This is a genomic window from Leptospira biflexa serovar Patoc strain 'Patoc 1 (Paris)', from assembly GCF_000017685.1.
Classification (GTDB): domain Bacteria; phylum Spirochaetota; class Leptospiria; order Leptospirales; family Leptospiraceae; genus Leptospira_A; species Leptospira_A biflexa.
On the sequence record NC_010602.1, the window covers coordinates 1,488,187 to 1,718,872 of the forward strand.

A 230,686-nucleotide genomic window follows, 5' to 3' on the forward strand; every position below is an offset into this window, starting at 1 on the left:
TCTTGTGATGTTTGGGAACACCCGGATTACTTTATCATGGACTTACAGGCGGGTGCCCCTCCAGATCAATTTTCTGCCACAGGACAAAACTGGGGGTTTCCTGTTCTCAATTGGGATGCGTTAGAAAAGAACCATTACCGTTGGTGGAAGGATAGGCTTACCTATTTAGAACATTTTTTCCATCTCTATCGCATTGACCATGTGATTGGGATGTATCGGATTTGGGCGATTCCAAAGGAAGATAAAACAGCGCAGAAAGGTTGGTTCCATCCTCAATTCGGAATTGAAACGAGTGAATTTTTAAATGTAGGAATCAATCCGAAGTCCATGGAAGAGAAGGGCCTCATCCATGAGTTCAAACCCAATCATTATATTTTCTATTGGGATTTTTGGAAAGAGGAAAGTTATCAGTCCCTTCCTGAAGAAACCAAGGCAAAATTATTCCCTCTCTCCCAATTGCATATCACAGCAGAAGAAAAACATTGGCGGGAAGCGGGCGAAAAAATCTTAGAAATTTTTGATTCGTTTTCATCGATGGTGCCTTGTGCGGAGGATTTGGGTTCTGTGCCCAGTTTCATTCGTGATTCTTTGTTTGAAAGGCAAATGATTGGCATTGATGTAGTGCGTTGGACCAAATCCTTTACCACTGGGGAATTCATCGAAGAGGACAATTATAGGGATAATGCGATCTCTGTTTTATCGACACATGACACAAGTTTGGTGATGGATTGGTGGAAACACGAAGGGGACTTGGAATCCAAACTTCAGTTTTTCTTTGACAGAGTTGGAAAACCAAGACCCGAAACAGAAGACCAAATTTTAGAAGGGTTACTCGAATTTGTATTCCAAACCAAAAGTATCTTTAGCATCCAACTCTTTCAGGATTTGGCGCTCGGAATATCGGATGTCGTCGAGAATCCAGAAAAACACCGCATCAATTTGCCTGGAACCCCTGACCATTCCAATTGGACCTACCGGTTTCCTATCCTCATCGAAGAGTTTGCAAACAACTTCCAAAGGAATTTTACTATACGGAAACTCGTCCATTCTTCAGGTAGAATTTAGAAATTAGAATTTTTTTAAATTTTGACAGATTCGTTCAAGTGGAATCTTCCAAAATTTGGTAGAGTGGTAACCTACTCTGGAGGTTCCCACTTGAGATTTGCAAAAGAGATGGCATTTTATTCTGCCTACCACCAAGAAAAACGAAATGTTTGGATTCATGTATTAGGTGTCCCCACAATAACCTTTACCTTATTTGTCGTACTCAGTCGTTTTTCCCTGTTTGAATGGAATGGATTCAATGCGTCTGCATCGTTGCTCTTTACTGTCGCCGTGCTCGGTTACTACTATACTTTAGATGTATTTTTTGCCTTTCTTGCCACAATCCTCTTTGGTGGACTTTTTCTGACAGCCGAATGGATCACGACACAACTCCCATCCCAAACAGCATGGACCATCTTCGGAATTGGGCAAGTGATCGGTTGGGGTTCTCAGTTTTATGGACATTTTGTCTTTGAGAAAAGTAGGCCAGCTCTCTTTGACAATTTGTTCCAAGCCCTTGTGTCAGCTCCTCTCTTTGTTGTAGCGGATGTAGTTTTTGAATTGGGTTACCGATTGGATTTAAAAAAAGCCGTGGATGATGAATTAAAACAAAAGGGAGTTTGGAAAGACTTTCGAGTCGAAAAAACGGCGTAAGGATTCAATCCATGAATTGGATCAATTCGGTTCTGGGTTTGAATCACAAAAACAAACCTTAGTTAAATGAGACCCTCCCAAAAAAAGTGAGGGTTTCACTCCAAACATCTTTTTAAACGTTCGGGATAAATGGGCCTGGTCGCTAAAACCAGCCGCATGAGATGCCGTCGTTAGATTTTCACCCCCCTGCAAAAGCCTTGCCGCAATGTGTAACCGTTGCCATAACAAATACTGGCGGAGTGGGATTCCCATATTCTCTTTGAATAGGTGCATGAAACGGTCTTTGGAAATCCCAGTTTCATTGGAGAGAACAGCCAAGCTGATGGGACTCGGGAGCGTGTTTTTGATCCTTCCAATTGCCAGATCAATCCTTGGATCCCATTCCCTGTTTTGTTTTTTGGATCCGAGCACTTCCAAAATTTGTTCATACACCAATCGCGCTTTCTCACAATTGAGATCTTCGGTAAACAACGGTTCAGACAAAATTTGGATGGTTTCAATGGTGTTTGGACTAAGCAGTGTATAGGAATCCTTCATTTCAATTTTTTTGAATTCATCCGATTTCGGATCCAATTGGATCACAACGATTTCTGTATCACTTGCTTCTAAACGATGGAAAAAATTAGGGGAGATGATGATCCCTTCTGTTTGGATGGTTTCATTTTCTTTGGTGGTCAAAAGGAATGGAGTTTGTTTGGAAACAAGGATGGATACAGCGTAGTGGGAATGTGGTTCTGTCACAAGCCCAAGGGTTCCAAGTAAGATCCGTTCTCCAAAGTAAAAAAGACTTCCTTTTCTTTTGCCATCCATATACTAAAAAAATCTTATCGAAGGTTTTGAAAAAGGCAAGGATTATCGAATGAAACAATGGATTTTGTTTTTTTCCATTTTTATTGGGAGTGGATTTTTATTTGCCAAGGAACAGGGTGAATTTCCTTCCGATTGGACTTCCGTCTCACCTACGTTTTCCTATCCTTCCGTTTTTTCCTTCCCAGAATCGGAATCGGTGGAACTCTTTGAATCCCTTTTGCAGTCTCGGAACCATTTATACTTCCAAACGAGAACCAAAGAAAAACAAATTACCATTTATGAATACAATTTAGAGACGAAGGAAATCCATCCAAAACCTTGGGACAAAGGAAAAATCCTTGGATGGACTGAGTGTAACAGTGAACTCTTAATTCAAACCAAACAGAAGTTATATGCTCTGCAACCAAAGTCTTGGGAAATCAAAAAGGAATACAACCTTCCTTCCCCATCTTCCAGTTGGAAAGACATCATTTGTTCGGGAGGAAATTTGGTTCGATTGGAGAAAGACCAATTACAACAAGTCCACTTGGAAAGTTTGGAAGAAAGGCCTTTCCTCCCTCTCCCAATGAAATCGGTGCAAAGGATTGTGAAAGTAAATGAAACAGAAATTTTACTCATCTCATCCTTTTCTGGCAATACCATCCAGTTGTTTTCACTTCCCGACCAAAAGACAAAAAAGGAGTGGAAATTCCCAACAAACCACAGAGCCCTTTTCAAACTCACAAGTCTGAAGGAAGATCGATTTTTGGTATTTGATCCTATCACAAAGATTTATGGAGAATGGATTATGTTTGATGATCATATTTTCCCGATCGTTGGTCTCTCCAAACGTTCCGATGGCAAAGCAGTCAGATTTTCTCCGATTGAATCCACGATACAATACCAATTGGAACTTTCGGCTACAAGTGAGATCAGAGAAACCAAGTTGGTTGTGGTCCTTCCCAAAAAAGATACCTATTCGCAGGAATTGAGAGCGGAAACCTTCTATTCTCCGAGTGTCTTTGGATTGGATGAAACGGGGAATCGCACCTTGATGTTCACCATACCCGCCATGAAAGAAGGGGAATCCAAACTTCTCTCTCTTTACCAAGGTAACCTCACACGTTACAAAATCCATTGGAAACTGGATCCAAATTCTTTAGTCAATCGAGTGGAAAACGAATCCAAATTTCCAAATGAACTCCGCGATGATTGGTTTGTGAAACTAGAAGATCCAATTGTGGTGGGAAAAAGAGACGAACTTTTCCAAGGGAAAACGACTCTTTTGGAGATCCTTTCGGAAACAGCAAAGTATGTTTCAAGTATCCCTTACCAATCAGGGAAATTTGAAGCGGCTCCATATGTGATTTTAAAAAACAATGGTGGGTGCACGGAACATTCTTACGTCACCATGTCTTTGTTACGTGGTATGGGAATCCCAACACGTCTTGTTTGGAACTACTTGCCTACAGAGTCTTCGAGTGAGATGAGTTTCAATCATAAATATGTGGAAGTTTGGGTGGATGGATTGGGATGGATTCCCTTGGAACCACTTGCTCCCCCTAAATCCAAACCTGGTGTGACCCATGCGAGGCATTTGGTATTTGCTGTTTTACCAAAGCCTACCCATCCCAAAATTGTGGGTGGGGACAGGTTAGTCCAAATTGCAAAAGACCAAATCCCACTCGGGAAACAATTAAAGATGAAACTGACGATCCTAAAAAAAGAAACAGGGGATCGATTGGAAGAGGAAATCGGCATCCAACCGAACCGAATCCGAACAAGGGCCATCCAAGCTGGTGAGGATCTCGTGGTTCCTTGATGAGACTCGGGAACCTACCGACTATGAGAAAATAATTTACTTTCGCAAAACATAGTTTTCACCATTTTTGGGGCCTGACTTACGAATGAAGAGGCGTTTGTCGACAGAAACACCAAGTAACACTTGGTAGATGTCAGTGAGAATTGGCCTGGAAGAATAATACCCGTGCCCAAGACCACCCACACCAAGAACGGGATCATCCACTTCGTTCACATTGATCACGTCCACACCGGAATACTTAAAACACATCCCAGCTCTTGGGGCACCATTTACTTTTTGAGAGGCAATGAGGGCATTGTCACCTGGAGAACAATACAAAGTGATTCGATCTGCTGATTTTGTGAGATCACCTAACAATAATTCAAATTCATTTTTGTCAAAGTCTGGTGCATTTAAAATGAGTTCCGAAATGAATTTGGATTTTCCCGATTTTGAAAGGGAAGCAATCGATGGCAAGACCACTTGGTGACCCATACTATGAACGACGAGTTGGATTTTTTTTCCAGTGGACGTGATGGAACTTAGAAAATTAGCAAAAGGTTCCCTGTTGATTTTGGCTTCCGTGAAATTCAAATCATAAGTAGACTTCACCATCACTTGGCTAAGAATTCCAGGATCCGCACCTGCAGGCCAGGAATACACAACTACTTCACCTGGGAATTTGAGATCATATTTGATTTGGCCTGCCCGTAAGACAGCTTCATCAAAGTTCACATTGAATCCATGGACAAATACCAAAACCTCTTCACTCCCTGAGGATTTGAGTTTAGAGATAAATTCTTTTTCATCCGTATTCACCCTTCCTTTGAATTGAAAGAATGTATGTTTGTCTTGGTTATTGTCTAAAGAAATGTCACCAATGATATGTTTGGCGGGCACATTGACAATGCATAAGCCGTAGTGTGGGTTGATATCCGTGATAAAACCAAAACTATTGCCTTCACAGCGGTCTTTTGTTCCCATTTCTCTTCTGGTTGTGACAAAGTGAACATTTAAGTTTTTGGTTTCATCAAAGGGATCTGAAATTCGTTTGTTGATTTGTTCTCCAATTTTTGGTGTACAGGAAGCGAAACATAACAAAACAAATAAAATCGGAACCATAAGGAGCCATTTTGAAACCGATATTAAACCAAAATCGGAAACGGTAGGATGGGAAACCTGAGTAGGATGGCAATCGGATTCTAATGTGGAAGGAGAATCAATGTGATGTGATAGCAATAGATTTTGCGATGGTTTCTGTTTCATTTGTATGAAAATCCTTTGATGAGTTTTGTGGGATTGATGTTCTTACCATCTTTGATGACTTCGAAGTGTAAATGGGGACCAAAACAATACCCTGTGCAACCAGAACGAGAGATGATTTTTCCGGCACTCACATAATCTCCTTCTTTCACGTAAAGTTTTGAGTTGTGAGCATAAAGCGTTTGGTAATTGTCATCGTGAGATAAAATGATGGCATTTCCATAGCCACCCATCCAACCAGAGTAGGTGACTTTTCCTTTCCTTGCGGCATAAACAGATTCGTAATTGGCACGTAGGTCAAGGGCCATATGGAATTTGTATTGTGGGTAGGAACGGGTGCCCCAACCAGAAGTGATGACTTTGGATGCCACAGGGATCCGCCAAACAGGACCTGTTTCTGGGATGATGGCTCCCGGTAGGAAAACCTTTTGACCAGACTTAAATAAATCATAATCCTCTAATTGGTTTTCCGCATAGATATCATCAATTTTGACTTTATAATAATCGGCTACTTTTGCTAGAGTTTCCCCTTTTTTCAACTTATACATTAATCCTTGTTTGTTGGGGATATTTAGGATTTGGCCAGAGATGAGAGATACTTCTGGATTGATACCAGAACTTCCAGCAATGGATTCAACGGAAACCTTAAACCGACGCGCAATGTCCGATAAGGTTTCATTTTTTTTCACTTTGTATTGAGTGACTTTTAGTTTTTTGTTTTTATTGTCTGCAAGTTTGTCGAGTTCCGCAGAGCGTAGGATTGCATTTTTTTTATCTTCGGTTTCTTGTAGGTATTTGGCATCAGCAAGTTTTGCTTCTTTGTCTTTGGTGTCGTTTTCTTCGACCTCAGTGGACATACTAAGAAATTCTTTTTCCATCAGACTTTCTTCGTAAGTTTGTTTGTCTACGATGACAGAAAGTAAAAAAGCAAAGATAAATGAAAAGCTGAGTAGTGGAAGGATACGATACCGTTTGCGATTGAGATCGATCGTTCCATGAAGGACACTGGATTGTGATTGGAGGTTATAAAAATACTTACCGGGGGAAACTTGGATGACATTGATGTTTCCCCAACGTAACACATGCTTGCCGATCGTAGACTTTTCAGGTGAACGAAGTAGCATGTGTTAAATGGAAATTACGTTAGTCCTTCGAATCTAAAGATTTGATTCCGCCAAAGGATTCTTCTACAATCTTACGAACGTCTTTTTTCTGTCCGCCTGTGATTGTGATATTTCCTTTCGCAACAACACCTTTTTGAAGTTCTAAATAGGGAGCAGTGATGTCACCTAACATACGGCCTGTTCCTTCCAGTTTCACTTCGTTTTCGGCTTTGATGTTGCCAATGAGGGTTCCGGAGACAATGACTTCTCTCGCGCTGATATTGGTTTTGACCTTTCCTGTCTCTCCAATGACGAGTGCATCTTCTGTTTTGATATCACCTTCGAATTTTCCATCGATTCTAAGTGAACCTGCGATATAAAATTTACCTTCAAATATCGACCCTGGTCCGATAACGCTGTTGATGGAATCCTTACCTATTGCCATTCCTGCTCCTTTTCCCCTTCTGTGAGAATCAAAATTTTCGGTCTATCTGACAAGCCTTTTTAGTAGTCAATTTCCTCATCTCCGCTAAAGACCGATTTTTTTCGTTTTGGCGGTTTGGACTCGGAGGGTTTTTTCTCTACTTTTGTGTCTTGTTTTTTAGGTTCTGCTGGTTTTTGTGTGACTGGGTTTTGTGTTTTTGTTTCCACTACATTCCAAGCCGAACCATGGTCGTTACAAACGTCTTTTGGGACCGTTTGTGGGATGAAGTATTCTTCTAAAAGATCATGGCATTGCCCACTGGGGAGTTTGCCCGACATACGGCAGACCGTTCGTTTGGAGATTTTTACCTCAGATAACCAAGGGAATTCTTTTGGTGGCTCTTTTTCGAGGGCTCGTGCCATAAACCGACCCCAAACAGGGGCAGAAAGTTTCCCTCCTGTCATGCCTCGGCCAAGAGAGATGGTTCCCACATCATAACCAAACCATACTGAGGTGACAAGTTCAGGGGTGTAACCTACAAACCATGCATCTCGAAAATTATTGGTGGTGCCCGTTTTTCCATAGGCCTTACGGTTCAGTCCATAGGAGAGAACACCTCGTCCTGTTCCTTCTTCCACCACATCCTTCATCATGGAAGTGATGAGAAAGGCCGCTTCCTTGGAGATGATTTGTTTACGTTCCACATCTTCGTAGTCCTTTCGAAAGTCTTTGATGACCTTACCCGCGTTGTCTTCCACATACAAAACCGAGATGGGATTTACGGTTTTTCCGCCCGAAGCAAGGGCCGCATAGGCGCGAGTGAGTTCGTAAGGTGTGAGTTCAAAGGAACCCAAGGAAACACTGAAGTTGTAAGGGATGTCGCGACCTTGTAATTGTAATAACCCACGTAGGCTCTCCATCAAATTGGAAAGCCCCACTTGTTCGAGGACTCGCACAGCCACAGAGTTTTTGGATTGTTCCAAGGCCTTACGTAACAAAATGAATCCTGAGTATTCGCTACTATAGTTTTCTGGTGCCCATTCGTCTCCATCTTCCATCAAATACTGGAGGGGTGAGTCGGCAAAAAGTGTTGCAGGTGTTACGTTTTTTTCAGGGTCTGGGTTTTTCCCAGAATGGTCCATGGCCGCCGCGTACAAAATGGGTTTGAATGCAGAACCTGGTTGGCGAAAGGCTTGGAAGGGTCGGATCTGTTGGTTATCAGAACGAAAGCCCGATCCACCCACGAGGGCTGTGATGTAACCTGTTTCAGGGCGAATGGCGATGAGCGATCCTTCTACGGGGAGAAGGTGGTCTTTTGTACTTTGGGAGGTGAAGTTTTTATCGAGTGTGTCACCAAGATAATCGTCTCCCGTCAGTAAGTTTAAGGCAGAAAACTCATCACGTATGTCTTCTTGGTAGGCGGAAGAAAAGGTTCGTTCGATTTTTGATATTTTAAATTTAAATTCTGGTAAATCGTTTAAATCGGCAATGAGGGAATACCCACTGCCATACAAATCATCAAAGGCATCAATGTTCCGAAATGCCCGTTGGTTTGACTCAATCGTTTGCCTTTGTAAGGCGGGGAGGAGTGCTTTTTCTGCTTCTTCTTGGTGGCGGATTTGGATGGTGGAATAAATTTTGAGTCCACCATTGTACAAACGACTGGAACCGATGGAACGGATTAGGTTTTTTCGGATGTATTCTGTGACATAGGGAAATTTGTTTAACCTGTCAGAAAAGGCAGAATCATTTGGGGAACGATTTAAGTTTGTATAGTATTCCTCTAAAATTCCAAATTCTTTTTCGGCATCTGCCACTGTCATCCTTCCATTTTCAACTAACTTACGAAAGACGACTCGTACTTTGTTCATACTGGAAACGGGATTCACAATGGGACTAAACTGAGTGGGCCTTGTGGTGAGGCTTGCTAAAATCGCCGCTTCCCCCCAGGTGACATCTTGTACTTCCTTTCGAAAGTAAAACCGAGACGCAGCACCCACACCAATGGTTCCATGCCCAAGAGGGATTTCGTTCAAATACACTTCTAAGATTTTGTCTTTTGGGTAAACGAGTTCGAGTAATATGGCAAGCCATGCTTCACGAGCTTTCCTTGCAATGGAACGTTCGATGGATAAAAACTTAAGCCTTGCGACTTGTTGTGTGATGGTGGAGGCACCTTCTTTGACACGACCTGCCATGAGGTTCACCACAAAGGCACGAGCGATTCCTTTGAGATCAATTCCATTATGGGAATAAAAAGAATTATCCTCTGTTGATAAAAAACATTGGATGAGTTTGTGACGGTTGTCAGTGGAATAATTGGTTTCTTCGGATTTGAGTTGTTCTAACTTAACTGGGATGCGAGAGAATTTATAATATTCAGCGATGGGTTCGTATTCCCCTTTGTCGTTTAATCCGTATAAGGTGGAAGGGATGTCGTAAACCGCCGCTTCCCCCAATCGAAAAAAATCTTTCACAGAGCCTGTGAGTAAAAAACCATTTAGGATACCAAATCCTAAAATGACAAGGAAAGTGTTCCGAACTTTTTTGTCTCCAGTCCAAATCCTTTCTGTAACGATCCGAAACCAAATGATAAAATACTTTTCAAAGAGCCCAACGGGTTCTTGTTTCATACAATTTCCTTTTTCAAATTCCTACTAAACGAGTGGAGAAAATTCCTTCATGTGGTCAATGCCATGATATCGAAGGCCCGTATCCAAATTATAACCACCAAGAGAGTCCAGAATTTTCGATCTACTCTCTGGTGAAAAACTATATTCATAGGCTCTCGTTAAAATTTCCTTACACGCCTGGCTTGCTTGGTTCAGAAGTTCGATAAAGGAATCATTGAATTTTCGATTGGGGTCAGCGGGATAAAACCATTCTCTTTTTTCATCATTCATGATCTTGGGATTGATGGCTTCGATGGTTGGTAACATGAGAACGCTGGCATTGTACCTGTGAAAGGTAAGCGTATCCACCACATTCACAAGCCCTCGGATGAGAGCACTGCGGGAATCCAAGGTAGACGTGAACCGGTAAAACCCAAGATACGATTCGTTTAAGATATCCCCTGGTATGATCTTTTTTTCGGAACCAATATAAGAGGATAGGAATTCAGTAGGAAAGGTTTCTTTTAAGGACTGCAACCAAAAGTTCCAAAGCACAGGGTCCATTTTGTTTTTGATGCCTACTGTTCTGTGACGGATGTCAATGTATTGTGGGAAATCGTATTCACGGGCACTCATGCCCCAGCGGTGGTTGATGAGAAGGGTATCCAGTCCAAACTCCACTTTCATATGGTTCACTTGGGCTTGGTAGGAGATCTTTTTATCGTCGTTATAGTAGTCCCCAGAGATATAAAAGATATAAGGATGAGTTTGGATATCGACCACACAGTGGCAGATATAACCTAAAGTAAAGGCAAGGAAGCGGTCACGGTAGAGTCCCATTTCTGTGTCATAGACTTGGTCAAGAAAACTTAAGATGAGTTCAGCTACCTTATGGTGGTGGGCAAGGTCTCCAAAGAAAGCGGCTTTTTTGGTCCGTTTGGGTTGTAAGACATGATAGAAATAAAAGATATCAGGGGCCACAGCACCTAAGTTGGCATAGGAAGCCACGTCTGGTCTTGAGAGTAAATTGGCAATTTTCCGTTGGGTGGCATTGCCATGTTCCAAATGTTTTTTCACTTGGGAGAGTGCTTCAATATGTGTGATCTTTCCTGCCATTTTCTACTTTTTTGACTTTATGGATTGGAACCTATTGAAAGGTTTATCTTAAATCCTATGACATCAATCGAAAAACTAAAGTTTTTGAAAGAAGACCAAGTGCGAACTTTGGCAAAAGAATTCGGAACCCCTCTCTTTGTCTATTCTGAGAAAGAAATTGAACAAAAATGTGACGATACATTGGCATTTCCCAATGCATTTGGTTTACAAGTCCGTTATGCCATGAAGGCAAATCCCAATTCCAATATCTTACAAATCATGAAAAAAAAGGGTATCCTCATCGATGCATCCTCGGAACACGAAGTGGTAAGGGCTTTACATTTTGGATTTTCTCCTGAATCCATCATGCTCACGTCACAAGAATTCCCAAAAGCCTTTGTGGAACTCATTGGAAAGGGTGTGAAGTTCAATGCTTGTTCCCTCCGCCAATTGGAACTCTTCGGACAACATTTCCCAGGAAAATCAGTGTCGATTCGGTTTAACCCAGGCCTTGGATCAGGCCATACCAAAAAAACTGATGTGGGTGGGGTGACATCCTCCTTTGGGATATGGCATGAGAAGTTAGAAGAAGTGAAAGCCATCGTAAACAAATACAACCTCGTTGTCGAAAAAGTCCACACCCATATTGGATCGGGCAGTGACCCTGAAGTGTGGAAGGCTGTCGCCAAATACACACTCGAATATGCAGAGAGTTTTCCATCGGTGACGGTGGTGAGCCTTGGTGGTGGTTACAAAGTGGGTCGGATGGAAGATGAAAAATCGACCAACTTACAAACAATCGGTGCTCCTGTTAAAATCCAATTTGAAGAATTTGCCAAAAAACATGGAAGAAAACTCATCTTAGAGATTGAACCAGGAACTTACCTCATCGCATTGTGCGGGGCTCTTCTCACTACTGTGGATGACAAAGTGGACACTGGAAAACATGGATTCCAGTTTTTAAAATTGGATACGGGAATGGATTCTAATACAAGGCCTTCCCTCTACGGTGCACGCCACCCCCTCATCACGGTCAAAAAAGATGGTGGGATTCCTTCGTCTCACAAAGAGTATGTGGTTGTCGGCCATTGTTGTGAGTCAGGAGATGTGTTCACCCAAAAAGAAGGGGGAGAACCCATCACAAGGCTAATGGGTGAGGCAGAAATTGGAGACTATGTGGTGATGGAAGCGATTGGGGCATATTGTTCCAGTATGTCCACAAAGAACTACAATAGTTTTCCCGAGACAGCTGAAGTTTTACTTCGAAAAAACGGAGAGACAAAACTCATTCGTAAAAAAGAACCAGTGATGGAAATCTTTCGCAATGAAATCTTAGTGGTGGAATGAACCAACTCTTTGCCATCCTTCTCGCTGGTGGAACGGGTAGCCGAATGGGAGAATCTCTCCCAAAACAATTCTTACGCTTAAGGGGGGAATCCCTCCTTAGGCATTCGGTGAAACGATTCCGCCGTTTTGGACTGCTTAAGTCACTGACAGTTGTTTCCCATCCTGATTGGATCCTCGAAACAGAAAAAGAATTACAAGACTTACTGGAACCAAACGACCGTATTGTGGAAGGAGGGGAAACAAGGCACCTTTCCACCTTGAAAGGACTTGCATCCATTTCCTATGATGAAAAGGATATTTTTTTCATCCATGATGTGGCAAGACCAAGTTTCAAACAAAACGAACTCTTCCAACTTGTCGAACAAACCAAAATCTTTGGAGCCGCATCCATTGTTTGTCCCGTGACTGAAAGTCTCATTCGCGTGGGGCGCCATCGAAACTATTCGGAAGAACCTTTGAATCGAGAAGAAGTGTATGCGGTAAAAACCCCGCAGTCTGTGGCAGGGTTTATGTTAAGCGAACTTTTGTTAGATCCACTTTCTTCAAAGACCTCAGAACATCCTACAGACCTTTGCACTTGGATGGGGAAACGAAAGGTTGGAATTGTCGAAACAGACTTTCGAAATACCAAAGTGACAAGTCCAGGCGATCTCACTCTAGCGGATTCCCTCTACATTGAGGACTAAATCGAATTTACCGACCGTGGAAGATTTTAAACCTTTGTTTCCAAATCCAAACTCGAAATAAGTTTTGATTCTCAATCGAATCAATTTGGATTCCAAAACCCCTCGGTTTTCCATACTTTCCTTGTGGGTTTGACCACCTTACGATACCTGCGACAGAGATTTCACCCGATCTTGTTTGGATTTTCACACGACAAGATTCCCCTGCTGATAGGACTGATTCCGATTCGATGTACAATCCTTCTAAGGAAACATTGAGAAGTGTGCCTTGGTTTGCTTTGTCATCGGATGGAAAAAACAAAACGGGATTCGAAACTGGGTAACGCGGTGCAAACACTCGGTATAAAAACGAATCGTAGATTTGTTTTTCTTCTTTTTGGGGGATGAGGAATTGTAATTGGACCCCTGCAATTTCGGTTCCATCGGGTTCTTTGTCGATGCGAACGACCTTGCCTTGTACTGAGATGGCGGCTGGATCCCTATTTTCTTTTTCCAAAGTGAGGAGTAAATTGATCGGGTCTCCTGGTTTTAAAAAATGATGTTTGGTGAGAGGGAGTAAGACTCCGTTTTTGGAAATGTTGATGGTGAGTCCATCTCCTTCTCTTTCTCCATCGGCATTGGTCCAATGGAACGGAATGGGGTGAGTCTCTCGGTATTTGGAGCGCCAACCGCGACGAGTGGCACTCAAATAAGGAGCGGCAATTTCCCTTCTTAAAAAATAGAAGGCGATGGCAAGGAGCACCGTTGTGATCGCCATGTTCCAAACAATGTCATTTGTTTTGATGCGGATGCCCGCAAGGAAGAATTTTTTCCCAAGTGAGACTGACAAGACCATCCAAACATTATATGTAAGGATGAGAAACGTGAAACAGAGGAAAAGGTAATAACCAAACTTCTTTTTGGTGATGAGGCCGTAGGCGATGATGGCACTTAAAAAGGAAAAGACATACTGCCAGGGTTGGATCCGAGAGAGGATCATCCCCACGTGGTCAAAATCCAAATCATAAAGGGAGGCAATGGCAAAAAAAATAACAAATGGTACAGCAAAAAAACCAAGAGTTACGAGTAGTACGGGAATTGGGTAGTTGAAGAACCGAAATGTCACCCGAAAATCAAACTTCTTTTTTTGCCTTGAGTCAACTTATTTTTGAACTTCGGATGTAGCATCCTTAGAACTCGGTTCTATTTTGTTTGTTTCATCTACTGGTTCTTGTGGCAAAGAATCTTGTGTGTTCTCCTCACTTACTGTGACAGATTCTGTGTTTGATCCTTCCGAACTTTTTTCGTGGATTCCGTTGATTAGAATATGCAGTTCTTTTTGTTTTTCTGAGATTGTATCTTCTACGGCTGTTAGGCGGTTTATGATGCTATGCAAAATCACAGATAAAAATCCAGGGCTTTCTTTTCCCATTCCTAAAAAGATATCCTTTGTGATGGTCCCAACCTTTGTGTCTTCCGAAGCGGCCACAATGGTTGCGGCCCTTGGAGAGGGGAATACCAGTGCCATTTCTCCAAAAAATTCACCGGGTTTGATGTCTCTTACGTATTGGTCTTCCCCAGTGGCTTTTCGTTTGTACACTTGCAAAAGCCCGGAAAAAACAAAATACATTTTCCCATTACAGTCTTCCCCTTCTGAAAATACTTTTGTCCCTTGGGCAAAATGATCGATGCGGACTTCGGTGATGTACTTTCTTAAATGTTCTACATTCATTTGGTTTCGTCCTTTTGGATTTCCTCGATCATTTTATCGAGTTCGCTAAGCCTTGCTTCTGCTCGATGGAGTTTTTCCACCGTGCTCTTTGTGAGTTGGAATAAAAAATGCGTATTGATCCTTGCTAATTTTTCAAATTGGTCATCACGTAAAATCCCGACTCGGGCATTGGCCGAGACCACACTGATGGTCATGGCACGTGGCCTTCTTGTGATGAGGGAGAGTTCACCAAAAAATTCACCAGGACCAAGTCCCTTGATCACTTCCTGAGAACCGTCTGGCATCCGTTTGGTGACAGCAAACATCCCACTCATGATACAATACATACTTCCATCATGTGGGTCACCTTCTTTAAAGATCACATCCCCTCTCAAATACACTTGGGTGGAGATGTTTTGCATAAATTCCAGTATGTTCATCGGACTTATCCTATTGGTATCTGACATTCATATAAAATTCCAAAACAAAGGCAAGTGAATCACAAAATCTCACTAGACAGAATTCCCTAGTACAAAAACCTGCTTATACAAGCACAATGCGGGCGTGGCGAAATTGGCAGACGCACCAGATTTAGGTTCTGGCGCCGTGAGGCGTGGGGGTTCAAGTCCCTCCGCCCGCAAAACAAAGATTCCTTACTCATCCCAAACATTTGAACCGATCACCGAACCCGGAGGGACTTGAACAGTTCCCTGAGCCGAAATGGTTGCGACCCATAGGGAGCAATCCATTCGGACAAGCATGCCTGGATGGCATGCGACGAAGGGAACCGTGCCTCGGAGCGTAGCAAACACACGAAGTGTTTGCAGCGGAGAGGTCAAGTCCCAAAGCAGAACCGAATTTAAACAATCGCTCAATCGATAGCCAACAAACTAATCCTCATTAAATATTGAATCCTTGGAAATAATCCCAACTAACAATTCCACCCATAGGGAGCAATCATTCCAGACAAGGAAACCCGGATGGCAAACGACGAAGGGAACCGTGCCGGCGAGCGTAGCAAACACAGGAAGTGTTTGCAGCGAAAGAGGCAAGTCCGACAGCAGAACCGAATTTATACAATAGGTAAATCGTAATCATACAATCTAACCCTAGTTACATTTTAAATCCTAGAAAACAAATCCAATCAATCAAAGCGACCCATAGGGAGCAATCATTCCAGACAAGCATGCCCGGATGGCATGCGACGATCAATAGAAAACATTAGAAACTGAATTGGAATCAATTAAGGATAGTAAGTTAAAAACAGACATCAATAGGGCTCAAAAGATAAAGGCAGAAATAGCCAAACTGGAAACGAATAAAAATGCCGCCATTGATTCTATTAACAATAAGTATCAATCTAGTACTGTATTCGTTTTGGATAGGCCACAAGATGCAATAGCAGATAAGTATGCGAAATTTCATGATCCAGAAGTATTGATTGATCTCTATATGAAAGCGAATCTAGAGTTCATTAATTCAAAGTTGTATCCTGAGAACAAACCTGATTTTTCAGTGAAAGACTTACTAGGAAACCCGCCAAAACAACAATTGGTCATTAAGGATAGCACAGGAAGTGATAGTGGAGTCATCATTTTGGGAACGGAAGGAGTAAATCAACATAAAGATTATGGAGAAAAAGTGGTTGTAGTTTCCGATCGGAAAGAAGATCTTCCAGCTGGTAGTTGGGATTCCGATTTAAGAAAGTATGTCTATATCCAAGCAGGAGGAAATACCTGCCAATCGTATACACTGTTAGGTCAAATGGTCCAAGAGGGTGTTAAATTTCGCGACAATTCGGAAGTGGGCCGGAAGCTGATCCATGAATTGACAAGGCTCCAATACCAAATGGGAGAAACTGGAAATATGACTACAGATACAATAAAAGCATACAATAGAATCTTGGATCAGTTTGGTCTGAAAGCGAAAGAATTTACATCAAAATTAGGTGACAACAATGCGAAACACAATGCGATCAAAGAACAATTGAGAAAAGGAAAGATCGTGAATTCGGGAATGTATTTGGATGCACCGCCAGCACCGAAAATATATGATAAGGACGATAAGTTAATTGAGCCCTCCAAAGGACACCGCGTTAATATTGTAGGCTTCGATGATGCTAGGGGTGAATGGATTGTAAATGATTCCAATCAACCAGGTGAACTTACCCGTTACCCTTATGGCGATTTTGAACTTGGAAATCGATGGTCTACAGTTTTGGAGAAAAAATAAATGAAAAAGTTAATACTAATATTTTTAATCTCATTTCCAATCCTCGGCGATGAAAAGAGAGATTTGGCAGATTTAGCTAAACGGATAGAGAAATATAATGAGAGCTTTATAAAAGGAGTTATGGTCACCTCCGAAAAAGATGAAGAAGTTAGATCTGTAAATTATTATACAAAAGAAGGAGATTTCAAACGTACGGTTCTCAAGCAAACGGAAAAAAAAGAATATATTGAAAAATGGGGTGATCGCAGACGATGGTTTGTGAGCAAATGGCAAGGCAAGCAACCTGCAATCTATGTGTCAGCTTCGTATAATGGGAATTATGAATTAGAAAATAATCTCCAATCAAAAGACTTAAAAGATGATTATCGATTCTACTTCAAGAACTACTGCGAATTTGATGGCATCATTGATACCCGCTATGCGCGTATTAAGAAGATGCGACTTACCTATTTCGATGCACCCTATACTGCTGTGAACAATATGATGAATATAAAAATCTCAAGCAATTTCAAAAAAATTGTCAGCTACGATATTGATCTCAAAGAGGATGATAAGGTCATAAATGCCATGCAGTCATTTAAACCCGTAAAATCTACCACTTGGTATGGGAATATTTTCGCCATCCAGTTGAAGGTATTAGAAGTATATCCTGGCGAGAAAGATATGCCCCTCTGCACATCCGATTATTACATGGGGTATAAAGGCTGGGGTAGTTATGAGGATGTTTTAAAACAAATAGATGAGTTGCCTGAACTGAAAGGGAAGAGGAATCCGTATTAAAGATAGCGCCAGCGATTGTAGCGGAAATCCTTTCCAAAGGAAAGATTGGAGCGGAAAGCGCGGTCGTGATACGATGGATTCACTTTGATCATACCAATCCGAGGCGCCCCTCGGTGGAAACCTAAAAAATCGAACCTTATTACTACAAAAATGTTTCGACATTCACTTGTAAGGCGATTCCAATTGGAAATCATGAAATACTTCCTTGCGATACTCATTCTCCTTTTCCTCATCTTTCCCTTAGTCACAAAAGAAAAATTGCAACAAAGAATGTATGTGTCGAAAAGGGACGTGGTAATAAAAGAAAAACCAAACTCAAATTCGGAAGAGGTAGGCACTTTGGCATTGGGTGATTTTCCGCTCATTGTTTCCTACACGGGAAAGAAGGATAAGGGAAATTCGTCGGAAGGAGAATGGTTACAAATTGAATATGAAACATCTGGTTATATTCTTTCTTCACAACTTTCAGACAAACCTCCGTTGTTACTTGGCACAGAAGAATTGTTAGATGTTGCTGAGTCTAATTTCAAACGATTTGAATCATTGTTTGAGAATTATAGTACAAGAATTCCAAGTGATGGATTGGATGCGTATGAAACGGAAACCTATCAGAATCTCATCAAAGAGTTAGAACAGTTGAGTCAAATTCCAATCTTACGAACAAAGGAATTAAACGGGCCATTTCGAACTTGGTTTTTAAAGAATAACAAACAGATTGAAAAGAAATTAGGTTTAGGAGATTGTACCTTCCAATTTGAGGAAGTGATCAATGCCAATCAGGGTTGCACCGATTATAAAATCAGTTTGCTTCGAGGGCTACAAGAGAAAACAAGTCTCAGCCAAAGGGAAGTGTTGGAAAGATTTGGAGATGCATATTGTATCACCGCTTACACGCATAGCAACGATACCTGTGGTCGGTCGAAAGTTGGTTATCAGATTTATAAAACACTGCGATAAGTCGATGGATTCGGAATGGTGGAGATGGGAATATTATTTAGAAATTTAACAATTTTGGCAATTTTGATTTTCGTTAGTTCTTTTGGTTTCAATTGTGAGATTGGAAAAGATAAGGAAACTGGTTCTTCGTCGAGGGCCTGTTCGGAAGCCTGGAAATTACACCAACTCTGTAAGGCATTGAATGGTAATGATTCCACTCGGGCATGCGACACGCAGTGGGCAGGAGTTGTGTATTCTTGTGGGATGATGTGAGAAACTTACCATTGTTAGTAAAATTGATTTTCCTTCGTTTGTTTCCTTTCTTCCTTGGACTATTGATTAGCACTTGCGCCTCCCGTTACTACCTCACTTTGGTTTCGCCTGGCATTACTTCCGAAACAAGACTTAAAAAACAAACCGATCTTCGGATGGAGGAAGCGTCTTTTTATGGACCATGGGCGTATTCCCATACAACATTCTATATTGAGAAATCACAATTATCGAAAGTTTTAGATGATCCTAATAATACTGTATTTCAATCCAAAGAAAAGTTTCTTTTGAGAAAAGGTGATGTTTCACAACTTCATTTATTATTTGAGTTTTGTTATGACAAATCAAAGCAGATTGATATCGAAAAGGATATGGAAAATTATCGTTTCCAATTGAATGGTGTGGATCCAACTGAGAAATTGGTGTATCTTTATCCGTATTCATATTTCAAAAAAGGGAAGAAATTTCGACAGAGATTTCCATTTTATGAAAGGTTGGCGTATCCACGGGAACATATATTGATTACAACAGGATATGACCAGCTTTATTGTGTTCGGACACTACTTGGTTTTGATCTGACGATTGAAAAACAAGGGAAGAATCTTTTTGAGGTAACGACACCGCGTAACCAGCTTTTATATTATGAATACGAAATGGATAAGGAATTTGTGAGATTTAAGGACGAGGAGATCAATTGATAGGATTCATTTGCCTTCAAAAACTTTTGTATGACTAGGAAAGGATTTCATTTTGTATTTTGGGCAAATGTTAGTTTGGTCCAGTTTGAATGAGTCGTGATTGATGGAATACCAAACATATCCACCACATCGAGATTTGAGTTCTATCATCAAATGTTATTGGACACTTGAGGTAGAAACTTCTGAAAACAATGGCAAACAGATCATTGTCCCTGATGGTTGTATCGAAATGGCATTTTTGTTAGGGGATGGGATCAAACGTTTTACGAGTGACGATCGTTATGTCATCCAGCCGAGTGCGATGGTCATTGGGCAAATTACAAAACCGTTTGCGATTGAACCGTTGGGATATGTGAATACATTTGCCGTACGGTTTTATCCGTATGGATTTTCTGCCATCCATTCGATAGGAATGGAGAAATTGAAGGACAAAGAAACTGATTTGTTTGAACTTTTCGGAACTCGTATCTCTACTGAATTGTCTAAACAAATTCGAGAAGCAAACGATACAAAGGAAAGGATTCATATCATAGAAAATTTTTTATTGGATCAATTCAAAGAGAAGTCAAACCAAGAACGAGTGGTGCAAATGGCATTTGATACATTGAACAAAAGCCAAGGTTCGGCTTCGATTCGTTCGATAGGGAAATTAGATTCCAGTAAAATTCGGGATTTAGAACGAAAGTTTTTAAAGCAGGTGGGAGTTTCACCAAAACAATTAGGGAAAATCATTCGTCTGCAAACAGCTTTAAGACTGATGTTAGACGAAAATGACAAAACACTGACTCAAATCGCTTACGATTCGGATTATTACGATCAGTCTCATTTTATCAAAGATTTCAAACAAGTAACGGGTTTGAATCCAAGTGATTTATTCGGTGATAAAAGTTTTTTATTATCTACGATTTTTTACAAAAAAGAATGATTTGTCGTTTTTTTACAATGGGATTCTTTCTAAATCCATTATACTGTTTCCATTCAAATTAATTTTTATCGGAGGTTGGGAATGAACCGTATGAATGGTTTTCAAGTGATGGTTTCATTTTGTTTGTTTTTTGTAATCTTTACACAATGTAAGGATAATACGGAATCGAATGGTAATTCCAGTTCTATGAATTTTGAGAAGGAGGGAAAAGTCATGGGTCCTCGGGTATCCATTGTTGAAATTCCGATGACAGATGTCAGTCGGGCCATCAGGTTTTACGAATCTGTATTCCAAATAAAATTAGAGAGGATGACAATGGGGGATACGGAACTTGGTGTGTTTCCTTCGAAAGAAAACACGGCGAGCATTGTTCTCACAAAAGGAAAGGACTACAAGCCGAAGTCGAATGGAGTTTTGGTGTATCTGAATGCTTCCGAGGATCTGCAACCGACTCTCGATCTTGTGGTAGCCAAGGGTGGAACCATCCTTCTTCCCAAAACAGAAATTAGTCCAGAAATGGGGTATTTTGCTCTTTTTCTCGACACCGAAGGCAATCGTATCGGCCTCCATTCGAATCGCTGAAACCTTGTTAATTGCCCGCATGGTTTTCTGTTAGGTTTCGGAATTTTTTTTAAACAAAGTAAAAAAAAATATCTTTCAAAGGATCTGCCCTTTTTTGCATGATAGGAAGAGGGTTGGATCCAATTGATGGTAATTAAAAAATTTTTGATACTTTGTTTGATTCTCGCGTTTGGGATTGCTTTCGAAATCCATTCAGCAAGGTTATTTACCTTTCCTAGCACGACAAGCGAGTGCCGGTTCAAACCTGGGTACTATATTGAATCCATTCCTTTGGAATCAGGTGAGCTCACCATCCATGTTGATATCACAAATGAATTTGCTACCTTCCATCGGATCATTGATAAATTTTATGTGAAAAATAAAATCAATTGGGTCAAAGACTGCGAATTTGAACTCATCACTTTGGAAATCACGGATCCAATCCTGATGGATTCTGATTTCATCGGCAACAAAACCCATTACCGAGTGAAACAAATTAAAGATACTCTCTACCAATATGCAGAAGTAAACAAACAAAACGTTATATCGTTACAATTCCAGGGATTGGTTTTCCCACACGCTGTGATGGAGTGAGTTGGGAACTTAAGCTGTCTTTGAACAGAAATTCATAATCAACATTTCGTGTGGTAACTTCATATGATGATCACTTTGTTATTGGTGTGAATTCCTAAGTTCGCAAAACAACGTATAAACCTTTGAATGTTTGGCTTTTATGATTTATCCGAATCTCAAGATTTTTTTAGTACGATTCAGAACTAAGGTAAAATAGTTTTCTACGGTTTGTTTCCATAATGCAATGGTATTCCCAATCGAAGTCCCTGCAGGAGGAAGGATGGTTTGGCTTGCGACTCCAGCATTGTTCAAATTTTGACTTGTGGGAACACTACCTCGAATACTATGAAAGGTGTACACTTGATTGGTCGTTGTTGGTTCCGAGATGACGATGTCTTGGAGTCCGTCTGCATTGGTGTCTTGGAACCTAAGGCCTTGTGAAAAATTACCCCCAGAATTCAAACCAGCAAAAAGACTGTTGGGAGATCCACTAGCACTTAAATCCATATTGGGAAAACCCGTGATTGGGTCATTTAACACTAAATAAGTGTCACCGATCCCTGAACTGGCACCTGTGGCACCAATCAGTAAATCCGGAATTCCATCACCATTGGCATCACCAGATGCTAGTGTACCTCCAAAGAAACAATTCATTCCGTTGCAACTACTCGTTATAGGTCCAATGAGCGTCGCCACTGGTGGGTTTGGATATGGATTTGTGGTATCACAAGTGGAATGGTATACAAATACAATTCCTTGGTAGGTATTGAAGGTGGGCCCACCGACGGCAAGATCGATACAACGATCTGAATTAAAATAATCCAAAACAAAATTTGCTCCAAATTGGCAGCCGACTCCTGCAGCACAACCCGGTGAAGGTTCCAGTGGAGCAACTAACATTTGATTGGGGGTCGCAGGTAAGGAACCTTGGTTCGAAACATAAATATAGATCCTCCCTAAACTAGAGGAATATGTGGCTGCACTCACTAATAGGTCTAAATAACCATCCCCGTTGGTATCACCTGCCTGCGCATACGATCCGAAATTATCATTGACTCCTGGTTTGTAGGTTACGTTTGCAGTATTGGTAGTTTGTGACTGAATCGATGCTGATCCTTGGCTATAAAAAATAAACACTTCATCATTCCAAGGAGAGGAAAAAATTCCATCATCATATCCGTCGCCGTTGATATCGGCTCCAATGATATTGGAACCAAATCTTCCCGTAATCGACAATCCATCTAGGATTGCATCCGCAACTCCACCAGTATTTAAATTTTGTGAAGCGATCCCAGCTTGTCCTCGGCTAAGGAAAAGATAAGATTTACCTAAATAATTCGTGCCAGTAGTGTAGGCTTGGGCACCAACCATCACATCAGCGTATCCATCTCCGTTGAAGTCTCCCGATGCAATGCGAGAACCAAAATAAGTTTGAGTGATTCCGTCAGTTAAATTCGTATTAGGTGTCGAGTTCAGAAGTTTTGTGCTGGGATTTGTAGTATATACATATCCATAACCTGTGTTTCCTGCAGATGAATTTGCAGAGACGATCAAATCAGGATACCCATCTCCATCCGTATCTTTATTGTTTCCTTTTCGAACAAGGATGGTATAGGATTTTTCAAAAGGAATGTGTACATAGATGGTATGTAAACTTCCATAGGTCCAAAAGGTATTGGTAACCGCTTTTGCTGGTAGTGGAGCACGCCAGCTTCCATTGATCACGGGGATCCTTGAAGGTTGGGCATCATCAAAACCAACATTCACAAAACTCACATCAGTTGGGGCTGTTCCCACAACAAATCCAGTTTCCACAATCGAATGATTTGTGAGGTTGGCAATCGTTGCTCGTGAGTCTGGTAAGAATAAAAGATAAATTCCAGGAGAATATTTTTTGAGAAAGTCGTTATCGGGACAAAGAAAATTGTTTAACTTCATCAAACATTCAAGTGGGGGGGGGGTGAGGGGATTGGTCCAACAATTGGACAGAAAAAGAGTGATTCCTATGGCAAATAGATATATTTTTTTTTGGAGGGGGAATGGATGTTTGGCCATGGATTTATACAACTAACAATGGATTGATGTTTTGGCTTCTAGTTTTGGAAAGCAATCAATTATTGGCTTTGGAGTTAGGATAAAGTTGGATTTTAAGAAAAAAATTTCTTTCCATATCTTTTTGGATCGGGCAGAATACCCGTCATGAGTTTTTTTGAAAGTTTAAAAGCCGTAGCAGCTCAGGCAGTCGAGCTAGTCCAAAACAATCCACAAGTAGTTTCTGGAATCCAGAAGATCATCGAAGAGAACGGTGGAGTTTCTGGCATTGTTGCAAAATTCAAAGAAAAAGGGTTTTCAGAAGCCGCTTCTTCTTGGGTTGGAACGGGAGACAATGTTAGCATTGGAGCTGATGATGTGTTAAAGGTTTTAGGAAATGATTCGGTAAAAGATTTAGCATCCAAAGTGGGTCTCGACACCGATGCCACAGCAGGATTAGTGGGAAATTTATTACCACTCGTGATTGACAAACTTTCTCCCGATGGAAAGGAACCAGGTGGGGACATCGCATCCCAACTTTCGAGTTTGGCTTCTTTGTTTACGAAATAAGATCAGGATGTTGATGAACTAATTTGGTTTTGACGTATCTTCTTTGATTTCCGTAAAACTTCGGTCCGGATTCATCGTATAAGCACCTTTAAAAGGATGAGGGGGATTTCCTCCCCATTCTCTCGGCGAGAGGAGGGAAAAATAATCTCCTCCTTCTTTTCCATATAAATAAATGAATTGTCCCGGCTTTTTTTCAAACTGGCATTTTGCCTTATGAAGTTCGATGTCTTTTTCTGCCTGTTGTAAGATGAGTTCTGCTTCTTCTTTTAAGGCACGAATTTGTTTGGCAATGACTTCGAGTTTTCCATGGACATGGAGTTTCACAGACTCTTCTGCCAATTCAATTTCTTTGGCACGATCAACCAAACTTATGGCAGGTGCCAAACGACTGGTTCCATAGGTGAGGCTGTGGTGGGGGATAGTTGGATCTTCCATTACTTTTTAGACAAACCTTGGGTATTTTCCAAACCAAATCCAAATGAAATTTTTACGATCCATTTCTTTTTTTAATCCAATGATCCCATCGGATCCGCTTCCTAACCTTCATAGATTCAAATAAGAAAAAGGCTCTCCTAATCATTTAGGAAAGCCAAATTGCCAAGGAAAGACGATTTTTGTTTTTAAGATAATGGTTGGTATTGGATGATCATTGCCTTTGTTTTGATTTCTTTTGGCATAACGGTTTTGGATAAAATCTTTTGGAGGGAATCTTTATCTTTGGATTTTCCGAGTTGCACCACAAAGTATCCGTTTTTCACCATGATGAATGCTTTTGATTTTAATGTACCTTGGTTATCTGAAAGTAATTGGGATAAAAATGTCTCAGCTGACTTACGATTGGTAAACGCAGCAAGTTGGATCGTAAGGTAATTCCCTTCTTTTTGGGAAACCGATTTTGATACAGATGCGATTCCTTGTTTTTGTTTCAGTTTCGATTTAGAACCAGAAGAAATGTTTTTTAATTTCTCTTCCTTTGCTACATAGTTTGTTCGATGTTCTTTTGATTTGGTTAGATCCACTATTTGTTGTTTTCTTTCTTCTTCATCTTTGGCAGTTGATGTTTCCAAATAATAAGGATGGTTTCCGATATCAGCCATTGGAATCTCTTGAGATGAAACGGATTCTTTCGGTTTTGTTCCTTGGACAAGAGACGAAGCAACTTGCGTACCTTGCGATTGGGAAACGGTAGACTCTTCTCCTTTTTTGACCATTGCTTCTGGGGAAGGTAGATTTGTTTCGTTTGTTTCTGGATTCAAACTAACCGTAGGAGTTTTTTGTAAACTTTGTGTCTCTTCCGTTTTCCCTTTTCCAACCGATACGCCTAAGAAAAAAATAGAAAAGAATAGGGCGAAAAGAAAGAGTGATAGAACTCCAATCCTTTGTTTGTCTAAATTGATTACGTAAAATACTCTCTCTTTCATTTTTGAATCCTTTTTTGAATTTCCTTATAGATAATAACGATTTGTTCTTTTAACCCTTCTCTATCAGTATCGTTCGTTACGACAAAATCAGAGAGGATCTTTTTTTTCTCGATGTCCATTTGGGAAGCGGTCCTTCTTTCGAAATCGGCTTTGTCCATCCCACCCCTTACTTTCACACGATCCCAGTTTTGTTCTTTGGGAAGGGAAATTGTGACTGTAAAATCACAAATGGTATGAGCATCGGTTTCAAATAAAAGTGGGACTTCCCAGGCGACGAGACTCCCTTCCTTCGTTCCTTGGAAAAATTCCAGGAATTGTTTTCTTACGAGTGGGTGGAGGAGTTCATTGAGTGCTTTTAGTTTTGTTTCGTCGCTAAAAGCAAGTTCTGCGATTTTTGTGCGATTGATTGTATCATTTTCTGAGACAATCGATGGTCCAAAGATCGAAACGAGTTCGGATTTGACAGGGCTATTTGGTTCTGTGAAACTTCTGGCAATTGTATCAGAACTAATCGTCACTGCACCTAATTCTCCAAAGATGGAAAGCGCAGTGGATTTCCCGGATCCAATGGAGCCGGTAATACCGATTAATGTTTTGTTTGGAGCAAGTGCCACGGGTTTATAACATAAAAAACCCGTGAAAGTACAAGTATTTTTTTACTTCATTTGAGAAAAAAAATACTAAAGGATTTTGTACTTAATCTTTGTTTACTGATCCGTTTAAAATCCAGTCTTGTACCAGTTTGGCGGACAATTTTGGATCTTCGATCATAGGGGCATGGCCCATATTTTCTAATAAGACTGTTTCCAATTTGGATTTCAATTTAGCTTTGAGAACGTCCATTACAGAATAATGGATGACCTTGTCTTCTTTCCCCCAAATTGTAAGGCAGGGTGCCTTGATTTGGTCCAGTTGTGATTCTAAAACATAACCTTCTTTGCGAATTTGTTTTAAGATATGGGCATTCCATTCCCGATTGGCGACCGACTTTTCGGCAAAATAGGATTTTAAAAACGAAGGCAAATACGGTGGTTTCACAAAGGTGAATCGTAGCAGGCGATCAAAGTCTTCGGTATCTTTGACAAGAAGGGGGCTTTCTTTTCCTGAGAGTTCGATCGTTTGCATTTCACTAGGCACTGGACTTTTGATCCCTGCGTTGTCAAAAAGGATTAGTGTCTTCACTTGTTTTGGAAATTTAGATGCAAAGAGACCTGCGATCCCACCACCCATGGAGTTGCCGGCAATATGGAATTCTGTTAGACCAAGTTTTTCTGTAAATTTTTGCAAACGGATGGCTTGGGATTCTTGTGTGTAAGAGATCCCTTCCGGTTTACTCGATTCGCCAAAACCAGGAAGGTCCGGTGCAATCACTCGGATGTTTTTAGGAAGGTGTCTGGAAAATCTGGTCCAGTGATCTTTGTCACCACCAAAGCCGTGTACGACGAGGAGAGTTTCACCATCACCAGGCTTTTCAGTGTACTTCCAATCTAAATCTTCGACTACAACTGACTTTGTTTCTAAGTCAGACCTGTATCTTTCTATACTAATACCTGTTTTGTGAAGCTGGGAGGCACATCCGAAAAGGGTTCCTGTGATGATGATTAAGCTTAGGTGGAGTTTTAATTTTGATTTCATTTTTGTCCTTACAAAAAATGCAAAGGTTCGTTGACAGAGGGCTATGAAAAAATACTTTGGTCGTAACCGAGGCCCTGTAGCTCAGTCGGTAGAGCAGAGGACTGAAAATCCTCGTGTCGGCAGTTCGATTCTGTCCGGGGCCAAGGTTACCTATTTTCCTGCCTTTCTTTCTTCTCCCATCGTCCAAAGTCCCAAAAATTCGTTCTCTTCTACTTTTTTGCAAAGTTCTGGTTTGTATAATTTTTTGACAGGTGGTTTCGGGTAGATATGGATTTCATCATTATCGGGAATGAAGGTAAGCATACGTAAAATCGTATCTTGGCCTTCAATTTCATACATGGTATAAGACATACCTTTGGAAGGAATGATTTGGGATGTTTCCAAATACTTGCGAGTGGTGTCAGACATATCCTAACGGTGTTCAAGGTTTGGTTTGACAGCAACTAAAAAGTTAGTTTTGAAATTCTATTTTTTTAAGAATCGTTTTGCAAACAAACTGAGTTTCTCCCTGATTTTAGGTGAGCTTCCTACGGAAACATTCAAACGAAAGAATTGGTTCCAATGTTTAGAAAGTCCAAATAAGGATCCTGGTGCAATCGCTATGCCCATTTTTTTTGCATCCAAAAGTAATTTATCACCATCTAACGCTGATTCAATCCATAGGACAAAACCACCGTCTGGTTTTGTGATTTTTATGTTTCCTTCACTTTCTTTGACAAGTAATTGGATATAGTCCTGGCAAAGTGATTTGTATTCTCGTCGTAAATATTTTAAATGCCTTTCGTATGTTTGGCGTTTTAAAAATTCCAAAATACATATTTGAGTCGGATGGTTTTCTGCGATTTTAAATGCTCTCGAAATTTTGGATAAGGCAGAAATCCCCGTTTTGGAAGAGACCCAACCAATCCGTAATCCAGGTGAAAGTGTTTTGGAAAAGGAAGAACATAAAAATGATCTCGGACCATTCTTTCCTTCTGGGAAAAAACTCACCAAGGGTTTTGGTCGACTCCCATCAAAGTACAAATCCCCATAAATATCATCTTCTACGAGATGGATTCCGTATTGGTAGGAGATATTCGCTAAGTTTTGTTTTGTTTGGTCACTAAATAAAATTCCATTGGGGTTATTGAAGTTTGCGGCAAATAAAAATACCTTTGGTTTGTGTCGTTTGATGAGTTTTTCAAATTCGGTACTATTTATTCCTTCACCACTTCTATAAGGAATTTCTACTACTTTTAATTTTAGTGTTTCTAGGATTTGGAAGAGCCCTACATAAATGGGAGAAGGAACAATCACGGTATCGCCAGGTTCAGTCACAGCAAACAAAGAGTAGGTGATTGCTTCTGTGCAACCTGAAGTGATTTGGATTTGTTTAGAAATCACTCGGTATCCAAAAAGGGATGTTCGTTTGGCGATCCATTCTCGTAAATTTGGATTCCCTTGTAAGTCCCCATAACTAAAGATATCTTTGTGTAAAAATGCTCTTTTGAATGCAGTATTCAATTCCTGAATAGGTAAATACGTTTCAGATGGGATAGCGGCTCCAAAGGATAAAAGTTTTGGATCCATGACAGTATTCATGATTTGTTGGATTCGATCATCGGCTTCTACCGATTCATAAAATTGATTTTGAGGACCAAAGATCACCGAACTGATTTGTTTCTGTACATAATAGCCTGATTTGTTTTGAGCATAAAGATAACCTTCTTCTTCCAAAATTCGGTAGGCTTCTTTGGCTGTTGATAAACTACATGATTTTAAAGATTGGATTTCGCGAAGAGATGGGATCTTTTCGTTTTCAGAATAATATCCGGATTCAATTTCTTTTTTGAGATCAGATGCAAGTTGTTGGTATTTTGTTTTTTCCATCTGTATACCTATAGTGAGATTCATCTGTATATGGACAGATGTCCATTTGATTGATAATTTATATACATGGAATCTAATCTGACAAATCTATTTTTGGCAAAAAGAACGAAACACATTCGTTCCTCACTGATCCGTGAAATTTTAAAAATAACGGTAAAAGATTCCGAATTCCTTTCTTTTGCAGGAGGTCTACCCAACCCAAACTTAATCGAAAGAGAACTTTTACAAAAGGCGACCGAAAAAACTCTTATCTCCTCGGCCGAGAGTGCCTTACAATATGGTGATTCTACAGGTGTTTCGGAACTAAAACAACTGATCTTAGATACCTTCGTCGGCATGGAGGGATGTGATACCAACTCCATTTGTATCACCCATGGTTCCCAGCAAGGATTGGATATCCTTGGGAAACTGTTTATGGAGGAAGATACAAATGTTCTTTTGGAAGACCCAGTGTATTTAGGAGCCCTTCAGGCATTTTCTCCTTACCAACCCAAGTTTTTTTCCCTTGCATTGGAGGCAGATGGGCCTAGTCTTTCGAAGCTAAGAGAAATCCTTTCCAGTCGCCGAATCCATTGTTTTTACACCAATCCCAGTTACCAAAATCCATCCACAATTACTTGGACTGTGGAGAAACGAATCGCAGTTGCAGAGTTACTCGATGAGTATGAAGTCATCCTCTTCGAAGATGAAGCTTATCAATTCTTAGATTTTTCGGGAACGGTATATCCATCCATTGCTTCGTTTCGAAAGAATAAAGATCTAACATTTGTTTTGGGAAGTTTTTCCAAAATTATTTCACCAGGGTTTCGTTTGGGGTGGGTGGTGGTTCCGAATGTTTATCTGGAGATGTTCACTCGGATCAAACAAGGAAATGATCTCAATTCTAACCAATTTTCACAGATTGTACTGTTGAACCTTCTTTCTCGATTCGATTTCAAAGAACATTGCAGTAAGATCCAATCCTACTACCACAAACAAAAACAACACTTGGTGGATTGTTTGGCAAGATACCTTCCCGAAGTGAGATTCCAAAACCCCCAAGGGGGGATGTTCCTTTGGGTGGAATACCCGAATGTCTCTGAGAAGGAAATGATGCAACATTTGATGGAAAAAAAAGTGGTGATGGTGCCAGGGAATGAATTCCGTTTATTGGATTCAGATTCAGCTTACTTTCGGATGAATTTTAGTTTTTTACAAACAGTGGATATGGAGGAAGGGGTGAAACGAATTGCTTCTGTGTATCGCGACATAATTACGTAACACTTGTGTAGTTAAATTTGTTTGACAAATACTATTCATGTGTTTACTTAATGAATATGAAGCCTGCCATTTCAAAAGCATTGCATCCTAAGTTTTCGGTTCTCAGTTTAGAAGAAAAATTGGAAATCCTAAAAGAAGATCCAAACTTTCGTTTGCTTGTCGAACAGATGTACCAAAACTACAAGGAAAACCGATCCACTGTGATTCTTTGATTTGCCTCGCATTCCCACACATGTTTCTATGGAAGGAAAGTAGGTAATTATGAATTTAGATCTTACACCACAAGAAACAAAACAACTTTTAGATGCATTGACTGTATTTGAATGGGTGAGTAATTCTCCCCATGAAGAATCCGATCCAAGTGTGGATGGATTCCTCCAATCCTTACTCGCAAAATTGTCAAAGAACATGGAAAATAGTCCCATCGTTTCCGAAAACGGAATGTTCACAGTTGCAGAAGAATATTTCCAAGAGGTATTTGAATCCTATATCGAACCATACAATGATGATGTTTTTTGGACAGAACTCACAACAGAACTTGCCCAAAGGGATTTAGAACTCACTTTGTCAGAAAAAGAATTGGAAGCATTAGCCCCAGAAGCATACGAAACCAAAGTGGCAAAAGAAGCAGAAAAATATGATGCAGAGTTCGAAAAAAATGGAGTGGATCGTTTATTCTTAAAAAAATAGAAACATAAAAAAGAATCCATCAAAGTATCTTACGGTGATAAAAACACTCTAAGTTACTGGATCTTTTTTTTCCCATTCTACAAGCACCATCGTTTGGTCATCTTCTTGTTCTTCTTTCCCTTGGAATAAAAACAATTGGATGACAAGTTCCGAAAGGACTCTTTCCGATTCTTTATTTTGGAATTCAGAAAGAATGGTTTGGATTCGTTCCATTCCAAACTCTTCTCGCGCTTCATTTTTTTGTTCTAACATCCCATCGGTAAACAGTAAAATGCGATCCCCTTCCAAAATAGGGAATTGTTTTTGCGTATAGGGTTGGTCCTTTTTTAGTCCAATGATATTGCCTGTTCGGTTCAAGATGATTTGTGTTCCATTCGAAACAAAAATTTGATTTGGGTGACCCGCTGAGGAATAATAAACGGTTTTTGTTTTGGTATCAATGTCCAATAAAAATCCAGAAAAAACAATCTTCAAACCAGAAAACTTATTTTGGATTTTTTGGTTGAGATGGTTCATCAAATCATCGGTTTTTGTGATGAATCGTTTGATGGCTTCATATTCTGATTTGATGGCCATTGTATATAACGCTGCCTGGATTCCGTGTCCTGTTGCGTCCGCGACAAAAAATCGAACGGTCCCATTATCCAATTCAAAGATATCATAAAAATCTCCTCCCACTTCATCCTGTGGTTGGAAGTAAAGATGGATTTTTAAAGGATCAAATTTGATTCCATCTTCCGGCAGAATTTTTTGTTGGATCTTTTTGGCGAGGAGTAGGTCCTTTTTAATTCGATTGAGAGAGGAATTCAATTGATAGGTTCTGTCTGAAACTATTTGTTCTAGGTTTTCTGTCACAGCTAACAATGATTCATTGCTAATTTTTAAACTTTCTGCCAGTTCTTCAGCGCGAACAAAAGCATTGGCAATCCTACTCGATAGAATAAGAGATTGGATGAAGATAAAACATAATAACGCATAGGGAGTGAGTCCAATACCACGACTATTCAAACTATGTTTGAGGATATCAAAGGAAACGGAAAATGCTAAGACAAGTAGTCCCATCAAAAAAAGTTTAGAATTTGGTCTGCTGTTGATGACAGCTTTTAAATTGATATGGATCACATATCCGATGATGATGAATGCTAAAATTTGAAATCCATAAAGTAAAATCGTAAAAATGGAGATGGGTAAAAATAAAGTCAAAGAAAAGAGTGAACTTGTGATGATGGCACGGCGAACATGTTTGGCTTTTGATTCTTCTGGAAATAAGGAATGGATAAAAAGTAAAAACGTGGGGACTGCAAAATAATAAGAAGCAAACTCAATGCGAAATGCAGTGGGCCAATGAAACCTAGGAAAGAGTTCCAATACATACCTCTCGCCTGTAAAGGCAAGGCGTATTCCCAGTAAAAAACAAAAGATAGCAAAGTAAAAAATGGATTTTTCCTTTCGTTTGTAAAAGAACAATCCAAAATGATAGAGTCCAATGAGGGATAGTGCACCTAGGAGAAACAATTCTCTGGCATTGGCAAACATCTTCTCCCGATCCATTGCATATTTGTTTCCTATGATAGGATTCCCCCAAAATCCACCAAAATTGTTTTCATAATTGGCAATGTGAAATACAAGTTCGATCACTTCATCGTCCGGGATGAGAGTGTAGTATTTTGATTTGATACGAGGAGTGTCATCAAATTGATTGATACCAGGTTTTCCTTGGCCACCAATGAGAACTCCATTGGCAAAAAAACGATACGAAGAGGCAATGTCTGGAATATAAATCCTAAGTTCTTGGCCGACAGTTTGTTTGTTAGTGTGAATGAACGCACGTAAGGTGACCTTACCAGTTCTTGGTAATTCGATGCCACCATACTCTTCATTTTGCCATGAGTTTGGAATGGCAAGGTATCCTGTTAATTCCTTTTGGCCGTGAAAGGGTGGGTAATGGAATTCTCCAAAATACAATTCCCATTCCCCTTGTAATTCGATGGATGTGTTTTCTTTGAAAGTGATCTCGCGTAAATCTAAGATCCCTTGGCGAAAACGGAGGTCTCCCTCTAAATCAGGATTCTGGCATTGGAATGAAGATAAGGCTATGGCGACACACACCAAACCTAAAATTACTTTTCGCATTGTACTTGAGTCTCTTTCCTTCTTTGGTTTGGAAAGAACTAATTTCGCCCAGAATATCCTATGACATCCATAAAGGCAGAGACAGAAAAAACTGCTTTCCCGGGTCCAGGTTCCCCATATCCAGGAGGTGTTGGCAATCCATAGGATTCAAAGGTTTCTTTCCATGCGCGTAACAATTCACAAAAATAAACAAGCGGAGGACCTGCTTGTTGGCCAAGGGTTGTGTATGGTTCGGGGCACCATGCTGTAAATCTAGGCACAATTCCTTTGGACATAAAAAAGTCTAATCCTTGTTTGGTGGATGTGATGGCCTCTTTCACTGTTTTGAATCCCCATGGTTCGGAAAGTTCCACTCCACCAACAAAGTTTGGAATGACATTTTCGGGACCAAACACTTCAGCCGAATCCACCACACGTCGGATCCAGTTTTCATACCCGATCCAACTGGCTTTCCCTGGACAAATTTTTTCAAAGAGTGTTTTGTCCCACACTTCATAATTGGGATGGTAGATTTGGATCCCCGCATCTTTGAATTTCTGGCAATCTTCCTTTTCAAAGGCCTGTGCCACCAGTTTTCCCATCCATCGTTTGGGAAACCTGGCTTCGATGGCTTGTGGGTATTGGAGGTAAAAATCTACTTCTGATTTTTTCTTTAAATTGGTGAGGACAGAGCCACCAGTGATGGTGTATACCTTTGCAATTTGGTCTTCTGCATCCACCCAAGAAAGGACTTCTAAAATATCTTCGACATCCTTAACACCTGTATAAGGCCGTCCGGCCCCTTTTTGTTGGCGGTAGTTATGGTTGATATCGCAGTAGGCACATTCCTCATCTTTTCCAAAGTACTGGCAATTGCGAAAGACCGTTAGGTACAAGAGGTATCCCCATTCAATGACGGGAGCAATTTCACCCGGAAATTTTCCCGATTTGGTTTTGTGTTTGTACCAAGACGGAATCGGAGGGTATTCGGCGGTTCCAATCTCTGTTTCATCTAAGTAGAGAGTTGGCTTTCCCTCCTTCAGTTTCATTTTGTACGGTGAATTTGGGTTGTTACGAGTGGAGATCACTGTTTTCAGAAGTCCGAAGTGACCTCCGCTGATTTTGATTTCTTCCGGTGCTTTGGTATCTGCGCCATCTTTTAGGTCGGCCAGTGGGATATGATCAAAGGAAAAGATGAAGTAGTCTTTGGATTTATACGGGTCTTTCACTTGGAAAGCCTCAGGAAAAAAATGAATCCCCTGCCGGAGGATGTCTTGTTTGACAATGGCTTCCATGGGTAGGTCTTTGTAAGTTCTTTCCATTTCTTCCAATAATGGAAGTGAGGAGGCAGGTCTTTGGTTCAATGTAGAGGTTTCAGCCATAATGGGAGTATTTTTCTTCCTTTCTCTTAGACAAAGCGATTTTCCCAGAAAAATAGCCAAAAACCCCCTAAATTCCGCGGTTCTTCGCAAAAATACCGAATATTCGTTTACAAATCCCCACACTAAATTATTTTTTTTCCGAACTAATGAAATTTTTTTCATTCTAGAAAAAAATACAAAAAAGCTGGGAATTTTCTATGTCTCAGTTTGTTGATTAGAGAGTAAGGAAATTAGAATTTCACTAAGGGACAGGAAGATATGAAAGCATCGAAACTAACCATCATAGGACTTGCGATTCTTTTCACTGGACTTACAGTTTGTAAGAAACCAGATGCAGAAGTAACGGAAGCACCTAAAAAACCAGCAGACTTGTCTGCGGTTGTCGTATTTGCGGTAGGAGATTCAAAAATCCAACACGCAGACCAAACGGAAGAAAAAGCACAACTTGGTTCTCTTCTGAAAACAGGGGATAATGTAGTCACAGGCGACAATGGAAAAGTAGACATCCAATTTGCAGATGGCTCGAGCATTCGTATCTCTCCAAAGTCCGCGATTGACTTTGCAAGACTATCACAAGACAATGCAGGAACAACAGACACTCAAATTGCTCTCGTTTCTGGAAAGGTTTTTGCGAAAGTCAACAAAGCTAAGAAAGAAGACAACTTTACTGTCGTGACACCAACTGCGATTGCGGGTGTGCGAGGAACGTCTTTTATCGTAGAATCAGCTGAAGGAAAACCTGCGAAAGTGAAAGTAGTGGAAGGATCCGTTGCATTTGCTCCGCGTGTTCCCGCTCTTGAAAAACTTTCTGAAGAAGAAATTTCTAAGAATGGTGATCTTAAAAAACTACAAGAGTCCATTGCAAAAGCAGAAGTCATCTTAGAAAAAGACCAAGCTTCGACTCAATCTGCAAAATCTGCAGAACTTGCGAAATCAGCAGACATCCAATCTTTGGATTTGTCAAAAGCGTTTAAAACTTCTGAGAAAGAAAAACTCGTAGTTGAAAGTGCGAAATTGACTAAAAACGAAGAACAAGAAATCAAAACGATCGTGACTGTTGACAAACAAACAGCACAAGAGATTGTAAAACTTAGTGAATCAGCACAAACTGAGAAACTCGATGAATTGAAAAAACAAGAAATCGATACTAAGAAACATGAGATCGAAAAAGAAGTAGCGAAACGACAAGAAGAAGAGAAGAAAAAATTCGAAGATTCTTTAGCGAGCCAACCAAAAGATTTCAAATCTAAAAAAGACATTGTAAACTACTACGAAAGAATCGAAAAAATCGTGTTAGTTGACGGAAAAACAGTGATTGGTGCGATCATCAACCAAGAAAATGGTCAACTGATTGTTCACACTGAAAATGGTGTTAAAAAAATTGATATGGACAATGTAGAAGAAGTCATTTACGACCTTCAACAAAAATCCAAATTCTAAAACAACCACACCCTTAAGTAGAAAAGAAGCCTGGAGGAATTCCCTCTGGGCTTTTTTTATGTACGGTTCGTTTTGTATTCGTTCCAGAGAATGCGTATGGCATTGATGAGTGGACTCACTTCGATGAGGAGCAAATTGTTTTGGTATTTTACAAGGAGAGTGTTTTGACCAAATCGATCCATCTCCCCCCATTCCACTTGTAATTCAGGGTGGTGGGTGAGTGCCTTTTGGATGAGGACTTTGACCTCGTAGTCAGAAAGAGTTTCATCAATTTCGCCTAAATCCTTTAGGATGGACAAAAAGAATGTTTTTGCGAGCCCTCTTTGAAATTCCTCAGATTCCTCTTCGTTCATATCTACTCTGTCGGTAGAATTTGGGATTCCTCATGGAAATATTCATCTGCATGGTAGGAAGACCGAACGAGTGGTCCAGAAGCTACCGTTTTAAATCCAATCTTGTATGCCGTTTCTTTCCACATGACAAAGGTTTCTGGGCGGACGAAACTTTGCACTGGGTAGTGGGTTGGGCCTGGCTGTAGGTACTGACCGATTGTCAACATCCGGACACCATGAGCAAATAAATCCATTAGGCATTGGTTTACATCTTCGTCTGTTTCCCCGAGTCCAAGAATGATCCCACTTTTCGTGAGAAATCCATGGTTTGCAATATGAGCTAATACTTCGAGAGAACGTTTGTAGTTTTTTTGTGGGGTGATGGTAGGGAAGAGTGATTCCACAGTTTCGATATTATGATTGATGATATTCGGTTTCGCCGCATACAGAATCTGTAAGGAATCTTCTTTTGCCTTAAAGTCAGGGATGAGAACTTCGATCGTACAATCTTTATGGTAGGTTTTGATTTTGGTGATGGTTTCTGCAAAGTGACTTGCCCCTCCATCTTTTAAATCATCCCGGTTCACAGCGGTGAGGACCACATGTCTCAGTCCAAGCGACTGCACAGATCTTGCGACTCGTTCTGGTTCGAGGGAATCTAAGGGTTTTGGTTTTCCAAAGGCAACATCACAGTATTGGCACCTTCTTGTACAAATGTCTCCTGCGAGCATATATGTGGCAGTTTTGCGGTTCCAACAATGGTTGAGGTTTGGGCAACTTGCGGATTCGCAAACTGTATGGAGCTCTTTGGATTCCACCTCCGCTCGGACAACAGAAAGTGCATCCGAATCCGTAGGAAAGCTCACTCGCACCTTCATCCAGTCCGGGAGGGGAACGGTGGGGTTTAGATTTTTGGAGCGAGGTTTCTTTTTTAATGGATTCATACCTTCTTTAGACTTTTTGAAATGAGGCCACTTTGTAAAATGGAAAATCATGAGGATCAATGCATTTCTTGCCAAATTAGGTTTAGGTTCCCGTAGAAAGGTCGAAGAATTGGTCCTCGCCGGTAGGGTCAAAATCAACGGAAGTACCATCACAGACTTGTCTTTCCAGGTAAACGAAGAGGATTCTATTCTCTTTGATGGAAAACCTGTGACAAAAGAAGAAGGTTCCGATTCTAGACCAAAAATCATCGCCTTTAATAAACCACCAGGGTTTCTCACATCCCATGAAGACAAACACCATGAGAATACCATCTTTACATTATTACCAGAGTCGTTTCAAAAATACAATTATGCGGGACGCCTTGATTTAGATTCGAGAGGGCTTATTCTATTATCCATCGATGGAAATTTCATTCAGAAGGTGACACATCCTAAAAATAAAATTGATAAAGAATATATTATTAGTTTGAAACAACCTGTCAGTTGGAAAAAAATTGCCGAAGAATTTATGTTAGGTGTAAGAGAAGGTGGAGAAACACTTAGAGCACTTGCTGTAAAACCAGCCAATGTATTCCCCGAAAAAACACCACCTGGTTTTACCAGTTACCTCAGCATCGTCTTAAAAGAAGGGAAAAAAAGGCAAATCCGAAGGATGTGTAAAACAAAAGATTTGGTTGTTCTTGATTTGTATCGGATCCGCATTGGGAAATTAGATTTGCGAAATTTTGATCTATTGGAAGGAAAATACAAAGTGGTCACAGAAGAGCAAGTTCTTGGAAATTTGAATCCTTAATTTAGTTGAAGAATCCACTCGACTCGTAAAATGGTGAGGTTAGGGGATTTGTTTTTTTGAAATCAAAACCATTTTTATTTTACCCAGTTGTTCTCTTTTTATTTATTTTTTTAGTAGATAAAATATTTTTATTACCAATCTTTCATGATGAATTTCTGCAGGCTGGTAATTCCGTTTTTTATTTTCAAAGAAAGGTATTAAAGGAACGCCTACTGAGAGACCCGGATTTAAAGGATAAAAAACTCGCTCTTGTTTTTGGGGACTCTCGGTCCTATCCTTTTTCTGAATTAGGCATCCCTGAACCTCATAAAAAAGATTGGTCTTTATACAATTTCAGTAGCCCTCAAGGAATTCCTATGAATTCCTTCATCCAATTCCAAGAAATTTTGGAATCAGGGGTCACACCAAATTTTGTCATTTTGTCTCTGAGTCCAGAAGCCTTTGATGATTCCAAAGGTTTTATCCTCTCTCCTTTTTTAAGGATGGGCTGTGACAAAAACTGCATTGAAACCGTTTGGGAAGATGTTCCTAGTAAAGAAAAATGGTATTATTTCTTAGACCACGTTTTTGCAATTCGAAGTGTTGAGTTCAATCTATCGTTATTTTCATCCCGACTCAAACAAGGAAAACTGAGAGAATACAAATCCGCATACAACCAAGAATACCAACTCATCAATTTCACAAAAGGTGAGTATCTCATGTATGGTGTACATGAAAATCCAATTGAAAAAATCAAAAACGATACTGTCCGGATCGGTAATTTATACATGCGATCTTTTGTTTTAGGTAAATCTCAACTACCATATGTGGAAGCTTTTTTAAAACTCACGAAAGAAAAGAATATCAAAACTTTAGTGATTTGGCCAAAAGTTTTCCCAGGTTATTACTCCTATTATGAAAAATTCCAAGTAAAAGAAGTTTGGTGGAATCCAATAGAAGTCATGGCGAAACAATACGGAGCTTCTTCTCTCAATTGGAACCAGCCAAATACTTGTGATTTATTCAATGATGCTTCCCACCAATCTGCATTATGTTTTGTCGATCAGATGAAAGAAATTTGGATCAATTACGCTGAAAGATAGATTCAAAAATATCCCCTATAAAATTAAAGCACCACTTCTCGCGAAACGAAACAAACTTTCCTATCGTTTTGCCATTTGGAGTTTTATCAGTAGTACGGTTTCGATATGGTCCATTTTAATCATTACTAATTTGTCAGGGCATACCTTACTCATTGGTTCATTTGGAGCCACCGCTGTTTTATTATTTGCTGTTCCAGATGCACCCCTTTCCCAACCACGAAATCTCATCGGAGGTCATATCCTTTCTGCATGTATCGCCGTTTTGCTTGTACAAACAATCGGCACTAATTTTTTGACGATCGGGTTATCGGTTGGTCTTTCAATCCTTGTCATGTATCTGACTCATACCTTACACCCTCCAGGAGGGGCCACTGCGCTGATTGGTGTGATTGGGGGAGTGGGAGTGGAATTTATATTTTTTCCCGTTATGGTAGGTGTTCTTGTATTACTTTGTAATGCGTTAGTCGTGAACAATCTGGTACACCACCGGAAGTATCCGGTGGTGTGGTTTTAGGTTTTACCAGTTTAGTTTTTTGGAGTCTTCGACAAACTTAGCAAGTCCACTGTCTGTGAGTGGGTGTTTGAATAACATTTCAAATACCGAATAAGGAAGTGTCACACAATCCGCTCCGCGTAATGCCACTTCTTTGAAGTGAATGGGGTGGCGAACAGATGCCGCAAGGATTTGAGTTTCAATTCCGTAGTTGTCGTAAATTTCTCGGATCTCAGAAATGAGTTCCAAACCATCGTATCCCACATCATCCAATCGTCCTACGAAGGGAGAGATAAAGGTTGCACCAGCTTTTGCTGCAAGTAAGGCTTGGTTTGCTGTGAAACAAAGTGTAACGTTTGTTTGGATCCCTTGTTCTGCAAATGCTTTCACTGCTTTCATGCCTTCAGGGATGAGAGGGACTTTGACTACAACGTTTTCTGCAATTTTAGAAAGTTCTAATCCTTCTTTGATCATGGTCGGCGCATCGGTCGCAAGTACCTCGGCACTTACAGGACCTTTTACAAAACTACAGATTTCTTTGATGACTTCTGTGAATTTTCGGCCTGATTTTGCAATGATGGAAGGGTTTGTCGTGATACCGTCAAGTAAGCCTAATTCATGGACTTTTTTGATTTCGTCAATGTTGGCTGTGTCTAAAAATAAATTCATTTTGCCTCGTATGCTTGGTGATTTAGAACCAAGCCTCACGAGACAAGGTAACTACGGGATTAAATCCCGCAAGGTTTTTGTTTCCTGAACACTGAAGAAATCCACGTAATCTTTGGCAATGATGTCACGAAGATTGGCTGAAAAATAATCGATACGACGAGTGTAAGGGAGTTTTTTGTATCCTTCCCTCCAAACGACAGCAAAACCACCTCGCGGAGGATTTTCCCTTCGTTCCACAAGTTCCCAAATGGCAGCACCGGAAACCTTATCATCTCCAATGGATTCTTTCCTTGGTTTCCCATATTTTTTTTCGAGTTTTTCTTTGATTTTGTCTGTTGGGACCAAATTGAAAGTCACTCCCACAGAAAATAGAATCCCATTTTCTCGAAACTCTGTTTGCCCTTCAATCGCTGGATCCGCTTCTGGTTGTCCCTCACGTTTTGGTCTCACTTCCTTTAGAAGCTCTGGGGTTTTATAAAAACGGTATAAATACAAAATGCCATTCCGACGGATGAGAAGACTCACATCCTTTTTTTCGTTTAGGATTTCAATCTTTTCCTTGGAATCTGGGTTTGTAGCCATCGAAAGGAATTTTTCGCGGATGGATTCAAACGTCATCCCCCAGGAGGCTTCCGCAAATCCATCTAAGGTATTTGGCATTTCTGTTTGTGAAAATAGATAACCAGGAAAACAAAAGAGGAGGAAAAGCAGATATTTCTTCATATAGTTTTTATCGGACAGTCTTTCCAAAAAGAGAACTCGTTTCTTACTTAAATTCGTCGGAGAAAGGGTCATCGCCAAGCCCATACTGATCGTTTTCCGCGGCGAATGGGTTTTCTTCTGGATCATCGAATTGGGAGTTTCCGTCGGAATCACTGCCTTCATCGGAAAAGGAATTCCCCCAATCGTTTTCTTCTTCATAGGAAGGAACTGGTTCGAAACTCACACCCAAAATCGGTTCCTTGTTCCAAAGGAAAACAAGGACTGGCAATTGGAGTAAGAGGAGGAGGAGGTAAAATAAAAAATACAAATCACGATCGAGCCCGTAGTGCACGGCCCCACTCGAAAGATTTCCCAAAACAAACCCAGATAAAACTGGTTTCGCCAATCCCAAAATGGATTTTTCCTGGTATGCTTCACGGAGGATGGGATAAGAAAAAAACAAAGCCAAAAAGAAAATTGGCATATGAAAGATATGTTCAAATACCCCTGGCCCTTTTTCTCCCAACATGGAACCAAGAAGGGACCATAACCAGACAAAGATGGCACTTCCCAATAATGCCAAACTTCCATAGAGAAGGTTCCCATTGGATTCCAAAAGATCAAGGAAGATTCGGATGACATCTCCCCTGATGTCTGTTAGTTCCTCTCTTCTATAATTTGATTTCGCAGAAAAAAACAATATCTTCGCGTAATATGATATCGCTGCTGCTACAAATCCAAAAACGAATAAAAAGAGTAGGAAAAGGAAAAATTCCATTAGTGACGGAAATGCCTCATACCAGTGAAGACCATAATGAGCCCATGTTCATCAGCGGCTTGGATCACTTCCTCGTCACGGATGGATCCGCCTGGTTGGATGATCGCTTTGGCACCAACCTTGGCAATGGCATCAATCCCATCCCGAAATGGGAAAAAGGCATCACTCCCTACATAAGAACCCACAACGGAGAGTCCTACTTTCTGAGCTTTCATGGCACCGAGTTCTACGGAATCCACACGAGACATTTGGCCTGCACCAATTCCAAGCGTTGAGTTTTGGTCTGTATACACAATTGCATTGGACTTGATGAATTTCACACAATTCCAAGCAAACATCAAACCTTCCAAATCATCTTCGGTAGGTTGTTTTTTCGAAACAATTTTTAGTTTGTCTTTTGTGATCAAATCATAATCTCTATTTTGAATGAGAAGCCCGTGGTGGAGGGATCGTAAGTCAAGTTCATCGAGTGCTTCATCAAATTTTGCGATCGGGATCAAACGGATGTTTGGTTTCTTTGCAAAAATTTCTAAGGCTTCATTGGAAAAACTTTCGGCAATCACACCTTCCACGAAGTTTTTTGTAATCTCTTCCGCAGATTCTTTTTCCACTCGCCCATGGATTCCGATGATTCCACCAAAGGCAGAAATAGGATCGGTTTTTCTCGCTAGTTCAAACGATTCTAAAACAGTTTCACCAAAGGCAATCCCACAAGGATTTAAATGTTTCACGATCGAGACTGCATTTTTCGGAAGTAAACTTGCTACGTGAAATGCAGCATCAAAATCCAACATATTATTAAATGAAAGTTCTTTCCCTTGTAATGCTTCGAATTGCGATTTGAGAAAGAGTGGTTCGTAAAATGCAGCATCTTGGTGTGGGTTCTCCCCATAGCGTAATTTTTGTTTTTTATTAAAGGCAAAAGTGATTTTATCAGGATATTTGATCCCTAAACGTTTGTTAAAGTAGGAAGAAATGGCGGAATCATAGGATGCGGTTTCTGAAAATACTTTTGCGGCATAACCGAAAGCAGTTTCTCTTGAAATCTTTCCATTGTTTGTCGTGAATTCGTTTTGAAAGGATTCATAATCCTTTGGATCGGTGAGAACCACAACGTTTTTGTGATTTTTTGCCGCCGAACGGAGCATCGACGGTCCACCAATATCAATGTTTTCAATCGCATCTTCTAAAGTGACATCTGGTTTCATCACAGTTTTGACAAAAGGATATAAATTCACAATGACAAGTGTGATGGGAACAATCCCATTGGATTCCATTTGTTTGACGTGATCGGGGTTCGTTGTGTCTCCTAGTAACCCTCCATGGATTTTAGGGTGAAGGGTTTTCACTCGACCATGTAAAATTTCTGGGAAACCAGTGAACTCATCTACCTTTTTCACAGCGATCCCTGCTTTGGAAAGGGCATCGTATGTTCCACCGGTGGATAAAATTTCCACGCCGTGTTTGGTTAGGAAGGAACAGATTTCTGTGATTCCCGTTTTATCAGAAACGGAAACAAGTGCTCTTTTGATTTGAATCATTTTAGGATTTCTACCTTTCGTTCTTTGATTTTTAATTTATCTTCACAAAACAGTTGTATGGCGAGTGGAAGGATTATATGTTCTTCCTTTAGTATTGCCAAGGATAATTCTTTTTCAGTCCATTCCGGTCGAATGGCAATCGCTTTTTGTAAAATGATGGGTCCTGTATCCACACCTTCCCAAACAAAATGGACAGTGCATCCTGCCACTTTGACTCCATAATCCAAGGCTTGTTTTTGAGAATCAAGTCCTGGAAACGCTGGGAGCAGGCTCGGGTGGACATTGATGATTTGGTTTTTGAACCTTTGGACAAATTCTGGTTTCAGAATTCGCATGTAACCGCATGCTACGATTAAGTCAGGGTCATACGCCTCAACTTGCCTGAGTAAATCCCTGTGGTAGTCGGATTTGGATTGGTAAGAGCCGTATGGGATCACTTTGGTGGAAATCCCGAAGTTTTTGGCAATGGTAAGAGCCTTTGCTTCCGGATTGTCGGAAACGAGGGCAAGGATGTCCAATTTTAGCTTCTTTTTTTGGATGGATTCCACCGCCGCCGAAAAATTGGACCCTCGGCCCGAAGCTAAAAAAACAACACGTTTTGTTTTTCCCATGTGATAATCTAAGAATATTCGGATCGGTCATTAAGCAAGTATCCTTTTTGGTCGATGGGAATACACAGGAGAAAAAAATGTCGCTTGCGAGAAAAACCGGTGCCTCTGCTTACAATGAATACAAAGCCAATGAGATCTCAACCGTTAGCCAGATCAAATTGATTGTCATGTTATTTGATGGGGCCATTCGTTTCCTAGGTGTCGCAAAAGACAATATGACTCCGAGAAAGTATGATGTTGTGAATGCAAACATCATCAAAACCCAAGACATCATTACGGAACTTTTATTGTCTCTCAATATGGAAGAGGGAAAAGAAGTCGCAAATAACCTTTTGTCTTTATATATTTACCTGAAAAAAAGGCTTCTGGAAGCAAATATGCGGAAGGACAAGGCCATCATAGAAGAATGTATTAAAATCTTAGGGGAGCTGAAACACTCTTGGGAAGACTTAGAGAAAAAGGAACCACAAGCTCCCTCTCAAAGCGCAGGTTCTAGACCAACTGGAATTTCCATCACAGGATAAGATTTAATTTCCATCATGAAAATGAAACAAACTTCCTTCCAACAACTACTTCTAAAAAAAATCCAATTACTCGATTCTTTGATTTCGAATCTAAAAAAAGAAGAGGAGTTACTTTCCTATCGAGATGCGGATTCAGCAGTCAAATTAGAATTTAAGAACGAAATGTTGGTTCGTAATCTGGAAGAACTAGACAATCAAATTTTGGAACACCCGGAAATGGATGTGCATACCGAAGGTGAAATTGCCTTATCCGAATCTGTCTTTTCGAAGTTAGACGAGGCACGAAACTTACAACAAAAAGTCCAAGAATTACTTGTTTTTGAAATGAACGAAAGTAAAAAAGAGTATTGGGAGTTTAGTATCAAACGTAGACTCAAGTCTCATTTGGTATTTTCCTCTGGCCTTTCATGGACAAAAAACTACTGCTAAATGACTCACTTCAATTTTTAGGATTAAGTACTGGATTTACTGAAGCTGAATTAAGAGACTCCTATCACAAATTAGCAAAAAAATACCATCCCGATACGGGAGAGTTTACAAGCGAAGTGATGTTTCTGGAATTAAACAAACATTACGAGGCATTAAAAGAATTCCTACTCATCTATCATGAAGATGATTTCGAAGACAATTTACAAGAAGTAGGTGGTGAGGGCATTGGGTTTTCCAATCCAAAAAGTGAACACCCTACCGAAAACAAACCTTCCAAGGATCCTATCTTCCAAGAATACAAATTGGCAAAAGAAAAAGAAACAGAAGCCATCCTTCGTTATTACGAAAAAAGAAACCTACATCCGATCGAACTTTCTTCTTCATTAAACCAAGAGTTGGTTCAATTACAAAAAGAATTGGAACCTGTCTTACTCGTATATGCAACCATAACAAGAGAACATCCGAAAAGCCTATGGGCAAGAGATGCAAGGGATTCTTTGGAACGTCTGCGGGTTTGGTGGCCCAAAGGATAAAAAAAAAGCTGGATGGCTCCAGCTTCTTTTTATAACACCTTTTTGGTTCCAAATCTTTCCAAAAGGAAAACAAAAGGAACCAAATGACTTAAACCTTTGTCTGTCGGATTAAGGACTAGGAGCGACGGCGTCTCCACCAAGTAATCCCAGGGAAATGTCTGGGATCCAGCTGATGAGGACAAGTCCAATTAGAAATAGTCCCACAATCGGCGCCACAGATTGGATCACTTTTCCTAACGGCTGTTTGAAGATCCCTGATGCCACAAAGAGGTTGACCCCAACTGGAGGAGTCAGGTAACCAATCTCCAAGTTTACAATCATGATGATTCCAAAATGAACTGGATTGATCCCGTAATTCACTGCCATCGGAGCGAGTAGTGGTGCAAGCACCAGAATGGCACTCATGATGTCCATGAACATCCCAACAACAAGTAACAAGATGTTCACTCCAATGAGAAAGGTGACGGGACTCGAAATGAGTTCCGACATTTTTGCCACTAGGTTTTGAGGGATTTCGTTTTCGATCATGAACTTATTCAAACTCACCGCAAGGATGAGGATGAGAAATAAGATCCCAAGCATCTCAGCGCTTTCCGCCATGATTTTGGGAATTTTTGGAAAACTTAATTCTTTGTGGATGAAAACTTCCACGAGGATGGCATAAAAAACAGCGATGGCTGCTGATTCTGTTGCTGTGAAAAATCCGGAGTAAATCCCACCGAGGATGACAACGGGCATCATCAAAGCAAGTACACCTTCTTTCCAGGCAATCCGAATCTCAGCCCAATCCCATTTCCCTCGGCCCACTTTTCCTGCACGGAAGACAGAATACATCATAAGCAAACTCATGAGTAAAATTCCAGGTCCGATCCCTGCAATGAAAAGGTCTGTCACCGAAACTCCCACCATAATCGCATACACGATCATTGGGATACTCGGTGGGATGATGATCCCTAGGGTTCCACCGGAAGCAAGTAGTCCCATCGAAAACTGAGTGGGGTATCCTGCTTTCGTAAGCGAAGGATACATGAGTCCTCCAATGGCAATCAGAGTGACGGGAGAGGAGCCCGAAATGGCAGCAAAGATACCACAAGAGAAAACTCCCGCGATGGCAAGTCCTGCTGGGATCGGTGCTGTCATGGCTTGTGCGATGCGGATGAGCCTTCGCGCAATACTCCCATGGGTCATGAGATTTCCTGCAATGATGAAAAGGGGAATCGCAAGAAGGATTTCCTTATCACCAGCGAAGAATAAATCGCCTATGATGCTATTGAGTTCATGGAAGGACTCAAGCGGTGGTTCTGGTAAGAAGTAATAACAAAAAACGGTGATGGCACCCATGAGTACGATGAGTGGTTGTCTGAGTAAAATCAGACCAAGTAAGAGTAGGAGTATTCCCCAAGAACCCATTAGTGTTTCCCTCCTGAGTTAGATTCGGAAAGTTCTTTTTCCGCTAGTTCCAAAGCCTCTGTGGCTTCATTGATGTCAGAAGGAATCAAAGAAGGAAAAATTCCATAACACAAATGGCGAAATCCCATTGAGAGAAAGATATAGGGAAAAATCATTTGGACTTTCCATAAATGGATTTCTGTGACTGGGTTTACTTCATCTAAACTAATACTTTCTAAAACATAAATTACGGATAAGTAAGCTAAGAATAAAAAGAAAATGGCAATCACCCACTGTTCGATGATTTTTACATAAAACAAAATGGCCTTTGGCAAAACTTTATCTGCAATTTCTGGCCTTAGGTGAGAACCTTTCGCGCTGGCAAGTGCCGATCCAAAGAGTCCACCCCATAACATAAAATAAAGGGATAATTTTTGTGCCCAAATGATTCCACCAAGGCCCAACCAATCCAAAAAGGAGGAGGTGCCACTATGGATGGATTCCGCAATGTAAACACTCCAATCACCTACAAATCCAGCAAATCCTGTATTGGGATATGCTTCCGTTGCTTCCAAGGTCCAACCTAACACTTTATCGACGACTTCCCTTTTGGAGACGTCTGCGATCATGAGAAGAGTGAGCAGAAGGAAACAAATTCCCCCTGCCCATTTCTCGCCGAAACTCAATGTATTTAGAATTCGTTCGACGAATTTCATTTATCTGTTTCCTTCCTTACTCTATGGGCCACAAGCCGCTTTGGCTTTTTGGATTTTATCGTAGATCTGTTTCGATTGACCACCAATTTTTCCAATCACTTGGCCTGCTACAACACCTGCAGCAGATTTAAATCCAGCAAGGTCTGCCGCTGAAGGCTCATACACTTGCACATCTGCTTTTTTTAGAGTGGCAATCATATTCTTTTCGATGGAACGAACTGCTTGTCTAGCACCTGGAGCAAGTTTGTTTCCTTCACCCATGAGGGTTTTCTTTTGTTCATCATTGAGAGTATCCCAATACTTTTTAGAGTATAGGATGGCTGCTGGTTGGTAAATATGGCGGGTCAAAGTGAAGTATTTGATCGCAGTTTGCCATTCCGCTGCAAGAGTGAAAAGGGGAGTGTTGTCAAACCCTTCCACCACACCTGTTTGTAAGGAGGGAAGGACTTCTGGGATCGCAATGGGAATTCCACTCACACCTAATTGTTTCCAATAGGCAATATGAACTGGAGATTCTTGCACCCTGATTTTGATTCCCTTTAAGTCTTCAGGTTTTTTCACGGGAGCTGATTTGGTTCCGATGGAACGGTACCCGTTTTCTGCCCAAGTGACAAAAATAAGACCCTTCGCTTCAAAAAGTTTTCTAAAATCTTCTAATAGATGTTCGTCGAGAACACAATCTGCTTGTGCATAAGAATTAAAAAGGTAAGGAATTTCCAAAACATTTAATTCTTTGACAGTGTTGGCAAGTGCTCCGGCAGTGAGTCCAGCACCTTGTAGTTTCCCACGAATGACTTGTTGGAGGATTTCGTTTTCTCCACCCATCTGTCCACCAGGATAAATTTTGAATTTAATTTGTCCTTGGGATTCAGCTTCAATTTTCTTTTTGATTTTTGCTAATTCGTTGGCCCAAGGTGATCCTTCGGGAGCAACGGTAGCGAGTTTAACGGTTGTTTGAGCAAAAAGACCCCCACTGATCGTGAGGGCGATACTTACACAAACTAAATATTTTAACTGCTTTAAAAACATCTAGTTCTCCTAGTGATGGTTTATAATTCGTCGAGTAATTTTTTCGCTTTTCGTTGTTCAACGATTTGGTCAGCTTCAATTTCAGGTAACGAAGATGGTTTTCCTTTGAGGACAAATTCTAATTGTTTTTTGAACTTGTCTTCATTTCCTTTAAGGCGGCTTTCCGCATAAAGGACTCGGACTGCAAAATAATTTGGATGTTTTGCAATTGCTTCTTCAAATAATTTGTCTGCTAATTTTTTATCGCCTGTTGGAGAGAGAGCGTTACTAGCTGCATCATACCTGAGAGTTGCTGCATAAAAATATTCTTTCCCCATAGCTTTTTCGATTTCTTTCACTCGATTGACCATCGCAGAAAATTTGGAACGATTAGAAAGGAGAGTTGTAAAACCTACCAAACGAGACCATTTTGCAAGAGATGCATATCTCCAATACAAAGCGTCAATGTCTTCAGGTCCAAGTACATCGAGTGCCTTCTCTACTTCAAGTCCGTCTTTAACCACTTTGTCTCTGAATTTTGGATTCATGGCAAGAGCTGCTTCACACCAGTTTACGGCTGCATCGTAAAATTGAATGGATTCTTCTTTTACTTTTGCATCATCATCAGCATCACCAGTGAGTTTGAGCCATAAATGTCCATCACTCATTAAATAATTACCACGGCACAACATCACTTTTACATCAGTGTATTGTGGGTTTTCGATTGCAAATTTTTCTAAACTAACAAGCACTTGGCGAAGGTCTTGTTCGTTTTGGCGATTCTTCCACAGTTTTTCAATGTCAGCTGGAAGTTTTGCAGGTGTAGTTGCTCGAGTTACATCCGATGCAGAAATTTTCACTTGTCTAGATTTTCCACAAGCAACAACAGATACGAGCACAAGTGTTGCGAGCGCGATTTTTGACCAATGTTTCGTTTGGTTCATTTTTTCATCATCCTCCAAAAATTTTTAGGATTTCTCCCTTTCTATTTGTAGCATCAAAGGGAGACTTTGGGGCAAAAATTTAGAGAAATTCTAAAAAAAGCACAAAGAAATCCCATGATTCCGGAAAAAAATACACGCATTTGACTTAAATGCAAGAAAGTTTTATTTTATGGGACAATAAGCGCGTTGGAGGGGAGGGAGACTCGGTACGAACTGGTGCTATTTGCCAAATTCACCGCAATCCCCAGTGTCCGCATCGAAATATAGGATCCTGGGGTAAGTGTGGCAAAAATGCGACAAGAAACTCCCGCCGTATTGGGGTTTGACGACGGATCCACTTCAAACGTATACTCTACCGGCTGGACAACGGCGGCCTGGGCCAAGAGACAATCGGCACCTATGTTCGTGTCGGTCGGATTTTGGGCAAGACTCTCTGTTGCGGCCTGGTAGAGCCTGTACCCTTGGAAGATGAATTCCGGATTTTGGGCTCTTACTTTGATCGTAAAATTGGAATTTCCATTATTGGTGATCGAAACGAGAGTGGGCGGTGCCTGGACGGAGGTAGTGGTGGAATAGTTGGTGCAGTTCCAGAACCAAACAAAGGTAAGGAAAAAAAAGGAAACAAAAAACGAGTGGATTGGATTCATTTTTTTCCCTTTCCTTCTCGGTGTTTCCTCCGCCACCAGAAGAAAACCAAAATGCCAATGAGTAAAAATACAAGGATGAGGATTAAGGTTTGTCCCCCTCGGACCCAACCCATCAGTTCGTCAAAATTATGAGCAAAATAATAACCTAAATACACCCAAATCGGGACTGAGATGAGGGCAGCAAATCCATCTGTAAGTAAAAATAAGAAAAAACTAATTTGTTTGGAAGTACCCGCCGTAAAAAAAATGGGCATCCGAAGGCCTGGCATAAATCGACCTACAAACACGACCCAACGACCATATTTTTTGAACTGTTCTCGCACTTTGTCAAATCGTTCTGGGTGTAAAACGGTACGTAAAACGGGTAAACTCAGCGCCCTTTCCCCGTAATGGCTTCCGAGCCAAAATACAAACGAGTCTCCGAGAAGGACTCCCGCCATGCCGACGAGAAACATGATATGGACATTCGCATAACCAAGTCCCGAAATCACTCCACCGGCAGTGAGTGAGATGTCTTCCGGTACTGGGAGACCAAATCCGCAGAGGATCAGAATTCCGAAAACGGCAAAATAACCGTATTGCATAAAAATGGAAACTAAGGTTTGTAGAAAGTCCATGAGGGATTTATACTGATTTTATGGTTTCGTCGAAAAAGGAAAGAGATTTATGAAGAAAGGGAGAAACGAACTCCTAAACGATGAAGAAAAAATCCTTGCAACCTATGCGGTAGGGAGCCGAAATTTTGGCGGTCGAGCATACGAGGAGCCGGAACATCCCTACCGTTTGCCATTCCAAAGGGATAAAGATCGAATCATCCATTCCCATGCCTTCAAACGTTTGGAATACAAAACGCAAGTGTTTGTGTATTCAGAAGGAGATCATTTTCGCAATCGTTTGACACATACCTTAGAAGTTGCGGGGATTTCCAAAACCATCTCCAAAGTCCTTGGTTTGAATGAAGACCTAAGCGAGTCAATTGCCTTAGCTCATGACTTGGGGCATTCTCCTTTTGGGCATGCTGGCCAAGAAGCCCTAGCGGAACTCATGAAAGATATCGGTGGGTTTGAGCATAACAAACAATCACTTCGGGTTGTGCAAAAATTGGAACGTAGGTATCCCAATTTTCCAGGACTCAATTTATGTGAAGAAACTCTTCTAGGTATCATGAAACATGGAGGTGGATACGAGTCATCTAACTTACTTGAGGTGAGAAGGACTCTGGGACCCTCACTTGAGGCGATGATTGTGGATGCTTCCGATGAGATCACCTACAGCGCACATGATTTGGAAGACGGATTAGAAAGTGGACTCCTTCAATTAGAAGAAGTGAAAGGACTCATGATTTGGAAACGCATCGATGAAAGTTTGCCAAGTTCAGAAAAAAATTCAAAAACGGAAATGTTATCAATCTCCCGATCGATAGGTCGCATTTCACTCAACTTGATGGTTTCCGATTTGATCGAATCCATTCATAAAATCTTAACCGAATATTCAGTGAATTCGAGAGAGAGTATATCCAAATTGTACCAAAAGAAAATCAAAATCGTTCAGTTCTCAGAAGAGTTTCAAAAGGAATTCAATGAATTGAAACAGTTTTTGTTTCAGAATTTGTACAGGCATTCGGAAGTGTCTCGCATGAGTGAAAGAGGTAAGGAAACGATTTATTTACTCTTTAAACATTTTGAATCTCATCCGGAATCCATCCCAGAATCGTATCGGAACCGAGAGGAAGAAGATGGAAGGATGAGAGTGATTTGTGATTACATTGCCGGCATGACGGATCGTTATGCGATCGAAAAATTAAAACGAGAAGGAATTCTTTGGTTTCCCTATTGATGGACTTCATAAAATAAAATAAGAAACAAAGGTAATTATGTACGGACTTTATTCGCATCCCAATTCCACTTATAGCAAACGTGTTCACATTTATTTACAATATCGAAATTTAGAATATGAAACCATTCATGTTGCACTCGATAAACTAGAGAATCGAAAAAAAACTTTTTTGGCGATCAATCCTTATGGAAAGGTTCCCGTCTTAAAAGAGGGAGAGTTTCTTTTATCTGAATCATCTGCCATCATCCGTTATTTAGAAGAAAAACATTCATTTCCGAATCCTTTGTTCCCCGCGGACTTAAAAGAGAGGGCTCTTTTCAATCAATGGATCAACCAATGTGAGTCTGAATTTTGTTTTCCAGGCAGTGTGATTTATTTTTCTAAAAAATTCATTCCAGAAGAAAAATGGGAAACCAAACGGATGAAGGATTCTGCCAAAAGGATTGGCAGGCATTTTGATATCTTAGAACAGGTACTCAATACAAACCAGTATCTAATTGGGAACCAGTTTGGACTTCTTGAAATCCTTTATGCCCCTTTTATCGAACACTATGAGATGATGGACACAAAGGTTCCCAAGTCTGTAGAAGATTGGATCCATCGTGTTATGGAAGAACCATCCGTAAAAAAAGTATTAAAAACTTAGGTGATAAAGGATATTTTCGGAAGTTTACAACAAAAATAAATTTTGTAATTGGTTCGAAGATTCCCGCCAATGAGTTTGCCATTCGAAGGAACCATTTGGACCCACACCATTCGTAACCACTAAATAAGCAGTAACGGGAATGTGAAACTGGTCCGCGACTTTCGCTAGTCCAAATAACTCCAAATTTTCAAAGGCAAATGTCTGCCAAATTTTGTCTGGTGGGGTTTCCATTGTTTGGAGAGTGATCGAACTCGGAGCGTTACAAATCCCATCGGCAAACATTGGGTCGTTTTGTAAGAGATAAAAAGGTGGGTCCATCGGCAATTGTTTTCCAAGACCAAGTGCCGTAATCAGTTCTTTAGAATATACGGCATTTGGGGAAACAATTGTATTTCGCTTGATCTCACTCCAAGAATAGACACCACAGGATCCTAAAAATACAATTTGTTGGATCTGTGGATTTTTTACTAGGTAAGCAAAGGTTTGGATGGCTTGTTCTAAATTTCCAATTCCCATGGGATTTACATGAGGGAATTTTGGGTGGTTCCGAAGGAGATCAATTTCCCCATCGAAAGCACCTGTGATTAATGTTAGCTGAGGATCAAATGCTAACAAGACCTAAATTTTCCGGATATCCAAACATCAAATTGAGATTTTGTAATGCCTGTCCTGCGGCCCCTTTCACCAAATTGTCAAGAGCGGAAACAAGAACCAATGTATTTCCTTTGGTTTTGAATCCAAGATCCAAGAAGTTTGTATTTTGTACTTTTTTGATCTCAATTTCTTCTGGAGTTTTGTACAATCGAAGGAATGGTTCCTTTTCCGCCACTGCTTGCAGTTTTTCTTGGATTTCTTTTGGATCCACAGGATTTGTAAATTGGATATAAATGGTGGATAAAATTCCTCGGTAAACAGGGAGTAGGTGCGGTGTAAATAGGATTTCTTTTGGTTCGGAACCAACAAACGCATATTCTTCTATTTCTGGTTCATGTTGGTGGCTTAGGATTTTATAAGCTCTAAAATTTTCGTAAACATGTGTATAAGCAAACTTTATTTCTTCTGTCCTACCACCCGCACCACTCACACCAGATTTCGCATCCACGACGACTGGGCCTTGGATGTTTTTTCTTAGATTTCCCAAGATCGCGATGGGTAAAATTGCGGAAGTGGCGTAACAACCTGGGTTTGAAACAAAGTTTGCATTTTTGATTTTTTCACGGAACAATTCAGGGAGACCAAAGACCACTTGGTCCATCATATCAAACTTTGTATGTGGGAACTGATACGCTTTTTCAAATTTGACTTGGTCATGCAATCGAAAGGTTCCAGACAAATCGATGACCTTTCTTCCTTCTTTGAGAAACTCTGGTGCCTTATCTAACGAGACTTCGTTTGGTGTGGCAAGGACAATGTGAACATCTTTCGGAACCTGTGTGTCGTGTTTTTGGAAGACCAAATCGGGAAGATGGCTGAGTTCCGGGAAAACGTCTCGGATGTGTTTGCCATCCACTTGGTTAGAAGTGATATGAACGAGTTGGAAATGTGGGTGGTGGGAGAGTAAACTTGTCAGTTCTTTCCCAGTGAGCCCACCTGCACCGATGATTGCCAGTTTTGTTTGTTTCATAAAAGGAACCAAGGTCAAGATTTTGGGATTCTCCTCCCATGTCAAACGGCTCTGCAAGAGAAATGCTTGATTTTCCCAAACTTTAGCAATGGAATGATCATACTAAAAAATTATGGTGACCTCTTCCTATTTACTCTCCCAGTTTGCCAATCAAATGAAGTCGAAAGGACTCCTCATTTTGATTTCCATTCGGATGGTGATTGTTTGGATCGGGGTAGTCGCCTCATTTTTGAATTTTGGAAAACCTCCGTTTTTCATTGCAGTTTCGTTTACCATTTATTTCCTAAGCACTTCCATTTTGGGAAAACAATTCATCCAAAAATCGCATACAAGTAAAATTTCGAATCCTATCATCATGTTTTTTTTATGCATTGATTACTTGGTTTTGCTCCTTGGTTTTTACTTAGCCATCATGGCTCATCCCATCGGTACGAAATCCTTACCCATTCAAAATTCAATTTTTTTCACATTGTTTTTTTTATTCCAACTCTACATTTCCTTTTTTTTACATAGAAGATTTTCTGCAGTGATGGGTGTTGTTGTGATCCTTGGTTATCTTGGTGGGATTTATATCGCCAAATTAAATGGTGCGGAAATTGACTTTGGATACCAACTGGTTCCGCAAGGTCCCAATCGTGTTGTATTTGTATTAGAGTTTTTGAAATTGATCTTACTTGCAGCGAAAACAATTTGTATTGTCAAATTAGTTTCCTTTTTACTGGATATCTTAGATAATAATAACCAGAAGTTATCAGAAGAATTAAACCAGAGAGAAACCACCTTAATCCAAAATGATCGGCTGGTGACACTTGGTTCACTAGCATCAAATGTTGCCCACGAGATCAAAAATCCACTCGCTGGCATCAAATCAATGGTTTCTTATTTACTATCGGAAGAAAAAAATTTCCTTTCGAACAAAGATCCACTTTGGTATGAAAAAGAAAAAAGTATTCTATGGAAACATCGTACAAGAAAAGAAAAAAGAGAGGAGATGGATATCATTTTGCAATTGTTCCATTTTTTAGAAAGGCGAGACCTGTTTTATTTTGCAGATCGTTGTATTGAGCTCGGTATCAATTATAAAAGTTTCGAAGACATCCCATCACAGGATACAAAATCTTGGGAATCAATTTTTTTATGGCTCAAATACAAGACAATGGAAAATGCTAGTATACTCATCACGAATGCCATCGATCGAACAGAAAAGGTCATTTCTACCTTCCAACAATTTTCAAAACCATTTAGCACAAAAGAAAAGGAAAAGGTGCGGATCTCCGATGGGATTCGAGACATCCTCATTCTCTACCATCAGTATTGGGATGAGAACAGAATCCTTATCACTGATATCGATGATCATTTAGAAACCTACGTCAATGAAGCGGCGATCAAGTTAGTTTGGTCCCACCTAATTTTTAATGCGATCCAAGCAACCGACCCTAAAACGGGAGAGATCAAAGTAGAAGTTAAGTTGAATCCATCCAATCAAATTGAAATCAGAGTGATCGATAATGGAGTCGGGATTCCAGTTGACCTTCAAAAAAATATCTTCCAACCCTTTTATACTACGAAACAAAAAGGAGAAGGGATTGGGCTTGGCCTTTATATTTCAAATTCCATTCTTTCTGAAGAGAATGGTTCGATCACATTTTTTTCTGTCCCAGGCAAAACTGAGTTTATTGTTACCTTACCTATGATGGAATCAAATACACAAAAGGAGATTCAAAATGAAAACAAATCGATTTAGACTGATATTCATAATTTTTTCTACGTTCTTTGTATGGAATTGCCAAAAACAGACGATCGATTATGAGAAAATTGCGATCGAAATCACAAAGGAAGCAAAATCAAACTTACAAGAAAAATTGATGAAAGCGATGAAGGAAGGAGGGACAGAAGCTGCGATTCCATTTTGTCAAGAGAATGCAATGGCGTTTACCAAACGATTGGGAATCGCCAAATCAGTGACCTTAAAAAGGATCACAGATCGTCCTCGTAACCAAATGAATCTGTTCTCAACAGAAGAGGCAAAGATTTTTTCTGAAATCCAAAAAAAGAAATCAAACGATGGCGTATTTCCCAATCGAGTTGTTTCGTCGGATGAGTCAGTGACTGTTTATGTACCAATTGTTGTGATGGGACAATGTGTCCAATGCCATGGAAAACCGGAAAACATCACAAAGGAAACAAAAACAACCCTACAAAGATTCTATCCAAATGACCAAGCAATTGGTTATGAAGTAGGAGATCTGAGGGGATTATTTTCCGTTAGGTTTCCAAAGTAAAGTAGTACAACAAACAAATGATACATCCCGTACAATTCATTTCCCATCGTCCAGAGTTATGTGAGTTTGTACTTCAAAATGGATTATTTGGATATTTAGTTTGGGATACAAATGTTGGCATTGTATACCCAAGTCCAATTGCGATAAGGTCTATGGGCTTGTCGCACCACCAACCATTTCCAGCAGAATGTATCTTAACACATTCTGGAATGCGTTTTCAATCGGAAGAAACTACTTCTGATTTCATTCTCGGTAGGATTTGTTTTGATCCGAGTAATAGTGCTGGTTTTCCCTTTCGTTTCCATTCTAAGGAAGTATTTGAATTGGGAAAAAGGTTCATTATACTCGCGTTAGATGCTTTTTTAGACGAGAAGGAAAAAAACTTACCACCCATTTTACAGTCAGCTGAAATTTCTCGGGATTTATTCACTTCTTCCTTTCAGTATTCCAATATTGGTATGGAAATATCCAACCCACATGGAGAGATGATTGAAGTGAATCCGATCCTTTGTGAGTGGCTTGGGTACGATAGTGATGAATTAAAATCAAAATCTTTGTCGGACCTGACACATCCCGATGACCTTCCGATTGAATTATCTTATTTAGAAAAACTCAATCAAGGACAGATACCAAGTTTTCAAATTAAAAAACGATATATAACAAAATCCAAAGAATCCATTTGGACCATATTAAATAAATCGATCATTCGGGATACATTGGGAAATCCACTGTATTATTTGTCTCAGATTTTGAATATGACTGATTCCATTCAATCAGAAATGGAACTTCGATCCATCTCACGACTATTAGACCAAATGGCAAACCTTGCCAAAATTGGTGGTTGGGATTTGGATTTAAAAACAAACCAAGCCAATTGGACCAATATAACAAAACGGATTCATGAAGTAGAAGAAGATTACATTCCCAATGTCGAAAATGGTCTTTCCTTTTATCATAGTGAAGAAAGTCGAAATAAAATCACAACTGCGGTAGAAGCCTTAATCTCAGAGGGAAAAGAATACGATTTAGAATTGGAAATGGTGACTGCCAAAGGTAACCAAACTTGGATTCGAACGAATGGGCGAGCCGAATGGGAAAATGGAAAAGTAGTTAAAATTTATGGGATCATCCAAGACATCAATGAACGAAAAGAATGGGAAATGGCCTTGGCCTCGCAAACGTCCATTCTTTGGTCCTTTGTAGAACATGCACCGGCAGCAGTGGCCATGCTCGACCAAGAGATGCGATATGTTGCCTTAAGCCAAAGATGGATTGATGATTATAAAATTCCATTGAGTAAGGAAGAAATCATTGGAAAGTGCCATTATGAAATTTTTCCTAATATTGGTGAGGCCTGGAAGGAAATTCACGCAAGAGGACTACTCGGTGAAGTATTAAAAAGGGATGAAGACATTTGGAGACCACCAGGTTGGGATAAAGACCAAGTCATTCAATGGGAAATTCGACCTTGGACTTTGTTATCTGGTGGAATCGGTGGAATTCTAATGTTCACAAGGGATATCACCGAATCGTATGAAACCAAGTTAGAGTTAAAAAAAGCGAAGGAATTGGCGGAGAATGCATACAATGCAAAGTCTGAATTTTTAGCAAACATGAGTCATGAAATCCGAACTCCTTTGAATGGAATCATTGGTTATTCCGATTTACTTGCAGAAACTTTGGTGGATACATCATTTAATGAGTATGCTCAAATTGTAAAACAATCTGCCCATACTTTACTTAGTATCGTGAATGATATTTTGGATTTTTCGAAAGCAGAGGCTGGAAAATTACAACTGGCAGAAGTACCAAATGACTTAAAAAACTTAATCCTCGAAGCCATCAAAATTATGGATATCCAAGCCATTGTTCATGGTTTGGATATCCGGTTGCACATAGACGAATCGATTCCAAACGTTTTGATGTTTGATTCCAATCGTTTGCGGCAGGTGATGTTAAACTTGATTGGGAATGCAATTAAGTTTACTGAAACTGGATTCATAGAATGTCGATTGACTCGTTTGGAATCCGCAATTAAGCAAGAAGTGAAAGTTAGGATATCGGTCAAAGATACAGGGATCGGGATTGCAAAAGAAAATCAGAAAAAGATCTTTGATTCCTTTACTCAAGAAGATTTTTCCACCACACGGAAGTTTGGTGGCACTGGGCTTGGACTTGCCATTTGTCGTCAATTACTCCAATTGATGAAGTCTGAATTGAAGCTTAAAAGTGAAGTTGGGCAAGGGAGTGAATTTTTCTTTGAAATCCCTTTTCGAATCCCTGAAATTGATCCCAATCTTTTGTTAGAATCAACAGAATCAAAATTCGAAACTTCAAAATCAAAGGAAACCCTCATACAAGATTTACCTACCAAGATCCTTGTAGTAGAAGACAATGCTGTGAATATGGGTCTCATGAAAAATTTCATCAATCGGATATTGCCAAATGTAATCATATTGGAAGCAGAGAATGGTGGAGTCGCCGTACAAGTATTTCAAAAAGAATTTCCGAATTTGATACTAATGGATATCCAAATGCCAGTACAAAATGGTTACGATGCAACCTTGGCGATTCGTAAGTTAAACAAAGGAAAAAATGTTCCAATCATTGCAGTGACTGCTGGTATCATTGATGGAGAAAAAGAAAAATGTTTTGAAGTGGGTATGAATGATTATTTGAGTAAACCAGTGCAAAAAGATAATTTAAAACAATTACTCTTTAAGTGGTTAGAATTTGAATATCTAAGCATCAAATCGAAATAATCCACCTAATCGTATCATCAATGACTCCGCGACAGCACTGGAGCGTTCAGATTTGTTGCCTGGATCTCTCCACTCGCCCGTTTGTTGCATTGGATCATAACTACCGATATGCGCCGAAACTCCTTGGTATCGTTCCACATCTTTGTAATAGGTGCGAAACACATCTGTTTGTAAAAAAAATCGAATTTTCTCTTCGGGATCATAATTCATACGGAATCCATAATTGAGATTTTCACGCATGGCTCCCATAATTCTAGGATTGGATGTCCATTGAAAACTATCTGGTCTGCTTGTGGAAAGTGCATTAAAATCGGCACCAACGAGTACTTCAGGGTTTGTAATTTTGGAAACTCCTGTATGGATTCCGAAACCAAATTGTTTGGAGACATCATAATTCAAACTTAAAAAACCTGTTAGTTCCCTCGGAGATTCAAACTTTTTTTTTGTATTGGACTTCGCATCATTAGAAAACTCTCCACTCAGAAATCCTAGCCTACTATTTGTAAATTCTTCACCATAGGTAGTTGTTTGGAAGGGGGCGATTCCAGAAGAAGTAATCGAAGTTAGGTTTGTTCCGTATGAAATTTCGCCACGTGATTCAAAGTTTCCTTGTTTCCAAACAAATCCAATCGAAACTCCGCCTGAATCCAGAGTGCTCCTTTGGTTTGTTTCTTTTTGTGTGAAAGCATTTAACACAGATTGATTAGGATCATTGAATTGATTGGCACGTAATGCCAATCCATCTCTTGCGGAATCAGTCGATGGGTCACTGACTTTGAGTTTTGTACCAATGGCTGATGTTGTGAAAAAAAATTGTGAGGAGGGTTTCCAATCCATTCTGACTGCAATCGTTGGCATGGAATTTCGTTCGATATTGGTTTTGACATTGGGATCATTATGAAACCCTGTCGTTCCAATTGCCGACCCAAGTTTTACATCGCCCAATTGATACCACAGACCAATTTGTTCCCTTTGCCATCCAATATTTCCTGATCCAGACATAAAGGCACTTGCATTATAGGATTGAGGATACACACCCGCAAAGAGATCCCATGTCCTACCTAAAAAAATTTCGATTTTAGTAGATGGGTTGTATTGGAAATACATTTGCCTGACTCTCGGTTTTGTTTCTGCTCCCACACTACTTTTTGTGACATCCACAAAGTCAGCTTCAAAGATTGCCTTTGCTTTCGTTCCATAAAGGATTTCTGCTCCGAGTAAGGAACTGGTGGGATAAATTCCAGACCTTGGTTCTGAATCTCTGGCTTGGACTTGTCTTTTGGCAACAGTTGGTCCGACTAAATTATCAAATCCAAAGGACAATACCGATTCGTTTGCATAAGCGAAGTCTGTTTTTAACATTCCTGTTAGGCGAAACTTTACTTCACCTGGGGTTGTTTGTTGGTTTGAGTCCTTTTCGATTGTTTTGGATGGATAAAGTGTAGTGCCATCTTTGGGAGTGGATTCTTGACTTTCGATTGATTCACCGATCAATGGGTTCAAGATTACTAAGTAGAGGGCCAAAGAAAAAAAACCAAAAAAGAGGTGCTTCATATTTCATTTGATCCTTATCATGGTTGAAACCAAAAATGTGAGAACACTTTATACATTCATCTTACATTTAGCAAGAAAACATTCTAAATATCGAAAAGAAAGGATTCAAAAATCATGAAATTCAAATGGGAACCAAATTCGCTACGTACGAAACTCATCAGTTTCACCATTCTTTCTGTCACACTGGCATGTGGGTTAACAGGTTTTTTGAGTTATTATGTTGGGAGAAGTACGATTATCTCCAAATTGGAAAGTTTTGATATGGTGAAAATCCTAGAATCCAAGTCAGCCACCATTGATTCCATTTTAGAACGAACAAAAGAGACGGCAGTGTTAGTTGCCTCCGACCACAATACCATCCGCTGGGCAAAATCGGGTGAACCCAAAGGAGACGCAACAGAGCAGGTCTTTCAGAATTTATCCACTTACAAATCAAAATTAAGTTATATCACTTACTTTGGCATCATCAATCCACTTACTAAAAACTACTGGAATGAATCAGGAAAAAAAATTGATACCCTAACTGAAAAGGATTCGGATGACAGTTGGTTTTTTGATCTCATTCACTCTAAAAAAGATTTGGTGATCAATATGGATTATACGGAGGAGTATAAATCATATGCCATTTTTGTAAATGGTGTTACGCTTGAAAATGGGAACCCCGTGCTCATTAGCTCCATCGGTATTGATGTTTCGGTGGCTTCTAAACAATTTACCCAAATCGATCAGTTTGGTGGTGAGAGTTGGTTAGTGGATAGTCGAGGGATCATCCAATTAGCATTGGATAGTAATCTTCTCGAAAAGGAATTAAATTTTAGTTTCCCGGATGAAGTTGTATCCCAATTGAAAAATACGACAGATTCGATACGTATCTTTTCAGGAAAGGATTCTTTAGGTAACAATTGCCTTTACGGAAGTTACCAATTGCATTCTGTACCTTGGCGTGTGATTTATCGTGTTCCTGTATCGGCAATGACAAAATCTCTCGATTCCATCGCAATTTTTACCTTCGTTAGCATTCTATTTTCAGTTGTTCTTGTATCCATAGGAATGGGTTATGTGTTAACCAAAGTGACACATGCCATACGGGAAGCTTCACTTCTCATGAATCGTATTTCTCATAATGAATTGTCTTTCGAAGTTCCGAAAAACCAATTAGAAAGAAATGATGAGATCGGAGGTATGGCAAAAAGTTTAGAAAAAATGCGTCAAAATTTAACTGTGATTGTTCAAAAAATTCAAAATCTTTCTGAATCGATCACTGGAAAAAGTTCCCAGTTATCGTCACTCGCATCAGATTCATCTGCAACCATTGAAGAGATTGCCTCTTCTGTCCAAGAACTTTCCGCGAGTGCTGAAAATGTTTCTGCTTCGGCAGAAGAAATTTCATCTCAATCCAATTCGATGATTGAAACTTTAAATCTGCTTGGAAGTGAAATGGAGTTGGTATCCAAGGGAGCAGAAAAGATTGAAGGAAAAGCAAGCGAGCTTGAATCATTTGTTGGAAAATCCTTGTTAGATGCCAAATCTTTATTTGAAACAATCAATCTTAAAATTCAAAATGCGGTGAAAGATGCCGAAGCGATCAAAGAGATACGTGAGTTAGCAAGTATGATCGCAGAAATTGGTGACCAAACCAACTTGCTTTCGTTAAATGCTGCAATTGAAGCGGCACGGGCTGGTGAACATGGAAGGGGATTTGCTGTCGTTGCGACAGAGGTTTCCAATTTAGCAGGAAAGTCGCAAGAAACTGTAAAAAAAATTGTAGAACTCAATCATAAATTAGAAAAAGCAATGGTGGATATGGTTGATTCGGTGAAAGAACTTTTGAATATGATCACAGGAAAAGTGATACCTGATTATGAAGGTGTCGTCGCTTCTGGAAAAGAATATAAAATCCAGTCAGAAGAAATCTATACCCTTGCCAAACGGACATTTAACTTAGCAAAAGAGATCAGTAATAGCATTAGTGAAGTGCACCATGCAATTATATCTGTATCCGAAGCAATGAACCAAAATGCCCTGGCATTAGGGGAAATAAGCTCGGGTACCAATCAGATGAGTGAGGTCTCAATGCAAACGGCCGATAGTTCTTCTGAATTAAACCAAACTGCAATTGACATGAAAGAAATTGCCTATCAGTTTAAATTGATTTTATTTGATTTTTTCCTCGATCAGTTTTTTAATTTTTTCCATGGATGGTTTGTTGGCATCATCTAAGGCAGAGTATCCTAAAAAATTTCGATGAAGGACATTTGCATTGGCTTGGATGAGAAATTCTGCAACGTCCATTTGTTGGTTCCGAACGGACAACATAAAAGCTGTATTCTCAAAACGATCTTGCAAATTTGGATTTGGTTGTTTTGTGATGAGAAGTTTCACCATATCCGCGTGTCCTATTTTGGTCACGTATACCAATGCTGTTTTTTTGTTTGAGTCGACTGCATCTACCTTTGTTTTTGCTTCTAACAATATTTCAGCGATGTTCAAAAAACGTTTTTTAACAGACCAATGGAAAGCAGTTTTTCCCGTTTGATCTACTAAATTCACATTGGCCTGGTTTTGGATCAAAATTTCTACAATTTCTGCATATCCAAATTTTGTAGCAAGGATAAGCGGAGTTTCTCCGTTTTGGTTTTGAACATTGGGATCAGTTTTTTCCAGTAACAATTGTTTGAGAGCAAGGATTTGTCCTTTTTCACTTGTTTTGAGTAAGGATTTGGATTCAGTGCAATAGAAAGATAAAACTCCCAAAACAACAATGATGATAGGTTGGAGAATACGAATCATGCGTTCACTTGGTTTCCTTCATGATACTCAAATAGGTTTTGTAATATTCGATGGCTTGAGTTAAGACTGGGTCGATATCCATGGGGTTTTCTTCAGCGAACAACCCTTTGCTTGTGGAATTTTGTTTCATCCTTTCGTCGAGTTTCGTTTGGATGTTTTTAGGAATGTATGGATTTTTTTCTTTTGATGGTTTGATCCAATTCCAGAATTTAGTTTCATGTGGTGGGTTTAGATCTTTGTTAGGATTTTCTACATTGATATCAGGGATGATGCCGAATCCTTGGATTTCTTCTCCGGAAGGTAAATACATTTTGGAATTGGTGATTGCATAAAAGTATCCAGTTTTTTTACCCACTTCAAAGAACATTTGAAATGTTCCTTGGCCAAATGTTCTTGTACCAAGAATCACTGCATTTTTATTTTCACGTAAACTACCAGCTACCAATTCACCACCAGCAGTCGTTTTGGGACCTACTAAAATTCCAATGGGTCCGTCCCAAAGGATTGTTTCTCCTTTCAGAGAAGGATATATATTTTCTTCAAAACGGTTTCTGATACTGAATAAATTTTTGGTAGAAGTAAAGAGTGATAAAAAATTTCGGAGTTCGATGAGGTTTGCTTGTTCACTCTCTCTTAAATCGATCAGTAATACTCCCACTGTATTTTGATTTTTCTTTTTTTCATTCAATTCGTGTTCTATGATTTTTTTTGTGGCACTTGCAATTGTAAAATTGTCATTAAATTGTATAAAATTTTTAATTTTGATGTATAGAATGTCCGGATAACCAAAAAAAACTCTATGTGAAATATGATTGAGAACATTAAAGGAAGTGTCTGATTTGATTTCTCTGGAATCGTATACGCGAGTATGTGGGTCAATTTCTTCTGTGTAACCTAACATTGCTAGGAAGATAATTTTTTCTAATAAACCATTCGGGTCTTTGCCAAGAATAGGATCGTTTTTTGCTTGGGTATAAATGTGATCTAGTTGTTTTTCTAATTCATGAAAATCTAAATTTAAGGAAGTAAAGTGTAAGTAGAGTTCCCTTCTTTTTTTTGGCTCCCATTCATTTGTTTCATCGATTTGATTGCTTTTTTGTTTGATCCGAATGAAAAAATGATCATCCGAGGGGAGTATCGTTTGATCACTATAAAGTTTGGGATGATTTCGATTGGCATCGTAAAAACTTTTTGGATATATGTCGATCGAAAGGATTTGGTATGCTTTTTTGATGGCCCCTCCAAAGGAAGCGGAGGTACTGATTTTATCGCTCGTTAGATGTAGGATATGGATGTCATTTTTTAGTTTTATAAAATGTTCTAAATTGATTTTTCCGACATAGAGGTAAGGGTATTTTGATTCTTTTTTGAGTGTCTCTATGGAATCAATTTTAAAGTTAGATTTGTTTGTCGTTTTATTTTGGGCCGGTTTACAAGCAGTGAATTGCAAGAAAAATAGTGACAAAATGCTGATGTAAAAAAGGGAAAATTTCATAGATTATGGATTAGCAGTTCCTAGGTGATCCCAAAAGCAAATGAAATTCTAGACAAATTTCTACTTTTTTTCCTGATTGAATCATTTCCCCCAGAAATAGATTGAAATCTGAGCGATCGGATTTCAAAATCAAAAAATAGCGCATAGCAAAAATGGACGATTTCATTCTAGCGAATGTTTGCATTTTAAATAGCAATGAGGTTGATTGTGAGATCATTTATTTCTTCGATTTTAATTTTTGTCGTATTATCCACTGTTTTTGTTGTGAGCGCCCAATCTCCCAAAGGCAAAGAGTCTGAATCGGCGTCGAAATCGGCCACCTTACATCACAAAGTTGAAAAGAATCTAATCAAAAAATTATTAGTTGAATTAGGTTACCAAATCATCAGTGATGAAGATAAACTACTCATCGTATCATATCAAGATTTTAGAGTAGGCCTTGTATCTGGGAATGATACTTCCATTCAATTCTATTCCTCCTTTAACACAGACAAAAAAAATAAAATGGAATTAGCGAACAAGTGGAATCAGAAGATGAGGTATTCCAGAAGTTATATGGATGCGGAAGGGAGACTTGTATTGGAAAGTGACTTTGATTATTCTGGTGGCGTGAGTGAAGAAGCCATCAAAGAATTTTTGCAAAAATTCCAAATTTTAAATTCGCAGTTTAGTACACTTTTGATTTTAGCGGAATAATCAAAAGGTTTTCAATTTTATTTTCCCATTCAAATCCCTTGTTTTTCTTTTTTTCCGCAAGATAGAAAATGGAGGGAATAAAAATGAATGATCATTCATCTATTTACTTGCATCCGAATATAGGTTTGTATTCATAGATCCATTCAGATGTTTTGATTCAGAACAGAGATTTGTTTGGGAACAACCAAAAAAATTGTTTATGTGCACCCATTCCCAGTAAGTTAATTCAGCTGATGAAAGAAAAAGGAATCAAAATACCGAAGGATTAGATTGATATTCTCCTTCATCAGATCCTTTGAATTTGGGTCAGTAGATTTTTAGGATGGATATAAAATACTTTACCACTGTGAAAAAAATAGTATTCGGAGAGGAACTGGGACAGGACATTGAAGGAAAAGTCATACTCGATTGAAGCAGAAAGAAGATAGGAGAGAGATGAATGTCGCGTCCATTTAAAGTGTTAGGAATCCAACAAGTAGCCATCGGTGGCGAATCCAAAGAAAAATTATCCAAGTTCTGGGTTGAGATCATGGGTCTTACTAAAGTATCTGATTACAAAAGTGAAAAAGAAAATGTCGATGAAGATATACTTTCTATGGGCAATGGTCCGTATAAAGTAGAAATTGATTTGATGCAACCCATCGACCCGAATAAAAGTCCCAAGGTGCATGATCCAAAATTGAATCACATTGGCCTTTGGATTGATAAATTAGAAGAATGTGTGGACTATCTCACCAAACAAGGGGTTCGTTTCACACCTGGTGGGATACGAAAGGGTGCTGCAGGTTATAATGTATGTTTCATCCATCCAAAAGGAAATGAAGAATTCCCACTTTGTAGTGAAGGGGTACTTGTAGAACTCGTACAGGCTCCAGAAGATGTCATCAAGGCTCTAGGATAAAATCTAATACGCAAGCAAACGATTGGTGTCATAACCAATCGTTTTTGCAAATTGAATGTATTCGTTTTCAGTGACTGAAGAAATGGTAGGTTCTCTTGAAAAAATCCATAAAAAATTTGGTTCTGGGCCACCGATGAGTGCGGTTTGGTAACCATTTCGATCGATTTTTAAAATCAAATAGTCTCCAAAAAACAACGGGTATAAAAAACTTACCTTCAACTTCCCTACACTTGGGTTTACAATGATCGCAACTCCTTCTAAGGAACTTCTCCCTGTTATCGTTTCTCCTTCGTTTTTCACGCGGATGTTTCCATCTTCTCTTAAAGCATAATCTGCGGTTACATTGGTTAGTCCCATTTGGAACGGATTATCGATGCGTTTGATTTCATGCCACTTACCTAGGAAACGACTCCATTCAAGATTACTTTCCACATAACGATCAAATCGTGAGGAAGAAACGTAGGTTCCCAGACTTACAGACAGTAGCGAAACAAATGGAAATTCGGATTCGTTTGTTTCCTTTGCATTTGGAAATTGAGAGAGAGAACAGTGATAGAAGAAAAACATTAAAAAGAAGCATTGATGCCAATTTTTGTTTTTAAGTAAGAATGAATTTTTCCTCTCTTCCATCAAAGTTTAGATTGGAAGAGGGGATCTTTGAGTAAAAAAAATTAGTTGATTCTCATGTTTTTTTGATGTGAGAGGCGCCAAACAAGATAGGCAAAACAGGCAAGGACTGTGGTGATGAGAAACTGGGTCAAATGGACTACTGTTGCATAGACAAGACCTTCCCCAGGATCTCTACCTAAAATGATAAATCCAGAAATGATGGCAGCGTGGAACACACCTATGCCCGAAGGAGCGGAAGGAATGGCAACTCCCATCCCACCTAAAAACATAAATAACAATGCCTCCGGAAAGGAAATAGGCATACCAATGAGCATCCCTGCAAGATAATAAGAAATCGCATAACCAAAAACCCATGTTGGTAATGAATAGGCAAGTGGTTTGATGAGTTTATCCCCTTGCAAAAATTCCGAAAATTCTACCAAATGGTGGTCGAGTTTCGTTTCATATAATGATTGTTTGCCGATAAGTGAAAAACATTTGAGAGCGACTGATCTTAAGAAAAATAAAAAATATTTTACCAAAATTAGACCAACCAACATCCCAATAATGACCAAACTGGAAATCAAAAGAAGGCTTAAATTTTTGGATTGTCCAAGCCCCATATAAAAAAGAGCTGTGGCACCGATGACAACTACGGAACCCAAATCCATTACTTTTTCTAAGAAGATTCGGCTGAGAAGGTGAGTGAGGGGGAGATCCGAATCTCGTTTGTTCATCAGTAATCTTACCAAATCCCCACCTCGAGCAGGTAACACCATGTTCAAACCCACACCAATGATGGCTGTGGAAAAGGATTGGTGAAATGTGATTTTTTTCTCGAGTAGATGATACCATCGAATCGAAAAAGGAATAAATGCCCATAAATTGGATAGGATTAGAAGAGGAAAAATCCACCAATTGACTTTTCCTTCTAGTCGTTCGAATTCACTGATATCAAAGTTCTTTTGTAAAAAATAAATGGCAATGCCTGAAACGATAATTCCAAAAATTAATTTTCTCATTGTAGGTTCAATTTTATCCTGGTGGCCATTGTAGATGTCTGCCACCTAACAAGTGGAAGTGTAGATGACCAACAGTTTGTCCACCGTAGGTTCCACAATTATTGACAACACGGTATCCTTTTTCAAAGATTCCGTTTTTTTTGGCAAGTTCGGGAATCACTTCGAAAATTTGATGGATCACCTTCGGGTCAAGAGAATCAATTTCATTCATACTTTTGATATGTGCTTTGGGTATGATGAGCAAATGGATGGGCGCTTGTGGAGTGATGTCATGGAATACAAAAATAGAATCAGTTTCGTATTCTTTTTTGGCAGGTATTTCACCGCGAATGATCTTACAAAAAATACAGTCTTCCATATCAGTTTTTCTCCTTAACAAAAACAAGTGAGGCGGCACCCAGAGTTCCTGATATATTGCCCCCAGGCCCAAGTAATAATCGATCGTTTAATACAGAAAAGATTGTAGATCGAATTTCTTTTTCTAAAAGTGCACCAAACAAATCATAGGACTTGGTGATCCCACCCACAAAAATGACCGCTTCTGGGTTGAGTAATTGGATCGCATTACGAACTGCGTGTGCTAAAGCTTTGGTTCCAAATTCCAAAATGGATTTTGATTCTGAATCATTCGATCGAACGAGTGAAAAAAAGGCTTCTGCATTGGGGAGTTTGGTATTGGTTTTTTCAAAATAACGGTTTAAAAATCCTTTTGTGGAAAAATAACTCTCCACACAACCGTGAACTCCGCATCCGCACAAGGCGCCCCCGATGACAGAAGTGGTATGGCCAATTTCGATTCCATTCCCAAGGTATCCCGTATAAAGTTTACCTTGTTTGACAAACCCTCCACCAATCCCTGTTCCTAATGTCAAAATTAATTGTGATTCGGTGTTTTTATACGTTCCAAAGATAGCTTCACCTAATGCAGCACAGTTGGCGTCGTTTTCATAGAATACTGGAAGTGAAAATTCTTTTTGTAAAACTGATTTGATGGGTAAGTTCTTAAGACCTGCCATATTGGCACTTGTCAGCATAACGCCCGTTTCGTTATTGAGAGGGCCAGGGGAACCAACACCAATTCCAATGATATTCTTTACAAGTGGGCGAATGCTTTCGACCAGTACTTCTAAAAAGGAATCATTGTCTAAGTGTTCAGGGGTTTTGGTGTGATGGGAGTCTAGTTCACTTCCATTTTCATCAAAAAGAGAAACGCGGATGCTTCCTCCACCAATATCAACACCAATCGCTTGTCTCAAAACTTCACTCTCCTTTGATCACTTGTTCGAACCTTCCGTTTTTCATTTCATAAACGGTTTGGGCATCAAAGGCGAGTTTCATGTCATGGGTGACAAGGATGATGGAATGGTTTCGTTTGTTGTACTCATTGAGAAGGAGTTGGACAAGGTAACTATTTTCTGGATCTAAGTCCCCGGAAGGTTCATCTGCAAAAAGAATGGCAGGGTCATTGATGAGGGATCTCGCAATGGCTGCCTTTTGGATTTGGCCACCGGACAAAGTTCGTGGTAATGAATTTTGAATGTCACCTAGTTTTAAATGGTCAATGAGGTAATCACATTTTCTGAGATAGTCATCACTGGAAAATTTTTTAGTAAAAAGGGCAGGTAGGAGGATATTTTCTTTAATGGTCAGGTTTCCCACAAGTTCGGAAAATTGGAACACGAGGCCTAAGTCCCGGGCTCTGATTTCGGCTAACTCTTGTTTGGAAATTTGCGAAAGTTTGATTTGGTCGTACAAAATGTCCCCTTCTGAAGGAGAAAGCATTCCTGTAAGCATCGATAGGAGAGTGGTTTTTCCAGATCCAGAGGGTCCAATGATGGCTACATAATCCCCTTGGTTCACGTCAAAACTCACGGAACTCACTGCTTCTTCCTTTCCAAATCGTTTGGTTAGGTTGTGGACACGGAGTAACATTATTTTTGTCTCCGTATGGATTTGTATGGGTCCATATAGGTGCTAATGCCCACTGTGGGAACACAAACTAGGATTCCCAAAAATAAAAATAACACCAAACAGGTGAATATGGATTTGATCTCTCCTAAAATCCCAAAGTCGGGAGGGGGAGGGAGGAATCCCAAATTGAGAAGTGTAGCCAGTAGGAAACTTGGTAAAAATAGGAAAAATAAGGACAAAGAATGGAGGAAGATACATCCCATACGGTTCCCACCCACCGCCATCATCACTCCAATTTCCCCGAGCCCATGGAGGCAATGGAAGAAAAATAAGGTCATGAGTGCAAAGCTTGTGGCGTAAAAAAGAATCTGGGGAGACTTGTCAAAGGAAACGATACTAGTAAGAGACACTCCCGCATACAAGTGGAAGTGGATCCGAACGGCAAGTATGAGGAAAGTAAAAACAAGGGTTCCCACAAGGCCATAGGCCAAGGAATAAAGACGATCCCTGGTGAGAAGTCGTAGTGCAAATGAAATGTAGGTGAGCTGTATCACTTCCAGGACAGAATTGACGTAAGACTCTTTTTTACCAACCAAAATAGGAAAATAGGAAGTATTAGAATTTGGCATTTTTTATCTTTGTTGGAGCCGCAGTGATTCTACTTGGGTTTCTTTTGACCTTTGTCATCGGACAAAGGCGAGATGGTTATGCCAAAGCCCTAAGCCTTGCGACTTTAGGGAATTTTCTAGATGCGCGGGCCCTTGTGCGGGAAAAATTAGAAGAAGACCACCAAAATCCCTATGGTCATTACGTGATGGCAAAAATTTATGCCATGGAAAATGACCCACTCAATGAAGCCAAACACCTCGAAATCATCAAAAAGAACAACCGGTACACCAAAGAAATTGATGCTGTGACCGTTTCCAACCGCATTGCCGAGATCTATTATAACAAAGATTTTTTTGAAGAAGCTTTTTTTCATTATTTGGACACCCTCCAAGTGGATCGTTCCAATCCAATCGCTTGTATTCGATTGGGTTTTATGGCTCTCGGACAAAAGGAATTCAAAATCGCAGACCATTTTTTTGCAAGGATCCCAGAAGAAAAAATCAATCTCACTTCCTATTACATTGGCAAAGGGGTGATTTCTGGGGTCACAGGTGGGGGGAAGGAAAGAGAGTATTTTGAAAAAGCATATAAAATCGAAAAAACGCCTGTCTCTGGATTTTTATATGCCTTGTCCTTATCACGTGAAAACAAACATAAGGATGCAGTAAAAACTGCCATTGCCATCAGCGAACAAATTGAAGACGAGTTTGTCCGTTTTACTTTATTCCAATTCCTTATGACAGAAGCCATTCTCATGCAAAATTTTCCAGAAGCATTGAAGTATGGTAGGTTGTGTCTTGAGATGGCAAAACTCAATGCATGGCAGAGTGAAATCACAGAGTGTAGTATCCATTTTGCGATGATCACCACCTATATGGGTCGTTATGAGGAAGGGGCAGAGTATTTAATTGAAGCGGAAGCAGAACGATTGGATGACCCTGATGTCATCGCCCTTGCCAATTTAAAATACAGATTGGAACGCGGAACGGGAACAGTTGAATCGTTAACACATGAATATGATTTGAGTCGTGAATTGAATTTACTTTCCGTCAACTTATTCCCTAACTCCCGTTACTTTGAGCTGAGTGGGATGCGATCTTCCAAACCCTTCAATATCAAAGGGATGGTTGATGATAGTGGCAAAAAACTCACATCCAAACTAGATATGCTCGGTCTTGATAAATTTGAAAAATTCATTAGTCTTCCTGGTACTAATTTTAAAAACCAAGCGACAAGAATGGTAATGAAACTTGGGTATCGTGTGACAAAAGAAATCTCAAATCCTGAAGCTGATGGTGTCAATTTACTTGCTTCCTCTAAAGAAGATGTGAACAAACGCGCTTTATTTCGAGTCCGAAAATGGAAAGATGCCAAGGTGTCCGACGTTTTTTTACGGGAGATGACAAACCAAATGGAAGAATTGGGAGCTACCAAAGGATTTGTGATTGGGAACTTTGACGTCACAGAAGCTGGAAAAAAAATCATCGCTGCGAGTAACGGAGCCTTGGAGATGTATTCGGGAGATATGTTCGAGGACCTTCTCAACAAAACTATGTAATGCGAAGATTTTCCCTATCAAATCAATTCAAATTCTCACAATTGAGAAAACTTAGTTTTTCATTTAAAATTGTTTCTCTCGCTCTTTTATGTTCGTTATGTATTTTTTGCCAAAATCCGAAACCAAATGATCCAAATGATTTCAGCCCCAAGTCTTATGAAACTAAAAACATGAGTTTCAAATGTCCCTTCCCGATTGTGATGGGAACCACTTATGGAAACGGGATTTCTCATTTTGACAAAACCCTGATTCTGTTTGAAATCAAACAATTGTTACTTGATCTTTGTGAAGGTCATTTTATCCACCTAGTTTCCTTTATCGACAAGGAAACAGGATTGTTTGTAGATGCCAAAGGGTATTGGACATTGGATGAGGTGAAGGTGGATTTAAAAGATCCCGAGGGATACTTTGCTTTGTATTATTTCGACAAGGCAAAACTAGACCAAAAAAAAGGAAGTATCGGAAACCTTACGATCCGCGAAGTATTTACACAGGCGGGACCAGTATTCATCGATTTTTATATTGGATCCAAGGAAGAAGTCGAACTTAAATTCCGATTCCCTGATCAACCTAAACTAGAACGTTACCTTATCAATCCGAGTTTCATCAAATTAAAAAACAGTTGGTATTTGCACCGAATGTTCTGAATCATCTGGTCCCAGTAATCACTTGTTTTACGATGTCTGAGGCACTTAAACCTGGATTTAATTTTTTGGCATCTGCAACTTGTTTGGTGGCAGATTTTTCATCAAAACCCAATTGGATTAAAGCAAGAGTTGCAAGGTCTGTTTCCCGATCCACAAAACTGGATTCGGTTGTCCCTTCGTTTAAAAACATTTCGAATTTTTTTAGGTTCTGTTTGATTTCAAAAAGGATTTTTTCAGATGTTTTTCCTTTTACTTTGGGGATTTTTTCTAAGGTTTTTTTATCATCTGCTTTGGCGATTTGATACAAATCATCCGCTTGGAAAAAGGAAAGGATTTTGAGTGCCGTGAGTTCTCCAATCCCGTGGAGGGATTTGATGAGTTCGAAGGATTCCCGATCTTTTTTAGAACCAAAACCAAATAGTCTTTGCCCGCGATCAGTGATGGAGTGGAACGTATGGATATAAATTTCCGTATTGAGTTTGTCCTTACATTCCAAGTGGAGGGGAAAGGGAATCATCACTTCATACCCGACACCGGACACTTCCACCACCAAACGATCAATTTCTAATTGGAGTAATTTACCGCGTAAACTTGCTATCATGGAACACTTCTTCCTTCCCATTGTAAGAATGGATCAAATATGACTACTCTTCTTTTTTCATTGGATCAAATCACAATCCGATCGAACAAAAAGGTTGCTTGAAATTTTTTGAAAGATCGCTACAACCTTTGTTGTGAAACGAATCCGAAAATCGAAAAACCCAAGCCTAGCCCAGTATTTGACATTGGCGGATTTGTTTCAAAATTTGCCTCACTCAGTCTTACGAGAGATGATGGATCATACTGTCCGTGAATTTCTAAAAGGGGGGGAGATCCTTTTTTTAGAAAACTCCATCGGTAGTGATTTGTACATTTTGGCTGCCGGGAAACTTCGGTATGAAAAACGAGGGCCAAATGGTGCTTTACGTGATATTGGTGAATTCAAACGTCTCGATGTCATAGGTGAGCTCAGTTTGTTCACAGGAGAAAAACGATCTGCCACAGTGAAAGCGGTGCGTGATTCCGAACTGATCCGAGTGCCAAGAGAAGTAGCTCTTTCGATTTTACTCAAATACCCTGATAGTTTATTACAAATCACAAAAATCATCGCCGAACGACTGGCTCATGCCAAAACAGAAACAAAAAGTTTTCTACCTCAAGCCAAAACATTTTCTTTGCTTTCTTCCTTACCCGAAAAAACAATTTTGGATGCCATTCATTACCTTGGGATTGTATTTTTGCGGTATGGATCTATTTACGTTGTCGACGAATCCATGTTTAACGAAAAGACTCGGGAATTGGAAAAATTAGACGAGGTCGACCGAAAACCTTGGATCATCCGGTTTTTCACTCAAATCGAAGCTGAGTATGATTATATTTTTTATCTACTCAAGGATGAGGACAAGGTGAGTCCTTTTGCAGAACGAGCCCTACGCCAATCGGATAGTTTTGTCTACATTAAAGATGCAAACGAATCTCCAAGTTGTATCCAATTGGAAACTCTTATCGACAAACGCAAGTACAACGATCGTAACCATATACTTGTTCTCATCCAACCAAATAAGGATGAGGTAAAACCAGGAACCATCAAACATTTACAAAAACGAAAATTCCATCGGCATTTCCATGTCCATATGGAGCGAATGGACACTTGGGAACGACTTGGTAGAGGGTTACTTGGGAAATCCATTGGACTGGCGTTAGGTGGTGGAGGAGCAAAAGGTTTTGCCCATTTAGGGGTGCTCCGAGCACTCGAAGAAAATAACATCCCAATCGATATGGTTTCCGGTACCAGTGCAGGTTCGATTTTTGCTGCTCTCATTGCCATGGGTGAATCGAGTCTTAGCAGTAAAACAAAGGCGAAAGAATTTTGGGTAAACAAAGATCTTCTAAACGAATACACACTCCCAATCTTATCTCTCACCACTGGGAAAAAGTATACTGAAGCAATCCGACAATTTTTTGGTGAGATCCAAATTGAAGACCTTTGGATTCCTTATTTTCCTGTCGCAACCAATTTATCTCATTCTGAAATCCATGTGCAGGAAGTTGGGAGCTTATGGAAGGCCATTCGGGCGAGTACCTCCATTCCTGGGATTGTGCCACCGTTTATCGATGATGGGATTGTGTATGTTGATGGAGGAGTCCTTGACAATGTGCCTGGGATTAGTTTGAAAGAACGAGGTGTGGGAAAAGTGATTTCTGTCGATGTGTTTGGTGATATATACCCAGACCAAGACCGCGAACTTTGTGAATACTTTGATAGTAAAAATCCTGGTGTGATGACAAATCCATTCTTTCAAATGACAAACCTAATCAATTTCCAAGATTTGACAAAACCCAAATTCCCACCGATTGGTGATATCATCATCCGTTCAATCCTCGCCTCCAGTCGGGAACGAATCCGCCAAACGGAAACAATATCAGATTTGTTTTTACAAATCCCGACCAATAATTTTGGATTATTAGATTGGTTTGCTTATGAACGTTTGATTGAACTTGGTTACATTTCTTCGGTTGGAAAAATCAAAATGAACCGCGAGAAATTTATAAATCCTTCTTTACAATAAGCTGGGCAAACAATACTTCTTGGGTCATGTCCTTAGTTCCTTTCATCCGTTCCTTTATTAGAACTTATTTGTTTTTGGGATTCCTATTGCCTTCCGTTTTGTTTGCACAAAACCTCGACAGCTTACTTGAGTCAGGTTATAACAAACAAGAAACTTTACTCATCAGGAGTGAGATCCGAAAAAAACTAGGAGACCGCACCAACCAAAAAGAAATCCAAAACATCATCCAATCCCTGCGAGTTTGGGCCGTCTTTGAGTCGATGCCAGCTACTGAGTTTGCATTGGAGGTAGAACGGTTTGTGATTTTGGCTGACCATGGCTATCAGTGGGAAGAAACGGAAGACCTGATTCCGTATTTTATTACCGCAAAACCAAACAAAACAGAAATTCCTTATCTTGGAAAATTCTATCGTGAGATGAAGTTAAGCCAAGTACCAGAAGATGAGATCTTACAGTTTTTCCAAATCGCAAAAAAAAGGCGATGGAGTGGGGATACAGTTTTTGTTGCAGGTAGATTCTATGTCCTACTTCGGAAATCAGAGCCTAATTCTAGTTTGATTTTCAACGTTTTGGAAAATAAATTACCTAAAAAAATAACTTCACTCAGTTCCGAAAAACAAAAGAAACTCTTTTCTGAATTCAAAGCAGAATCAAAAGCAGATCCGAATGAATCCAATTGGAAATTGGTGGTGGAGGATATATTGGCTGTGTTATCTGGAAAAAATTCCTTGAATGATTTTAAGGTATCAGATCGTAGAACAGAGATCATCTGGAATGAAGAAGGGGAATGGATCACGAAAGAACGCCCTAGACTTGACCCTAGTCTTATTTTTATCGAGGAACAATCGAACCAAACGACTGTCACAACCACAAACGAAGGCCAAAAGGAATCCAAACGAAAATTGGTTGATCCCGTAGGAAGGCAGTGGGTCGGTACACCTTACCTGTATGGAGGGTATTCCAAACGGGGGATTGATTGTTCTGGTCTCACCAAATCCATATTAACCGATCCAAAAATTGGTATGAAGGGAAAGGCCATACCTCGTTCTGCAAAAGACCAGTCCCTCATCGGCAAATTTGTTCCAAGAGAAAAACAAACAATAGGCAATTTAGTTTTTTTCTCCGCCTCACCGAATGCCAAAAAAATCACTCATGTAGGACTTGTTTTGGATAATGGAAATTTCATTCATGCATCCACAAGCAGAGGGGTTGTGGTCCAATCTCTAGAGGAAAAATGGTGGAAGGAACGGTATGTGACAGGAAGAGATATCTTTACAGGTAACAATTGATATGGCAAAAAAGAAAGCATTGGTTCTCTCGGGTGGTGGGGCAAGAGGAGCCTACCAAGCAGGTGTTTTACGGTATTTAGAAGAAATCCATTGGAAACCCGACATCATTTGTGGGACTTCTGTTGGCGCCATCAATGCCTGTGCCATCGGTTCAGGAATGGATTCGAAGCAATTGTCGGAGTTATGGTTAAAACTCAACCAAAAACACATCATGCGGTATTCGATATGGAATATGATCAAAGGTTTTTTTCGTAAAAAATACTATCCACTCGTTGAAACCTATCCTTTGAAAAAATTCATCCATGAACATCTGGATTTTACCTCTTTAAACCAGTCGCAAATAAAAGTCATCATCACTGCTGTGAATATCCTCACTTCAGAACTTCGGTTTTTTGAAAACCCAAGTTTACGGATCGAACATTTACTGGCCTCGTCTGCGATTCCCATGATTTTCCCTTGGCAGGAGATCGACGGGGAACCGTATTGGGATGGTGGTGTGATGGCAAATACGCCCATCTTACCTGCATTAACTCATGAGGCATCAGACATCGTTGTTGTTTTACTTTCGCCAGTGGGAAGTTCAACCATTATGGAAACTCCAGTGACAAAGGATGAAGCGTTGGAGCGACTCTTTGAATTGTATTTACTTGGATCCTACAAAAGTGTGGAACAAGGATTGGAATATCGAAAGTCGGTAATGGACGGTCTCACATCGATTGAGAATTTTTTTCTAAGTTTAAGAACTCAATTCACAAAAGCAAAAATTTCTGTCATTGCTCCCAAACAAATGTTAGGCCTAGGAAGTATCTTAAATTTTAAAAAGGAACAAGCAGAAAAACTTTTGGCCCAGGGTTATGAAGATGCCAGGGATTTTTTCCAAAAAAAATCCCAAAAGAAGTAACCTTTAGTTCCTTGAGCTCACCATGATGTAAATGGAATGGGCACTGTATTCAAATGATTGGGCAAGGGAATTGGGGTCGATCCTTGAATTCCCATACCCAAGTTCACGGATGTAGGTCACGGATACAGATGATTTGGATGTCACCCAAGAAAATCCTAAACTCAAACCCCGGTTCCTTGAATATTCATTCCTTGGGTTCGTTCCAGACCTAGCTACTTTGTAGATGACACTGGCATCCCCAGAGTTTGCAGTGACTTGGTTCCCAAAAGTATTTTGCAAATACAAATCCACTGCTGATTCGGTCCAAGAAACTGGTTTTGTATTGGGTTCGTTTGTGTAAATACCACCTAATATTGAAAAGGTGTCGGCTAAGTAATATTCCATCCCTGCTGCAAAATTGGTAGTCGCAAAACGAGTGAGCTCACGTACCTCTGTATCATTGATTGTGTAGGTGACTCTCCTGCCAAAATTGCTGATTTCATCTTGGTTACGTCTGACTTTATAACCTGAGGTATAAATCATATCAAAGGATGCAAGGAATCTGGATGTTGGAAAAAATGCCACACCAAATCGCATTTCCGATGTTTGCGGAATGGATGTTACGAGTTTCGGTTTTTGGGTGAGAACTCCTTGTTCAATGGAAGAGGCACCGTCTCCTGTCCCTTCAATGAAGTCAATTGCGGATGATCCTGGTCTTCTTGTTGAATCCGCATACACTTCGTTGTACAGTCTGTCCCCACCGGTCACAAAAATACGCCGATAACTCATCCCTAGGGAAACTTTGGGATTTGGCTGGTACTGAACACCAAGGACCGGCATAATGCCTGTTGTGCGACGATTGTCAACATAGGATCGCATCACATAACTCAAATCAGAAAATTGTTGGAACTGGGTTCTCGAAACTTCTTTGGTATCACTCATATAATAGAGTGTTGCGCCAACTGAGAGTTTATCGTTGAGTAAGTAAGCCAAACTTGGGCCAACAAGGAGTTGGTTGTACCGTTCTTTGGTATAATTTCTTGTGGAATTGATCGAAGGGGAGACAAGCGGGTAATTCACTTGGTCGACTCGGTTGTAGGAATAATTGTAAGTGTTGACGATGGAAAACGCAAACTTCCAACGATCAAAGTTTTTCAGAAGTCCAATAAAATTGGGATCAAATCCTTGGTGGGTTTGGTTGTATCGTTGGCCTGGTGTGTCAATATTGATGTAACTGCGTTTCACATCTTTGAAATTACTCGCAGAAATGGAAATCCCATCATTATGCGTAAACCCAAGTCCAGCCGGGTTGTAATAAGCACCTGAAGGGTCATCGGCAATGGCCGTAAAGGCACCCGCAAGACCTGCGGCCCGTTCCCCATAAAACCCTTGTAAGTTGTGAAAGGGTTCGGAAGGGAATACAGGATTCGGAATCAAATATTGGAGGGAAACAAATGTAAGCGAAAAAAAAGAATGAAACCATATGTGTGGTTTCAGCGATATTTTGGACACGAGTGAATTGTTTTTAAACATAAGATTTCGCAAAGGTTTTTTGTTTTGATCGTCAATAGAATCTGTTAGTTTCATTTATAATTGGTATAATACATTTGGTGCGATCAAAAGTTGTGTATACACTTCATTGCCGTTCGTATCAATTTCATAGCGCCATACATCGGCATTGCTGACTTGATCGGCTGAACCGTAAAAATCAACATAGTAAGTTTCACTCGAATCAGACTCATTGATGTAAAACTCACCCCAACCGATGAATTCATCTGGAAACGAGTTTGGGTTCACTCCATTTGGCATGATCACAAAGGCATCATAGGCAGCATAACCACCTCCACCGATACCTCCACTGGGTAAAGGAGTTGTAAAATCAACATACACGTCCCATTCAAAGGTATAGGTTGTTTCAATGAAGTCTCCATAGAGCTCCGTATCAAGGACTCCCAATTCTTCATATTCATCATTTGCACTATTATCGATATCATAATAATCGACAGCAAAATAGGTGATTTCTCCATTCGGATCATAGGTCTCAGTGATATAGTATTCAAAATTATCTGCATTATCGATGTATTCGGTGAGGACATAACCTCCTAAATCATTTGTCCTTCCTTTGACGGAAGTGGTGATTTTGTTCCCTGCCGCATCATCATAAACATTACTATAATTTAAGGTGACACAATTGTTTGAGTTGGCACTGGTATCGTTGGCACATTCTTCGAATGTAAAACGAGTTGTGGATTTGTCCGTATTGCCGGAACCCGATGTCACTTGTTTGATATTGAGAATGGCTTTGTCTTTTTTTCCGACTTGGGTGATGTAAGTGATGGAGGCATCCACACTCAAAGAGATTCCAAATACCCGTAAGGAACGAGTGATGGAACTAAACACTTTGGATTTGTCACTTTTGAATTTGATACTTTTTTGGAATTGATTGTTGGAAGGACAAGGTTGTGGCGTTCCAATCGCATCGGCAAATGAATAGGAAATTTCTACATCATATTCATTATTACTTAAGGTTCGGTAAACCATGGCGGGAGTCGGGACAGATTGTCCAATGAAAGGTAAAATCCCTTCATTTTGTAGGCTAACAAGCTCTCCGCGAGCCTCCTCGGAACTAAGACCGAGCCTTTCAATCCCTTCCAAAAATTCCTCTTCCATACTTTGTGTGATCCGCACACTGGAAGTTCCCCCAGGGATACAAACACCAGGACTGGCTTTGGCGATCGAATAGGATCCACTGATGAGTACTAAATCTTTTTTGGAATCACGTAAGATTTCGGCCACAATCCCCGTTCCTTCTGTTAGAAAGTATTGGCCTGTGAAACCATAATCCAAAGTATCTTCAGCAATGCCTTTGTTTGTGAAAGTCATTTTAGAAGTTTGGGACCTTCTTTGGAAACTTGCTCCTAGTCCAGAGCTTGGTTTACGTATGGATCTGGGAACCGCCACACTCAAATTGGAAGGTAACTCAGAGTTAATATTAGAAGAGAGTAAAGTGCGAATGAAAAATCGGACAGCGAGTGCACTGAGTGAATTACTTTCATCTTTTTCTTTTTTACAACCGACTAGGATTAAAACGGAAAGTAAGAGGAATAGAAAAAAACGTTTCATCAGTCCATCATCAGAATGGTACGACTTGGATTGTCAATTCGAAAGTCAAAATTAAAAAAAGAGTTTCCAAAGTTTGAATCACACACAGATTCAATGGAAATGCGATTGAAGACATTCACTTATCTATTATTATTCCTTGGGATTTCACTCCTTGCGAAAGGAAATGTGTATGTACAAAGCAACAAAGCAAAGTTACTCACCCAACCAAAATTAAATGCGGAAGGGAGTGGGTTAAAAATAGGAGAAGTACTAACACCCATCACCGAACAAGGTCTTTTTGTCCAAGTCAGAGTGGAAGAGAAAACAGGTTGGGTGTCCAAGTTATTTGTATCACCTCTCCCTCCAGGGAACCAGATGAAACTTGGGATCACATCCAATTCTTCGGAAGCAGTGGTGGCAAGGCAAAGGGCATCCGATTTTACAAAAACAGCGGCAGCTCGGGGACTTTCTGAAACGCAAAAAATGCGAGTGAGAGGGGAAGGGGATTTATATGATTTTGAATCCTTACGTTGGTTAGAGTCTGTTCCTTTGAATCAAGAAAGTCCATTCTCCAAAGAAGAAAAAAATTCGCCCAGTGTTTCTGTAACAGAAAAGCAATCACCAATGTTTTGGATGAGCCCAGGATTACCAGTGTTAGCTGAGACGAAAGCAGAAGTGAAAATGGGTCGTTCTCTTGCGGCAAGGTTATTAAAAAAATACAATTTGGTCCGGGATTTAGAATTCACCCGTTATTTAAACTCCATCGCGTTTCGGTTGGGTTCCGCTTCTTCTAGGAAAGATTTGGAATTTCGCGTGGGCGTCATTGAATCCAATGAAATCAATGCCTTCTCTTGCCCGGGTGGGTATTTGTTTTTGACCACAGGCACATTAAAAAAGATCCAAACGGAAGCAGAACTTGCGGGTATCATTGCCCATGAAATGGGTCACGTAATTTTATTCCATAATGGAGAATTTAAAGAATCGAATGTATTTGTGGACATCCTTTCTGGACTTCTCTCTCCTCCTGGAAGCGAAGTAGTCAACACTGCGATGGCAACTGCCATCACCGAGATGGAAAAACAATTTTTTGAAACAGGGCGAGATGCAAAATTAGAATTAGAAGCAGATGAAGCGGCAGTGGGACTTGTCTCACAAGTTGGGTATTCTCCTTTAGGATTATCCAGTTATTTGAATACAATGTCCAAATTAGATGGAACAGAAACTTTAAAAAAAACGCATCCTGAAACTAATCTTCGCATCGCAAAACTAGTGTTTATTGAATCTTCTGTACCAACGGAGGGAACTCCTTTTGTTGTGGATCGTTGGAGCGAATATAAAAATAAAATCGGCAAATGAAACAAAATAAAATTCTAATTCCAATCTTTCTAATGGTCGTGATCCCCACGCTGATCACAACTTTCCTTTCTTTTTTTCGATTTTCAACTACCTTAGATCGTAAACTATCGGATGTTTTTTTTCATCTACTACCCACTCACCATTTTTTTTCAAAAGACATCGTCATCATCGACATCGATGAACAAAGTATCGCAAAATATGCCGACCATCCAGAGCTTGGACAATGGCCTTGGAAACGTCATATTTATCCAACACTCATTGGTTATACCAAACTTCTCACACCACCAAAGATCACTATCATCGACATCATGTTTACAGAACGTTCCGATTATGATGATGCAATTGTTTCAGCAAATGAAAGTTTGGGGGGAATTTCTCATGCAGCAAATTTTCGGAATGGAGGGATCGTCATCCCAAGAAAAGGAATGCAATCCATCAGCGAAAAATTCAGTGTCAAACTAGAGACAAGTATCCCTTTTCCGAACTATGAGAATGTTGCCTTTCCTATCGGCCAAATTGGAGAAACAGCTCCCATGATCCATGTGGTCAACGTGATAGCCGATGGAGATGGAATCCTTCGAAGATTTTCTCCTTTTGTGAGATGGAATGGTTTATACTTTCCTACTCTTGCCATGCAAGCCTTTGCACTTGGAGAAAGATACGATACCTTAACCCAAGAATCGGATTTTTATCTGATCAAAGATGATCTTCGTCGGCATGTGCCTGTGGGTAAGGACGGACTTGTTCGGGCCTACTTTTATACAGAAGAAGAATTGCGTAATATTCCTCGTTATTCGGCAGCAGGGATCATTGATTCATTGGAGAAATTGAATACAGGCGAAGTGGAAGATCCGAATTCCTTACTTGTTCCTCCCCAATTATTTGAAGATAAAATTGTTCTCATTGGGACATCTGCGGCTTCCACTCATGATGATGTTGTCACCCCTCATGGTTTGTTTCCTGGAGTGATCGCTCAGGCAGTATTTGCTTCTAATCTAAGGGAGGGTCATCTATTAAAGGAATTACCAGAATCGTATGGGATTATTTTTACCATTCTGGTTCTACTGATTGGTGTCCTTGTTCTTTTCATCAACCAATGGCATCTTTTGAAAAACCTATATCCAATCGTTGCGATTTCATTATTCGTTGGTTCCTTTTATTTTCTGTACCGAATGGATTTAGTTTTGTCTACCTATTCCTTTGTGTTAGGTTTCCCCATTTCTTATCTATTAGGTTTTGCCTATTTGACATACACGGAAGGAAGGGAAAAAAGAAAATTCAATCACATCTTACGGAACTTAGTCGATCCTGAAGTTGTCAGTGTGGCTCTAGAAAATATGGAGTCCCTAAAACAAGGTGGGGAATGGGAAATCACAGCCTTTTTTTCAGACGTTGCTGGTTTTTCCTCCATCAGCGAAGAGTTAAGTGCGACAGACCTTGCCAAATTACTGAATGAATACTTATCTGCAATGACAAAGGTTTTAAAAACCAATGCAGGTACTTTGGATAAATACATTGGTGATGCCATTGTGGGAATATTCAGTGCCCCCATCCAAAACAAAGAACATCCAAAACTTGCTTGCAAAACAGCATTGGAAATGGTGACCGAGCTTGAACATTTAAGAGTGGAATGGAACCGCCGTGGTGATTACACTCCACTTGCCCGTGCGATGGTGTTTCGCATTGGACTCAATTGTGGACAAGCCAAGGTTGGATTTATGGGAACGGATAGTTTGGCATCCTACACCATGATGGGTGATACCGTCAATTTAGCCGCCAGGTTAGAAGCCGCAGCCAAAGATTATGGAGTTTCGATTTTGGTTTCAGAAAGCATTCAGTCCTCATGCAAAGAAGAATTCCATTTTCGTTTCTTAGATTGGATTCGCGTCAAAGGGAAAGAAGCGCCAGTAAAGATCTATAGTTTAGAATCATTTCAAAAAGATGTTTCGTCACAAATGTTAAAAGCAGAAAAGGAATATGAATCTGGATTTTCTCTTTATTTGAAACGAAATTGGGAAGGAGCGATCGAACACTTTAAGAATGTTTCTAAAATTTTAGAGAAAGAAGATGTGAGTAGCCATTTACTCATCAAACGTTGCCAAATGCTTTTCCAAAACCCGCCACCTGTCGACTGGGATGGTGTTTATACTCGCACTTCAAAATAATACTATACTAGAATTTCCTTTTTCTAGATTGTCCAGAACAAGGAAAAAGCGGAATGAACGAAGCCAAAATCAAATCATTGTGTTGGCGGTTGACTCTCGGACTTGAGTTATTGACAGCGGTATTAGCTGTCCCAACCGCTGTGTTATTCATCATCATAGCAGGAGTGTATTCATTTGATAAATCTCTCCTTGTCATCCTTGGTGCGACCATTGCCCTTGTGACGTCTTACATCTTACCCGCAATTCGATTCATTCGATTCAAAACATTACTCTCCAAAACAATCCCTGAAAGTTTTCAAAAACTATCACTTGAAGAAAAACAAAAAATCAAACTGAGGTTATTGGAATTTCCGAAATCAAACTTAGGATACTTTTTAATCCAATGGACGTTCGGAATTCCATTTGCCGCCTTTGTTACATTTCGGTTTTTTACACCCACCATTGTGGAAGCGCTACCCTATGCCATCCTTCCTTTACTCATATATCCAGTGTTAGGTGTGTCTCATTTTTTTCTCACTGAACTTATGGTTTCTGAGGTTCTCATCACTCCTGCATTAAAGGACTTAACCTTAAAAGAAGAAACAATTCCCAAAGTGGGAATTTATGCGCGGATCTTTTTTACGATGTCAGCTGTGTTTAGTATGACATTGACTGCCTTAGGGTATCTATTACTAGCGCAAGTGACCCAATTTGTCCAATTACAAAATGCGGAACTCACACTTGTTCTCATGGCAGTTTTTATCACCGTCAATATATTTGTCCTGACTTCCTTATTTGTCAAAGCAATGAAATTTAACACCATCCAAATGACCAATCGGTATAAGGCATTGGCCAGTGGGGATTTGCGTGAATCAGTCCCTATCATATCTTCTGATGAACTAGGACATGGTTCTATATCTCTAAATTCCTTTATTGATAGTATCCGTAAAATCACTTCGGTTGTGATAGAAGAATCGGACAGAGTGAATGCGGATTCGAAAGTGATTGCCACTCAAACGCAAGGGTTAACACAAGCGATGATGGAACAAGCCTCCTCTTCGGAAGAAATGTCTGCGGGTGTAGAAGAAATGTCAGCTAGCATTCGTTCTACGGCTTTTGGAGCCAAAAAACAAAATGATATCACAAAGGAAGCAAAAGACTTAGTTTTAGGAATGGAATCCTCGATTGTTTCTGTTCATGACATCATGAATTTAACAGAATCAGAAACCAAACAAATGGAAGAAGAAACAAAATTGGGTCAAACGGCATTACAATCGACACTTGACGCAATGTCTGAAATTGAATCAAGTGTTGACCATACATCAAACGTCATACAAGTGATAGGTGAAATTTCCGATAAAATTGGACTTCTGTCTCTCAATGCATCGATTGAAGCGGCAAGGGCAGGGGATGCAGGGCGTGGTTTTGCGGTGGTTGCCAGTGAAATTTCCAAATTGGGAGAACAAACTCTCTCCAATACAAAACGAATTTTAGAAGCAGTTTCCAAGGCATCAAGCTCAACCAAATCGGGCAGGTTGGCCGTCTCCAATACAGAAAAAACCTTCACTCAAATCGGAATGTCTGTACACACCACAATCGATCTCATCAAACAGTCTAGTGATATGACGAAAAAACAATTGGAACTCGTGAAACATGTAAAGGAGAGTTTTGAAAAGTTAACCATATCTGCAATGGAGATTGAACACAATACGAGTGAACAAGCAAGCACCTCAGAAGAACTGGCAAAGAGTATCGCAACCATTACGGAAGGGACAGAATACTTAAATCAATTTGTCAATGATATCGATAAACTTTGTGCCGCTTTGTCTGCAAAAGCATCGAACTTAAGAAAGACGATTGATTTTTTTAAGATTTAGAAGACATGACTAAAATTGACAAAAACTTGTTCGTCTTCTCTCGATTTTGCGTAATCGATCATAATGATGGTGGCTTGGTTCCAAGCAATCCGTAGACCAATCCCTCGAGAATAAAAATAGTTCTTTAAGTTAATTTTATGTTCATCGTCCCAAACTCGACCATAATCAAAAAATGGTACAATATTGAAGGCGAAAAATTCCGATCCAATTTTTGCTTCTGCAAATTTCCATCGGATTTCCGAATTGCCCCATCCCATGGCACGGCCTACAAAACGATCTTGTTTGTATCCCCGTAGAGTTCTAAGTCCACCAAGTCCTCCAACAAGTCCTTCTGTTCCCCACATATTTCGATATTCAAAAAATGGGGATTCACCTTCCGTCACTCCGAGTCCAAAACGATTGGCAATCACTAATTTATCAACTAACTTTGGAAAGGGGCTCCAAAACAATTTAGTTTGTGCAAAGTATTTTTGAAACTGATAGTTTGAACCCATGGCTTTGTCATGTTTTTCATAGGTGACCTCAGCAAAAATTCCGGAATTGGGGTCAGGTTCAAAGTCCCTTGTATCATAAACGATCCCAAGCCGTACTGCGTTTACATAGCCACCTTGGTAACCTATGATTTTTTTTGCTTCATGGTCTTCTGTTAATCGTGTTTTTCCATTGGGAACATCTGCTGTCAATTGGTCAAAAGTTGGATCCACACCTCTCACCATCTTTCCATCATAGGTTCGAATGATATTGTTCGAAAATTTCAAACCAGAAACGAGTCTAACTGTTCCGCCAACAAATGATCTTTCTGCGCTCACAGTTGCCATTGGAGTTTCAATCGTATATCGATTGTACATTTTGTCTGTCACCACATAACCGGGAGTTTGTGGAATTCCAGACAATGTTTTTCCACCGATTTGGAATGGATCAGAACTTGTGCCAGGTCTGTAGAATGTGAGATTTGTTTCTTGGTCAATAAAACTGGCATTCCTTACTTGTCGATTGAATGGTTGGTTTCGATCTAAGTAGGAAAGAGGATTCATGCTCGATTCACCAATTCCAAAATACAAAGTTGTGGGTGTAATGGTGAGAAATGCATCAGCCCTAATTCTCCATTCGGTATCCTTTATAAACGGCATATCCAAACTGATTTGGTGGTACTGCGCATTTTTATTCGTATTAAAATACTGAGCAAAGAGTCGCATTCGGTAAGGCGTATAATAAAACAAAGGATCTGTTTTGGGACCGTTATTGTAGATATAGGCTCTTGCGCCGTAACCAATCCCTTCATTGGGATCCGAATTGATGAGTGGTAATCCCGTTGGGTACCAACCGTCATTTTTGTCTTCAATGTCCTTCTTACAAAGTTGTTTGGACACGTCCATGGGAAAGGGAAGGTTTTTCGGAGGAGGGTCCTTGATACAGCCAGGTTCGGGAATGGCTTCCTGTCCATAGAGGTTTCCCAAAAGAACCACCGTGGAAATCACAAAAACCGCCATCAGTCGTTTTACCATACGATTCTCCCTTTATATCTCATAAGAGGAGGAAACTGGACGATTTGCACCCTCTGTCAATGAAAAAAGTGAGCACTCACTCAATTTTTGGACTCTTTTTTTTAAGGAAGCTGGGTTTGTGGGACTCGTGGGGGAGAAGGAAGACTGAAAAAAAACGATTCAATTTGCTCCCAATGATTTTTTGGGATCATTTTTGGCATATTGATTAATTCTAAGATATTAAAAAGGGTTACCTTGATGAATCGAAGAGTGAGTATTATGATGTAACAAATATACATGTAAATATTATAATATAAAAATATTAGAATATAATAATATAAATACATTTTTTGTACAAGCGTTATGGTAGCCAATTCTATGGGCTGTGAAATTCTTATACTATTTCTTTTGTTATGTATGGTGAGTGATTCTGTGAATCGAGAAACATTTGACGTTACCAAATTGAATTTATACTGTAGTTTGAGTATGACACTCAAACAAACGATCCATAGAACATTCATTTCTATCTTAATTGTGTTTCTATGCGTTTTGTTCTCTTGTTCCAAAAGATCGGAAACAGAGGGAACAAATGGTTCCGATTTCAAAAAGCCTGATAGTGCAAACATCAATGGGATGTATTTTTTTCATATGACGGGGGATGCTAATTTAGCCGCAATTGGCTGGGATCCTTCCAATTTCACGGACTGGCCCGATCGTGTAAAATTCTTAGGAAAAAATTTCGTAAGTGATGCAGGAGTGGGTACGTTTGGTTGCATGAAATTTGATCTGAACACAAATCTCATCAAGATATACCTTCCCATTGAAAAAGAAACATTTACATATCCGTTCAGAAGTCAATTAGAAATCAATCAGTACAAACCCAATGAAGTTTTACAAAAGATTTCAATGCAAACACCTTCCCAGGAAATTCAATTCATCGTCGATGTTCAGAATCAAATTTCGTTTCCCTTTGGAAGGATTTGGCGAAAAAAGAAATACAACGGGAAAGAATTAAAATCGGTAGAAGACTGCAAAGATTTCCCGATCAAAATTTTAGATACTTGTTTAGTGCAAAGGCAGAAAGGAGAGTATTTTATTTCCGAGAAAAATGGATCTGATATTCGAAAAGAACTAACACAAGAGAGTGAGATCATTGCCCATCTTCCTTTGAATGCAAAAGTAAAAACCGAAGAATTCAAAACGAACTGGAATCAAACCGAAGTTTCTTGGAAGAAAATAAAATTTGATGGAGGTGAAGGATACATCGATTCGATCCATCTTGAAAAAAATCCTAACCATTGTTATCCTCCCAATATGACAGCAAAACGTATATTAATAGAAATAGCGGAGTGGGGAGGAGGGTACTTCGAATCCAATCGAATCATTCATGTCAATGTAGATGAGAAAGGATCCTTACATTTTGATATCTCGCCGATCGAATGGGAAGACCAAAGTAAGATCGAAAAGTTTGTATTCGGAAAAGATTCTTTAGTATTAACAGTCCATGAAGTTCGGGTATTTGAGGGAGAAGTGACGAGTGACTATTATTTTACAACAGAAATTCCCTATTCCCGTTTTCATCTATTGACACCTTGGAATCGAATCGTCGAATATGAAAAAAATTCGACCATTCAGAAAAAATAATATTTTTGGTAGAGTAAATGTCCCAATGCAAATTGAATTGAAAACCATCATATCTTTGTTCACCGTCATTCTTTGTTTGGGTTGCGAAACGGTATCTAAATTTTGGGATCCCGTTGGTTGTGAAGCATCCTATAAAGAAGAGAAATTGGATTTTGATTCCAATCAAGAGTTACGTTACTTTACGTCACGTAATCCACGAGTCTCCAATTTATTATTAAGTCCAAATCAAGAACTTTTGTTTAGTAAAGATCCATTGTATTTGAGTTACTCAATTAGCAATGGGGTCAAATCAATCTTAATTAATTTGAAAACAAAGGAGATTTACCCTCCAATAGAAGGTCGTTATCATATCATTTCTAATGGTATTTTTTATTCTGAAAATGTAAAAGAGAATACTCTCAGTATATTTCGAATTCCCTATCAGAAGATTTTGAAAATGCCAAATTCTTTTGAACCTTCACAAATTTATATCTCTGGAAAACTGATTAGAATTAAAGACAATAAGGGATTCGGCGTAATCAATTTGGAAGGGCATTCAATTGTTCTCAATCATTTCGATGAAATTCATTTAGGATTATATGAATCGGCACCTATCATTGCTGTGAAAGGGGAAGATAAATACATATATGATCGTGAAGGAAATTTACTCCTCATGATAAGACAAAATATGGCTAACGGCGATACCATACGAAACATCAGTAAAAATGGATTTTTATTGTACCAAAAGGATAGTAATTGGGGAGTTTTGGATCAGAATGCAAAAGTCATTGTATCACCGAAATATGAATCCATTTCCAATTTTTCAGATGGACTTGCGGCAGTTCAGTTGAATGATCAATGGGGATACATTGATGAATCAGGGAAGGTAGTGGTTCCCATAGAGTATGGCTATGTTTCACCAATTTACAAATCAATTGGACGAAGAAGAACTAAAGACACCAACGAATGCGTTCTGTTTGCAAGTGATGGAAAAGAAATCATCCGATACCCTAGCAATGAAAATCAAGCTTATGAAAATTGTTCGATTTTTAATACAAGAACATACATTCAGCTCCATACCAAAACTTTACGTTACTTTGTTAAGTTAGGGAAAGAAAAATGGGTCGAGGTCGATTCAGCAAAAGAAGTAGAGGATATCACTGGAGATTATATCATTTCAAAAGATGGAAAATACGGAATGATTTCTTTTGATGAACGATTTTTTGTTCCGATAGTGTATGATAAAATTCAATACAATCAAATTTCAAAACAATACGTTTTGTATCAGAATGGCAAATCGGCCTTGTATGATGTTGATGGCTTGGCCATCTCTTCCTTTCTCCCGGGCCATGTGTATTCGTGTGATGAAGGCATTTGTTTGGTTCAAAATCCAAAAACTGGCAAATTTGGATATTTTGAAAGTGGCGGAAAAGAAATCATTTCTATGACTTTGGATTATGCTGAAGGTATTTCGGAGGGACATGCCAAAATTTCCAGAGATGGAAAATGGGAATTGATAGACCGCCAAGGAAAACCTGTCTTAAGATTTCCCGACCATCAATTTGGCAGTTTGAGTGGAGGAATTTTCTGGCGTAAACAAGGCTCGTTCTATGGGTATCAAAATGAGAAGGGGGATTGGGTTGTAGAACCTATGTTAGATAGCTATGAGTCCATTTCGAATGGAATAACAATTGTAAGTCAAAATGGAAAATTCGGGTTATTGGGAAATAAAGGAAACTGGATCGTTCCTCCGACTTGGGATCATATTAAAAAAGATCATTTAAGAGAAAATGCCTATCTCTTTCGCTTAGGAGAAAGAAGTGGAATTGCAATGTTTACAAATTGCGATTAAACATGCATATGAAATTTTTCTGTCAAATTGATAAAACTCTCAGCCATTCGTTCATACTCCTATTCATTTTATTTTCGCAGCTCCATTGTTTGTTTATACCGATTCCCAAAGAAGGGGAGAAGATCAATACGACAATTGATTTCCATGTTGGCCAAAAAGTATATATCAATGTTCCTTTAGGTTTCATTCTTCGAGAATCACCAAAAGAAAACAGTCATGCAATTAAATACCTACAATTTGGAGTCCCTTTTTCCATAAAAAACATACTAACCAAAGAAGAAATATTTGAGGGAAAATATATAGGTTATTGGATGGAAGGAGAAAAAGGTGGTTGGATCTTTTCACACTTTGTTACTCAAAATCCAAACGAGTCAAATCTTAGAGCAACCTTCAATCGATTATTAAGCGAATTTGAGGAATACAAGAGTTATGATGAAACGTTGACAGGCAAAGAAAGTTTTAAACGAAAATCACTTTATGGTTTTTGGTCAAAGGTCTGTAAGCCAATTGAAAGTTCGGATAGTAGATGAGAATTTCGAACCTTGTTTAAAACAGATTTCAAAGGACTTAAAGGAGGGAATCGCCCTCTCCGCTGCCATCACATCCTGTGATGCCTTTCGCTCCGAGGCACGGCTTCGCCTGGTTTTGTTCGTCGCCTCCCATCCAGGCTACGGGACAGAAATGTTCGCTCCCTATGGGTCGTTCACATTTCTGATCACAAAACTGTTCGATTCCCGATTTGTTATTGTTAGTTGGAATTGATTTTGGAATTTTTGTTTGGTGCCTAAAGGAGGGAATCGCCCTCTCCGCTGCAATCACATCCTGTGATGCCTGCGCTCCGAGGCACGGTTTTGTTCGTCGCCTCCCATCCAGGTCGGCTTATCCAAAACATTGCTCCCTATGGGTCGCAAAGTTTTGGCTCACAAAACTGTTCGATTCCCGATTTGTTATTGTTAGTTGGAATTGATTTTGGAGTTTTTGTTTGGTGCCCCAGGAGGGAATCGAACCCCCACTGTCGGTTCCGAAGACCGATGTTCTATCCGTTGAACTACCAGGGCATGGTGACAGGATGTATTGTCAGGATAGGGGGACCCTGTCTTCGGGCAAATGATTTTTTGGAAAAGTAAAACTCATCTTAACGATGTATGAAAAGAGTAAAAAGGTCCAAATCACAAGAAGGAAACGTAAAAACAAAAATACATAATAAATCGGTTTTGGTTTTCCAGGGACGAGGAAAATGGTTAAGTCACTCACTTGGAACAATTGGGATCCTGGGATTTTTTTCCGGATCGCATCAAAGTTTTTACGAAACTCACCCAATCGTTCGGAAGGGTCCAGGTCAAAATCATTCGTATAACGCAGTGAACCCTCGTCCCCAAAAGCATAAAATCTCGTTTCCCATCCGACAAAATCGAAATGAATGGGGAAAGAACCAGGAGGGTTTCGTAGGAAAAAATAGATGGTTCCACCGTCATAAACAAAAGACGGGACTTGGCCTTCTAAACGGATTTTGTTTTTGCTAAATCCATCTTCATAAAAATCGGACCAATCCCCCCATTGGAAAATTGTCCCTCGATCATCTTTCCACAATAACCCACCCAAATTTCCAAATTGTTCCAAATCTTTCACCCATTCGGAATCAGTTTTCAATCCATTGGATATGTTTTCCTTTTGAATGGAATGGTGTCGAAGTGATGTTTTTAAACGGATGCGAAGGTTTCGAATCTCAGCTTGGTTTGTTTCGATGAGTCGCTTTCGGATTTCAATTTCTTCTTTTTGGAATGGATCAGAGAAAACGACTTCAGTTAAGGTAAATAAAAATTCGGTGAATGGATCTTCAGATTCCTTAGTCGTTTCTGCAGAAAGGAAGGATCCTGGGATCAAAAGAAAGACGAGGAACAGAAAAAAATAGATTCTCATCTCCATGAGTATCGGCAATTTTGGGACGAATGATGACCTGTCCTATCTGCCAAGCCCACAAAAATCCTTCGGAGATTCTTTTTGAAAATGAATTTTGGATCCTAAGAAAGGCAAACCAAAACCTGGATGGTTATCTATATTTAGAAATCAAAGGCCACATTGAATCTTGGAACCAATTGACGATGGAACAATTTGAAGCCTATGGCCGAGCCCTCCACAAAGGAACGGAACTCATTGAGTCGAGTCACCCTGAAAAAATTTATATGACTGCCATCGCGGAACGAGTACCACATCTGCATGTACATTTGATCCCTCGGTTCAAAGGACAAACGCCTGGCATAGAACACATCGCCCAAGCAACAGGACCAGGTTTTCCGAAGCCTATGTAAAAAATGGGTGGATGATTTTTAAAATCTCGCTACCATTTTGGTTTGTGATTTTAGAAAGACATCCAACAAATCAAAAACCTCGTTCTTCGATCAGTGATCTGGAAAGTTTACAAGAAAGATTTTTCCTTTTACAAAGAGAGAGTGCGTCACAGAAGATTGCGCATATTTTTGTTTTAGAAGGGTTTGCTTCTTCAGGAAAGGGTTCCATCTTACAATCCTTAACCATACGACTTGACCCAAGAAAGTTCAAAGTTTATTCACCTTACGTTGACCAATCGGAAGACAGGGGGTATCCATTTTTATGGAATTTTTGGAAGGTTTTACCTCGTTACGGTGAGTTTCTCTTTTATCTCAATACATATTACAGTCGTTTGGCGTATCTTCGCTCTCAGAAAAAAATAAGCATGAGCGAGTATGACCACCGATTGTTGTCGATATTAAATACGGAACGTATCCTTTCGAAAGATAAAATCATTGTTCATAAATTTTTCTTTCACCTATCAAAAAAAGAACAAAAGAAACGTTTAGAGGAAGCTAAAAAAAAGAAAAAAGATTGGGAACTTTCCCCTTACGACAAAGACCAGGGAGAACATTACAAACGTTACTTTGAAATCTTTGATTCCATATTAAGTTCTTCTCGAACCATCGATTCTCCTTGGATCGTCATCGCAAGTGACAAAAAGGAAGATTCGCGACTTCTCGTTTTCGAAGCCATCCTGGAACGTCTCGAAGAGACCTTACATTACGATTCCAAAACCAATTTACAAAAAATCAACCACGGAATGGAACTCATCCCATGAAACCGAATGTCTTAAGAACTAGAATCTCAAACTTAAACCAATTGGATCTACACCAATCGCTTTCAAGCGAAGAATATCAAATCCAAATGAAAGAATTAAAAAACAAAATCCGTGAATTAACTTTTTTGGCAAAAGCCAAAAATAAACCTGTATTGTTTGTCTTTGAAGGATGGGATGCGGCAGGTAAGGGGGGAGCCATTCGTCGACTCACCTCAGAAATTGACCCACGTTTATTTGAAGTGCACAATATCTCCGCTCCTAATGAAGAAGAAATCAAACACCATTACCTTTGGAGATTTTGGAACCGAATTCCAAAAAAAGGTCATATTGGAATCTTTGATCGATCATACTACGGACGCGTGTTAGTGGAACGAGTGGAAGGATTTGCAACGGAATCAGAATGGGTTCGTGCCTATGAAGAGATTTTTTTATTTGAAGAACAACTCCAAAGTTTTGGAACCATCATTCTTAAGTTTTGGTTGCATATCAGTTCAGAGGAACAACTCTCCCGATTTGAAATGAGAAAAAACGATCCACTGAAACGTTGGAAACTCACCGAAGAAGACTGGCGTAACCGTGACAAATGGCATTTGTATGAGGAGGCAGCAAATGAAATGTTCCAAAAAACTGACTCACCGAAAGCCCCATGGGTTTTGGTGCCTGCCAATGACAAATACCATGCACGGGTAACTGTATTAGAAGCCGTTGTACAAAAGTTAAAAGAAGAATTGGGATAAAGTTTTCATTGTGAATGAAAGGTTCGTTTTCTCATAAATCGCATTCGATTCACTGATAAAAATTGATCAATCTAAATTTGCATTTACTTCATTGCCCCTTTTTTATGGGACCGGGCTACTTTGGGGTTTGCTTCGCTTCCGTCTGACATCAGTCAGACCAAGCCCGCCGTATCCCTCTCGCATTTCCTATTTCGAGTAATAAAGGCTTTCCGTTGTGGCTTTCGACTCACTTTCATCTTTTGATTTTCTTTCAATTTTCATAATAGTTAACTTGACAATAGTTTCCAAGGAAACTAAATTAAAGTTATGGCGAAACAAAAAACATCCGAACCAAGCCAATTAAAATCTCACCTTGGTTATCATTTGCGAGTTGTTTCCAATGCCGTTTCCCATTCCTTTGCAAAAAAACTAACCAATTGGGATGTGACAGTCGCAGAATGGGTCATCTTACGTGAGATGTATTCATACAAGGAAAATTCATCTCCGAGCATTGTTGCGGAGTTTACGGGTCTGAGTCGTGGTGCCGTTTCGAAGCTCATCGAACGATTGTTGCAAAAAGGCCTTGTGAGTCGAGAGGAAGCGGCAATTGACCGCCGATACCAAGAAATCAAACTCACAAAAGAAGGAAGGAAACTTGTCCCAAAGCTTTCCGAGATTGCCGACGAAAACGACATTTCCTATTTTTCTGTACTTTCACAAAAAGAAAGGGAAGAGCTTCGCAAGATTCTTTCCAAACTAACAACAGCACACAAGCTCAATTTAACCCCAATCGAATGAGGAATCAAGTATGGCAAACCTAACAACAAAATTAATAGAAGCTCAAAAATTGGCGATGTCGCTACGTCCGAAGGTAGGTGGATTTCTAGTCCTTGCAGAAGTTTTGAGATTAGCGGGTGTTACGAGGAATCGTTGGTCCTTACCTTCTTGCCAGTCGGTTTACCATATGAAGGAAGGATCTGTGGTCCAACAAGGGAACCCAATTGTGATGGGAATCCATGAGATCCCAAAATTTGATTCTGAAGGTTTGATCAGAGCACTCCGCACAGACCAAGAAGGCAAAAGTTCATTTCCTGAATTCCTCAAATCAGCATGGGAGGCAGGTGTGATCGGTTACGATGTTGATTTCGAGAGTCGTAAGGTTGTTTACTATGGAGTGAATGATGAAAGTTATATGGAAGAATACCCTGCCGTGAATCTAGAAGTTTGATCATTTATATGGTTTTTGTTTGATCTGAAATGTATAGGTCCGATCACTCGATTGGAGGACTACTTGTGCATAAAATCCTAAGTCAAGGGACCGAAACTTGGAGCGAAAGATAGAGGCTTCTTCATCAAAAATTTCTTTTCGACAATCGGGTATGAGGGCTTTCCATTTTTCTTTCGAAATCGAATGGTATAAAAATCCGTTGGCTTCGGAAGGGATGGTTCTTTCTTCCCAAACAATCGGTTCTGAATAACATAAAATTCCATTCCTCGTTTTGATCCGAAACTCTGATTTCCATTCGGGACTTGGTACTTTGAGATTGGTTTTCGTTTGGTTTTCGATGAATAAAAAGTAACCTTGGTAAGTGGGATCTTCTTCTCTCGAAACACTCAAATAGGTCGGATAACCATCAACAATCTGTTTGTCGGATTGAGTTGGATTTTGAAAATTTCCTGGATTTAACGCCTTAAAGCCAATATAAAAAATAAGGATCACCAAAACCAAATCAATGAAGAGGACAATTTGGCGCCACCTTGTCCTTTTATGTTTGTCACCAATTTGTTTTAAATAGTCCCGGAATTCTTCGGGGGATCGTGAATGGTAACCTTTTCCCATTAGAGTAACTCCACTAAGGATTTTAAGATTTGGTGAGCAGACGGATAGGGTTCTTCTAGGTCTTTCGAATGGTCGAGAAAGGAAAGAGAAAGTTGCACCGCTTCTGGAATAGAAAGGTCCAAATCCAAACTCAAATAGCGCGCGAGGATTCCAGAAAGTAAATCACCCGTTCCCATCGTAGCAAGTTTTGGATTGGGAGACTCCCAAACATAAGAAGATCCATCGGGACAAACAAGTAAACTCACAAAAGATTTGAGGAGTACATACACTTGGTTTTCTTTCGTGAAGGGTAAGAGTGTGTCATATGCTTCTTGGACAGAGTGATGGGTTTTTCCTGTCATACGGTTCAATTCACCGACATGGGGTGTGAGGAGGATTTTATCACCGATGGGAAGTTTTGTACCTGGGTTCGGAATGGCTCCTGCATCTAAGATACAAGCCAATCCCTCTCTAAGTTTCCATCCATCCAATCCCTTCGGAAATTCGGAAAGGCCTGGCCCAACAACCAAGGTTTTGATTTTGGAAAAAAACGGATCTTCTTCCATGGTTTGGAAATCCGAAACCATGGCCATCTTGGATAAATCTTCTTTTAATACATATTGGCTAATTTTTGCAGAAGGGGAGAAAATTTTACTAATACCTCCACCTAACCGAGAGAAGGCAGTTTCTGATAGTAAAATTGCTCCTTCCATTCCTTCTTTCCCACCATAAAACAAAGCAGATCCTGCACTGTATTTATGGTCTTTGTTCTTTCGTTTGAGAACTTGAATCGCCCTTTCCGGATCTTTTTCTAAATAATACCGATTTGAAAAATTAGCATTTGTAAGGTGAGTGCGAATGGGAAATCCAATGGATTCGTAGTATCTGGGTATGAGATTGTCTTTTTCATAAATGTATCCCACATTCTCCCACTTCCTTGTACCTAACTCTTCAATGGAATCAGCAAAAACAAATGGTTGGTTTTCCGTATCGGAACTTCCCAGTCCATAAGGATTCCAGCCACTTGGCGTATCCAGAGAAAGCCGATAAAAAAAGACTTCGGATTCATTGATGGTAAAAATGGCTTCGGTTATTTCTTTTGAGACTTTGTTTTGGAATCCTGTGCCAAGGATGGCATCGACAAGTAAAACAGAATCCACATCTTCTGATTCTGTGGCGGTTTGGAAATCGTTTAAGTTGCCAATCGTTTCTGTTTTTCCAATTGATGACTGAACAAGAGATTCGTAAAATTTTCCAGCATCATTTTTGTTTGGCGAAGTTTGAAATACTCGGACTGGGTATCCTTCTTGGAAAAGTATATGAGCGAGAGCATACCCATCACCACCGTTTCCGCCACTCCCACAAACAATCCAAATGGATTCTGCCGTTTTCCATAAATCTTCATTGGCGTGAAACACAGATAAGGCGGCCATTCCCATTAAACTTTGTTCACTAAATCCAAGTTCTGTATGGGCCAAAGAATCCATGGATTTGGATTCTTGATTCGTAAAAAGGGGGATGAGTTTCATCTAAATCCAACGATACACTTCAAGTGCACCAGAGCGAATTCTCACAGAATAAATGGTATCAAAGGCATCCGTATACGTTTCCCTCCACTGCCCACGTGGGCTGGAAAAGGGAATCCTTTTGTTATTGATGTGGTTTCCTTCTTTGTCATGGACTTGCAGACGGACTGAATTCCCTCCATCTTCTGTTTCCCAAATATAAAATTCTCCATTGTTGCGAATGGAAAATAAAATCTCCGAAGGGTCTTGGATTTCTTTTAATAATTCTACTTCTTTGGAATCAAAATGGAAACGATAAATCCTTCGGAACTTAAACCGTTTGTCTTTTTTGGAATCATAACTAAACGATCCCAGAACATAATCCCCTTCTGGATGGGGGAGGAGTTTGTCTAAGGTGATGTCATACTCTTTGGCGTCAGAACTAGAAAAGACATCAAGGGCGGATTCTTTTAGATTCCCTTTGAGTTCCCCTTCCTCAAAATAAGAGAGTCGCATTTCTTCTGCAATGCGGTGATAAACAAATAATTTGTCACCCTCACCAGGTAAGATGTACTCAATGTAACGGAATGGTTCGGAGTTTTTTCCAGAAGCTCCTAACATAAATTTCACGACCCCTTTTTGTGTGATTTGCACAAGAAAGGAAGGTAATACGGTTGTCCCTTGGGTCGAAAAGGCGCCACTATAGGTTTTGTATAAGTTCTCTTGCCCGGCAGGGAGTTCCATCCCTTTGGAAGAAATTCGGTTTTGGACCACAAGATCTCCATCTTCATTCATTGCCACAATCCCAATCCCACCAAAGCGGAATGGGTAGTGGGGGATGCCTGCAACTGATTTGAAGTCTGGGTTTCCAATCGTTGCATCTAATCTTCCATTCCGGTCAAACAATTTGATGACTGCTTGTTTATTGTCAGGAAGTGCTGAGATATTGGAGGAAGTAGGGATGGTTAAGGGAACATTGGTCAAGACCTGGTTCACCACCACTCCTTCAAAGGTTTCATTGGTGGCCCCAAGGGGGATGCGAAAGAGGATTTCTTCTTTGAGGTTTTCCACTCGGAAACGGAGGCAAGAAATGGAAACAAAGAGAAGGAGGCTGAAGTACAGGGTTCTCATGGTGCAACATCCATTCCCTAATTTTTTATTTACAGGACAACTCGCTTTTCCTAGCCTGTCAGGAGACGTGCTAAATTTTAGCATGAGCTTTGGTCTCTTATACAGATTCCGATTGGAATCTTTGGATATGGTTTGGTATATACCGAGGAAAACATCAGAGAACTGATTTTACGAGTTCTCGCTCCACCTCTAGCGCTTTTTTCGCTCCAAGTACAGAATCGGAAAAACCACGCCCTCATTGAGATAGAACTGGATCATCTCACAGACAAAACTGGCTCTGCTAGTTTGGAAGACTGTGAGACTGTATCTAGGAGACTCAAAGAGGAGCTGGACCAATGGGGAGAGGAATTTGATTTCACTCTCCAAGTCTCCTCCGCGGGAGCAGAACGTGTTTTACGTTTGCCGGAGGATTTAATTCGTTTCCAAGGACTTTTGGTAAAACTAGAAGTGCCGCTGGAATCAGGGAAATGGGACAAACGATTGTATCGTTTGGGACCGGTTTCGGGGGATTCCGTTGAGCTTACGCTTTACGATCGTAAAACTCGACACAAAAAGAACCAAAAATCGGTATCTATGCCCATCGCAGAAATACGAAAGGGAAATTTGTATTTAGAAATTTAAGACTATGGCGACAAAACAAGCAACGAAAGAAACTGGGCTATTCGAAGCCATCCAACAATTCTGTCAGGACAAATCCCTTGACAGAGAACTCGTACTCGGTGTCATCCGCGACTCACTCCTTGCTGCCTATCGCAAAAAAGTTGGTTTGGAAGCTGAGACCGATGACCGCTGCCAGGTTGAATTTGGCTCCGATAATAAAAACGAAATCATCATCTCTGTGTTACGCGACGTCGTAGCCGAAAAAACAATCAACCCTCTGGAAGTGTCTTTAGAAGATGCACAGAAAATCGATCCAAAGATCGAAGTGGGTAGCCAAATCAGAGTGTTTGAAAAACCACAAGATTTGTCTCGGGTTCTTTCGAGCCAAGCCAAACAAATGGTCTTCCAACGTTTGCGAGACATGGAAAAAGAATTACTCTACCAAGAATACAAATCCAAAGAAGGAGAACTCACACACGGGTACTTCCAACGATGGAAAAAGGACATCATGTCCATTGACCTTGGAAAAGTAGAAGGCATCATGCTGAAAAAAGACCAAAACCCTGGTGAAAAATACCGCCAAGGTGACCGTCTGAAGGCCATTATCTCTCGAGTGGAACTAAGGCCCCGAGAACCAATGCCTGTCATCACACTTTCCCGTGCTTCTGGCGACTTTGTCAAAAAACTCTTCGAGATGGAAATTCCTGAAGTGTATGATGGCATTGTTGAAATCAGAGATGTTGCACGTATCCCGTCTTACAGAACAAAGGTGGTTGTCACTACAAGTAAGTCAGACGTGGATCCTGTGGGTGCTTGTGTGGGGATGAAAGGGGTTCGGATCCAAGCCATCGTCAGAGAACTGGGAAACGAAAGGATCGACATCGTCCTTCATTCGGATGAACCAAGCATTTTCATTGCGAATGCGATTTCCCCGGCAAAACCAGTGGAAGTGCATGTGGACAGAAAACGAGGGGATGCCCTTGTCATTGTTCCCGATGAGTCCTTATCGCTTGCGATTGGAATCAATGGTTCCAATGTAAAACTTGTCTCCCAACTATCGGGATTCAAAATTGATATCAAAACCGTTTCTCAATACAACCAGGAACTGGCTTCTCCCGAAGCACGTGAAAAACTGGACCGACTCTTCAACGCCCAACAAGAGGCGATGGAAGAATCGGAAGATGGTTACAACCAATCGGGACAAGACGAGGAAGAAGAAGACTCCGGTTTCACTCCTCTCTCTGAAATCCCAGGTCTCACTCCAAGGATCGTTGGCCTTCTTGAGGCTGGCGGGATCAAAAACGTGGAAACCCTTCTCGAGTTCAGCCAAGAAGAACTTTCGAAAATTTCCGGAATTGGAAAAACCACGGCAGAACAAATTTTACGTCTGTTACGTGAGTCAATCGAATGGGTAGAAGAGGGTTAAGTTTTAAGGCATAATATGGAAGAGCAAAAATCGATAAAAGAAACCCTCCAGCAGGGAGCCAGTGGTGACAAAACCAAGAAAAAGCTTGTCATCAAAAAGAAAGCGGCCCCTTCTGATGAGAAAAAAGAATCCAGTCCTGGTGCCCAAGGGCAAACGACAGCTACGGAGGCGAAACAATCTTCGCCTGCTAGTTCGGACAAAAAAAAGGATTTAAACGAACTCATTCGTGAGGAAGCAAAAAGACAGGGACTTGGTTCCGGTCCGCAGGCTCCTTCCCAAGCATCTCCAATTGTTTCTCGACCAGATCGAAAACCGGAGCCTCTTCCACAACCAGATCGGGAGAAAGCTCCCATGGACCGCAAACCGGAATCCATCCTTTCTGGTGACACATCTTCTCCGAACTTCCGTTCGGGTGGTGGACAAGGTGGTGGAAACCAAGGTTATTTTAGAAAAGAAGACCGAAATCCAATTGTCAGTCGTCCCACAACCCCACGGCCTCCAAGACCTGAGGGCCAAACTGGTGGTGGATACCAAGGGAACCGTGGACCAGGACAAGGCGGTGGATACCAAGGGAATCGTGGACCAGGACAAGGTGGCCCGGGTGGATACCAAGGGAATCGTGGACCAGGACAAGGTGGCCCGGGTGGATACCAGGGGAATCGTGGACCAGGACAAGGTGGCCCGGGTGGATACCAAGGGAATCGTGGACCAGGACAAGGTGGCCCGGGTGGATACCAGGGAAATCGTGGACCAGGACAAGGTGGTCCCGGTGGATACCAAGGAAACCGTGGTGCAAGACCAATTGGCCAAGGTGGGCCAGGAAGCGGAAGACCTCCAGGGGATGCTCCGTTTGGTGCACCCGGTGGACTCCCAGGTGCTGGTGGCCCAGGTGGCGCCAAAAAGAGAGTCTTTGATAAAGAAAAAGGTGGAAGGGAAGAAAACGAAAATACTAAGTTTTTCAAACAATCCTTTCGCAAACAAAAGGCACAGGCGGCTGCTCTAGCCGCTGTTCCAAAAGAAATCTCAATTTTAGAAAACATCCAAGTGGGTGAGATTGCCAAAAAACTAAACCTAAAACCAGGGGAAGTGATTAGCAAACTCATGAAAATGGGGATGATGGTAACCATCAATAATGTGATCGATGCCGAAACGGCTTCCATCCTTGCGGATGATTACGGTTGTAAGGTGAAAATTGTTTCTTTGTATGATGAAACCGTCATTGAAGAAGAAAAAGATGCACCAGAAGATTACATCACTCGTCCTCCAGTGGTGACCATTATGGGTCACGTTGACCATGGTAAAACCAAACTCCTTGATACCATTCGTTCTTCACGAGTGGCTGAAGGGGAATCTGGTGGAATCACTCAACATATTGGTGCCTACCAAGTAGAAACGGAACGTGGAAAAATCGCCTTCCTCGATACACCTGGTCACGAAGCGTTTACTTCCATGAGAGCACGTGGTGCCTCAGTAACCGACATCGTTGTGTTAGTTGTGGCTGCTGATGATGGGGTCATGCCTCAAACCATTGAAGCCATCAACCATGCCAAAGAAGCAGAAGTTCCGATCATCGTTGCGGTAAACAAAATTGATTTACCAGCTGCAAACCCAGAAAAGGTGAGACAAGAACTTTCTAACTACGGTTTACAACCAGAAGAATGGGGTGGAACTACCATCTTCTGTGACATATCCGCAAAAAGTAATATTGGAATTGATAAACTCCTTGAGATGCTCATCATCCAAGCGGAACTCCTCGATCACAAAGCCAATCCGAAACGAAAGGCAAAAGGAACCATTGTCGAAGCAAAACTCGATCCAGGTCGTGGTGCTGTGGCAACCGTTCTCATCCAAAACGGAACACTCCGTGTGGGTGATGCCTTTGTTGCGGGAGTGCATGCGGGTCGTGTTCGTGCGATGTATGATGATCTTGGTCGTTCCATCAAAGAAGCGGGTCCATCTTTTCCTGCTCTTGTGACGGGCCTTGATGGAGTTCCTGATGCAGGGGCTCCGTTTGATGTGGTCATTGATGACAAAGAAGCACGTACCATTTCTCATAGCCGTCAAGAATACGAACGACTTGGCCAATCGAAAAATGCGGCCACTCGTGTGACACTCGACAATATGAGTGAGATCATCAAACAAGGTGCCCTCAAAGAACTCAAAGTCATCATCAAAGCGGACGTTCGCGGATCTACAGAAGCGGTCAAAGAAGCATTGGAAAAACTCTCCACTGCTGATGTTCGATTGAATGTGATCCATGCGGGAACGGGAGCCATTGTGGATTCTGATATCATCTTGGCATCAGCATCGAACGCGATTGTGATTGGATTCCATACACGGGCAAATCCAAAAACGGTGTCCCTTGCAGAGAAAGAAAAAGTAGAAATCAAATACTACAGCATCATTTATGATGTGGTCAACGAAGTGAAAGCATCCATGGAAGGAATGCTCGAACCAGAAAAAGTGGAAAACATCATCGGTAAAGTTGAGATTCGTGATGTATTCAAAATTTCCAAAGTGGGTAACATCGCAGGTTGTATGGTGAAATCCGGTAAGGTCACCAAACAAGCGCACGTTCGTGTCATTTCGAGCGAAACAGGTGAGATCACTTGGGAAGGGAAAATCAAAAACCTCAAACGTATGAAAGACGATGTGGCTGATGTTCTCACTGGTTTTGAGTGTGGAATCTTACTCGATGGATTCAATGACTTCTCTGTGGGTGATGAGATCGAAGCATACGAGATTCGCGAGATTGCTCGTAAACTATAAGGCGGCCTAAATGAATCCCATTCGAATGAAAAAACTCGAATCGGAGATCATTCGCCAAATCTCCACTGCGATTTTAGAAGGAAAGGTAAAAGACCCTCGGGTCTTTTTGCCTAGTTTCCACCGCATCGAAATTAGCGAAGACTTGAAGTATGCGAAGGTATACTTCACGGCTCTTTGTAATAATAATGAGAGAAAAAAACTCACACAAGGGCTTGTTTCTTGTGCGGGGTTTTTATCTTCATTTGTTGGAAAAAACCTACGCTTGCATACCAATCCGAAATTTACCTTTGTCTGGGACAACAGCTACATCAAAAGTTTAGAAGTGAATCGCCTCATCGATGATTCCGCTCCCAAAACTTTATTTGAAGAGCTCCACCCAAATCCTGAAGAGGATGACGGGGACACAGATGCAGAAACTTTGTTAGAAGATTCTGAAAGTGGAATCGAAAGAGAAACGTAAGGAAACCGAAACGAAAGTTTCCATTGCGAGTGTAAATTCTTCCATTCTCTTTTGTTAGGTGATTAGATATGTCTAAATCCGATCAGTCTGGATTCTTATTTGTATACAAACCCCCTGGCATCACTAGTTCTGATTTGGTTTTAAAAACCAAACGCCTGCTTGGTCAAAAATCAGTTGGCCACACCGGAACCTTGGACCGATTTGCGGAGGGCCTTCTCGTTTTACCGTGTGGGGACTACACAACCTTTTCCCAAGTGTTTCTTGGAAAAGACAAAACCTATTTAGCAGAAGTGGTTGTGGGACTACGCACCGATTCTGGTGATCCTGATGGTGTGGTGGAAATTGAGACGAGAGAAAGTTCGCGAGTCGAATTTGTTTCAAGGTTTCCCACGGAAAGACTGGAGACGGAACTGAAATCTCTCACAGAACAAAAAACCCAAAAAGCACCCAAAATTTCGGCTCTGAAAGTAGGGGGCAAACGACAGTCTGATCTTTTCCGAGAAGGGACATTCGTGGAAGAGAAGGAACGAAACATCACCATCCATTCGGTGGTAGACATCCAAAGGACGGAGACTGGATTTTCCTTTCGCATCCATGTGAGTTCAGGGACCTACATCCGTAAGATCATCCTTGATCTTTCCGACAAATGGGGGATCCCCCTTTCATTGGGGAGGCTTGTGCGGGAATCCATTGGAGAATACGGATTGGACGGAGTGAAACCCCTAGAAGAGATCACCAAAGCCGACCTTCGTACCTGGAAAGAAGTGTTCCCCTTACCTGTCCGGATCGTGGACGAAGCGGAAAGAAAAGCAGTGGTCCACGGGGGATACATCTGGGACAAACTCCCGAAGGCAGATTCCCTTGGGTTTTACATTCTCGATTCGGATGAAACCACCATCCTTGCCTGGTGTTCGTATGAAGAGAAACCGGCCCACATTCCTTACCGTTACCGAAAAGTATTTTTTGACCCTTCTGCAAAAATTATGTTTTCTAAATGAGTCCTTCTTAAAATCTGGACACTAGTATGATCACAAAAGAACAAAAACAGCAGATCATTGCTACATTCGGTAGCAAACCAAACGACACAGGTTCTGCAGAAGTACAAATCGCTCTTCTCGACTCTCGTATTAAAGACCTTACTGAACACTTCAAAGCGAACAAGAAGGACTTTCACTCTCGCCGCGGTCTAATCGCAATGGTGAACCAGAGAAAGAGTTTGTTGGAATACCTAAAACGTTCCAATTTAGAAAGTTATAAAAAGCTGATTGAAAAACTCGGCCTTAGGAAATAATTCCTATGGCTACAGAGTTCACTGGTGTTTGGGGTAGAGATTCTATTACCCTAGAGACCGGCAAGTGGGCGAAACAAGCTCACGGGTCGGTTGTATACAAAACCGGAAATTTGGTCCTGCTTGCCACAGTTTGTGCGGCAGAGGAACCAAAAGAAGGACAAGATTTTTTCCCTCTTACATGCGAATACACTGAAAAAGCATACTCAGTCGGTCGTTTCCCAGGTGGATACTTCAAACGGGAAGCAAAACCCGCAGAACACGAAGTATTACTTTCTCGGATCCTAGATCGTCCGATTCGCCCAATGTTCCCAGAAGGTTACTTCTCGGAAGTACAACTTCTCGTTCAAGTTTTATCTGCAGACAAACAAGTTTCAGTCCAAGGCCATGCGATTAACGCAGCTTCGGCGGCACTTTCAGTTTCTTCCATTCCATTTGCAGGACCCATTGCGGGAGCAAGGATTGGTCGTATCGGTGGAGAGTTCATCCTCAATCCAACGAACGAAGAGATCACAAAGTCTGATTTGGACTTAGTGGTTGCAGGAACAAAAGATGCCATCGTCATGATTGAAGGGGAAGCAAGCGAAATCTCCAAAGAAGACATGATGGCAGCCCTTCGTTTTGCCCAAGAGCAACTGAAATTTGCTGTGGCAATGCAAGAAGAATTGGCGAAGAAACATGGAACTGTTAAAAAGGAAGTTGTTTTAAAAGCTCCTGACAAAGACCTCCATGCTAAAATTCGTGAATTCGCATTCGATCGTTTGACTCTTGCCAACAAAAATGCAGACAAAGCCAAACGGAACGACGACATCAAAGCCATTAACAAAGAAACGGTTGAACATTTTAAAACCTTACTGGCTCCAGAAGACAAAACAAAAGACATCAAACATTTTTTACATGAATTGGAATACGAAGTTGTCCGCGAACTCGTGCTAGGCGAAGGAATTCGTTTTGATGGCCGAAAAACGGACGAAATTCGACAAATCTCTTGTGAGATTGATGTCCTTCCTGGACCACATGGTTCGGCTGTTTTCACTAGGGGACAAACTCAGTCTCTTGGAGTGATGACACTCGGTACCACATCTGACAACCAACGATACGAAACACTCGAAGGTTCGAAAGAAAAGAACTTCATGTTACACTATAACTTCCCTGCATTTTCTGTGGGAGAAGTGAGACGTAACTCAGGCCCTGGAAGGCGTGAGATTGGTCACGGAAATTTAGCGGAACGAGCGATTAAAAAAGTCCTTCCGACACAAACTGAGTTTCCGTATGTGATCAGGTTAGTCTCTGAAATTTTAGAATCCAATGGATCTTCTTCCATGGCATCCGTTTGTTCGGGAACCCTTGCCCTAATGGCAGGTGGAGTTCCGATTTCGGGAGCCGTTTCTGGGATTGCGATGGGACTTTTCAGTGATGAAAAAGGTCGTTTTGCAGTCCTTTCGGACATCGCAGGGATTGAAGACCACTTCGGTGATATGGATTTCAAATTGGCAGGGACCAAAAAAGGGATCACTGCTTTCCAAATGGATCTCAAAGTCAATGGACTTGGTTTGGAAGTTTTACAAAAAGCCATCGAACAAGCTGAAGTGGGTCGTGACCATATCCTTGGTGAAATGAACAAAGCCATTTCTTCCGTGAAAGGGAATTTAAGTGAAAACGCTCCGCGTATCACTCAAAAACAAATTCCAAAAGATCGTATTGGAGAACTCATTGGCCCAGGTGGGAAAATGATCCGTGCCATCATCGAACAATCTGGTTCTGAAATTTCTGTGGATGATTCTGGAAAAGTAACCATTGCTTCTCCAAGTGAAGAGTCTAAAGAAAAAGCCATTGCTATGATCGATGGAATCTTTGAAGAAATTGAAGTGGGAAAAATCTACGATGGTGTCATCAAACGAATTGCTGACTTTGGTGCCTTTGTTGAAATTTTACCAGGAAAAGAAGGGCTTTGCCACATCTCGAAACTGGATGTGAAACGAGTACAATCTGTTCGTGACATTGTTTCCGAAGGAGACAAAATCAAAGTGAAAGTGATTTCCGTTGATAAAATGGGAAAAATTGATCTTTCACGAAAGGATGTCCTTTTAGACAACTAAACAGTCCCCAAACACCTGTTTGGGGGGAGTGAAACAAATGGTTTCCGTCAGTGAATGCAAACGAACTGTTTTACCAAATGGTTTGACAGTCCTTTTCCAACCAATGAAACACGCATCCTCTATGGGGGTGGGTGTTTTTTTGAAACAAGGCAGTCTTGCCGAATCCAATTCCGAACATGGTTATTTTCACTTTTTAGAGCACATGCTCTTCAAAGATACGGAAACTCGTACAAGTAAGGAAATTGCCGAATCCATTGAGCGCGTGGGTGGGATCTTAAATGGATCTACTGGTCGGGAATACACACAATACTACGTCGTTGCCATCAAAAACCAAGCAGAACTTGCGTTTGAAATTTTATCCGATATGCTCTTTCGGCCACTCTTTCGCAAAGAAGACATCCAAACAGAAAAGGGTGTCATCATGGAAGAGATGCGTTCTTACGAGGATGCCCCTGATGATTTTGTTTATGATTATTACTTTCGTAATATATTTGGGAAATCACCTTACGGGCGTGATATCATTGGAACAAAAACATCAGTCACTGGTGTCACGGAATCCTCCATTCGTAGGTTTTTTGAAAAACATTATTTCCCGAAAAATATGGTCATCTCTGTATCTGGAAATTTTACTTGGGAAAAGGTTTTGGATCTTACCAAAAAATACTTTTCTTTTGCAAATCCAAAAGGAAAAAACCCAACGGAACTTTTGATCCCATCACCTAAAAAAAGTTATACGAAACATTTGGAGCGCCGTAAAATCGAACAGTTCCATATCATGCTTGGTGTCAATGGAAGTAAAAGGGACTATCGAACGGTAACTGTGGCAGGCCTTATCTCCACCATTCTTGGAGGGGGAATGGCCTCACGGCTTTTCCAAAATATCCGGGAAAAAGAAGGACTTTGTTATAGCATTTATAGTTTTCCATCTTATTACAAAACCACTGGTTTATTTTCGATCTCTTCTGCCACTTCCAAAGAAAAAGCGGCACGTTGTGTGGAACTCATCCTAAAGGAATTGGAAACCATTACCAAACATGGTTTTTCCAAAAAAGAACTCGCTGATGCGAAATCCAATCAAATGGGTTCGATTGCCATCGGGTATGAACTGCCTGAAAACCGAATGAATAATATTGGCCTCCAAGAAATTTATTATGGTAAATATTTTTCCTTGGAAGATCGGATGAGGGCAATCAAGTCAGTGACTTTGGAGGAAATCAATCATGTCGCCAAAGAGATGTTTGGTTTAGAAAAAGTCCATTTGTCTTGTGTAGGAGATATGACAGAAAGCCAATTTGCCAAAATCCCGGTCCAATTTGGCGGTTGAGAAGGAAATATCGATTCGGCTTTAGCTCGTATGAATCGCATGTTAAGGAATTTATGTTAGAACCCGAGAACTACCTCCAAATCCAAATCTTAAAAGAGGGAGCCGTCCTCCCAGAATACAAAACACCAGGGGCTGCTGGGATGGATCTCTCTGCTTGCCTCAGTGAAAACCTCCTCCTACCCAAGGGAGAAGTGGTACTCGTTCCCACAGGTTTAGCCATGGCAATCCCCGAAGGGTACGAAGGGCAAATTCGGCCACGAAGTGGGTTTTCCACAAAACACAGAATCATCATGCCCAATAGCCCCGGGACCATCGACTCTGACTACCGGGGTGAGATCCTCATCCCACTCCTCAATCTGAGTGGCGAGGATTTCGTGTTAAAACCAGGGACTCGTGTGGCCCAATTGGTGATCCAAGCCGTATCACAACTTCCCATCCAAGTGGTCACAGGCCTTGACGCAACGCAGCGCGGAACAGGTGGATTTGGGAGCACTGGAAAATAAGACATAACGAAGAAAAAAGACACTTAGCTTTTTTGGGAGATGACCGATAGAAGCTGTAGAGGTGCCTTTTTATGATGCGATCCCTTTGGACCGGTGCTACCGGGATGATTGCCCAACAATTCCACATTGATACTGTGGCAAACAACCTTGCCAACGTGAACACCACTGGTTTTAAAAAGAACCGTGTGGACTTCGAAGATCTAGTGTACCAACACCAAGTGCTTGCGGGAACTCCAGCTACCTCTGTTTCCGAAATTCCAACAGGTGTGAATGTGGGTCATGGTGTGAAAGTGGCCGCCACACAGAAGTTATTCGAAATTGGATCCTTCCAAGCCACAGGGAACAAACTAGACCTAGCCCTCACAGGTGAGATGGCATTCTTTAAAATCCAAATGCCTGATGGAACTTTCTCTTACTCCAGAGATGGGTCCTTTAAAATTGACTCCAACCAACAAGTGGTCACTTCTAACGGGTATTTACTCGAACCTCCCATCATCTTACCAGAAAATGCGATTTTAAATACACTCATGGTTTCCGAAGAAGGAGAAGTCACCGTTAAAATCGGAAACGACATTCGTCCGACAACGATTGGCCAATTAGAACTCTACCGCTTTGTGAACCCAGCAGGTCTCCAGGCAGTGGGGAAAAACTTATTCCGTGAAACGGTTGCCTCAGGCCAAGAGATCCCTGGTATGCCATCCCAAGAAGGGTATGGAAGTGTCCTGCAAGGATTTTTAGAAATGAGTAACGTCAAAATCGTAGAGGAGATGGTGAATATGATTGTGGCGCAAAGGGCTTACGAATCCAATTCCAAAACCATCCAAACCTCGGATAACATGCTTTCGACGGCGATAGGACTGAAACGTTAATGAAACAGTGGATTTTTTTTCTTTTTAGTTTGGTACTTTGTTTACCAGTTTTGGCAAACAAAGAAGACAATCGATTGTATCTCAAACCCAAAACCATTGTGGGATCGGGAGAGATACGTTTGTCTGAATTTACCAATTGGAAAGGAAATTGGAATCCTGTTGTTTTTTTGAATCTAAAAGAGCCCATTGTCTTAGAACCGGAAGCCATTGCCGAAAGGATCACGTCATTGTATGCAAAAGAATGGGGCACCTCTCTTTCCTTTTCTGTGATGGGTAAAGAAGGAATTTTACTCCCAAAAACTGCCTTACTAACCAAAAAAGAATTAGAAGAATCTTTATGGAAAGATTTAGACAGCGCAAGTAAACATTCCTTAGGTGAGATTGGGGAAAGGTTTCGGATCAGTTCCGAAAAAGATTCTTTTCCAATCATTTCAGGAACCTCAGCTGTTTGGCGTTATTCGGGAAGATCCTTACATGCAGGAAAACGTCTTTTTCCCTTGGATTTTTATTTTGCTGGGAAATTGGTTCACTCGGAATCCGTTCCATTCCTCATCGAAGAAAAGAAACAAGCTTACTTCACCAAACGAGAGATCCCATCCAAAACAATCCTGACAGATGAAGATGTAGAAGTTAGGTCCTTTTTTTCGGCAGACTCACTTAGGGAATATACAGACGAAAATCCTGTGGGAAAAACAGCTCTGAATGGATTTTTACCAGACACTGCCATTGAAAAAAAACAAGTGCGAACCCTTCATACCATTGAACGTGGACAAGAAGTGGAACTTGTGTATACAGTTGGCAATTTACTTTTAAAGATCAAAACAAGGGCACTCGCTTCAGGAAATCGTGGCGAAGAGATCCCACTTCTCAATTTGGCTTCCCAAAAAACCATCAGAGCTCGCGTTCAAAATGAAGGTGTATGCCTTTTGGAAGAGAGATAATTGATGTTGTTCTCAAGAAAAAATGTAATCAAAACAATTCTGAAATTCATTAAGATGGACTTCCTCATTCATTCTTGCATTTCCATTCGTGCAAATTTGGTGTATCGTGTTTGTTTGGCATTCGTCCTTTGTTTTGTCTTCCTTGGATTCGTTGGTTCACCTTCTGGTATTCAATTCTTTTCTAATTTACATGCAGAATCCCTATGGAAAGACAAAGATCCTTATTCTTATCCCAAAACCATCCAACCAGGTACTGTGGTGAAAGTAGTGTTAAAGAATGGTCTCCGAGTCGAATATGAATCCGAATACAAAGCGACCTTCGATAATGATATCAAAACCGTTCCTGATAAAAAATTAGTCCCAGACCTCCCTAATTATACAGCAAACTCTACTTATATGAGATCGAAAGTGGGGAAATCCAAATCGCAAGGAAAAGTTGTGGGAGTCATGGCAGTTCTAGTGACGGGAGTTGATCCTGGAACAGGAAACTTGGAACTCGAAGGAAGCCGAGTGTTTAATTTGTCTGAAGAGAGAGTTAACATACGTTTGTCGGGAACCATATCTCCGGAAGATTTAGATAAAAATCGATTCATCGCAAGTGATCTCATTGCCAATTTGAGAGTGGAATACCAAGGCACTTTAAATCCCAAAGAATTAAACAATCCTGATATCCAAATGAAGCGGATCACAAATCCAGATGGATCTGTCACAGAAAAAGCAGAACTGTCAGACAAAGAAAAACAAGAAATCATTTTGAAAAATATCAAACGTCTCTTAGGGGAAAGTGAGTAATTTTATGAACCATTTACAAAGTTTGCCCACTCGGAAGGAAAACCTTTCTCTAGTTTCCCTTTTATCGAAACATAAACTTTCCTCCGCATTTCTTAAATCTTTCATGATCTTCCTACTTTTGATAGGGGGAAACACTCCCATCTTTTCAGTAGAAACTAGACTGAAAGACTTAGTGCGAATGGATGCGGTGCGAGAAAACCAACTCACAGGATTTGGTCTGGTGGTAGGACTGAATGGAACGGGGGATACCAAAAACCCTCTCACAGAAGAAGCCTTACAAAATTATCTCAGTGGTCTTGGCGTGAATACCAAGAAGAACCTAAGGGATGCGAAAAACACAGCATCTGTTCTTATCACCGCCAATGTTCCTGTCAATCTGAAGGAAGGAGATAAAATTGATATCGTCGTATCTTCCCTTGGTGATGCTCGGTCTCTTGAAGGTGGAGTTTTGTTACAATCCCCACTGAAAGCGGCAAACGGGGAAACCATTGCGGTTGCCTCCGGTATACTTGTGTTTGGTGGAAAAGAGAAAAAAAGAGGAGCAGATAAAAAATCGGGTTCCAATACGGCCCTTGTTCCCATGGGTGCGATCTTAGAAAAATCGATTCCCAATGCTCCGATCATGAAATCAGTCAAACTCACTTTACTCGAAAAAGATTATACCACTATGGGTGCAATCGTGGATGCCATCACTTCGGAACTTTCCGTTGTACCCGAAGTGGTTTCTCCCACTGAAGTCCTTGTCCCTTTGCCCACATCCCCAAACACAACAGGTCCCAATGGGGAACTCGTCTCAGGGGCACCAAAACTAGATCTCAATTTTTTATCCAAATTGGAAAACCTTACCATTAACTCCTCACCTGTGGCCCGGGTTGTCATCAATGAACGAACAGGGACCATCGTCATGGGAGCAAACATTGCCATCGATGAAGTTGCCATCTCCCAACAAGGTCTCACCATTCAGATTGCCAATCGGGACAAGGCCCGTTATTTTTTCCCCATCCAAGAGGAAGGCAAGGGGGAATCGGTGTTTGTTTTGAAAGAGAGCACACAGGTTTCCGATGTGGTGGGTGCCTTAAATAAAGTTGGGGCTTCCACAAAGGATATTATCTCCATTTTAGAAGCCTTAAAAAAACAGGGCGCGCTCAAAGCAGAACTTGTGATTCAGTAATTTCCAAAATTGCCGATAGGATAACTAGACATAATATGGACATTCACAAAATCCAAGACTATTCAGGTAGGCTTAGCCGTTCTCATGATGAATCCATTCTCCATCGAATGAAGACTCTCGGTGACCCGAAAAGGAATGAAATTCCAAAAGAGGGAGTTTCTGAGTTTCAGAATTTATTAGAAACCCATGAGGGACTTATGGGTAAGGTGAGTTCTTCTTCCTTACGAGTTCCACAAAACATTCGTGAGGAGATCTCAATCGATCCCTATCGTAAAAAACTATATGATGCATCCGTAGAATTTGAATCGGTGTTTGTGAAAATGATGTTAAAAGAAATGAAAAACACCATCCACAAAGAAAAACTCATCGATGGTGGGTATGCAGAAGAGATCTTTGAAGATCTGTTATACGATGAATATGCAAAAAATATCTCTCAAAATGAATCCATGGGCCTAGCAGAAGAGATTTACAAACAGATGTCACAATCCCTTCCGCCCGTGAAAAAAAATCCTTACCTTTAAACCCACTCAGAGAAAGAAGTACGTTTGAGTTCTTCTTTCCATTTATCTTCCAATTTAGAGAGACTTTCGTTAAGTTTTGGCGAGAGGCTTGCCCTTTCTTTCGGAGCACCAAGTTTGAAACTTGATGTACTTTCATAAACAGACACCAAATCCACTTGTTCTTTGAGTTTCATGGGAGTAAGACGTTTGTCTTCTGTGATTTGGATGAGTTTGGAATCGGTCAACTTATCTAAAATTTGAGATAATTCCTTTTCTGATAATAACAGTGATTTTCGAAGTTGCGTGAGTTTGATGAGTTCACCTTTGTTCTCTTGGTGGGTATAGGTGAGGGCTAATACTTGTAAGATTTTATAAAACTCGTAGGACAAAGTAGAATCGATGTCATCAAACGGATGTTTTGGAAGCAGATACCTGTCTGGGAATTGAAGGGTAGCTGTTACTTCCGCCCCATACAATATGATGAGCGCGATAGAATAAATCGCAAGTAAGGCAATAGGGATGGCAGCAAGTGCTTTGTAGACTAACATCGTTTTTTCGGTAAATGATGTTAGGTAGATGTTGATAAACCCCCAAAAGAATAAGATGAGGATCAGTCCAGTGACTGCCGCTCCTATCGAGGATGCTTTGATCGGTACCTTGGTATTTGGAATGATGTTAAAGATGAGTAAAAAGAACAACCACAGTGATAACAAAGGTAACAAAATCTGAAAGATCGAATACAAAGAAAAAAATCGTTTCCCACCTTGGTATTTTTTCCAAATGGTTTGGCCACTCCCATTGTCTTCGACTCGAATGATTTTATTAAATTCTCCCACACCAATGATGCCAAGCATCCCTTCATTGGGACTTTCTGCTTCGTTTTGGTTTTCAATTTCAATACTCTCCTCTCCTGTGATGGAAGAGAGGGAGGAGGTTTCTTTCGCAACTGTGTCTTTGGAGCTTTGGTCTACTTCCACTGAAGTTTTCTTTTTGGAAAGTAAGAGCATGTCGAGGATCATACCTGCTTTTCCTTTGTATGCCACAGACCAGTTTTCACCTTCATCTTCCGAAAGTAGAATGTCTCCCAATGATGTGAGAACAAAGATATCATAGTCTTGTTTCTTCGGTGAAACAAATACCCAGACCCGTTCATAAGAATACTTTCTATGGCTTAGGTCAGTCCAGGTATAACCTCCATCAGTGGTTTTGAAAATCGCACCACTATCTCCTACCAAAAATCCAATGCTTCGATTGAGAAATGAGATATCATTTAATGGCTTTTGGGAAATTTCCTGTGGGAAAAAACTAGTCCCTCCATCGCTTGTTTTCCATAACCTTCCTTCTCGGTCCAAAATGAATCCATCTTTCTCAGAAAAAAATCGAACGCGAATGGGTGTAATGCCTTCATCATGAAACCGTTTGATTTCTTTGAATGGTTTGCCTAAGTCATACCGAAGGGTTCGTGTGTCTTGTGTAAGAATGAAAAGTGTATCAAAGTCAATGGCTCCAAAATCAGAAACATTAATGCCTTTCAGAGAGTGAACCTTCCAATGGTTCCCTAAATCATTGGAATATAAAAACGTTCCTTCTTCTGAGATGGTAAAAAGATCATTTCCAACACTACGGATGCGAAAAAAGTTCTCTTTTCTGATATTAGGTTTTTTGCAAGTACCCGTTTCCACAGATTCAGTATCAATGCAGAGCATATTTTCAAAGTCGATACTGGCTTCGGGGATAAAGGAAATGGATTTGTTAAGTTCCCGCATCGCTCCAATATTTCCTTTTTCTCCTGCAACCCATATCTCTCCATGTTTTGTTGCCACAATGGATTTCAAATGTGGCGAACGCACAGAATCAGAAATTGTGTCTGTGATATTTTTCCCAACCACAAAGAGTAAAGGACCAAAGGAGATGAGAAAAAAATAAAATACAAATTTATTGATAAAATTACGGTGGAGGTCAATGTTCCAGATGATATGAAATGCCTTCTCTAACGAACGCAAGACGGCAGTTGCTGAAAAAATAAAAACAACAAATCCAACAGCTCCAATTTGAGTCGCAGTGGATATGATATCGGAAAGTGTTTCCAAATAAGGTGTGATATCAAATTGGATATTATTTCGTAAGAGATAAGAATTGATTTCATCCACCATCTCTGCCTGTCGAGTGTGGATTCCTGATGCAACCGTGATGAGAGCAAGTGCTACCGTAAGAGTTGGTATCAATGTCACAATGGTAGTATAAGCGAGACTAGAACCAATGATCAGGCAATCGTCTTTCATAAACCGATGTACAGAGACGAGCAAAACGCGAATGCCGATGATGAGCCTTCGTTTCCAACCAGGTCCTTCTGGTATGGTAGTCAAACGTACAAGTAGAGGGGGTTTCATCGATTCACTCATATTAGTTTCCTATTTTTTAAAAGCGTACAAAACGTAACTTGATGTGAGGGGGTATCCTTTCCGTTTCCATTTGGATCGAAAATGGTAAAAGGAAATCCGAAACCAGTGGAGGTAGTCTTTCCCATTCTGGAATGACCCACGTGCTTTTTTCAGTTTTGCCATCAAAGGAAAATCCACACCAAAGTAAGATACGAAACTGCCAAATCCAAGGCCAGTCAATATCTTTTTTAGAATGGTGTCGGAGTAATAATAGACATGGCCTGGCATATAATAATGGTAATGGCTTCCTTCTTCCTTGGCCTGCCAACCTTCAAAATTCGCAGTTTGTAAGAGGAGGAGTCCACCTGGTTTTAAGATTCGTGTGAGTTCCAAGAAAAACCGATTGGGATTTTCAATGTGTTCTATCACTTCCACGAGTGTGATCACGCTAAAATGTTCTGACGGGAATTGGGCTTCGTACAAACTTCCATTGAATGTGGGGATCTTATTGGCATTGGCAAAATTTGCCGCATATTCAGAAATTTCCACTCCCTGTATGGTATAACCTTCTTCTTTCGCCACTTCCAAAAACCCACCAAAAGAGGACCCAATGTCTAAAAAATGGCCAGCTTTCACGTAACGTTTGATGTTTTGGATCCGCGCTTTCCAGACGTACCGAAAGAATGGTTTTTGTTCCCTTTCATCAATGTAGGAATACTCTGCCTTGCCTTGGTAATAGTCTTGTGTGTACAGTTCTTCTTGATTTGGTCTTGGGTATAATGTTTGCAGTTTACAAGTTTGGCACTCGTATATGGACAATCCAGAATAGGTTCCTGTTGTATGATACAATGGTTTCCAATCACAGGTTTTTGTGAGTGGGCATTCTTCTCTTAAAGAATTCAGATGATCCATTATTTTTTAGCAAGGAAAAACCAATGGCAAATTCTTTCTTCTAACTTACCAAGCGGTGTACGTTCCGAATATCCGATGGAGACTTCCTGGAATAGGGAAAGGAAATGTTGAAGTTCTGAAAGTGAGTAAGTTTCCGCATAACCACCGCTAAGATCTTCAAGCTTCATCGTTCCATGTTTTAATCCTAAGTGAGTGTCTCCTTCTGCACGTATGGAACCAAGTAAATACCCTCCAGGTACAAGCGAATCAGACAAGGATTGGACTAACTGACTCGCATCTTCTCGTTTGTTATAATGGAATACACCCCAACTCACGATCACACCAAACGTATTAGGAGCAAAAGGTAAATGTAGATCGGGAGTATGGATCCAATCAATAGACGCTTCGACTTCTTTCAATTGGTCGATTGTGGTTTTTGCATTGTCACAGGCTATGACTTCATATCCGAAATTTTGTAAAAGGTAACTGTGCCTTCCGGAACCGCATCCAAAATCGAGAGCTGTTTTTTTTTGTGGTTCAATTTTTGAGAGCAAACGTACTAAATTTTCATCAGGAAAGGTCAGTTTGGATTTAGGCCTTTCGTAGTGTTTGTCCCAGACATTTTTCATAAGTCCAATCGATCCAATAAAGAAGAATACCAATCTTTTGCAGAGATGAATTGTTTTGTGGAAATTCCAGTCACTCCAGTTCGTTTGTGGTTTCCTTCAAATGATTCAAGTGGTGTTCCATTGGGAATCAATTGTTTTTGGAAAAAAACTGTTTCGTAAACATTGGGAACAAAGGGAGACAATTCTGCCATTTTTTTCTGTTTGGTGGTTGGCAGAGTGAAAAGGATTGCCGAATGAATTGTCCCTTTTTTAGAAGTTTTTAAGAACTCTGGTCTAGTTTTTTCTCCGATGGTTACGGATAAAAGATCTTTAAAATAATCATACCCGTAATGGGCGGGCAATAGTTGGTCGGCAATGAATTCACCACCTACTTCTGGAGCTGCTTCAATCAAAATACATTCTTTGTTTTTAGTGATCTTAAATTCGGCCACAAACGGACCTGTTTTTAATTTGGAAGCCGTCACAATGCTTTGGCAGATCATCTTCAACTCTCCTGCCATCGAAATATGTTCGGAAGGGGCAATGTGAGCCACTTCGATGAAATTAGGCAAACCTGTAGTGATTTTGTCTGTGAGAGAAATGATGTAAAAACGTTTGTTGATGACAAAACCAAGAACAGTGACTTCATCCCCAGGAGTGTAAGTCTCTAATAAAAAGGATTCGTGAATCCTTGATTTTGTGAATTTTTTATATTCGACTTCTGATTCTAAAACAGAAATTCCTTTTTTACCAGAACCTTCTTTTGGTTTGGCGATGATTGGGAAAAGAAGTTCAGGTTTTTTGTCCTTCGTTTTGTTTGTCCCTAAATTGGGAATACTCTTTGGCACAGGGATCCCATATTTGGATACTACCAGTTTGAATTTTTCTTTGTCTAAAAATAGATTTGTGCTGTCTCGTGGGTTTCCACGTAGTTTTAGTTTTTCTGCTAAATAGGAGACTGTATACACAGCTTTTCCATAAGACCGTGACCCAACTCCAAGCAGTTTGTAAGGAAGGGGAACCTTACTCATCGCATGCAAAATTTTGCGATATTCATGAGTAGATTCTAATATTTTAATATCACTTTCATTTAGGCCCGGTGCCATGGGGTTTGTATCCACGGCGATGACCTTAAGGCCTCTCCCTTTTGCTGCACGAATGAGAGGGATTTGGTTCTCTCCAGCTCCTATGGAGAGATAACTTCCATTCAATTGTTTCATCTACGACCCGCGTGAACCGCCTCGGCGTTGGACTCCTGTATTGCCACCGCCAGATGTTTGGTTTCGACCAAACGTGGGTTTTGCCACAGCAGGACTTCCTTTTTTCTTTTGGGCCTCATTTTGGGCTTTGGTCAGTTCTTCTTGGTTGACAACGACGATTTTTTTGCCTTCCAATTCCTTTCCGTTCAAACTCGCAATGGCTTTTTCCGCATCGGCATCCGCCATTTCGGCAGTTCCATACCCGAGTGAAACCTTGGTGAGTTTGTCTCGTTTGATTTGAAGGTGTGTCACCTTTCCATGAGCGGAAAGAAGTTTCTCGAGGGCTTCGTCCGTAAGGGTTTGGGGGAGGTTTCCAATGGATAACTTCATGTCCTTCTTTTTTCCTTAAAATTCCTTAAAACTTCAACTCTTTTTTGACTATGTCGCATTTTCTCTTGGGGAAATGGCGGTTCTGGTCGAAAGAAAAGATAGGAAGGAACGTTATGTTACGAGGACTCTATACTGGTGCGAATGGGATGATTTCCCAACAAGTGAGAATGGACGTGGTCGCAAACAATTTGGCCAATGTGGATAAAACGGGATTTAAAAAAGATACCACCGTCTTTAAAACCTTCCCCGAAATGTTATTGCACCGGTATTCAGAAGATGGAATTGGTAAAACCCCGATGGGATCGTTTGATACCTCACCAGTAGTCGGTAAACTAGGGTTTGGTGCCGAGGTGAACGAAGTGTACACTCGCTTCGAACAAGGGGCCGTGAAAAAAACCGACAATATCTTTGATCTTATGGTGCAAGACCAACCTGGGATGGAAAAACCTGCTTTTTTTACAGTACTAACGAACCAAGGGGAACGCCTCACACGAAGTGGGAGTTTTGTTTTAGATAAAAATGGATTTGTTGTGACTCCACAAGGGTTTCCACTTTTGGGTGAAAAAGGGCCCATCCAAGTGAACCAGGGGAATTTCCTTGTCAAAGAAAATGGTGAAATTTACATCAATGCAAAACTAGGAACCGCACCAAAAGACGGAACCAACTTTAGTGAAAACCGTTTCGAAGAACCAGTGTTACTTGATAAACTAAAAATTCGTACAGTCGAAAACCCGCGACACCTCGATAAAGTAGGGGATTCGTTTTACGCCGATACTCCTGAATCTGGAGAACCCACTGCTTTTCCAGAACTTCTGGCACCACAAGTATTACAAGGATACCTCGAAGCCTCCAATGTTTCGGTTGTTACGGAGATGGTGGATATGATTGAGGTCAATCGTGCCTATGAAGCCAATTCCAAAACCATGCAAACCCAAGATAGTTTACTTGGTCGTTTATTTGAAATTATGCGGTAGGGAATATCGCATCATTAAAATTCAAATATGATCATTTCAATTCAATCGAATTTGGATCTTAGAGAAATCATAGCGTAATTACATGTTCTTTTTTTAGTTTTTTACTGAAAAAAGCAAAGGATCATAGACATCCTTCTTATTTTTACTCTTCCATGAGAGTGCCATCTTCATTGTATTCTTTACCAGAGACAAATTGATCGTTTTTAAAGATTCCCTCCTTATGAATTTTGCCATTTTCATAAAAGATTTTTCCTTGTCCATTTAGTTGATTTCCGTTAAAGAATCCCTCTTGATGAACATTTCCATTGTCGTGGTAAATTTTCCCCTGACCTTCGAGTTCACCATTTTGAAGGTAACCTTCAAAGAAAACCTTTCCATTTTTATGGAAGGTTCTCGATTGCGCGATCAGATTGGAAACTCCAACGGAAAGGATCATTATTAAGAAAAAATGAAAGATAAAACTCATGAAAACAACCTTAGGATATTTTTCTCATCCTTATTCATTTCCATTCAATCACCTCTTCAATAAAAAATAATGTAAGTTCTATAGATATTTGTGAGATTTTTGAAATAAGCGTAAAATGTGTTCCGTTTGTTTGGATTCAAAATTCTAAGAAATTCCTTTCATGATGCAGTTCATCCTACAGCATTTTAACCACAACTTTCCCTTTGGCACGTCCACTTTCCACATAGGCCAAGGCATCGTTGAGTGCTTCAAACGGGTAAATTTTGTCGATCACCGGCTGAATCCTTCCTTCATTGATTAGGTTTGAGATTTGGTTCAATTGGCTTCCGTTAGCTTTCATAAAAAGGAAGGAATATTGAACATTCCGTTCCTTTGCTTTTTTGTTTGCTGAAAGGCTGAGCATTCGGATCACAAATTGTAAGAACCATGGAAATTTCATTTCCTTTGCAAAATTGATATCAGGAGGTCCTGAGATCGAAATGAGTTTCCCACCAGGTTTTAAGATTCGCAGTGATTTATGGAGAGTCTTTCCATCCTGGCTATGGATCACGACATCATAGTCCTTCAGAATGGATTCAAAATCAGTTGTTTTGTAATCAATGATGGTATCGGCGCCTAAACGTTTTACAAGTTCAAAATTAGAATGACTCGTTGTTGTGGCGACCTCTGCTCCTAAAACCTTTGCTAATTGGATGGCAAACGTTCCAACCCCACCAGAACCTGCTTGGATGAAAACCTTTTGCCCTTTTTGAATGTTTGCATTTTCTACCAATGCCTGCCAAGAAGTAAGACCAACAAGTGGAATGGAAGCAGCTTCTTCCATCGTCAAATGTTTTGGTTTTTTTGCGATATCATCTTCACTGACTGCAATTTGTTCTGCAAAAGTTCCAATTCTAAAGTCTCTCACTCGTCCAAACACTTCTTCTCCTATCTTAAATTTCTGAACTTTGGGACCGACTTTCAAAATGATTCCTGCAAAATCATGACCCAAAATGAGTGGCAATTGATAAGGTAAAATCAGCTTGAATTCGCCACTCTTTAGTTTGGAATCCAAAAGATTAATACCTGCCGCATGAATTTGTACAAGAACATCATGATCGTTTAAGATGGGATCAGATACTTCTGTGAGTTGCAGGTTTTGGTGTTTATTGTATCGGTTGATGGTGAATGCTTTCATTTAATTTACCTGATTGATTCCTTTTTAGAATGCCTTATGAACTTGTTTTAGAATTGAATTTTCAAAAACTTTATAAACATATTGTTGCATAAAAAGGATAAAGGATACTCCTTTTCCGACTGGATGATTGAATTTCGGATTCTTATCACTTACCACTTTTAGAATCATGTCCACAACAGGTTCTGGCGTTGGAGAATTCTCAAATTGTTGTTTTGAAAAATTGTCTGTTTGTTTTCGGAGTAAATCATAATCATCGATTTTTAAATCAGAACGAACTGAATTTTCTCCTATACTGGTTTTGAAATTCATCGGTTCTACCATACATACATCAATGTTAAAATCTTTTACTTCGAACCGTAATGCCTTAAAATAACCTTCCAACGCATGTTTAGAAGCCGAATAATAGCCGACAGTTGGTAATCCAATCAATCCTAAAAACGATCCAACTGTAATGATTTTTCCAGAACGTTGTTTGCGAAAATAGGGAAGAAATTGATTGGTGAGTTTGATTGTTCCCCAAAAATTTGTTTCAAATTGTTTTTTCCCTAATCCAATCGAAGTTTCTTCTGCAAGTCCCGATACCAAGTAACCAGCGTTATTGATAAGAACATCTAATTTTGGGATTTCACTGAATAACCTTTTTCCAAACGATTCTATGGATTGGTCTTCGTTCAGGTCTAATTCCACCAATGGAAACGGGAATTTGGAAGCGTGGGCTTTCGGATTGCGACTAGTACCAATCACAGTATGTCCCTCGTTATGGAGTTTGTTTGCGATTAAAAGTCCAATCCCTGAAGAAGCGCCTGTGATGAGAATTGTTTGTTTCATATAAATATCCTTGCTATTTTTACCGTAATTGGTTCTCTATGACTATATCACTTGCAATTTACAAGTATGCAGGACGAAAGATACTTTCAAAATGCAAGTGATATTTTAAAAAAATATGTCCGTACAAAAAAAAAGATCAGATTGTCCGATTAGTTCTTCCCTTGATATTTGGGGCGATAAATGGTCTCTTCTCATCATTAGAGACCTAATGCATCAAAAACAATGCACTTATGGGGATTTTTTAAAATCAAAAGAAGGCATTGCGACCAATATTCTTGCCACAAGGCTTCAGATGTTGGAAGAAAATGGATTGATTCAGAAAAAGGAACATCCAGAAAACAAAACGAAAGTTTTATACCAACTCACAGACAAAGGGATTGATTTGTTGCCTGTTCTCATTGAGATCCAAATTTGGGCCGAATCCTATTTTGAGATCCCAAAAGAAATCAAAGAACGAATCAAACCATTCAAAAAAGACAAAGAAACGGTGATTAAAAAAGCGATGAAAGAAATGAAACGGGAAGGTTCAACTTAGGTTTAAATGAATGTTGTCGGCGAACCTTAATGAGGGGAAAACCTTCGTTTTGTTACAACATACATCTAAAACTTGTTTCTATAAGTGAAAAGGGTCCTAGACTCGATCGCCTGCAATTTCAGGCGATCGAGTCTAGTATTGTTTTCAAATCCGCAATTACAATATTGATTGTATGCTTGGTTTCATATCTTAGAAAGAATTGAAACAACATTTGCGTATTCATATTTTTTCGCGATGACTAGGAAAGGAACTAACCTAACTCCTAGTTCCCCCATCCACACGATACACCGATCCTGTGATAAAACTCGAATCATCTGATGCCAAAAAAACAATAAGATTCGCCACTTCGAATGGTTTTCCGAGCCTTCCGATCGGGATGTTTTTTTCCATTGCCGATTTTCCCCGTTCGCCTGCCACATCAAGGATCGCAGTTTCTGTCCAACCCGGACAAACGGCATTGATCCTGACACCAAACTTGGCAACTTCTAAAGCGCCAGTTGTAGAAAGTTCAATCACACCTGCCTTTGCCACACAATAAGGTCCAAGGGAAGGGGAAGCACCAAGGCCGGCGATGGATGCTACATTGATGATAGAACCTCCTTTACGATCGGAAAGCATCTGTTTTGTAGCATACTTTTGAGACCAGAATACGCTCGTTAGGTCCATTAGGATGAGTTTGTTCCAAACTTCGGTTGATACTTTATGCATGAAGGTGGGTTTATTGGCTATCCCTGCGTTATTCACCATGATGTCTAGGCGTTTGTTTTGATTTTGCAAATGGTCTGTCAAACGTATGATGTCTTCTTCCTTACTCACATCACAAGTTACAAATTCGCAAGAACCACCAAAACTTTGGATTTCTTTGACTAATGAATTCCCTTCATCGACTTTAATATCGGAGACAACTACATGAGCCCCTTTTTTTGCAAGAAGGAGAGATGTTTCTTTTCCAATGCCTAAGGCACCACCTGTCACAATTGCGTTTTTCCCAAATAAACTTTGATCCATTCCATAATGATTTTTTAGAAAGTGATGGGATGGCAAGAAGATTTAAAATGGATGTTAGTTGATAAGTATACCGATCGGTTCACAAAAACATTCATTTCATTTTCGAGCGGAACTAAAATTGGGAAACAATTGCCTATCTCCATGGATCTACCAATGGGATTACATTTTTGTTGTTTCATTTCGGTAAGTTCAGAGCATCCAAAATCAATGGGAAGGTTTGGGCCATTTGCCTGTCCTAAATTCCATTACTTTTTTTGAATGCCAAGTCTTCTCAAATTGAGTATATCAGGGAAAGTACGAAAGGAATAGAGTTCGTTTTTGGTTCCGTTTCATTACTTCCTTTCCAAAAGTTTCGATCGTTTGAGTATAGGACAGGGTTTTTTGATTTTCCCGAAAATCATTCTCACACAAATATGATGGAATTATTAGAAAGTTTTTTTATCTTAGAACCTTCGGGCGTATATTTTGTTACTGGTACTTACAAAACTTCGTTTGTTGTTTTATCCATTTTTATCTCCATCCTTGCTTCCTGGATTTCATTGTATTTACTTTATCGATTTTCAGAAGTACAAAATCATCTCTCTCGTTTAGCCATTTTGTTTACAGCAAGTTTGTCCCTTGGGGGAGCTGTTTGGTCCATGCATTTTATAGGCATGATATCATTTGAACTCTGCACTTTTGTTTCTTATGATAAAACCATCACTTCGCTTTCCATCCTTCCCAGTTTCATCGCGTCTTTTTTTGCACTCAAAACATTGAGTAAAAAAAAGATCACCAAGTTTGAGTTAGTTTCTGTGGGAATCCTTGTAGGTGTAGGGATTGGAAGTATGCACTACATGGGAATGTCTGCAATGGTCATGAAGCCGAAACTCAAATATGATCCCTTTCTGTTTTTGATATCGCTTTTCGTTGCCATCACTTTATCCATCTTATCTTTGTATTTACAATTTCGTTTAAAAAATTCACAATTAAAACTACGAAGTATTTACTTAACCTTAATCAGTGGAATCGTGATGGGTTCGGCGATTTCCGGTATGTATTATACGGGAATGGCTGCAGCACGTTTTGTCATACCGATTGGAACAGAAATTGACAACACTACCAATGACCAAGTATTTTTAGCATTTTTCGTAGGCTTTGGTAGTCTTTTTGTCATAGGATCTGCTGTCGTTACCATCGCCTTTATTAGTTATAAGGATCTATTCCAAAATTTGCAAAAAAGTGAATCACGGTTACGCGCCATTATCGAAACCGCAGCAGATGCCATTGTCATGATTGATACTCGTGGGATCATCCAAGAGTTTAATGTTACCGCAGAACGAATGTTTGGATGGACCGCAAAGGAAATCATTGGAAAAAATGTTAAAATTCTTATGCCAAGTCCATTTCGGGAAGAACATGATGGTTATTTATCGAATTATCTGACTACTGGAGAAGCAAAAATCATAGGAATTGGTAGGGAAACCATTGCTCTTCGTAAAGACGGAACCACTTTCCCCATTCGACTTGCCATAGGACACACCAAACTACCTCAAAATGATATTTTTGTAGGACTCATTAGTGATATTTCTGAACGGATTCTCATAGAACATGCATTAAAGGATAATGAAGAACAACTTAGATCATTCATCCAAAATATTCCAGGCGTTGTGTATCGATGTTTGATTGATGAATATTGGTCTTCTGTATTTTTGAGCGATGCTATCTTTCAGATTTCAGGTTATCCATCAAAAGATTTTTTAGAACCAAATCGAATTCGAAATTTTTCGGATATCATTCACCCAGATGATCGGGAACACGTATCCAACATCATCCAAAATGCAATTGATACTTCCGATACATTTGTCCTGAATTATAGAATCGTTCATAAAAATGGTGAGATTCGTTGGGTTTTAGAGTATGGTGGACCAGTTTATGATGAAAATAACGAAGTTAAATTTTTGGATGGAGTGATTTTAGATAACACAGACCGACGAATGATTGAAGAAGCTCTGATTGAATCGAAAGAAAAAGCAGAGATGGCATCGATCACCAAATCCACTTTTTTAGCAAACATGAGTCATGAGATAAGGACTCCCATGAATGCCATCATTGGATTTACGGAAGTATTACTTTCTGACCCAAACCCCAATCAAAACAAAAAACACTTAGAAACCATTCGAAATTCTGCAAAATCACTTTTGCGATTGTTAAACGATGTATTGAATTCAGCAAAACTCGATCGGGGTGCATTAGAATTAGAATCTGTGGATTTTTCCCTTATCTCTCTCGTCGACCAAGTCAGTTCCACTTTTATTATGGAAGCAAAAAGGAAAGGATTGGAATTTTTGACCCATTATTCCAATGAATTGGAAGATTATTATCGAGGTGACAGTCTAAGGATCCGACAAATTCTAACAAATTTAATTGGGAATGCAATTAAGTTCACCAAACAAGGTAAAATTGAATTATTCATAACGCCACATAAAGGACAAGTATTGTTTCACATTCAAGATACAGGGATCGGAATTGCCGAAGATCGTATGGAAAAAATTTTTGAACCTTTCACACAAGCAGATGTATCGATGAGCCGAAAGTTTGGAGGTACCGGTTTAGGAACCACTATCTCCAAACAATTGGTGGAACTGATGGGTGGAAAAATTTGGCTCGAAAGTAAATTAGGAGTCGGGACAAATTTTTATTTTAGTCTTCCATTGCCTAAGGGCCATTTCGAAACTCTGATCCAAGAAAAAGTATTACTTCCACTACCTAAGCTAGAGATTCTCATTGTTGATGATGTAAAACAGAATGTCGAACTCATTCAGATTTTAATGGAATCTAACGGACATAAGGTGAATATCGCAAGAAATGGATTGGAAGCTTTCCATTTGTTCCAAGACAATCAATTCGATTTGGTACTGATGGACATCCAGATGCCAGAAATGGATGGCCTCGAGGCAACAAGGCAAATTCGTTCCTTCGAAATCCAAAATAATCGCACACAGACTCCAATCATCGCATTATCCGCCAGTGTGTTCGAGGAAGACAAACAACAGGCCAAATTAGCAGGTATGGATGGATTTTTATCAAAACCCATCGACGTAGATGAGTTAAATCAGGAAATTTCCAAATGGATCCAACAAACTAAAAACTCATCGGAAAAAGATTCCACACAATCCTTCGCTCCTAATTCCCATACCCCAGATTCCGTTTCCGATCCGGTGAAATTCTCTCCCCTTCCAATTGATTGGGAGAGAGGGGAAAAAATATATGGATCTCGGTTTCAGTATCAAAAGGTTTTAAAGGACTACTTAGAGGAACAAATTTCTACGATACGCAACTTACCTGATCTATTTTTATCCAAGGACCAAACAAAGGAATTCTTTCATAAATGGAAGGGAGTCGTGTCCAATTTGGGTTTGTATTCAGTGGTTCAAATTTTAAAAGATTGGGAACAAAATTCGACTGAATCATTGTTGGCTCGGCCCATGCTCACTCAGATCAGTGAAGAATTCCAATCTCTATTACTAACGATATCCAAAATAGAAACAATGGATTCTGAGAATTCGCATTCGATTGTATTACAACCAAACGAAATCAAAAGGGAACAATTTGAGTCCTCACAACAGTTTGAACCAAAACCACTCGATAAACAAGAGCAGACGATTGCAATTGAACTCGTCGATACTTTGGTGGAATCCTTTCAAAAAGGAAACCTCAACCAAAACGTTTGGAATCAATTGGAAAAACTTCTGTTTCAGACAGTCTATCAATTGGAATTAGATTCGGTATCCAAATCGATCGAACAATTTGATTTTGAAAATTCGATCCTACTTTTAGAGAATTTAGAACAAAAAATGAGAGAGCATTCAAATGATTCAAAACACAAAACCTAAAATTTTAGTCATTGATGATGAAGCGACGAACTTACAAATATTAAATGAAATTTTGAAGAACGATTATTCCTTAAGTTTTGCAAAAGATGCAAATAAAGGATGGGAACTGGCCTTTAGTGAATCTCCCGATTTGATTTTGCTTGATGTGATGATGCCTGAAAAAACAGGTTATGACCTCATCAAACAATTAAAGGAAAATAAAAAAACTCAGTTCATCCCAGTGATTTTTGTAACAGCACTTACAGATGTAGGTGATGAGGAAAAAGGATTTCATTTGGGCGCAGTGGATTATATTACAAAACCTGTAAGCCCCGCAATCGTCAAAGCGAGGGTGAAAACACATTTATCGCTTGTGGATAGTACGGAAGTCAAGATCACAAGATTACAGATCATCCAGAGATTAGGGATGGCTTCCGAATACAAAGATAATGAAACGGGAATGCATGTCATTCGGATGAGCCATTATAGCAAAACACTTGCTCTCGCCATTGGTTTTAGTGCAGAAGGTGCAGATGAAATTTTAAATGCAGCACCCATGCACGATGTAGGTAAAATTGGAATCCCAGATTCGATCATCCAAAAACCAGGTAAACTCACGGAAGAAGAATGGAATATCATGAAACGCCATCCTGAAATTGGAGCCGAAATCATCGGAGACCATCATTCCCGTTTGTTAAAATTAGCAAAGTCCATCGCTCTCACACATCATGAAAAATATGATGGATCTGGATATCCTTATCAGTTAAAAGGGGAAAACATTCCTTTGGAAGGAAGGATCATCTCCATTGCCGATGTATTTGATGCCCTAACAACCATAAGACCATATAAAAAAGCATGGGAAGTAGAAGACGCTTTAGGATATTTACAAAAAGAATCAGGTACACATTTTGATCCAAAATTGGTAAACGAGTTTTTGAAGGTTCTTCCGAAGATTCTTGAAATCAAAGCAGAATGGCCGGAAGAAATTCAAAAAAAATAAATTCAAATTCGATTTTGAATCCAAACGTTTTTTTTCGCATTGGAAATTGAAGGTTTACGTTAGTAAGCTTTGAATCCTGTTGGCCTTTCTCCTCGTTTGTAAAATTCCATTGCTTTTTTTTCGTCTTTTAATAAGCGACTTTTTGCAATGAAACGAACAAACCACGGAATCTTTCGAACGCTACCACCAGTGGCAATCGCTAAAAGATATGCCTTGGCACATTTTTCGATCAATTCACAATTATAAATGGCCTTTTCACGAGTGACACTTGTGATCACCACTTCTTCTCCTAAAAGAAAACCATTGGCACCTGAATGTAAGACTGGGCTTGGTAATAATTTCCCATTGGAATCGAGAGGTAATTGGTTCACACTCGCACCTAACTGCCTGCATTGTTCATCAAATACAAGTGGGAGAGGGTGGTCCAAGTAGGAAAGTTTGGAACTCCAAGGCGGTGAAAATCGTACGATGGCACCTACATCGGGGCGCTCCGAGTATAGGTCTGCATGAAAACGAATGAGAGAAGGAAGGAAGTGGATATCGTTTTTATCACCAACCATGGTGTTTGGATTCTGTATCGAATGGATCCAAACCATTGGTTTTGATTTTTTTCCTTCCCCTTTCACCATGATTATGAACTGACCCAAGCCAGGTAATAAAAAAGACAAACTGACTGCCTCATTTTGGAAGAGTCCTTTGGATTCCAATCGATTCCAAAGATCATGTATTTCCCATTCATCGGGAGTTTGGTTTTTTAGTTTGGCTTTTGTTTTTTTTGCTAAATGAATCATGATTGCAGATCTTCCTTTCCTCGGTTTTCTGAAAGTAACTTATGTGGTAAAAACAGAATTGATTTGTTTCACCAGTGGGGCAGGGTAGTTGGCCACAACGGGATTTTTTTGGATGGATGACTTTAAGAAATTGGTAGCTTCTTTTTCGATGAGGATCACCGAACGTATGGCAGATTTTAAATCTTTCGCACCGCAGACAATTCCATGGTTTTTGAGAAGATATCCATTCTGATTTAGAGTGATTTTTTTACGAAAGGCACTGACAAGAAAGGAAGTCCCTGACGGGGCATAAGAAACCATGATGAGTTTTGATCCAATGAGTTCTTTCGCTTCTTTTGATTCTAGGCTGATATCGTTTCCAAGGAGTGTGATGGCGCTTGCTAAAGGTTGGTGTGTGTGTAGGCTCACATTCACATCCAAACGTTTTTGAAAAAAACTCGCATGGATTCCACTTTCTGTTGTTGGTTGTTTGGTTCCTTCCACCATTTTTAGAGAGTTTATTTCTAAAACACAAAGGTCTTCTGGTTTCATTGTATAATAATCGCTTGCGGAAGGAGTCACTACCATCAGTTCCTCATCCACACGTACAGCCAAATTCCCACCAATTCCTGCTAAAAATCCAATGTCAGCTAACTGGATACAGGCGGTAATCATTTCTTTTTGAATGGTTTTGATCTTTTGGCTCTTGGTTGTCATATACCTACCTTACGTTCCTAGATTTTTCATTAGTCGACATGTGTCGACTAAATTTTTGGATCCATTGGTTCTGGAATCCCTTCCAAAAACCTGATCGATGGGATAAAATCAATCGACAAATGTCGGTAAAAAATTATATTACATCAGGTTTTCCCATATGAAACAAGCGAATTTCCACTCTCTATTTAGTTTTTGCAGACGCACCTTTTCCCTTTGGATTGTGAACCTATTAGGTCCTACCGATCAATTTGTGATGCGGCATCGGATCTTAAATGGAACCTTATTTGCAGGTCTCATCGCCATGGCGGTAGGACTTGGGTCCGAGTTTTTTCGAGAAGGATTTGAAATGGGGGGCTTACTGGCCCTTTGGGCGGCCTTTGTTTTTACAATTCTCTTTTATTATTTATCTCGTATCAAACGATACTTTCAAATTTTGATAGTTCCAACATTTATCATCAGCTCCCTCACTGCCTGTTTGCAAATCAAATACAGTGGTGGAATTGTAAGTGCCAATGTGATGTTACTTGCACCAATTCTTGTACTGAACATGTTGATCCTTGGAAAAAAATGGGATTCCTTTGCGATTGTATTTTTTGTTTCCATTTTGTTTGGGATCAGTGAAATCCAAAATACTTATCCCAATTGGTTTTCCGATTACTCCTCTGTGAAAGCAAGAAGCGAAGATTTCCTCATCACCGCAGTTTCTGTTTTATTACTACTTGGGTTAATGTTACGAACCTTAAATCGTTCCTATGAAGATGCAATCACAGAAGTGAGCCGATTGAAATACCAACAAGATGGAGATTATTATCTGACATCACTTCTCACAAGGCCACTCTCCGGGATTCGGAACCGTTCCGAAACCATCCAATTTTCTTCCTATATCAAACAAAAGAAGTCCTTCCAATTTAAAAATCGAGAATATGAACTCGGGGGAGACATTTGTGTCACAGACCAAATCATCTTGAAAGGTCGTAATTATTGTGTGTTTGCCAATGGTGATGCAATGGGAAAATCCATGCAAGGAGCAGGGGGAGTCCTTGTGTTTGGAACTGCATTTCGTGCTCTCATTGAACGAACCCATCGGGATGGAATTCTCTCTTCTTATTTTCCTGAACGATGGTTACATACGGCACTGAATGATTTGAACAATGTGTTTGAAGGTTTTGATGGATCGATGTCGATGTCTTTACTCTTAGGACTCGTAGATGAAAAAACAGGGTATATGTATTACATCAATGCAGAACACCCATTTCCCATTCGGTATCGCGATGGAAAGGCTCAATTCCTTTCCGAAGAGGCGACAAATTACAAATTGGGAATGCAAAAAGACAGAGCAAGGATCGAAACCTGTTGGATCCGACCAGGTGATACCATCATTTTAGGGAGTGATGGACGGGATGATTTGGAAATTGGGATCGATGCCATCAAAAACCGTGTTATCAATTTCGATCATACTTCGATTTTAAAACAAGTTGAGGAAACGAGGGGTGACATTACTGATTTAGGTAAACGATTACAAACCATTGGCGAATTGACCGACGATTTATCCTTACTTAGTATCAAATACTCTCCTTCACAATCCAATCCAAACAAAAGCATTTCACCTGAAATGAATCGAATCATCGCCATTCTGAAGGACAATCAAGTTTTGGAAGCTTTAGCCTTATTAGAAGAGGAAATGAACTCAGAAGTTGATAACCCAATCCTTTGGAAACTATTGTACCAAGTGTATCGTAAGTTGGATTCATTTGCCAAGGCCGGGCATGCTGCGGAAACTTTTTCGATCCTCCATCCTTCTGGGTTACAGATGATTTGGAATGGGGTCATCCAATACACAAAAGCTGGAAAAATCGAAGAAGCGATCGACATGGCAGAAAGGATCTATAGCCGTAAGCCAGATGTGATTCCCGTGTTGAAGCTCCTCATCAAATTGTACAAAAAATCAAAACGACCGGAACGAGTGAGCGAATATGAATCTGCATTGCTGAAATTAAAATCATAGTTGGTTTGATGATTTGTTAGCATACCAAGAGATCAAATGACGATTGATTGGAATGGAAATGGTATCATTGATGTGTTTCTTTCCGACTCTTTGGATTCATTTGTAAAGAAATTAGCCTGGTACTAGTTTAGAAAATAAAAATGAATTTACTTTTAAGAATCCAACCTTTGTTATCGTACCCAAAGACGGAAGATGGATATTATCTTCATAAGGTTACATGTATGGAAGAAAACGAAACAATAGAAATGCCAGTAGTGATGGAAGAACCTGCTCCTGAAGTAACAGTTGTTGCTAAGAAAGCGGCTCCTAAAAAGAAGAAAGCAGCGAAAAAGAAAGCAGCGAAAAAGAAAGCAGCGAAAAAGAAAGCAGCGAAAAAGAAAGCAGCGAAGAAAAAAAGAGCAAAAAAAGCAGCTCCTAAGAAGAAAAAGGCCGCAAAAAAGAAAAAAGCAGCTAAGAAAAAAGTTGCGAAGAAAAAAACAAAGAAAGTAGTTTCTAAAAAAAGACCTGCGAAAAAGAAAACGGCAAAGAAAAAAGCCGGCAAAAAAAAAGCAGCGAAGAAAAAGAGACGTTAATTCGTTCTCGGGATAGTAGAGTCGTTTCCAATTTGAGTGGAGGGAGATAGTTCTCCCACTCTATTATCCCAACATTCCCACCAAACACAAATTCAATCGTTACCGATCCTTTCTAAATTCATTAAATCTTTTGGTATTTTTTGGCCTGTTTTTTGTTTTCTGGATCTAACTCGATTGCTTCGGGATGGAAAACAATATTCCAATACCGAACCACATACGCAATCACTCCAGCAGTTAACACAAAAAGCAAAACATAGGCTGAAATCACTGGGTGCATCAAAAAAGGGTATGGTGCGCCGAATTGTAAAAAATAAGGCAATGACATATACCAAATCACTGAGATTGCCACTATCCCCACACCAAATTTCCCCCACCAATTGGGCCTCCCTTGTAACCCACGTTTGAGATACAAAAAGCCTCCAAGCCAAACGCCAAGTATTTCCCGAATGAAATACACAATAAGGATCCAACTAGGAAACTCAAAATGAATGGTCACAACAAAAAGGCCGCCGAGAGTCACGAGTTTATCACAAACCGGATCTAGATAACGACCGAGTGTTGTTTCTTGGTGTAAAATTCTTGCAAAGAGTCCATCTAAATAATCAGTGAAGACAGCTCCTATGGCATAACCAATGGAAGCAAAGAAAGCAGATAAGTTAGATGGGTCTTTTGCATAATCATATGTGCTATAGAAAAAAAATGGTAATAAGAATACCCGCAAGATTGATAAAAAATTGGAAAGTGTGAAGATACGATCCTGGAAAAGGTCTTTGGCTTTTTTTTCTTCGATTTGCATAGAACCAATGCCAGTTTCTAAAAATTTGAACCAAAGGCAAGAAAACAAATGAAAACGATGTTGACGTTTGGAGTCGAATCTATAGCTTGGTTTTTATTCCGATGGAGTTGTAGCTCAGTTGGTTAGAGTGCCTGCCTGTCACGCAGGATGTCGCGGGTTCGAGCCCCGTCAACTCCGCCATCGGATTTTTCCTCTTTAAATCAATTCCAAATCATTCAATGTATTCTTCTTTTTCCTTTTTGAAGAGAATTTGATTTTCCTCTTCTAAGACTCGAGCCACTTGTACAATTTTACTTCTTGCTTCGTTTATCTCTCGTAAGGTGACCCTAGGTTTCATATCCAAAAGATCTAAGATGTCTTCTGCCCTGTTTTGGCTCATATTGTTTAAGAATTTTTTGCGGATTTCATCCCCAGCACCTCGTATGGCAAGAGAGATTGCCGTATCATCTGCCAAACGATTGATGAGGATCCGCATCTCTTTGTTATCAAGAGAAAGGATGTCTTCAAAGGTATATAATTTTTCGCGGACTTGGTCAGCGACGTCTGGTGAGGACTCTTCCAATTCGGATAGGATGGTTTCTTCTGCCCCTTTTTCCATAAAGTTTAGGATGTTGGCAAGGACATGGGCACCACCTGCTTCCGAATATTCCTGTTTGTCGCGTTCTTCATACCGTTTCTTTAAGATGCGGGCAATGTTTTGGATCACATCAGGATGGGTCTTTGACGTTGTGGCCAATCGCACGGCAATTTTTGCTTGTTCGGGTTTGGGAAAGAGTTTCAAGACATCAGCTGCTTTTTTGGGATCTAGATGGGAAAGGGTGACCGCGATGATTTGGGGAGACTCTGTCCCAAGCATTCCCTGCAAAACACTTGGTTCCACTTGGTTTAAAAATTCAAAATCGTTTTTTGTTTCTTCTTTATTGATCTTTTTTAAGATCACATTTGCTTTTTCGGACCCAACCGTATGTTCGAGAAGTGACTTGGCCGCAGAAAGTCCACCTGAGGTGGATTCTGTAATGCCTTCAATGGTATGATGGAATTCTTTTAAGATCGTTTCTCGTTCTTCTTTCGAAACCGATCGGATTTTGGACATTTCCAAAATCACTGCCTCGAGCATGGCATCATCCAGGTGTCTCAGAACATCGGCAGCTCTATCTTTGCCAAGGGATAAGAGGAGGAGGGCAGCTTTTCGAACTCCTGGTGTGGCGGAGGTTTGGTTCTCAGACTTCATGTGACATAATTCTCCAGGATTCCCAAGGATGTCAAAAAAAACTTACGTAATGAGACAAAATTTTCTAAAGGTCTCATTAAGTTCGTACGATACCCTTTGTAAGTTACAAATAGAAAGGAAAGAAAAACCAGATGGACAAAGCTCACAAATTCAAAAACACACTCGAACGTTACATCCACTACCGAGGAATCGACATCGTTTTACACCTCAAAGACGGAAAGAGCATCGAACTTGATAAAAACCGACAAATGACAGACGATGTGGTCATCGGAAATTTGGCAACAGGTGTGGTTCGTATCCCCATTGCCGACATCCAAAGTGCAGATTTTTTTGCAGCTTAATCCATAAGAATCTTTAACCGACTGCAAGGAGTAGGTTTGGTTTTTCCAAAAAGCTCCTTAAGGTCTTTAGAAACTCTGCTCCCACAGCTCCATCGATCACACGATGATCGCAGGAGAGTGTGAGGGAAATTACCCTTCCCGCTACCACAACTCCGTTTTCCACAACCGGTTTGTCTTCTGCAGAACCTACAGCCAGGATGGCTCCTTCCGGTTCGTTGATGATCGCCGTAAACCGACTGATCCCATACATCCCTAAATTGGAAATGGTAAAGGTTCCATTGGTAAATTCTTCCGGTTTTAACTTTCGATCCCTTGCTTTTTTGGCGAGTTCCTTCACTTCTTTTGAAATTTCTAAGATGGACTTTCGATTCGCATCTCGAATGACAGGCGTTAATAGACCGCCATCAATGGAGACAGCAATCCCTACATCCACTCTCCCAAATTGTAAGATAGAATCTCCTTGGAAACTCGCATTGACTTTTGGGTGGAGTTTGAGTGCGGCCGCGGTTGCTTTGACAATGATGTCATTCAAACTCACCTTATTTGCCGAATCTGGATTTTGTGAGGTTTGGAAGTCGTTAATTTCCTTTCGGAAGGACTCCAGTGCTTTGGCATTTATATCCACATTCAAATAAAAATGGGGGAGGTTCTGTTTGGATTCTGTGAGTCGTTTGGCAATGGTTTTCCGCATTCCATTCAAACTGACCACTTCATCTTGGCTCATCTTGTCAGAATCAAAACTCGATGGACGAAAACCTTTGTTTAAGGAATCCAGAACATCTTTTTTGGTGATCCTACCTTCCGGGCCAGTTCCCAAAACTTGGTGCAAATCGATTCCATGTTCGATGGCGATGGATTTGGCAAGAGGAGAGGCAAGTACACGGAGGGATCCTCTTGGAATGTTGGAAAGAGGCAGAGGTTTTTGCGACGAACTTGAATTCTTTGTAGGAATGGCTGATCCTTGAGCCACTGGAAATTGGGCTTCGGTAGGTGTTTCTAGGGTTTGTTTTTCTTGTATGGCTTTTTCTTGGGTGATAGCTCGATCATTTCCATTAGCTCCCGATTCGGAACTTACTTCCCCGGATGGGGAGGGACTAGTGGGATTTGGGCCTTTTGCCTGCGTTTCTTTTTTCGGAAGATTGGAAAGGAGGGAGGAGATGTCTTCTCCAGGTTTTCCAATGATTGCCATGGCTTCACCAACTCTCAGTTTGGTGCCTTCCTGTTGGATGATTTTAAGGATCACACCTGCATCATAGGCTTCCATCTCCATCACAGCTTTATCGGTTTCGACTTCTGCTAGGATGTCACCTGGACTGATTGCGTCCCCTTCATTTTTCAACCACTTAACAATGGTTCCTTCTTCCATGGTAGGAGATAATTGGGTCATTTCTTGGATTTTTGCCATCATGGTCTCCTTAACGTAACATCTCGCGGATGGTATCAGCCACTCGATTGGCACTCGGCAAACTCATTTTTTCTAAGTTGGCAGCGTAAGACATAGGAACATCCATTTGTGTGACTCGTTCCACAGGATGGTCTAGATAGGAAAAAACATTTTTTTGGATGAGGTGCGAGATTTGAGCACCAAATCCAGCGACAGGCCATCCTTCTTCCACAACCACGGCCCGATTGGTTTTTTTTACAGATTCATAGATCAGATTTTCATCTAACGGGCGTAAACTGCGAAGGTCAACGATTTCCACAGATATCCCTTCCTTTTCTAAAATCAAAGCTGCTTCTTCAGCAAAACTAAGGGCTCTTGACCAAGTCACAAGGGTGATGTCCGTACCTTTTCGTTTGATTTCACCGAGGCCCAGTGGGATCGTAAATTCACCTTCCGGTACTTCTCCTTTCATCCCGTATAACACTTCTGATTCGATAAAAATAGTCGGGTTATTGTCTCGGATCGAAGATTTGAGAAGTCCATAAGCATCTTTCGGAGTCGCAGGGCAGACCACCTTGAGGCCAGGGCAATGGGCATACCAAGATTCAAATGCTTGTGAATGTTGTGCCGCAAGCCTTCCGCCCGCACCTCCCGCTCCGCGAAACACAATCGGCATCGGAAATTGTCCACCACTCATATAATTCATCTTCGCTGCGGAATTGATGATCTGGTCGATTGCCACAAGGGAAAAATTCCAAGTCATAAATTCAATGATGGGTCTAAGTCCCACCATCGCCGATCCAACACCAATCCCTGCAAATCCATTCTCAGATATCGGTGTATCAATCACTCGTCCTTCCCCAAATAAATCGAGCATACCTTGCGAAACTTTATACGCTCCTTGGTAATGACCCACTTCTTCTCCCATTAAATAGATAAGAGGGTCTTGCTTCATCTCTTCGATCATGGCTCTGTTCAGTGCCTCTCTGTAGGTTAAAATGGCCATTTATTTATCCTCCGCATACACATACTTGTGCAGTTGGGAGAGAGGGGGCTCTGGTGAGGTTTCCGCAAACTGGTAGGCCTCATCAATTTGTGTTTGGATATCAGTTTCGAGTTTGTCTAACTCATTTGGTTTTATCCCACCTAACTCAAGTTCGTGTCTTGCCCGCATCAGTGGATCCTTTTTTTTATAAGCTTCTAATTCTTCTTTGGTTCGATACTTGGCAGGGTCTGACATCGAATGCCCACGAAAGCGGTAAGTTGAGACTTCGATGAGAGTAGGTCCTTCGCCGCGCCGTGCACGTTCCACTGCCACTTTCACATGGTCTCGCACTTTTCGGACTTCATCCCCTTCAATATGGTCTCTTGCCATATCATAAGCGTGGGCTCTGATGGAGACATCCTTGACAGCAAGGGCACGGTATTCCGGGGTTCCCATCGCATAATGGTTGTTTTCGCAGATAAAAACGACGGGGAGTTTCCAAATGGCGGCGAGGTTTAGTCCTTCGTGAAAGGATCCGATATTGGCCGCACCTTCTCCAAAAAAACAAATGGTAACGGAATCTTCCTTTTTGTATTTGGAAGCAAAGGCGATGCCTGCCGCAAGTGAGATGTGCCCTCCCATAAAATGGGCATTTTTATCAAAAAAATGCATGGACCCACCGTTCCCTTTGGAGATTCCCGTTGCCTTTCCAAAAAGTTCTGCCATCAGAGGATTTGGATGTAAACCACGTGCCAATGCATGTCCGTGGTCACGGTAGGTAGATACGATATAGTCGTGAGGGGTGAGGGCAGCGATCGATCCAACACCCACAGCCTCTTGCCCGATGTATAAATGGAGGAATCCACCGATTTTTCCAACACTATAGGCTTTTGCGGCAGCTTCTTCAAACTTACGTATCAGTACCATCTGTCTGTAGAACTCTTTTAACTCGCTCACAGAGTGTGAGTCTTTGGGAATAGAAGAAACCAAATAGAACCTCCAAAACGACTAAAAAACTACACTATTTAGACAAAGAAAGAAAGCAAAAATCTTGCTCTTAAAAGAACATAAAAGACAGTTTCCCTAGGACCTTTATGAAAATTACGAGCGCTGGTATCGAATTCCTAGAATTCAATGAATTTAAAAATTTTGCTGTTGATTACGATCTGTTAGGTTCTGTCTCTTTAAGTGAACCTGTAGTTGATAAAAATGGAAACATTCTTATCAAAGAAAAAGTAGCCATTAAAGAAAATGTATTAAAAAAATTAGAAGGGTTAGAAGGAAATTATATCCCATCTTTCAAATTAGCGATGTCGAAGGATTTGATGAAGATGTTAAGGCAAGTTTTGTCAAAAGCCATCTTAAGTCGAATTGATGATCGTTCCAACGAATTTATTTTCCATCTCTATGAACAAAATGCAGAACGAATGGCAAGTCTCAAAGGAATCATTCAAAATGCATTTTATTCCAAAACGATCGCCTTATCTTTTTTTCGTATCTTACTCTCTCACAAAGAATTTTTTTACCATCTTGCTGACTTTGGTCTCTTGAGTTTGGGATCTGTCATCCAAAAACAATATGGATTTAAGATGGTGAACCGTTATAGTTTTCTTGCGGGCCTTTGTGCAGACATTGCTGTTTCCAAAGAAGGACTGTACAGACAAAGTTTTTTTGGTTCTTCGCTTACCACTGCGGTAAGCTTAAATATTGAGATCGCAAGAAAACTCAACCTACCAGAAGAAGTGATCAGTGCGATAAACAATCATTCCAATTCAAATTTTGATATCCCTGGTGTTAATCAAGCGACTGTGAATGTAGAAGACTTACGAAAACACCAATTGAACCAGGACCTGCTTTCTGGGAGTGGGATGGAAGACGATGCCAGTGATGATGAAGAAGAAGCTGGTGAATATGCTGATAATACCGCCGAAGTCACGTTAGATGCGTTGAAGATTGCACGTTATATCATGGAAAATTTAAAAACGACCACCGACAAGGAACATGTTTCTGAAAAACTTCTAGTGATGTTTACCTACAATGCAGAGAAGGGACTCTTCCGAAAAGACCTAGCGGATCCCATGATCGACCGATTCAAAGAATTTGACCATGCCATCAAACGCATCCGTACCATTGCCGAGATTGAAAACAAATGTAAGTTTCAAACTTCTGCGTGGGCTTATCCCAAACCAAAATCTTCCCAAATCCTTTGTAAGGATCGGAATTACGAATGCCCTTGGATAGTGAATGGTTGGGACCTACGGATCATTTCACCCCAAGATCCATTCGGATACATTGGAACCGCACTGGAAGTGGGAACCTATCCGAAATGTGCTCTCGAAGAAGAACTCCATGCCAAAATCAAATACACGGATTCTTAAGGTAAAAAAAAACCAACCGAAACTCGGTTGGTTTTTTGTTTCAAAAAGATGAAAAGAATTAGAAACCAGCAGGTTTTTTAATGTCTTTTGTTGCGTCGTTGATCGCACCAGTAGCTGCTTTTTTAGCTTCTGCTTCTGCAGTTTTCACAGCTGCATCTACTTTTTTCTCTACTTCAGTAGTTACTTTTTTTGCTGCATCTTCAACAGTTTCCATTTTTTCTTCTACAACTGGTTCTTCTTTTTTGCAGAAAGCAAGTCCAGAAGCCATAGTAACACCGAGAATTAAAACGAGTAGTTTTTTGTTCATCGAAAGTTTTCTCCTAAAAAAATCTTTTAATTCTGCCAAATCTAACCGAACTCAGTTTCTATTGAAAGAAATTTCTGTAGCAAAAGCGAAAAATCTGTGACGGTTATTTCGCAACAAATGTCAGAAATTCCTCTACTTCTTTTTTACTTCCAATGATGAGCGTTGTTCGTTCATGGAGGTCTTTCGGTGTTAGGTCCAAGATGCGTTCTCCTTTGACAGTGACTGCCATCCCACCCGCTTGTTCCGCAATGAAGGCCATGGGAGCTGCTTCATACAATAACCTTAGTTTTCCATTCGGGTATTTGCTTGATTTGGTGTCATTTGGATAGAGGAAAATCCCCCCTTTGAGTAGGTTCCGATGGAAGTCCGCGACAAGAGAACCGATGTAACGAGCTGTTTTTGGTTTTTTCCCTCCTTCTATGGATTTGATTTTTTGGAGGTAGGCTTGTACTTCCGGGGACCAATAGGAGGCATTCCCTTCATTGGCGGAGTAAATATCGCCTGATTCTGGCATTTGCATATTGGGATGAGAGAGTAAAAATTCACCCACACTTGGATCGAGGGTAAAACCTGAAACTCCCTTTCCTGTCGATAAAACGAGCATGGTTGAGGAACCATAAATGATGTACCCTGCACATCGTTGCAAATGCCCTTTTTGGAGGAGGTCACGTTCATTTCCTGGTTCTTTAGAGTTTGGTTCCAAACGTTGGTGGATGGAGAAAATGGTCCCGATGGAAACATTGGTGTCAATATTGGAGGATCCGTCCAAGGGATCGATCGCCATCGTGTACTTACCAATATTGTAACCACCAGGAATGGGGATGATGTCTTCGTGTTCTTCGCTGGCAAGGACACAGAGATGGCCACAAATTTTTAAGGATTGGTTGAAAGCGTTATCGGCGTATTGGTCCAATTTCATTTGGGTTTCCCCTTGGACATTCGTGTCTTCTGTGGCTCCGAGGATGTCATCCAAAAGGCCCGCTTTTCTCACTTCCCGACCAACAATTTTTGCGGCATAAACCAAATGGCTGAGAAGGGCAGAAAATTCTCCAGATGCATGAGGGATTTTGAGTTGCTCTTCTAGGATGAATTGCGATAGAGAGATGAGTTTTTTTTGTTTCGGTGTTGCGTTCACAGTATCCCCGAGGTTGTTTTTACTCCATTTTTGTGGTTGTGGGTAGGGAGCAAATCCTTTCTCCTTTTGAAACGAAGGGCAAAAACCGATACTATCACGTAAGAGCCATGACAGAACCAATGCACCTCAGTCCTTCTCCTTCCATGCAAATGACAGATTACCATTCCCGACGTTTGGGACTCAGTTTTGCGAGTGTCGGAGCTCGATTGGGATGGGTGTTTCTCGGCAAAGAATTGGTGTATGAATTTGGCCGGACAAGAGAAGAAGATTCGATTCGCCAATTGGTCACAAATGCCCTACCTGATTGGACCCGCACCATGGCCTTTTTAGCACCTGAGTCCCTCCATTCCTTCCAAGAAGAAGGACGGGAAATGGAAGCGTTTGTGGTCCGTTTGCCCGAGGGTGAAGTCCCTGTGTTTGTCATTCTACTATTAGAAAAGGGCCTCAGTCTTTTCCCAAGAGTTTGGGAAGATCTCTCAAACCAAGTGCTCACGTTTTGTGCGACGGGGATCTCTCTTCGGGAGAAGAACCTACTTGATTTTGAAACCATCACGGAACCCATCCGAAAACGAATGGGGAAAGCGTTCCAAGGGGATACCAAGTCAGGGGTCATCGCATTTTTCCATCTGCAAGACCTAAGTCCCTTTTTTAAACCCATGGGAGTCATCAAAAGCCAGGAAATTTTACGGGAAGTGACGGCAACCCTCCACAAAGAAACGAGGGAAAATGAATTCAATTTCCAAATGAACCCAAGGTCCTATTTTTTATTTTGCCCAGGGGAAACCTTAGATGGAGCGAACCACAGGTTTGGATCCTTGTATTTCCCTTCAAAACACTTGATTTTAGATTACAAATTGAAGATCTTCCCCATAGACAGTGAGATTTTGGCAGATGACGCCAAGTTTTCGTCGATTTTTCTTGAAAATTTCTAAAAGCATTTTTACGCCGAATTGACAAAATAGGGCGGTTCACGATACCGTCAAAACTAGACCATTTTTACAAAAGGACAGTTGTTTGTCTATGACCCCACAAGTAGGGATTTATTTAAAAGAAGGGGAATCAATCGAGGCGGCGCTTCGTAGATTCAAAAGAGATTGTGCAAATGCTGGTATCATGAGCGAAATCAAACGCCGTGAATACTTTGAAAAACCTAGCGTGATTAAGAAAAAAGCAGTCGAAGCTGCCAAACGCAAAAGAGACAAAAAGAAAAGATTATTCGCTAAAAAAGATAAACTTTAATTTTTAAGCCGGTTTTCCAATGACCCTGCAAGAGACGATTAGTAGCGATCTAAAAACGGCCTTAAAAGCCAAGGATGAAATAGTCCTTGGTACTTTGCGCCTTATCAAAGCAGAAATTCAATATGAATTAACGAAAACCGGTGCTTCTGAACTCACAGATACTGCCGTGATGCAGATTTTAAAAATCAATTACAAACGCAGAAAGGATACCGCTTTGGAGTATGACAAAGCGAATCGTCCTGATCTGTCGAGTAAGGAACTGGAAGAAGCAGAAATCATCGTTCGTTATATTCCGAAAGAAGTCTCCGAAGAGGAAATAGGAAAGGCAACAGAAGAGGCCATCCTAGAACTCAATGCAGCGGGACCTCAGGATATGGGAAAGGTGATGGGTAAAGTAATGGCAAAATTTAAAGGACAAAATATAGACGGCTCCAAGGTATCCTCCCTCGTTAAACAAGCACTTAGCGCCCGTTAAAATAACCAAACTGTGAATCCTTACCAAAGTTTTAAAGAAAGAGTTCGCAGAGAAGTCTCCATTGACTCCTACATCAACCGATTTGTTCCGTTACGCCGAATGGGTAGAAATCTCGTTGGCATATGCCCTTTTCATAATGAAAAAACCCCATCATTCAATGTAAACCCAGAAGGTGGATTTTACCACTGTTTTGGATGTAAGGCATCGGGTGATTTATTCCGCTTTGTGATGGATTACCAAAAAGTGGATTTTTTAAAATCTCTGGAAGTCCTCTCTGAATATTCAGGCATTCCACTCGTGGAAAGAACCAAAGAAGAAGAAGAGTCGGAACGAAAAAAAGAAGCACTTTATCAAATTTCACAAAAAGCACTCGAATACTTTCAAAAAAATCTAAATACAACTGCCGGTGAACTTGCGTTAAAGTATTTAGAATCACGTGGTATGTATGCCGAAGACCTAAAGGTTTTTAAGATTGGATTTGGACTTCCTGGATTTGGAAATTTACGAAGCGAGTTGTTCAAAACAGATGCGGAAGTGAAGTTAGGAGAACAGTTGGGTCTACTCAAACGACAGGACCAAAACAAAGATCCTTATGATTTTTTTCGCAACCGGATCATGTTCCCTGTGATTGATCCAAGAGGAAGAGTGGTTGCCTTTTCGGGACGTATCTTAGGTGAATCGGAAGAAGCCAAATACATCAATAGCCCAAACTCACTCATTTACGACAAAAGCCGTACGTTTTATAATTTAAATTTAGCCCAAGACAGCATACGCAAAACACGAGAAGCTGTCATCGTGGAAGGTGTTTTCGACGCCATTGGTCTCTTTCGCAAAGGAATTGAATTTGTCGTCGCACCTCTTGGTACTGGCTTCACAGAAGGCCATGTTCGGATTTTAAAAAACATGGCAGACAAAGTGTATCTGATGATGGATTCCGATAAAGCTGGAACCAAAGGTGCCTTTCGTGCCGTAAACCTTCTCTCCAAGGAAGGAGTTGTGGTAAAAGTTTGCCATATCCCCGAAGGCAAAGACCCATTTGATTATTCCCTCCATCATAACAAACAGGAAATCCGAGAATTACTGGAAGGTGCCTCTCCCGCTTCTCAATTTATGATCCGAGAGATCCTCGCTGGGGCAGGTCCGACTTCCCTTGCAGAAGAAAAACAAGCAGGAGTGAAAAAACTCTTTGAATTCTTAAAACCAATGGAGAAGGAAACGGACAAACAGGTCTATTTAGAAGAGGGAGCTCGCCAACTGGGACTCTCATTTTCTTCTCTTTTTCAGGACTTTCGTGGGAAACCAGGTGTAACTTCGACCCCTTCCGTTGTCGATACTAAGAAAGACCGCACGCCACAGAAACCGGGGAAACCATCTCCTGTTCTTGTCTGTGAGCGGAAGATGATAGCCATGCTCATTCAAAACTTAGAACTTTTTAGTTTTGCTGATGACTTACTTTCACTTGAGTTTCGTGATGAGGTGTCTGCCTTTTTTTGGGACTATTTATATACAAAGTATTTGCAGAATGAGAACCTAACAGCTGCAGAAATTCTTTCGAGGGAAGAAATTCCTTCGGAATACCTGGGAATGATTGCTGAACATTTTTCGGCCGATGTATCAGTGACCCCAGCTACATTTAGAGCGATGTTTCTTTACCATGCGGATTTGTTGGATGACGCACGGATGGAAGAACTTGTGAAAGAAATGGCGAAACCTGACTTAACGATTGAAGAGAAGAACAATCTTTTGTCAGAACTTTCACTTTTAAAAAGTGAAAAAAATAAGAGATCCGTGTATCTCCGAACGATCCAAACGTTAGAAGTCTAAAGAGGATATAGGTAGAATGGAAAATCTAGCAAGCCTACCAGAAGTACAAAAGATCATCTCGATCGGAAAAGCGAATCGAGAAGTATCTTATGATGAGATCAATGAAATACTACCGGATAAAATTCTAAATTCCGAAAAGATTGATGATGTCTTCACCTTGTTACACGAGATGGGGATTGAAATTGTCGAAGAATATTCTAAAAAATCTTTAGAAGAATCAAGTAGCCTCACGACTACCAAAGAAGAAACGACAAAAGAAACAAAAGAAAAACCGGCACGTAAAAAAAGAGAGTCCAGTGTTTCTTCTAGTTCTGAAGATCCCATTCGTCTTTATTTAAAAGAGATTGGTAAAGTTTCCCTTATCTCTGGTGAAACAGAGGTATTCCTTGCCAAACGGATTGAGAAGGGTGAAAAGATCATTGAAGAAACGATCTTAAGTTCCTCCATCCTTCGTCAAAACTTTGCCAAACTGATTCCAAAAATTAAGTCCAAAAAAATCAAAGTTTATGACTTGGTGAAAGTGGACAAAATGTACGCACTCAACCAAGAGCAAGCGGACAAATTGGAAAAAGTATTTTTTGAGAATATGGAACTCATCCAACAAGATGAGAAGGTCCTAAACGAATCCACAAACCGCATTCGTAAGTATTCGGAAAATTCTAAGAAGTTCAAAGAACTCAAAGAAAAAATCGATTTATCCACTGGAAAAATTGATGAAGCCATTCGTAAAATTGGTGTTTCCCAAAAAGAAATCCAAAAGATCTCTCAAAAGATCAAATCAATGGTTTTCCGTGTTAAGGAAATCGAAAAACACTTCTTAAAAATCAAAGCCAAATACGGCCACGATGTTCGTGAAATCAAAGCTCTCAACCGTTTCATCGAAAAGAATGAAAACCTAGATGAAATCGAAAAGATGATGGGTTGTGACATTGATGAAGTGAGAGAAGTCATCAAAGACATCCGCAATAATGAAAGAAAACTCCGACGTATGGAGCAGGAAGCGGGTTCTCCTGTTGGGGAGATCAAAGATTGGGGTGAAAAGATCATCAAAGGGGAAAGGGAAATTGCACAAGCCAAAAGAGAACTTGTACGAGCTAACCTTCGTTTGGTGGTATCGATTGCGAAACGATACGCTAACCGCGGTATGCATTTCTTTGACTTAATCCAAGAAGGAAACATCGGTCTCATTCGTGCGGTCGATAAATTCGAATACAAAAAAGGGTATAAGTTTTCCACTTACGCCACTTGGTGGATCAGACAAGCCATCACTCGTGCGATCTCTGACCAAGCAAGGACCATTCGTGTACCGGTTCACATGATCGAACAAGTGAACAAAGTGATCCGGGAAACACGTCTCTTTGTCCAAGAGTTTGGCCGTGACCCATCCAATGATGAAATTGCCGAACGACTCGGTTGGCCAGTGCAGAAAGTAAAGGCTGTGAAAAACGTGGCCCGCGAACCAATTTCACTCGAGATCCCTGTGGGTTCGGAAGAAGATTCGGAACTCGGAGATTTTATTGAAGACAAAGAAGTGATCTCGCCACTCAACTCTGCCGCATCCTCGATCCTCTCTGAACAGATACGCCAAGTGTTACAAACACTGCCTGCTCGGGAACAAAAAGTGATTCGGATGCGATTTGGCTTGGATGATGGGTATGCACAAACACTTGAAGAAGTAGGTTACCAATTTAAGGTAACTCGTGAGAGGATTCGTCAGATCGAAGCAAAAGCACTTCGTAGACTCCGACACCCAAGTCGTTCCAAAAAATTGAAAGACTATATCGACTAAAACAAATTTGTTTTTTACTTGATTGGACTTTCGAAGAGATTCATGGTTTGGAAAATCCATGGATCTCTTTTTATTTTGCCATCATACCTCTATTCCTTTGAAATCGTATCAAATTCTTTCCCGTTACCCAAAGGTTCGTTTCCCTTTGAAAGGTTCTTTTCGATTCTCTCCAATCAAACATTTCCTTTGTTTCTGTATCCTCTTGGTTTCAGTCTCCTTTACTTTTCATTGCAAACGATCAGAAACACAATTGGATTATGAACGAACACAAAGTGTGGGCCAAGTGAGTCCAGAAGAACCTTGGCGCTTCAGTCCAGAATTTGCTTTGGATGATAAGTATGGGACAGCATTTTGCGCGAATGCAAAAGAAGTGGGCTCTGGTTTTACCATTTTTTTATCAAACAATACTCAATTCACAGCATTGCAACTGTTAAATGGCTTTCATCGTGGCGTGAATGATCTAAAAAATAATGATTCTATCAAAAAACTTCGGGTCTCGTCCTTTTGGATGGAGAAAAACGATTCCAAAAGTAAACTAAAAGAAGACCGCACCAAGGATTTTACACTTTCAAAAGCAAAATTTGGAAAACAAGGGTTACAAGTCATTGATTTGGATGCCACATTTGAAGGCAATGTCATCCGTTTTGAAATATTAGAAACCTATGGACTTGGAAATACGGGTCGCGTTTGTTTATCAGAAGTCCGTTTGGGGGAAGTGAAAAAAGAAGGATTTGTCCCAAACCCTTGGGTATCCTTTGATAAAATCAAACGTACGATTGCAGACTTTGGAAAGGCAGAACGCCATGCTTATGGTTTTAAACAATTGGTATTGGCAAATGAAAAAGGGAATATTTTATTTTATGACCAAGGGACCGTGCTTCCTGTATTTTTTAAACCGGACCAAACCTTTAGTTTTTCCGAAATGTATGGAGAGGGTGATCCTACTAGTTTTTTACCATCCATCATCGGAACATACACCATCTTACAGTCAACAGACGAGGGTTTGGAATTAAACCTCAGTTATTTTGATTTAGGTGGGATCGAACGGAATATTTCTTGGGTCTTCAAACGTGCTGAGGTCGGCGATGAAGATTACGAAAATTTCAAAACCAAGCTGGGTACTAAATTTTCGGAAGTCTACCAACCCAAAACCCATTTCCTGTTTGTTTTGAAGGAAAAAGAAACGGGTCGGACATTTTACCATTACGAACTAGCAATTCCGAAATAGGTTTGGTGCAGAATAAAAAATATCTACACCTTGCATTTTTCGCAGAATCAACGTTAAGCGATTGTTTTCTTTAAATCCTTAATGTGTTTTAGAAGTTCGTTTAGAGACGATTTTTTCTCTGTTTCCTTCCAGCCAAGTTCTTTGGCAAGGATGTTGTTTGTTTGCATTGCAAGTGATTCTGCTAAGTTTAAATCCAAAAAGAGGATCCTCCACCGTCTCGCCATTACATCGGAAAGGGAAAGTGCAAATTCCTTTTTCACAAAATGTTTGATCTCTTCTGCAAAGTAACCACTGCCTTTTTTGATTTCCTTTGGTTTTTTGCCAAGGATGAGTGGAACTTCTCCGCCATAAGCATCGCTCAAACGAACCGCTGTTTCATATGGGAGGTCATACATAGTTTGGATTTTGGCTACTAAGTGTTTGCTATAACCGTCAGCTCCCGGGAAGGCAAAACTTGCCGTAAAACATTTCATTTTAGAAGTTAGGTTACCAACAGAGATCAATTTGTCGGTTAGGTCTTCTGCCATCTTCCGAAATGTAGACCATTTCCCACCAGACATCGTCACAAGTCCTGAGTCGGAGACAAGGATGGCTTCTTCTCTTGAGATGGATTTTGTATCTTTTTTGTCACCTGTCGAGATGAGTGGTCGTAACCCGCTAAACACAGATTCGATGTCTGCTTTGGTTAATTTGGTATCCAAATATTCATTTCCAGTTTTTAACAAAAATTCCACTTCCGATTGTAAGGGAAGGGGTTCATCATCGATTTTTTGGATGGGAGTATCGGTAGTTCCCAGTAATACTTTTCCTTCCCAAGGGATGACAAACACCACTCGGCCATCAGCCGTTTTGGGAATGATCATCGCCGTGCGGCATGGTAATTTTTCTTTGTCAAAGACTAAGTGGATGCCTTGGCTTGGAGCAAGGACATTTTCTGCTTTGGGATCATCCAATTTGCGTAGGGAATCAATCCAAACCCCCGTTGTGTTTGCGACTACTTTGGCTTTGATGGAAACTACTTTTTTGGTGATGGCATCTTTAGCCGTCACACCAATGATCTTACCGTTGGCATCTTTTAAAAAGTTTGTCACTTCGATCCTCGAGACCACATCCGCACCATTTTCTTTTGCGGCACGAACGGTTGTTACATTGAGCCTTGCGTCATTGAACTGGGCATCATAATAGGATATCCCACCCTTTAGGTTTTGTTTTTTTAAAGAGGCAAAATAATCAAGGGCAGTTGCTTTCGAGATTCTTTCATGGCCAGGGACGATGGACTTTCCTGCGAGTAGGTCATACATCGTGAGACCAATGGAATAAAATGGTTTTTCCCACCAAACATAGGTAGGTAGTACAAATTGGAGAGGTTTGACGAGGTGGGGAGCATTGATGAGAAGGCGCTTTCTTTCGGATAAAGCTTCATAAATCAATTTGAAATGGAACTGGGCAAGGTAACGAACCCCACCATGGATGAGTTTTGTGGAACGTGAACTAGTCCCTTGCGAGAAGTCCGCTTTTTCGAGAAGGGCTACTTTGTACCCGCGTAGGCTCGCATCGAGGGCCGTGCCGGAACCTGTGGCACCACCACCCAAAATCAAAATATCATATTGGGTAGATTCTAACTGTTTCAGTGTTTGTTTTCTTTCATCTAAATGGTTCATAAGGGTTTTTACGTACTTTGGTGGTTGCCTATAGAGATTCTAAGGTTAGTGTTGTCAAAAGTCACCTTTTCTACCATCGAAAATTTTTGAAATTGTTATGAAAACTGAAATAGAATTGAACCAAGAATTAGAAACCATCCGCCGTGGCACAGTCGAGATCATCAGTGAAGCGGAACTGTTAGAAAAAATCAAATCCAAACCTTCCCTTACCATCAAGGCTGGTTTTGATCCCACAGCACCTGATTTGCACTTGGGCCATTTTGTCCTGCTTCGAAAATTAAAACACTTCCAAGACCTGGGGCATGAAGTCTGTTTTATGCTTGGTGATTTTACTGCCATGATCGGGGATCCAACGGGAAAGTCCGAAACAAGAAAACGTTTGTCCAAAGAAGAAGTTTTGGAAAATTCCAAAACCTACCAATCCCAAGTATTTAAAATCTTAGATCCTCAAAAAATCAAAATCCTCTATAACTCTCATTGGTGTTCCGAACTCAAATTTGAAGACGTCCTTGTCCTTACCTCCAAGTACACGGTTTCAAGGATGCTCGAAAGAGATGACTTTACGAAACGTCACAAAGCGGGAACTCCCATTTCGATGATTGAATTTTTATACCCCCTTGTACAAGGGTATGATTCCGTTGCCATGAAATCGGATGTCGAACTCGGAGGAACGGATCAAAAATTCAATATGTTAGTTGGCCGCGACTTACAGAGAGAATACGGTCAAAAGCCACAGGCTGTCATCACCTTACCACTGCTCGTGGGTCTTGATGGTGTGAAAAAAATGTCCAAGTCACTTGGCAACTATGTAGGGATCATTGAAAAACCCATCGATATGTATGGGAAAATCATGTCGATCTCGGATGATTTGATGTGGAATTATTTTGAACTTCTCACAGACCTCCCTTTGGCGGAAGTAGAAACAAAAAAAGAGGGAATTCGCACGAAGGCCCTCCATCCAAAAGAGGTGAAAACGGAATTGGCACTTCTCATCATGGACCAACTCCATCCCAAGGAAGACAATCGAAAAGCAGTGGAAGAGTGGACGGCCATCCACAATACCAAAAACCGAGCCTTACCGGATGAAATTCCAACTGAAACCCTAGACCCGTCGTATTTTGCAGAAAAACCGCCACTCCTTGTCTATGTTTTGTCCCAACTCAAGTTCATCCCGAGTGTTTCGGAGGGGAGACGGCTCATCCAGGCAGGGGGATTGTATTTGGACGAGGAGAAAATTACGGACTCGAGCCTCGCTCTGGAACCAGGGAAAGAATACCTCATCCGCCAAGGGAAGAAAGGTAAATTTTTAAAGATCAAATCCTAAAGGATGAGAGAGACGAGTGTAGAACCTTAAGTCCCTTTCCGATAATCGATACTAAGGAAACCCATACCTAAATGTCACTCGATCCGACAAACGAAGAGAAAGAAATCCAGGACATTGTCCATGAACTTTCGAAAGACATTGAAAAGGATCGGTTGTTTGCCAAAAAACTCCGAAGGTTTGCCTTTATATCCGCCTTAGCATTTGTCGGAGCTACAGTCCTAGTTTTGACTGGGTATTTGCTCTACCTAAGCCTAAGTGTGACCAAACTTGAAACAGAGGTCAAAGAAAAAGAACGTAGCCTTCGCGAACTCGAACAATCCCTTTTTTCCCTCATGTACCAGGAGCAACTCCGAGAAGAAAATGCATTGGCTGGGGAGACAGAACCAGATACCGAACTTGCCAAGCAGGTAGAAGAAAATATTGAATTTCTCAAAGAGGTAAGTGCCAACACAAAGGGACGTAACATCCTCCGTGGCAATGAAGCTCACAAAGAAATCGCATTGACCTTTGATTTGGCAACAGGGGAAGAACTTCCCGTTTTATACAATTATATCAAAGAACATAAAATCAAGGTGACTTTATTTTTATCAAACGAAAGGCCTTCCGATACCAATGGATCATTTTTTGTCAGACAAAACTTGGATTACATCAAACGAATGGCTAAAACGGGCTCTGTGGAATTTGGAAACCATACTTGGTCTCATTTTAATTACCAACGGTCGGTTACAGAGACATCCTTAAAAAAACGGATGGTACTCGACTATCTTTCCAAATCAGTCCTTGACTTACCTCGAATGGCAGAAGAATTAAAACGTGTGGAAGATACCTTTCAATCTCTCACCAAACAAGAATTAAAGAAATATTACCGATTGCCATATGGAGCGCTTAGCCAGTTGATTTTGGATGCCCACGCAAGTCTTGGGTATACCGATCATATCATGTGGTCAAACAATCCAAAAGGATCTCTTGACCTTCCTGATTACATTAGCAAACAGTTCCTCTACAAAAAGACTTCAAAGGGAAAAAAGGAAGTGGTGAAAAACCCTCATTACAAAACAGGTGAGGAAACCTTAACCTTTCTCGACAATTGGGAAAAAGCGGATCCCCATGGAATGAATGGAGCCATCATCCTCATGCACCTCGGTGGCCCACGTAAATTTGACAAACTGATTTATATTTTACCTACCTTCATTGAACGGATGAAGGAAAAAGGGTATCATTTCGTTACTCTTTCAGAAGTATTAAACAATCAAAAAGACTAACAACACAAACCGACAGTATCCTTTTATACAAAAGGATACTCGCTTACAAATGTAATTTGTCATTAAACGAATTGTTTTTTTCTGTTTTTCAAATGCTGAGAGACACGGTCTCGGAACATATACAAATTCAGATAAAACACGGGCACCATAATGAGTGTGATGAAGGTTGCAAAGGCAAGTCCCCAACCAAACGCTAAGGCCATAGGCACAAGGAATGGATCCTTTCCCCCAATCCCGTAAGCAGTCGGTAGTAAACCAAGCACAGTCGTGACTGTAGTGAGCATTACGGCTCTTAGGCGGATACTTCCTGCTTCCATTAATAATTCAAAAGTCGATTTGGAAGGGTCTTCGATTCGAAGTTGGTTTGCACAATCCACAAGCACAATGGAGTCGTTCACGACCACCCCCGCAAGTCCGATGATTCCAAGGAAGGCCAAAAACGAAAAGGGTTGTCCATGCAAAAGGAACGCAAAAATCACACCAATCACAGCAAAGGGAATGGCACTCATTACGATGAGAGGTTGCGCAAGGGATCGGAAAAGGGAAGCAAGGATCATATAAATGATGAGAAGTCCCACAAGGAAGGCACGACCAAGGGAGGCCATCGATTCTTCTGTGTCTTTGTTTTCCCCAGAAAATCGCACCGAATACCCAGGGTATTTGGCAATGATCCCTTCTGTGAGTTGTTTGGCTTCCAAATTGACTTGCCTAGAAGTAGAAACTGTTTCATCAATATTGGATGTAACTGTCAAAAGCCGTTTCCCATCCAAGTGGTTGATCGATGCCCGACCAGGATTACGATCATAACTTGTGAGTCGTGATACGGGGATTAGGTTTCCTGTAAGGTTATTCACATACACTTTGTTTAGGTGGGTGAGTGAGGATCTATATTCTTCAGGGAAACGCACTCGCACATCTACTTCTTCATCAGCACGTTTGATTTTGGTAGAAACTGTTCCTTGTAAGGCGGTATTGATGGCAAGAGAAACCGACTGCACACTCACGCCAGCAAATGAGGCAAGGGCTTCGTCAACAGAGACTCGGATTTCATCTTTCCCTTCGTTAAAATCGTCGCCGATATCGGTGACACCTTTGATTTTGGCAAGGGCGGCTTTATATTCGGCACCTATTTTTAGTAAGGTGGCAAAATCATCTCCTTTAATTTCGATGGCAACAGGTTTTCCGACAGGTGGCCCACCTGCGAGTTTTTCAAATTCTAAATTGACCAGTTTGCCTTTGAGTGGCAAAAATTCACTCGGAATCGAATCTATTTTGATTTGTTCTTTTTCCTTTTTTTCAAGGTTTTCCTTTGCTAGTTTTTCTTCGAGTAAGGTGAGGGCTTTTTCATTCAATAAATACTTTGTATTCTCACGGACCACTTCAATGATTTTTTCAGTGGAACGTTCCCTGTTGTCATCTGGTGTTAAATACACCATGACTTGCGCATAATTTTTCCCACGTTTGGTGAATGGATCATTTGGATCTTTTTGGATGATCCCAACTCGTGAGATAAAATTCTCTACTTCGCCTTCAGGAAGTTTAGCGATCGAATGTTCGATGGCACGGATAAACCTGTCGGTTTCTTCTAATTTTAGTCCTGTTTCTGCGGTGACTCTCACTTGGAAGGTTTCGATGGCACCAGGAAAGAGTTTGAACTTTCCAAATTTTGTTTGGATGGCAAGGGAAAACACAAAAAGACCTACAAGTAAACCCACCATCTTCCACCTGTTCAATAAGGCGAATCGTAAGAATGGTAGATACGTTCTTTCTTTGAATTTGACAAACCAATGGGATTCCTCTTTGACTTCTCCCTTCATATCTGTCGCCTTACTCACATCATATAAGTGTGAAGGTAACATAAAAAAGGCTTCAAAGAGAGAACTAAGGAGCGAGAGGATCACCACCAAGGGAATGGAATGGATGAATTTTCCAAAAATCCCAGTCATAAATAACATGGGACCAAAAGCCGCAATCGTTGTGGTCACTGTCGCAGTCACTGGAGCTAGGACTTCACTTGTTCCACGCATTGCCGCTTCAAATGGTTCTTCTCCCATCTCCAAATGTCGGTAAACATTTTCACAAATGATGATGGCATCATCCACTAAAATTCCCACAACGATGATAAGTCCCATCATGGAGATTAAGTTGAGTGTCAGGCCCATATAATTCATGGCAACGAATGTCATAGCAACTGAAATGGGAATTCCAAGTGCGGTCATAAGGGCCATGCGCCAACCAAGAAAAACGAATAAGGATGCTGTCACAAGGAAAAGTCCAGAAATTGCATTGGACGTGAGGACTCCAAGTCTTCTTCGGATGTATTTGGATAAATCATTTACAAACGCATGTTTAATGGTCCCGTTTGAAGATTTGATAAACTCTTCGACCACTTTTTTGGATTCATCCACGACTGAGATTGCATCTGCTTTTTCTCGTTTGATGACAGTGAGTGCGATGGCTATGTTTCCATTGGATTTGTCTAAGTATTCCGAATCCTCAAATCCCTCTGTGACTCGCGCCACATCACGAATGCGAACCGACCTTCCTGCATCGTTTGTGCGGATGAAAACATTTTCAATTTCTTCTGCAGAATCAAACTCACCGACAGTTCGGACAATGATCTCACGTGTTTTTTCGTTAATGTTCCCACCTGGGAAATTGATATTACGCAATCGTAATGCACTTATCACTTGTGTGGAGGAGAGGGACATACTTCGGAGTTTGTCTGGATCCAAATCCACTTTCATTTCTCGTTCGCGCCAACCACGTTTGGTGATCCTTGCCACAGCTGGAATGTCTTTTAGTTTTTCTTCCAGGATTTTTGCTCTGTCTCTGAGTTCCTTGGCATTGAGTAATGTCTTTCCATCGTTTATCGCGGATGATAAATGAATTTCGATTACAGGTTGTCTTGCTGTCGTAATCTCGGTGACAATCGGATCTTCCACTTCTGTTGGTAAATCTTGGATGCGATCGATTGCAGATTTTAAGTCATCGACCACTTTTTGAGTGTTTTTGGTATTGGGATCAATGGTGATGATGATCCCGGATCGGTTCTCTAACGATGCGGACCGAAATTCTTTGATCCCATCGACTTCTTTGATGGCATCTTCTAGTGGTTTTGTGACAAGTTTTTCCACATCTGCTGGTGCAGCACCTGCATAAATCGTTGTGACACTCACGATATCAAAATTGATATTTGGGAATGCCTCCCGGTTCATCGTGGCTGCTGTGAATCCCCCGACTAGGAGGATGAGGAATGTCAAAAGGTTTACGAATAAACTTTTAGAAAGAAAATATTGAACTATGGATGAACCCATGGAATCTCCTCGTGGGGGACTATTGCAACTTTAAACAAAACAAAAAATTAATCTAACAACTTTCCTGCGGTATCGATGTCTTCGTTATAACCAAATAACTTTGTACTTTTCAATCGATCCACATACAAAACTCCAAAAAGATGATCACATTCATGTTGTAAGACGATGGCTCTATACCCTTCAATGATCTCGTCATGTTCTACATAATTTTCATCTCGCCATTTCATGCGGATTTTGTTTGGTCTTTCCACATAGCCTCGCATTCCAGGTACAGAGAGACATCCTTCCCAAAACCCATCTCTTGGCGGGCTTAGAGGAGTGATTTCTGGATTTAAGATGATTTGGTTTGGAACTTCGGGTGTCCCTGGGTAACGTTCGTTGTCATCTTCTTGGCCAACAACGACTAGTTTCTTTAAAACACCGATTTGTGGTGCGGCAAGTCCCACTCCATCTGCGTGGCGCATGGTTTCAAACATGTCGCGGATCAATTTTTTGAAATCTTTGGTTTGGATTTCGGATTCGGAGACATCTTCGCTCGTTTGCCTAAGGATCGGATTACCAATTTTGAGAATTTTACGTACAGCCATAATCTAATATGGGATAGATTGAAAAAGGTCACTGAATGATCAAGTGAACTCCTAACCAAATGAAAAAGAATTTGACAGGGAAGCCTTGAAAAGCTGAAATCTCGGGAGGGATTTTGGAGACGAGGGGAATCGAACCCCCGACCTTTTGAATGCCATTCAAACGCTCTCCCAACTGAGCTACGTCCCCTTGTGCTATTCCAAGGTGAGAGACTGCGTTTGTCTGTCAACAGAATCCTAAAATGGCTAAGGAACCAAGAACTTTATGGGACAAGATACGGTAGAAGAACTCACTAAAAAATTGAAAATCCAATCGGATATCATCAAAGGGTATGAAAAAGTTCTAAGGCTCAATGAACAAGAATTAGCAAACGCAGACGAAATCATTCGTATGTACGAACAAATCATTGATTACTCTCGTGTGGAATTAAGAGAAGCGAAGGAAACTGTTCAGGCAAGTACAATGGTTTCCAATTTAAGTCGCGATGAACTGATGTCTGCCTTCGATAAAATCAAATCCCTCGAAGATGCCAATCGTAAACTGAGAGAAGAATCATTAAAGTTTAGCAAAGATTAAACCATTGAAACCAAATTCCCTTCCGCCAATTATCTTAAAAAATCAAGATGGCGGATTTTACCTTTCCTCCTCCTCTGAACTTGACGATTTATATCATTTTATCTTAGGCCAGGCAAAACGTTTTGTTTCGGCAAAGTCGGCGGCATTTTATTTACGAAATGAAAGGGGAAATTTAAGTCGGATTGGTTTGATTTCCGACAAAAACAATGCGGGCCTCATCGCCAAACATGTGTTCAAGTCAAAAAAGAGTATCCTTGTCAAAAAAGGAACTCATTTAAACCCAGAAAGTGCACCTGCTTCCGAGTCGTACATTGCCTGTTATCTGGGAGATGAAATTGGGGACATGTCCCTTGGAGTGCTTGTCCTCGAAGGGATCAAACATTTCCAAAATTTTTCAGAACAAGATTTAGATCTCATCAATTATTTTAGTGCCAATTTGAATGCTCTTTTTAAAGACACGGTTTTTTCGGACAAGGAACCACAGTTTTTTAATTCGCTTACCACGTCAGTATTACTTTTAATTGATAACGCCAACATTCATAATAACAACAACCGACTCCAATATTTTTTGGAAGAGATCATTCGAGTTGCGGTTCTCATCAATACCAGCGTGGATTTGGAACATGTATTGGTTATGGTAATGGAATCTGCCAAATCTGTCTTTCGAACAGAAGCTAGTTCCTTGTTATTGTTAGATGAAAAAAAAGAGTATTTGGTTTTTCATACAGTAACTGGCGAAAAAAGAGAAGAAGTATCCAAAATCAAAGTTCCCGTTGGGCAAGGGATTGCAGGTACGGTTGCTGTCACAAAACAACCAATGATCATTAACGATGCACAGAATGACGACAGAGTGTTTCGTGATGTTGACAAAGCATCCAATTTCATCACAAGAAATATTTTGGCAAGTCCGCTCATTGTAGGAGATGAAGTGATCGGTGTGATTGAAGCCATCAATACAATCGATCGGAATAATTTTAGCCAAGACGATATCGATACATTTTTATCCTTTTCTAGTGCTTGTGCAGTTGCCATCCAAAAGACAAGATTACTCGATAATTTGAATGTGACGAACTTAGAACTCAAACAGAAGTTGAGTACACTCGAATCCATTTTTGATTTAGGCCAGGCAGTCCTTGAGTCCCACGATGAACTAGGTCTCATGTCAAAAACCCTTAGCATTCTTACGAAAGAATTGTCATGCGAAGATGCTGGTATGGTCATCATTGAGGAAAAAAACAAAAACAGAATCCAAGTTTATGCAAGGCAACTTGGGATTGTTCGGGAATCTTTTTTTCCTATGTTTGAAAGCCGATTGTTTTTAAGCCTTATGGAATCGGGAAATCCAAGGATGGCAGTTGTCACTCCACAACTCGAAGAATCCTTTTTGGAGTTAGAGTTTTACACCTTAAAGAAAAATTTTCTCATTTTACCCATTGCCCCAAGGGGAGGGAACTTACGAGCGGCTCTTTACGTGAGTGGGAAACATTCCGCTCATTCCTTTAATGAAACTGACCTTCGGATGCTAAAAACTCTTTCCTCTCCACTCGCAAAAGCGTACGAAAATTTAAGGCTCAACCAAGAGATCATCACCAAAAAATCGATCGAAAAAGAAATTGAGATCACTCGTAAAATCCAAAACAATATTTTACCCAATGGACTCATTCAATCTCCCTTATTTGATTTAGGAGTGATGTCTGTTGCCGCCAAAGAAGTGTCAGGTGATTTTTATGATTTTCATGCATTTGGTGATGAACAATTTTCGTTTCTAGTCGCGGATGTATCGGGAAAAAGTTTACCAGCTGCCATTTTTATGGCGATGTCAAGTTCTATCATCCGCACACTTTCACGAACCACCGATTTATCTCCCTCTGAACTTTTGTTTCGCGCCAACCAATTGATCTATGAAGATAGCCAATCGGGTATGTTTGTGACTTTATTTCTTGTGAACTACCAAAGGAAAACTCGCACCTTAAAATTTGCTTCCGCCGGTCATAATGACCAAATTTGGATCCGTGGTGATGGAAGTTATGAACTCCTAAAGGGCAAAGGTGCACCACTGGGTGTAGTCCCACACACCAATTACCAGGGTGGGGAAATCCAATTGGAACCAGGTGATATTTTGGTATTTTATACGGACGGAGCCATCGAGGAAAAAAGCCCAGATGGGGAAGAATACGGGCTCGACCGTTTCATTGAATTCATCATCCAAAGAAGGGATGCGGCCTCCCAAGACATCGTGGAAGCAGTGTACGATGACATTCGATCGTTCTCTAACTCGGAAGAACAATACGATGATTTTACAGTGATGGTTCTCAAATTTGCGGAGGTGACAAGTTTCGAAATGGTAAAATCCTTTGATGCAAGCCCCAATGAAATTCCGAAACTCCGAGATTTTATTTCGGAACATTTAGAGTCAAAAATCACAAAACCTTTTGCATTTGATGACATCTTAATATCTTTGGATGAAGCAGCGACCAATATTGTCATGCACAGTTACAAAGACACAGAGATTTTGAATCCAAAGTTTGAATGTAAATTCGAACTCATTGGAGATAAGTTAAAAATTGTACTCGTTGACGAGGGAAAACCCTTCGACAGAAAAAAAGTTCCGAAACCATCCGTTGAAGCCAATTTGAAAGGCGAACGGAAGGGGGGATTTGGAGTTTATCTCATGGAAACCCTGATGGACAAGGTTTCCTATGAATACAATGGGAAACAAAACATAACATATTTGGAGAAAACAATCGTATGAACGAAGATAAAATCGGAATCCGTTCGGAAGAAATCGGAAACAAAATGATTGTACATGTCCAAGGCAATTTGGATGTTCACAACACACACAAAATCGAAAAAGATTTACTCACTCTTGTTAGCTCATCTGGAAAATCAGTGATTTTTAATTTGAGTGAAGTGCCTTTTATTTCTTCAGCGGGGTTACGCCTTCTTGTGACGACACTTAGGCATTGCCAAGAACAGAAAATTAGCATTGCGATCTGTGGATTACAACCAGCTGTCGAGAAAGTCTTCGATATCATTGGGATGCAGCAGTTATTCACGATTTATCCTGATTTAGATGCAGCTTTAAAGTAAAAATCACTTTTCTAAGTGATCCTAACCAAAACATTGGAAAAAAACTTATGGAAACCATGCAGTATTCCCTAAACAACCCGTTCAAAGAATCCAAAGCGCCGGAGACACAAACCGGCATTTATGACGATGCTCTCAAACTCGGAAAGGAATTGATTGAAAAACCATTCCTTGGTGGTGGTGAAGATCGTATCCGTGTCCAACATTCCAAAAACAGGATGACTGTTTGGGAAAGGATCAAAGTCCTCACAGACGAAGAACCAAACATCACCTACCAAAACTGGGGACCGAATTTAGATGGTGCCTCGATTGTTACAGGAATTTTAAATATCAAAGGCCGTGATGTGGCGGTGTATGGGCATGATTTTACCCTACGTGCCGGTTCCATGGATGCAACAAACGGTAGCAAACTCGCTCGCCTCATCCAAATGGCAGGAACTCATGGAATCCCTCTCATTGGGATGAACGATTCCGCAGGTGCTTATGTGCCAGCGGGTGTGGGTGGCCTTGACGGATATTCGGAGGCATTCACAGCCCTTCGTAAAATCAGTGGGGTGGTTCCGTCAGTCATGCTCATGTTTGGGTTTAACGCTGGTGGTGGGGCTTACCTCCCTCGCCAAGGATCCTTTATGATCCAATGTGATGGAACCTTCTTTGGTCTCACGGGACCAGGTGTTGTGAAATCGGTACTTGGGGAAGATATCTCTGCCGAAGACTTAGGTGGCCCAAAAGTCCACGGACAATCTGGTGTGGTGGACCTTGTTACAGGTGACGAGTTAGGATCCCTTAGAACCGCAATTCGATTGTTATCGTATCTTCCAGACAATAACCATAGTTTTGCGCCTTTTTACCCTACCTCTGACCCAGTGGACAGATTCATTTACGAAGAGGACATCCTTTTCCGTAAAACTTTTAACTCCCCAACCGGGATGAACACTCCTTTTGACATCACACTCTACTTACAACAAATCTGTGACCATGGTGAGTTTTTTGAACTCCAACCACAAAGAGCCCGGAACATAGTCACGGCGTTTGGAAGGATTGGTGGCCATGTGGTGGGTTTTCTTGCAAATAACTCTGCCGTATCTTCTGGCCAGATTGATATTGGAGCATCTCGAAAGGGAACTCGTTTTGTCAGGTTTTGTAACCTATACAATATCCCTATGGTGTTTGTAGAAGATACCACTGGATTTTTACCAGGCCGCGACCAAGAACATAATGGAATTGTACTCGAAGGAAGAAAACTCCTCGATTCCATCATTGACCTTCGCACTCCAAGACTCACCCTCATCATCCGTAACGCGTTTGGTGGTGCTTACGCTACATTTAACTCGTATTTTACGGGAGCATCGATGGTATTTGCCCTTCCAACTGCAAGGATTGCCGTGATGGGTCCTGCTGGAAAAGAGTATGTTTACAAAGATGAGATCACTAGTGTTCAAAAGGAATTTTTGGCAAATGTCAAAAAAGGTATGAGTGACAAAGAAGCTGCTGCCACTCGCGATGCAAAACTCTTTGAGATTGGCCAACGTTATGAAAAAGAACTCATGAATCCAAAAGAAGCACTTTCTCTTGGTTCTGTTTCCTCCATCATTCTACCAGGTTTCACTCGTAACGTGCTTTCCAAAAACTTGAGTTTTCTCATGTCCAAATACAAACCGGCGGAAATGTCCGGTCCTCAAAGGGAGTTTGAATAATTTCCATGTTAGATAAGAATTTAAAACGCATTCAATTCCAAGAATCCGAGTCTGCATGGATTCGTTCCTTTACAGTGGAATCCATCAAATGCCTCATTGTTTGCCGTGGTCCTGTTCGTAAGGAAACCATGGATGTCTTTGATGCCATTGGTGTGAAAGAATATGGAATTTTACTTTCTGAAAAAGATTCCATTGTTTATCCAAAGGCACTCGCACCAGAACTTCGTAACTTTCGATTTCCAGAAAACATCCACCGAGTTCCTGATTATATGGGAGCAGGGAAGGAAGAAAAAGAACTACGCATCCACCAAATCATTGGAATCGCAAAAGACAATGGATACACCCATATCTTTGCTGGTTACGGATTTATGGCAGAAGATGCCGAATTCATCGAAGCCATTGAAAGAGCAGGAATCACGTTTATGGGACCCAGCTCCCATGTTGCCAAAGGTGCCGGTGCCAAGGACGAAGCAAAAAAACTTGCAAGAAGTCTGAATGTTTCGGTCACCCCAGGTGTGGACAATATCACAGCCCTTGCCTTACTTCGTAAAACTGGCAATTCAAAAGACGGTCTTCAAAAAGTTGCCAAGGAAAATAACTTAAACTTCTCGTTCGATGAGAAAAAGTCGTTAGAAGACAATGCTGAAATCCTATTGCAACTCTCTTACGAAAAAACCATCGACATCACATCGATCCCTGACTTGCAAAAAGAATCAGAAATCCTTTGTGAAGACATTTGGAAAAAATACCCAGGCAAACGCATTCGATTCAAATACATCGGCGGTGGTGGTGGAAAAGGCCAACGTGTCATCTCTTCGAAAGGAGAAATTGAATCTGCTGTGATGGAAATTTTAGCAGAATCAAAAGTAACAGCCGTTGGTTCCAACAGAAACTTCCTCATCGAACTCAATATTGAAAACACTCGTCACAATGAAATCCAGTTGATTGGAAATGGAGAGTGGTCCTTGTCGTTAGGTGGTCGTGACTGTTCCCTACAGATGCACGAACAAAAACTCCTAGAGATTTCCCAAACTGTTGAACTTTTGCAAAAAGAAGCTGACCTTGTTCGTTCCTCCAATTCTAAAAAAGCGGCCATCCTTGACAACGATGTACAAACTTTAAAGGATATGGAACACCAAGCAGAAGTGTTTGGAAAGGCAATCAAACTCAATTCTGTTTCTACATTTGAATGTATCGTCGAAGGCAATAGTTTCTTCTTTATGGAAGTGAACACTCGGATTCAGGTAGAACATCGTGTGACCGAGATGGTGTACAAGATGAAGTTCACCAATCCAAACGATCCAAATGACTTCTTCTATATTGATTCCCTTGTGGAAGCAATGGCTGTGTTATCCATCCATGGACCACGAGTTCCCAAACCAGAACGGATTGTTCGTAATGTATCTGGTGCTGAAGTTCGAATCAATGCCACAAACCGTGCCCTCCAACCTCATGCTGGTGGGATCATCCAAAACTGGTCGAATGCATTGCCAGAAGAAATCCGTGATGACCAAGGGATTTGTACGCGTAACCCAGACACAGGTGCCTTCGTGCATTATAACTTAGCGGGAGCATATGATTCCAACGTGGCCCTCATTGTCTCTTATGGCAATAGTAGAACAGAAAACCTTGAGATTTTAGGAAACATCCTTCGCAAAACAGAACTTAGGGGACAAAACCTAGAAACAAACTTACTCGTTCACTACGGTCTCATTCAGTGGATTTTAGGTAAGGATGCGATGTTCAAACCATCCACTGCCTTTATGATTTCGTATTTGGCAGGAATTGGTGCCTTACAATCCATCATCAATGATTTGGATTTGGAATACCTTTGGTCTGAAAAAACTAAGGCATCCGATGCTGATTTAAAGAAAATCCTTAGCAAAAAAATGACACTTGTGGTCCGCCCGATGGAGCGTCTCTTAGCGAACCCACACCTTCTCGGTGGTTTCCTCGGATACTTTGATGGAAAACTTTGGACACGCAGTGGAAACAATGTGAGTTTCAATGAAAACCCAATTCAATTTTTGGATTCGTTGTATTATTATTTGAATTTAGATACAACCGCTCAGAAAGCAAGTTCTGAAAAAATTTGGGATCATGATGAGAAGTTACTCATTGAAGCAAAAGAGTTTTATTCTGAACTTTCCAAACGCACTGGATTAAAAACTTGGAAAGAAATTTCTGATGTATTGGCGAAAGGAAAAAATCCTTCAAAAGAAATCTCGGATGAACTTTGGGAAAAAGTAAAAGCAAGTCATAATGGATTCCAAGCAGGTTTAGAAACCTTACTTCTGCTTCCAAAAATTGGAATCAAATCCAACTTTTTTGGCCTCGATGTGAATGTAGATTTGGATGGCGTTGTTCCTGATGAATTCAAAAACAAAGACACAAGGGATGCTTTCATCAAAACCTTAAACCCTCCACCAAAGATGTCTGGTGATGAAATTGTGGCTCCTATGGGTGGAATGTTCTATTCTAAGGAAGCTCCAAACCTTCCACCACTCGTGAATGAAGGGGACCACTTCCAAGCAGGACAACCACTCTTTATCATTGAAGTGATGAAGATGTTTAATAAGATCTTAGCTCCTGTGAGTGGAACGATGGTCAAAAATTTAATGGTAGATTCCGATGGAAAGATTGTGACAAAAGCGCAACCCATCTTTAAAATCAAACCAGATGAAATTTTGAAGGAAGAATCTCCTGAGGACATTCGCGCAAGAAAAGTGAAAGTAACAAAAGAATTGGGGCTCGGTTAATTAACCGAAGCCTACGATCGTTTTATAAATTTCACCTAACGGGAGGATGTGGTCAACACATCCTCTTTTGATCGCTTCTTTCGGCATTCCAAAGACAACTGAAGTTTCTTCGTTTTGGGCTATGGTTTCTGCCCCAGCTTCTTTCATTTCCAGTAAACCCAAAGCTCCATCATCTCCCATTCCCGTCATGATGATCCCTCTCGCATTTTTACCGGCATGTTTTGCAACGGAACGAAATAATACATCCACCGACGGTTTGTGACGATTCACAAGTGGCCCATCCATCACTTCTACGTAGTACTGCGCACCGGATCGTTTTAGTGTCATATGTTTGTTGCCGGGAGCGATGAGCGCAAGTCCTCTCACCACTCGGTCTCCATCTTTTGCTTCTTTCACACGAATTTCACAAATGGAATCCAATCGTTTGGCAAAGGCTTCTGTGAATTTTTCTGGCATATGTTGGACAATCACGATTCCTGGGGTTTTATCCCTCGGTAATTTGGTTAACACCTGTTCGAGGGCTATGGTACCACCAGTGGATGTTCCAATCGCGATGATTTTTTCTGTGGCTTGTAAGGAGGAAAGTTCTTGTTTTTTCTCCAGTTGTATTTTGAATTCTGTTGTTTTGGTGGGATTGGGAAGGTGTTTCATCGAAGCTGATGCAGCAGCGATCACCGCATCCGTCAGTGCCATGGTACTTTCATTTAAAAAATCTTTTAATCCAATTTTTGGTTTGGTGATGATGTCACAGGCACCAAGGTTCATGGCAAGTATAGCAGTTTCTGAACCTTCTGTAGTGAGGGTAGAACAAATCACAACTGGTGTTGGTCTTTCTGTCATAATTTTTTTTAAGAAAGAAAGTCCATCCATTCTAGGCATTTCGATATCAAGTACGATCACATCGGGCCAATCATTGTTCATTTTCTCCATGGCAAAGATGGGATCGGATGCACTTCCTAAGAATAAAAAATGTGAATCTTGTTTAAAAATTTCAGTAAGCACTTGCCGGACCACAGCAGAGTCATCGATCACAAAAACCTTAATTCGATTCATGGCTTATTTTTTTTCGACCCACACTTCGCCGTCCCAAACAGAAAAATATATTTTTCTCGATTGGTTTCCACCAAGGTCTTCAGAAATAATTTTGATTTGATTTTCCTGAAGGATTTTTTTTGCAAATTCGGCGTTCTTCGTTCCAATGAGGCTTGAGGCATCATTTCTTAAAATTTCTCGTTCTTCATTTAAAAACATATTCGATCCACCAAAAATTTTGGCAGAGTATTCCGTGGGTTTTGTGCGTTTTTTTTTGATTTCATTTAAAAAATATTGGAAGGCATCGATTCCATATTTATGCGTTTTTTCCAGTTTGATATCAGAGGGATAGGGGAGTAAAAAATGACACATTCCACCTAACTGAAGGATCGGGTGCCATAAGACAATTGATACACATGATCCTAGAAGGGTTCGTACTCGGTAATGACCATCTCCAAAGAAAATTTCCCCTGGATTTAAAAATCGATCGATGACTTCAATCGGTGTTTCCATTCAATTCACTTGAGACGATGTTTCTTGGATGGTTTGGATTTCGGATAAATCCAAGATTTGATTCATTTTTAAAATGATCACAAATTGGTTTTCTAACTTTCCGATTCCTTGGATGAAGTCCAAACGTATTTTGGATCCAAAACTAGGTGCTTCTTCGATTTGGTTTTCTGGAATGTCGACGACTTCATTCACGGCATCAACGAGAAGGCCTACATCAATGGTTTCCTTTTCTAATTTGATCTCAGTGATGATGATACAAGTTTTACGATTGGTTTCCGTTTTCTTTTTATAGAACCTTGTGTTTAAGTCGATCACTGGGACCACATTTCCACGCAAATTGATCACACCGGGGATGTATTCAGGCATCATGGGAACGTGTGTTACCGATTCAAATTCAATGATTTCTTTGATGTACAAAATCCCAAGTCCAAACAATTCATTGGAGAGTAAAAACGTTAGATATTGAATCTCTTGCATGTTTTGCCCCTTCCTTAGTATTTCTGGAATTTTCCATGATCATCCAAACCTTCTTTTTTACTAGCAATGACTTCTTTTTTTGCGATTGGTTGTTTTGAAGGCGAAGTCCTTGATGATTTTTGATCCGAATGGCTCGTTACCGTAGACAATTTCCCTAATTTGAAAAAACTAATGGAAGACATGAGTCTTTCCGCTTGGGCTTGTAATTCTTCCGCAATAGCCGCCAGTTCTTCTGAGGCACTCGCTGATTGTTGGGATACTTGGTCGAGTTGTCCCATAGCTTTATTCACTTCATTCACACCAGAGGATTGTTCTTGGCTTGCCGCCGTGATTTCCTGCACCAAATCAGCTGTTTTGTTGATTGCTGGAACAATGTCTTCAATGAGTTTTCCAGCAGATTCCGCTATTTGAACGGAACTCCCCGCTAAAGTACCAATTTCATTTGCTGATTTTTGTGAACGTTCTGCTAATTTTCGCACTTCAGAGGCAACGACTGCAAATCCTTTTCCATGTTCTCCTGCACGAGCAGCTTCGATTGCCGCATTTAACGCCAGTAAGTTGGTTTGGTAAGCAATGTCTTCAATGATCGAGATTTTATCAGCGATTTCTTTCATGGCTGTGACTGTATTTTTCACAGCTTCACCACCTTGTTTGGCATCTTTTGCGGACTTTGTTGCAATGGTATCTGTTTGTTTTGCATTTTCAGCATTTTGATCAATGGAGGCTCCCATTTCCTCCAAAGAAGCGGAAGTTTCTTCAACCGAAGCTGCTTGTTCACTAGCACCTTGTGAAAGTGTGCTTGCGGTTGATGCCACTTCATCGGCAGCCGTCACAAGAGCATCCGTGTTTGTGCGGACATCATTGATGATATCCACTAGTTTTTTGGAAGTGTTATTGAATGAATCACGTAATTTTGCAAATCCACCTTCGTAATGGTTGGTGATCAGCTGAGTGAGATCACCATTTTCTAGAGCCGCCAGTCCAACAACTAAATCGTCTACAATCCTTGTTGTTTCGATTGCTAATTTTTTTTGTTCAGTGATATCGGATGCAAATTTGATCACTTTATACGGTTTGCCATTTAGGTCTAGGATTGGATTATAAGTGGCTTGTAGCCAAACTTCTTTTCCTCCCTTACCAAGTCGTTTGTATTCTGCCGTTTGGAATTCTCCTCTTCCGAGGGAAGCCCAAAATTGTTTATAGTCTTCTGTATTTGCATAGTTTGGTTCCACAAACATTCTATGGTGTTTTCCAGCGATTTCGGTTAACGAATATCCCATTGTATTCAGAAAGATTTCATTCGCCGTTTTGATGGTTCCATCCAAATGAAATTCAATGGTCGCCTGCGCTTTGTTAATGGCTTCGATTTGGCTCACAAATTCTCTGGTTTGGATTTTGTTTTCGGTGATATCGGAGGCAAATTTGATTACTTTTGTCGGGACACCGCTAGCATCAAGGATTGGTGTATAGGTTGCTTGTAACCAAACCTCTTTTCCGTTTTTACCGAGACGTTTGTATTCTGCTGTTTGGTAATCACCCCGATTCAATGCCATCCAAAATTGTTTGTATTCGTCGGAGTTGGATTCTTTGGACTCTACAAACATACGGTGGTGTTGGCCTTTAATTTCAGCTAAACTATATCCCATTAAATTTAAAAAATTTTCATTCGCCGTGATGACTGTTCCATCCATACTGAATTCAATCATTGCTTGGGAACGATCGACTGCACGAGAATGCGCATTTGTTTCCGTTACATCAGCCCATTCCACAACACTTCCTAACCTTTCTCCTTTTTCCGTTAGAATGGGATTGGCGATGAGGTTAAATTCACGATTTCCAATTCTAATGCTCGATCTATGTTCAGAAGTAAACGTTCCGAGTAGTTTTCTTTGGTGGCTTGGGTCTTTGTGGTAACCATCAATATTACTTCCCATGAGATTTTTGAGTGAAAAATTGCGAATTTGTTTTTGGATGTCTGATTCTGAATTGGCAAACATTTTATGAATCGATTTGTTCATATACACAACATCTAAATTCAAATCGGAAATCATTACATTTGTAGAAACACTATCCAAAGCAGTTTTGATTTGGATTGCTTCCTTTAATGGATTGTTAACTTGTTTCATGAGAAACAAAAGTAATACAAAAGAGGTGACGATAAAGATGGCACTTGCTATGTAGATTGTAAAATCATCTTTCGTATTTGTCTCAATTTTTGATTTAATTTCATTTAGGTTGGAAACCAAAAAGATTTTTTGTAATTCCTGAAGGTGAGAAGAATAATTTTTCCAATGAGTTGATACTTCCGGATTTAGATTTGGTTTCTGTTTTTTGTTTCCGGCAACTCCCAATTGGTTTAAACTGATAGAAACAGATTCGAGGTATTTATTTTTTTCGTTTATGACCGTTTGAAATTTGGTTTTTTCATCTTCATTGACAAATACACTGGAAACTTGGTCGAAGGATTGATTTAACTTTTCAATATCATACTTTGTTTTTGCGACGAGTGTTTCCTGCAATTCGACAGAAACCAAAAGGTTGGTTACATCTTCATGGATTGATAAACTAAGTCGTAACAGATGTGAGATTGAATCTGATTTTTGAATCCTCTCTTCTGTGTTTAAATTCACCGTTTCTTTATTAGAAAAAATTCCGGAACTATACAAACTGATCCATATGGTAAATATGATTCCAATTAAAAAATATCCGATCAACTTTGTGTTTGTACTGACTGACTTCATATCAACCTCTGTGATTCAATAATTTTTGATTTTCAACTGTGATCGTTCTTTCAAATAAAGAAGGAACATCTATGATAAGTGCTACATTTCCATCACCCAAGATGCTAGACCCACTGACACCTTTTACATGACGAAAGACGGAACCCATAGGTTTGATGACTGTTTGGTATTCACCTAAGAGTTTTTCTACAACGATCCCTGCTTTTTTTTCACCATTGCGAACAATGACAATATTTTCCCGAAAGGCCTCTTCTTCAGACTCGCAAGGGTAATAATCTTTAAGTCGAAGGAAGGGGATGAGATTCCCTCGGAGAGCAAAGAATTGATTCGATTCTGTTTTATGATCATCAGAAAAATGTAAACACTCAAGAACCATTTCCATAGGAATGATAAAGTGACTTTTTCCTACTGCGACTAAAAATCCTTCAATGATCGCAAGTGTGAGAGGTAATCTCAGAATAAAACGACTGCCTTGACTAGGAGTTGATTTTACTGTGATTGTCCCTCGCAATGCTTCTATGTTTTTAGAAACTACATCAAGTCCGACACCTCTCCCTGAAACATTGGTAATTTGGGAAGCTGTCGAAAAACCTGGATGGAATAAAAGTTTGTAAACTTCCTCATCAGAGTCAGGTATTTCGCCAGTAACAAGGCCTTTCTCAATTCCTTTTTTCCAAACCTTCTCTTTGGAAATTCCATTGCCATCATCAGAAACTTCAATGATCACGTTCCCAGCTTCATGGTAGGCATTGAGTCGAATCGTTCCTTGTTTTGGTTTTCCAACGTTTAGGCGATCTTCAGGGAGTTCCAAACCATGGTCACATGCGTTCCGAACGAGATGGGTGAGGGGATCGCTAAGTTTTTCCACGATATTACGATCAAGTTCCGTTTCATCACCTTCTGTGATCAGTCGAATGTCTTTTTGTAGATCCTTTCCTAAGTCGCGGACAATTCTTGAATACTTCTGAAAACTTTCACCTATGGGAACCATTCTTAATTTGAGAGAAATTTCGCGAACTTCGTTTAACAGGCGTATTACCATTTGAGATGACTCTTGTAAATTTGAATCATCTGAATCGCCTATTAGTTGGTTCATATTGGCACAAGAGACCACAAGTTCCCCTACACGATTGATTAAATTATCAATACGTTTTGAATCCACTTTGATCGTCATGGACTTTTGCGTTTCTTTCGATTGTTCAGGAATTTCGGGAGTGATTTTGGTTTTTAAATTTGTATGGGAGTCAGTATGAGCGAGAGCAGTGGATGGAATGCCAGTCTTTCTTATTTTGATTTCTTCTAAATAAAGAAGAAACGTTTCATCATTTAGGATTTGAATCTCTTTCCATATGTTCCCCAGAAAAATTTCTTCTTCTGGGAGTTGGTTTGATAGATCAACAAGATCTAACACATTAAAACCGGGTGGGTAAATATGCAAAAAACAATCTTGTTCGATGAAATTAAAAACCTTTTGAACTGTCTCTAAATCCTTATCAGTTTTAAAATTGATCTCAAATCCCAAATAACAATTTTCAGGATCGTATTCGTTTCCTTCTGGTAGGAATTGTTCTATCGTTTTTAACGAAAGTATCGTTCCAATTTTTTTCAAATAACCAATGAATGAAATGGGATCAAGACCATGTGAAAAAACATTTTGATTGGGTCGAAAAGAAATCAAATAAGATGAAATACTGTTTTTTGAATCGTTCTCGGATTTTTGTTCCAAGTTTGATTGATGGTGAATTGTTGTATTTGATTCTGCAACAGATTCATTGGAACTTTGGTTCTGTATCGGATTTGGAGCGACACTTGCGAGTAAGAATGGTTTCATCTCGTCTAAGATGTTTTGACCAAATGATAATTTGTCAGAAGAAATTTTGCCTCTTGTTTCTTCTGAAACTAAATAAGACAAATGGTCTTTTGCTTTGAGTAAAATTTCGGTGAGTGGAATTTGGAAAGGGATGGTTTTGGAACGTAATTCATCTAAGAGATTTTCCACGACATGAGCGAAGGAAACAGTAGAATCAAATCCAAACATGCCAGCTGTACCTTTGATCGTATGCACAGCCCGAAAAATAGCATTCATATCGTCTTCGGTTGGAAGAGAGGATTCCGTACGAAGTAAAATGACCTCCATCTCTCTTAGGAGTTCATCAGATTCGACTAAATAGGCATCGATGACTTCCGTTAAATCCATTAAGATACTTTCCTTGTCCCGTAACGAAATTCGACTTCATTCGAATGTTCTTTTTTGACTTTGATCCGATCTCCGAAAAAAGAGACAAGACCAAGTAAATCGAGTACCTTTAAAACAGGTAAAGAGTGATTGGTGAGTTCCAACACTTGGTGTTTGGAGTGGCTTCTTTTTTTGATAAAAATTAAGAACTGAATTCCTGCGGAATCGATTCTTTCAATTCCATTTAAATCAAGTTTGGTTCTTTTGCCTTTTGGAAAATCCCAATGATTAGCCAAATCATACCATTCTTTGATAAAAGGCACAGTGAGGTATCCTGTCCACTGGATACTCGTTCCTTCGTTGGATGATACAATCGTTTGATTCGGTTCCATCTCTATGGTAATAATTTTGTAATCGTATCCAAAAGTTCTTCGGGAGAAAACGGTTTGGTAAGCCAAGCCTTTGCACCAGCATCCATTCCTTGTTGTTTTTTTTCCGGTTGCGATTCTGTCGTTAACATGATGATTGGAGTGAATTTAAACTTTGCATTTTCCTTCACTTTTTTGATGAAACTAATTCCATCCATATTGGGCATATTCATATCAGAAACAATCAAATCCACAGCATTTGCTTCGAGTTGTTTTAAACCTTCTAAGCCATCACCAGCTTCAATGAGATCAAAGTTTGCATTTTTTAGATGGACAGAAATGATTTTACGAAACACTGCCGAGTCATCGATAATTAAGATTTTTCTATTCATTTGGTTTTCCTTTAATTTTGGATTGGGAGAAAAATTTCAGCGATCACGCACGATGCTTTGATTTCTGTGGTATGATCGATTGCATTTCTGATAAAAAACATTCCGTTATGTTTGTGTAATAAAAAATCAACCATTGTTAATCCTAGTCCAAGGCTAAATTTTTCTTTCTTATAAAAACTTTCAACAGGTGGGTGTATTCGATAGAATGGTTCCACTAATTTTTTTTCAGAATGGAGAAGGTGTTTCGCATAATCATCTTCAATGATATTGTTTTTCGCAGATAAACAAAAATACCCATCCACAAATGTGACAAAAATATCAAAATTGGATTTGGTTTTTGAATACTTTAATCCATTTGTAAAAATTTCATGTAGGATGGTTTTCAATGAATTCAAATCTAGTTCTAAGTTAACCGTTTGTTTGACAACCGGTAGGTTCACTTTGATTTCCTTTTCCTCCATCTCCAATTGAAATTCTTTTACGATTTCAGGTAAAATTGAAAGTAAGTTATCACTTGAGATTTTATTTAGCTTTAGATTCGATTGTATAGTTTCAACAGCCAAATCCAGACCTTTTAACAATGATTTGTTGTGTTCTTGATTCTCTGAAATAATATCCCAATACTCTTTTGGAATGAGATAATTTCCGTTTTCAGCTTTTTTGATTGTCTCAATAGAGTCAATGATAGTAGTCATTGCTCCTATGCCAGACCCTTGCATCAAGGTTGTTTTTAAGTTTAGAATGGAATTCAGTTCTGCGTTGACTTCATTTGTTTTACGATGGGATTCTTTATAATTGAGCCATTCAAGTTGGCTTTTTAATTCTTTCGATTCTTCGTCGATGAGAACTGCTTCCATTCTTTTTAAATAGACGTATTCTAATGTTTTTTCCAGACGGTCTGCTACAATTTCTACGTGGAGGGGTTTGATTAAATAATCATAAACTCCCATTTTCATGATTTCGATGATTTCTTCTGTTTGATCAATGGCTGTCTGGACGATAAATACAGCGCGTGGTTCGATTTTCCTTTGTTCAGTGATGAAAGTTTTGCCATCCATGATAGGCATCATCAGATCCACCAAATAGAGGCTAAACGACTTCATTTTAGCCATTTCTAGAGCGATTTTTCCATTTTCAGCAACTTCGTAAGTTGCTCCAATTCGCTTACAGATTCCTTCTAAAAGAACTTGATTTTCTCGTTTATCTTCGATGATTAAAATCGGTTCCTTCGGTCTACGTAAGTGTTCTGTTTTTGAAACAGTCGGATTTGTTGGTTCGATTGGTTCCACCATATAGAATATCGGAAATTCTATTCGATATTTCTAATCCATTCAATACCTTTATTTAATATTTTCAGGGATCTTGAGTATAAATGTGGAACCTTCCCCCCATAACGATGTGAGTTCGATATTTCCACCAAGTTTTTCAGCCAATCCCTGTGAAATTGACAAACCAAGACCCGATCCTTCAATCTTTCCATCATCGTTTAATCTTGTGAAACTATGAAAGATTCGACTTTGGTCTTCTTCTGTGATGCCTGGTCCAAAATCTCGCACAGAAAAGGTAACTCTACCCTCTATCCACTCGCAATGGAATTCGACATAAGAATGGTCTCCGTATTTAATCGCATTAGAAAGTAAATTGAGTAGGATTTGTTGGATTTTCCCAGCATCGGATCGAATGTTTTTAGACTGGATGGGAGGAAAGAACCGGATTTCCATCCCTTTTGCATCAGCTTGAGGTTGGATTAATTCTAAAGATTGCCGAGCGATTTCTTCTGGTTTGAATTCGGAAATTTGAAGGTTGAGTTGGCCTGATTCAATTTTCATTAAACTCAGAATTTCATTGATCATTTTGAGAAGTCTTGTTCCACCAGAATAGATGTATTGTAAGTATTCTTTTCCTGTGATATCGTTTTCAGGCAATTGGATGAGTTTCGAAAATCCAATGATGGAGTTGAGTGGAGTGCGAAGTTCGTGGCTGACATGGGCCAAAAATTCTGTTTTGGCTTTATAAGCACGTTCTAATTCTTCTTTGGTGCGGCTAAGGTCTAACGTTCGTTCTAAGATCAGTGATTCTAAGGTAGATTTATATCGATTGAGTTCAGTTAAGTCTAAATCTCTTTGTACAAATAATCCCATCCATCGACTGACTGTTTGGTAAATCAGTAAATTTTCATGATGGATGACAAAATTGGGAGTATACTTTTGAAAACCCATAATGCCTAAAAAATGATTTTCAAACTTGACTGGAATAAAAAGAATCGTTTCTGCTTTTGATTCTTCAAAGTACCATAATTCTTTTGGTAAGGCTTTCTCTTTTTTTAGGTATATGACTTTTCCATTTTTTAACTTATGGATCCAACGATTCAAACCTTGTGATTTCCAATCCAATGATTTGAATTTGTCAGATAACAGTGGGTAATCAGTTGATTTCCTTTCGTTCACCCAAATTTCGAATAGGTCTTTATCTCCACTTGAAATGTTTTTTAAGAAAAAAATGGAATCCATTTCTGTAAAATACAATAATTGATACAGAGCCTGTGGCAAACTTTCCCGAATGGATGGTTTTTGTATGAGGATTTGAATGGAAGAAGCAACACCTAATTCAAAACGAAGTCTCCAGGCGATTTCTTCTTCTTGTTTTTGTTTGATCGTGATATCGCGGATAAAAAATTTGGAATATTGTTTTCCTTCTGAATCTCCATGAAAAGCAAAGTGACCAAAAGATGTTTCTAAGATTTTACCATCTGTTTTATAAATGATTTCCGTTTGAAAATCATTCCGTTCAATTTTATTTTTTAGAAAAAAAGAAAATTCAAATTCAGTTTCTAATGAGGTAAATATGGAGTTTTTGAGAAGGATTTCATACTTTTTTTGAGAAACGTCAATGACTAAGATGGCGATTCCCGAGTCATTTCCCTCAAGCGAGGCCTGAAATAATGACATCGGGTCTTCTATCATATTAATATTGTTTTAGTAGTTCTTTGGGAAGTTTGAAACTCATGGTATCTTCCCTGCTTTCCGGAAATAGGGATACTTTTGCATTTGGAAAATGTTTTAGGATCTCTTCCACAATTTCGTCCACGAGAACTTGTGGGCTAGATGCCCCTGCCGTGATCCCCAAAATTTTAATCCCCGATTCGATGATATGTTTGGGGTTTACATCATCCTTTTTTGAAATTTGAAAACTAGCGGGTCTTGTTTTTTTCGCTAGTTGACAGAGTCTTACGGAGTTGGAAGAATTTTCCGCACCAATGACGAGCATGGCATCAACGGATCCTAACATTTTCTGAACAGCATCTTGGCGTTCTGTTGTCGCATAACAGATGTCATCTTTTTGGGGGTGCTCGACAAAAGGGAAAACTTCCTCAATTTTTTTGACAATGTTTTTTGTATCTTCAACAGAGAGAGTGGTCTGCATCAAATAGGTGAGTGCTTTTTCAGTTGAGATTTTCCCTTTCAGATTCTCAACATCTTCTGGTGATTCTACGAGAAACATCTCTGCTTCCCCCATGGTACCAATCGCTTCATCATGGCCTCTATGACCAATGTAAATGATTTGATGCGTATCACGAATGTTACGTGCCTTTTTATGGACTCGAGTCACAAGGGGGCAGGTGGCATCACCGATTTTCATCTTTCGTTCGGTTGCTTCCTTGACGACTTCGGGTGAAACCCCGTGTGCAGAAAAAACGACTGTGGCACCATCGGGAACTTCAGAGAGTTCGCTTATGAAGCGAATTCCCTTTTTTTTCATTTCTTCCACAACTCTTTGGTTATGGACAATTTCTTTTCGTACATAAAGTGGCGTGTCTGGATTTTCTTGGAAGGCTTGTTCCACATACGAAATTGCATATTTGACACCTGCACAAAAACCGCGTGGGTTTGCTAAATAAATCGTTTCTAGCACGAAAAACCTTCCTTTTCACTAGGATCCATTTCCATAGAATTCCTAGGACATATTTTAGAAAAGGGGAAGTTCTATTTTTATTCAAATTTTATTTCATTTTCCCTATTATCCTCCCTACTAGAATGACCGATCCTTATCTTGAAAGGGCCAAGGATGGCCTCTTCGAAAATTCATCAATTTCTTGGGTTTTGGCGAAAGCCAGAGCGGTGAGAGAACGGATTCAAGGAGGAACCCGGATGATTATCAACCACAACGTAAGTGCGATCTTTGCACACAGAACTTTGAAGTCTAACGACGCGAACCTGAGCAAAGATATCGAAAAGTTGTCTTCTGGTATGCGTATTAACAAAGCCGGAGATGACGCATCTGGACTTGCAGTGTCTGAGAAAATGAGAACTCAGATTGCTGGTCTTCGACGTGCAGAACAGAATACTGAAGATGGTATGTCCCTCATTCAAACGGCGGAAGGATATCTTCAAGAAACACACGAAATCGTTCAACGTGTTCGTGTACTCGCGGTGCAAGCTGCGAACGGTATCTACTCGGAAGAAGATAGACAACAGATCCAAGTCGAGGTTTCACAGCTAGTGGACGAGATCGATCGTATTGCTTCTCAAGCAGAATTCAATAAAATGAAACTGCTTACAGGAGCGTTTGCTCGACTCAACCCAACTGCTAGTATGTGGTTCCATATTGGAGCTAACATGCACCAAAGAGAGCGCGTGTACATTGAAACAATGAACACTGCGGCATTGGGATTAAGAAACCCTACGGTTCTTACTTTCATCTCTCTTTCGACTGCAGGAAAAGCAAACTCCGTGATCGGACTTTGTGATGATGCCCTAAGAGTGATCTCTAAACAAAGAGCTGACCTTGGTGCTTATTACAACCGTATGGAGCATGCTGCGAAAGGACTTATGAATGCTTATGAAAACACACAAGCTTCTGAGTCTCGTATCCGTGATACTGACATGGCTGAACAAATGACCAGCTTCACGAGATACCAAATCTTAACTCAGGCTGCTACATCAATGCTTGCGCAAGCAAACATGAAGTCTCAGTCAGTGATGAGATTGCTCCAGTAATAGGATAAGAGAAACTAAAGGCCAGGGCAGGGTGGTTGGGGCCCTTCCTTTGGTTTCTCGATTTTTCTTTCTTAGACCTTAATCCGATCCACAAATACTTTGTCTCTTTCTTCCAACGATTCCCATCATTCTACACCGATCCATTCCTCATCATGATTGCATTTAAAAATCGAAAATAGAAACCTGGTTTTAACTGAGAACATTTGAATTTTTAATTGTATGCTGATCGTAATTATCGGTTCTCTAGTGAATATATTTTTCATTGGTAAAGAATGAGTTCCTTGGGAAACTTGAGACAAACTGGAACGTACCTCCCCATGAAATTAGATATCGATTCTGCTTATAAAATCTTAGAACCTATTGTGAAAAAAACTCCCTTAGAGTATCATTCTAGGTTATCCGACCTTTATGGTGCCAAGGTATTCATCAAACGTGAAGACCTCCAAGTGGTTCGATCTTACAAAATCCGCGGTGCGTATCATATGATCCAAAGTTTACCCATGGAAACAAGATCACATGGTGTTGTTTGTGCGAGTGCCGGAAACCATGCGCAAGGCGTCGCTTATTCCTGTAATCTTTTGAAACTATATGGTAAAATTTATATGCCAGAAGTGACACCAAAACAAAAAATCAACCAGGTACGTATGTTTGGTGGTGAATTCATCGAAATTAGATTAGTCGGTGATACATTTGATGAATGCCAAAAAGAAGCAATAGACTATGCGAATACAAACAAAATGTCATTTATCCCTCCCTTTGATCATAATAAGATTATGGAGGGTCAGGGGACGGTTGCAAAGGAAATTCTTTTCGAATTGGATCGTATCGACTACCTATTTTTGCCGATTGGAGGTGGTGGACTTTGTGCCGGAGTGGGAACCTATTTTAAAATTCATTCCCCACAAACAAAAATCATTGGAGCTGAGCCGATGGGGGCTCCTTCCATGAAAGAAGCTTTCCACTCAGGCAAGCCAATTGTCTTGGAGAAAATTGATAAATTTGTCGATGGAGCTGCTGTAAAAAAAGTGGGTGAGTTTACGTTTCCAATTTGCCAATCAGTTTTGCATGACCTTTGCCTCGTGCCAGAAGGAAAGGTTTGTACCACCATATTAAATTTATATAATCTTGATGCGATCGTAAGTGAGCCAGCGGGAGCATTGAGTATCGCTGCCTTAGACGATTATAAAGAATCCATACGTGGCAAAACGGTTGTTTGTATTCTCAGTGGAGGGAATAACGATATTGATCGTATGCAAGAGATCAAGGAGAGATCGTTACTCTATGAAGGTCTTAAACAATACTTCATTGTTCGGTTTGCTCAGAAGCCAGGAGCCCTCAAACAATTTGTAAATGAAATATTAGGACCCAATGATGACATCGTGAGATTCGAATTCATTCAAAAAAATAATAAAGAATCTGGGCCAGCGCTCATTGGAATTGAACTCAAATCAAAAGATGATTTCCAAAATTTACTCATCCGTATGCAAGAATATCGATTGAATTTTACGTTGATCAACCAAGATGAAAATTTATTTGAATATCTCATTTGAGACTTAAGTTAAATTAAAAACTTGTTTTTGTTTTTCCTATCTTTTCGTTGAAATTCTTTGATTTGTCTAAAGGAAAATGAATTTTGATCGATATTGGTATTGATCCTATGATCGCCGTACAGCTAAAAACCCGGAGTGATTGCCGGGTTTTTGTATTAATATGAACTTTTCTACAAAAAATATTTTGAGCTTTCGAATGGAGATTTCTTCTTTTTGAGATCTGTGGTAAATAGGTCGTATTGGGTGGCGGGTGGATAACCCCACCCAGTTCGATACGGGCGGGGATAATATACCTACCGATCCCAAGCGAACTGTTTGCCTTTAAAAAAATCGTTATCTATATTACGCTCGAATCACAAACAAAGCAAGTGTCGCAAATAAATTGGGAAAAAGTTTGATTTGCCTTGTCCGATTAAAAAAAGCTCTGTGCAAAACTTTAATCCGTTCAAACTCACAAAAATCTTCGAAGTCCTTTCCTGAAAGGTAATGTAGGTTAGGTGTATCATACCAATGGAATGGCATGAGGTCAGTCACCGGTGTTTTCCCGCTCAGTAAAATTGAAGTACGTATTTGCCAATGGGAAAAATTAGGAAAAACAATGATGACTTGTTTTCCGATTCGCAAACATTCTTTAATGATATTTCCTGGGTTTAAAGTTTGTTGTATGGTTTGGTTTAAAATAACAAAATCAAAACTATGGTCCAAATGGTGTTTCAGTCCATCATCGATATCACCATGGTGTACATATAAACTTTTTTTTACACACTGGATGATACATTTATCATCCTTTTCAATTCCTTGGACACGGACTCCTTTGTTTTTTAAAATTAACATCAGTTCGCCGTAACCGCAACCCAAATCTAAAACTCTTTCGCCTGGTTTGATTAAATTGGCAATATACGAAATGTCTGGTCTATTTTTTAAGTCCAAACCGAGTGTTTCATTTGTATGGATGTTCAAAAGAAACCTCCCTCATCGGTTGCACTTAAAAAATCGCGTAAAATTGAGTCTTGCTCTTCGCTTGGTAAAAGGAAACTATCGTGACCTGCTGGGTTATTCAATTCAATGAAACTCACTGGAACCGCATTCACTTCCAAAGATTTTACAATTTCTTCAGATTGGTAGGGTGGATACAACCAATCAGATGTATAAGCAATCACGAGAAATCGGCACCTAACTTTGGATAATACTTTCGTAAGTTCCTTACCAGTTCCCAAACTAAAATGATCCAAAGCTTTGGTTACATAAATATAAGAATTGGCATCAAATCGGTCTACGAAAGATTCTCCTTGGTAAATCAAATAACTTCCAACGGCAAAATCTGTAGATTGTATATTTCCTTTAGGAGGTTTACGACCAAATTTTTCTCGCATCATTTCGTCACTAAGGTATGTTATGTGACCCATCATCCGAGCCAGTGCCAATCCTTTAGATGGTCGTTTTTCTTGAGTATATAATCCTTGGTTCCAATTTGGATCAGACAAAATTGCCTGTCTACCCACTTCATTGAATGCGATTTGTTGTGCTGAGTGTTCGGAGGAAGAGGCCATAACAATACAATTTTTCAGACGATCAGGATAAGCAACTGACCATTGTAAGGCTTGCATACCACCCATCGAACCGCCAGCAACGGCAAATAGTTTATGGATCCCGAAATGACGAATTAGTTTTTCCTGTGCATTGACCATATCTCCAATGGAAACAAAAGGAAACGTAGATTGGAATGGTTTGCCCGTATTCCCGTTTGTACTCAAAGGGCCACTGGAACCTTTACAACCCCCAATTACGTTTGAGGAAATGATAAAGTATCGATTGGTATCAAAGGCTTTCCCTGGACCGATGTAATAGTCCCACCAACCAGGTCGTTTGTCACCTTCATGGAAACCGGCGGCATGTGCATCCCCCGATAAAGCATGACATACTAAGATAGCATTGTCTTTTTTTTGATTGAGAGTGCCATAGGTTTCATAAGCAATCTCAAGAGGAGTGATGGTCTCACCCCCCTCAAGTGTTAATGAGTCAAACGTGGCTACCTGAGTCTGTACGATGCCTACGGATCCATGAAAAAAATCGTTTGGTTCTGAAGTAGGCATGTCTTTAATCAGATATTTTTTAATGCCTCTTCCAAGTCTACTAGAATGTCGTCTAGATTTTCTAAACCGACACTGAGTCTCACAAACCCAGGAGTGACACCAGCCGAGATTTGTTCCTCACTTGTTAATTGTTGGTGGGTGGTTGATGCCGGGTGGATGGCAAGTGATTTCGCATCACCGATGTTAGCAAGGAGACTAAATAGTTCCAAACCATCGATGAATTTTTTTGCCTTCTCAACACCACCTTTGATTTCGAAACCTACGATCGCACCGAATAGTCCACGTTCATGGTATTTTTTCGCAGTAGCGTAGTTTTTGTCAGTCGGTAGACCAGGGTAATTCACCCATTCGACCTTAGGATGTTTTTGTAGGAATTCTGCTACTTTCAATGCATTGTGGGAGTGGCGTTCCATTCTAAGGGGGAGTGTTTCCACACCTTGTAGAATTTGCCATGCGTTAAATGGAGAAATCGCTGGTCCTAAATCTCGTAATCCTTGCACTCTAGCCTTTAGAATGAACGCAATGTTCACTCCACCAAACGGTTCAAATTTCCCAAACACATCCCAAAATTTAAGTCCATGGTAGGAAGGATCTGGTTCCGTAAAATTTTTAAATTTGCCATTCCCCCAATTGAAACTACCACCATCGATGATGATGCCTCCAATCGATGTTCCATGGCCTCCTAAAAATTTCGTTAATGAGTGAACAACAATATCTGCTCCATGTTTGAGAGGATTCACTAAAAAAGGAGAAGGCATTGTGTTGTCGATCACAAGTGGTACACCAACTTCTTTTGCGACCTTACTAACGGCTGCTATGTCAAGTGTATCTAATTTTGGGTTTCCTAATGTCTCAGCATAAAAGGCACGTGTTTTATCATTCGATGCTTTTTTGAAATTTTCTGGGTTGGATGGGTCTACAAAATGAACCTTGATTCCTAATTTTGGAAATGTATAATGGAGTAAATTATAAGTTCCACCATATAACGAAGAAGAGGCGACAATTTCTTGACCTGCTTCTACAATATTCAACAGGGCAAGCATTTCAGCACTTTGGCCAGAAGCGGTCGCAAGTGCTGCCACCCCACCTTCTAAAGCTGCCACACGTTTTTCCAAAACATCCGTTGTTGGATTCATGAGTCTGGTATAAATATTTCCAAACTCTTGGAGCCCAAATAACCTGGCCGCATGGTCTGTATCTTTGAAAACATACGATGTCGTTTGGTAAAGTGGGACCGCTCTTGACGTAGTGGTTGGATCAGGCTCTTGGCCTCCGTGAAGTGCGATGGTTTCTGGTTTGTATTGGCGTGGCATAGATTCCCCCGATGGTATCGTCCACTATCCTTTCGCATTCTCATTTGTCAATAAAATCTCCAATAAAATAGAATAAATATCTGTTTTATTGGATTTGTCCCAAAGAGATTATTTCTTATTTTCTAGGGAAAACAATACGATAATGAACGTATCGTGGGCCACTATTCTCGTTACCTATGTCTTCTTTTGGTATTCCTTTGCCTGATTCCGTCTGTCCAGGGACAGGTTTGGGTTCCCACTGGCACTGAATCGAGAAGGGCTTCTGCATTACAGTTTGATGCAGGTGGTTCCAGTTTTCAGAAAGATTATTATGGGTATGTATCTCCCAATTTTACATTCAATCATGGTAGCCAATTTGGTTATTCTTTTTCACTTCCGATAAACGTCCTTGCCGTTGACAAGGAACCCCTTCAATTAGAAAGCAAAGCGGGTAAAATCCGTGAAATGGATTATAATAGTCGAAATGACTATTCCCGCGTATTAAATTATATATCATACGGAACCTATAACCAACAAGTTCCAGGAAAAGTGACGTATTCGGCTTACACAGGTAAGATGGTCGATGGATATATTGGTCACGGAACCATTGTTAATAAATACCAAAGTTCTTCTAGGTTTGATTCCTATAATCCTGGAGTTATGGCTGATTTGAATACCGATTATGGTGGAGTTCAATACTTTGCCAATTCTGTAGTAAACTTTGAAGTGAACGCGGCAAGGGTTTATATCAAACCTTTGGCCATTGGAAGATCACTTTATTCTTTATTTGATAAGTCCTCTGACTTAGTGTATTTAATGAACCTAAGAGGGAATGTACTTGATGAATCGGGGCGACTCAGTGTTGAGGAAGAAGCAGGTTCCGAAGAAATCCAAAAGAAAAAAGCCGAAGAACTTCGTAAAAAAGAAATTCGACCGATGAGCAAAGACTCAAGGATGGAACTTGTCGACAACGATCCATGGTACAATCGTTTAACGATTGGTTATACCCAAGCTTGGGATAGACAAGCTCCCGTACAAATGGCATACAATACCAATGGATCGCCGGTTACAGAAAAAAAATTAGACAATCCGAAAACTACAGAAGTGACTAGAGCATCGATTGAAGGTATGGACATAGAATACCGACTTCTCAACCTTCCATTTGTGGAATTTACACCCTACGTAGATTTTAATAAAATTAAGGGACTCGACGGCGCACAAGGGGCTCACTACGGAAGTATTTTTCGCTTAGGAACTAAGGATTTAAACATCATACTAAAACCGGAATTTCGTCAGATGACTGCAAATTATGCTCCAATGTATTTTGATAGTTTTTATGAAGTGGAACGGTTTCAAAAATTTCCCATTTCAGCTCCCATACGACCAAAATACGATTACTTAGATAACCAATCCAATGCCAAAGTGACTGGATATTATCATACGATTTATGTAAATTTTTACCATTTGGGTTTTGAGTTTGCCGTGGAAGATTACGGTCTCAAAGGAAACAAACGAGTATTTGCTGCGGCATATATTCCTCTTGGATCATCTTTTCTTATGTCATTTTATTATACCAAAAAAGGTTTTGATTCGCAAGGGAAGGCATTCGATATCGATAACAATACGCAAGCAGCAGCCGAAATCTCGAAAGCATTTGGACCTATCGTATTAAGAGTTCAGAATTATCGAAAGTATTACTTAGATTCCAGTGAAAAGTCTTTCCTCAGTATCGATGAAATTCGATTCCTTGTTTCTGGTGGAATTAGTTTTTAAAAAGTAGATATAAAAGCGAAGAGAAAGCAAATTCAGTTCGCAGGTTGATCCTGCCAAGTGTATGGAGTAAATATTTTCTCTTTGAAAAAAAATCCAAATCATCTGGTTTCCAACCGGATTCAGGTCCAAAGACAAATAGGGATTGTTTTTCGCTACCAATCGATTGAGCCATCGTTTTCGAATCCAGATCACCCATACGATCCAAAACAATTACCTCTCCTTGCCACGATTCTAAATACGGTTTCCAATTTTGATTTTGTCCAAAAATAATTTTTGGAGTTCGGTTGTTCCCTGTTTGGCTCATACCAGTCTCTATCCAATCAATCCATTCCTTTGTATAAACAGGCGAAGTCCAATATTCCTTATTTTTTGTTTCCGTGGCAAAAAAGGATAAACTCTGGATCCCGTAGGCACCTGCTAGGTGTAGGATTTTTTTGGCCGTTTGAGGTCTAGGAAGGGAAAAAAAACAATGGATAGGAAGGGGTTCTAATTCTGTTTGTAATGATTTTTCTCTCTCCAGCGTGGAATAGGATTCATGGATTTCGATGATGCGGAAAAAAAAATTTCCTAAATTAGGAATCACCACTTGCAGAGAATCACCAGGATTCTTTTTTAAAATGGATTTAATATGTTGGTGGCGTTTGTCTCGTAGGGATACAATCTTCTCTGTGTTCAATTCCTCTTCACGAACAATGATCCAATTCAAGTTTTAAATCTCAAAGTTTGGTTTTGGAATCGTTGGATTGGGTGTATCTTCGTTAGGTGATTGGATCTCGGGTTCTTGAAAGATTGGTGGTGGGATTTCCATTGGAGAGTTATCTTCGAATGTTGGTTCATTCGGTGGAATCACGATCCCGGTTTCAACATTGGAAAGAGACCATTTCCAAACATATAATAACAAAATGGAAAAAAGCAAAATAGGAATCCATGGAATCTCTTTTTTCCCTTTGGTTTGTTTTGATTTTAGATAATCTATAGGTGCATACAATAGATCCAAAATTAAATCTTTATAGTTTTGAAGGGATGGTTGGAACTGAAAGGAAGGGAGATCTTGTTCTCTGGAACTATTTTTTGTATCCAATTCTAAATCGGGATCAAACGTAAAACGGTGAGAGCATACGGGGCATTGGACCAAGATGGTTCCCTGAGTATCAGGGAACCGTAACATCGTGGAACAATTCGGACATTGTTTAACGCGATTCAATTAAGAACCTGTAATGTTCTTAGTATTTCAAAGAACCTTTCAATGCTTCTACGTTCTTTTTATAATGTTTGTTGGAATCACGGTCATTATAATCAAAGATTTTTGTGAACAATTTATCAAAATAATCTAAGTTTTTGAAATAGAATTGTTTTTTGAAATTGTTTCGAATTGGATTCGATTTTGTATTTTCAACATTTGATAAAATGTACTTTCCAACTCCTTTTTCAGAAGGTGTTTCTGGAGTTCCCCATACTGGGTAATCATCATGTTGGTAAAAGAGTTCAATTTTATCATTATGTGCTGGTTCTCCATTCGGAGCCACGTCAGCAATAACAGAAATCACTTTGTCTTCTAATAGAAAATTGTTTTGGTAAATGTAAGTTCTAATTTTTGTTAAGTTACGTGGTTGTTCTTTTCTTGGGTCTGGATCTGCGTTATTCGATCCTTCAAAAAAGAGTTCCATCTTTTTGAATTTTGCACCTAAGTTTTTAGAAGACTTTCCATCTTCACTTCCTACGAAATCAAACACTTCCAGGTGCAAACAAGTATTGTCTTGTGCTTCTTGTTTGTCTGCAGCTTCACAACGCTCCCCATCGGCACTTGGTTTTCCTTTGTAAAGGACAGTTTTGTGCGGAAGGGTTCTTACTTTCATTTTAAAAAGTACAGTATGTAAGCGAAGGCGTTTGTTCACTTCAGAGATATTGTCATCGAGTTCTTTTTCTGTATCTGCCATCGATTTCCCTGATTGAGAAGGATCGATTCCAGCAGAAGTAGAGCCAGTTTCCGAGCTACCAGTTTGAGCGAAAACCCCAATGCTAAGTAGTAAAATGGGGAGAATTAATTTTATTTTCATGTCCGAATCTTCCTAAAAGGTTAATTTGAGGATACCAAAGTACGACCCATGGGCGTAAACAAATATCCTGTAAAAAGTATCGGTAAAATCCTCGGGAAGATTGAAGCTGAATCACTCTCTTTTTAGTGTTTCCATCCAAAATCTGAAAAGGATTCCAAATAAAATGGAAGGGTGGGAGCTACGAGCTGTTCCAAACGGTTCCAATTCTGTGTGACCCAGCGCCTTTCCACATAATCGCAATAGTCCTTGAGATTCCTTCCAGAGGCTCCTTTTAACAAATCGGCAATTTGTTCCCGTTCTTTTTTGTCCAATTGTTTGGCATAACCCTCCAGAATCTTTGTCCTTTCGTCTCGGTTGGGGAGGGGAAAATGGATTTTTCGGTCAAATCGGGAGAGGAGGGCCGAATCTAGGTCCTCTTTCCGATTGGTGGCCCCAATGGTGATGGTTCCTGTTTTTTCAGCAAATCCATCCAGTTTGCGCAAAAGGACGCTTAGTAAGTTCCTAGTCGCTTCAAACAACCCGTCTTCTCGAGAGGTCGCAAGCGAATCAATCTCATCTAAAAACAACATACATTTGGGAAAGAGGGCCGCTGCATCAAAGACCATCGCCAGGTTTTGGGATGATTCTCCGTAATACTTACTCAAAATGGATTCAATGGGAACATAGACCATAGGAACGGAGCATAAATGAGAAACAATTTTTGCCATACTGGTTTTACCAACTCCCGGTTCCCCTTCAAAGAGGACGGCCCGAGGTAGGTTCCCTGTCGGTTTTTGCCTTGTGAGTTTAGTGATCTCTAGGAATGGTTCTGGTCTTTGCAGGGGAAAGACAAGACTTTCTAAAATTTGCTCCTTAACTCCATCGTACCCAAAAACGGAATCAAATCCGAGTTCATTCCCTTTTGCCCTTTCGAGAATGGGGTCATACACTTCCACACCCAGAGGTTCCAAAATGGACCGCGGATCTTTTGTGGATCCTCCTTCCAGTTTTAAGAATTGGAAGAGGTGGATGATGGTTTGGATTTCTTTTGTGGAAAAATCTCCCAATTTGGAACATTCCACTTTCAGATCGGATTTGAAGGAAAAACGAATCCGAAATCGAGAACTTAAGTTTTTCTGCGGTTCAAATAAATTTTCACCTAAAGTTTGTAAGCTTACATACCCTTCCTCAAAATTGTAAATTCGGAAATTTTCGATGTAATTCCGAACAATACCAAGACAATCGAAGATCTTTTCTTTCCCCACGGCTTCCTGGCGGAACCGAAAGACCGTTTCCTCTTTTTCTTGAATGAATTGGTAATTTGTCTGTTTGAGCTCTGTTGCAAACAAATCTTTTGCCTTAAAAAAATCCAGTGGGGTTGGGGAATTGGACATAAGGAACAAAATAGGGAAGATTGTCTTTTTTTTCAAGGAAGGATTTTGGTTTCCTCCGACGAATAGAATGTAGAGGTTGTAGGATTATGGGTGAAGGTTCACTATCACAAGAAGACATTGACGCACTACTCGGCGGATTTAGCGGCGGAAGCACACCTGCGGGTGGTGGTTCTGGCGGAGGTGGTGGCGGTTTGGACGACCTCGATGCGCTCGTTGGCGGTGGTGGTGGGGACGATAATGGTCCATCCTTTGCCGACATAGCAGCAGCCCTTGGCCCAAGCGCGACACCTGCCCCTTCCAGATCCCAATCCAAATCCCAATCTAGCTCTGGGAATAATACGGCAAATCTCAATCTTTTACTCGATGTTACCTTACAACTCACAATTGAACTTGGAAGGACTACGATGTTCATTAAAGACGTGTTACAACTCTCAGAAGGGACTGTTGTGGAACTCGATAAAAATATCGGAGAGGAATTAGACATTTTAGCCAATGGCAAACTCGTTGGTCGTGGGAAACTGATCGTCCTCGATGATTATTACGGGGTACAAATCACACAAATTGTAGATCCAATGGAACGATTGGGTGGGCCTGCGTTTTTATAAGGTGATCTCTTTTTTACCGGAAGAAGGATAGGAAACAATTGGAACCGATCGGACACGGATACACAATCGAGCGAATCACAAATCCAACTGACTCGTTACAAGAAGACCTATGGTTACGTTTACATGAATATAGTATTTCTAAGTTAGGTGACAAATCACTCGAATCCAAAGAATTTTTTGCCATCCTCGTAAAAGAAGGAGATACGCTCATTGCTGCCTCCCTTTGTTATTTGTTCTTTAAGGGACTAAACCTCCAACTGCTTTGGGTCGCTGAAGATAAACGAGGGCAAGATTTAGGGACAAAACTTTTGAAGGAGATTGAATCGGAAGCAATCAAATTAGGTGCCACTCTTATCTTTGGGTATTCCTTTGGATTCCAAGCTCCTAAGTTCTATTTAAAACTTGGATATGAAGAAGTGGGCCAAATTCCAAACTATCCGGAAGGCCAAAATTGTTACTTCCTTTGTAAAAAATTGACAAACAATTCTCCTTGACTCCATCCCTTCCAATTCACAATTTGTTTTATATGTTCATTCTAGCCATTGTGTAGACCGCCTAAACGGTGAACTTGTTTTGGATACCCCGCCTAAATTTTATTAGGAGGCGGCTATCTCTTCGCAGGCGGTCTATTCCCACTCATCCACTGTTTTGGTACCTCTTTTTGTTTTGCCGCAAAAACTGGATATGTCACGTAAACATGACCAAACAAATTTCCAAAAATTCTCCCAAAAAAGACGTTTTGAAGAGGAAGACGAGGAAATCCAATTCTCCTCGAATCAAAGTAAATCGCATCGTTACCGGTCCGATACGGAAGAGTTCCGTTGTGTGGAATGCAAACAGATGGTCTTCCCTCCAGGCTATGGAACAGACCAGAGGAACCATTGTCCCAATTGCCTGACAAGCCTCCACTTGGACAATACGCCAGGTGACCGAAAGGCAACCTGTGGCAGTAAAATGGAAGCCATTTCGATTTGGGTGAGAAAAGGGGAATGGGTGATTTTGCACCGTTGTAAGGGTTGCGGGGTCATCCATGCCAATCGGATTGGTCCGGATGATAATGAAGCATTACTTTTGTCACTCGCAGCCCAAGCCATGGCCAAACCAAGTTTTCGATTGTTTGTAGAAAGTCCGGTGGGAGATCCACCGGATTAGATTGGTTAGGCGAAAATTTATGCCTTCGGTTTTTTAGACTCTGTTAGGTTGGCAATGAGGGTTGGTAAATTCATAACATCCGCTGGGATGAGAATTTCTGTGCTCTCTTTAGCCACATGGAGGAAGTTTTGGATGAAGGCCTTTGTGATTTGTAATTTGATCGCAGACGCTCCGCCTTGGTCAGAGATGGCACCAGCGATGGCTTCAATCCCTTTGGCAGTCGCAACGGCCAGAGCTTCAATCTCTGTTGCCTTTCCTTCAGCAGAGTTGATCCTCCGTTGTTTTTCCCCTTCGGATTTGTTCACTGCTTCTTCTTTGAAACCGAGAGAACGGTTGATCCTTGAATCTCTTTCGCCTTCCGACAAAAGGACTTGGGAACGTTTTGCAATTTGAGCCTTTTTTTCCTTCTCCATAGCATCTAACACAGATTTGGGTGGTACAATGTTTAAAATTTCATAACGATTGACTTTGATCCCCCATGGTTCTGATGCTTGGTCGATGGCGGCGACAATCGTTGAGTTGATCAAATCTTTTTCACCAATCGTTTTGTCGAGTTCCATGGTTCCAATCACCGATCGCATTGTGGTTTGTGCTAGTTGGATGGCTGCGAATTGAAAGTCTTCGATACCATAAGAGGCCCGAACTGGATCGATGATCTTTAAGTAAATCACTCCATCCACTTTCACTTGTACGTTATCATGGGTGATACAAATTTGCGGTTGTACGTCGATGGATTGTTCTTTTAAAGTGTGGTAATACGCATCTCGATCGATAAACGGAATGAGGATATGAAATCCTGCTCGAAGGGAACGTGAATACTTTCCCAAACGTTCGACAATGAGAACATCTTGGGCAGGTATGATGCGAATGCATCGAAAGATTTTATAAATTACATAAATGGCAACAGCGGTCCAAAAACCTAAATAAACAAATTCCATATTATTCTCCTACCTGTGGGATTTTGGTTGTGATTTTGGAAAGTCCTTCAAACACCCCACCAATATTGGCTAACGTTTCTGGTACAACGGTTGTCTTGGATGTTTTTAAGATTTGGCCGAGGGCATCCAAGTATTCTTGTGTGATTTGTAAACTCACCGCTTCCTTTCCGCCTTTTTTGCTGATGGCTTCTGAAATCAGTTGTAAACCTTTCGCTGTAGCATTGGAGATGAGTGTGATTTCTTGGGCACGGCCGTCTGCCTCATTCACCAATCTGATTTTTTCCCCTTCGGAGATATTGATGGATTCTTGTCTTTCCCCAACGGAGTGATTCACTCGGGATTCCTTTTCTCCTTGGGAGATCGTGATCTCGGCACGGCGTTCTCGTTCCGATTTCATTTGGTTTTCCATTTCGATTAAGATTTGTTTGGGAGGGGTGATGTTACGAATTTCGTACCTAGTGACTTTGATCCCCCAAGGGTCTGTCGCACGATCAATATTGGAAACCACACGACCATTGATCTCATCACGTTCTGAAAGTAGGTTATCAAAGATGAGTTTACCAATCTCTGATCGAAGTGTGGTTTGGGCAAGTTGTGTGGTCGCCAACATAAAGTTATCAATCCCATAAGAAGCCTTTTCGCCATCGATGACTTTGAGATATAAAACTCCATCCACTTCCACAGAAACGTTGTCTTTTGTGATACAGACTTGTGGGTCGATGTCGATGGTTTGTTCTTTCAGGTTTTGTCTGTAACGGATTTGGTCGACAAAAGGGATCATAAAATAAAATCCCGATTTTAAAACTCCATTCAAAACCCCTAATCTTTCTTTGATAAAAACACTTTGTTCTGGTACGATGATGATTGTCTTTTTGATGATATAAACAATTGCCAAAAATACAATTATGACGATTTCGTTCATAAGTTTCCTCCTCTGTGACGATTGAAAGTACATGGACTTTCAAAAGAGAAAAGGGTTTTTTTATTGGATCTTAAAAAAAATGAAAGCTCCCATTTATGAATCTACTTTTTCTACTGTGAAGGTAAGATTTTCACGGGATAAGATTCGCACATATTCCCCTTTTGGAATTTTAGATTCTTTGGAAATGGCATCCCATAATGTCCCTTGGAATTTAATTTTTCCACCATGGCGACCCACCAAAACATCAATTTCGACCGGAACAATTTGATTCAAAAAATCATCTGTTACAAATGGATCCACACTCGATTCTGATTTAAAAAATTTTTTGATGAGGGAACCACCGAGTAAAATGGAAACAAAACTAGACACGACCCAGACGATGATTTCAGAATAAAAATCCATCGGAACCAAACGGGATACGATCCCAGTGAAAATGGCACCAACTCCTAAAAACATGACAAAGGTTCCAGGCAGAAGGAATTCAGAAAAAAGTAAGATGATTCCTACCAAAATCCAAAGGTAGGGAGTGTTTGCCAAAATCAAATCCAATGTGTGAACCTCTAAGTGAATAGACCTCTTGGATCGCTTCATGGCAAGAAAAATAATACTTTGATTCAAGGGATAGGAAAAAGAACCTGTCTTGTGTGAAACGAATTTTGTATTTGTTACTCTCTGTTTTCCTCTTCCTTCAAGTATTTCCTGTTCCTCGAGACAATCCTCCTGTCACCTCTGAGATTACCACTTCTGAAGATGTGAAACACATTCTCAAACGAAGTTGTTATGATTGCCATTCGAACGAAACTGTTTGGCCTTTTTACTCCTATGTTTTTCCTGTTTCTTACCTTGTCACAAACCATGTCCAAGAAGGTCGCGATGAACTGAATTTTTCCGAGTTTGGAAGTTTGGCCGAACGAAAACAAAAGAAAAAAATCTACGAAATATGGGAACAGGTGGACGAAGGCGAAATGCCACCCAAGGATTATCTCCTTTTACACCCTAGTGCCAATTTGTCTGAAAAGGACAAAGAAATCTTAAAAAACTGGGCAAACGCTTTCAGTGAGGATTCGGAATGAAAGAAAAAAAATTATGGGGTGGGCGTTTTGATGCAGCACCATCTTCGCTAATGATCCGCATTGGTGAATCAATCAGCTTTGATCAGGAACTCTATCGCCATGACATCGAAGGATCCATTTCTCATTCAAGAATGTTGAGGCGGATCGGAATCCTTTCGGAATCAGAACAACGTAAAATTGAAACGGGTCTTGGCCAAATCAAAAAAGAAATCGATTCTGGGAAATTTGAATTTAAAATTGAAAACGAAGACATTCATATGTCGATCGAATCTCGCCTAACGGAACTTTTAGGTGATTTAGGAAAAAAACTCCACACAGGTAGAAGTCGAAATGACCAAGTCTCACAAGACGTTCGATTGTACATCAAATCCGAAATGCATTCGATTTTAATATTGGTATATGATCTCCTAACGGTTTGGTTAAAAAAAGCAGAAGCCCATACAAAAACCATCATTCCTGGTTACACCCATTTACAAATTGCACAACCTATCCGTGCGTCTCATTATTTTTTGTCACATTTTTGGGCCAATGTGCGGGACTTTGAAGACTTTTATTCTGCCTTTGAAAGAGCCGATGAGCTCGTGTTAGGTTCTGGTGCACTCGCTGGAGTCAATTATGAAACCGATCGGGAGTATTTAAGAAAGGATTTGAATCTGGCAAGAATGTCTGAGAATTCAATGGATGCCGTAAGCCAAAGAGACCACATTTTTAAATTTTTATTTGCTTCTTCCCAGTTTATGGTCCATGCCTCAAGGTTTTGTGAAGAAATCATATTGTACACTTCCCAAGAATTCAGTTATTTTAAATTGCCTGACCATTTAACAACTGGTTCGTCGATCATGCCGCAGAAAAAAAATCCGGATGTGGCAGAACTGATTCGAGGGAAGGCCGGCCGAGTGATTGGAAACCTCACTCACCTTCTTGTGATGTTAAAGGGAACACCTCTTTCTTATAATCGAGACTTCCAAGAAGACAAAATCCCTCTCTTCGACACGGTGAAACAAATCAAAATTTGTACGGAAGGAATCCGTGATATGGTGGAAGGGATCCAAATTTTTCCAGAAAATGCAACACGAAGTTTACGCAATGGTTTTTCGACAGCGACTGATCTTGCAGACTGGCTTGTGAGTGCCAAAGGAATCCCTTTCCGATCGGCCCATGAAATTGTAGGCGAACTTGTGAAACATTGTTCTATGAAAGGTTATGATTTATTTACCATCCCGAGTGGGGAAAGAGGCCAAATCCATGCCGTATTAACTGACCCAGGATACGAAGCTGCCATTTCTCTAGAAACTTCCTGTGACAAAAAAGATGTGTTTGGCGGAACCGCACTCCCAAGACAAAAAGAACAAATCAAACGAGCGAAAGCCAAGTTAAACGAATTGACCAAAAAATTAAAACAAATAGAATCCAAAGGTAAAAAAACAATATGAAACAGTTTTTCTTTTCCCGTATCAAATCTCTGGCACTGGCACTTCTTTTGTTAAGCCAAACCGTTTTCTGTAGTGACCAAACTTTTAAAAAAATCACGTATGAACCAGTTACCTATGCACCTACAAAAGTATTGGTAAAACGTGCTGACCAAACAACAGTAAAACTACCGGAAAAACCTGCCATCTATGCTGTGATCCAAACCACACAAGGGGATCTAGTGGTTGAATTGTATGACACGGCAGCACCCAAAACCGTACAAAATTTTATCGATCTGGCACAAGGTGAGAAAGAGTTTCGAACAGAAAAAGGTTCCGAAAGACGACCATTTTATGATGGACTCAAATTCCACCGAGTGATTGAAAATTTTATGGCCCAAGGCGGATGCCCGAGAGGCGACGGTACAGGCGGGCCTGGGTTTCAATTCGAGGATGAAATCAATGGAAAGGCATTGGGACTTGATAAATTGAAGGTCAAAGATGCTCCCCAATACCAAGCACAATTACAAAGAGCCGTTTTATCTGAATTCAATATCAAGTCTCGCCAAGAGTTTGAGGAAAAAAGGACTGAAGTAGAAAAAGCATACCAGGAAGCAATGGAGTTACCAGTTTTGGAAGTCCTATACCGAGTGGGATATCGTTTTAACGAAGTTGTACCAAGTAAAAAAGCTACCCGTGGTGCTCTTGCGATGGCAAACGCCGGCCCGAATTCAAATGGTTCTCAATTTTTTATCAACCAAGTTGACACTCCTCATTTGGATGGACTTCATACAGTGTTTGGTTTTTTAATCACAGGGTATGATGTGCTTGACCGAATCATTGAAAAGGGGAATCTTCAAACAACCATTCGTAAGGTTCTCATTTTAGATAAAAGGCAATGAACTACTCAGAAGGCATAGAAGTCATTCAAAAATACACATCGGGTTCTTCCGTAGAACCTGTGTTAAAATTCATTATGACTGTCCCTCACAATGAAGAGGCCTTTGCCAATGCATTGGATGAAATTGGTGGGATCAATCGTTACCCAGATACCTTCGTAGGACTACTTAGTTTTATTAGCTTCAATTTAGGCCAAAAGGCAAAGATGAACCAATTGTATGAAACCGCATTGGATAAATATGAGGCCTTAAACCAAGTCACCGCCAAACGAAGGCCAACAGAAGAAGAAGCCAAAATCAAAAGGACCCTTACCGATTTTATCTTAAAAATTGAGAAAGTCTTTGAGATCCAAGATTTAACCGATGAAAGTTTAGTGAAAGAATTGAATCGATTTGTCTCGGAAGCGAACCTATATGGCGTGACGGAAAACGAAATCAAAAACCTGAAACTGGCATCCAAAACGGTGGCGCTCATAGAACCACATTTGGACAAACAAAGGGAAAACTATTACCAATACAAAAAATTGGGATCCGTGATGGAAAGACTCATTCGAATTGCCAATTACATCCTGGACGAAGCTAAATTAGGAACAGCCTAAGGGAAAAAGAAGGATCAAACCTTCGATTTCGCTAAAATTTCTGTCGGAAATTTGTCCCATTGCCGAAATTCTATAGTGAATGCGCTTCGTACCATTTTACATCATTTTGGGAATTTTGGTCTCCCATTCCTTATTTTCATTCCCTGACCGGGATGCGCGTGGGGAACGAGTTGAGAATTTTATTGCCCTACAATCAAAGATCAGTGTGAGCCTCACCAAACGCAGTTACGAAGCGGGGGAAAGGATCCCACTCACATTTTCCATCACCAATACAGGGAAAGAAGTGGTTCGTATTTTCCCTTCCTTTGATTTTCGTTATTCCTTTCAAATCATAGTCAAAGACGAGAACGATCGGATCCTCCCACCAATCGAAGACCCTGATTTTCCTGATCCCATTCTCAAACGAAGGACTACCATTGTCAATTTGGTGGGCGATGAAAACAAAGAGGTGAGCCTTCACCGAAATGAATCCTTTTCCAAGACCATTTACTTGGATGAACACTACCAGTTTTTGCCTGACCAAAAATTTTATATCACTGGTTATTTTTATCCCAATTACACAGAAGATAAATCAGCATTCCTTCGTTCCCAAAACACAGTGGGATTTTTATTCCAAAATCCGAAACTTCAACGCAAGGAATCGGTAAACCGCCAAATGACTGAAAGTGGCGGACTTTCCCCTGAAGAGGTTATCTTTTTATTCCTTGGCGCTGAGATGAAAAAAAGATGGGAATACCATTTTAAATGGATCGATTTTTCTGAATACATCTTGGCTTATGATCGTTATAGCAGTGCTTATGCAGAAGCAAATGTGGGTGAGCGGGAAACCATCATCGAAGATTTTAAAGAGTATTTGACGGAGTCCCCCTCAGGTGCATTAAAATACTTTAAGGTGATGAGTGTGGATTACCCCTCCAAACGAGATGCTCGTGTCCAAGTGTATGTAGAAAGAATGATGGGTCGGTTCAAAACAAGGTACGAATATATATACACCTTGCGACAAGAAGAAGGAAGCCGAGTTGGATTTTGGCAGATTAAAAACTTACTCGTAAAGGTAAAAAAATGACGGAAATCCTTTCCCAAGACGAAATTGATGCCCTGTTAAATGCCATCTCCTCTGGAGAAGTTTCGGAGGATGAATACTCGTCCGTTGGGGAACAAAAAAAAGTCAAAATTTACGACTTCAAACGTCCGGATAAATTTTCAAAAGACCAAATTCGTACACTCCAGATGATGCACGAGATCTTTGCTCGTTTGGCAACCACAGGACTTTCTGCACAGCTCCGAGCCCTCGTCGTAGTGCACGTAGCTTCGGTGGACCAGTTAACTTACGAAGAATTCATTCGTTCCATTCCAAATCCCACAACCCTTGCTGTGATCAATATGGACCCTCTCCGAGGATCCGCCATTTTAGAAATTGACCCTTCCATTTCCTTTACCATCATCGATCGTCTGTTTGGTGGTAAGGGTGAGTCTTCGAAAGTCAACCGTGAACTTTCCGATATTGAGTTATCGGTAATGGAAGGGATCATCGTCAGAATCCTTGGAAACTTACGCGAGTCTTGGTCAACGGTGATCGACTTACGTCCTAGGCTCGGAAACATCGAAACAAACCCGCAGTTCGCACAGGTTGTTCCTCCCAATGACATGGTGGTATTAATTACCTTGGAAACAAAAGTAGGGGAAGTGGAAAGGATGACAAACCTTTGTATTCCTTACATCACCATTGAACCTATCATCAATAAACTCTCTGCACAGTATTGGTATTCCTCGATTCGAAAAGGGGAAGTGGATGAAAACCGTGCCGTCATCCAAGAACGTCTCGACCAAGTGAAAATCCCTCTCATTTCTGAAGTGGGAAGCGTGGATATTTCTCTCAATGATCTCATGAACTTACATGTCGGAGATGTGATCAAATTGGAGAATACGCCCATCAAAACCGACCTGATGGTGAAAGTGGGGGACAGAAGTAAATTCAAAGCCACACCAGGACGCGTGGGAAACCGCCTAGCTATCCAAATTGGTGATAGCATTGAGGACATTCCTGACGAACTCCTCGGTTCCACCAGATCGGAACAAGAATACTGATTTGATTCGCTAAACAGGGTTTATGTGAAGATTAAACCAAATGAAATTCAACTTAGTATTGTTTTGTACAAATTTGAAGAACCTCCCGTTTAGAATTAAAAAAAATACAAAAAATTTGAAATCCCTTTTAACATTTATGTATGATGATAAGGTGATCTCCAAAAAAACCATTTCCTTGCCAAGTTGGAAACTTCCTCTTTTGGCGTTTGGATTTCTAATGATGGTATTTACATTTCCTTCCTTAGAAGGAAAATCCAAAATCCCTGACAAAAAAAAATCTCCTCATCTCACTTCAGTTCGGCAAACCATTGTTTTATCCATTGATGGATTCCCTGCCTATTACTGGACCGATCCAAAATACCATGCCTACTTTCCCCATTTAGCAGAGCTCTTCCGAACGTATGGAGTGAATGAAATTGAAACCGTCAATCCATCGGTAACCTACCCAGCACACACTTCAATGGTGACGGGTATGGATCCTGCGAAACATGGAATTTATAATAATACACTTTCGGATCCTTTTGAAAAGAATGATGGGGGTTGGATGTGGTATGCGGAAGACATTCGAACTCCTACAATTTGGGATTTGGCAAAAAAGAATCAGAAAACCACAGCCAATGTATTTTGGCCAGTGACGGTCGGTGCCGAAATGGATTGGAATCTTCCTCAGTATTGGCGAAAAAAAAATCCAGAAGATGACAAACTTCTCCGTGCCTTATCCACAAAAGGATTACACAAAGAAATCGAGAAGGCCGTAGGATCTCCGTTAAACGACGTTTCGAAAGATGAAGTGAAATTAAAAACCGCGACCTGGCTTTTTCAAAAGAAAAAACCAAATTTGATGTTTGTTTATACTACGGATTTAGACACAAACCACCATGGATATGGGCCAGGTTCGGAACGGGCACTCGTTCGGCTTTTGGAATTGGATCAGGCGATCTTAAATTTTTTAAAATCCGTTGGGGCGTTCTCTCCGAAGGGACCCGCCATTGTCATTGTATCAGATCATGGGTTTGATTCGGCGGATGCGGTTTGTGCTCCCAATGTCATCCTTAAACATCGTGGGTTTTTGAATGAGGAACAGGCTACCTACCAAATGACCTTTAAAAGTTCAGGTGGCACATCAATCCTCCTTCCCGCAACAAACGCGAAAATTTCCCCAAAAGACATTGATTCCGTTGTGAGTGATGTGTTACAATCCTGTCCAGGGGCAGAGTGGATCCCAAGAAATGAACTTTCTCTTCAAGATGGAAATCTTACGAGTTCAGAGACTTTACATGAGATCCAGACCAAAATCCATCCCGAAGCCTTGGGACTCTTTCGCACATCGCAATCTTTATTCTTTAGTGGAACTAGAAAGGGTGAAGTATGGAGTCAGTCCCAAACAAAAATTCATGGCCATGGTTATTGGAATGCTCATCCCAAAATGAAGACCATTGGTTTTGTTTATGACCCGAGAGGGAAACAACACAAATTCCAATCGGTCAAAGATGTATTTGTGATCGTTAAGGATTTGTTGGATTTAAAAGATTCCAAGAGATAACGTTCTCGTTTCACCGATAAAGCGACATTTCCTAATTCATTCCGATGTGCCCACCCGATGTTACTTTTGAATTTTAGAGGTTTAGTGTTTTTTCCAATGGATGCATTCACCAGGACACTCATCCATTTCCTTTTGCACCTTTTTTGTATCTTCTTCTGGGATCATTGCATCATTAATGTCAGATCCAGCTAAGTGAGTTTGGGATAAATCATCTTCATCCATCATAAAATACTTGGGCAAATTATCAGCGCATTGGTTGCAAGAAGTACAATTGTCTTTGTCTACATAAGCCTTTCTCATGTTTGATTCCCTTCTGTGAGTTTATAGTATAGAATGATCGTTACAAAAAATAATGTGACTACATTGGCAAGGATGATGGGTAAATCAGAACGGAGTATCCCATACACAAACCATAACACCACACCCAAAAAAAACATGATGTACATATTCCGGCTGATGTCCCTTGTTTGTTTTGTCATGACGACTCGTAAGACTTGGGGCAAAAAGGAAACCGTTGTTAAAAATGCTGCCACATACCCAATTAGGTTTTCCATTTATGCTTTGTACTCTCGTTTCACTACCGTTTTCACTCCACCGCGAACATTATAATCACCAATGACCTTGGCATAGAGAGGATCGATGGCTTTGACAAAGTCTTCCAAGATTTTATTGACTACATTTTCGTGGAAAATGCCTACATTTCGGTAGGCCATCATGTATTCTTTCAGAGATTTTAATTCAGCACATTTTTCCCTGGGAATGTATTCAATGTAGATGGTTCCAAAGTCAGGTAGACCCGTTTTGGGGCAAACGGCAGTGAATTCAGGGATGGTAAATTCGATATTGTATTCTTTACCGGCATAAACATTGGCAAACCATTCGATCGCAGGGGTGGTCCAAGCCGGGATATGGTCTTGTTTGTCCTCATAAGAAGATTCTGATTTTTTTTCCGACATTTGTTTACCCCGACATAAACAAAATTATTTTGGAACCATCCCATGACAAGTGATAAAAAAATCGCAGTCGTCGATTTCGGCGGCCAGTATGCTCATCTCATTGCTTCCCGTATCCGAAGGTTAGGAGCCTATACCGAAATCCTATCCAATGAAGAACCCTTGTCTCGCTACGAGTCCTATGCGGGTATCATCCTTTCAGGAGGACCAAGCAGCGTCTATGAAACGGGAGCACCGCTTTTGCCAGCTGGTTTTTTTGATACTTCCGTTCCTGTGCTAGGAATTTGTTACGGCCACCAGCTCATGATGAAGACACTCGGTGGCGAAGTGGTTTCAGCGAGCACAAAAGAATACGGACCGGCGATCCTTGAAATTGAAAATCCAAATTCACCCTTGTCCCAATCACTTTCTCTAAAAACAAAGGTTTGGATGAGTCATGGTGATGAGGTGGTTCGATTACCAAATGATTTCCAGGTGATTGCAAAGTCAGATCACTGCCGTTATGCGTTTGTCTCTCATCCTTCTAAAAACCTTTTTGGCATCCAATTCCACCCAGAGGTGACGCATTCCGAAGAAGGAGAAATTTTACTAAAAAACTTTGTGGAGTTATGTGGGGCTTCTGGTACTTGGAGCATCCAACATTTTTTGGACGAACAAATCCAAAGTTTACAGAAAAAAGTTCCAGAAGGGAAAAATGTATTTTTACTCGTTTCCGGTGGAGTGGACTCATCTGTCGCATACCTTTTACTGGCAAAGGCACTTGGAAAGGACCGGGTGAAGGGATTACTCGTTGATACAGGGTTTATGCGTAAAAATGAAGTGAAGGACCTAATGGATAATTTACACCATGTAGGATTTGACCTTACCATTTGGGATGAAAGTGAAGTATTTTACAAATCCCTACAAAATGAATTTGAACCCGAGAAAAAAAGAAGGATTGTTGGGGATTTATTTTTAGAGGCACAAGGAAAAGCCACCACATCTCTTGGACTTGACGCCGAACACTGGTTACTTGGCCAAGGAACGATTTACCCGGATACCATCGAATCAGGTGGAACCAAACATTCTCATAAAATCAAAACACACCACAATCGTGTCCCTCAAATTGAAGCCCTGATCCGCGAAGGCAAAATTGTGGAACCCATCGCCGATCTTTATAAAGACGAGGTGAGAGAACTTGGCCGAACACTAGGCCTTCCGGAAAGGTGGATTGAACGCCATCCCTTTCCAGGACCTGGACTTGTCGTGCGAATGATTGCCAGTCCCAGAACAAGTCCCCCCAATATTGATTTTAGCATTTGGAAAGAAAAAATCCCAAAGGCCGAAATCCAAATATTACCCATTCTTTCAGTGGGAGTCCAAGGAGACCAAAGGAGTTACGCACATTGTGCTGTACTCAGTGACTTCACATCAGATTGGAAGGAATTAGACAATTTGTCTGTTGAAATTACCAATACCAAAAAAGAGATCAATCGAGTGGTACTGGCACCAGGGATCACTCATTTTGAAAAAGATTTCTTTTATACAAAACTAACCTTAGACAAAACTCATGCTGATATTTTGCGAGATGCTGATGCGATCGTGAATCAGATTTTATATGATGAGTCCATTCATAATCAAATTTGGCAGATGCCAGTCGTACTTGTGCCTGTGGGATTACGAGAAAATTCCTACGGTGTGGTTTTACGTCCTGTAGAATCCACAGAAGCGATGACTGCTAATTTTTACCAAATGAATCGTAATATTTTAGCAAGGATCACAAAGGAACTCTTGGAACTTCCTCAGATTTCACTTGTGATGTATGATCTTACCCACAAACCCCCAGGAACCATTGAATGGGAATAGGGGTGGGGGTTTTAGATTAGGTTGATTCGGGCGCTTTTTTGATTCGAAACCGACTCTGATTAAGGGAGAAGGATCCAAAGTAAAGCCATTCCACCCATTGTGAGTTCAGGAAGGCGTTTTTCGAAAAAACCTTTGTTTTCGTCTTCGACTTTTGTTTGTCCGTTTTCACTTGGTTCTGTTGATTCCGGTGATTTAGTTTCTTCCGTTTTCGATTTGGAAGCAAACATACCTGCAAAGAACCCTTGTTTTTCTTCCTCTTTCGGCGCTTCCCATTCTACGGGGAGTGTTGTCACTTCAACTGCATTTTTCTTAAACGCTTGTTTGGTGCCGTCTTTCGATTCGACCAAAACATAATTGGCAGTAGGAGAAGAAGTTTTTACATTTTCGAATACTTCTTTTGTGGCTTTGACTTTCACCGTATCAGCGAGTAATGAGGGAAGGGAAAATGATAAAATGGTGACAATTACAATTCGTTGCAGGTTCATAATTGCAGTGCATCTTGAGAAAAAAAGGGGAGCAATTTGATTTTTGGAAGAATTGTTACAATCCGATGAAAAGTGAAATCAGTTTCCATTTGACACCAAGCCTTCCTATTTTAGCCTATCCAAAGTCACGATTGGCGTCGTGGCCAAGTGGTAAGGCATGGCTCTGCAAAAGCTTGACCGCCGGTTCGAATCCGGCCGACGCCTAGTCTTACAACATACGCCTGGATGGTGGAATTGGTAGACACACAGGACTTAAAATCCTGTGGGAGTAATCCCGTGCGGGTTCGATTCCCGCTCCAGGTATAAATCGAACGATTGCGAGTCAAAAAAAACGTAGCGACCCATAGGGAGCGTGAAGCGTTTTTTCCGAAGGCAGGAAGCCTTTCGGTGACGAGCAAGACGGGCTGAGATCGAAAGGCCAGGATGGCCGAAGATCGAAGCGATTCCCGCGGACCTTCTAATTCAAACAAAACTCGAATCAACATCTCGTAGCGCCCCCGCGAAGGCTTAGTAAAAGCCTGAGGCGAAGTTGGCTGTAAGGCCAAGGGTGGATGGAGCGTGAAGCGTTTTTTCCGAAGGCAGGAAGCCTTTCGGTGACGAGTAGGACGGGCTGAGATCGAAAGGCCAGGATGGCCGAAGATCGAAGCGATTCCCGCGGACTTTCCCAATCAAACAAAACTCAAATCAACATCTCGTAGCGACCCCGCGGACTCTCAATCGCAATTCCCAAGGATCCGAAGTCTTGGCAAATGGGGGCTTACCGAATCCCATTCATACCAAAACCCAAAATCCACAAATGCAGGAGTTTCCGTAACGAATTCCCTTGGATCCACAACGATCTGAACATCCTTACGATTCAATGGCACGGCGAAGGTTTTGACAACAGATTCCTTTTGTACTCGGTATTCTTTGTCTTGGTCAAAACTTTCTCGTTTGCGAATCTCGACTGTCAACCGATTCGGTAAGTTTGTTTCTACTTCCTTGTCCCAAAGAATTTCCAATTGTATTGGTTTCAGTCTAGGCGAGGGGTCCTTTCGAAAGTTCAGAACTTGGTCCAAACAACCCGATAGTTTGAAATACATTTGTTTTGTGGGAACGGGGAGAGGGATGGGGGATTTGGCATTGACGGACAATTGAGAGAGAGGACTAGGAAAGTTTTGATTTGTTCTTGTTCGATGCAAAACCAATTCCGCGTTTTCTGTGCGACTCCATAGATAGGTGACTGTAAGGGAGAAGAAGATCCAAAAAAGAATGAGTCCAAATGAGAAGGAAAGTGTTTCTATTTTTAGATTCTGGAAAAGAGTTTGGAAGAGACTCTCATTTGGTTTGGATTGGAATTCATTTTTTGGAGTGAATTTTAAAATGGGAAGTAAGGCCAAAAGACCCATAAAGGGAAGTAAAACTTCATCATCTAACAAATAACATTGAAAACTACCAGCAAAAAGAACTATCGGAATACCTAAATAAAAAACATACTTTCGATTGGTAGTATCAATTTGTTTCGTGATAGACCATAAAAATCCCAAATAGAATAAAAAGGCAAACAACCCACCCAGTATCAAATCATGTAATACATCAAAATGAGCATGGGATTTGGGAGTGATCGATAAATCATAATAGAGTGCGGGGATTTCATTTACGATGGGAATGGCAATGTCTATGAAACGATTCTCATAATTTCCTCCCCCAATTCCAAAAACCAAATTTTCTTTTAGGATGGAATAATTCATTTTATGAATCCAGATCCTTTGGTTCTCTAACGAACGTTTAGCGAAAAGATCATCGATCGCTCTTTGGAATAACCAATTGGAATGATAAAAAAGTAAAAACGACATGAGTAAAAAAAATATTCCCGTTAACACCCACGGTAAAATCGATTTGATCGAACTTTTTGATTTTTGTAAGAGGAGAATGGTTCCTAAAAAGATTCCGATCCAAATGGATCGACTCTGGTTTAAAAGAAGTAATACCATCCCAAATCCGGAAACCGAAAGAGTTAGGAGAGAGGTTTTCCAAAATTGGATCATCCGCTTTTTTTTCGAAAGCAAACGATACGATTTTTCCCAAAGAGAAGGCAAATATACGGCTAAGAGTCCCCCGTAAGTTAAGTGTGTACTTTGGAAACCAATGGGTAAATAAACGGATATACCGTGGACATTTGCCAAAAGGTGGGGAAGCCGTTTCCCTTCTATATGACGTAAACCGTCCATAACAAATGGTGCGAGTCGGTAGGGGAAAAAAAGGGAAATAGTCCCGGAAAGGATAAGGATGATCGCACCTAAAAAAACAAAGTTTTGGATTCTTTTTTTTTCGCGATCCTTAAGATATGTTTGGTGGAGTAACAAAAATCCCATCCATAGATCACCAAACTCAGATTTCACGATATCTTTTTTCCATTGGATCGTCTGGTTCTCGATGAGTGGTGTGAGTAAAAAACTCAAATACAAACCCGTCCAAAAAATAAGTGCGATGGGAATCTGGGGGAGTTTTCTTTTCTTCATTTGGTCCAAAAAAAGAAAGAAGAGAGAAAGGCCTGCGAAGATTTGGCTTAGGCTGATGGATATAGGGGATAGGGCAAAAAAGAATGCCAGAAAAACAAAAGAAATCTTATGAAATGTTTCTTTCCCAATCATATTTGGTTCCAAGAATAGGTTTTAACTCCTATGGAAGGCAAGAGAAAAAGAAAATTGTCGGTGGCCATCATTACCTTCAATGAAGAAAAAAATATTGGGGATTGTATCCGATCGGTTGTATCCTTCGCCGATGAAATCATTGTATTGGATTCGTTGAGTACGGACAAAACCAAGGAAATTGCCACTTCCTTCCCCAAAGTCCGATTCTTGGAAGCACCCTTCCCGGGCCATGTCGAACAAAAAAACAAAGCCATTTCCTTTTGCCAAAATGAATGGATCTTTTCCCTTGATGCCGACGAAAGGGCCGACGAGGTATTACAAAATTCCATCCAAACATTTTTGGAAACCGATGAGGTCCATTGTGATGGATATAAAATCGCAAGGCTCACATTTCACTTAGGTCGGTGGATTCGTTATAGTGGATGGTACCCACAGCGACGTTATCGATTGTTCAAAAAGGCGAATGCCAGTTGGATTGGAGAGAACCCACATGACTTCATTGAACTAAAACCAGGATCTTTTGGTAAAGTGATGAAGGGAAATATTTTACATTATAGTTTTACAGATTTCAGTCACCAAATCACGACGATCAATCAATTTTCAAGCATTGTCGCCTACACTCGTTATGCGAAGGGTGAAAGGTTTTCATTGATGAAAACCATCATAAAACCACTCGGAAAGTTTTTTGAAATTTATCTTTTTAAATTTGGGTTTTTAGATGGAATCCCTGGACTGTGGATTGCCCTTGCTTCCTCTTTTTCGACTTATTTAAAATACGCGAAATTGTATGAATTGGACCAATTGAAAATTCAACGTCCTTCCAATATACGAAAAGACTATGGCAAAAAATAATCCCAAAACCAAACAAGGTTTTTGGAGGAAACTCCTTTCCTTCCTGTCCATTCGATCAAACCAAAAGGTATTGGATTCGGAAAAAAAGAAAAAAGAACCAAAATCATTTGCCATAGAATGGGCAACTGCCTTTGACACTTGGAAAAAGAAACTACCCACGAAACAAATAAACTCAGGAATTGTCCTGGAAACCAAAAAGATTCGCTTAACAAAAACAAACGAAAAAGTCTTCCGCATCGAAGGTGATGATTTTTCCATTGTTCTTGTCACCGATAACCATCTATATAAAAATAAAGATGGGAAATGGGCGGGAGTTCTTTTTGTAGATGAAGGTTTACTCAATCAAAACCTTTCGAAAGACATTCGTAATTTGGATGATTTTTTAAACTTACAAGCCATTCCAAGGTCGGATTTATTTTTAGAATCGGAAGCACCAAAAGATGATTGGCGGATCGTCTTCTGTTGGGAACGATTCTGGCAAGAACAGCTATTGTTACAAATGTCCCCGAATTCAATGACACTTGTGATGCTTGCCATCGGCGAAGAGTGTAAGGAATTTTTTGAAAAGATAGCGACAGAAAGGCAAAAACGGCTTGTACGGGACGAATTGTTTTATCTGAACTTAGGACAGTCCAATAGCTCAAACCCACATTCCAAAACCAAATCGATTTTTGGATTCGGATCTGCTTTGAAAGAATTTGGACAGAAAATAAATCTCATACGGGAAAGAAGAGAGAAGGAATTAGAACATGGAGCATGATACATTAATCCAATCGCAAATTGAAGATTCCATTCGGGTAAAAGCACAACTTTTGCCGTCACTTTTGCCAAATATCAAAGCCGCAGGAAAGGTACTTGTGGATTCCTTAAAGGGCGATGGAATTTTATATTTTGCAGGGAATGGTGGGTCTAGTTGTGATGCATCTCACATTGCGGCAGAGCTTGTCATTCGATACAAATCAGGAAATGAGCGAAAGGCAATTCCTGCGATAGCACTGAACAGTGACCAGGCGGTTCTCACTGCTTGTGCCAATGATTATGGATATGAATTCCTTTTCCAAAGACAACTCCAAGCTTTCGGAAAATCCAAAGATGTTTTCATCGGACTCACAACTTCAGGGAACTCCAAGAATATCATTTTAGCAGTAGAAGAAGCCAAAAAAAATGGGATGAAGGTTGTTTTACTCCTTGGTGGAGATGGTGGAAAATTAAAAGGAAAAGCGGATGTGGAAATCATCATTCCATCCAGTGTCACAGCAAGGATCCAAGAGTCCCATATTTTGATCGGTCATATCCTTTGTAGCATCATTGAAAAGGAATTGTTTGGACTCGATTGATCGGCCGATCATCCAAATTCAAAATGCCACACTCCAAACACGAGAAGGGCATTTCATTTGGAAATCCATTGGACTTCAAGTCAAAAAAGGTAGCATTCATGGTGTCATTGGGGAATCAGGGTCGGGGAAATCCACACTGGCGATGGCATTATTTTCCATCATCCCAGAAGGCGCAAGGTTGACTTATGATCAGTTTTTGGTTTTGGGTGATGATGTGTTTTCAAAGAACGTTCCGAATCAAAAGAATGTCTTCCTTGTCCCTCAAAATCCTAATTTAGCCTTTCATCCCTACCGAACCATAGAGAGCCAAATCAAAGATTTTTTAAGGCTGTCTTCTTTATCCCATATCACCTTGGAAACTGTTTTTTCTTACTTTGATCAATTGAAGATCCCGCGAGGGCATTGGAAACAATTTGCAAAGAACCTTTCGGGAGGGGAAAAGCAGAGAATTTTACTCACTCTTGCTTTCCTACGCCATCCAAAAATTTTGATTTTAGATGAGCCAACCACGGGACTCGATGCGTTTTCTGAAAAAATTGTCCTAGAAACGGTTCAAAAATTAGCAAAATCGGGGATGACAGTTGTTTTTATTACACACGAACTGAGGATCGTCGCAAGTCTGGCTTCCGAAGTTACGATAATGAAAGAAGGGGAAGTCGTAGAATCGCTTCCAATTCGAAACCACCAATTGGAGCCTATTTCAGGATATGGAAAACAACTTAAGGAAGCCTCTCTTTTATTTTCGTAATTGGTTTTTCCTTTGGATTTGTTTTTTCACGTTTCCCATTTTTTCAGAGTCCCCCATATCATTACGATCCATCGATGTAAGTTCCTATCCAGAAGTAAAACTGCGGTTACACCTCAAGGGGAATTTGGATCTGAATGGGTATACCCTCTCGGAACAATTAGGAAGTACCGCACGTTTTTCCGAAGGATTCGGATTCACACGACTTGAAAAAAAGAACCCGCTGTATTTAACCATTTCTGTTCCGAGTTATTCCAATGCCGAAGACCGACGTTGGTTATTACAACTTACAAGCCAACTTGTGAAGATCTCAGAACAAAGTGGCGGATTTTCAAAACTCCACATCCAATCCGATGATTCTTTTCATGTCTTCGAAAGGATTCGATCCCAAGTTTTGGATGTTTCCTTTCCTTATCCAAAAGAAAAAATCCCTCAGTTCCCGATTCGCAATTGGGAACAATTGTTACAATCAATTCCAGGAAATGAAACTAAGGAGGACCATATCTTACTCCTTGTTAGTTTTTCAAATGAATGGCCAGATCGTTTTGAGATCCCTGAGTTTGCCAAACGGATTCGGGAAAAAGGACTGAAACTCATTGTACTTTCTCCAAGTTCATTAGAAGCAAATAAACTCGTCAGTTATGCGAATGGAGATTTTTATCCCATATCCAAACAGGAAAGTTTTGAGTCCTTATTTATGGATCTGAAAGAAACCGTCAGTCCAGATTGGGAAATCAAGTACATCTCTCCTTGGCAACTATCTGTATGGAAAGAAAACGAAGTGATGGGATCGTTTACCTCGGTTTCTACTGGAGTGCAATTTGAATTTTTATACCAAATCACGCCGTACCAAACCCTATATTTAAAAGTCTCCGATCCATTTGTGTTTTTTCCCGTAAGTTTATTTTTTATTTTATTGTGTATTGCCTCTCTTTATTATTTGCGAGGATTTGAATCACCAAATCCAAGTCATGCGAAACAAAAAACCTTAACTCCAATCTCCAATGTGGAAAACTTGGAAAGACAGGATGAGTTGGAAGTGTATGACAGAATGTATGGGGAAACCTTAGAAAAGGCAGCTCGGGACCGAGAAATCGCACTTGTCACTAAGGAAAAGGAAAATTTACCAGGGACTTCCTATACCTATGCGGTAATCCAAGTGAGAGAAGGAAACCAATTATACGAACCAATTCCTTTGCAGTGGTCGGAAATGACCATTGGTAATTTTGAGTCCAACCACATAGTCCTCCACGATCCAAGTGTATCTGGTTTACATGCGAAGATAAAAAATCGCAAAGGGAAATTTATATTGTTTGATTGTGTTTCTGAGGCAGGTGTATACTTGAACGGCAGAAAATTATTACGCCCCAAAGTGTTACATAATTTAGACGAAATCCAATTAGGAAAAACCTTTCTTACGTTCCGAGGGAGATACTGACATGTTAGAAAAAAAGATTTTTTTAAAAGTAACGTCTCTCCTATTTGTCCTTCAAATTGGTCTCATCCTTTCATTTTGTTCAGGAGAAACTTCTAATAATGATGCTGCCACTTCCTTGTTTCTGGCGAAGGAAACGGGAGAAAACGGATGTACCGTGGCAGGCCTCGGGTCCCAACTCAAAGCCGGTTATACGGGAATCACGACGAGCTCACAATCAGTTTCCTTTTTACTTGCGGGAGATACGTATTATGCAGTGATGCAAATCAAAGGGGCACAAATTGCAACGAGAGTTGTACTCTCTCGAGTGGCAAAGGTTGCCGTTTACACATCAACAAGTTGTCCTTTGGAATTGAACATTGCACCACTGGCCAAAGAAGGAACTGAATACACAAAAACCGATTCTGGCCAAACCATCATTAGTTTTGCGAAAGCTGGTAGTTACTTACTTTATGTGCACCAAAAAGAAAGTGGGACAAGTAACCCACTTTCTGTCCTAACGGATGGGACAGCGGTCCAAACAGTGTCTGATTCAGATTTATCGGATTTGTTGAATGGTGGATCCACCAAAACCTTTAAGTTTGCCTGTGTTGTTGGGGGTGGAGTTTGTCAGAACTATTATGGTTATTTGACAAGTTGCCTTTCGGGAACCAAACAAACCGCAAAGTGTACAGAGACAAGTGTGGTCGGTTCCTGCAAGGTCACACAATCGAGTGTTGGTTATATCATAAGCGTTTATACCGCTCCACTCACGGGTGGAGGTGGGGGAACTGCGGCCGCACATTGTTCTGGGATTTCTGGCAGTTATGTTGACGGATCCACCGTCCAAACACCTTAAGAATCAATCTATTTTTCCAAATTCCCTGGACACAGACCCCCATGTCCGAGTTATGACTTGAAGTGAGGGAGTCTAGTTATGAAAACCATGTTTGAGAAGATTTGGAATGACCATTTGGTTCACGAGGATGATGGAACCTGCCTCATTTATATCGACAGACACCTAGTCCACGAAGTCACAAGCCCACAAGCCTTCGAAAGTTTGAAACTCACCAACCGAAAGGTGAGGCGACCCGATGCAACATTTGCTACCATGGACCATAACGTTTCCACAAGAACGAGAGATTGGAAATCTGTGGATCCGATCTCGGTTTTGCAAATGCAAACCTTAATGGACAATTGTAAAGAAAACGGAATTACATTATTTGATATCAATCACCCTGACAATGGAATTGTGCACGTTGTCGCGCCAGAGCTTGGACTCACTCACCCTGGTATGACGATTGTTTGTGGGGATTCTCACACAGCGACACATGGTGCCTTTGGTGCTCTCGCATTTGGAATTGGAACTTCCGAAGTGGAACATGTCTTAGCCACCCAAACCTTAGTCCAAAAGAAACCAAAAACTTTGGAAATCCGTGTGGATGGAACTCTCTCACCTCTGGTTTCTGCAAAAGACATCGTCCTTGCCATCATTGGAAAAATTGGAACTGATGGTGCTACTGGTTATGTGATTGAATTCACTGGGGAAGCCATCCGTGCGCTCAGTATGGAAGGAAGAATGACCATTTGTAATATGGCTATCGAAGCTGGTGCAAGAGCTGGACTCATTTCTCCAGACGATACGACGATCAATTACATCAAAGGTAGAGATTTTGCTCCGAAAGGAGATGCATTTGATATAGCAGCTGCTAAATGGATATCTTATGCAACAGACCCTGGTGCCAAATTTGATAAAACAGTAACACTCAATGCAAATGAAATTGCACCAATGGTTTCTTGGGGAACGTCTCCTGGACAAGTGATCCCAGTGACTGCAACTGTACCAAGTCCAAATGATTTCACAGATCCTGTACAAAAAAAATCTGCAGAATCTGCCTTAGCCTATATGGACTTGAAACCTGGACAAAAACTTTCGGATGTGAAAGTAAACAAAGTATTCATCGGTTCCTGTACCAATTCAAGGATCGAAGACCTTCGTGTTGTGGCAAACACCGTCAAAGGGAAAAAAGTCAGTAAGGAAGTAGAAGCCATCATTGTACCAGGTTCAGGCCGAGTGAAACGCCAAGCGGAGAGTGAAGGACTCGACAAAATTTTTATCGAAGCGGGATTCCAATGGCGAAACCCAGGTTGTTCGATGTGCCTTGCGATGAATGATGACGTGTTATCTCCAGGGGACCGTTGTGCTTCCACTTCCAATCGAAACTTTGAAGGAAGGCAAGGAAAGGGTGGAAGGACCCATTTAGTGGGGCCTGCTATGGCAGCAGCAGTCGCCGTGGAAGGACATTTTGTAGACATTCGGGAGTGGAAATAAGATGAAAGCATTTACAAAATTAAAAGGGATCGCAGCGCTTCTCGACAAAGCGAACGTAGACACAGACCAAATCATCCCAAAACAATTCCTACGGAAAATCGAAAGGTCTGGTTTTGGAAAACATTTGTTCCATGATTGGAGATTTCTCGACGATGCGGGCCAAACACCAAACCCAGACTTTGTTCTTAACGCCAAAAGATACCAAGGAGCCAATATCCTTGTCACTCGTGATAATTTTGGGTGTGGATCTTCCAGAGAACATGCTCCTTGGGCCTTAGAAGACTACGGCTTTCGTTCCATCCTTTCACCTTCTTATGCAGATATTTTTTATAATAACTGTTTTAAGAACGGGATGCTTCCAATTGTTTTACCGGAATCTCAAATCGAAGAAATTTTCCAGGCAATTGATAAAAAACCAGGTGCCAATTTAGAAATCGATTTGGAGAACCAGGTTGTCATCACAGAAGAAGGAAAAAAATACCCATTTGAAGTGGATGCATTTCGAAAACACTGCCTCCTCAATGGTTTGGATGACATTGGACTCACCCTACAAAAAGCCGATTTTATTCAAAAATTTGAAGAAAAGAACCAAAAAGAAGTTCCCTGGTTGTACAGAAAGAGTGTATAATGAAGCGCATGAAACAGTTATTTTTAACTCTTAGTTTTTTCTTCTTCGTAACGGGTCTTTCAGCAGAGGAACTGCTGATTCAGGACACCAAACAAGGATTAGGCAAAGAAGCCATCCGCGGGACAACCGTTGTGGTTCATTATACTGGTAAGTTGACCAATGGAAAGGTTTTTGATTCTTCTGTGGATCGAGGGGAACCATTTAGTTTCCAATTAGGGCAAGGCCAAGTGATCCAAGGTTGGGAACGTGGGATTATGGGCATGAAAGAAGGTGGAAAACGAAAATTGACCATTCCTCCCAAATATGGATATGGTGACAGAGCAGTTGGACCCATTCCTGCCAATTCGACTCTTGTGTTTGATGTTGAGTTAATTAAAGTTAAATAAATGATTGATCCGATTTCCAAAGGTATCGATGACTTTGGCAACAGTTTGTTGCAAGCACTGAATAATGTACAGGGTATCTTTGGAAAGGAACTTTCCGTTGCCAAACCAATCAAAGACAATGTTTTACAATTGATTGGCAATACACCTCTCATTCGTTTGAACCGGATTGGATCTGAATATTCTGGTGTACAGTTTTACCTAAAAGCTGAATTTTTAAATCCAACAGGTTCTGCGAAAGATCGTACTGCCATAGCGATGGTGTTAGATGCGGAAAAACGAGGGAAGTTAAAAAAAGGAATGCCTATCATTCTTTCTGGTGCCGGTTCCTCCTCTGTGAGTTTTACATGGATTGGAAAGGTCAAAGGTTACCCTGTGTATTGCCTAGTTCCCCTCACCACACCACCAGAACGTGTCCAACTCCTCAGAAGTTATGGAGCAGAAGTGACGGTTACGAATGAATCGGATATCGTAAAGCTCACGGAACTAGCAGAAGAAAAAGCCAAAAAAATGGGTGGGTATCTCCCTGATGAATTGGAAAATCCTGCCAACCCCAATTTCCATTTCAAAACCACAGGTCCTGAAATATGGAGAGATCTGCAAGGAAAAGTCGGAGCTGTGATTTCAGCACCAGGATCTGGTGGTGCCATTACTGGGATCGGTCGTTACCTGAAGTCACAAGACAGAAGGGTAAAAGTGATCATTGCAGGAAAACAAAACTCAGCCTTTATGGAATATGGAAAAACTGACAATCCCAAAGAAAGAGAAAGGATTCGCCTGCCTGCCGTTTATGATCCAAAACTCATTGACCATTACTTTCATGTCACAAAAGACGAAGCCTTACACCTGCAAGCCGATCTATATGAAAAAGAAGGTATTTTTGCTGGGCTTACAACTGGGACAGTGATCACAGGTGCTTTACGTTTTTCGGAAACTTTATCTGAGTCCGAAAAAAATGAAAGGAACCCGTTTAATATCGTGATCCTCTCCCCCGACAGAGATTAATTTTTTTCGCTAAACAGTTGTTTGATTTCCTGTAAGGAACTTTTGGCTACAGTTTCGCCGAGTTCAATGAATTCTTTACTCCGCCAAAACTCAAACCAATTGGAATTGGGAAGGATTGGATTTAAATATACATCTGCTTCTTGGGCACTATACTTCCCAATTCTATATTGAAGTGAATACAAACTATTCACAATGATATCGAGTACATTCAAATTTAAAAGTTTGTTTGTTTTCATTTCATCTTTGGAACTTGGCATGGAATTGATGGCGACGATCTTTTGAATGCCTTCTTGAGTGAGTGCTGAAACGGGCAGGGGATTGACAATCCCTCCATCCACATAGGTTTTTCCATTCTCTTGCGGTTGGGGGACAAAAACTCCTGGAATGGAGATACTTGCCATAACAGCATCCAATACCTTTCCTTCCGAAAGTACAATTTCTTGCCTTGTGGAAATGTCACAACTGATGAGCCGCAGTTTGATGGGAAGGTCTTCGAAGTATAAATCTCCTAAATACTTTTCCAGAAGAGTACGAACATGTTTCCCATGGAGTAAACCTTGTCCAGGAAAGGATAAATCCACCAGTTTGAACATTTTGAAAAGGCTATCAATTTCACCGAGTAAAGGTAGGATCCCTTTATAACCGAGTCCACTGGCCCAAAAGGCACCGATGATGGCACCAATGCTTGTTCCAGAGATCATATCGGGTATGATCCCTTCCTCGTCCAAAACTTTCATGATCCCCACTTGGGCAAGTCCAAGTGCTGCTCCGCCTCCGAGGGCCACACCCATTTCCACACCTGAAAGTTCTCTTGCCTTCCGCCTGATAAAAATATCCCATTTTCCATGGTCTAAAATCTCTCGGATATTGGTCTCGTGGTAGAGGATCTCGTTCTCTTTGGCATCTTTTGTGATCGAATCACAAAGATTGGTTTTATATTCCAAAGAAACCAAGTTTTCAATATGGTCAGATTCATCAATTAACAGATGTTTCAGTTCTTCCTCTGTTTCTGGGAATACTTCTAAAAAGATAAAAGAATGACTCGCATAATGTTTTCCTAAGGTTTCTTTGATACGGTCAGCATCTTTGAATTTATAAGTTTTGGTATGAGGGGAAGAAACATTTCCATTTTGCGAAAAATGGAGGATGACAGCTTTTTTACCTGATTCGGATTCTATTTTCTCAACGAGTTCCGAAGCAAATCGATCTTTTGTAATCGGATCAGAATGCACCAAACAGACAACGGAATTACGAAAGTATTCTTTTCCTCCGAGGAGTTCCCCTCGTAAGGATTTGGTGAGCATTTTCGAAAAGGTGATGGAAAGATATGGAATTTTTTGAATTAACTTCTGGAATTCCGATTGGGATAAAACCAGAAATCGAGACTCGCTTACGGTAACAGCTGTATGGTTGTGCTTTTCTCCTGTTAGTAATGCTTGGATGCCGAAGTACTCTCCTTTTTTTAGATACTGTACTTCTTCTTCCCGTTTTCCTTCCCCTTTCTTCGGAAGGAATAATTTGATCCCACCAGACAAAATTAGAAACAAACTTCTGTCGCTGTCTCCCGCCGTAAAAAGAAGTTCATCTCTTTCCCGTTCCACAATGTGAACAGACTCAGCGACCCAGGTTTTTTCTTTTTTGGAAAGACTACGGAAGAGGGGTAAACTCGATACGAGGTGGATTTTGCCTTCAAGATCTTTCATAAGTCACCTTTTCCACCAGAGTTTCAGAAAGGAAGGGAAGAGAAATTGCGATTTTTTAAGTTTTCTAAAAAATTTTATTGACTACTTGTATGTTAAGTAGTAACTGTATGTATAGCAAACAGGAGTCTATATGATCACACATTTGAAAATTAAGGATTTTGCTCTATTTGAATCCCTTGAACTTTCCCTATCGGATGGTCTCACCGTCTTCACCGGAGAATCTGGTGCTGGAAAATCTTTAATTTTCGATGCATTGGCTTCTTTATTTGGAGGTCGTTGTTCCACTGCGAACATTAGACAAGGTAAGGATCGGTATTCCTTACAGGCGGTCCTTTCCTTGACCGGGCAAAATTTGACAAAAGATTATTTGATGGAACAAGGCTTTCGTTATACGGGAGACGAAATCCTAATTACCAAAGAACTGATGAAAGATGGAAAAGCGCGTGTCAAAATTGGGGAGAGTCTAGCCTCCACCACTCATTTACGAGAGCTTGGAAAAACCATGGCAGAGATCCATTGCCAAAATGAACAACTTTTCCTTTTAGAAAAATCAAACCAATTGGAGTTCCTTGACCGTTTTGGGAATTTAGAATCCTTGAAGTTTAAGTTCAAATCGGCCCTCCAACAGTACAGGCATTGGAAACAAAAACTTTCTGATTTCGAAGAAACACGTAAAACCATGTTGAAGCGAAAGGAAATTTTAGAATATGAAGTGGAAGAAATTGAAGCGATTTCCCCAAAAGATGGGGAAGAAGAAAGCCTAAGTTCCGAAGAAAGTTTACTCGCCAACGGAGAAAAATTAGCGGAAAACTATCGTTTGGTTTTGGAAGAACTTTCGGAAAAAGAAAACTCCATTTTGAAAGTATTCCCAAGCCTCATCCATGCCATCCAAAAAGTGACCATCCTCATTCCTGAAAAAAGAGAGATGTTAGATGAATGGGAAGAAGTCTATGACAGACTCAAATCCTTGAAGTCTGTCATTCGAGAGGAAGAAGAGGAGCTCTTTTTTAGCCCCGAAAGATTGGATATGGTACAAGCAAGGCTCCAAGATCTGAAAAAACTCAAGAAAAAATACAATGTGAGCATCGGGGAAATTCACCAACTTTTAGAAGAGAAAAAGTCGGAATTAGAGCGTTGGAAGGAACAAGCAGGGGATGAAGATTTTTTGAGGATCAAAAAGGACCAGTGCCTTGTGGAACTCAAAGAACTCGGATTCCAACTTTCCAAGCTCCGAAGGAATGCCATCTCCCAATTTGAGGAAGAAGTGCAACGTGAAATGCTCGACCTCGGACTCGAAGGGGGAAAACTCCAGGTGGTCTTACGTTGGGAAGAAAACCCCGAGGGTGAGGTAGAGGAAGGATCAAAATCCTATTTCCTTTCAGACGCTGGTCTTGACCAAATTGAGTTCTATTTCAGCGCCAATCCTGGGGAAAAACCACGACCTCTCCGCAAAGTGGCATCTGGAGGGGAACTCTCGCGAGTGATGTTAGCACTCCGAAGTGTCCTTGGAAAACAAGCTCCCTCTCCTCAAATGTTGGTCCTAGATGAGGTGGATACAGGCCTTGGCGGAGAAGCTGCAGAAGCAATGGCAACCAAGCTGAAAAAACTAGCAAGGAACTCCCAAATTTTACTCATCACTCATACCCAACAAGTGGCGGCAGCGGGTGACCATCAAATTAAGATCGAAAAACGGCAAGAAGGTGGTCGGACTGTCTCGGAAGCCTCTGTTTTGGACTTCGAAGAGAGGAAACGGGAACTGGCGCGAATGATCGGAGGAAAACAACTCACCTCGGCGGTTCTCAAGGCGGCGACAGATCTTTTGATGAAAAAAGCGGGTTAGTCCTTTAAAAATAGTATTTGGCGAAAAAGGGAAGACTGAAAACTCTATTCGTAATCCTCAATGGGGTCTCATTCATGTCTTTTCCTTTCGCTAAATCAGATTCAATCATTTCATCGGTTCCACCACAAACCATTCCCATCCTAATCATACTTGTGTCCATCGTTGGTTTTACCATCATCGTGGAGAGGCTAGTATACTATTGGAGACTAAAGAGTATCCCTCAGGATCATTTTCGTAGAGTCCGTGAGTTGGCCCGAGAGGGGAAATGGGACGATGCAAAAGATGTCCTAAGCCAAGAGGTACAATCTCCGGCAGCTGTACTCTTAAGAATGGCCTTTGACCTCAAACGTCGCGGCGTTTCTTTCTGGGAAGAAGACATCAGACAAGAAGGTTTCCGTCAAATTTATTTGATGGAACGTTACCTCACAGGTCTTGGAACGATCGCCACCATAGCACCGTTACTTGGAGTTTTGGGAACGGTCATCGGAATTGTAAGATCATTTGCGGAAGGGGCTGGTACCCAAGGGGCAGAGGTCGGAATTTCGGAAGCACTCATTACCACTGCAATGGGACTTGCCATTGCTATCCCTGCTTATATTTTTTATAATGTGTTCACTCGAATGAAGGAAGAAAAAATTACGGAAATGGAAAACGTAACCGATTTGGTCCTCCCACATTTGAATCGATGATAATCAAAAAATGAAGTTTCGCAAAGCTAGAAAGTCTTTCAATAACATCGAGCTTGCTCCACTCATCGATGTCATTTCCTTTATCGTAATCTATTTTTTAATGAATGCGACATTGGAAAAAAATACCGCACTCAAAGTGGAGTTACCAAGATCCTCAAGTGTTGCCAAAGAAAAACAAAAAGATGAACTTGTTATCACAGTGGATAAACAAGGGAAAATTTATTTGGATCAAAATTCAGAACCAGTTGCATTAGAAGGTCTGACTGAAAAAATCAATGGATTTTTAGGACCTGAAAAAGAAAGAGATCCTAAAAAAAACAAAGTGATTATTCGTGGGGATGGTGGTGCGTCCTACCAAGTTGTCGTTAAAGTAATTGATGCTGTCAATGCAGCGGGCGTTAGTCGCTTTAACTTAGCAATGGTAAAAGGCACATCAAAGTAATTTTTGAAAATTCGTAATCATTTAAAGCTATTTAGTTTATTTATTCTCTCTTTGCTGTTTTTAGTTTCAGCAGAGTGGGTATCGTTATGGTCAAATCGTTCTGTTTATTTAGATAAAGTCATTACCAAAATAGAATTCAAAGGGAATATCAATACTTCTTCCGATGATATTTTGGAATTAATGGATATGCGCCCTGGTGTCCAATTGTCCCAAGGTTTACTCAATGCCGATATGCGAGCCTTGTTTGTTTCGGGCTTTTTTTATCATATCGATATCCAAGGAGAAGCTGATGGTGAAGGGGTTAAAATTTTAGTCATTGTCAAAGAAAGACCTAGAGTCAAAGACATTGATTTTATTGGAGCAGACGAAGTTTTCCCTTCTGACCTTCGTGATAAAATTCCATTAAAAGAAAATGAAGTCATCACACCGAAAAAGGTAACGCTCTCCAAGGAAGTGATTTTAAAGAAATACCGAGACGAAGGTTTTTTTCTCGCTTATGTTCGATTTGAAACAGAGCCAGTAAATCCTGAAACAAACACAGTTAAGGTGAAGTTTATCATTGATGAAGGGGAAGAAATTCCTGTAAGCAAAATCAATATTTTTGGAAACAACGAGATTGATACTTACGATATCCAAGGCATCATGGATTTAAAAGAAAGTGGGATCATTGAATCGGGAGTTTTTAAAGAATCTGCATTTGAATCTGATAAACAAAAAATTGCCGCTTATTTAAAATCACGTGGGTATGTTGACGCTGAAATTAGTAACGAAGGAACCAATTGGGAAATCCGTTGGGAAAATCCTAAGAAGAAAGACAAACGAGTTGTCATCGTCAATTTCAAAATCATTGAAGGTGAACAATATTTTTATAATGGTTATACAACCAATCATGATTTAACCATTGCCCCGAATGGGATGCCTCAATTTTTGAATAAAGAGAATAACCCTTCCGGAACTCCAAAAGAGGAGTGGGCTCCTGTTTACCCTGTAAAATTTTTAGAAGACCAATACGAATTTGCTCCTGCTGATGTAGGAGAGGTATTTGATGAAACAAAATTCCAAAAGGATCGCGCTTCCATTAACGAAGCTTATTCAGCCAAAGGATATCTGTTTGCCCAAGTAATTCCTCGAAGAAAGGTTGTCGAACTGAGTGATGCGTCGCTCTCCCGTTACGAAAATTGTGAAAAAAGGGGAAATTCCGATGCCGTGTCCGATTGTAATGAAGAATACAATCGATTGAATGTTGCCAGACTTCGCAAAATTTATGAAGAGGAACCTAAATTACGTGGAAAAAAATTCATCCATGTGGATTTTACGATTCGTGAAAACAACTTAGCATTCATTGAAAATATCATCATCAAAGGGAATAAAAAAACCCAAGACCGGGTCATTCGTCGTGAATTATTATTCAAGCCTGGCGATTTATTCAATTCATCTCTCGTCAATCGTTCAAGGGAAAGAATCTTTAACTTAGGTTATTTTAAAGAAGTAAACTTTAACATGAGACCTGGTTCTGATGAAACAAAAATGAATTTGATCATCGAACTTGTGGAACAACCGACTGGAACTGTTTCCATGGGTGGCGGTTATGGAACCATTACTGGATTTTCCATCTTTACACAGTTAGGTGAAAATAACTTAAACGGAACAGGGCAACAAATCACAGGAAGGGTCGAATTTGGACCAATCCGAAGATACTTACAAATTTCATGGACGGAACCTTGGTTTTTGGACAAACCTTGGTCACTTACTTTATCAGCATTTTATTCATCTCGGACTTTGTTTGTGGGAGCAACTTCCATTACGGAAAACAATAACCAAGGGATTAAGGAAGTCGCTTCTTATGAAAGATCAGGGGTCGGTGTCAGTGCAGGGATTGGACATAGATTCCTCATCAACTGGACTCACTTCCATAGATATTCACCTTCCTTTTTTGCATCCACAAGGCCAACATCTCTTGTTTCGGATCAGGTTCTTGCTGAGGTAGATCGCGGGTGGCAGTTTCGATCCCAATTGACAAATGGTATCGCGTATGATAGCCGGGATAATGTTTTCAATTCAACTCAAGGTTTTAATTTAATTTTTTCCGTTGATAATGTTGGGCAGTTTCTCGGTGGAGAAAGTCATTTTGACCAATTTAGTCCCATCTTAGAATACTATCATACTTGGTTTGATTATACTTTCTTTGGGCTTATCCGAAAGAACGCGCTCAGAAGATGGCGTGTCGTCCAACAATTCCGTACTTCTTCTGTGTTTACGTTTGAAAGAACTCCCAAATATAGAAACCAAGACAAGGAAAGAATTCCTTACATCCAAGTGCAGGATCGATTGTTCCTCGGTGGATATGAATCACTTCGGGGATGGTTTTTTGATGATAAATACTATCCAGACGAATGGAAGGATGGAGCTGCCAGCCGGGTTTTATTCACATCAGAACTCCGATTCCCGATAGAACCTTCATTATTGTGGTTTGTCATCTTTTTTGATGCGGGTTCGATGTATGAACAAATCAATCGTGCTGTGGGAGAACGAAAGGAATTTTTCAAAAACTACGATAATTTGGTGGCCGCACAAAGATTCTCGGAACCCATTGAGACGTATTTATTTGAAAACTATAACTCCTTCGGTAAAAAAATTCCTGACTCACCACTGGTCGTAAATGACCCAGGAAATTTAGTTTTATCGAGTAAAAACCTTTCCATGTCGAATTTTCGATTTTCATGGGGTTTTGGATTACGGATCCAAATTCCAGTTTTACCACTTCGATTGTATTTTGCACAAAGGATCCGTTATACGGGAGTCGAAGATCGGCCTTTTGGTTTGTATCCTGATAATAATAGTTTCCAGTTTGTTTTTGGAATTGGGGATATGCGATTCTAAGTGGAGTTAGTTGGGCTAAATTCAGAACAAAAACTTGCTGTAGAATCTGTGGATGGACCCCTTCTGATATTGGCAGGAGCGGGTTCAGGAAAAACAAGGGTCATTACCTATCGAATCGCCAATCTCATTCTCAATCATAATGTTTACCCCAACCAAATTTTAGCTGTTACATTTACGAATAAAGCTGCCGAAGAGATGCGTTCCCGTTGTCGCAATCTTTTGCCAGATGGGTCATATGAACCGTTTGTTCGAACCTTTCACTCTTTGTGTTTGTATCTTTTGAGAAGAGAAGGAAAGGTTTTAGGGTTAGGAAGTAATTTTACTGTTTATGATAGTGATATGCAAGAGTCACTCATCAAAGAAATCCTTAAGTCTAAAGAAATGGACACGAAAGAATTTCGGCCTTCTAGTCTTGCCAATCAGTTTTCCCAAGCGAAAGATTCCTTTTTAACTGCAGAAGAATTTGCGAAAAAAAAAGCTGACGACGCTTATACAAAAACCATAGCTTCCGTATTTTTAGAATATGAAAAACGAAAAAACCTACGGAATGCATTAGATTTTGGAGATTTGATTTTAAAAACAGTCATTCTATTTCGAGATTTCCCGGTCATTCTGGAAAAATACCAGAGGTTATGGAAATACATCATGGTAGACGAATACCAAGATACGAACAAAATCCAATACCATTTAGTACAATCTCTCTCCTCCTTTCATAAAAATTTATGTGTAGTGGGGGATGATGACCAATCAATTTACTCCTGGCGTGGAGCGGATATCTCCAATATCCTAAATTTTAAAAAAGATTACCCTGAAGCGATTGTTGTTAAATTGGAAGAAAACTATCGATCTACCAAAACCATCATTGAATCTGCAGCAGTATTAATTTCGCATAACAAACAACGTACGAATAAAACTTTACGAACAAAAAATCCTTTAGGTGATAAAATCAAACTCACTTCTTACCAAAATGAAATGGAAGAAGCAGAGGGGATTGTCCAAAGAATCCAAGTTGGTGCGAGGAAAGGTCAAAAATATTCGAATTTTGCGATTTTTTATCGAACCAATTCGCAATCTAGATATTTTGAAGAAGCACTTCGTAAACGTGCAATCCCTTATAAAATTTTTGGTGGGTTTCGCTTTTTTGATCGGAAAGAAGTAAAGGATCTCATTGCCTATTTGTCTGTTGTTGTGAATCCAGTTGATTCAACTTCACTCCTTCGTATCATCAATTCTCCTCCAAGAGGGATTGGTGATACAACAGTGAATCGACTTCTGAGTTATTCTGTTAGGGAAGGAATTTCCTTATTTGAATGTTTGGGAAAAGAAATTCCCGATATTAAAAAGGGTACGGTTCAAAAATTAAAATCATTGTATCGAATGTTTGAATCTGCAATGGAAGATTTGGGAAAAAAAACTCCCTCCGAAATTGCGTATGATGTTTTGGAACATTCTGGTTATCGTGAATTTTTAGAAAATGAAGGAACAGAAGATTCTTTTTCAAGGTTATCTAACTTAAATGAATTTGTAAATGCATTGAAAGAATTTGAAGAAGCCAATCCGGAATCAAGTTTAGAAGAATATTTGAGTAGTATTTCACTCATCACAAGCGAAGAAAACACCAAAGACCTTCCTGATTATGTAATCCTTATGACAGTCCATAATGCAAAAGGACTAGAGTTCCACCATGTTTTTATGGCAGGAATGGAAGAAGGAACCTTCCCTCATTTTTTATCCTTAGATTCCCCTGACGGGATAGAAGAAGAAAGAAGATTGGCATATGTTGCCATCACTCGCGCTCGTAAACATTTAGAGATCAGTTATTCACGTTTCACTCGTAAATTTGGGGAAGTGGATGCTCGTCTTCCTTCCCAGTTTTTAGAAGAGTTACCAAAAGAATTTTTGGAAGGGGAATTGACCGAAAATAGATTTGGCGTGAGAAGACCCGAAGCCACTCCAAGAGCGGAACGATTTCAAAAATCAGAAGAAAAGTTTGAGTCTGTGCTTGCAAAATCGGGTGATGGTGAGTTCCAGATAGGGACAAAAGTCAGACATAAAGTATACGGAGAAGGGCGTATATTGAGCATTTCTGGTTCTGGTGACAATCGAAAGGTAGAAGTTCGATTTGGTTCTCATTTGGATAAAAAATTCTTATTGGCATATACACCATTAGAGATAATATCATAAGGAATTAGGGGTAAGGGCATGAATCTATTTTTTAAGATCTTTTTAATATTCAGTTGTAGTGTAAGTTTTATTTACTCTCAACAAAACGCTGGTTTGGCGGAAGAGTTCACTAAACTCGAAGATCATCTTAGGAACCCAAAACTTACGGAAGAACAAAAGAAAAAAAATTTTGAATCTAATATGGTAAGTTCTGTTCGAAGCACTTTGTCCAAACGTTTTGCCAATCCTAAAAAGGAATTAAAAGAATTAAAATTTCAAGACCTGCAAACTGAACGTCGTGAAGGGACAAATTCTTTTTATGTAAAATATAAAAACTATTATTTTCAGTATCTGTTTCCTGTTGATCCCGAAACCTATGTAACTTCTCCTTCAGAAGAAATTGTTTTGGAAAAACCAGAAGGTTTGGATTTAGGCTCAAACGCACATAAAGAAGAAAAAAAGAATTAAGAATTCCTTATTAAAGGACGGAATGGAAGAACAAGATTTTCAGGAAGTATGGCGATGGGTCCTTTCAGTAGGAGATTCCATCTTAAACATTTACAAAACTGATTTTTTAATCCGTGATAAAGGTGGCAATGATCCTGTTACGGAAGCTGATTTGTTTGCGAGTGAGTTCTTATTTGAAAAAATTTCGAATCGATTTCCTGGACATGGATTTTTATCAGAAGAAAAATTGGATTCAAGTTTTCGTTTGGATAAAGAATGGGTTTGGATTTTAGACCCCATTGATGGCACAAGGGAATTCGTCAAAAAAAATGATCAATTTGCATTGAGTTTGGGTTTAGTTCGGAACGGAGAGGCGATTTGGGGGATTATTTTTAACCCTGCAACCGGTGAGTTTTTTTCTAAAGGGAAACATAGTTTTTTTGCCAAACTGCAAGCACCATTCGCAACCGACGAAAACTTTCGAACCCTAGTTGTCGAAAGTAGTTCCGTTTTACATCCGTTAGAAGAAGAAAAAGAACTAAAACAAAAACCGGTATTACTTGTTTCGTTTTCGGAAATGAAAGAAGGGTTATTTAGTGATCCTTTTTGGAAGGAAGATTTTGAAATTCGATCCATGGGTAGCATTGCTTACAAATTAGGACTTTTATCTGCAGGCTTCATTGATCTAATCGTTTCGTTAAAACCTAAAAATGAATGGGATATTTGTGGTGGGATCGCTCTACTCGATGAGGATCATTTTACTTTTTTTCCGTTAAAAGATAAATCGTATTCCTTTAACCAAAAAACCACACTATCCTTTGGACTGGTCGCTGGGAAAAAAAAGGCAGTGGAATACCTTTTCTCTAAAATTGATTTGCACCAACTATCGCTTAAGGTAAAGGAACGATGGTAAAAACATATAAAATTGGTGTGGATGCCAGGCCTCTTTCCACCCGAGTATCTGGAGTTGGTCGTCTCATTGCAGAGACATTAAAAGCATTCCCGAACAAAGAGAAGTATGAGTTTTTACTGTTTTCACATTTGCCAATTCACCCAGATCATAAGGCTGTATTAGAGTTACCGAATGTTCGTTGGGTGAATGGGGGTGGAGTTTTAAAATGGAAAGGTGGATTGTATTATAACCTATATATTCCATTTTACTTATTCATTCATCGATTGGATTTGTTTTGGGGCTCACAACAAGTATTGCCACCTTTTTTACCTGGCGATTTAAAAGCCGTACTTACGTATTGTGATTTGGTTTTATATTTATATCCGAATACCATGCGTTGGATTGCAAAAATCCAACAAAGAATGTTTCAACGGTATTCTGTTATGCGGTCTAGTTTTATTTTGTCCATTTCGAAACAAACAAGTGATGATATGTGCAAAAAATTTGGATATCCTGTTGAACAAACAGGAGTGGCCTATCCTGGTGTGAATCCACAAGAGATGACAAGGCTTTTGGACACTCCGATTTCGAACCGTGTGAAAGATTTGGGAACAGGGTATCTATTGTCTGTCTCTACCATTGAGCCTAGGAAAAACTATCCGTTTTTATTGGAAGCATATCGAGAGTATCGAAAAAGAAACCCACATCACTACAGACCTTGGGTCATTGTCGGAAAAATTGGTTGGGAATCACCCGAATTCATTGAGGAACTCATCCAAGAAAGAACCCTTTACAAAGATATTTTTTTATTGGATTCTGTTTCCGATTCTGAACTCCAACATGTTTACAAACGAGCAGGTTTATTTGTTTTCGCGAGTAAGTATGAAGGATTTGGGATTCCGATGGTGGAAGCCTTGTTTCATAAGATTCCTTGTATTGTTTCCGACATTCCTACCTTCCATGAAATTGGAAAAGACGGAGTGATTTATTTACCCATTGGAACAAAAGAAGATGCGAAAGGTTGGGCTCTGGCGATTGACAGTTTTTTTCAAAATCCAATGCCGATGGATGTTTCGATTGAAACGTTTCGATGGGAAAATGCGGCCCAGATCACCGAAGGGGTATTTAAAAAAGTTTTAGAAGAAGGAGAGTAATCCCTTCTTTTTTGACACAACACCCGAAAATAAAATTTTTGTTTTATCAGATTTGGGAACAACATGCAAATGGAACCGGTCGCTTGTCATCGCTTGGATTTCACACTCCCAGTCTTCGGAATTAGCAGAGAGTTTGATTCGATCACAAAGGACATTCGGATCCACAGACCATTCCAATCGATATTTGGTTTTCCCTCTAAAAAAAACCGATTTGATTTTTGAGGGTTGGAAAGTCCATTTAACAGACGTTCCATCGCCAGAATCGTAAGGTTCTGTCGGAGAAGGGATCATTGAAATTCCTTTTCCTTTCCAGTTTCCCTTTACGTAATCATTCCATTCGTCTAAATTGGAAAAGTAATTGTATATAAGTGAATCCAAAAATGAAAACTATCTTTAACCGATTGATATCTTCCAGAATTTATCTTCTGGTTCTCCTTACTCTCTTTTTTTGCAAACCAGATGTAGGAAAAGTTGATTTTTATCCAGACCCGCTCCCAACCGTTTCGGGAAGTAGTGAGTCAATGAATGAATGGAAGGGGAAGGTGATTGTCCTTGATTTTTGGGCCACATGGTGTGAACCTTGCGCCAAAGCAGTGCCTACCATCAACGAATGGAAAAAATCGGTTTCTGATACGGATTTTGTATTTCGTGGGATCAATACGGATACTACGGAACCATTGGAAAAAATCAAAGATGATATGGCACGATTGAAAATGACTTACCCCACCTTACTTGATAAAGACTGGAAAATGACTGATTTTTACAAAGTAGAAGGAATCCCATGTGTTCTCGTTTTTGATCGAAATGGAAAAATAGTGTACCGCCAGTACGGACTAGAAAAAGAAGACCTAACAGGGCTTGTGATCCGGTCTCATGTTTGGGCCTCGTCGGAATTGCCATAATTGTGCAATGCGAAACAAGAATTTGGATTTCCATTGATTTCGATGACAAGAATGAAAATGTCTTGACTCATGTTCGTTAAAAAAGTCCCTTAAAGATACCTTTTACCGTTTTCTTTTCAGAAAGGAGTCAGAATCATGCCAGCCAATTTGCCCGAACTGTTCCAGCAGAGTGCTGAAAAATTTGGGAACCGCCCCGCATTCGTTAGTAAAGACGAATCGAAGTCCTATAAACCCGTTACCTTCAAAGAAGTATATGATCTTGGTATCAACTTAGCAGAAGCACTTATTGATTTAGGTGTGAGTGCAAAGGAAAATGTTGCCTTACTTGCCGATAACCGATTGGAATGGATTGTTTCCGATTATGGTATCCTCATGTCAGGGGCTGCAGACGTTCCTCGCGGAACTGATATTACAGATTCAGAAATTGTTTATATTCTCAATCATTGTGAAGCAAAAGTCGTTTTCCTTGAAAATGATAAAATGCTCGAGAAATTCCAAAAGAATCGTTCTCAGTTAGAATTTGCTAAAACTCTCATCGTCATGGATAAAAAATCCACCGCCACGGGAGTTTTAAAACTGTATGATTTGATTGAAAAAGGGAAAGAACTCCGAGCAAAAGGTTCTAAAAAAGCAGAAGAAAGAATGAAAGCCATTCTTCCTGATGATCTTTTTACCATCATTTATACTTCAGGAACGACAGGTATGCCAAAGGGTGTCATGTTAAAACATAGTAACATGATCCACCAAACGACTGCCATCCTTGGAAGTATGATTGATATCAAAGCAGACGAACGAATGTTATCGATTCTACCAGTTTGGCATGTATTCGAACGGGTGTTTGAATACTTAGCAATTGCAGCAGGTTGTGCTACTTACTACACAAATGTTCGTGATCTCCGCGATGATATGAAAAAAGCAAAACCAACGTTTATGGCATCCGCTCCAAGACTTTGGGAAAGTATTTATAACGGAATTTATACAAGGATCAATGACCCAAAACAAACTCCTGCGATTCGCCGGGGGCTATTCAATTTGGCTTATTTTTTCTCCAAACATTTTAATGCTTCGATGCGTTTCCTAAAGGGAAACCAAGTTGATTATGTTGGAAGGAATCCAATCGTTTCTCTTTTTAAGGGGGTGTATTACCTCACCGTAGCGATTGTATTAGCAGTTCCTTATTTCCTACTCGACTTAGTTGTTCTTTCCAAAATTCGGGAAGCCACAGGTGGTGAGCTCAAGGCATCCGTTTCGGGTGGAGGAGCCCTACAAAGGCACGTTGATGCCTTCTTCAATGACATTGGAATCAATGTACTAGAAGGGTATGGTATGACGGAAACTTCTCCTGTTATTTCCGTAAGGACATTCAAAAAACTCGTACAAGGGTCTGTAGGCGTGATCACTCCAGAGACTTCCGTACAGATTCGGGATGATTTGGGAAAAGTGCTCACGCATGTTGATGCCAACAATCAGCTTGTCTCGGGAAAATATGGCCAAAGGGGTGTGATTCACATCCGTGGACCACAAGTGATGAAAGGTTATTATAAAAACCCAGAAACCACTGCGAAAGTTCTGAAAGATGGTTGGATGGATACGGGAGACATTGGAATGTTCAATTTCAAAAAAACCCTTACCATTACAGGCCGTGCCAAAGATACTGTGGTTCTCCTTGGTGGCGAGAATGTCGAGCCTGTTCCGATTGAGGACAAACTCACAGAGTCTCCTTTTATCTCTCAGTGTATGGTGATTGGACAAGACCAAAAGAATTTGGGTGCAATCGTGATCCCTGATTTTGACCAACTCATGGCTTGGGCAAAGGAAAATGGAATTAGTGAGACGGACAAACAAAAACTCATTGAAAATCCAAAGGTGCTCGATTTCTACAAAAAGGAAATCAAAGCATTGAACAATACCAAAACTGGATTTAAATCATTTGAACAGGTGACACCTTTCATTCTCATCACAAAACCTTTTGAAGTGGGTGATGAATTGACAAACCTATTTAAAATGAAACGCCATTTGATTACGGAAAAATACAAAGATAAAATCGCGGCTCTCTACGCTGGTGACTAGTCAAACTTTCATTTTCTAAGCTTTCCGCCTCGGTTCCGGGGCGGATTTTACTCTTCCCTTTTCCAAACTCCGTCGATACTTTTTATGTGAATCGTTTAGATGGATCCTTAGTTTCTTCCCATGCCGGTGTATTTTACCCTTACCAACACCAAGATTTTTACGCCATGGATTCCTTGTTTTTATCACCCTTCAAAGAAGAGGAAGTTTGGGATTTTCAATCCCTTTCTCTTGTCCAAATGGGGTTTCTTGGTTTTTTAACCTTACGAGGTTCCATAAGAGAACAATTGGGACTTTCCAAAATGCAAGTGAGAGGTCTCTCCAAACATTGGCGATCTTATTTGGCGAAGGAAAATTTTTTAGGGAACCAGATTCATTGGGAAACATTAGAATTCATACCCAATTTAGTCGGTGAAAAAAAAGAAGAACAAAACAGTTTTGGGAAAAAAGGCCATTGGATGAATGAATTCCATTGGGAAAAAAAGGATGGGGAAAATACTTCCGTTTTTTTTATCGCCACCAACAAACAAACGGAAGGCGAAATTGCGATCAGTGATTTGATGAAGGATTTTTTATCATATTCCCAGACCAATCATTATTTAGAAAGAGCCTACATTCGAAAAGAAAATTCAAGTTATCTTTATTTAAATGCGAAAGAAACCAATCCAAGAGTGTTTTACCGTGAAAACCAAACCAATTTTCCTTCGTTTTTGTTTTTAGTCGCTGAGTTAAAAAATAAACATATCATTCACCCAAATTAAGACCCATTAACACTTGTTTTAATAGTTCTGCTTTTGTTTCCAAGTGAGTTGTTTCTAAAATGGTTTGTTTGGTTTTAAAGTCGAAATAAATTAATGAAGCAATAAAATCAACGGGGAATGGGTGAACCAAAATTTGGTTCATTTTGAGAATCAAATCTTCTTCAGCACCTTCGGCAAGTAATATCCGTTTGGTGAGAACCAAAAGTTCTTCAATTTTTTCTTTTAGTTCGATGGAAACATTTTTGTTTCTTTCATGTTCTCTTTTTGAGACTTGGGCAATATAAAACGGTTCGGTCGAGGTAAGGCTCACAATTTCTGCGGTTCCAAGTCCTTCCAAAATGATATTAGACCTACCATCTGGTAATGATTCTTTTTGGATGATATGGCCAAATCCAACCACTTCTGGAATTGGAGGTAATCCTCTTCCCAAAAAAGCTTTTGGATAGGGTGCCATTCCCATTTCCCCACCATTTTCCAAACAAAAATCTAATAACATTCTATACCTAGGCTCGAAAATATGTAAGGGCAAAAACATACCTGGAAATAGAAACACATCAGGTAAGGGAAAGAGTGGTAAGGGGAAGGTTGACACAGAGAAAGGTTTTAGATTCTATGTTTAGTTGTAAACCAAATCAAGGATTCGGCTTTGTTGAAAATCAAAAAATCTTTGCTACACCAAACTTTTGCCAAACTTTCCCAAATCAAAGTTCTCGTCATTGGCGATTTGATATTGGATGAATATCTCATTGGTTCGGTCGAAAGAATTTCTCCTGAAGCACCCGTTCCTGTGGTTTGGGTTCGGAACGAAAAACAAACTTTAGGTGGATCAGGGAACGTCGTACAAAACCTTTCTTCCATTGGTGTGAATGGGATCGTCTATGGTCGAATTGGAAACGATAAGGCAGGTGAGAGTTTAGAAAGAATATTACTTTCCAACTCGGTAGCAAAGGAGGATTTGGTTTTACTCAAATCTAAAACCTTACCAACCATTTTGAAAACTAGAATCATTGCTTCTCACCAACAAGTTTGCCGTGTGGACAGAGAAGAAATTGTTCCTCTGACGGAAGCAGAAGAGGCAACCATTTTAGAAACTTTAAAACAGAAAATCAAAG

218 protein-coding genes, 7 tRNA genes and 2 pseudogenes (2 of these 227 running past the window's edge) are annotated in these 230,686 nt (G+C 40.3%); 125 read left to right on the forward strand and 102 right to left on the reverse strand.

All coding sequences use genetic code 11. The features are described from left to right. Together LEPBI_RS06990 and LEPBI_RS06995 are read left to right on the forward strand one after the other, a co-directional pair. A protein-coding gene (locus LEPBI_RS06990; protein WP_012388412.1) for a 4-alpha-glucanotransferase crosses the window boundary here: on the forward strand, positions 1–1,065 show its 3' portion. The gene continues 657 nt to the left of window position 1, outside the view; only the last 1,065 of its 1,722 coding nucleotides appear in the window; its start codon lies beyond the left edge, outside the window; it ends in the stop codon at positions 1,063–1,065. Between the two features lie 90 nt (positions 1,066–1,155). Further along, positions 1,156–1,698: an Mpo1 family 2-hydroxy fatty acid dioxygenase gene (locus tag LEPBI_RS06995; protein ID WP_012388413.1), complete on the forward strand. Its 543-nt coding sequence runs from the start codon at positions 1,156–1,158 to the stop codon at positions 1,696–1,698. Between the two features lie 21 nt (positions 1,699–1,719). On the opposite strand, the gene LEPBI_RS07000 is transcribed toward LEPBI_RS06995, so the two are convergent. Beyond that, a complete protein-coding gene (locus LEPBI_RS07000; RefSeq protein ID WP_012388414.1) occupies positions 1,720–2,508 on the reverse strand; it encodes a helix-turn-helix transcriptional regulator in 789 nt (262 codons plus the stop codon). A 49-nt stretch (positions 2,509–2,557) separates the two neighbouring features. Between LEPBI_RS07000 and LEPBI_RS07005 the strand changes: the two genes are divergently transcribed. Beyond that, positions 2,558–4,309 (forward strand): transglutaminase-like domain-containing protein, encoded by a 1,752-nt coding sequence (locus LEPBI_RS07005; RefSeq protein WP_012388415.1) that lies wholly within the window; start codon positions 2,558–2,560, stop codon positions 4,307–4,309. Between the two features lie 36 nt (positions 4,310–4,345). Here the strand turns inward: LEPBI_RS07005 and LEPBI_RS07010 are convergent, their stop codons facing one another. The 5 genes from LEPBI_RS07010 to LEPBI_RS07030 all read right to left on the reverse strand — a co-directional run bounded on the left by LEPBI_RS07010 (position 4,346) and on the right by LEPBI_RS07030 (position 10,806). Next, positions 4,346–5,410: an alpha/beta hydrolase gene (locus LEPBI_RS07010; RefSeq protein WP_012388416.1), complete on the reverse strand. Its 1,065-nt coding sequence runs from the start codon at positions 5,408–5,410 to the stop codon at positions 4,346–4,348. A 140-nt stretch (positions 5,411–5,550) separates the two neighbouring features. Continuing rightward, positions 5,551–6,675: a peptidoglycan DD-metalloendopeptidase family protein gene (locus LEPBI_RS07015; RefSeq protein WP_012388417.1), complete on the reverse strand. Its 1,125-nt coding sequence runs from the start codon at positions 6,673–6,675 to the stop codon at positions 5,551–5,553. 19 nt (positions 6,676–6,694) lie between these two features. Beyond that, the gene (locus LEPBI_RS07020; RefSeq protein ID WP_012388418.1) at positions 6,695–7,099 is read right to left on the reverse strand and encodes a bactofilin family protein; all 405 of its coding nucleotides are present in this window, start codon (positions 7,097–7,099) and stop codon (positions 6,695–6,697) included. A gap of 59 nt (positions 7,100–7,158) precedes the next feature. Then, positions 7,159–9,711: a penicillin-binding protein 1A gene (locus LEPBI_RS07025; RefSeq protein WP_012388419.1), complete on the reverse strand. Its 2,553-nt coding sequence runs from the start codon at positions 9,709–9,711 to the stop codon at positions 7,159–7,161. A 24-nt stretch (positions 9,712–9,735) separates the two neighbouring features. Beyond that, positions 9,736–10,806 (reverse strand): zinc dependent phospholipase C family protein, encoded by a 1,071-nt coding sequence (locus LEPBI_RS07030; protein WP_012388420.1) that lies wholly within the window; start codon positions 10,804–10,806, stop codon positions 9,736–9,738. 57 nt (positions 10,807–10,863) lie between these two features. Here LEPBI_RS07030 and LEPBI_RS07035 point away from each other — a divergent pair, with 57 nt between their 5' ends. Both LEPBI_RS07035 and LEPBI_RS07040 read left to right on the forward strand, forming a co-directional pair. Beyond that, complete coding sequence (locus LEPBI_RS07035; RefSeq protein ID WP_012388421.1) at positions 10,864–12,132, forward strand: diaminopimelate decarboxylase; 1,269 nt, start codon at positions 10,864–10,866, stop codon at positions 12,130–12,132. Further along, the gene (locus LEPBI_RS07040; RefSeq protein WP_012388422.1) at positions 12,129–12,818 is read left to right on the forward strand and encodes an IspD/TarI family cytidylyltransferase; all 690 of its coding nucleotides are present in this window, start codon (positions 12,129–12,131) and stop codon (positions 12,816–12,818) included. The genes LEPBI_RS07035 and LEPBI_RS07040 overlap by 4 nt, the downstream gene beginning before the upstream one ends. 7 nt (positions 12,819–12,825) lie before the next feature. Here the strand turns inward: LEPBI_RS07040 and LEPBI_RS07045 are convergent, their stop codons facing one another. The 3 genes from LEPBI_RS07045 to LEPBI_RS07055 are packed head-to-tail and all read right to left on the reverse strand — an operon-like array spanning position 12,826 to position 14,945. Continuing rightward, positions 12,826–13,920, reverse strand: a complete 1,095-nt coding sequence (locus tag LEPBI_RS07045) for a PilZ domain-containing protein (RefSeq protein WP_012388423.1) — start codon at positions 13,918–13,920, stop codon at positions 12,826–12,828. A gap of 36 nt (positions 13,921–13,956) precedes the next feature. Then, entirely contained in the window at positions 13,957–14,526 is a 570-nt protein-coding gene (locus LEPBI_RS07050) for a Crp/Fnr family transcriptional regulator (RefSeq protein ID WP_012388424.1), read from the reverse strand. Beyond that, positions 14,523–14,945, reverse strand: a complete 423-nt coding sequence (locus LEPBI_RS07055; RefSeq protein WP_012388425.1) for a cyclic nucleotide-binding domain-containing protein — start codon at positions 14,943–14,945, stop codon at positions 14,523–14,525. The genes LEPBI_RS07050 and LEPBI_RS07055 overlap by 4 nt, the downstream gene beginning before the upstream one ends. Before the next feature lie 118 nt (positions 14,946–15,063). Here LEPBI_RS07055 and LEPBI_RS07060 point away from each other — a divergent pair. The 9 genes from LEPBI_RS07060 to LEPBI_RS07100 all read left to right on the forward strand — a co-directional run bounded on the left by LEPBI_RS07060 (position 15,064) and on the right by LEPBI_RS07100 (position 21,501). Then, positions 15,064–15,145, forward strand: a tRNA-Leu gene (locus LEPBI_RS07060). Between the two features lie 593 nt (positions 15,146–15,738). Continuing rightward, on the forward strand, positions 15,739–16,737 hold the full coding sequence (locus LEPBI_RS07065) for a hypothetical protein (protein WP_012388426.1): 999 nt from the start codon (positions 15,739–15,741) through the stop codon (positions 16,735–16,737). After that, positions 16,738–17,517, forward strand: a complete 780-nt coding sequence (locus LEPBI_RS07070; protein ID WP_012388427.1) for a hypothetical protein — start codon at positions 16,738–16,740, stop codon at positions 17,515–17,517. A gap of 192 nt (positions 17,518–17,709) precedes the next feature. Further along, positions 17,710–18,474 carry an SH3 domain-containing protein gene (locus LEPBI_RS07075; protein ID WP_226992902.1) on the forward strand — a complete coding sequence of 255 codons (765 nt, stop codon included), beginning with the start codon at positions 17,710–17,712 and terminating at the stop codon, positions 18,472–18,474. A 24-nt stretch (positions 18,475–18,498) separates the two neighbouring features. Then, on the forward strand, positions 18,499–18,726 hold the full coding sequence (locus tag LEPBI_RS19035) for a hypothetical protein (RefSeq protein ID WP_135575725.1): 228 nt from the start codon (positions 18,499–18,501) through the stop codon (positions 18,724–18,726). Further along, positions 18,723–19,421: a hypothetical protein gene (locus tag LEPBI_RS07085; RefSeq protein WP_226992903.1), complete on the forward strand. Its 699-nt coding sequence runs from the start codon at positions 18,723–18,725 to the stop codon at positions 19,419–19,421. Before LEPBI_RS19035 ends, LEPBI_RS07085 begins: the two co-directional genes overlap by 4 nt. Positions 19,422–19,524: 103 nt before the next feature. After that, complete coding sequence (locus tag LEPBI_RS07090) at positions 19,525–20,346, forward strand: AraC family transcriptional regulator (protein ID WP_041769772.1); 822 nt, start codon at positions 19,525–19,527, stop codon at positions 20,344–20,346. Positions 20,347–20,436: 90 nt separating this feature from the next. After that, a complete protein-coding gene (locus LEPBI_RS07095; RefSeq protein WP_012476241.1) occupies positions 20,437–20,928 on the forward strand; it encodes a VOC family protein in 492 nt (163 codons plus the stop codon). 126 nt (positions 20,929–21,054) lie between these two features. Next, the gene (locus LEPBI_RS07100) at positions 21,055–21,501 is read left to right on the forward strand and encodes a hypothetical protein (RefSeq protein ID WP_226992931.1); all 447 of its coding nucleotides are present in this window, start codon (positions 21,055–21,057) and stop codon (positions 21,499–21,501) included. 144 nt (positions 21,502–21,645) lie between these two features. Here the strand turns inward: LEPBI_RS07100 and LEPBI_RS07105 are convergent, their stop codons facing one another. Then, complete coding sequence (locus LEPBI_RS07105; RefSeq protein WP_012476242.1) at positions 21,646–23,535, reverse strand: FG-GAP-like repeat-containing protein; 1,890 nt, start codon at positions 23,533–23,535, stop codon at positions 21,646–21,648. Positions 23,536–23,679: 144 nt separating this feature from the next. Between LEPBI_RS07105 and LEPBI_RS07110 the strand changes: the two genes are divergently transcribed. After that, the gene (locus LEPBI_RS07110) at positions 23,680–24,081 is read left to right on the forward strand and encodes a YidB family protein (RefSeq protein WP_012388434.1); all 402 of its coding nucleotides are present in this window, start codon (positions 23,680–23,682) and stop codon (positions 24,079–24,081) included. 18 nt (positions 24,082–24,099) lie between these two features. Here the strand turns inward: LEPBI_RS07110 and LEPBI_RS07115 are convergent, their stop codons facing one another. The 4 genes from LEPBI_RS07115 to LEPBI_RS07130 form a co-directional block, all read right to left on the reverse strand. Next, a complete protein-coding gene (locus tag LEPBI_RS07115) occupies positions 24,100–24,516 on the reverse strand; it encodes a DUF2452 domain-containing protein (protein WP_012388435.1) in 417 nt (138 codons plus the stop codon). 185 nt (positions 24,517–24,701) lie between these two features. Further along, on the reverse strand, positions 24,702–25,502 hold the full coding sequence (locus tag LEPBI_RS07120; protein ID WP_012388436.1) for an SPOR domain-containing protein: 801 nt from the start codon (positions 25,500–25,502) through the stop codon (positions 24,702–24,704). Next, on the reverse strand, positions 25,499–26,116 hold the full coding sequence (gene coaE / locus LEPBI_RS07125) for a dephospho-CoA kinase (RefSeq protein WP_012388437.1): 618 nt from the start codon (positions 26,114–26,116) through the stop codon (positions 25,499–25,501). The genes LEPBI_RS07120 and coaE overlap by 4 nt, the downstream gene beginning before the upstream one ends. Positions 26,117–26,198: 82 nt before the next feature. Further along, entirely contained in the window at positions 26,199–27,137 is a 939-nt protein-coding gene (locus tag LEPBI_RS07130) for an alpha/beta fold hydrolase (protein ID WP_012388438.1), read from the reverse strand. Between the two features lie 70 nt (positions 27,138–27,207). Here LEPBI_RS07130 and LEPBI_RS07135 point away from each other — a divergent pair. After that, positions 27,208–27,280: transfer RNA gene (locus LEPBI_RS07135), tRNA-Phe, on the forward strand. Between the two features lie 7 nt (positions 27,281–27,287). On the opposite strand, the gene LEPBI_RS07140 is transcribed toward LEPBI_RS07135, so the two are convergent. Then, a complete protein-coding gene (locus tag LEPBI_RS07140; protein WP_012388439.1) occupies positions 27,288–27,545 on the reverse strand; it encodes a hypothetical protein in 258 nt (85 codons plus the stop codon). A 57-nt stretch (positions 27,546–27,602) separates the two neighbouring features. Next, a complete protein-coding gene (locus LEPBI_RS07145) occupies positions 27,603–29,006 on the reverse strand; it encodes an aminotransferase-like domain-containing protein (RefSeq protein WP_012476243.1) in 1,404 nt (467 codons plus the stop codon). A 66-nt stretch (positions 29,007–29,072) separates the two neighbouring features. Between LEPBI_RS07145 and LEPBI_RS07150 the strand changes: the two genes are divergently transcribed. The 3 genes from LEPBI_RS07150 to LEPBI_RS07155 are packed head-to-tail and all read left to right on the forward strand — an operon-like array spanning position 29,073 to position 30,956. Further along, a complete protein-coding gene (locus LEPBI_RS07150; RefSeq protein ID WP_012388441.1) occupies positions 29,073–30,266 on the forward strand; it encodes an aminotransferase-like domain-containing protein in 1,194 nt (397 codons plus the stop codon). Positions 30,267–30,322: 56 nt separating this feature from the next. Then, the gene (locus tag LEPBI_RS19125) at positions 30,323–30,478 is read left to right on the forward strand and encodes a hypothetical protein (RefSeq protein WP_167530796.1); all 156 of its coding nucleotides are present in this window, start codon (positions 30,323–30,325) and stop codon (positions 30,476–30,478) included. A gap of 49 nt (positions 30,479–30,527) precedes the next feature. Next, positions 30,528–30,956 carry a hypothetical protein gene (locus LEPBI_RS07155; protein WP_012388443.1) on the forward strand — a complete coding sequence of 143 codons (429 nt, stop codon included), beginning with the start codon at positions 30,528–30,530 and terminating at the stop codon, positions 30,954–30,956. A 48-nt stretch (positions 30,957–31,004) separates the two neighbouring features. On the opposite strand, the gene LEPBI_RS07160 is transcribed toward LEPBI_RS07155, so the two are convergent. Together LEPBI_RS07160 and LEPBI_RS07165 are read right to left on the reverse strand one after the other, a co-directional pair. Continuing rightward, positions 31,005–33,089 carry a PP2C family protein-serine/threonine phosphatase gene (locus LEPBI_RS07160; RefSeq protein WP_012388444.1) on the reverse strand — a complete coding sequence of 695 codons (2,085 nt, stop codon included), beginning with the start codon at positions 33,087–33,089 and terminating at the stop codon, positions 31,005–31,007. Positions 33,090–33,127: 38 nt separating this feature from the next. Next, positions 33,128–34,450: a radical SAM protein gene (locus tag LEPBI_RS07165; protein WP_012388445.1), complete on the reverse strand. Its 1,323-nt coding sequence runs from the start codon at positions 34,448–34,450 to the stop codon at positions 33,128–33,130. Positions 34,451–34,708: 258 nt separating this feature from the next. Between LEPBI_RS07165 and LEPBI_RS07170 the strand changes: the two genes are divergently transcribed. Next, entirely contained in the window at positions 34,709–35,890 is a 1,182-nt protein-coding gene (locus LEPBI_RS07170; RefSeq protein WP_012388446.1) for a lipoprotein LipL45, read from the forward strand. A 56-nt stretch (positions 35,891–35,946) separates the two neighbouring features. On the opposite strand, the gene LEPBI_RS07175 is transcribed toward LEPBI_RS07170, so the two are convergent. After that, positions 35,947–36,243: a hypothetical protein gene (locus LEPBI_RS07175; RefSeq protein ID WP_012388447.1), complete on the reverse strand. Its 297-nt coding sequence runs from the start codon at positions 36,241–36,243 to the stop codon at positions 35,947–35,949. 2 nt (positions 36,244–36,245) lie between these two features. Then, positions 36,246–37,166, reverse strand: coding sequence for a lipoyl synthase (gene lipA, locus LEPBI_RS07180; protein ID WP_012388448.1), 921 nt, complete (start codon positions 37,164–37,166; stop codon positions 36,246–36,248). Positions 37,167–37,215: 49 nt separating this feature from the next. Here lipA and LEPBI_RS07185 point away from each other — a divergent pair, with 49 nt between their 5' ends. The 3 genes from LEPBI_RS07185 to LEPBI_RS07195 are packed head-to-tail and all read left to right on the forward strand — an operon-like array spanning position 37,216 to position 39,555. After that, positions 37,216–37,959, forward strand: a complete 744-nt coding sequence (locus LEPBI_RS07185; RefSeq protein ID WP_012388449.1) for a pseudouridine synthase — start codon at positions 37,216–37,218, stop codon at positions 37,957–37,959. 56 nt (positions 37,960–38,015) lie between these two features. Then, entirely contained in the window at positions 38,016–39,041 is a 1,026-nt protein-coding gene (locus LEPBI_RS07190; protein WP_012388450.1) for a DUF1574 domain-containing protein, read from the forward strand. Positions 39,042–39,063: 22 nt separating this feature from the next. After that, on the forward strand, positions 39,064–39,555 hold the full coding sequence (locus LEPBI_RS07195) for an HPP family protein (protein WP_420804598.1): 492 nt from the start codon (positions 39,064–39,066) through the stop codon (positions 39,553–39,555). 3 nt (positions 39,556–39,558) lie between these two features. Here the strand turns inward: LEPBI_RS07195 and fsa are convergent, their stop codons facing one another. The 5 genes from fsa to purN are packed head-to-tail and all read right to left on the reverse strand — an operon-like array spanning position 39,559 to position 43,835. After that, on the reverse strand, positions 39,559–40,203 hold the full coding sequence (gene fsa / locus LEPBI_RS07200) for a fructose-6-phosphate aldolase (protein WP_012388452.1): 645 nt from the start codon (positions 40,201–40,203) through the stop codon (positions 39,559–39,561). Between the two features lie 51 nt (positions 40,204–40,254). Continuing rightward, on the reverse strand, positions 40,255–40,926 hold the full coding sequence (locus LEPBI_RS07205) for a hypothetical protein (protein WP_012476244.1): 672 nt from the start codon (positions 40,924–40,926) through the stop codon (positions 40,255–40,257). 43 nt (positions 40,927–40,969) lie between these two features. Continuing rightward, positions 40,970–41,683 carry a hypothetical protein gene (locus LEPBI_RS07210; RefSeq protein ID WP_012388454.1) on the reverse strand — a complete coding sequence of 238 codons (714 nt, stop codon included), beginning with the start codon at positions 41,681–41,683 and terminating at the stop codon, positions 40,970–40,972. After that, positions 41,683–43,224, reverse strand: a complete 1,542-nt coding sequence (gene purH / locus LEPBI_RS07215; protein ID WP_012388455.1) for a bifunctional phosphoribosylaminoimidazolecarboxamide formyltransferase/IMP cyclohydrolase — start codon at positions 43,222–43,224, stop codon at positions 41,683–41,685. The genes LEPBI_RS07210 and purH overlap by 1 nt, the downstream gene beginning before the upstream one ends. Then, positions 43,221–43,835, reverse strand: a complete 615-nt coding sequence (gene purN, locus LEPBI_RS07220) for a phosphoribosylglycinamide formyltransferase (RefSeq protein ID WP_012388456.1) — start codon at positions 43,833–43,835, stop codon at positions 43,221–43,223. The genes purH and purN overlap by 4 nt, the downstream gene beginning before the upstream one ends. A gap of 77 nt (positions 43,836–43,912) precedes the next feature. Between purN and fliS the strand changes: the two genes are divergently transcribed. Genes fliS through LEPBI_RS07235 form a run of 3 tightly spaced genes read left to right on the forward strand, consistent with a single transcriptional unit; the run spans position 43,913 to position 45,321 of the window. Further along, complete coding sequence (gene fliS, locus LEPBI_RS07225; RefSeq protein ID WP_012388457.1) at positions 43,913–44,359, forward strand: flagellar export chaperone FliS; 447 nt, start codon at positions 43,913–43,915, stop codon at positions 44,357–44,359. A 15-nt stretch (positions 44,360–44,374) separates the two neighbouring features. Further along, complete coding sequence (locus tag LEPBI_RS07230; RefSeq protein WP_012388458.1) at positions 44,375–44,788, forward strand: hypothetical protein; 414 nt, start codon at positions 44,375–44,377, stop codon at positions 44,786–44,788. Next, a complete protein-coding gene (locus LEPBI_RS07235) occupies positions 44,767–45,321 on the forward strand; it encodes a DnaJ domain-containing protein (protein WP_012476245.1) in 555 nt (184 codons plus the stop codon). The genes LEPBI_RS07230 and LEPBI_RS07235 overlap by 22 nt, the downstream gene beginning before the upstream one ends. A 108-nt stretch (positions 45,322–45,429) precedes the next feature. Here LEPBI_RS07235 and LEPBI_RS07240 read toward each other — a convergent pair whose 3' ends face one another. The 6 genes from LEPBI_RS07240 to LEPBI_RS07265 form a co-directional block, all read right to left on the reverse strand. After that, positions 45,430–46,731 carry a TRAP transporter large permease gene (locus LEPBI_RS07240; protein WP_012388460.1) on the reverse strand — a complete coding sequence of 434 codons (1,302 nt, stop codon included), beginning with the start codon at positions 46,729–46,731 and terminating at the stop codon, positions 45,430–45,432. Further along, positions 46,731–47,426 carry a TRAP transporter small permease gene (locus LEPBI_RS07245; RefSeq protein WP_012388461.1) on the reverse strand — a complete coding sequence of 232 codons (696 nt, stop codon included), beginning with the start codon at positions 47,424–47,426 and terminating at the stop codon, positions 46,731–46,733. The genes LEPBI_RS07240 and LEPBI_RS07245 overlap by 1 nt, the downstream gene beginning before the upstream one ends. Before the next feature lie 21 nt (positions 47,427–47,447). After that, positions 47,448–48,455 carry a TRAP transporter substrate-binding protein DctP gene (gene dctP, locus LEPBI_RS07250; RefSeq protein ID WP_012388462.1) on the reverse strand — a complete coding sequence of 336 codons (1,008 nt, stop codon included), beginning with the start codon at positions 48,453–48,455 and terminating at the stop codon, positions 47,448–47,450. 20 nt (positions 48,456–48,475) lie between these two features. Next, positions 48,476–49,378 carry a TRAP transporter TatT component family protein gene (locus LEPBI_RS07255; protein ID WP_012388463.1) on the reverse strand — a complete coding sequence of 301 codons (903 nt, stop codon included), beginning with the start codon at positions 49,376–49,378 and terminating at the stop codon, positions 48,476–48,478. 167 nt (positions 49,379–49,545) lie between these two features. Continuing rightward, positions 49,546–50,025: an LIC11661 family lipoprotein gene (locus tag LEPBI_RS07260; protein WP_012388464.1), complete on the reverse strand. Its 480-nt coding sequence runs from the start codon at positions 50,023–50,025 to the stop codon at positions 49,546–49,548. Next, positions 50,022–50,642, reverse strand: a complete 621-nt coding sequence (locus tag LEPBI_RS07265) for a DedA family protein (protein ID WP_012388465.1) — start codon at positions 50,640–50,642, stop codon at positions 50,022–50,024. Before LEPBI_RS07265 ends, LEPBI_RS07260 begins: the two co-directional genes overlap by 4 nt. Before the next feature lie 49 nt (positions 50,643–50,691). Here LEPBI_RS07265 and LEPBI_RS07270 point away from each other — a divergent pair, with 49 nt between their 5' ends. Beyond that, entirely contained in the window at positions 50,692–51,861 is a 1,170-nt protein-coding gene (locus LEPBI_RS07270) for a deoxyguanosinetriphosphate triphosphohydrolase (RefSeq protein ID WP_012388466.1), read from the forward strand. A gap of 37 nt (positions 51,862–51,898) precedes the next feature. Continuing rightward, complete coding sequence (locus tag LEPBI_RS07275) at positions 51,899–52,507, forward strand: glutathione S-transferase family protein (RefSeq protein WP_012388467.1); 609 nt, start codon at positions 51,899–51,901, stop codon at positions 52,505–52,507. Between the two features lie 24 nt (positions 52,508–52,531). On the opposite strand, the gene LEPBI_RS07280 is transcribed toward LEPBI_RS07275, so the two are convergent. Beyond that, positions 52,532–53,122, reverse strand: coding sequence for a nucleoside phosphorylase-I family protein (locus LEPBI_RS07280; protein ID WP_012388468.1), 591 nt, complete (start codon positions 53,120–53,122; stop codon positions 52,532–52,534). Then, positions 53,109–54,131, reverse strand: a complete 1,023-nt coding sequence (gene argC / locus LEPBI_RS07285; protein ID WP_012476246.1) for an N-acetyl-gamma-glutamyl-phosphate reductase — start codon at positions 54,129–54,131, stop codon at positions 53,109–53,111. The genes LEPBI_RS07280 and argC overlap by 14 nt, the downstream gene beginning before the upstream one ends. A 112-nt stretch (positions 54,132–54,243) precedes the next feature. Here argC and LEPBI_RS07290 point away from each other — a divergent pair, with 112 nt between their 5' ends. From LEPBI_RS07290 to LEPBI_RS07300, 3 genes are read left to right on the forward strand one after another with little or no spacing between them, the layout of a single operon-like run. Continuing rightward, positions 54,244–55,875 carry a sensor histidine kinase gene (locus LEPBI_RS07290; protein ID WP_012388470.1) on the forward strand — a complete coding sequence of 544 codons (1,632 nt, stop codon included), beginning with the start codon at positions 54,244–54,246 and terminating at the stop codon, positions 55,873–55,875. After that, positions 55,856–56,413, forward strand: a complete 558-nt coding sequence (locus LEPBI_RS07295; protein ID WP_012388471.1) for a Tll0287-like domain-containing protein — start codon at positions 55,856–55,858, stop codon at positions 56,411–56,413. Before LEPBI_RS07290 ends, LEPBI_RS07295 begins: the two co-directional genes overlap by 20 nt. A gap of 17 nt (positions 56,414–56,430) precedes the next feature. After that, a complete protein-coding gene (locus LEPBI_RS07300) occupies positions 56,431–59,175 on the forward strand; it encodes a PAS domain S-box protein (RefSeq protein ID WP_012388472.1) in 2,745 nt (914 codons plus the stop codon). Here LEPBI_RS07300 and LEPBI_RS07305 read toward each other — a convergent pair. Then, positions 59,155–60,729 (reverse strand): hypothetical protein, encoded by a 1,575-nt coding sequence (locus LEPBI_RS07305; protein WP_012388473.1) that lies wholly within the window; start codon positions 60,727–60,729, stop codon positions 59,155–59,157. The two genes, LEPBI_RS07300 and LEPBI_RS07305, sit on opposite strands and share 21 nt — an antisense overlap. Positions 60,730–60,843: 114 nt before the next feature. Here LEPBI_RS07305 and LEPBI_RS07310 point away from each other — a divergent pair, with 114 nt between their 5' ends. Continuing rightward, positions 60,844–62,949, forward strand: coding sequence for a methyl-accepting chemotaxis protein (locus LEPBI_RS07310; protein ID WP_012388474.1), 2,106 nt, complete (start codon positions 60,844–60,846; stop codon positions 62,947–62,949). Here the strand turns inward: LEPBI_RS07310 and LEPBI_RS07315 are convergent. Both LEPBI_RS07315 and LEPBI_RS07320 read right to left on the reverse strand, forming a co-directional pair. Further along, a complete protein-coding gene (locus LEPBI_RS07315; protein ID WP_012388475.1) occupies positions 62,884–63,519 on the reverse strand; it encodes an ankyrin repeat domain-containing protein in 636 nt (211 codons plus the stop codon). The genes LEPBI_RS07310 and LEPBI_RS07315 overlap by 66 nt on opposite strands. 4 nt (positions 63,520–63,523) lie before the next feature. Further along, positions 63,524–65,014, reverse strand: coding sequence for a S41 family peptidase (locus LEPBI_RS07320; RefSeq protein ID WP_012388476.1), 1,491 nt, complete (start codon positions 65,012–65,014; stop codon positions 63,524–63,526). A 207-nt stretch (positions 65,015–65,221) separates the two neighbouring features. Here LEPBI_RS07320 and LEPBI_RS07325 point away from each other — a divergent pair, with 207 nt between their 5' ends. Further along, the gene (locus LEPBI_RS07325; protein ID WP_226992905.1) at positions 65,222–65,710 is read left to right on the forward strand and encodes a YbjN domain-containing protein; all 489 of its coding nucleotides are present in this window, start codon (positions 65,222–65,224) and stop codon (positions 65,708–65,710) included. A gap of 439 nt (positions 65,711–66,149) precedes the next feature. Next, positions 66,150–66,611, forward strand: a complete 462-nt coding sequence (locus LEPBI_RS07330; protein ID WP_012388478.1) for a VOC family protein — start codon at positions 66,150–66,152, stop codon at positions 66,609–66,611. Between the two features lie 3 nt (positions 66,612–66,614). Here the strand turns inward: LEPBI_RS07330 and LEPBI_RS07335 are convergent, their stop codons facing one another. The 6 genes from LEPBI_RS07335 to LEPBI_RS07360 form a co-directional block, all read right to left on the reverse strand. Then, entirely contained in the window at positions 66,615–67,178 is a 564-nt protein-coding gene (locus LEPBI_RS07335; protein WP_012388479.1) for a lipocalin family protein, read from the reverse strand. A gap of 104 nt (positions 67,179–67,282) precedes the next feature. Beyond that, entirely contained in the window at positions 67,283–68,242 is a 960-nt protein-coding gene (locus tag LEPBI_RS07340) for a lysylphosphatidylglycerol synthase transmembrane domain-containing protein (protein WP_012388480.1), read from the reverse strand. Positions 68,243–68,255: 13 nt separating this feature from the next. Continuing rightward, positions 68,256–68,600 carry a histidine triad nucleotide-binding protein gene (locus LEPBI_RS07345; protein ID WP_012388481.1) on the reverse strand — a complete coding sequence of 115 codons (345 nt, stop codon included), beginning with the start codon at positions 68,598–68,600 and terminating at the stop codon, positions 68,256–68,258. 1 nt (position 68,601) lies between these two features. After that, positions 68,602–69,498 (reverse strand): ROK family protein, encoded by an 897-nt coding sequence (locus LEPBI_RS07350; protein WP_012388482.1) that lies wholly within the window; start codon positions 69,496–69,498, stop codon positions 68,602–68,604. A 4-nt stretch (positions 69,499–69,502) separates the two neighbouring features. Beyond that, complete coding sequence (locus LEPBI_RS07355) at positions 69,503–70,174, reverse strand: ABC transporter ATP-binding protein (protein ID WP_012388483.1); 672 nt, start codon at positions 70,172–70,174, stop codon at positions 69,503–69,505. Then, complete coding sequence (locus LEPBI_RS07360) at positions 70,174–70,782, reverse strand: hypothetical protein (RefSeq protein ID WP_041769781.1); 609 nt, start codon at positions 70,780–70,782, stop codon at positions 70,174–70,176. Before LEPBI_RS07360 ends, LEPBI_RS07355 begins: the two co-directional genes overlap by 1 nt. Here LEPBI_RS07360 and LEPBI_RS07365 point away from each other — a divergent pair. Together LEPBI_RS07365 and LEPBI_RS07370 are read left to right on the forward strand one after the other, a co-directional pair. Then, positions 70,776–72,320: a restriction endonuclease gene (locus tag LEPBI_RS07365; protein WP_012388485.1), complete on the forward strand. Its 1,545-nt coding sequence runs from the start codon at positions 70,776–70,778 to the stop codon at positions 72,318–72,320. The genes LEPBI_RS07360 and LEPBI_RS07365 overlap by 7 nt on opposite strands. A gap of 170 nt (positions 72,321–72,490) precedes the next feature. Next, positions 72,491–72,967, forward strand: coding sequence for a hypothetical protein (locus LEPBI_RS07370; protein WP_226992906.1), 477 nt, complete (start codon positions 72,491–72,493; stop codon positions 72,965–72,967). 1 nt (position 72,968) lies between these two features. On the opposite strand, the gene ruvA is transcribed toward LEPBI_RS07370, so the two are convergent. Next, a complete protein-coding gene (ruvA, locus tag LEPBI_RS07375; protein WP_012388487.1) occupies positions 72,969–73,568 on the reverse strand; it encodes a Holliday junction branch migration protein RuvA in 600 nt (199 codons plus the stop codon). A 133-nt stretch (positions 73,569–73,701) separates the two neighbouring features. Between ruvA and LEPBI_RS07380 the strand changes: the two genes are divergently transcribed. Genes LEPBI_RS07380 through LEPBI_RS07390 form a run of 3 tightly spaced genes read left to right on the forward strand, consistent with a single transcriptional unit; the run spans position 73,702 to position 77,766 of the window. After that, on the forward strand, positions 73,702–75,576 hold the full coding sequence (locus LEPBI_RS07380; RefSeq protein ID WP_012388488.1) for a patatin-like phospholipase family protein: 1,875 nt from the start codon (positions 73,702–73,704) through the stop codon (positions 75,574–75,576). A gap of 26 nt (positions 75,577–75,602) precedes the next feature. Continuing rightward, positions 75,603–76,865 (forward strand): C40 family peptidase, encoded by a 1,263-nt coding sequence (locus LEPBI_RS07385; RefSeq protein ID WP_012388489.1) that lies wholly within the window; start codon positions 75,603–75,605, stop codon positions 76,863–76,865. Position 76,866: 1 nt separating this feature from the next. Beyond that, entirely contained in the window at positions 76,867–77,766 is a 900-nt protein-coding gene (locus LEPBI_RS07390) for a patatin-like phospholipase family protein (RefSeq protein WP_012388490.1), read from the forward strand. Between the two features lie 3 nt (positions 77,767–77,769). Here the strand turns inward: LEPBI_RS07390 and LEPBI_RS07395 are convergent, their stop codons facing one another. Next, on the reverse strand, positions 77,770–79,332 hold the full coding sequence (locus LEPBI_RS07395) for an OmpP1/FadL family transporter (protein WP_012388491.1): 1,563 nt from the start codon (positions 79,330–79,332) through the stop codon (positions 77,770–77,772). Beyond that, positions 79,333–80,868 (reverse strand): hypothetical protein, encoded by a 1,536-nt coding sequence (locus tag LEPBI_RS07400; protein WP_012388492.1) that lies wholly within the window; start codon positions 80,866–80,868, stop codon positions 79,333–79,335. It abuts the gene before it with no gap. Between the two features lie 99 nt (positions 80,869–80,967). Between LEPBI_RS07400 and LEPBI_RS07405 the strand changes: the two genes are divergently transcribed. Genes LEPBI_RS07405 through LEPBI_RS07415 form a run of 3 tightly spaced genes read left to right on the forward strand, consistent with a single transcriptional unit; the run spans position 80,968 to position 86,224 of the window. Beyond that, positions 80,968–82,203 (forward strand): M48 family metalloprotease, encoded by a 1,236-nt coding sequence (locus LEPBI_RS07405; protein ID WP_041769991.1) that lies wholly within the window; start codon positions 80,968–80,970, stop codon positions 82,201–82,203. Then, a complete protein-coding gene (locus LEPBI_RS07410) occupies positions 82,200–84,368 on the forward strand; it encodes an adenylate/guanylate cyclase domain-containing protein (RefSeq protein ID WP_012388494.1) in 2,169 nt (722 codons plus the stop codon). Before LEPBI_RS07405 ends, LEPBI_RS07410 begins: the two co-directional genes overlap by 4 nt. Positions 84,369–84,421: 53 nt before the next feature. Beyond that, positions 84,422–86,224 (forward strand): methyl-accepting chemotaxis protein, encoded by a 1,803-nt coding sequence (locus LEPBI_RS07415; protein WP_012388495.1) that lies wholly within the window; start codon positions 84,422–84,424, stop codon positions 86,222–86,224. On the opposite strand, the gene omp85 is transcribed toward LEPBI_RS07415, so the two are convergent. Beyond that, entirely contained in the window at positions 86,221–87,729 is a 1,509-nt protein-coding gene (gene omp85 / locus LEPBI_RS07420) for an Omp85 family outer membrane protein (RefSeq protein ID WP_012388496.1), read from the reverse strand. The two genes, LEPBI_RS07415 and omp85, sit on opposite strands and share 4 nt — an antisense overlap. Positions 87,730–88,086: 357 nt before the next feature. On the opposite strand from omp85, the gene LEPBI_RS07425 reads away from it, so the two are divergent. Genes LEPBI_RS07425 through LEPBI_RS07435 form a run of 3 tightly spaced genes read left to right on the forward strand, consistent with a single transcriptional unit; the run spans position 88,087 to position 91,713 of the window. Beyond that, positions 88,087–89,352 (forward strand): hypothetical protein, encoded by a 1,266-nt coding sequence (locus LEPBI_RS07425; protein ID WP_143711312.1) that lies wholly within the window; start codon positions 88,087–88,089, stop codon positions 89,350–89,352. Beyond that, the gene (locus tag LEPBI_RS07430; protein ID WP_226992907.1) at positions 89,321–91,183 is read left to right on the forward strand and encodes a WG repeat-containing protein; all 1,863 of its coding nucleotides are present in this window, start codon (positions 89,321–89,323) and stop codon (positions 91,181–91,183) included. The genes LEPBI_RS07425 and LEPBI_RS07430 overlap by 32 nt, the downstream gene beginning before the upstream one ends. Before the next feature lie 8 nt (positions 91,184–91,191). Further along, positions 91,192–91,713 carry a hypothetical protein gene (locus tag LEPBI_RS07435; protein WP_226992908.1) on the forward strand — a complete coding sequence of 174 codons (522 nt, stop codon included), beginning with the start codon at positions 91,192–91,194 and terminating at the stop codon, positions 91,711–91,713. Between the two features lie 453 nt (positions 91,714–92,166). Here LEPBI_RS07435 and LEPBI_RS07445 read toward each other — a convergent pair. Both LEPBI_RS07445 and LEPBI_RS07450 read right to left on the reverse strand, forming a co-directional pair. Further along, positions 92,167–92,241 (reverse strand) — tRNA-Arg (locus LEPBI_RS07445). Between the two features lie 19 nt (positions 92,242–92,260). Then, the gene (locus LEPBI_RS07450) at positions 92,261–93,109 is read right to left on the reverse strand and encodes a hypothetical protein (RefSeq protein ID WP_012476250.1); all 849 of its coding nucleotides are present in this window, start codon (positions 93,107–93,109) and stop codon (positions 92,261–92,263) included. A gap of 26 nt (positions 93,110–93,135) precedes the next feature. On the opposite strand from LEPBI_RS07450, the gene LEPBI_RS07455 reads away from it, so the two are divergent. The 5 genes from LEPBI_RS07455 to LEPBI_RS07475 all read left to right on the forward strand — a co-directional run bounded on the left by LEPBI_RS07455 (position 93,136) and on the right by LEPBI_RS07475 (position 96,236). Further along, a complete protein-coding gene (locus LEPBI_RS07455; protein WP_012476251.1) occupies positions 93,136–93,492 on the forward strand; it encodes an HIT family protein in 357 nt (118 codons plus the stop codon). A gap of 11 nt (positions 93,493–93,503) precedes the next feature. After that, on the forward strand, positions 93,504–94,292 hold the full coding sequence (locus tag LEPBI_RS07460; RefSeq protein ID WP_012388502.1) for a polyphosphate kinase 2 family protein: 789 nt from the start codon (positions 93,504–93,506) through the stop codon (positions 94,290–94,292). Next, on the forward strand, positions 94,289–95,029 hold the full coding sequence (locus LEPBI_RS07465; protein ID WP_012388503.1) for a UDP-galactose-lipid carrier transferase: 741 nt from the start codon (positions 94,289–94,291) through the stop codon (positions 95,027–95,029). The genes LEPBI_RS07460 and LEPBI_RS07465 overlap by 4 nt, the downstream gene beginning before the upstream one ends. Before the next feature lie 306 nt (positions 95,030–95,335). Next, positions 95,336–95,806, forward strand: a complete 471-nt coding sequence (locus LEPBI_RS07470; protein WP_012388504.1) for a MarR family winged helix-turn-helix transcriptional regulator — start codon at positions 95,336–95,338, stop codon at positions 95,804–95,806. A 10-nt stretch (positions 95,807–95,816) separates the two neighbouring features. After that, positions 95,817–96,236, forward strand: coding sequence for a DUF1398 domain-containing protein (locus LEPBI_RS07475; RefSeq protein ID WP_012388505.1), 420 nt, complete (start codon positions 95,817–95,819; stop codon positions 96,234–96,236). On the opposite strand, the gene LEPBI_RS07480 is transcribed toward LEPBI_RS07475, so the two are convergent. The 3 genes from LEPBI_RS07480 to LEPBI_RS07490 are packed head-to-tail and all read right to left on the reverse strand — an operon-like array spanning position 96,237 to position 99,463. Then, complete coding sequence (locus tag LEPBI_RS07480; protein ID WP_012388506.1) at positions 96,237–96,848, reverse strand: hypothetical protein; 612 nt, start codon at positions 96,846–96,848, stop codon at positions 96,237–96,239. After that, complete coding sequence (locus LEPBI_RS07485) at positions 96,848–98,356, reverse strand: NAD(P)H-hydrate epimerase (protein WP_012388507.1); 1,509 nt, start codon at positions 98,354–98,356, stop codon at positions 96,848–96,850. The genes LEPBI_RS07480 and LEPBI_RS07485 overlap by 1 nt, the downstream gene beginning before the upstream one ends. After that, positions 98,357–99,463, reverse strand: a complete 1,107-nt coding sequence (locus LEPBI_RS07490; protein ID WP_012388508.1) for an LIC_12708 family protein — start codon at positions 99,461–99,463, stop codon at positions 98,357–98,359. A gap of 132 nt (positions 99,464–99,595) precedes the next feature. Between LEPBI_RS07490 and rimP the strand changes: the two genes are divergently transcribed. From rimP to LEPBI_RS07560, 14 genes are all read left to right on the forward strand, one after another. Further along, positions 99,596–100,084 (forward strand): ribosome maturation factor RimP, encoded by a 489-nt coding sequence (gene rimP, locus LEPBI_RS07495; protein ID WP_012388509.1) that lies wholly within the window; start codon positions 99,596–99,598, stop codon positions 100,082–100,084. 4 nt (positions 100,085–100,088) lie between these two features. Continuing rightward, the gene (gene nusA, locus LEPBI_RS07500; RefSeq protein WP_012388510.1) at positions 100,089–101,489 is read left to right on the forward strand and encodes a transcription termination factor NusA; all 1,401 of its coding nucleotides are present in this window, start codon (positions 100,089–100,091) and stop codon (positions 101,487–101,489) included. A 15-nt stretch (positions 101,490–101,504) separates the two neighbouring features. Continuing rightward, the gene (gene infB, locus LEPBI_RS07505) at positions 101,505–104,258 is read left to right on the forward strand and encodes a translation initiation factor IF-2 (protein WP_012388511.1); all 2,754 of its coding nucleotides are present in this window, start codon (positions 101,505–101,507) and stop codon (positions 104,256–104,258) included. 10 nt (positions 104,259–104,268) lie between these two features. Further along, entirely contained in the window at positions 104,269–104,718 is a 450-nt protein-coding gene (rbfA, locus tag LEPBI_RS07510) for a 30S ribosome-binding factor RbfA (protein WP_012388512.1), read from the forward strand. 68 nt (positions 104,719–104,786) lie between these two features. Continuing rightward, positions 104,787–105,716, forward strand: coding sequence for a tRNA pseudouridine(55) synthase TruB (gene truB / locus LEPBI_RS07515; RefSeq protein ID WP_012388513.1), 930 nt, complete (start codon positions 104,787–104,789; stop codon positions 105,714–105,716). Between the two features lie 26 nt (positions 105,717–105,742). After that, complete coding sequence (gene rpsO, locus LEPBI_RS07520) at positions 105,743–106,009, forward strand: 30S ribosomal protein S15 (RefSeq protein WP_012388514.1); 267 nt, start codon at positions 105,743–105,745, stop codon at positions 106,007–106,009. 5 nt (positions 106,010–106,014) lie between these two features. Next, positions 106,015–108,105 (forward strand): polyribonucleotide nucleotidyltransferase, encoded by a 2,091-nt coding sequence (pnp, locus tag LEPBI_RS07525; protein ID WP_012388515.1) that lies wholly within the window; start codon positions 106,015–106,017, stop codon positions 108,103–108,105. A gap of 37 nt (positions 108,106–108,142) precedes the next feature. After that, positions 108,143–109,429: a M16 family metallopeptidase gene (locus tag LEPBI_RS07530; RefSeq protein ID WP_012388516.1), complete on the forward strand. Its 1,287-nt coding sequence runs from the start codon at positions 108,143–108,145 to the stop codon at positions 109,427–109,429. 53 nt (positions 109,430–109,482) lie between these two features. Continuing rightward, positions 109,483–109,932, forward strand: coding sequence for a dUTP diphosphatase (gene dut / locus LEPBI_RS07535; protein ID WP_012388517.1), 450 nt, complete (start codon positions 109,483–109,485; stop codon positions 109,930–109,932). 71 nt (positions 109,933–110,003) lie between these two features. Further along, complete coding sequence (flgG, locus tag LEPBI_RS07540) at positions 110,004–110,801, forward strand: flagellar basal-body rod protein FlgG (protein WP_012388518.1); 798 nt, start codon at positions 110,004–110,006, stop codon at positions 110,799–110,801. Further along, complete coding sequence (gene flgA, locus LEPBI_RS07545) at positions 110,801–111,742, forward strand: flagellar basal body P-ring formation chaperone FlgA (RefSeq protein WP_012388519.1); 942 nt, start codon at positions 110,801–110,803, stop codon at positions 111,740–111,742. Before flgG ends, flgA begins: the two co-directional genes overlap by 1 nt. A gap of 54 nt (positions 111,743–111,796) precedes the next feature. Further along, positions 111,797–112,534 carry a flagellar basal body L-ring protein FlgH gene (locus tag LEPBI_RS07550; protein WP_049756002.1) on the forward strand — a complete coding sequence of 246 codons (738 nt, stop codon included), beginning with the start codon at positions 111,797–111,799 and terminating at the stop codon, positions 112,532–112,534. A 4-nt stretch (positions 112,535–112,538) separates the two neighbouring features. After that, positions 112,539–113,705, forward strand: a complete 1,167-nt coding sequence (locus LEPBI_RS07555) for a flagellar basal body P-ring protein FlgI (RefSeq protein ID WP_012476254.1) — start codon at positions 112,539–112,541, stop codon at positions 113,703–113,705. Positions 113,706–113,740: 35 nt separating this feature from the next. Then, positions 113,741–114,226, forward strand: a complete 486-nt coding sequence (locus LEPBI_RS07560; RefSeq protein WP_012388522.1) for a rod-binding protein — start codon at positions 113,741–113,743, stop codon at positions 114,224–114,226. Here LEPBI_RS07560 and LEPBI_RS07565 read toward each other — a convergent pair. From LEPBI_RS07565 to LEPBI_RS07585, 5 genes are read right to left on the reverse strand one after another with little or no spacing between them, the layout of a single operon-like run. After that, complete coding sequence (locus LEPBI_RS07565) at positions 114,223–116,607, reverse strand: YhjD/YihY/BrkB family envelope integrity protein (protein WP_012388523.1); 2,385 nt, start codon at positions 116,605–116,607, stop codon at positions 114,223–114,225. The two genes, LEPBI_RS07560 and LEPBI_RS07565, sit on opposite strands and share 4 nt — an antisense overlap. Before the next feature lie 9 nt (positions 116,608–116,616). After that, positions 116,617–117,498, reverse strand: a complete 882-nt coding sequence (locus tag LEPBI_RS07570) for a class I SAM-dependent methyltransferase (protein WP_012388524.1) — start codon at positions 117,496–117,498, stop codon at positions 116,617–116,619. Further along, entirely contained in the window at positions 117,498–118,106 is a 609-nt protein-coding gene (locus LEPBI_RS07575) for a class I SAM-dependent methyltransferase (RefSeq protein WP_012388525.1), read from the reverse strand. The genes LEPBI_RS07570 and LEPBI_RS07575 overlap by 1 nt, the downstream gene beginning before the upstream one ends. Beyond that, complete coding sequence (locus LEPBI_RS07580; RefSeq protein ID WP_012388526.1) at positions 118,103–119,305, reverse strand: ATP-grasp domain-containing protein; 1,203 nt, start codon at positions 119,303–119,305, stop codon at positions 118,103–118,105. Before LEPBI_RS07580 ends, LEPBI_RS07575 begins: the two co-directional genes overlap by 4 nt. After that, positions 119,306–119,674: an RNA recognition motif domain-containing protein gene (locus LEPBI_RS07585; RefSeq protein WP_012388527.1), complete on the reverse strand. Its 369-nt coding sequence runs from the start codon at positions 119,672–119,674 to the stop codon at positions 119,306–119,308. Positions 119,675–119,787: 113 nt separating this feature from the next. Between LEPBI_RS07585 and LEPBI_RS07590 the strand changes: the two genes are divergently transcribed. Then, positions 119,788–120,648, forward strand: a complete 861-nt coding sequence (locus tag LEPBI_RS07590) for a flagellar hook-basal body protein (protein ID WP_012388528.1) — start codon at positions 119,788–119,790, stop codon at positions 120,646–120,648. 142 nt (positions 120,649–120,790) lie between these two features. Here LEPBI_RS07590 and LEPBI_RS07595 read toward each other — a convergent pair whose 3' ends face one another. From LEPBI_RS07595 to LEPBI_RS07605, 3 genes are all read right to left on the reverse strand, one after another. Beyond that, on the reverse strand, positions 120,791–121,114 hold the full coding sequence (locus tag LEPBI_RS07595) for a toxin-antitoxin system YwqK family antitoxin (protein ID WP_012388529.1): 324 nt from the start codon (positions 121,112–121,114) through the stop codon (positions 120,791–120,793). 175 nt (positions 121,115–121,289) lie between these two features. Continuing rightward, positions 121,290–122,291, reverse strand: a complete 1,002-nt coding sequence (locus LEPBI_RS07600) for an NADP-dependent oxidoreductase (RefSeq protein ID WP_012388530.1) — start codon at positions 122,289–122,291, stop codon at positions 121,290–121,292. 24 nt (positions 122,292–122,315) lie between these two features. Next, a complete protein-coding gene (locus tag LEPBI_RS07605; protein ID WP_012388531.1) occupies positions 122,316–123,119 on the reverse strand; it encodes an SDR family NAD(P)-dependent oxidoreductase in 804 nt (267 codons plus the stop codon). Positions 123,120–123,234: 115 nt separating this feature from the next. Here LEPBI_RS07605 and LEPBI_RS07610 point away from each other — a divergent pair, with 115 nt between their 5' ends. Then, positions 123,235–123,654, forward strand: coding sequence for a winged helix-turn-helix transcriptional regulator (locus LEPBI_RS07610; RefSeq protein ID WP_012388532.1), 420 nt, complete (start codon positions 123,235–123,237; stop codon positions 123,652–123,654). A gap of 255 nt (positions 123,655–123,909) precedes the next feature. Here LEPBI_RS07610 and LEPBI_RS07615 read toward each other — a convergent pair whose 3' ends face one another. Beyond that, on the reverse strand, positions 123,910–124,662 hold the full coding sequence (locus tag LEPBI_RS07615) for an SDR family NAD(P)-dependent oxidoreductase (RefSeq protein ID WP_012476255.1): 753 nt from the start codon (positions 124,660–124,662) through the stop codon (positions 123,910–123,912). A 24-nt stretch (positions 124,663–124,686) separates the two neighbouring features. On the opposite strand from LEPBI_RS07615, the gene LEPBI_RS19130 reads away from it, so the two are divergent. The 3 genes from LEPBI_RS19130 (at position 124,687) to LEPBI_RS07630 (ending at position 129,516) form a co-directional block, all read left to right on the forward strand. Then, on the forward strand, positions 124,687–124,920 hold the full coding sequence (locus LEPBI_RS19130; RefSeq protein ID WP_041769792.1) for a hypothetical protein: 234 nt from the start codon (positions 124,687–124,689) through the stop codon (positions 124,918–124,920). Positions 124,921–125,075: 155 nt separating this feature from the next. Further along, positions 125,076–128,537 (forward strand): PAS domain S-box protein, encoded by a 3,462-nt coding sequence (locus tag LEPBI_RS07625; RefSeq protein ID WP_041769993.1) that lies wholly within the window; start codon positions 125,076–125,078, stop codon positions 128,535–128,537. Continuing rightward, entirely contained in the window at positions 128,515–129,516 is a 1,002-nt protein-coding gene (locus LEPBI_RS07630) for a response regulator (protein ID WP_012388535.1), read from the forward strand. The genes LEPBI_RS07625 and LEPBI_RS07630 overlap by 23 nt, the downstream gene beginning before the upstream one ends. Positions 129,517–129,575: 59 nt before the next feature. Here LEPBI_RS07630 and LEPBI_RS07635 read toward each other — a convergent pair whose 3' ends face one another. Both LEPBI_RS07635 and LEPBI_RS07640 read right to left on the reverse strand, forming a co-directional pair. Then, positions 129,576–130,307: an aldose epimerase gene (locus tag LEPBI_RS07635; RefSeq protein WP_012388536.1), complete on the reverse strand. Its 732-nt coding sequence runs from the start codon at positions 130,305–130,307 to the stop codon at positions 129,576–129,578. Positions 130,308–130,346: 39 nt separating this feature from the next. Then, positions 130,347–131,003 carry a class II aldolase/adducin family protein gene (locus LEPBI_RS07640; RefSeq protein ID WP_012388537.1) on the reverse strand — a complete coding sequence of 219 codons (657 nt, stop codon included), beginning with the start codon at positions 131,001–131,003 and terminating at the stop codon, positions 130,347–130,349. A gap of 157 nt (positions 131,004–131,160) precedes the next feature. Here LEPBI_RS07640 and LEPBI_RS07645 point away from each other — a divergent pair, with 157 nt between their 5' ends. Next, entirely contained in the window at positions 131,161–133,008 is a 1,848-nt protein-coding gene (locus LEPBI_RS07645) for a PP2C family protein-serine/threonine phosphatase (protein ID WP_012388538.1), read from the forward strand. Positions 133,009–133,229: 221 nt separating this feature from the next. Further along, on the forward strand, positions 133,230–133,580 hold the full coding sequence (locus LEPBI_RS07650; protein WP_187148072.1) for a hypothetical protein: 351 nt from the start codon (positions 133,230–133,232) through the stop codon (positions 133,578–133,580). Between the two features lie 121 nt (positions 133,581–133,701). Here the strand turns inward: LEPBI_RS07650 and LEPBI_RS07655 are convergent, their stop codons facing one another. Beyond that, positions 133,702–134,376, reverse strand: a complete 675-nt coding sequence (locus LEPBI_RS07655) for a CDP-alcohol phosphatidyltransferase family protein (RefSeq protein WP_012388540.1) — start codon at positions 134,374–134,376, stop codon at positions 133,702–133,704. Positions 134,377–134,479: 103 nt separating this feature from the next. On the opposite strand from LEPBI_RS07655, the gene LEPBI_RS07660 reads away from it, so the two are divergent. Continuing rightward, a tRNA-Asp gene (locus tag LEPBI_RS07660) sits at positions 134,480–134,556 on the forward strand. 31 nt (positions 134,557–134,587) lie between these two features. On the opposite strand, the gene fliG is transcribed toward LEPBI_RS07660, so the two are convergent. Further along, positions 134,588–135,607, reverse strand: coding sequence for a flagellar motor switch protein FliG (gene fliG / locus LEPBI_RS07665; RefSeq protein WP_012388541.1), 1,020 nt, complete (start codon positions 135,605–135,607; stop codon positions 134,588–134,590). A 131-nt stretch (positions 135,608–135,738) separates the two neighbouring features. Between fliG and LEPBI_RS07670 the strand changes: the two genes are divergently transcribed. Further along, complete coding sequence (locus LEPBI_RS07670) at positions 135,739–135,948, forward strand: hypothetical protein (RefSeq protein ID WP_012388542.1); 210 nt, start codon at positions 135,739–135,741, stop codon at positions 135,946–135,948. A gap of 13 nt (positions 135,949–135,961) precedes the next feature. Here the strand turns inward: LEPBI_RS07670 and LEPBI_RS07675 are convergent, their stop codons facing one another. From LEPBI_RS07675 to pdhA, 3 genes are read right to left on the reverse strand one after another with little or no spacing between them, the layout of a single operon-like run. Next, positions 135,962–137,353 carry a pyruvate dehydrogenase complex dihydrolipoamide acetyltransferase gene (locus tag LEPBI_RS07675; protein ID WP_012476256.1) on the reverse strand — a complete coding sequence of 464 codons (1,392 nt, stop codon included), beginning with the start codon at positions 137,351–137,353 and terminating at the stop codon, positions 135,962–135,964. 10 nt (positions 137,354–137,363) lie between these two features. After that, complete coding sequence (locus LEPBI_RS07680) at positions 137,364–138,338, reverse strand: pyruvate dehydrogenase complex E1 component subunit beta (protein WP_012388544.1); 975 nt, start codon at positions 138,336–138,338, stop codon at positions 137,364–137,366. Further along, positions 138,339–139,307 (reverse strand): pyruvate dehydrogenase (acetyl-transferring) E1 component subunit alpha, encoded by a 969-nt coding sequence (pdhA, locus tag LEPBI_RS07685; RefSeq protein WP_012388545.1) that lies wholly within the window; start codon positions 139,305–139,307, stop codon positions 138,339–138,341. It lies immediately after the preceding gene. A 104-nt stretch (positions 139,308–139,411) separates the two neighbouring features. Between pdhA and LEPBI_RS07690 the strand changes: the two genes are divergently transcribed. Continuing rightward, positions 139,412–140,695: a hypothetical protein gene (locus LEPBI_RS07690; protein ID WP_012388546.1), complete on the forward strand. Its 1,284-nt coding sequence runs from the start codon at positions 139,412–139,414 to the stop codon at positions 140,693–140,695. Between the two features lie 58 nt (positions 140,696–140,753). On the opposite strand, the gene LEPBI_RS07695 is transcribed toward LEPBI_RS07690, so the two are convergent. Both LEPBI_RS07695 and fbp read right to left on the reverse strand, forming a co-directional pair. After that, the gene (locus tag LEPBI_RS07695; protein WP_226992909.1) at positions 140,754–141,041 is read right to left on the reverse strand and encodes a hypothetical protein; all 288 of its coding nucleotides are present in this window, start codon (positions 141,039–141,041) and stop codon (positions 140,754–140,756) included. A 64-nt stretch (positions 141,042–141,105) separates the two neighbouring features. Next, positions 141,106–142,137: a class 1 fructose-bisphosphatase gene (gene fbp / locus LEPBI_RS07700; RefSeq protein ID WP_012476257.1), complete on the reverse strand. Its 1,032-nt coding sequence runs from the start codon at positions 142,135–142,137 to the stop codon at positions 141,106–141,108. A 107-nt stretch (positions 142,138–142,244) separates the two neighbouring features. On the opposite strand from fbp, the gene LEPBI_RS07705 reads away from it, so the two are divergent. The 6 genes from LEPBI_RS07705 (at position 142,245) to LEPBI_RS07730 (ending at position 148,692) form a co-directional block, all read left to right on the forward strand. Next, positions 142,245–143,069, forward strand: a complete 825-nt coding sequence (locus LEPBI_RS07705; protein ID WP_049755979.1) for a hypothetical protein — start codon at positions 142,245–142,247, stop codon at positions 143,067–143,069. An 88-nt stretch (positions 143,070–143,157) separates the two neighbouring features. Beyond that, the gene (rpsU, locus tag LEPBI_RS07710) at positions 143,158–143,376 is read left to right on the forward strand and encodes a 30S ribosomal protein S21 (protein ID WP_012388550.1); all 219 of its coding nucleotides are present in this window, start codon (positions 143,158–143,160) and stop codon (positions 143,374–143,376) included. 19 nt (positions 143,377–143,395) lie between these two features. Further along, on the forward strand, positions 143,396–143,851 hold the full coding sequence (locus LEPBI_RS07715) for a GatB/YqeY domain-containing protein (RefSeq protein ID WP_012388551.1): 456 nt from the start codon (positions 143,396–143,398) through the stop codon (positions 143,849–143,851). A gap of 12 nt (positions 143,852–143,863) precedes the next feature. Beyond that, positions 143,864–145,675: a DNA primase gene (gene dnaG / locus LEPBI_RS07720; protein ID WP_012388552.1), complete on the forward strand. Its 1,812-nt coding sequence runs from the start codon at positions 143,864–143,866 to the stop codon at positions 145,673–145,675. A 16-nt stretch (positions 145,676–145,691) separates the two neighbouring features. Beyond that, positions 145,692–147,464: an RNA polymerase sigma factor RpoD gene (gene rpoD / locus LEPBI_RS07725; protein WP_012388553.1), complete on the forward strand. Its 1,773-nt coding sequence runs from the start codon at positions 145,692–145,694 to the stop codon at positions 147,462–147,464. Positions 147,465–147,522: 58 nt separating this feature from the next. Further along, on the forward strand, positions 147,523–148,692 hold the full coding sequence (locus LEPBI_RS07730) for an NADase-type glycan-binding domain-containing protein (protein ID WP_226992910.1): 1,170 nt from the start codon (positions 147,523–147,525) through the stop codon (positions 148,690–148,692). Between the two features lie 53 nt (positions 148,693–148,745). Here LEPBI_RS07730 and LEPBI_RS07735 read toward each other — a convergent pair whose 3' ends face one another. Then, positions 148,746–150,353, reverse strand: a complete 1,608-nt coding sequence (locus tag LEPBI_RS07735; protein WP_012388555.1) for a glycerol-3-phosphate dehydrogenase/oxidase — start codon at positions 150,351–150,353, stop codon at positions 148,746–148,748. Positions 150,354–150,450: 97 nt separating this feature from the next. Here LEPBI_RS07735 and tyrS point away from each other — a divergent pair, with 97 nt between their 5' ends. Together tyrS and LEPBI_RS07745 are read left to right on the forward strand one after the other, a co-directional pair. Beyond that, positions 150,451–151,677, forward strand: a complete 1,227-nt coding sequence (tyrS, locus tag LEPBI_RS07740) for a tyrosine--tRNA ligase (protein WP_012388556.1) — start codon at positions 150,451–150,453, stop codon at positions 151,675–151,677. Between the two features lie 71 nt (positions 151,678–151,748). After that, entirely contained in the window at positions 151,749–152,939 is a 1,191-nt protein-coding gene (locus LEPBI_RS07745; protein WP_012388557.1) for a polysaccharide deacetylase family protein, read from the forward strand. 62 nt (positions 152,940–153,001) lie between these two features. Here the strand turns inward: LEPBI_RS07745 and LEPBI_RS07750 are convergent, their stop codons facing one another. The 3 genes from LEPBI_RS07750 to LEPBI_RS07760 all read right to left on the reverse strand — a co-directional run bounded on the left by LEPBI_RS07750 (position 153,002) and on the right by LEPBI_RS07760 (position 157,030). After that, on the reverse strand, positions 153,002–156,256 hold the full coding sequence (locus LEPBI_RS07750) for an efflux RND transporter permease subunit (RefSeq protein WP_012388558.1): 3,255 nt from the start codon (positions 156,254–156,256) through the stop codon (positions 153,002–153,004). A 47-nt stretch (positions 156,257–156,303) separates the two neighbouring features. Further along, positions 156,304–156,843, reverse strand: coding sequence for a peptide deformylase (gene def, locus LEPBI_RS07755; RefSeq protein ID WP_012388559.1), 540 nt, complete (start codon positions 156,841–156,843; stop codon positions 156,304–156,306). Positions 156,844–156,957: 114 nt separating this feature from the next. Continuing rightward, positions 156,958–157,030 (reverse strand) — tRNA-Ala (locus LEPBI_RS07760). 75 nt (positions 157,031–157,105) lie between these two features. On the opposite strand from LEPBI_RS07760, the gene LEPBI_RS07765 reads away from it, so the two are divergent. From LEPBI_RS07765 to LEPBI_RS07785, 5 genes are read left to right on the forward strand one after another with little or no spacing between them, the layout of a single operon-like run. Further along, entirely contained in the window at positions 157,106–157,417 is a 312-nt protein-coding gene (locus LEPBI_RS07765) for a hypothetical protein (RefSeq protein WP_012388560.1), read from the forward strand. 4 nt (positions 157,418–157,421) lie between these two features. Next, complete coding sequence (locus LEPBI_RS07770; RefSeq protein WP_012388561.1) at positions 157,422–160,169, forward strand: SpoIIE family protein phosphatase; 2,748 nt, start codon at positions 157,422–157,424, stop codon at positions 160,167–160,169. Next, positions 160,166–160,507: an STAS domain-containing protein gene (locus LEPBI_RS07775; protein ID WP_012388562.1), complete on the forward strand. Its 342-nt coding sequence runs from the start codon at positions 160,166–160,168 to the stop codon at positions 160,505–160,507. The genes LEPBI_RS07770 and LEPBI_RS07775 overlap by 4 nt, the downstream gene beginning before the upstream one ends. Before the next feature lie 47 nt (positions 160,508–160,554). Beyond that, a complete protein-coding gene (locus tag LEPBI_RS07780) occupies positions 160,555–162,201 on the forward strand; it encodes an acyl-CoA carboxylase subunit beta (RefSeq protein ID WP_012388563.1) in 1,647 nt (548 codons plus the stop codon). Positions 162,202–162,206: 5 nt separating this feature from the next. Then, the gene (locus tag LEPBI_RS07785; RefSeq protein WP_012388564.1) at positions 162,207–164,960 is read left to right on the forward strand and encodes an ATP-binding protein; all 2,754 of its coding nucleotides are present in this window, start codon (positions 162,207–162,209) and stop codon (positions 164,958–164,960) included. Here LEPBI_RS07785 and LEPBI_RS07790 read toward each other — a convergent pair whose 3' ends face one another. The 11 genes and pseudogenes from LEPBI_RS07790 to ispH form a co-directional block, all read right to left on the reverse strand. Then, positions 164,961–166,013 carry a protein-glutamate methylesterase/protein-glutamine glutaminase gene (locus LEPBI_RS07790; RefSeq protein ID WP_012388565.1) on the reverse strand — a complete coding sequence of 351 codons (1,053 nt, stop codon included), beginning with the start codon at positions 166,011–166,013 and terminating at the stop codon, positions 164,961–164,963. It abuts the gene before it with no gap. A 3-nt stretch (positions 166,014–166,016) separates the two neighbouring features. After that, positions 166,017–166,505 (reverse strand): chemotaxis protein CheD, encoded by a 489-nt coding sequence (locus LEPBI_RS07795; protein ID WP_012388566.1) that lies wholly within the window; start codon positions 166,503–166,505, stop codon positions 166,017–166,019. Then, the gene (locus LEPBI_RS07800; protein ID WP_012388567.1) at positions 166,506–166,982 is read right to left on the reverse strand and encodes a chemotaxis protein CheW; all 477 of its coding nucleotides are present in this window, start codon (positions 166,980–166,982) and stop codon (positions 166,506–166,508) included. Positions 166,983–167,137: 155 nt separating this feature from the next. Beyond that, positions 167,138–168,082 (reverse strand): annotated as a pseudogene (locus LEPBI_RS19455) (methyl-accepting chemotaxis protein); the annotation flags it as partial. Then, a pseudogene (locus LEPBI_RS19460) lies at positions 168,065–169,723 on the reverse strand (PAS domain-containing protein); the annotation flags it as partial. The pseudogenes LEPBI_RS19455 and LEPBI_RS19460, both read right to left, overlap by 18 nt. Position 169,724: 1 nt before the next feature. Continuing rightward, positions 169,725–171,920: a chemotaxis protein CheA gene (locus LEPBI_RS07810; RefSeq protein WP_012388569.1), complete on the reverse strand. Its 2,196-nt coding sequence runs from the start codon at positions 171,918–171,920 to the stop codon at positions 169,725–169,727. Then, positions 171,920–172,291, reverse strand: coding sequence for an STAS domain-containing protein (locus LEPBI_RS07815; protein WP_012388570.1), 372 nt, complete (start codon positions 172,289–172,291; stop codon positions 171,920–171,922). Before LEPBI_RS07815 ends, LEPBI_RS07810 begins: the two co-directional genes overlap by 1 nt. 2 nt (positions 172,292–172,293) lie before the next feature. Next, on the reverse strand, positions 172,294–172,659 hold the full coding sequence (locus LEPBI_RS07820) for a response regulator (protein ID WP_012388571.1): 366 nt from the start codon (positions 172,657–172,659) through the stop codon (positions 172,294–172,296). A gap of 11 nt (positions 172,660–172,670) precedes the next feature. Beyond that, positions 172,671–173,951 (reverse strand): ATP-binding response regulator, encoded by a 1,281-nt coding sequence (locus LEPBI_RS07825; protein ID WP_012388572.1) that lies wholly within the window; start codon positions 173,949–173,951, stop codon positions 172,671–172,673. Between the two features lie 48 nt (positions 173,952–173,999). Continuing rightward, on the reverse strand, positions 174,000–175,607 hold the full coding sequence (locus tag LEPBI_RS07830) for a sensor histidine kinase (RefSeq protein WP_226992911.1): 1,608 nt from the start codon (positions 175,605–175,607) through the stop codon (positions 174,000–174,002). A gap of 16 nt (positions 175,608–175,623) precedes the next feature. Further along, positions 175,624–176,571 carry a 4-hydroxy-3-methylbut-2-enyl diphosphate reductase gene (gene ispH, locus LEPBI_RS07835; RefSeq protein WP_012388574.1) on the reverse strand — a complete coding sequence of 316 codons (948 nt, stop codon included), beginning with the start codon at positions 176,569–176,571 and terminating at the stop codon, positions 175,624–175,626. Positions 176,572–176,807: 236 nt separating this feature from the next. Here ispH and LEPBI_RS07840 point away from each other — a divergent pair, with 236 nt between their 5' ends. Next, a complete protein-coding gene (locus tag LEPBI_RS07840; RefSeq protein ID WP_002974229.1) occupies positions 176,808–177,656 on the forward strand; it encodes a flagellin N-terminal helical domain-containing protein in 849 nt (282 codons plus the stop codon). Positions 177,657–177,973: 317 nt separating this feature from the next. After that, positions 177,974–179,206, forward strand: coding sequence for a threonine ammonia-lyase IlvA (gene ilvA / locus LEPBI_RS07845; protein WP_187148073.1), 1,233 nt, complete (start codon positions 177,974–177,976; stop codon positions 179,204–179,206). A 342-nt stretch (positions 179,207–179,548) separates the two neighbouring features. Here ilvA and metW read toward each other — a convergent pair whose 3' ends face one another. From metW to LEPBI_RS07860, 3 genes are read right to left on the reverse strand one after another with little or no spacing between them, the layout of a single operon-like run. After that, the gene (gene metW, locus LEPBI_RS07850; protein ID WP_012388576.1) at positions 179,549–180,166 is read right to left on the reverse strand and encodes a methionine biosynthesis protein MetW; all 618 of its coding nucleotides are present in this window, start codon (positions 180,164–180,166) and stop codon (positions 179,549–179,551) included. Further along, positions 180,163–181,299 carry a homoserine O-acetyltransferase MetX gene (gene metX, locus LEPBI_RS07855; RefSeq protein WP_012388577.1) on the reverse strand — a complete coding sequence of 379 codons (1,137 nt, stop codon included), beginning with the start codon at positions 181,297–181,299 and terminating at the stop codon, positions 180,163–180,165. Before metX ends, metW begins: the two co-directional genes overlap by 4 nt. 8 nt (positions 181,300–181,307) lie before the next feature. After that, positions 181,308–182,612 (reverse strand): O-acetylhomoserine aminocarboxypropyltransferase/cysteine synthase family protein, encoded by a 1,305-nt coding sequence (locus LEPBI_RS07860; protein WP_012388578.1) that lies wholly within the window; start codon positions 182,610–182,612, stop codon positions 181,308–181,310. A 186-nt stretch (positions 182,613–182,798) separates the two neighbouring features. Between LEPBI_RS07860 and LEPBI_RS07865 the strand changes: the two genes are divergently transcribed. Beyond that, positions 182,799–184,364 (forward strand): hypothetical protein, encoded by a 1,566-nt coding sequence (locus LEPBI_RS07865; RefSeq protein ID WP_187148090.1) that lies wholly within the window; start codon positions 182,799–182,801, stop codon positions 184,362–184,364. On the opposite strand, the gene LEPBI_RS07870 is transcribed toward LEPBI_RS07865, so the two are convergent. The 4 genes from LEPBI_RS07870 to LEPBI_RS07885 all read right to left on the reverse strand — a co-directional run bounded on the left by LEPBI_RS07870 (position 184,354) and on the right by LEPBI_RS07885 (position 187,794). Next, a complete protein-coding gene (locus LEPBI_RS07870) occupies positions 184,354–185,070 on the reverse strand; it encodes an RsmE family RNA methyltransferase (RefSeq protein ID WP_012388580.1) in 717 nt (238 codons plus the stop codon). The genes LEPBI_RS07865 and LEPBI_RS07870 overlap by 11 nt on opposite strands. 3 nt (positions 185,071–185,073) lie before the next feature. Further along, on the reverse strand, positions 185,074–185,568 hold the full coding sequence (locus LEPBI_RS07875; RefSeq protein WP_012388581.1) for a zinc ribbon domain-containing protein: 495 nt from the start codon (positions 185,566–185,568) through the stop codon (positions 185,074–185,076). 19 nt (positions 185,569–185,587) lie between these two features. Continuing rightward, positions 185,588–186,421, reverse strand: a complete 834-nt coding sequence (fcpB, locus tag LEPBI_RS07880) for a flagellar-coiling protein FcpB (RefSeq protein WP_012388582.1) — start codon at positions 186,419–186,421, stop codon at positions 185,588–185,590. A gap of 122 nt (positions 186,422–186,543) precedes the next feature. Then, the gene (locus LEPBI_RS07885) at positions 186,544–187,794 is read right to left on the reverse strand and encodes an AAA family ATPase (RefSeq protein WP_411711773.1); all 1,251 of its coding nucleotides are present in this window, start codon (positions 187,792–187,794) and stop codon (positions 186,544–186,546) included. A gap of 86 nt (positions 187,795–187,880) precedes the next feature. Here LEPBI_RS07885 and fliN point away from each other — a divergent pair, with 86 nt between their 5' ends. The 3 genes from fliN to LEPBI_RS07900 all read left to right on the forward strand — a co-directional run bounded on the left by fliN (position 187,881) and on the right by LEPBI_RS07900 (position 189,551). Continuing rightward, positions 187,881–188,399 (forward strand): flagellar motor switch protein FliN, encoded by a 519-nt coding sequence (gene fliN / locus LEPBI_RS07890; RefSeq protein WP_012388584.1) that lies wholly within the window; start codon positions 187,881–187,883, stop codon positions 188,397–188,399. Positions 188,400–188,437: 38 nt separating this feature from the next. Continuing rightward, positions 188,438–188,893 carry a GNAT family N-acetyltransferase gene (locus LEPBI_RS07895; RefSeq protein ID WP_012388585.1) on the forward strand — a complete coding sequence of 152 codons (456 nt, stop codon included), beginning with the start codon at positions 188,438–188,440 and terminating at the stop codon, positions 188,891–188,893. 190 nt (positions 188,894–189,083) lie between these two features. After that, the gene (locus LEPBI_RS07900) at positions 189,084–189,551 is read left to right on the forward strand and encodes an RNHCP domain-containing protein (protein WP_187148074.1); all 468 of its coding nucleotides are present in this window, start codon (positions 189,084–189,086) and stop codon (positions 189,549–189,551) included. Positions 189,552–189,568: 17 nt separating this feature from the next. Here the strand turns inward: LEPBI_RS07900 and LEPBI_RS07905 are convergent, their stop codons facing one another. The 3 genes from LEPBI_RS07905 to LEPBI_RS07915 form a co-directional block, all read right to left on the reverse strand. Further along, positions 189,569–190,489, reverse strand: coding sequence for an SPFH domain-containing protein (locus tag LEPBI_RS07905; RefSeq protein WP_012388587.1), 921 nt, complete (start codon positions 190,487–190,489; stop codon positions 189,569–189,571). A 1-nt stretch (position 190,490) separates the two neighbouring features. Further along, a complete protein-coding gene (locus LEPBI_RS07910) occupies positions 190,491–191,411 on the reverse strand; it encodes an SPFH domain-containing protein (protein ID WP_012388588.1) in 921 nt (306 codons plus the stop codon). Between the two features lie 93 nt (positions 191,412–191,504). After that, positions 191,505–191,960: an NfeD family protein gene (locus LEPBI_RS07915; protein ID WP_012476260.1), complete on the reverse strand. Its 456-nt coding sequence runs from the start codon at positions 191,958–191,960 to the stop codon at positions 191,505–191,507. 95 nt (positions 191,961–192,055) lie between these two features. On the opposite strand from LEPBI_RS07915, the gene LEPBI_RS07920 reads away from it, so the two are divergent. From LEPBI_RS07920 to LEPBI_RS07950, 7 genes are all read left to right on the forward strand, one after another. Next, a complete protein-coding gene (locus LEPBI_RS07920) occupies positions 192,056–192,484 on the forward strand; it encodes a heme-binding domain-containing protein (RefSeq protein WP_012388590.1) in 429 nt (142 codons plus the stop codon). Then, complete coding sequence (gene argH, locus LEPBI_RS07925) at positions 192,481–193,917, forward strand: argininosuccinate lyase (RefSeq protein WP_012388591.1); 1,437 nt, start codon at positions 192,481–192,483, stop codon at positions 193,915–193,917. The genes LEPBI_RS07920 and argH overlap by 4 nt, the downstream gene beginning before the upstream one ends. Further along, complete coding sequence (locus LEPBI_RS07930; RefSeq protein ID WP_012388592.1) at positions 193,914–194,795, forward strand: peptidylprolyl isomerase; 882 nt, start codon at positions 193,914–193,916, stop codon at positions 194,793–194,795. The genes argH and LEPBI_RS07930 overlap by 4 nt, the downstream gene beginning before the upstream one ends. After that, the gene (locus tag LEPBI_RS07935; protein ID WP_012388593.1) at positions 194,792–195,391 is read left to right on the forward strand and encodes a hypothetical protein; all 600 of its coding nucleotides are present in this window, start codon (positions 194,792–194,794) and stop codon (positions 195,389–195,391) included. Before LEPBI_RS07930 ends, LEPBI_RS07935 begins: the two co-directional genes overlap by 4 nt. A 79-nt stretch (positions 195,392–195,470) precedes the next feature. Continuing rightward, positions 195,471–196,457 carry a hypothetical protein gene (locus LEPBI_RS07940; protein WP_012388594.1) on the forward strand — a complete coding sequence of 329 codons (987 nt, stop codon included), beginning with the start codon at positions 195,471–195,473 and terminating at the stop codon, positions 196,455–196,457. Then, positions 196,454–197,479: a flagellar motor switch protein FliM gene (gene fliM / locus LEPBI_RS07945; RefSeq protein WP_012388595.1), complete on the forward strand. Its 1,026-nt coding sequence runs from the start codon at positions 196,454–196,456 to the stop codon at positions 197,477–197,479. The genes LEPBI_RS07940 and fliM overlap by 4 nt, the downstream gene beginning before the upstream one ends. Positions 197,480–197,519: 40 nt before the next feature. Further along, positions 197,520–199,022 (forward strand): alkaline phosphatase family protein, encoded by a 1,503-nt coding sequence (locus LEPBI_RS07950; protein WP_012388596.1) that lies wholly within the window; start codon positions 197,520–197,522, stop codon positions 199,020–199,022. Positions 199,023–199,103: 81 nt separating this feature from the next. Here LEPBI_RS07950 and LEPBI_RS07955 read toward each other — a convergent pair whose 3' ends face one another. The 3 genes from LEPBI_RS07955 to queF are packed head-to-tail and all read right to left on the reverse strand — an operon-like array spanning position 199,104 to position 199,978. After that, the gene (locus LEPBI_RS07955; protein WP_012388597.1) at positions 199,104–199,322 is read right to left on the reverse strand and encodes a ferredoxin; all 219 of its coding nucleotides are present in this window, start codon (positions 199,320–199,322) and stop codon (positions 199,104–199,106) included. Continuing rightward, positions 199,319–199,576, reverse strand: a complete 258-nt coding sequence (locus LEPBI_RS07960; protein ID WP_012388598.1) for a SemiSWEET transporter — start codon at positions 199,574–199,576, stop codon at positions 199,319–199,321. Before LEPBI_RS07960 ends, LEPBI_RS07955 begins: the two co-directional genes overlap by 4 nt. Then, positions 199,577–199,978, reverse strand: coding sequence for a preQ(1) synthase (gene queF, locus LEPBI_RS07965; protein ID WP_012388599.1), 402 nt, complete (start codon positions 199,976–199,978; stop codon positions 199,577–199,579). A 42-nt stretch (positions 199,979–200,020) separates the two neighbouring features. Between queF and guaA the strand changes: the two genes are divergently transcribed. Further along, positions 200,021–201,820: a glutamine-hydrolyzing GMP synthase gene (guaA, locus tag LEPBI_RS07970; RefSeq protein ID WP_012388600.1), complete on the forward strand. Its 1,800-nt coding sequence runs from the start codon at positions 200,021–200,023 to the stop codon at positions 201,818–201,820. A gap of 59 nt (positions 201,821–201,879) precedes the next feature. Here the strand turns inward: guaA and LEPBI_RS07975 are convergent, their stop codons facing one another. Beyond that, positions 201,880–202,305 carry an LIMLP_04285 family protein gene (locus LEPBI_RS07975; RefSeq protein WP_012388601.1) on the reverse strand — a complete coding sequence of 142 codons (426 nt, stop codon included), beginning with the start codon at positions 202,303–202,305 and terminating at the stop codon, positions 201,880–201,882. Positions 202,306–202,438: 133 nt separating this feature from the next. On the opposite strand from LEPBI_RS07975, the gene LEPBI_RS07980 reads away from it, so the two are divergent. Both LEPBI_RS07980 and LEPBI_RS07985 read left to right on the forward strand, forming a co-directional pair. Continuing rightward, positions 202,439–202,509, forward strand: a tRNA-Cys gene (locus LEPBI_RS07980). Positions 202,510–202,524: 15 nt separating this feature from the next. Further along, positions 202,525–202,608 (forward strand) — tRNA-Leu (locus LEPBI_RS07985). A gap of 410 nt (positions 202,609–203,018) precedes the next feature. Here LEPBI_RS07985 and LEPBI_RS07990 read toward each other — a convergent pair. Continuing rightward, entirely contained in the window at positions 203,019–204,938 is a 1,920-nt protein-coding gene (locus LEPBI_RS07990) for an O-antigen ligase family protein (protein WP_012476262.1), read from the reverse strand. Between the two features lie 30 nt (positions 204,939–204,968). Between LEPBI_RS07990 and LEPBI_RS07995 the strand changes: the two genes are divergently transcribed. The 10 genes from LEPBI_RS07995 (at position 204,969) to LEPBI_RS08040 (ending at position 213,634) form a co-directional block, all read left to right on the forward strand. Beyond that, on the forward strand, positions 204,969–205,790 hold the full coding sequence (locus LEPBI_RS07995; protein ID WP_012388604.1) for a glycosyltransferase family 2 protein: 822 nt from the start codon (positions 204,969–204,971) through the stop codon (positions 205,788–205,790). Beyond that, complete coding sequence (locus LEPBI_RS08000; protein ID WP_012476263.1) at positions 205,777–206,550, forward strand: LBBP_01157 family protein; 774 nt, start codon at positions 205,777–205,779, stop codon at positions 206,548–206,550. The genes LEPBI_RS07995 and LEPBI_RS08000 overlap by 14 nt, the downstream gene beginning before the upstream one ends. Further along, the gene (locus LEPBI_RS08005) at positions 206,540–207,127 is read left to right on the forward strand and encodes a D-sedoheptulose 7-phosphate isomerase (protein ID WP_012388606.1); all 588 of its coding nucleotides are present in this window, start codon (positions 206,540–206,542) and stop codon (positions 207,125–207,127) included. The genes LEPBI_RS08000 and LEPBI_RS08005 overlap by 11 nt, the downstream gene beginning before the upstream one ends. Continuing rightward, complete coding sequence (locus LEPBI_RS08010) at positions 207,114–207,875, forward strand: ATP-binding cassette domain-containing protein (protein ID WP_012476264.1); 762 nt, start codon at positions 207,114–207,116, stop codon at positions 207,873–207,875. Before LEPBI_RS08005 ends, LEPBI_RS08010 begins: the two co-directional genes overlap by 14 nt. Next, entirely contained in the window at positions 207,835–209,310 is a 1,476-nt protein-coding gene (locus tag LEPBI_RS08015; protein ID WP_012476265.1) for an FHA domain-containing protein, read from the forward strand. Before LEPBI_RS08010 ends, LEPBI_RS08015 begins: the two co-directional genes overlap by 41 nt. A gap of 1 nt (position 209,311) precedes the next feature. Continuing rightward, the gene (locus tag LEPBI_RS08020; RefSeq protein ID WP_012388609.1) at positions 209,312–210,145 is read left to right on the forward strand and encodes a hypothetical protein; all 834 of its coding nucleotides are present in this window, start codon (positions 209,312–209,314) and stop codon (positions 210,143–210,145) included. A gap of 78 nt (positions 210,146–210,223) precedes the next feature. Beyond that, positions 210,224–211,618 carry a 3-isopropylmalate dehydratase large subunit gene (leuC, locus tag LEPBI_RS08025; protein ID WP_012388610.1) on the forward strand — a complete coding sequence of 465 codons (1,395 nt, stop codon included), beginning with the start codon at positions 210,224–210,226 and terminating at the stop codon, positions 211,616–211,618. A gap of 1 nt (position 211,619) precedes the next feature. Next, complete coding sequence (gene leuD, locus LEPBI_RS08030) at positions 211,620–212,246, forward strand: 3-isopropylmalate dehydratase small subunit (RefSeq protein ID WP_012388611.1); 627 nt, start codon at positions 211,620–211,622, stop codon at positions 212,244–212,246. After that, the gene (locus LEPBI_RS08035; protein ID WP_012388612.1) at positions 212,246–212,632 is read left to right on the forward strand and encodes an FKBP-type peptidyl-prolyl cis-trans isomerase; all 387 of its coding nucleotides are present in this window, start codon (positions 212,246–212,248) and stop codon (positions 212,630–212,632) included. The genes leuD and LEPBI_RS08035 overlap by 1 nt, the downstream gene beginning before the upstream one ends. Continuing rightward, positions 212,633–213,634, forward strand: coding sequence for a PLP-dependent cysteine synthase family protein (locus LEPBI_RS08040; RefSeq protein WP_012388613.1), 1,002 nt, complete (start codon positions 212,633–212,635; stop codon positions 213,632–213,634). It abuts the gene before it with no gap. Here the strand turns inward: LEPBI_RS08040 and LEPBI_RS08045 are convergent. Continuing rightward, positions 213,631–215,337, reverse strand: coding sequence for a patatin-like phospholipase family protein (locus tag LEPBI_RS08045; protein WP_012388614.1), 1,707 nt, complete (start codon positions 215,335–215,337; stop codon positions 213,631–213,633). The genes LEPBI_RS08040 and LEPBI_RS08045 overlap by 4 nt on opposite strands. A gap of 130 nt (positions 215,338–215,467) precedes the next feature. Here LEPBI_RS08045 and recN point away from each other — a divergent pair, with 130 nt between their 5' ends. From recN to LEPBI_RS08085, 8 genes are all read left to right on the forward strand, one after another. Then, positions 215,468–217,177, forward strand: a complete 1,710-nt coding sequence (recN, locus tag LEPBI_RS08050) for a DNA repair protein RecN (RefSeq protein ID WP_012388615.1) — start codon at positions 215,468–215,470, stop codon at positions 217,175–217,177. Between the two features lie 74 nt (positions 217,178–217,251). Beyond that, entirely contained in the window at positions 217,252–217,866 is a 615-nt protein-coding gene (locus tag LEPBI_RS08055; protein WP_012388616.1) for a MotA/TolQ/ExbB proton channel family protein, read from the forward strand. Positions 217,867–217,876: 10 nt separating this feature from the next. After that, on the forward strand, positions 217,877–218,308 hold the full coding sequence (locus LEPBI_RS08060; RefSeq protein ID WP_012388617.1) for an ExbD/TolR family protein: 432 nt from the start codon (positions 217,877–217,879) through the stop codon (positions 218,306–218,308). Between the two features lie 3 nt (positions 218,309–218,311). Beyond that, positions 218,312–221,188, forward strand: a complete 2,877-nt coding sequence (locus LEPBI_RS08065; protein ID WP_012388618.1) for a BamA/OMP85 family outer membrane protein — start codon at positions 218,312–218,314, stop codon at positions 221,186–221,188. After that, positions 221,189–223,372: an ATP-dependent helicase gene (locus LEPBI_RS08070; RefSeq protein WP_012388619.1), complete on the forward strand. Its 2,184-nt coding sequence runs from the start codon at positions 221,189–221,191 to the stop codon at positions 223,370–223,372. It begins immediately after the preceding gene. Between the two features lie 18 nt (positions 223,373–223,390). After that, the gene (locus LEPBI_RS08075; protein ID WP_012388620.1) at positions 223,391–223,819 is read left to right on the forward strand and encodes an LIC11625 family surface-exposed protein; all 429 of its coding nucleotides are present in this window, start codon (positions 223,391–223,393) and stop codon (positions 223,817–223,819) included. A 22-nt stretch (positions 223,820–223,841) separates the two neighbouring features. Continuing rightward, positions 223,842–224,711 (forward strand): 3'(2'),5'-bisphosphate nucleotidase CysQ, encoded by an 870-nt coding sequence (locus LEPBI_RS08080; protein WP_012388621.1) that lies wholly within the window; start codon positions 223,842–223,844, stop codon positions 224,709–224,711. Then, complete coding sequence (locus tag LEPBI_RS08085) at positions 224,705–225,844, forward strand: glycosyltransferase family 4 protein (RefSeq protein ID WP_012388622.1); 1,140 nt, start codon at positions 224,705–224,707, stop codon at positions 225,842–225,844. Before LEPBI_RS08080 ends, LEPBI_RS08085 begins: the two co-directional genes overlap by 7 nt. On the opposite strand, the gene LEPBI_RS08090 is transcribed toward LEPBI_RS08085, so the two are convergent. Then, positions 225,827–226,222: a hypothetical protein gene (locus tag LEPBI_RS08090; protein ID WP_226992916.1), complete on the reverse strand. Its 396-nt coding sequence runs from the start codon at positions 226,220–226,222 to the stop codon at positions 225,827–225,829. The genes LEPBI_RS08085 and LEPBI_RS08090 overlap by 18 nt on opposite strands. A gap of 2 nt (positions 226,223–226,224) precedes the next feature. Between LEPBI_RS08090 and LEPBI_RS08095 the strand changes: the two genes are divergently transcribed. The 3 genes from LEPBI_RS08095 to LEPBI_RS08105 all read left to right on the forward strand — a co-directional run bounded on the left by LEPBI_RS08095 (position 226,225) and on the right by LEPBI_RS08105 (position 229,574). Next, positions 226,225–226,746, forward strand: a complete 522-nt coding sequence (locus tag LEPBI_RS08095) for a TlpA family protein disulfide reductase (protein WP_041769805.1) — start codon at positions 226,225–226,227, stop codon at positions 226,744–226,746. Between the two features lie 135 nt (positions 226,747–226,881). After that, positions 226,882–228,816: an AMP-dependent synthetase/ligase gene (locus LEPBI_RS08100; protein ID WP_012388625.1), complete on the forward strand. Its 1,935-nt coding sequence runs from the start codon at positions 226,882–226,884 to the stop codon at positions 228,814–228,816. An 86-nt stretch (positions 228,817–228,902) separates the two neighbouring features. Beyond that, entirely contained in the window at positions 228,903–229,574 is a 672-nt protein-coding gene (locus LEPBI_RS08105) for an LIC11631 family protein (RefSeq protein WP_012388626.1), read from the forward strand. On the opposite strand, the gene LEPBI_RS08110 is transcribed toward LEPBI_RS08105, so the two are convergent. Then, positions 229,558–230,109 (reverse strand): LON peptidase substrate-binding domain-containing protein, encoded by a 552-nt coding sequence (locus LEPBI_RS08110; protein WP_233440810.1) that lies wholly within the window; start codon positions 230,107–230,109, stop codon positions 229,558–229,560. The genes LEPBI_RS08105 and LEPBI_RS08110 overlap by 17 nt on opposite strands. Positions 230,110–230,220: 111 nt before the next feature. Between LEPBI_RS08110 and rfaE1 the strand changes: the two genes are divergently transcribed. After that, positions 230,221–230,686 carry the start of a D-glycero-beta-D-manno-heptose-7-phosphate kinase gene (rfaE1, locus tag LEPBI_RS08115; RefSeq protein WP_012388628.1) on the forward strand. 554 nt of this gene lie beyond the right edge of the window, so only the first 466 of its 1,020 coding nucleotides appear in the window; it begins with the start codon at positions 230,221–230,223; its stop codon lies beyond the right edge, outside the window.

Excerpts from the sequence above, each read along its gene's own strand:
- LEPBI_RS07340 (WP_012388480.1), bottom strand. The coding sequence starts at position 68,242 with ATGAGAAAATTAATTTTTGGAATTATCGTTTCAGGCATTGCCATTTAT.
- LEPBI_RS07565 (WP_012388523.1), bottom strand. The coding sequence starts at position 116,607 with ATGAGTGAATCGATGAAACCCCCTCTACTTGTACGTTTGACTACCATA.
- LEPBI_RS08005 (WP_012388606.1), top strand. The coding sequence starts at position 206,540 with ATGGAGCATGATACATTAATCCAATCGCAAATTGAAGATTCCATTCGG.
- LEPBI_RS07320 (WP_012388476.1), bottom strand. The coding sequence starts at position 65,014 with ATGAAATTTTCCCTTTTTTACATCAGCATTTTGTCACTATTTTTCTTG.
- LEPBI_RS07750 (WP_012388558.1), bottom strand. The coding sequence starts at position 156,256 with ATGGGTTCATCCATAGTTCAATATTTTCTTTCTAAAAGTTTATTCGTA.
- LEPBI_RS07155 (WP_012388443.1), top strand. The coding sequence starts at position 30,528 with ATGAATTTAGATCTTACACCACAAGAAACAAAACAACTTTTAGATGCA.
- LEPBI_RS07765 (WP_012388560.1), top strand. The coding sequence starts at position 157,106 with ATGGGACAAGATACGGTAGAAGAACTCACTAAAAAATTGAAAATCCAA.
- fsa (WP_012388452.1), bottom strand. The coding sequence starts at position 40,203 with ATGAATTTATTTTTAGACACAGCCAACATTGACGAAATCAAAAAAGTC.
- LEPBI_RS07100 (WP_226992931.1), top strand. The coding sequence starts at position 21,055 with ATGGTAATTAAAAAATTTTTGATACTTTGTTTGATTCTCGCGTTTGGG.
- LEPBI_RS08040 (WP_012388613.1), top strand. The coding sequence starts at position 212,633 with ATGATTGATCCGATTTCCAAAGGTATCGATGACTTTGGCAACAGTTTG.
- LEPBI_RS07270 (WP_012388466.1), top strand. The coding sequence starts at position 50,692 with ATGAAGAAAGGGAGAAACGAACTCCTAAACGATGAAGAAAAAATCCTT.
- LEPBI_RS07040 (WP_012388422.1), top strand. The coding sequence starts at position 12,129 with ATGAACCAACTCTTTGCCATCCTTCTCGCTGGTGGAACGGGTAGCCGA.
- rbfA (WP_012388512.1), top strand. The coding sequence starts at position 104,269 with ATGAATCCCATTCGAATGAAAAAACTCGAATCGGAGATCATTCGCCAA.
- LEPBI_RS07435 (WP_226992908.1), top strand. The coding sequence starts at position 91,192 with ATGAAATTTTTCTGTCAAATTGATAAAACTCTCAGCCATTCGTTCATA.
- LEPBI_RS07015 (WP_012388417.1), bottom strand. The coding sequence starts at position 6,675 with ATGCTACTTCGTTCACCTGAAAAGTCTACGATCGGCAAGCATGTGTTA.
- LEPBI_RS07955 (WP_012388597.1), bottom strand. The coding sequence starts at position 199,322 with ATGAGAAAGGCTTATGTAGACAAAGACAATTGTACTTCTTGCAACCAA.
- LEPBI_RS07290 (WP_012388470.1), top strand. The coding sequence starts at position 54,244 with ATGGTGACCTCTTCCTATTTACTCTCCCAGTTTGCCAATCAAATGAAG.
- LEPBI_RS19130 (WP_041769792.1), top strand. The coding sequence starts at position 124,687 with ATGGGATGGCAAGAAGATTTAAAATGGATGTTAGTTGATAAGTATACC.
- LEPBI_RS07465 (WP_012388503.1), top strand. The coding sequence starts at position 94,289 with ATGAAACCGAATGTCTTAAGAACTAGAATCTCAAACTTAAACCAATTG.
- lipA (WP_012388448.1), bottom strand. The coding sequence starts at position 37,166 with ATGAATCCATTAAAAAAGAAACCTCGCTCCAAAAATCTAAACCCCACC.
- pnp (WP_012388515.1), top strand. The coding sequence starts at position 106,015 with ATGGCTACAGAGTTCACTGGTGTTTGGGGTAGAGATTCTATTACCCTA.
- queF (WP_012388599.1), bottom strand. The coding sequence starts at position 199,978 with ATGTCGGAAAAAAAATCAGAATCTTCTTATGAGGACAAACAAGACCAT.
- LEPBI_RS07585 (WP_012388527.1), bottom strand. The coding sequence starts at position 119,674 with ATGAAGTTATCCATTGGAAACCTCCCCCAAACCCTTACGGACGAAGCC.
- LEPBI_RS07730 (WP_226992910.1), top strand. The coding sequence starts at position 147,523 with ATGGATCTCTTTTTATTTTGCCATCATACCTCTATTCCTTTGAAATCG.
- tyrS (WP_012388556.1), top strand. The coding sequence starts at position 150,451 with ATGAAAACTGAAATAGAATTGAACCAAGAATTAGAAACCATCCGCCGT.
- LEPBI_RS07210 (WP_012388454.1), bottom strand. The coding sequence starts at position 41,683 with ATGGAATTTTTCCTTTTCCTACTCTTTTTATTCGTTTTTGGATTTGTA.
- LEPBI_RS07575 (WP_012388525.1), bottom strand. The coding sequence starts at position 118,106 with ATGAAAAATGTCTGGGACAAACACTACGAAAGGCCTAAATCCAAACTG.
- LEPBI_RS07625 (WP_041769993.1), top strand. The coding sequence starts at position 125,076 with ATGATGGAATTATTAGAAAGTTTTTTTATCTTAGAACCTTCGGGCGTA.
- purH (WP_012388455.1), bottom strand. The coding sequence starts at position 43,224 with ATGATTCAAATCAAAAGAGCACTTGTTTCCGTTTCTGATAAAACGGGA.
- LEPBI_RS07800 (WP_012388567.1), bottom strand. The coding sequence starts at position 166,982 with ATGCAAGAGATTCAATATCTAACGTTTTTACTCTCCAATGAATTGTTT.
- LEPBI_RS07090 (WP_041769772.1), top strand. The coding sequence starts at position 19,525 with ATGGAATACCAAACATATCCACCACATCGAGATTTGAGTTCTATCATC.
- LEPBI_RS07185 (WP_012388449.1), top strand. The coding sequence starts at position 37,216 with ATGAGGATCAATGCATTTCTTGCCAAATTAGGTTTAGGTTCCCGTAGA.
- LEPBI_RS07645 (WP_012388538.1), top strand. The coding sequence starts at position 131,161 with ATGAAACAAGCGAATTTCCACTCTCTATTTAGTTTTTGCAGACGCACC.
- LEPBI_RS07275 (WP_012388467.1), top strand. The coding sequence starts at position 51,899 with ATGTACGGACTTTATTCGCATCCCAATTCCACTTATAGCAAACGTGTT.
- LEPBI_RS07600 (WP_012388530.1), bottom strand. The coding sequence starts at position 122,291 with ATGAAAGCATTCACCATCAACCGATACAATAAACACCAAAACCTGCAA.
- LEPBI_RS07590 (WP_012388528.1), top strand. The coding sequence starts at position 119,788 with ATGTTACGAGGACTCTATACTGGTGCGAATGGGATGATTTCCCAACAA.
- LEPBI_RS07470 (WP_012388504.1), top strand. The coding sequence starts at position 95,336 with ATGGCGAAACAAAAAACATCCGAACCAAGCCAATTAAAATCTCACCTT.
- LEPBI_RS07550 (WP_049756002.1), top strand. The coding sequence starts at position 111,797 with ATGGACTTCCTCATTCATTCTTGCATTTCCATTCGTGCAAATTTGGTG.
- ruvA (WP_012388487.1), bottom strand. The coding sequence starts at position 73,568 with ATGATAGCAAGTTTACGCGGTAAATTACTCCAATTAGAAATTGATCGT.
- fcpB (WP_012388582.1), bottom strand. The coding sequence starts at position 186,421 with ATGAAAATAAAATTAATTCTCCCCATTTTACTACTTAGCATTGGGGTT.
- flgG (WP_012388518.1), top strand. The coding sequence starts at position 110,004 with ATGATGCGATCCCTTTGGACCGGTGCTACCGGGATGATTGCCCAACAA.
- fliS (WP_012388457.1), top strand. The coding sequence starts at position 43,913 with ATGTCGCTTGCGAGAAAAACCGGTGCCTCTGCTTACAATGAATACAAA.
- LEPBI_RS07030 (WP_012388420.1), bottom strand. The coding sequence starts at position 10,806 with ATGGCAGGAAAGATCACACATATTGAAGCACTCTCCCAAGTGAAAAAA.
- LEPBI_RS07675 (WP_012476256.1), bottom strand. The coding sequence starts at position 137,353 with ATGGCAAAAATCCAAGAAATGACCCAATTATCTCCTACCATGGAAGAA.
- LEPBI_RS07860 (WP_012388578.1), bottom strand. The coding sequence starts at position 182,612 with ATGCCACGCCAATACAAACCAGAAACCATCGCACTTCACGGAGGCCAA.
- LEPBI_RS07745 (WP_012388557.1), top strand. The coding sequence starts at position 151,749 with ATGTCACTCGATCCGACAAACGAAGAGAAAGAAATCCAGGACATTGTC.
- LEPBI_RS08110 (WP_233440810.1), bottom strand. The coding sequence starts at position 230,109 with ATGTTTTTGCCCTTACATATTTTCGAGCCTAGGTATAGAATGTTATTA.
- LEPBI_RS07385 (WP_012388489.1), top strand. The coding sequence starts at position 75,603 with ATGTCCTTAGTTCCTTTCATCCGTTCCTTTATTAGAACTTATTTGTTT.
- LEPBI_RS07815 (WP_012388570.1), bottom strand. The coding sequence starts at position 172,291 with ATGGAACCGAATCAAACGATTGTATCATCCAACGAAGGAACGAGTATC.
- LEPBI_RS08075 (WP_012388620.1), top strand. The coding sequence starts at position 223,391 with ATGAATCTATTTTTTAAGATCTTTTTAATATTCAGTTGTAGTGTAAGT.
- LEPBI_RS07785 (WP_012388564.1), top strand. The coding sequence starts at position 162,207 with ATGTTAGATAAGAATTTAAAACGCATTCAATTCCAAGAATCCGAGTCT.
- LEPBI_RS07580 (WP_012388526.1), bottom strand. The coding sequence starts at position 119,305 with ATGAAACAATTGAATGGAAGTTATCTCTCCATAGGAGCTGGAGAGAAC.
- LEPBI_RS07260 (WP_012388464.1), bottom strand. The coding sequence starts at position 50,025 with ATGAATCCAATCCACTCGTTTTTTGTTTCCTTTTTTTTCCTTACCTTT.
- LEPBI_RS07795 (WP_012388566.1), bottom strand. The coding sequence starts at position 166,505 with ATGGAAACACCGATTGAAGTCATCGATCGATTTTTAAATCCAGGGGAA.
- LEPBI_RS07170 (WP_012388446.1), top strand. The coding sequence starts at position 34,709 with ATGAAAGCATCGAAACTAACCATCATAGGACTTGCGATTCTTTTCACT.
- LEPBI_RS07615 (WP_012476255.1), bottom strand. The coding sequence starts at position 124,662 with ATGGATCAAAGTTTATTTGGGAAAAACGCAATTGTGACAGGTGGTGCC.
- LEPBI_RS07120 (WP_012388436.1), bottom strand. The coding sequence starts at position 25,502 with ATGAAAGAGAGAGTATTTTACGTAATCAATTTAGACAAACAAAGGATT.
- LEPBI_RS07020 (WP_012388418.1), bottom strand. The coding sequence starts at position 7,099 with ATGGCAATAGGTAAGGATTCCATCAACAGCGTTATCGGACCAGGGTCG.
- LEPBI_RS07690 (WP_012388546.1), top strand. The coding sequence starts at position 139,412 with ATGAAAATTACGAGCGCTGGTATCGAATTCCTAGAATTCAATGAATTT.
- LEPBI_RS07530 (WP_012388516.1), top strand. The coding sequence starts at position 108,143 with ATGGTTTCCGTCAGTGAATGCAAACGAACTGTTTTACCAAATGGTTTG.
- LEPBI_RS07680 (WP_012388544.1), bottom strand. The coding sequence starts at position 138,338 with ATGGCCATTTTAACCTACAGAGAGGCACTGAACAGAGCCATGATCGAA.
- LEPBI_RS07230 (WP_012388458.1), top strand. The coding sequence starts at position 44,375 with ATGAAAATGAAACAAACTTCCTTCCAACAACTACTTCTAAAAAAAATC.
- leuC (WP_012388610.1), top strand. The coding sequence starts at position 210,224 with ATGAAAACCATGTTTGAGAAGATTTGGAATGACCATTTGGTTCACGAG.
- LEPBI_RS08045 (WP_012388614.1), bottom strand. The coding sequence starts at position 215,337 with ATGAAAGATCTTGAAGGCAAAATCCACCTCGTATCGAGTTTACCCCTC.
- LEPBI_RS07775 (WP_012388562.1), top strand. The coding sequence starts at position 160,166 with ATGAACGAAGATAAAATCGGAATCCGTTCGGAAGAAATCGGAAACAAA.
- infB (WP_012388511.1), top strand. The coding sequence starts at position 101,505 with ATGGAAGAGCAAAAATCGATAAAAGAAACCCTCCAGCAGGGAGCCAGT.
- metX (WP_012388577.1), bottom strand. The coding sequence starts at position 181,299 with ATGCCTACTTCAGAACCAAACGATTTTTTTCATGGATCCGTAGGCATC.
- LEPBI_RS07655 (WP_012388540.1), bottom strand. The coding sequence starts at position 134,376 with ATGCAAATCGAAGAAAAAAAAGCCAAAGACCTTTTCCAGGATCGTATC.
- LEPBI_RS07050 (WP_012388424.1), bottom strand. The coding sequence starts at position 14,526 with ATGAATGTAGAACATTTAAGAAAGTACATCACCGAAGTCCGCATCGAT.
- fliN (WP_012388584.1), top strand. The coding sequence starts at position 187,881 with ATGGGTGAAGGTTCACTATCACAAGAAGACATTGACGCACTACTCGGC.
- argC (WP_012476246.1), bottom strand. The coding sequence starts at position 54,131 with ATGAAACAAACAAAACTGGCAATCATCGGTGCAGGTGGGCTCACTGGG.
- LEPBI_RS07885 (WP_411711773.1), bottom strand. The coding sequence starts at position 187,794 with ATGTCCAATTCCCCAACCCCACTGGATTTTTTTAAGGCAAAAGATTTG.
- LEPBI_RS07630 (WP_012388535.1), top strand. The coding sequence starts at position 128,515 with ATGATTCAAAACACAAAACCTAAAATTTTAGTCATTGATGATGAAGCG.
- fliM (WP_012388595.1), top strand. The coding sequence starts at position 196,454 with ATGACGGAAATCCTTTCCCAAGACGAAATTGATGCCCTGTTAAATGCC.
- LEPBI_RS07255 (WP_012388463.1), bottom strand. The coding sequence starts at position 49,378 with ATGAACCAAACGAAACATTGGTCAAAAATCGCGCTCGCAACACTTGTG.
- LEPBI_RS07140 (WP_012388439.1), bottom strand. The coding sequence starts at position 27,545 with ATGTCTGACACCACTCGCAAGTATTTGGAAACATCCCAAATCATTCCT.
- LEPBI_RS19125 (WP_167530796.1), top strand. The coding sequence starts at position 30,323 with ATGAAGCCTGCCATTTCAAAAGCATTGCATCCTAAGTTTTCGGTTCTC.
- LEPBI_RS07235 (WP_012476245.1), top strand. The coding sequence starts at position 44,767 with ATGGACAAAAAACTACTGCTAAATGACTCACTTCAATTTTTAGGATTA.
- dctP (WP_012388462.1), bottom strand. The coding sequence starts at position 48,455 with ATGTTTTTAAAGCAGTTAAAATATTTAGTTTGTGTAAGTATCGCCCTC.
- LEPBI_RS07110 (WP_012388434.1), top strand. The coding sequence starts at position 23,680 with ATGAGTTTTTTTGAAAGTTTAAAAGCCGTAGCAGCTCAGGCAGTCGAG.
- LEPBI_RS07930 (WP_012388592.1), top strand. The coding sequence starts at position 193,914 with ATGAAACAGTTTTTCTTTTCCCGTATCAAATCTCTGGCACTGGCACTT.
- LEPBI_RS07335 (WP_012388479.1), bottom strand. The coding sequence starts at position 67,178 with ATGTTTTTCTTCTATCACTGTTCTCTCTCTCAATTTCCAAATGCAAAG.
- LEPBI_RS07310 (WP_012388474.1), top strand. The coding sequence starts at position 60,844 with ATGAAATTCAAATGGGAACCAAATTCGCTACGTACGAAACTCATCAGT.
- LEPBI_RS08095 (WP_041769805.1), top strand. The coding sequence starts at position 226,225 with ATGAAAACTATCTTTAACCGATTGATATCTTCCAGAATTTATCTTCTG.
- LEPBI_RS07900 (WP_187148074.1), top strand. The coding sequence starts at position 189,084 with ATGTCACGTAAACATGACCAAACAAATTTCCAAAAATTCTCCCAAAAA.
- LEPBI_RS08060 (WP_012388617.1), top strand. The coding sequence starts at position 217,877 with ATGAAGTTTCGCAAAGCTAGAAAGTCTTTCAATAACATCGAGCTTGCT.
- LEPBI_RS07960 (WP_012388598.1), bottom strand. The coding sequence starts at position 199,576 with ATGGAAAACCTAATTGGGTATGTGGCAGCATTTTTAACAACGGTTTCC.
- LEPBI_RS07780 (WP_012388563.1), top strand. The coding sequence starts at position 160,555 with ATGGAAACCATGCAGTATTCCCTAAACAACCCGTTCAAAGAATCCAAA.
- LEPBI_RS07825 (WP_012388572.1), bottom strand. The coding sequence starts at position 173,951 with ATGGTGGAACCAATCGAACCAACAAATCCGACTGTTTCAAAAACAGAA.
- LEPBI_RS08035 (WP_012388612.1), top strand. The coding sequence starts at position 212,246 with ATGAAGCGCATGAAACAGTTATTTTTAACTCTTAGTTTTTTCTTCTTC.
- LEPBI_RS07010 (WP_012388416.1), bottom strand. The coding sequence starts at position 5,410 with ATGGTTCCGATTTTATTTGTTTTGTTATGTTTCGCTTCCTGTACACCA.
- LEPBI_RS07485 (WP_012388507.1), bottom strand. The coding sequence starts at position 98,356 with ATGAAACTCATCCCCCTTTTTACGAATCAAGAATCCAAATCCATGGAT.
- LEPBI_RS07245 (WP_012388461.1), bottom strand. The coding sequence starts at position 47,426 with ATGAAATTCGTCGAACGAATTCTAAATACATTGAGTTTCGGCGAGAAA.
- LEPBI_RS07810 (WP_012388569.1), bottom strand. The coding sequence starts at position 171,920 with ATGGATTTAACGGAAGTCATCGATGCCTATTTAGTCGAATCTGATGAA.
- LEPBI_RS07370 (WP_226992906.1), top strand. The coding sequence starts at position 72,491 with ATGAGTTTCAAATGTCCCTTCCCGATTGTGATGGGAACCACTTATGGA.
- fliG (WP_012388541.1), bottom strand. The coding sequence starts at position 135,607 with ATGAAGTCTGAGAACCAAACCTCCGCCACACCAGGAGTTCGAAAAGCT.
- LEPBI_RS08100 (WP_012388625.1), top strand. The coding sequence starts at position 226,882 with ATGCCAGCCAATTTGCCCGAACTGTTCCAGCAGAGTGCTGAAAAATTT.
- LEPBI_RS07145 (WP_012476243.1), bottom strand. The coding sequence starts at position 29,006 with ATGGAAAAAACAAAATACCAACAACTTGCATCTGATCTCAAAAAAGAA.
- LEPBI_RS07165 (WP_012388445.1), bottom strand. The coding sequence starts at position 34,450 with ATGGCTGAAACCTCTACATTGAACCAAAGACCTGCCTCCTCACTTCCA.
- LEPBI_RS07560 (WP_012388522.1), top strand. The coding sequence starts at position 113,741 with ATGGACATTCACAAAATCCAAGACTATTCAGGTAGGCTTAGCCGTTCT.
- LEPBI_RS07055 (WP_012388425.1), bottom strand. The coding sequence starts at position 14,945 with ATGAACATACTGGAATTTATGCAAAACATCTCCACCCAAGTGTATTTG.
- LEPBI_RS07150 (WP_012388441.1), top strand. The coding sequence starts at position 29,073 with ATGGAATCTAATCTGACAAATCTATTTTTGGCAAAAAGAACGAAACAC.
- LEPBI_RS07395 (WP_012388491.1), bottom strand. The coding sequence starts at position 79,332 with ATGAAACTAACAGATTCTATTGACGATCAAAACAAAAAACCTTTGCGA.
- LEPBI_RS07555 (WP_012476254.1), top strand. The coding sequence starts at position 112,539 with ATGAACCATTTACAAAGTTTGCCCACTCGGAAGGAAAACCTTTCTCTA.
- LEPBI_RS07820 (WP_012388571.1), bottom strand. The coding sequence starts at position 172,659 with ATGAATAGAAAAATCTTAATTATCGATGACTCGGCAGTGTTTCGTAAA.
- LEPBI_RS07990 (WP_012476262.1), bottom strand. The coding sequence starts at position 204,938 with ATGATTGGGAAAGAAACATTTCATAAGATTTCTTTTGTTTTTCTGGCA.
- LEPBI_RS07455 (WP_012476251.1), top strand. The coding sequence starts at position 93,136 with ATGACCTGTCCTATCTGCCAAGCCCACAAAAATCCTTCGGAGATTCTT.
- LEPBI_RS07330 (WP_012388478.1), top strand. The coding sequence starts at position 66,150 with ATGTCGCGTCCATTTAAAGTGTTAGGAATCCAACAAGTAGCCATCGGT.
- LEPBI_RS07650 (WP_187148072.1), top strand. The coding sequence starts at position 133,230 with ATGGAAGAAAACGAAACAATAGAAATGCCAGTAGTGATGGAAGAACCT.
- LEPBI_RS07105 (WP_012476242.1), bottom strand. The coding sequence starts at position 23,535 with ATGGCCAAACATCCATTCCCCCTCCAAAAAAAAATATATCTATTTGCC.
- LEPBI_RS07265 (WP_012388465.1), bottom strand. The coding sequence starts at position 50,642 with ATGGACTTTCTACAAACCTTAGTTTCCATTTTTATGCAATACGGTTAT.
- LEPBI_RS07735 (WP_012388555.1), bottom strand. The coding sequence starts at position 150,353 with ATGAACCATTTAGATGAAAGAAAACAAACACTGAAACAGTTAGAATCT.
- LEPBI_RS07315 (WP_012388475.1), bottom strand. The coding sequence starts at position 63,519 with ATGATTCGTATTCTCCAACCTATCATCATTGTTGTTTTGGGAGTTTTA.
- LEPBI_RS07595 (WP_012388529.1), bottom strand. The coding sequence starts at position 121,114 with ATGAGTTTTATCTTTCATTTTTTCTTAATAATGATCCTTTCCGTTGGA.
- LEPBI_RS07360 (WP_041769781.1), bottom strand. The coding sequence starts at position 70,782 with ATGCCAAATTCTAATACTTCCTATTTTCCTATTTTGGTTGGTAAAAAA.
- LEPBI_RS07175 (WP_012388447.1), bottom strand. The coding sequence starts at position 36,243 with ATGAACGAAGAGGAATCTGAGGAATTTCAAAGAGGGCTCGCAAAAACA.
- LEPBI_RS07295 (WP_012388471.1), top strand. The coding sequence starts at position 55,856 with ATGAAAACAAATCGATTTAGACTGATATTCATAATTTTTTCTACGTTC.
- LEPBI_RS07670 (WP_012388542.1), top strand. The coding sequence starts at position 135,739 with ATGGACAAAGCTCACAAATTCAAAAACACACTCGAACGTTACATCCAC.
- ilvA (WP_187148073.1), top strand. The coding sequence starts at position 177,974 with ATGAAATTAGATATCGATTCTGCTTATAAAATCTTAGAACCTATTGTG.
- LEPBI_RS07610 (WP_012388532.1), top strand. The coding sequence starts at position 123,235 with ATGTCCGTACAAAAAAAAAGATCAGATTGTCCGATTAGTTCTTCCCTT.
- LEPBI_RS07000 (WP_012388414.1), bottom strand. The coding sequence starts at position 2,508 with ATGGATGGCAAAAGAAAAGGAAGTCTTTTTTACTTTGGAGAACGGATC.
- LEPBI_RS07425 (WP_143711312.1), top strand. The coding sequence starts at position 88,087 with ATGGGCTGTGAAATTCTTATACTATTTCTTTTGTTATGTATGGTGAGT.
- LEPBI_RS07450 (WP_012476250.1), bottom strand. The coding sequence starts at position 93,109 with ATGGAGATGAGAATCTATTTTTTTCTGTTCCTCGTCTTTCTTTTGATC.
- omp85 (WP_012388496.1), bottom strand. The coding sequence starts at position 87,729 with ATGGTAAAACGACTGATGGCGGTTTTTGTGATTTCCACGGTGGTTCTT.
- LEPBI_RS07305 (WP_012388473.1), bottom strand. The coding sequence starts at position 60,729 with ATGAAGCACCTCTTTTTTGGTTTTTTTTCTTTGGCCCTCTACTTAGTA.
- LEPBI_RS07475 (WP_012388505.1), top strand. The coding sequence starts at position 95,817 with ATGGCAAACCTAACAACAAAATTAATAGAAGCTCAAAAATTGGCGATG.
- LEPBI_RS07910 (WP_012388588.1), bottom strand. The coding sequence starts at position 191,411 with ATGAACGAAATCGTCATAATTGTATTTTTGGCAATTGTTTATATCATC.
- LEPBI_RS07950 (WP_012388596.1), top strand. The coding sequence starts at position 197,520 with ATGAAATTCAACTTAGTATTGTTTTGTACAAATTTGAAGAACCTCCCG.
- argH (WP_012388591.1), top strand. The coding sequence starts at position 192,481 with ATGAAAGAAAAAAAATTATGGGGTGGGCGTTTTGATGCAGCACCATCT.
- LEPBI_RS07840 (WP_002974229.1), top strand. The coding sequence starts at position 176,808 with ATGATTATCAACCACAACGTAAGTGCGATCTTTGCACACAGAACTTTG.
- LEPBI_RS07705 (WP_049755979.1), top strand. The coding sequence starts at position 142,245 with ATGACAGAACCAATGCACCTCAGTCCTTCTCCTTCCATGCAAATGACA.
- nusA (WP_012388510.1), top strand. The coding sequence starts at position 100,089 with ATGGCGACAAAACAAGCAACGAAAGAAACTGGGCTATTCGAAGCCATC.
- LEPBI_RS07345 (WP_012388481.1), bottom strand. The coding sequence starts at position 68,600 with ATGGAAGACTGTATTTTTTGTAAGATCATTCGCGGTGAAATACCTGCC.
- LEPBI_RS07635 (WP_012388536.1), bottom strand. The coding sequence starts at position 130,307 with ATGATTCATTTAGCAAAAAAAACAAAAGCCAAACTAAAAAACCAAACT.
- recN (WP_012388615.1), top strand. The coding sequence starts at position 215,468 with ATGATCACACATTTGAAAATTAAGGATTTTGCTCTATTTGAATCCCTT.
- LEPBI_RS07405 (WP_041769991.1), top strand. The coding sequence starts at position 80,968 with ATGCGATTGAAGACATTCACTTATCTATTATTATTCCTTGGGATTTCA.
- LEPBI_RS07935 (WP_012388593.1), top strand. The coding sequence starts at position 194,792 with ATGAACTACTCAGAAGGCATAGAAGTCATTCAAAAATACACATCGGGT.
- LEPBI_RS07390 (WP_012388490.1), top strand. The coding sequence starts at position 76,867 with ATGGCAAAAAAGAAAGCATTGGTTCTCTCGGGTGGTGGGGCAAGAGGA.
- LEPBI_RS07095 (WP_012476241.1), top strand. The coding sequence starts at position 20,437 with ATGAATGGTTTTCAAGTGATGGTTTCATTTTGTTTGTTTTTTGTAATC.
- LEPBI_RS07570 (WP_012388524.1), bottom strand. The coding sequence starts at position 117,498 with ATGGATCATCTGAATTCTTTAAGAGAAGAATGCCCACTCACAAAAACC.
- LEPBI_RS08080 (WP_012388621.1), top strand. The coding sequence starts at position 223,842 with ATGGAAGAACAAGATTTTCAGGAAGTATGGCGATGGGTCCTTTCAGTA.
- LEPBI_RS07490 (WP_012388508.1), bottom strand. The coding sequence starts at position 99,463 with ATGAGAACCCTGTACTTCAGCCTCCTTCTCTTTGTTTCCATTTCTTGC.
- LEPBI_RS08085 (WP_012388622.1), top strand. The coding sequence starts at position 224,705 with ATGGTAAAAACATATAAAATTGGTGTGGATGCCAGGCCTCTTTCCACC.
- LEPBI_RS08020 (WP_012388609.1), top strand. The coding sequence starts at position 209,312 with ATGTTAGAAAAAAAGATTTTTTTAAAAGTAACGTCTCTCCTATTTGTC.
- LEPBI_RS08015 (WP_012476265.1), top strand. The coding sequence starts at position 207,835 with ATGGAAAACAACTTAAGGAAGCCTCTCTTTTATTTTCGTAATTGGTTT.
- def (WP_012388559.1), bottom strand. The coding sequence starts at position 156,843 with ATGGCTGTACGTAAAATTCTCAAAATTGGTAATCCGATCCTTAGGCAA.
- LEPBI_RS08000 (WP_012476263.1), top strand. The coding sequence starts at position 205,777 with ATGGCAAAAAATAATCCCAAAACCAAACAAGGTTTTTGGAGGAAACTC.
- LEPBI_RS07905 (WP_012388587.1), bottom strand. The coding sequence starts at position 190,489 with ATGGAATTTGTTTATTTAGGTTTTTGGACCGCTGTTGCCATTTATGTA.
- LEPBI_RS07605 (WP_012388531.1), bottom strand. The coding sequence starts at position 123,119 with ATGAAACAAACAATTCTCATCACAGGCGCTTCTTCAGGGATTGGACTT.
- LEPBI_RS07790 (WP_012388565.1), bottom strand. The coding sequence starts at position 166,013 with ATGAATCGAATTAAGGTTTTTGTGATCGATGACTCTGCTGTGGTCCGG.
- rpsO (WP_012388514.1), top strand. The coding sequence starts at position 105,743 with ATGATCACAAAAGAACAAAAACAGCAGATCATTGCTACATTCGGTAGC.
- LEPBI_RS07075 (WP_226992902.1), top strand. The coding sequence starts at position 17,710 with ATGAAATACTTCCTTGCGATACTCATTCTCCTTTTCCTCATCTTTCCC.
- LEPBI_RS08055 (WP_012388616.1), top strand. The coding sequence starts at position 217,252 with ATGTCTTTTCCTTTCGCTAAATCAGATTCAATCATTTCATCGGTTCCA.
- LEPBI_RS07240 (WP_012388460.1), bottom strand. The coding sequence starts at position 46,731 with ATGGGTTCTTGGGGAATACTCCTACTCTTACTTGGTCTGATTTTACTC.
- dut (WP_012388517.1), top strand. The coding sequence starts at position 109,483 with ATGTTAGAACCCGAGAACTACCTCCAAATCCAAATCTTAAAAGAGGGA.
- LEPBI_RS19035 (WP_135575725.1), top strand. The coding sequence starts at position 18,499 with ATGGGAATATTATTTAGAAATTTAACAATTTTGGCAATTTTGATTTTC.
- LEPBI_RS07070 (WP_012388427.1), top strand. The coding sequence starts at position 16,738 with ATGAAAAAGTTAATACTAATATTTTTAATCTCATTTCCAATCCTCGGC.
- LEPBI_RS07460 (WP_012388502.1), top strand. The coding sequence starts at position 93,504 with ATGATTTTTAAAATCTCGCTACCATTTTGGTTTGTGATTTTAGAAAGA.
- LEPBI_RS07355 (WP_012388483.1), bottom strand. The coding sequence starts at position 70,174 with ATGTTACTCCGTGTCCACAACCTAACCAAACGATTTGGAAAGGAAGAA.
- LEPBI_RS07035 (WP_012388421.1), top strand. The coding sequence starts at position 10,864 with ATGACATCAATCGAAAAACTAAAGTTTTTGAAAGAAGACCAAGTGCGA.
- LEPBI_RS07025 (WP_012388419.1), bottom strand. The coding sequence starts at position 9,711 with ATGAAACAAGAACCCGTTGGGCTCTTTGAAAAGTATTTTATCATTTGG.
- LEPBI_RS07480 (WP_012388506.1), bottom strand. The coding sequence starts at position 96,848 with ATGGGAAAAGGTTACCATTCACGATCCCCCGAAGAATTCCGGGACTAT.
- LEPBI_RS07005 (WP_012388415.1), top strand. The coding sequence starts at position 2,558 with ATGAAACAATGGATTTTGTTTTTTTCCATTTTTATTGGGAGTGGATTT.
- LEPBI_RS07400 (WP_012388492.1), bottom strand. The coding sequence starts at position 80,868 with ATGAAACGTTTTTTTCTATTCCTCTTACTTTCCGTTTTAATCCTAGTC.
- guaA (WP_012388600.1), top strand. The coding sequence starts at position 200,021 with ATGACAAGTGATAAAAAAATCGCAGTCGTCGATTTCGGCGGCCAGTAT.
- LEPBI_RS07130 (WP_012388438.1), bottom strand. The coding sequence starts at position 27,137 with ATGAAATCAAAATTAAAACTCCACCTAAGCTTAATCATCATCACAGGA.
- flgA (WP_012388519.1), top strand. The coding sequence starts at position 110,801 with ATGAAACAGTGGATTTTTTTTCTTTTTAGTTTGGTACTTTGTTTACCA.
- LEPBI_RS07205 (WP_012476244.1), bottom strand. The coding sequence starts at position 40,926 with ATGAAGAAATATCTGCTTTTCCTCCTCTTTTGTTTTCCTGGTTATCTA.
- LEPBI_RS07415 (WP_012388495.1), top strand. The coding sequence starts at position 84,422 with ATGAACGAAGCCAAAATCAAATCATTGTGTTGGCGGTTGACTCTCGGA.
- leuD (WP_012388611.1), top strand. The coding sequence starts at position 211,620 with ATGAAAGCATTTACAAAATTAAAAGGGATCGCAGCGCTTCTCGACAAA.
- LEPBI_RS07975 (WP_012388601.1), bottom strand. The coding sequence starts at position 202,305 with ATGAACCTGCAACGAATTGTAATTGTCACCATTTTATCATTTTCCCTT.
- purN (WP_012388456.1), bottom strand. The coding sequence starts at position 43,835 with ATGGGAAAAACAAAACGTGTTGTTTTTTTAGCTTCGGGCCGAGGGTCC.
- LEPBI_RS07430 (WP_226992907.1), top strand. The coding sequence starts at position 89,321 with ATGAAAAAAATTCGACCATTCAGAAAAAATAATATTTTTGGTAGAGTA.
- LEPBI_RS07410 (WP_012388494.1), top strand. The coding sequence starts at position 82,200 with ATGAAACAAAATAAAATTCTAATTCCAATCTTTCTAATGGTCGTGATC.
- LEPBI_RS07995 (WP_012388604.1), top strand. The coding sequence starts at position 204,969 with ATGGAAGGCAAGAGAAAAAGAAAATTGTCGGTGGCCATCATTACCTTC.
- rpoD (WP_012388553.1), top strand. The coding sequence starts at position 145,692 with ATGGAAAATCTAGCAAGCCTACCAGAAGTACAAAAGATCATCTCGATC.
- rpsU (WP_012388550.1), top strand. The coding sequence starts at position 143,158 with ATGACCCCACAAGTAGGGATTTATTTAAAAGAAGGGGAATCAATCGAG.
- LEPBI_RS07160 (WP_012388444.1), bottom strand. The coding sequence starts at position 33,089 with ATGCGAAAAGTAATTTTAGGTTTGGTGTGTGTCGCCATAGCCTTATCT.
- LEPBI_RS07940 (WP_012388594.1), top strand. The coding sequence starts at position 195,471 with ATGCGCTTCGTACCATTTTACATCATTTTGGGAATTTTGGTCTCCCAT.
- LEPBI_RS07715 (WP_012388551.1), top strand. The coding sequence starts at position 143,396 with ATGACCCTGCAAGAGACGATTAGTAGCGATCTAAAAACGGCCTTAAAA.
- LEPBI_RS07640 (WP_012388537.1), bottom strand. The coding sequence starts at position 131,003 with ATGACAACCAAGAGCCAAAAGATCAAAACCATTCAAAAAGAAATGATT.
- LEPBI_RS07300 (WP_012388472.1), top strand. The coding sequence starts at position 56,431 with ATGATACATCCCGTACAATTCATTTCCCATCGTCCAGAGTTATGTGAG.
- LEPBI_RS07115 (WP_012388435.1), bottom strand. The coding sequence starts at position 24,516 with ATGGAAGATCCAACTATCCCCCACCACAGCCTCACCTATGGAACCAGT.
- LEPBI_RS07830 (WP_226992911.1), bottom strand. The coding sequence starts at position 175,607 with ATGTCATTATTTCAGGCCTCGCTTGAGGGAAATGACTCGGGAATCGCC.
- truB (WP_012388513.1), top strand. The coding sequence starts at position 104,787 with ATGTCTAAATCCGATCAGTCTGGATTCTTATTTGTATACAAACCCCCT.